This is a genomic window from Mycobacterium sp. MMS18-G62, assembly GCF_053877835.1.
The window spans coordinates 1,702,671-1,930,046 of the sequence record NZ_CM132662.1; the positions used below are offsets into that span (position 1 = coordinate 1,702,671).

222 protein-coding genes, 2 tRNA genes and 6 pseudogenes (2 of these 230 running past the window's edge) are annotated in these 227,376 nt (G+C 65.2%); 108 read left to right on the top strand and 122 right to left on the bottom strand.

The features are described from left to right. On the bottom strand, positions 1-396 hold the 5' portion of the coding sequence (locus ACWW36_RS08470) for a DUF881 domain-containing protein (RefSeq protein ID WP_456141111.1). Its footprint begins 354 nt before the window's first position; the window shows 396 of its 750 coding nt (coding positions 1-396); it begins with the start codon at positions 394-396; the stop codon falls past the left edge of the window. Between the two features lie 98 nt (positions 397-494). Here ACWW36_RS08470 and crgA point away from each other — a divergent pair, with 98 nt between their 5' ends. Then, positions 495-776, top strand: a complete 282-nt coding sequence (crgA, locus tag ACWW36_RS08475) for a cell division protein CrgA (RefSeq protein ID WP_456141112.1) — start codon at positions 495-497, stop codon at positions 774-776. A 155-nt stretch (positions 777-931) separates the two neighbouring features. After that, positions 932-1,357, top strand: coding sequence for a PH domain-containing protein (locus ACWW36_RS08480; RefSeq protein ID WP_456141113.1), 426 nt, complete (start codon positions 932-934; stop codon positions 1,355-1,357). 1 nt (position 1,358) lies between these two features. Here the strand turns inward: ACWW36_RS08480 and ACWW36_RS08485 are convergent, their stop codons facing one another. After that, complete coding sequence (locus ACWW36_RS08485; RefSeq protein ID WP_456141114.1) at positions 1,359-1,886, bottom strand: peptidylprolyl isomerase; 528 nt, start codon at positions 1,884-1,886, stop codon at positions 1,359-1,361. Positions 1,887-1,993: 107 nt separating this feature from the next. Here ACWW36_RS08485 and cwsA point away from each other — a divergent pair, with 107 nt between their 5' ends. The 3 genes from cwsA (at position 1,994) to ACWW36_RS08500 (ending at position 4,531) form a co-directional block, all read left to right on the top strand. After that, positions 1,994-2,440 carry a cell wall synthesis protein CwsA gene (cwsA, locus tag ACWW36_RS08490; protein WP_456141115.1) on the top strand — a complete coding sequence of 149 codons (447 nt, stop codon included), beginning with the start codon at positions 1,994-1,996 and terminating at the stop codon, positions 2,438-2,440. 20 nt (positions 2,441-2,460) lie between these two features. Then, positions 2,461-3,810, top strand: a complete 1,350-nt coding sequence (locus tag ACWW36_RS08495; RefSeq protein WP_456141116.1) for an L-serine ammonia-lyase — start codon at positions 2,461-2,463, stop codon at positions 3,808-3,810. A 79-nt stretch (positions 3,811-3,889) separates the two neighbouring features. Then, positions 3,890-4,531 carry a class I SAM-dependent methyltransferase gene (locus ACWW36_RS08500; RefSeq protein ID WP_456141117.1) on the top strand — a complete coding sequence of 214 codons (642 nt, stop codon included), beginning with the start codon at positions 3,890-3,892 and terminating at the stop codon, positions 4,529-4,531. A gap of 125 nt (positions 4,532-4,656) precedes the next feature. On the opposite strand, the gene ACWW36_RS08505 is transcribed toward ACWW36_RS08500, so the two are convergent. The 11 genes and pseudogenes from ACWW36_RS08505 to dnaA all read right to left on the bottom strand — a co-directional run bounded on the left by ACWW36_RS08505 (position 4,657) and on the right by dnaA (position 17,005). Beyond that, positions 4,657-5,013, bottom strand: coding sequence for a hypothetical protein (locus ACWW36_RS08505; protein ID WP_456141118.1), 357 nt, complete (start codon positions 5,011-5,013; stop codon positions 4,657-4,659). A 46-nt stretch (positions 5,014-5,059) separates the two neighbouring features. Then, positions 5,060-5,132 (bottom strand) — tRNA-Ala (locus ACWW36_RS08510). A gap of 128 nt (positions 5,133-5,260) precedes the next feature. Further along, a tRNA-Ile gene (locus tag ACWW36_RS08515) sits at positions 5,261-5,334 on the bottom strand. Positions 5,335-5,417: 83 nt separating this feature from the next. Further along, complete coding sequence (locus tag ACWW36_RS08520) at positions 5,418-6,308, bottom strand: DUF3566 domain-containing protein (RefSeq protein WP_456141119.1); 891 nt, start codon at positions 6,306-6,308, stop codon at positions 5,418-5,420. 19 nt (positions 6,309-6,327) lie between these two features. After that, the gene (gene gyrA, locus ACWW36_RS08525; RefSeq protein ID WP_456141120.1) at positions 6,328-8,826 is read right to left on the bottom strand and encodes a DNA gyrase subunit A; all 2,499 of its coding nucleotides are present in this window, start codon (positions 8,824-8,826) and stop codon (positions 6,328-6,330) included. 22 nt (positions 8,827-8,848) lie between these two features. Continuing rightward, positions 8,849-10,876 (bottom strand): DNA topoisomerase (ATP-hydrolyzing) subunit B, encoded by a 2,028-nt coding sequence (gyrB, locus tag ACWW36_RS08530; protein ID WP_456141121.1) that lies wholly within the window; start codon positions 10,874-10,876, stop codon positions 8,849-8,851. A gap of 225 nt (positions 10,877-11,101) precedes the next feature. Next, positions 11,102-11,671 (bottom strand): DUF721 family protein, encoded by a 570-nt coding sequence (locus ACWW36_RS08535; protein ID WP_456141122.1) that lies wholly within the window; start codon positions 11,669-11,671, stop codon positions 11,102-11,104. Beyond that, entirely contained in the window at positions 11,668-12,828 is a 1,161-nt protein-coding gene (gene recF, locus ACWW36_RS08540; RefSeq protein ID WP_456141123.1) for a DNA replication/repair protein RecF, read from the bottom strand. Before recF ends, ACWW36_RS08535 begins: the two co-directional genes overlap by 4 nt. Continuing rightward, positions 12,829-13,734, bottom strand: a pseudogene (gnd, locus tag ACWW36_RS08545) (phosphogluconate dehydrogenase (NAD(+)-dependent, decarboxylating)); the annotation flags it as partial. A gap of 19 nt (positions 13,735-13,753) precedes the next feature. Continuing rightward, on the bottom strand, positions 13,754-14,953 hold the full coding sequence (dnaN, locus tag ACWW36_RS08550; protein WP_456141124.1) for a DNA polymerase III subunit beta: 1,200 nt from the start codon (positions 14,951-14,953) through the stop codon (positions 13,754-13,756). 549 nt (positions 14,954-15,502) lie between these two features. Continuing rightward, positions 15,503-17,005, bottom strand: a complete 1,503-nt coding sequence (gene dnaA, locus ACWW36_RS08555; RefSeq protein ID WP_456141125.1) for a chromosomal replication initiator protein DnaA — start codon at positions 17,003-17,005, stop codon at positions 15,503-15,505. Between the two features lie 559 nt (positions 17,006-17,564). Here dnaA and rpmH point away from each other — a divergent pair. From rpmH to ACWW36_RS08600, 9 genes are all read left to right on the top strand, one after another. Next, a complete protein-coding gene (gene rpmH / locus ACWW36_RS08560; RefSeq protein ID WP_325336757.1) occupies positions 17,565-17,708 on the top strand; it encodes a 50S ribosomal protein L34 in 144 nt (47 codons plus the stop codon). Positions 17,709-17,729: 21 nt separating this feature from the next. Then, positions 17,730-18,089, top strand: coding sequence for a ribonuclease P protein component (gene rnpA, locus ACWW36_RS08565; RefSeq protein WP_456141126.1), 360 nt, complete (start codon positions 17,730-17,732; stop codon positions 18,087-18,089). Further along, a complete protein-coding gene (gene yidD / locus ACWW36_RS08570; protein WP_456141127.1) occupies positions 18,086-18,397 on the top strand; it encodes a membrane protein insertion efficiency factor YidD in 312 nt (103 codons plus the stop codon). Before rnpA ends, yidD begins: the two co-directional genes overlap by 4 nt. A 43-nt stretch (positions 18,398-18,440) precedes the next feature. Beyond that, positions 18,441-19,490, top strand: coding sequence for a membrane protein insertase YidC (gene yidC / locus ACWW36_RS08575; protein WP_456142412.1), 1,050 nt, complete (start codon positions 18,441-18,443; stop codon positions 19,488-19,490). Between the two features lie 37 nt (positions 19,491-19,527). Then, positions 19,528-20,082 (top strand): Jag family protein, encoded by a 555-nt coding sequence (locus ACWW36_RS08580; RefSeq protein WP_456141128.1) that lies wholly within the window; start codon positions 19,528-19,530, stop codon positions 20,080-20,082. A gap of 64 nt (positions 20,083-20,146) precedes the next feature. Next, the gene (gene rsmG, locus ACWW36_RS08585) at positions 20,147-20,848 is read left to right on the top strand and encodes a 16S rRNA (guanine(527)-N(7))-methyltransferase RsmG (protein ID WP_456141129.1); all 702 of its coding nucleotides are present in this window, start codon (positions 20,147-20,149) and stop codon (positions 20,846-20,848) included. Then, positions 20,845-21,888, top strand: coding sequence for a ParA family protein (locus ACWW36_RS08590; RefSeq protein WP_456141130.1), 1,044 nt, complete (start codon positions 20,845-20,847; stop codon positions 21,886-21,888). Before rsmG ends, ACWW36_RS08590 begins: the two co-directional genes overlap by 4 nt. A gap of 74 nt (positions 21,889-21,962) precedes the next feature. Further along, entirely contained in the window at positions 21,963-22,943 is a 981-nt protein-coding gene (locus ACWW36_RS08595) for a ParB/RepB/Spo0J family partition protein (RefSeq protein ID WP_456141131.1), read from the top strand. 217 nt (positions 22,944-23,160) lie between these two features. Then, entirely contained in the window at positions 23,161-23,919 is a 759-nt protein-coding gene (locus ACWW36_RS08600; RefSeq protein WP_456141132.1) for an acetyltransferase, read from the top strand. 4 nt (positions 23,920-23,923) lie between these two features. Here ACWW36_RS08600 and ACWW36_RS08605 read toward each other — a convergent pair whose 3' ends face one another. The 8 genes from ACWW36_RS08605 to ACWW36_RS08640 all read right to left on the bottom strand — a co-directional run bounded on the left by ACWW36_RS08605 (position 23,924) and on the right by ACWW36_RS08640 (position 34,968). Then, a complete protein-coding gene (locus tag ACWW36_RS08605; protein WP_456141133.1) occupies positions 23,924-25,117 on the bottom strand; it encodes an N-acetylmuramoyl-L-alanine amidase in 1,194 nt (397 codons plus the stop codon). Positions 25,118-25,262: 145 nt separating this feature from the next. Next, entirely contained in the window at positions 25,263-25,598 is a 336-nt protein-coding gene (trxA, locus tag ACWW36_RS08610) for a thioredoxin (protein WP_325339071.1), read from the bottom strand. Then, the gene (gene trxB, locus ACWW36_RS08615) at positions 25,595-26,575 is read right to left on the bottom strand and encodes a thioredoxin-disulfide reductase (RefSeq protein WP_456141134.1); all 981 of its coding nucleotides are present in this window, start codon (positions 26,573-26,575) and stop codon (positions 25,595-25,597) included. The genes trxA and trxB overlap by 4 nt, the downstream gene beginning before the upstream one ends. Before the next feature lie 82 nt (positions 26,576-26,657). Then, positions 26,658-27,353 (bottom strand): hypothetical protein, encoded by a 696-nt coding sequence (locus ACWW36_RS08620; RefSeq protein ID WP_456141135.1) that lies wholly within the window; start codon positions 27,351-27,353, stop codon positions 26,658-26,660. 57 nt (positions 27,354-27,410) lie between these two features. Next, positions 27,411-28,001 carry an RNA polymerase sigma factor SigM gene (sigM, locus tag ACWW36_RS08625; protein ID WP_456141136.1) on the bottom strand — a complete coding sequence of 197 codons (591 nt, stop codon included), beginning with the start codon at positions 27,999-28,001 and terminating at the stop codon, positions 27,411-27,413. Between the two features lie 64 nt (positions 28,002-28,065). Next, entirely contained in the window at positions 28,066-31,686 is a 3,621-nt protein-coding gene (gene murJ / locus ACWW36_RS08630; protein WP_456142413.1) for a murein biosynthesis integral membrane protein MurJ, read from the bottom strand. A 101-nt stretch (positions 31,687-31,787) separates the two neighbouring features. Further along, positions 31,788-34,178, bottom strand: coding sequence for a DUF6049 family protein (locus ACWW36_RS08635; protein WP_456142414.1), 2,391 nt, complete (start codon positions 34,176-34,178; stop codon positions 31,788-31,790). 7 nt (positions 34,179-34,185) lie between these two features. Then, on the bottom strand, positions 34,186-34,968 hold the full coding sequence (locus ACWW36_RS08640) for an NUDIX hydrolase (protein WP_456141137.1): 783 nt from the start codon (positions 34,966-34,968) through the stop codon (positions 34,186-34,188). Between the two features lie 85 nt (positions 34,969-35,053). Between ACWW36_RS08640 and ACWW36_RS08645 the strand changes: the two genes are divergently transcribed. Both ACWW36_RS08645 and ACWW36_RS08650 read left to right on the top strand, forming a co-directional pair. Further along, complete coding sequence (locus ACWW36_RS08645) at positions 35,054-36,490, top strand: CCA tRNA nucleotidyltransferase (protein WP_456141138.1); 1,437 nt, start codon at positions 35,054-35,056, stop codon at positions 36,488-36,490. Between the two features lie 18 nt (positions 36,491-36,508). Beyond that, a complete protein-coding gene (locus ACWW36_RS08650; RefSeq protein WP_456141139.1) occupies positions 36,509-36,997 on the top strand; it encodes a pullulanase in 489 nt (162 codons plus the stop codon). Position 36,998: 1 nt separating this feature from the next. On the opposite strand, the gene ACWW36_RS08655 is transcribed toward ACWW36_RS08650, so the two are convergent. Further along, positions 36,999-37,775: a TIGR03084 family metal-binding protein gene (locus ACWW36_RS08655; RefSeq protein ID WP_456141140.1), complete on the bottom strand. Its 777-nt coding sequence runs from the start codon at positions 37,773-37,775 to the stop codon at positions 36,999-37,001. Positions 37,776-37,784: 9 nt separating this feature from the next. Next, on the bottom strand, positions 37,785-39,068 hold the full coding sequence (locus tag ACWW36_RS08660; RefSeq protein ID WP_456142415.1) for an MFS transporter: 1,284 nt from the start codon (positions 39,066-39,068) through the stop codon (positions 37,785-37,787). A gap of 118 nt (positions 39,069-39,186) precedes the next feature. On the opposite strand from ACWW36_RS08660, the gene ACWW36_RS08665 reads away from it, so the two are divergent. Beyond that, positions 39,187-39,792: a YqgE/AlgH family protein gene (locus tag ACWW36_RS08665; RefSeq protein WP_456141141.1), complete on the top strand. Its 606-nt coding sequence runs from the start codon at positions 39,187-39,189 to the stop codon at positions 39,790-39,792. 18 nt (positions 39,793-39,810) lie between these two features. Here the strand turns inward: ACWW36_RS08665 and ACWW36_RS08670 are convergent, their stop codons facing one another. After that, positions 39,811-40,149: a hypothetical protein gene (locus ACWW36_RS08670; protein WP_456141142.1), complete on the bottom strand. Its 339-nt coding sequence runs from the start codon at positions 40,147-40,149 to the stop codon at positions 39,811-39,813. Between the two features lie 81 nt (positions 40,150-40,230). Continuing rightward, entirely contained in the window at positions 40,231-41,124 is an 894-nt protein-coding gene (locus ACWW36_RS08675) for an LpqN/LpqT family lipoprotein (protein WP_456141143.1), read from the bottom strand. Between the two features lie 209 nt (positions 41,125-41,333). On the opposite strand from ACWW36_RS08675, the gene leuS reads away from it, so the two are divergent. Both leuS and ACWW36_RS08685 read left to right on the top strand, forming a co-directional pair. Next, positions 41,334-44,183: a leucine--tRNA ligase gene (leuS, locus tag ACWW36_RS08680; RefSeq protein WP_456141144.1), complete on the top strand. Its 2,850-nt coding sequence runs from the start codon at positions 41,334-41,336 to the stop codon at positions 44,181-44,183. Then, positions 44,180-44,890, top strand: a complete 711-nt coding sequence (locus ACWW36_RS08685; protein WP_456142416.1) for a glycoside hydrolase — start codon at positions 44,180-44,182, stop codon at positions 44,888-44,890. The genes leuS and ACWW36_RS08685 overlap by 4 nt, the downstream gene beginning before the upstream one ends. A gap of 48 nt (positions 44,891-44,938) precedes the next feature. Here ACWW36_RS08685 and ACWW36_RS08690 read toward each other — a convergent pair whose 3' ends face one another. After that, positions 44,939-45,604 carry an SDR family oxidoreductase gene (locus tag ACWW36_RS08690; RefSeq protein ID WP_456141145.1) on the bottom strand — a complete coding sequence of 222 codons (666 nt, stop codon included), beginning with the start codon at positions 45,602-45,604 and terminating at the stop codon, positions 44,939-44,941. Positions 45,605-45,657: 53 nt separating this feature from the next. Between ACWW36_RS08690 and ggh the strand changes: the two genes are divergently transcribed. Beyond that, the gene (gene ggh / locus ACWW36_RS08695) at positions 45,658-46,995 is read left to right on the top strand and encodes a glucosylglycerate hydrolase (protein ID WP_456142417.1); all 1,338 of its coding nucleotides are present in this window, start codon (positions 45,658-45,660) and stop codon (positions 46,993-46,995) included. On the opposite strand, the gene ACWW36_RS08700 is transcribed toward ggh, so the two are convergent. From ACWW36_RS08700 to ACWW36_RS08745, 10 genes are all read right to left on the bottom strand, one after another. Next, positions 46,992-47,435 carry a MarR family winged helix-turn-helix transcriptional regulator gene (locus tag ACWW36_RS08700; RefSeq protein ID WP_456141146.1) on the bottom strand — a complete coding sequence of 148 codons (444 nt, stop codon included), beginning with the start codon at positions 47,433-47,435 and terminating at the stop codon, positions 46,992-46,994. The two genes, ggh and ACWW36_RS08700, sit on opposite strands and share 4 nt — an antisense overlap. A gap of 56 nt (positions 47,436-47,491) precedes the next feature. Continuing rightward, positions 47,492-48,223, bottom strand: coding sequence for an amino acid ABC transporter ATP-binding protein (locus ACWW36_RS08705; RefSeq protein ID WP_456141147.1), 732 nt, complete (start codon positions 48,221-48,223; stop codon positions 47,492-47,494). After that, on the bottom strand, positions 48,223-49,980 hold the full coding sequence (locus ACWW36_RS08710; protein WP_456141148.1) for an ABC transporter substrate-binding protein/permease: 1,758 nt from the start codon (positions 49,978-49,980) through the stop codon (positions 48,223-48,225). Before ACWW36_RS08710 ends, ACWW36_RS08705 begins: the two co-directional genes overlap by 1 nt. Positions 49,981-50,029: 49 nt before the next feature. Then, the gene (locus ACWW36_RS08715) at positions 50,030-50,734 is read right to left on the bottom strand and encodes a GntR family transcriptional regulator (protein WP_456141149.1); all 705 of its coding nucleotides are present in this window, start codon (positions 50,732-50,734) and stop codon (positions 50,030-50,032) included. Positions 50,735-50,776: 42 nt separating this feature from the next. Next, on the bottom strand, positions 50,777-51,565 hold the full coding sequence (locus ACWW36_RS08720; RefSeq protein WP_456141150.1) for an LLM class F420-dependent oxidoreductase: 789 nt from the start codon (positions 51,563-51,565) through the stop codon (positions 50,777-50,779). A gap of 10 nt (positions 51,566-51,575) precedes the next feature. Continuing rightward, on the bottom strand, positions 51,576-53,648 hold the full coding sequence (locus ACWW36_RS08725) for a PhoX family protein (protein WP_456141151.1): 2,073 nt from the start codon (positions 53,646-53,648) through the stop codon (positions 51,576-51,578). Between the two features lie 141 nt (positions 53,649-53,789). Then, on the bottom strand, positions 53,790-54,689 hold the full coding sequence (locus tag ACWW36_RS08730) for an alpha/beta fold hydrolase (protein WP_456141152.1): 900 nt from the start codon (positions 54,687-54,689) through the stop codon (positions 53,790-53,792). A gap of 84 nt (positions 54,690-54,773) precedes the next feature. Continuing rightward, on the bottom strand, positions 54,774-55,850 hold the full coding sequence (locus tag ACWW36_RS08735) for an inositol-3-phosphate synthase (protein ID WP_456141153.1): 1,077 nt from the start codon (positions 55,848-55,850) through the stop codon (positions 54,774-54,776). A gap of 35 nt (positions 55,851-55,885) precedes the next feature. Further along, positions 55,886-56,431, bottom strand: a complete 546-nt coding sequence (locus ACWW36_RS08740; protein WP_456141154.1) for a PadR family transcriptional regulator — start codon at positions 56,429-56,431, stop codon at positions 55,886-55,888. Between the two features lie 111 nt (positions 56,432-56,542). Continuing rightward, positions 56,543-57,406: a DUF1707 SHOCT-like domain-containing protein gene (locus tag ACWW36_RS08745; RefSeq protein WP_456141155.1), complete on the bottom strand. Its 864-nt coding sequence runs from the start codon at positions 57,404-57,406 to the stop codon at positions 56,543-56,545. Positions 57,407-57,518: 112 nt separating this feature from the next. Between ACWW36_RS08745 and ACWW36_RS08750 the strand changes: the two genes are divergently transcribed. From ACWW36_RS08750 to ACWW36_RS08790, 9 genes are all read left to right on the top strand, one after another. Further along, entirely contained in the window at positions 57,519-57,953 is a 435-nt protein-coding gene (locus ACWW36_RS08750) for a DUF5318 domain-containing protein (protein ID WP_456141156.1), read from the top strand. 145 nt (positions 57,954-58,098) lie between these two features. After that, a complete protein-coding gene (locus ACWW36_RS08755; protein WP_456141157.1) occupies positions 58,099-60,429 on the top strand; it encodes a transglycosylase domain-containing protein in 2,331 nt (776 codons plus the stop codon). Next, positions 60,426-62,108: a glycosyltransferase family 87 protein gene (locus tag ACWW36_RS08760; RefSeq protein WP_456141158.1), complete on the top strand. Its 1,683-nt coding sequence runs from the start codon at positions 60,426-60,428 to the stop codon at positions 62,106-62,108. Before ACWW36_RS08755 ends, ACWW36_RS08760 begins: the two co-directional genes overlap by 4 nt. Before the next feature lie 14 nt (positions 62,109-62,122). After that, complete coding sequence (locus ACWW36_RS08765; protein WP_456141159.1) at positions 62,123-62,761, top strand: DJ-1/PfpI family protein; 639 nt, start codon at positions 62,123-62,125, stop codon at positions 62,759-62,761. A 122-nt stretch (positions 62,762-62,883) separates the two neighbouring features. Further along, positions 62,884-63,174 (top strand): 30S ribosomal protein S6, encoded by a 291-nt coding sequence (rpsF, locus tag ACWW36_RS08770; RefSeq protein ID WP_325333651.1) that lies wholly within the window; start codon positions 62,884-62,886, stop codon positions 63,172-63,174. Between the two features lie 108 nt (positions 63,175-63,282). Further along, positions 63,283-63,801 (top strand): single-stranded DNA-binding protein, encoded by a 519-nt coding sequence (locus tag ACWW36_RS08775; RefSeq protein WP_456141160.1) that lies wholly within the window; start codon positions 63,283-63,285, stop codon positions 63,799-63,801. A 37-nt stretch (positions 63,802-63,838) separates the two neighbouring features. After that, positions 63,839-64,093, top strand: coding sequence for a 30S ribosomal protein S18 (gene rpsR, locus ACWW36_RS08780; RefSeq protein ID WP_456141161.1), 255 nt, complete (start codon positions 63,839-63,841; stop codon positions 64,091-64,093). Positions 64,094-64,108: 15 nt separating this feature from the next. Then, positions 64,109-64,564 (top strand): 50S ribosomal protein L9, encoded by a 456-nt coding sequence (rplI, locus tag ACWW36_RS08785; protein WP_456141162.1) that lies wholly within the window; start codon positions 64,109-64,111, stop codon positions 64,562-64,564. A gap of 483 nt (positions 64,565-65,047) precedes the next feature. Further along, on the top strand, positions 65,048-68,140 hold the full coding sequence (locus tag ACWW36_RS08790; protein WP_456141163.1) for a replicative DNA helicase: 3,093 nt from the start codon (positions 65,048-65,050) through the stop codon (positions 68,138-68,140). A 692-nt stretch (positions 68,141-68,832) separates the two neighbouring features. Here the strand turns inward: ACWW36_RS08790 and ACWW36_RS08795 are convergent. The 4 genes from ACWW36_RS08795 to ACWW36_RS08810 all read right to left on the bottom strand — a co-directional run bounded on the left by ACWW36_RS08795 (position 68,833) and on the right by ACWW36_RS08810 (position 71,835). Beyond that, positions 68,833-69,372 (bottom strand): LOG family protein, encoded by a 540-nt coding sequence (locus tag ACWW36_RS08795; protein ID WP_456141164.1) that lies wholly within the window; start codon positions 69,370-69,372, stop codon positions 68,833-68,835. Positions 69,373-69,386: 14 nt separating this feature from the next. Continuing rightward, positions 69,387-70,730 (bottom strand): MFS transporter, encoded by a 1,344-nt coding sequence (locus tag ACWW36_RS08800; RefSeq protein WP_456141165.1) that lies wholly within the window; start codon positions 70,728-70,730, stop codon positions 69,387-69,389. A gap of 94 nt (positions 70,731-70,824) precedes the next feature. Then, positions 70,825-71,454 carry an NAD-dependent epimerase/dehydratase family protein gene (locus ACWW36_RS08805; protein ID WP_456141166.1) on the bottom strand — a complete coding sequence of 210 codons (630 nt, stop codon included), beginning with the start codon at positions 71,452-71,454 and terminating at the stop codon, positions 70,825-70,827. A gap of 159 nt (positions 71,455-71,613) precedes the next feature. Next, a complete protein-coding gene (locus ACWW36_RS08810; RefSeq protein WP_456141167.1) occupies positions 71,614-71,835 on the bottom strand; it encodes a hypothetical protein in 222 nt (73 codons plus the stop codon). Positions 71,836-71,931: 96 nt separating this feature from the next. On the opposite strand from ACWW36_RS08810, the gene pdxR reads away from it, so the two are divergent. Then, the gene (pdxR, locus tag ACWW36_RS08815) at positions 71,932-73,368 is read left to right on the top strand and encodes a MocR-like pyridoxine biosynthesis transcription factor PdxR (RefSeq protein WP_456141168.1); all 1,437 of its coding nucleotides are present in this window, start codon (positions 71,932-71,934) and stop codon (positions 73,366-73,368) included. A 533-nt stretch (positions 73,369-73,901) separates the two neighbouring features. On the opposite strand, the gene ACWW36_RS08820 is transcribed toward pdxR, so the two are convergent. Then, positions 73,902-74,819: an alpha/beta hydrolase gene (locus ACWW36_RS08820; RefSeq protein WP_456141169.1), complete on the bottom strand. Its 918-nt coding sequence runs from the start codon at positions 74,817-74,819 to the stop codon at positions 73,902-73,904. Between the two features lie 254 nt (positions 74,820-75,073). Here ACWW36_RS08820 and ACWW36_RS08825 point away from each other — a divergent pair. Continuing rightward, positions 75,074-75,199: pseudogene (locus ACWW36_RS08825) on the top strand (response regulator transcription factor); the annotation flags it as partial. Positions 75,200-75,819: 620 nt separating this feature from the next. Here the strand turns inward: ACWW36_RS08825 and ACWW36_RS08830 are convergent. Continuing rightward, complete coding sequence (locus ACWW36_RS08830; RefSeq protein ID WP_456141170.1) at positions 75,820-76,455, bottom strand: CGNR zinc finger domain-containing protein; 636 nt, start codon at positions 76,453-76,455, stop codon at positions 75,820-75,822. Positions 76,456-76,640: 185 nt separating this feature from the next. Between ACWW36_RS08830 and ACWW36_RS08835 the strand changes: the two genes are divergently transcribed. From ACWW36_RS08835 to ACWW36_RS08845, 3 genes are all read left to right on the top strand, one after another. Next, positions 76,641-77,492, top strand: coding sequence for an alpha/beta fold hydrolase (locus ACWW36_RS08835; protein ID WP_456141171.1), 852 nt, complete (start codon positions 76,641-76,643; stop codon positions 77,490-77,492). 49 nt (positions 77,493-77,541) lie between these two features. Continuing rightward, a complete protein-coding gene (locus ACWW36_RS08840) occupies positions 77,542-78,537 on the top strand; it encodes a DUF4331 family protein (RefSeq protein ID WP_456141172.1) in 996 nt (331 codons plus the stop codon). Positions 78,538-78,659: 122 nt separating this feature from the next. After that, positions 78,660-80,114, top strand: a complete 1,455-nt coding sequence (locus tag ACWW36_RS08845) for a dihydrolipoyl dehydrogenase family protein (protein WP_456141173.1) — start codon at positions 78,660-78,662, stop codon at positions 80,112-80,114. Positions 80,115-80,542: 428 nt separating this feature from the next. Here the strand turns inward: ACWW36_RS08845 and ACWW36_RS08850 are convergent, their stop codons facing one another. Beyond that, positions 80,543-81,031, bottom strand: a complete 489-nt coding sequence (locus tag ACWW36_RS08850) for a MarR family winged helix-turn-helix transcriptional regulator (RefSeq protein ID WP_456141174.1) — start codon at positions 81,029-81,031, stop codon at positions 80,543-80,545. Between the two features lie 354 nt (positions 81,032-81,385). On the opposite strand from ACWW36_RS08850, the gene ACWW36_RS08855 reads away from it, so the two are divergent. The 3 genes and pseudogenes from ACWW36_RS08855 to ACWW36_RS08865 form a co-directional block, all read left to right on the top strand. Beyond that, positions 81,386-81,766: a DoxX family protein gene (locus tag ACWW36_RS08855; RefSeq protein WP_456141175.1), complete on the top strand. Its 381-nt coding sequence runs from the start codon at positions 81,386-81,388 to the stop codon at positions 81,764-81,766. Beyond that, positions 81,763-82,953, top strand: a complete 1,191-nt coding sequence (locus ACWW36_RS08860; protein WP_456141176.1) for a YceI family protein — start codon at positions 81,763-81,765, stop codon at positions 82,951-82,953. Before ACWW36_RS08855 ends, ACWW36_RS08860 begins: the two co-directional genes overlap by 4 nt. Before the next feature lie 69 nt (positions 82,954-83,022). After that, positions 83,023-83,200, top strand: a pseudogene (locus tag ACWW36_RS08865) (NAD(P)H-dependent oxidoreductase); the annotation flags it as partial. A 42-nt stretch (positions 83,201-83,242) separates the two neighbouring features. Here ACWW36_RS08865 and ACWW36_RS08870 read toward each other — a convergent pair. From ACWW36_RS08870 to ACWW36_RS08900, 7 genes and pseudogenes are all read right to left on the bottom strand, one after another. Next, positions 83,243-83,809 (bottom strand): annotated as a pseudogene (locus ACWW36_RS08870) (SDR family NAD(P)-dependent oxidoreductase); the annotation flags it as partial. Further along, the gene (locus ACWW36_RS08875; RefSeq protein WP_456141177.1) at positions 83,806-85,050 is read right to left on the bottom strand and encodes an NADH:flavin oxidoreductase/NADH oxidase family protein; all 1,245 of its coding nucleotides are present in this window, start codon (positions 85,048-85,050) and stop codon (positions 83,806-83,808) included. The gene ACWW36_RS08875 and the pseudogene ACWW36_RS08870, both read right to left, overlap by 4 nt. Then, positions 85,047-85,226: a hypothetical protein gene (locus tag ACWW36_RS08880; RefSeq protein ID WP_456141178.1), complete on the bottom strand. Its 180-nt coding sequence runs from the start codon at positions 85,224-85,226 to the stop codon at positions 85,047-85,049. The genes ACWW36_RS08875 and ACWW36_RS08880 overlap by 4 nt, the downstream gene beginning before the upstream one ends. Continuing rightward, on the bottom strand, positions 85,223-86,155 hold the full coding sequence (locus ACWW36_RS08885; protein ID WP_456141179.1) for an alpha/beta hydrolase: 933 nt from the start codon (positions 86,153-86,155) through the stop codon (positions 85,223-85,225). Before ACWW36_RS08885 ends, ACWW36_RS08880 begins: the two co-directional genes overlap by 4 nt. Further along, positions 86,152-87,132 carry an enoyl-CoA hydratase/isomerase family protein gene (locus ACWW36_RS08890; protein ID WP_456141180.1) on the bottom strand — a complete coding sequence of 327 codons (981 nt, stop codon included), beginning with the start codon at positions 87,130-87,132 and terminating at the stop codon, positions 86,152-86,154. Before ACWW36_RS08890 ends, ACWW36_RS08885 begins: the two co-directional genes overlap by 4 nt. A 17-nt stretch (positions 87,133-87,149) precedes the next feature. Further along, positions 87,150-88,067: an SDR family oxidoreductase gene (locus ACWW36_RS08895; protein WP_456141181.1), complete on the bottom strand. Its 918-nt coding sequence runs from the start codon at positions 88,065-88,067 to the stop codon at positions 87,150-87,152. Next, a complete protein-coding gene (locus ACWW36_RS08900) occupies positions 88,064-89,572 on the bottom strand; it encodes an amidase (RefSeq protein WP_456141182.1) in 1,509 nt (502 codons plus the stop codon). Before ACWW36_RS08900 ends, ACWW36_RS08895 begins: the two co-directional genes overlap by 4 nt. Positions 89,573-89,675: 103 nt before the next feature. On the opposite strand from ACWW36_RS08900, the gene ACWW36_RS08905 reads away from it, so the two are divergent. Next, complete coding sequence (locus ACWW36_RS08905; RefSeq protein ID WP_456141183.1) at positions 89,676-90,233, top strand: TetR/AcrR family transcriptional regulator; 558 nt, start codon at positions 89,676-89,678, stop codon at positions 90,231-90,233. On the opposite strand, the gene ACWW36_RS08910 is transcribed toward ACWW36_RS08905, so the two are convergent. Continuing rightward, entirely contained in the window at positions 90,230-90,787 is a 558-nt protein-coding gene (locus tag ACWW36_RS08910; RefSeq protein ID WP_456141184.1) for a TetR/AcrR family transcriptional regulator, read from the bottom strand. The genes ACWW36_RS08905 and ACWW36_RS08910 overlap by 4 nt on opposite strands. Positions 90,788-91,392: 605 nt before the next feature. Between ACWW36_RS08910 and ACWW36_RS08915 the strand changes: the two genes are divergently transcribed. From ACWW36_RS08915 to ACWW36_RS08925, 3 genes and pseudogenes are all read left to right on the top strand, one after another. After that, on the top strand, positions 91,393-92,304 hold the full coding sequence (locus ACWW36_RS08915; protein WP_456141185.1) for an alpha/beta fold hydrolase: 912 nt from the start codon (positions 91,393-91,395) through the stop codon (positions 92,302-92,304). Then, positions 92,301-92,993 carry an SDR family oxidoreductase gene (locus tag ACWW36_RS08920; protein WP_456141186.1) on the top strand — a complete coding sequence of 231 codons (693 nt, stop codon included), beginning with the start codon at positions 92,301-92,303 and terminating at the stop codon, positions 92,991-92,993. The genes ACWW36_RS08915 and ACWW36_RS08920 overlap by 4 nt, the downstream gene beginning before the upstream one ends. Then, a pseudogene (locus ACWW36_RS08925) lies at positions 92,990-93,990 on the top strand (NADP-dependent oxidoreductase). The gene ACWW36_RS08920 and the pseudogene ACWW36_RS08925 overlap by 4 nt, the downstream one beginning before the upstream one ends. A gap of 9 nt (positions 93,991-93,999) precedes the next feature. On the opposite strand, the pseudogene ligC reads toward ACWW36_RS08925, so the two are convergent. Then, positions 94,000-94,132, bottom strand: a pseudogene (gene ligC / locus ACWW36_RS08930) (ATP-dependent DNA ligase); the annotation flags it as partial. A gap of 104 nt (positions 94,133-94,236) precedes the next feature. Between ligC and ACWW36_RS08935 the strand changes: the two are divergent. Continuing rightward, positions 94,237-94,791, top strand: a complete 555-nt coding sequence (locus ACWW36_RS08935; RefSeq protein ID WP_456141187.1) for a pyridoxamine 5'-phosphate oxidase family protein — start codon at positions 94,237-94,239, stop codon at positions 94,789-94,791. A 47-nt stretch (positions 94,792-94,838) separates the two neighbouring features. Here ACWW36_RS08935 and ACWW36_RS08940 read toward each other — a convergent pair whose 3' ends face one another. The 4 genes from ACWW36_RS08940 to ACWW36_RS08955 form a co-directional block, all read right to left on the bottom strand. Beyond that, positions 94,839-95,483, bottom strand: coding sequence for a TetR/AcrR family transcriptional regulator (locus tag ACWW36_RS08940; RefSeq protein ID WP_456142418.1), 645 nt, complete (start codon positions 95,481-95,483; stop codon positions 94,839-94,841). A gap of 467 nt (positions 95,484-95,950) precedes the next feature. After that, on the bottom strand, positions 95,951-98,707 hold the full coding sequence (locus tag ACWW36_RS08945; RefSeq protein ID WP_456141188.1) for a helix-turn-helix transcriptional regulator: 2,757 nt from the start codon (positions 98,705-98,707) through the stop codon (positions 95,951-95,953). 193 nt (positions 98,708-98,900) lie between these two features. Next, positions 98,901-99,449, bottom strand: coding sequence for a dihydrofolate reductase family protein (locus tag ACWW36_RS08950; RefSeq protein ID WP_456141189.1), 549 nt, complete (start codon positions 99,447-99,449; stop codon positions 98,901-98,903). Between the two features lie 67 nt (positions 99,450-99,516). Continuing rightward, positions 99,517-100,095: a dihydrofolate reductase family protein gene (locus tag ACWW36_RS08955; protein WP_456141190.1), complete on the bottom strand. Its 579-nt coding sequence runs from the start codon at positions 100,093-100,095 to the stop codon at positions 99,517-99,519. 386 nt (positions 100,096-100,481) lie between these two features. Here ACWW36_RS08955 and ACWW36_RS08960 point away from each other — a divergent pair, with 386 nt between their 5' ends. After that, positions 100,482-100,928 (top strand): MmpS family transport accessory protein, encoded by a 447-nt coding sequence (locus ACWW36_RS08960; RefSeq protein WP_456141191.1) that lies wholly within the window; start codon positions 100,482-100,484, stop codon positions 100,926-100,928. Beyond that, positions 100,925-103,795 carry an MMPL/RND family transporter gene (locus ACWW36_RS08965; protein ID WP_456141192.1) on the top strand — a complete coding sequence of 957 codons (2,871 nt, stop codon included), beginning with the start codon at positions 100,925-100,927 and terminating at the stop codon, positions 103,793-103,795. Before ACWW36_RS08960 ends, ACWW36_RS08965 begins: the two co-directional genes overlap by 4 nt. Here ACWW36_RS08965 and ACWW36_RS08970 read toward each other — a convergent pair. The 6 genes from ACWW36_RS08970 to ACWW36_RS08995 all read right to left on the bottom strand — a co-directional run bounded on the left by ACWW36_RS08970 (position 103,741) and on the right by ACWW36_RS08995 (position 108,449). Beyond that, positions 103,741-104,238, bottom strand: a complete 498-nt coding sequence (locus ACWW36_RS08970; protein ID WP_456141193.1) for a hypothetical protein — start codon at positions 104,236-104,238, stop codon at positions 103,741-103,743. The genes ACWW36_RS08965 and ACWW36_RS08970 overlap by 55 nt on opposite strands. A gap of 112 nt (positions 104,239-104,350) precedes the next feature. Beyond that, positions 104,351-105,373: a fused (3R)-hydroxyacyl-ACP dehydratase subunits HadA/HadB gene (locus tag ACWW36_RS08975; RefSeq protein WP_456141194.1), complete on the bottom strand. Its 1,023-nt coding sequence runs from the start codon at positions 105,371-105,373 to the stop codon at positions 104,351-104,353. A gap of 193 nt (positions 105,374-105,566) precedes the next feature. After that, complete coding sequence (locus ACWW36_RS08980; RefSeq protein ID WP_456141195.1) at positions 105,567-105,914, bottom strand: hypothetical protein; 348 nt, start codon at positions 105,912-105,914, stop codon at positions 105,567-105,569. Between the two features lie 245 nt (positions 105,915-106,159). Beyond that, the gene (locus tag ACWW36_RS08985; protein ID WP_456141196.1) at positions 106,160-106,420 is read right to left on the bottom strand and encodes a hypothetical protein; all 261 of its coding nucleotides are present in this window, start codon (positions 106,418-106,420) and stop codon (positions 106,160-106,162) included. A 58-nt stretch (positions 106,421-106,478) separates the two neighbouring features. Beyond that, positions 106,479-107,924: a sigma-70 family RNA polymerase sigma factor gene (locus ACWW36_RS08990; RefSeq protein ID WP_456141197.1), complete on the bottom strand. Its 1,446-nt coding sequence runs from the start codon at positions 107,922-107,924 to the stop codon at positions 106,479-106,481. 246 nt (positions 107,925-108,170) lie between these two features. Beyond that, the gene (locus ACWW36_RS08995; RefSeq protein ID WP_456141198.1) at positions 108,171-108,449 is read right to left on the bottom strand and encodes a hypothetical protein; all 279 of its coding nucleotides are present in this window, start codon (positions 108,447-108,449) and stop codon (positions 108,171-108,173) included. A 298-nt stretch (positions 108,450-108,747) separates the two neighbouring features. On the opposite strand from ACWW36_RS08995, the gene ACWW36_RS09000 reads away from it, so the two are divergent. The 3 genes from ACWW36_RS09000 (at position 108,748) to ACWW36_RS09010 (ending at position 111,827) form a co-directional block, all read left to right on the top strand. Next, positions 108,748-109,275, top strand: a complete 528-nt coding sequence (locus ACWW36_RS09000; RefSeq protein WP_456141199.1) for a hypothetical protein — start codon at positions 108,748-108,750, stop codon at positions 109,273-109,275. Positions 109,276-109,402: 127 nt separating this feature from the next. After that, a complete protein-coding gene (locus tag ACWW36_RS09005; RefSeq protein WP_456141200.1) occupies positions 109,403-110,755 on the top strand; it encodes a S1C family serine protease in 1,353 nt (450 codons plus the stop codon). 64 nt (positions 110,756-110,819) lie between these two features. Beyond that, positions 110,820-111,827 carry a glycoside hydrolase family 6 protein gene (locus ACWW36_RS09010; protein ID WP_456141201.1) on the top strand — a complete coding sequence of 336 codons (1,008 nt, stop codon included), beginning with the start codon at positions 110,820-110,822 and terminating at the stop codon, positions 111,825-111,827. Positions 111,828-111,842: 15 nt separating this feature from the next. Here the strand turns inward: ACWW36_RS09010 and ACWW36_RS09015 are convergent, their stop codons facing one another. Continuing rightward, positions 111,843-112,196 carry a VOC family protein gene (locus ACWW36_RS09015; RefSeq protein ID WP_456141202.1) on the bottom strand — a complete coding sequence of 118 codons (354 nt, stop codon included), beginning with the start codon at positions 112,194-112,196 and terminating at the stop codon, positions 111,843-111,845. A gap of 28 nt (positions 112,197-112,224) precedes the next feature. Beyond that, the gene (locus tag ACWW36_RS09020; protein WP_456141203.1) at positions 112,225-113,211 is read right to left on the bottom strand and encodes an acyl-ACP desaturase; all 987 of its coding nucleotides are present in this window, start codon (positions 113,209-113,211) and stop codon (positions 112,225-112,227) included. 250 nt (positions 113,212-113,461) lie between these two features. Between ACWW36_RS09020 and hsaA the strand changes: the two genes are divergently transcribed. After that, positions 113,462-114,646, top strand: coding sequence for a 3-hydroxy-9,10-secoandrosta-1,3,5(10)-triene-9,17-dione monooxygenase oxygenase subunit (hsaA, locus tag ACWW36_RS09025; RefSeq protein ID WP_456141204.1), 1,185 nt, complete (start codon positions 113,462-113,464; stop codon positions 114,644-114,646). Between the two features lie 17 nt (positions 114,647-114,663). Next, the gene (locus ACWW36_RS09030) at positions 114,664-115,914 is read left to right on the top strand and encodes a cytochrome P450 (protein ID WP_456141205.1); all 1,251 of its coding nucleotides are present in this window, start codon (positions 114,664-114,666) and stop codon (positions 115,912-115,914) included. A gap of 6 nt (positions 115,915-115,920) precedes the next feature. Here the strand turns inward: ACWW36_RS09030 and ACWW36_RS09035 are convergent, their stop codons facing one another. Further along, positions 115,921-117,066: a Rieske 2Fe-2S domain-containing protein gene (locus ACWW36_RS09035; RefSeq protein WP_456141206.1), complete on the bottom strand. Its 1,146-nt coding sequence runs from the start codon at positions 117,064-117,066 to the stop codon at positions 115,921-115,923. 128 nt (positions 117,067-117,194) lie between these two features. Then, entirely contained in the window at positions 117,195-117,776 is a 582-nt protein-coding gene (locus tag ACWW36_RS09040) for a TetR/AcrR family transcriptional regulator (RefSeq protein ID WP_456141207.1), read from the bottom strand. Positions 117,777-117,826: 50 nt separating this feature from the next. Between ACWW36_RS09040 and ACWW36_RS09045 the strand changes: the two genes are divergently transcribed. Further along, a complete protein-coding gene (locus ACWW36_RS09045; RefSeq protein WP_456141208.1) occupies positions 117,827-118,726 on the top strand; it encodes an SDR family NAD(P)-dependent oxidoreductase in 900 nt (299 codons plus the stop codon). A 22-nt stretch (positions 118,727-118,748) separates the two neighbouring features. On the opposite strand, the gene ACWW36_RS09050 is transcribed toward ACWW36_RS09045, so the two are convergent. Further along, positions 118,749-119,189, bottom strand: a complete 441-nt coding sequence (locus ACWW36_RS09050) for a hypothetical protein (protein WP_456141209.1) — start codon at positions 119,187-119,189, stop codon at positions 118,749-118,751. 150 nt (positions 119,190-119,339) lie between these two features. Between ACWW36_RS09050 and ACWW36_RS09055 the strand changes: the two genes are divergently transcribed. After that, positions 119,340-119,972: a DUF3887 domain-containing protein gene (locus tag ACWW36_RS09055; protein ID WP_456141210.1), complete on the top strand. Its 633-nt coding sequence runs from the start codon at positions 119,340-119,342 to the stop codon at positions 119,970-119,972. Positions 119,973-119,994: 22 nt separating this feature from the next. On the opposite strand, the gene ACWW36_RS09060 is transcribed toward ACWW36_RS09055, so the two are convergent. Both ACWW36_RS09060 and ACWW36_RS09065 read right to left on the bottom strand, forming a co-directional pair. After that, positions 119,995-120,654, bottom strand: coding sequence for a class I SAM-dependent methyltransferase (locus ACWW36_RS09060; protein WP_456141211.1), 660 nt, complete (start codon positions 120,652-120,654; stop codon positions 119,995-119,997). Between the two features lie 81 nt (positions 120,655-120,735). Next, positions 120,736-121,779 carry an alpha/beta fold hydrolase gene (locus tag ACWW36_RS09065; RefSeq protein ID WP_456141212.1) on the bottom strand — a complete coding sequence of 348 codons (1,044 nt, stop codon included), beginning with the start codon at positions 121,777-121,779 and terminating at the stop codon, positions 120,736-120,738. A gap of 227 nt (positions 121,780-122,006) precedes the next feature. Here ACWW36_RS09065 and ACWW36_RS09070 point away from each other — a divergent pair, with 227 nt between their 5' ends. Beyond that, a complete protein-coding gene (locus ACWW36_RS09070) occupies positions 122,007-122,498 on the top strand; it encodes a hypothetical protein (protein WP_456141213.1) in 492 nt (163 codons plus the stop codon). A 6-nt stretch (positions 122,499-122,504) separates the two neighbouring features. On the opposite strand, the gene ACWW36_RS09075 is transcribed toward ACWW36_RS09070, so the two are convergent. Continuing rightward, positions 122,505-122,822, bottom strand: a complete 318-nt coding sequence (locus ACWW36_RS09075; protein ID WP_456141214.1) for a hypothetical protein — start codon at positions 122,820-122,822, stop codon at positions 122,505-122,507. A gap of 233 nt (positions 122,823-123,055) precedes the next feature. On the opposite strand from ACWW36_RS09075, the gene ACWW36_RS09080 reads away from it, so the two are divergent. Together ACWW36_RS09080 and ACWW36_RS09085 are read left to right on the top strand one after the other, a co-directional pair. Continuing rightward, positions 123,056-124,462, top strand: a complete 1,407-nt coding sequence (locus ACWW36_RS09080; RefSeq protein ID WP_456141215.1) for a S1C family serine protease — start codon at positions 123,056-123,058, stop codon at positions 124,460-124,462. 527 nt (positions 124,463-124,989) lie between these two features. Then, positions 124,990-125,283, top strand: coding sequence for a DUF732 domain-containing protein (locus ACWW36_RS09085; protein ID WP_456141216.1), 294 nt, complete (start codon positions 124,990-124,992; stop codon positions 125,281-125,283). Between the two features lie 68 nt (positions 125,284-125,351). Here ACWW36_RS09085 and ACWW36_RS09090 read toward each other — a convergent pair whose 3' ends face one another. Beyond that, on the bottom strand, positions 125,352-125,723 hold the full coding sequence (locus ACWW36_RS09090; RefSeq protein ID WP_456141217.1) for an SHOCT domain-containing protein: 372 nt from the start codon (positions 125,721-125,723) through the stop codon (positions 125,352-125,354). 417 nt (positions 125,724-126,140) lie between these two features. Here ACWW36_RS09090 and ACWW36_RS09095 point away from each other — a divergent pair, with 417 nt between their 5' ends. Continuing rightward, positions 126,141-127,205, top strand: a complete 1,065-nt coding sequence (locus ACWW36_RS09095) for a DUF3060 domain-containing protein (RefSeq protein ID WP_456141218.1) — start codon at positions 126,141-126,143, stop codon at positions 127,203-127,205. Positions 127,206-127,215: 10 nt separating this feature from the next. Here ACWW36_RS09095 and ACWW36_RS09100 read toward each other — a convergent pair whose 3' ends face one another. Together ACWW36_RS09100 and ACWW36_RS09105 are read right to left on the bottom strand one after the other, a co-directional pair. After that, positions 127,216-127,623, bottom strand: coding sequence for a hypothetical protein (locus ACWW36_RS09100; RefSeq protein ID WP_456141219.1), 408 nt, complete (start codon positions 127,621-127,623; stop codon positions 127,216-127,218). Positions 127,624-127,668: 45 nt separating this feature from the next. Further along, a complete protein-coding gene (locus ACWW36_RS09105; RefSeq protein WP_456141220.1) occupies positions 127,669-128,370 on the bottom strand; it encodes an LpqN/LpqT family lipoprotein in 702 nt (233 codons plus the stop codon). Positions 128,371-128,551: 181 nt separating this feature from the next. Between ACWW36_RS09105 and ACWW36_RS09110 the strand changes: the two genes are divergently transcribed. From ACWW36_RS09110 to ACWW36_RS09120, 3 genes are read left to right on the top strand one after another with little or no spacing between them, the layout of a single operon-like run. Further along, on the top strand, positions 128,552-131,740 hold the full coding sequence (locus ACWW36_RS09110) for a BTAD domain-containing putative transcriptional regulator (RefSeq protein ID WP_456141221.1): 3,189 nt from the start codon (positions 128,552-128,554) through the stop codon (positions 131,738-131,740). 2 nt (positions 131,741-131,742) lie between these two features. Then, positions 131,743-132,114, top strand: a complete 372-nt coding sequence (locus ACWW36_RS09115) for a hypothetical protein (RefSeq protein ID WP_456141222.1) — start codon at positions 131,743-131,745, stop codon at positions 132,112-132,114. Between the two features lie 8 nt (positions 132,115-132,122). Continuing rightward, on the top strand, positions 132,123-133,040 hold the full coding sequence (locus tag ACWW36_RS09120) for a hypothetical protein (RefSeq protein WP_456141223.1): 918 nt from the start codon (positions 132,123-132,125) through the stop codon (positions 133,038-133,040). Here ACWW36_RS09120 and ACWW36_RS09125 read toward each other — a convergent pair. Beyond that, on the bottom strand, positions 133,037-133,783 hold the full coding sequence (locus ACWW36_RS09125) for an SDR family oxidoreductase (RefSeq protein ID WP_456141224.1): 747 nt from the start codon (positions 133,781-133,783) through the stop codon (positions 133,037-133,039). The genes ACWW36_RS09120 and ACWW36_RS09125 overlap by 4 nt on opposite strands. Positions 133,784-133,903: 120 nt before the next feature. On the opposite strand from ACWW36_RS09125, the gene ACWW36_RS09130 reads away from it, so the two are divergent. After that, complete coding sequence (locus ACWW36_RS09130; protein WP_456141225.1) at positions 133,904-134,377, top strand: carboxymuconolactone decarboxylase family protein; 474 nt, start codon at positions 133,904-133,906, stop codon at positions 134,375-134,377. 27 nt (positions 134,378-134,404) lie between these two features. Here ACWW36_RS09130 and ACWW36_RS09135 read toward each other — a convergent pair whose 3' ends face one another. Continuing rightward, the gene (locus tag ACWW36_RS09135) at positions 134,405-137,086 is read right to left on the bottom strand and encodes a phosphorylase family protein (RefSeq protein ID WP_456141226.1); all 2,682 of its coding nucleotides are present in this window, start codon (positions 137,084-137,086) and stop codon (positions 134,405-134,407) included. Positions 137,087-137,192: 106 nt separating this feature from the next. Here ACWW36_RS09135 and ACWW36_RS09140 point away from each other — a divergent pair, with 106 nt between their 5' ends. Both ACWW36_RS09140 and ACWW36_RS09145 read left to right on the top strand, forming a co-directional pair. Further along, positions 137,193-137,345: a DUF7218 family protein gene (locus ACWW36_RS09140; protein WP_456141227.1), complete on the top strand. Its 153-nt coding sequence runs from the start codon at positions 137,193-137,195 to the stop codon at positions 137,343-137,345. Positions 137,346-137,436: 91 nt separating this feature from the next. Then, positions 137,437-138,354 (top strand): HpcH/HpaI aldolase/citrate lyase family protein, encoded by a 918-nt coding sequence (locus tag ACWW36_RS09145; protein WP_456141228.1) that lies wholly within the window; start codon positions 137,437-137,439, stop codon positions 138,352-138,354. 1 nt (position 138,355) lies between these two features. On the opposite strand, the gene ACWW36_RS09150 is transcribed toward ACWW36_RS09145, so the two are convergent. Next, a complete protein-coding gene (locus tag ACWW36_RS09150) occupies positions 138,356-139,816 on the bottom strand; it encodes a protein adenylyltransferase SelO (RefSeq protein ID WP_456141229.1) in 1,461 nt (486 codons plus the stop codon). Positions 139,817-139,850: 34 nt separating this feature from the next. On the opposite strand from ACWW36_RS09150, the gene ACWW36_RS09155 reads away from it, so the two are divergent. Then, positions 139,851-140,495 (top strand): hypothetical protein, encoded by a 645-nt coding sequence (locus ACWW36_RS09155; RefSeq protein ID WP_456141230.1) that lies wholly within the window; start codon positions 139,851-139,853, stop codon positions 140,493-140,495. Positions 140,496-140,498: 3 nt separating this feature from the next. Here the strand turns inward: ACWW36_RS09155 and ACWW36_RS09160 are convergent, their stop codons facing one another. Then, the gene (locus tag ACWW36_RS09160; RefSeq protein ID WP_456141231.1) at positions 140,499-140,717 is read right to left on the bottom strand and encodes a hypothetical protein; all 219 of its coding nucleotides are present in this window, start codon (positions 140,715-140,717) and stop codon (positions 140,499-140,501) included. A 296-nt stretch (positions 140,718-141,013) separates the two neighbouring features. On the opposite strand from ACWW36_RS09160, the gene ACWW36_RS09165 reads away from it, so the two are divergent. The 7 genes from ACWW36_RS09165 (at position 141,014) to ACWW36_RS09195 (ending at position 151,129) form a co-directional block, all read left to right on the top strand. Then, the gene (locus tag ACWW36_RS09165) at positions 141,014-141,907 is read left to right on the top strand and encodes a mycobacterial-type methylenetetrahydrofolate reductase (protein WP_456141232.1); all 894 of its coding nucleotides are present in this window, start codon (positions 141,014-141,016) and stop codon (positions 141,905-141,907) included. Further along, on the top strand, positions 141,907-145,800 hold the full coding sequence (gene hrpA / locus ACWW36_RS09170) for an ATP-dependent RNA helicase HrpA (RefSeq protein ID WP_456141233.1): 3,894 nt from the start codon (positions 141,907-141,909) through the stop codon (positions 145,798-145,800). Before ACWW36_RS09165 ends, hrpA begins: the two co-directional genes overlap by 1 nt. A 48-nt stretch (positions 145,801-145,848) precedes the next feature. Continuing rightward, positions 145,849-147,144, top strand: a complete 1,296-nt coding sequence (locus ACWW36_RS09175; RefSeq protein ID WP_456141234.1) for a wax ester/triacylglycerol synthase domain-containing protein — start codon at positions 145,849-145,851, stop codon at positions 147,142-147,144. 96 nt (positions 147,145-147,240) lie between these two features. Continuing rightward, a complete protein-coding gene (locus ACWW36_RS09180; RefSeq protein WP_456142698.1) occupies positions 147,241-147,492 on the top strand; it encodes a hypothetical protein in 252 nt (83 codons plus the stop codon). Between the two features lie 161 nt (positions 147,493-147,653). Continuing rightward, positions 147,654-149,489 carry a sulfatase-like hydrolase/transferase gene (locus ACWW36_RS09185; RefSeq protein WP_456141235.1) on the top strand — a complete coding sequence of 612 codons (1,836 nt, stop codon included), beginning with the start codon at positions 147,654-147,656 and terminating at the stop codon, positions 149,487-149,489. A 39-nt stretch (positions 149,490-149,528) separates the two neighbouring features. Beyond that, a complete protein-coding gene (locus tag ACWW36_RS09190) occupies positions 149,529-149,951 on the top strand; it encodes a PPOX class F420-dependent oxidoreductase (RefSeq protein WP_456141236.1) in 423 nt (140 codons plus the stop codon). Positions 149,952-149,983: 32 nt separating this feature from the next. Further along, a complete protein-coding gene (locus ACWW36_RS09195; RefSeq protein WP_456141237.1) occupies positions 149,984-151,129 on the top strand; it encodes an FAD-dependent oxidoreductase in 1,146 nt (381 codons plus the stop codon). Here the strand turns inward: ACWW36_RS09195 and ACWW36_RS09200 are convergent. From ACWW36_RS09200 to ACWW36_RS09230, 7 genes are all read right to left on the bottom strand, one after another. Further along, positions 151,113-151,388 carry a long chain fatty acid-CoA synthetase gene (locus ACWW36_RS09200; RefSeq protein WP_456141238.1) on the bottom strand — a complete coding sequence of 92 codons (276 nt, stop codon included), beginning with the start codon at positions 151,386-151,388 and terminating at the stop codon, positions 151,113-151,115. The two genes, ACWW36_RS09195 and ACWW36_RS09200, sit on opposite strands and share 17 nt — an antisense overlap. Positions 151,389-151,494: 106 nt before the next feature. After that, the gene (locus ACWW36_RS09205; protein WP_456141239.1) at positions 151,495-152,598 is read right to left on the bottom strand and encodes a ComEC/Rec2 family competence protein; all 1,104 of its coding nucleotides are present in this window, start codon (positions 152,596-152,598) and stop codon (positions 151,495-151,497) included. A 7-nt stretch (positions 152,599-152,605) separates the two neighbouring features. Then, on the bottom strand, positions 152,606-154,738 hold the full coding sequence (locus ACWW36_RS09210; protein WP_456141240.1) for a CHAT domain-containing protein: 2,133 nt from the start codon (positions 154,736-154,738) through the stop codon (positions 152,606-152,608). A gap of 182 nt (positions 154,739-154,920) precedes the next feature. Then, positions 154,921-156,159, bottom strand: coding sequence for a lipase LipE (gene lipE, locus ACWW36_RS09215; RefSeq protein ID WP_456141241.1), 1,239 nt, complete (start codon positions 156,157-156,159; stop codon positions 154,921-154,923). Continuing rightward, the gene (locus ACWW36_RS09220; protein WP_456141242.1) at positions 156,156-156,641 is read right to left on the bottom strand and encodes a peroxynitrite isomerase; all 486 of its coding nucleotides are present in this window, start codon (positions 156,639-156,641) and stop codon (positions 156,156-156,158) included. Before ACWW36_RS09220 ends, lipE begins: the two co-directional genes overlap by 4 nt. A gap of 9 nt (positions 156,642-156,650) precedes the next feature. Continuing rightward, the gene (locus ACWW36_RS09225; RefSeq protein ID WP_456141243.1) at positions 156,651-157,070 is read right to left on the bottom strand and encodes a hypothetical protein; all 420 of its coding nucleotides are present in this window, start codon (positions 157,068-157,070) and stop codon (positions 156,651-156,653) included. Between the two features lie 81 nt (positions 157,071-157,151). Then, positions 157,152-157,553: a heme-binding protein gene (locus ACWW36_RS09230; RefSeq protein WP_456141244.1), complete on the bottom strand. Its 402-nt coding sequence runs from the start codon at positions 157,551-157,553 to the stop codon at positions 157,152-157,154. Between the two features lie 342 nt (positions 157,554-157,895). Here ACWW36_RS09230 and ACWW36_RS09235 point away from each other — a divergent pair, with 342 nt between their 5' ends. From ACWW36_RS09235 to ACWW36_RS09245, 3 genes are read left to right on the top strand one after another with little or no spacing between them, the layout of a single operon-like run. Continuing rightward, positions 157,896-158,309, top strand: coding sequence for a VOC family protein (locus tag ACWW36_RS09235; protein ID WP_456141245.1), 414 nt, complete (start codon positions 157,896-157,898; stop codon positions 158,307-158,309). Further along, a complete protein-coding gene (locus ACWW36_RS09240) occupies positions 158,306-159,151 on the top strand; it encodes a rhomboid family intramembrane serine protease (RefSeq protein WP_456141246.1) in 846 nt (281 codons plus the stop codon). Before ACWW36_RS09235 ends, ACWW36_RS09240 begins: the two co-directional genes overlap by 4 nt. A 47-nt stretch (positions 159,152-159,198) precedes the next feature. Next, positions 159,199-159,678, top strand: coding sequence for a GtrA family protein (locus tag ACWW36_RS09245; protein WP_456141247.1), 480 nt, complete (start codon positions 159,199-159,201; stop codon positions 159,676-159,678). A gap of 68 nt (positions 159,679-159,746) precedes the next feature. On the opposite strand, the gene ACWW36_RS09250 is transcribed toward ACWW36_RS09245, so the two are convergent. Beyond that, positions 159,747-161,033 carry an HNH endonuclease signature motif containing protein gene (locus tag ACWW36_RS09250; RefSeq protein ID WP_456141248.1) on the bottom strand — a complete coding sequence of 429 codons (1,287 nt, stop codon included), beginning with the start codon at positions 161,031-161,033 and terminating at the stop codon, positions 159,747-159,749. A gap of 312 nt (positions 161,034-161,345) precedes the next feature. On the opposite strand from ACWW36_RS09250, the gene ACWW36_RS09255 reads away from it, so the two are divergent. After that, positions 161,346-161,639: a hypothetical protein gene (locus ACWW36_RS09255; protein ID WP_456141249.1), complete on the top strand. Its 294-nt coding sequence runs from the start codon at positions 161,346-161,348 to the stop codon at positions 161,637-161,639. Here the strand turns inward: ACWW36_RS09255 and ACWW36_RS09260 are convergent. Then, on the bottom strand, positions 161,636-162,964 hold the full coding sequence (locus ACWW36_RS09260) for an NAD(P)/FAD-dependent oxidoreductase (protein ID WP_456141250.1): 1,329 nt from the start codon (positions 162,962-162,964) through the stop codon (positions 161,636-161,638). The two genes, ACWW36_RS09255 and ACWW36_RS09260, sit on opposite strands and share 4 nt — an antisense overlap. Then, the gene (locus ACWW36_RS09265) at positions 162,964-164,862 is read right to left on the bottom strand and encodes a potassium transporter Kup (RefSeq protein WP_456141251.1); all 1,899 of its coding nucleotides are present in this window, start codon (positions 164,860-164,862) and stop codon (positions 162,964-162,966) included. The genes ACWW36_RS09260 and ACWW36_RS09265 overlap by 1 nt, the downstream gene beginning before the upstream one ends. 63 nt (positions 164,863-164,925) lie before the next feature. On the opposite strand from ACWW36_RS09265, the gene ACWW36_RS09270 reads away from it, so the two are divergent. Genes ACWW36_RS09270 through ACWW36_RS09280 form a run of 3 tightly spaced genes read left to right on the top strand, consistent with a single transcriptional unit; the run spans position 164,926 to position 167,641 of the window. Then, complete coding sequence (locus ACWW36_RS09270) at positions 164,926-166,080, top strand: alpha/beta hydrolase (RefSeq protein WP_456141252.1); 1,155 nt, start codon at positions 164,926-164,928, stop codon at positions 166,078-166,080. A 17-nt stretch (positions 166,081-166,097) separates the two neighbouring features. After that, positions 166,098-166,919, top strand: a complete 822-nt coding sequence (locus ACWW36_RS09275) for a hypothetical protein (protein WP_456141253.1) — start codon at positions 166,098-166,100, stop codon at positions 166,917-166,919. A gap of 2 nt (positions 166,920-166,921) precedes the next feature. Next, complete coding sequence (locus tag ACWW36_RS09280; RefSeq protein ID WP_456141254.1) at positions 166,922-167,641, top strand: enoyl-CoA hydratase/isomerase family protein; 720 nt, start codon at positions 166,922-166,924, stop codon at positions 167,639-167,641. Here the strand turns inward: ACWW36_RS09280 and ACWW36_RS09285 are convergent. Then, entirely contained in the window at positions 167,634-168,299 is a 666-nt protein-coding gene (locus ACWW36_RS09285) for an O-methyltransferase (RefSeq protein WP_456141255.1), read from the bottom strand. The genes ACWW36_RS09280 and ACWW36_RS09285 overlap by 8 nt on opposite strands. A 143-nt stretch (positions 168,300-168,442) precedes the next feature. Between ACWW36_RS09285 and ACWW36_RS09290 the strand changes: the two genes are divergently transcribed. The 7 genes from ACWW36_RS09290 (at position 168,443) to ACWW36_RS09320 (ending at position 174,624) form a co-directional block, all read left to right on the top strand. After that, entirely contained in the window at positions 168,443-169,393 is a 951-nt protein-coding gene (locus ACWW36_RS09290) for a DUF4129 domain-containing protein (RefSeq protein ID WP_456141256.1), read from the top strand. Beyond that, positions 169,390-169,875, top strand: a complete 486-nt coding sequence (locus ACWW36_RS09295; RefSeq protein ID WP_456141257.1) for a hypothetical protein — start codon at positions 169,390-169,392, stop codon at positions 169,873-169,875. The genes ACWW36_RS09290 and ACWW36_RS09295 overlap by 4 nt, the downstream gene beginning before the upstream one ends. A gap of 8 nt (positions 169,876-169,883) precedes the next feature. After that, a complete protein-coding gene (locus tag ACWW36_RS09300; RefSeq protein ID WP_456142419.1) occupies positions 169,884-170,843 on the top strand; it encodes an AAA family ATPase in 960 nt (319 codons plus the stop codon). Beyond that, positions 170,840-172,102, top strand: coding sequence for a DUF58 domain-containing protein (locus tag ACWW36_RS09305; protein ID WP_456141258.1), 1,263 nt, complete (start codon positions 170,840-170,842; stop codon positions 172,100-172,102). Before ACWW36_RS09300 ends, ACWW36_RS09305 begins: the two co-directional genes overlap by 4 nt. Then, complete coding sequence (locus ACWW36_RS09310) at positions 172,102-172,545, top strand: hypothetical protein (protein ID WP_456141259.1); 444 nt, start codon at positions 172,102-172,104, stop codon at positions 172,543-172,545. The genes ACWW36_RS09305 and ACWW36_RS09310 overlap by 1 nt, the downstream gene beginning before the upstream one ends. 85 nt (positions 172,546-172,630) lie before the next feature. Next, a complete protein-coding gene (locus ACWW36_RS09315) occupies positions 172,631-173,959 on the top strand; it encodes an MFS transporter (RefSeq protein WP_456141260.1) in 1,329 nt (442 codons plus the stop codon). A 20-nt stretch (positions 173,960-173,979) separates the two neighbouring features. Continuing rightward, positions 173,980-174,624, top strand: coding sequence for a TetR/AcrR family transcriptional regulator (locus ACWW36_RS09320; RefSeq protein WP_456141261.1), 645 nt, complete (start codon positions 173,980-173,982; stop codon positions 174,622-174,624). A gap of 51 nt (positions 174,625-174,675) precedes the next feature. On the opposite strand, the gene ACWW36_RS09325 is transcribed toward ACWW36_RS09320, so the two are convergent. Continuing rightward, positions 174,676-174,939, bottom strand: coding sequence for a hypothetical protein (locus ACWW36_RS09325; protein ID WP_456141262.1), 264 nt, complete (start codon positions 174,937-174,939; stop codon positions 174,676-174,678). Positions 174,940-175,157: 218 nt separating this feature from the next. Between ACWW36_RS09325 and ACWW36_RS09330 the strand changes: the two genes are divergently transcribed. Both ACWW36_RS09330 and ACWW36_RS09335 read left to right on the top strand, forming a co-directional pair. Next, positions 175,158-175,550: a hypothetical protein gene (locus tag ACWW36_RS09330; protein ID WP_456141263.1), complete on the top strand. Its 393-nt coding sequence runs from the start codon at positions 175,158-175,160 to the stop codon at positions 175,548-175,550. Between the two features lie 75 nt (positions 175,551-175,625). Then, the gene (locus ACWW36_RS09335; protein WP_456141264.1) at positions 175,626-175,904 is read left to right on the top strand and encodes a hypothetical protein; all 279 of its coding nucleotides are present in this window, start codon (positions 175,626-175,628) and stop codon (positions 175,902-175,904) included. Between the two features lie 3 nt (positions 175,905-175,907). On the opposite strand, the gene ACWW36_RS09340 is transcribed toward ACWW36_RS09335, so the two are convergent. Beyond that, on the bottom strand, positions 175,908-176,252 hold the full coding sequence (locus ACWW36_RS09340) for an aminopeptidase (protein ID WP_456141265.1): 345 nt from the start codon (positions 176,250-176,252) through the stop codon (positions 175,908-175,910). Positions 176,253-176,390: 138 nt separating this feature from the next. On the opposite strand from ACWW36_RS09340, the gene ACWW36_RS09345 reads away from it, so the two are divergent. Continuing rightward, positions 176,391-177,284: a DMT family transporter gene (locus ACWW36_RS09345; RefSeq protein WP_456142420.1), complete on the top strand. Its 894-nt coding sequence runs from the start codon at positions 176,391-176,393 to the stop codon at positions 177,282-177,284. An 11-nt stretch (positions 177,285-177,295) separates the two neighbouring features. Here the strand turns inward: ACWW36_RS09345 and ACWW36_RS09350 are convergent, their stop codons facing one another. Together ACWW36_RS09350 and ACWW36_RS09355 are read right to left on the bottom strand one after the other, a co-directional pair. Then, the gene (locus ACWW36_RS09350; RefSeq protein ID WP_456141266.1) at positions 177,296-177,571 is read right to left on the bottom strand and encodes a hypothetical protein; all 276 of its coding nucleotides are present in this window, start codon (positions 177,569-177,571) and stop codon (positions 177,296-177,298) included. A gap of 12 nt (positions 177,572-177,583) precedes the next feature. Beyond that, a complete protein-coding gene (locus tag ACWW36_RS09355) occupies positions 177,584-179,296 on the bottom strand; it encodes a sodium:solute symporter family protein (RefSeq protein ID WP_456141267.1) in 1,713 nt (570 codons plus the stop codon). Between the two features lie 121 nt (positions 179,297-179,417). Here ACWW36_RS09355 and ACWW36_RS09360 point away from each other — a divergent pair, with 121 nt between their 5' ends. From ACWW36_RS09360 to ACWW36_RS09370, 3 genes are read left to right on the top strand one after another with little or no spacing between them, the layout of a single operon-like run. Beyond that, positions 179,418-180,209, top strand: coding sequence for a DeoR/GlpR family DNA-binding transcription regulator (locus ACWW36_RS09360; RefSeq protein WP_456141268.1), 792 nt, complete (start codon positions 179,418-179,420; stop codon positions 180,207-180,209). Then, positions 180,206-181,291: a galactose-1-phosphate uridylyltransferase gene (galT, locus tag ACWW36_RS09365; RefSeq protein ID WP_456141269.1), complete on the top strand. Its 1,086-nt coding sequence runs from the start codon at positions 180,206-180,208 to the stop codon at positions 181,289-181,291. Before ACWW36_RS09360 ends, galT begins: the two co-directional genes overlap by 4 nt. Next, positions 181,292-182,383 (top strand): galactokinase, encoded by a 1,092-nt coding sequence (locus tag ACWW36_RS09370; RefSeq protein ID WP_456141270.1) that lies wholly within the window; start codon positions 181,292-181,294, stop codon positions 182,381-182,383. It begins immediately after the preceding gene. On the opposite strand, the gene ACWW36_RS09375 is transcribed toward ACWW36_RS09370, so the two are convergent. From ACWW36_RS09375 to ACWW36_RS09410, 8 genes are all read right to left on the bottom strand, one after another. Beyond that, positions 182,380-183,198 carry an ANTAR domain-containing protein gene (locus ACWW36_RS09375; RefSeq protein WP_456141271.1) on the bottom strand — a complete coding sequence of 273 codons (819 nt, stop codon included), beginning with the start codon at positions 183,196-183,198 and terminating at the stop codon, positions 182,380-182,382. The genes ACWW36_RS09370 and ACWW36_RS09375 overlap by 4 nt on opposite strands. 5 nt (positions 183,199-183,203) lie before the next feature. After that, positions 183,204-183,515 carry an STAS domain-containing protein gene (locus tag ACWW36_RS09380; RefSeq protein WP_456141272.1) on the bottom strand — a complete coding sequence of 104 codons (312 nt, stop codon included), beginning with the start codon at positions 183,513-183,515 and terminating at the stop codon, positions 183,204-183,206. Further along, the gene (locus ACWW36_RS09385; protein ID WP_456141273.1) at positions 183,512-183,931 is read right to left on the bottom strand and encodes an ATP-binding protein; all 420 of its coding nucleotides are present in this window, start codon (positions 183,929-183,931) and stop codon (positions 183,512-183,514) included. Before ACWW36_RS09385 ends, ACWW36_RS09380 begins: the two co-directional genes overlap by 4 nt. Before the next feature lie 153 nt (positions 183,932-184,084). Continuing rightward, the gene (locus tag ACWW36_RS09390) at positions 184,085-186,274 is read right to left on the bottom strand and encodes a SpoIIE family protein phosphatase (protein ID WP_456141274.1); all 2,190 of its coding nucleotides are present in this window, start codon (positions 186,272-186,274) and stop codon (positions 184,085-184,087) included. Beyond that, entirely contained in the window at positions 186,271-186,897 is a 627-nt protein-coding gene (locus tag ACWW36_RS09395; protein WP_456141275.1) for a SpoIIE family protein phosphatase, read from the bottom strand. The genes ACWW36_RS09390 and ACWW36_RS09395 overlap by 4 nt, the downstream gene beginning before the upstream one ends. Next, positions 186,890-187,300, bottom strand: a complete 411-nt coding sequence (locus tag ACWW36_RS09400; protein ID WP_456141276.1) for an anti-sigma regulatory factor — start codon at positions 187,298-187,300, stop codon at positions 186,890-186,892. Before ACWW36_RS09400 ends, ACWW36_RS09395 begins: the two co-directional genes overlap by 8 nt. Continuing rightward, the gene (locus tag ACWW36_RS09405; protein ID WP_456141277.1) at positions 187,290-187,679 is read right to left on the bottom strand and encodes an STAS domain-containing protein; all 390 of its coding nucleotides are present in this window, start codon (positions 187,677-187,679) and stop codon (positions 187,290-187,292) included. Before ACWW36_RS09405 ends, ACWW36_RS09400 begins: the two co-directional genes overlap by 11 nt. Before the next feature lie 22 nt (positions 187,680-187,701). Then, positions 187,702-188,604 (bottom strand): STAS domain-containing protein, encoded by a 903-nt coding sequence (locus tag ACWW36_RS09410; RefSeq protein ID WP_456141278.1) that lies wholly within the window; start codon positions 188,602-188,604, stop codon positions 187,702-187,704. Between the two features lie 171 nt (positions 188,605-188,775). On the opposite strand from ACWW36_RS09410, the gene ACWW36_RS09415 reads away from it, so the two are divergent. Then, positions 188,776-189,138: an STAS domain-containing protein gene (locus ACWW36_RS09415; RefSeq protein WP_456141279.1), complete on the top strand. Its 363-nt coding sequence runs from the start codon at positions 188,776-188,778 to the stop codon at positions 189,136-189,138. Between the two features lie 33 nt (positions 189,139-189,171). On the opposite strand, the gene ACWW36_RS09420 is transcribed toward ACWW36_RS09415, so the two are convergent. Beyond that, entirely contained in the window at positions 189,172-190,809 is a 1,638-nt protein-coding gene (locus ACWW36_RS09420; protein ID WP_456141280.1) for an L-lactate permease, read from the bottom strand. A gap of 190 nt (positions 190,810-190,999) precedes the next feature. On the opposite strand from ACWW36_RS09420, the gene ACWW36_RS09425 reads away from it, so the two are divergent. From ACWW36_RS09425 to ACWW36_RS09440, 4 genes are read left to right on the top strand one after another with little or no spacing between them, the layout of a single operon-like run. Beyond that, a complete protein-coding gene (locus ACWW36_RS09425) occupies positions 191,000-191,272 on the top strand; it encodes a hypothetical protein (RefSeq protein ID WP_456141281.1) in 273 nt (90 codons plus the stop codon). 37 nt (positions 191,273-191,309) lie between these two features. After that, entirely contained in the window at positions 191,310-192,899 is a 1,590-nt protein-coding gene (locus ACWW36_RS09430; RefSeq protein ID WP_456141282.1) for a S53 family peptidase, read from the top strand. Continuing rightward, positions 192,896-194,104, top strand: a complete 1,209-nt coding sequence (locus ACWW36_RS09435; protein WP_456141283.1) for a zinc ribbon domain-containing protein — start codon at positions 192,896-192,898, stop codon at positions 194,102-194,104. Before ACWW36_RS09430 ends, ACWW36_RS09435 begins: the two co-directional genes overlap by 4 nt. After that, positions 194,101-194,832: a hypothetical protein gene (locus ACWW36_RS09440; RefSeq protein WP_456141284.1), complete on the top strand. Its 732-nt coding sequence runs from the start codon at positions 194,101-194,103 to the stop codon at positions 194,830-194,832. Before ACWW36_RS09435 ends, ACWW36_RS09440 begins: the two co-directional genes overlap by 4 nt. Here the strand turns inward: ACWW36_RS09440 and ACWW36_RS09445 are convergent. Both ACWW36_RS09445 and ACWW36_RS09450 read right to left on the bottom strand, forming a co-directional pair. After that, the gene (locus ACWW36_RS09445) at positions 194,829-195,449 is read right to left on the bottom strand and encodes a sigma-70 family RNA polymerase sigma factor (RefSeq protein ID WP_456142421.1); all 621 of its coding nucleotides are present in this window, start codon (positions 195,447-195,449) and stop codon (positions 194,829-194,831) included. The genes ACWW36_RS09440 and ACWW36_RS09445 overlap by 4 nt on opposite strands. Before the next feature lie 69 nt (positions 195,450-195,518). Next, positions 195,519-197,669 carry an elongation factor G-like protein EF-G2 gene (locus ACWW36_RS09450; protein ID WP_456141285.1) on the bottom strand — a complete coding sequence of 717 codons (2,151 nt, stop codon included), beginning with the start codon at positions 197,667-197,669 and terminating at the stop codon, positions 195,519-195,521. A 179-nt stretch (positions 197,670-197,848) separates the two neighbouring features. Here ACWW36_RS09450 and ACWW36_RS09455 point away from each other — a divergent pair, with 179 nt between their 5' ends. Further along, positions 197,849-198,214, top strand: coding sequence for a nuclear transport factor 2 family protein (locus ACWW36_RS09455; RefSeq protein ID WP_456141286.1), 366 nt, complete (start codon positions 197,849-197,851; stop codon positions 198,212-198,214). 5 nt (positions 198,215-198,219) lie between these two features. Here the strand turns inward: ACWW36_RS09455 and ACWW36_RS09460 are convergent, their stop codons facing one another. Beyond that, the gene (locus ACWW36_RS09460; RefSeq protein ID WP_456141287.1) at positions 198,220-198,627 is read right to left on the bottom strand and encodes a TIGR03668 family PPOX class F420-dependent oxidoreductase; all 408 of its coding nucleotides are present in this window, start codon (positions 198,625-198,627) and stop codon (positions 198,220-198,222) included. Between the two features lie 37 nt (positions 198,628-198,664). Further along, a complete protein-coding gene (locus ACWW36_RS09465) occupies positions 198,665-199,279 on the bottom strand; it encodes a hypothetical protein (RefSeq protein ID WP_456141288.1) in 615 nt (204 codons plus the stop codon). Between the two features lie 184 nt (positions 199,280-199,463). On the opposite strand from ACWW36_RS09465, the gene ACWW36_RS09470 reads away from it, so the two are divergent. Genes ACWW36_RS09470 through ACWW36_RS09485 form a run of 4 tightly spaced genes read left to right on the top strand, consistent with a single transcriptional unit; the run spans position 199,464 to position 203,288 of the window. Continuing rightward, positions 199,464-200,603 (top strand): ABC transporter substrate-binding protein, encoded by a 1,140-nt coding sequence (locus ACWW36_RS09470; protein WP_456141289.1) that lies wholly within the window; start codon positions 199,464-199,466, stop codon positions 200,601-200,603. Continuing rightward, on the top strand, positions 200,600-201,451 hold the full coding sequence (locus ACWW36_RS09475) for an ABC transporter permease (protein ID WP_456142422.1): 852 nt from the start codon (positions 200,600-200,602) through the stop codon (positions 201,449-201,451). Before ACWW36_RS09470 ends, ACWW36_RS09475 begins: the two co-directional genes overlap by 4 nt. Continuing rightward, entirely contained in the window at positions 201,448-202,251 is an 804-nt protein-coding gene (locus ACWW36_RS09480) for an ABC transporter permease (protein ID WP_456141290.1), read from the top strand. The genes ACWW36_RS09475 and ACWW36_RS09480 overlap by 4 nt, the downstream gene beginning before the upstream one ends. Continuing rightward, entirely contained in the window at positions 202,248-203,288 is a 1,041-nt protein-coding gene (locus ACWW36_RS09485) for an ABC transporter ATP-binding protein (RefSeq protein ID WP_456141291.1), read from the top strand. Before ACWW36_RS09480 ends, ACWW36_RS09485 begins: the two co-directional genes overlap by 4 nt. 74 nt (positions 203,289-203,362) lie before the next feature. Here ACWW36_RS09485 and pyrE read toward each other — a convergent pair whose 3' ends face one another. Together pyrE and ACWW36_RS09495 are read right to left on the bottom strand one after the other, a co-directional pair. Next, positions 203,363-203,941: an orotate phosphoribosyltransferase gene (pyrE, locus tag ACWW36_RS09490; RefSeq protein ID WP_456141292.1), complete on the bottom strand. Its 579-nt coding sequence runs from the start codon at positions 203,939-203,941 to the stop codon at positions 203,363-203,365. A 15-nt stretch (positions 203,942-203,956) separates the two neighbouring features. Further along, complete coding sequence (locus ACWW36_RS09495) at positions 203,957-204,757, bottom strand: HugZ family pyridoxamine 5'-phosphate oxidase (protein ID WP_456141293.1); 801 nt, start codon at positions 204,755-204,757, stop codon at positions 203,957-203,959. Between the two features lie 151 nt (positions 204,758-204,908). Between ACWW36_RS09495 and ACWW36_RS09500 the strand changes: the two genes are divergently transcribed. Beyond that, positions 204,909-205,736 carry a hypothetical protein gene (locus tag ACWW36_RS09500; RefSeq protein WP_456141294.1) on the top strand — a complete coding sequence of 276 codons (828 nt, stop codon included), beginning with the start codon at positions 204,909-204,911 and terminating at the stop codon, positions 205,734-205,736. Positions 205,737-205,741: 5 nt separating this feature from the next. On the opposite strand, the gene ACWW36_RS09505 is transcribed toward ACWW36_RS09500, so the two are convergent. Beyond that, on the bottom strand, positions 205,742-206,131 hold the full coding sequence (locus ACWW36_RS09505; RefSeq protein WP_456142423.1) for a hypothetical protein: 390 nt from the start codon (positions 206,129-206,131) through the stop codon (positions 205,742-205,744). Positions 206,132-206,338: 207 nt separating this feature from the next. Here ACWW36_RS09505 and treS point away from each other — a divergent pair, with 207 nt between their 5' ends. Further along, complete coding sequence (gene treS, locus ACWW36_RS09510; protein ID WP_456141295.1) at positions 206,339-208,120, top strand: maltose alpha-D-glucosyltransferase; 1,782 nt, start codon at positions 206,339-206,341, stop codon at positions 208,118-208,120. After that, a complete protein-coding gene (locus ACWW36_RS09515) occupies positions 208,117-209,448 on the top strand; it encodes a maltokinase N-terminal cap-like domain-containing protein (protein ID WP_456141296.1) in 1,332 nt (443 codons plus the stop codon). Before treS ends, ACWW36_RS09515 begins: the two co-directional genes overlap by 4 nt. Positions 209,449-209,451: 3 nt before the next feature. Here the strand turns inward: ACWW36_RS09515 and ACWW36_RS09520 are convergent, their stop codons facing one another. Next, entirely contained in the window at positions 209,452-210,525 is a 1,074-nt protein-coding gene (locus ACWW36_RS09520) for a cellulase family glycosylhydrolase (RefSeq protein WP_456141297.1), read from the bottom strand. Between the two features lie 139 nt (positions 210,526-210,664). Here ACWW36_RS09520 and ACWW36_RS09525 point away from each other — a divergent pair, with 139 nt between their 5' ends. Both ACWW36_RS09525 and ACWW36_RS09530 read left to right on the top strand, forming a co-directional pair. After that, positions 210,665-211,159 (top strand): YkgB family protein, encoded by a 495-nt coding sequence (locus tag ACWW36_RS09525; RefSeq protein ID WP_456142424.1) that lies wholly within the window; start codon positions 210,665-210,667, stop codon positions 211,157-211,159. A gap of 19 nt (positions 211,160-211,178) precedes the next feature. Next, positions 211,179-213,086 carry an ArnT family glycosyltransferase gene (locus tag ACWW36_RS09530; protein ID WP_456141298.1) on the top strand — a complete coding sequence of 636 codons (1,908 nt, stop codon included), beginning with the start codon at positions 211,179-211,181 and terminating at the stop codon, positions 213,084-213,086. Here ACWW36_RS09530 and ACWW36_RS09535 read toward each other — a convergent pair. The 3 genes from ACWW36_RS09535 to ACWW36_RS09545 are packed head-to-tail and all read right to left on the bottom strand — an operon-like array spanning position 213,063 to position 215,132. Then, positions 213,063-213,815, bottom strand: a complete 753-nt coding sequence (locus ACWW36_RS09535) for an ABC transporter permease (protein WP_456142425.1) — start codon at positions 213,813-213,815, stop codon at positions 213,063-213,065. The genes ACWW36_RS09530 and ACWW36_RS09535 overlap by 24 nt on opposite strands. A gap of 58 nt (positions 213,816-213,873) precedes the next feature. Further along, positions 213,874-214,683 carry an ATP-binding cassette domain-containing protein gene (locus ACWW36_RS09540; RefSeq protein WP_456141299.1) on the bottom strand — a complete coding sequence of 270 codons (810 nt, stop codon included), beginning with the start codon at positions 214,681-214,683 and terminating at the stop codon, positions 213,874-213,876. Continuing rightward, positions 214,680-215,132 (bottom strand): MarR family winged helix-turn-helix transcriptional regulator, encoded by a 453-nt coding sequence (locus ACWW36_RS09545; RefSeq protein WP_456141300.1) that lies wholly within the window; start codon positions 215,130-215,132, stop codon positions 214,680-214,682. The genes ACWW36_RS09540 and ACWW36_RS09545 overlap by 4 nt, the downstream gene beginning before the upstream one ends. Before the next feature lie 129 nt (positions 215,133-215,261). Between ACWW36_RS09545 and ACWW36_RS09550 the strand changes: the two genes are divergently transcribed. After that, complete coding sequence (locus tag ACWW36_RS09550; RefSeq protein ID WP_456141301.1) at positions 215,262-215,894, top strand: PAS and ANTAR domain-containing protein; 633 nt, start codon at positions 215,262-215,264, stop codon at positions 215,892-215,894. Here ACWW36_RS09550 and fabG read toward each other — a convergent pair. Continuing rightward, on the bottom strand, positions 215,891-216,667 hold the full coding sequence (fabG, locus tag ACWW36_RS09555) for a 3-oxoacyl-ACP reductase FabG (protein ID WP_456141302.1): 777 nt from the start codon (positions 216,665-216,667) through the stop codon (positions 215,891-215,893). The two genes, ACWW36_RS09550 and fabG, sit on opposite strands and share 4 nt — an antisense overlap. Before the next feature lie 52 nt (positions 216,668-216,719). On the opposite strand from fabG, the gene ACWW36_RS09560 reads away from it, so the two are divergent. Next, the gene (locus tag ACWW36_RS09560) at positions 216,720-217,091 is read left to right on the top strand and encodes a hypothetical protein (RefSeq protein WP_456141303.1); all 372 of its coding nucleotides are present in this window, start codon (positions 216,720-216,722) and stop codon (positions 217,089-217,091) included. On the opposite strand, the gene ACWW36_RS09565 is transcribed toward ACWW36_RS09560, so the two are convergent. Further along, positions 217,075-217,635, bottom strand: coding sequence for a TetR/AcrR family transcriptional regulator (locus ACWW36_RS09565; RefSeq protein ID WP_456141304.1), 561 nt, complete (start codon positions 217,633-217,635; stop codon positions 217,075-217,077). The genes ACWW36_RS09560 and ACWW36_RS09565 overlap by 17 nt on opposite strands. Before the next feature lie 434 nt (positions 217,636-218,069). Between ACWW36_RS09565 and ACWW36_RS09570 the strand changes: the two genes are divergently transcribed. After that, entirely contained in the window at positions 218,070-218,345 is a 276-nt protein-coding gene (locus tag ACWW36_RS09570; RefSeq protein ID WP_456142426.1) for a hypothetical protein, read from the top strand. Between the two features lies 1 nt (position 218,346). On the opposite strand, the gene glgX is transcribed toward ACWW36_RS09570, so the two are convergent. Further along, positions 218,347-220,488: a glycogen debranching protein GlgX gene (glgX, locus tag ACWW36_RS09575; protein ID WP_456141305.1), complete on the bottom strand. Its 2,142-nt coding sequence runs from the start codon at positions 220,486-220,488 to the stop codon at positions 218,347-218,349. Positions 220,489-220,603: 115 nt separating this feature from the next. Between glgX and ACWW36_RS09580 the strand changes: the two genes are divergently transcribed. After that, positions 220,604-221,413 (top strand): enoyl-CoA hydratase/isomerase family protein, encoded by an 810-nt coding sequence (locus tag ACWW36_RS09580; protein ID WP_456141306.1) that lies wholly within the window; start codon positions 220,604-220,606, stop codon positions 221,411-221,413. Here the strand turns inward: ACWW36_RS09580 and ACWW36_RS09585 are convergent. The 7 genes from ACWW36_RS09585 to ACWW36_RS09615 form a co-directional block, all read right to left on the bottom strand. Next, a complete protein-coding gene (locus ACWW36_RS09585) occupies positions 221,410-221,961 on the bottom strand; it encodes an isochorismatase family protein (protein WP_456141307.1) in 552 nt (183 codons plus the stop codon). The genes ACWW36_RS09580 and ACWW36_RS09585 overlap by 4 nt on opposite strands. A gap of 20 nt (positions 221,962-221,981) precedes the next feature. Continuing rightward, positions 221,982-223,280: a hypothetical protein gene (locus ACWW36_RS09590; RefSeq protein WP_456141308.1), complete on the bottom strand. Its 1,299-nt coding sequence runs from the start codon at positions 223,278-223,280 to the stop codon at positions 221,982-221,984. After that, the gene (locus tag ACWW36_RS09595; protein WP_456141309.1) at positions 223,277-223,690 is read right to left on the bottom strand and encodes a hypothetical protein; all 414 of its coding nucleotides are present in this window, start codon (positions 223,688-223,690) and stop codon (positions 223,277-223,279) included. The genes ACWW36_RS09590 and ACWW36_RS09595 overlap by 4 nt, the downstream gene beginning before the upstream one ends. Then, positions 223,687-223,869 carry a hypothetical protein gene (locus ACWW36_RS09600; RefSeq protein ID WP_456141310.1) on the bottom strand — a complete coding sequence of 61 codons (183 nt, stop codon included), beginning with the start codon at positions 223,867-223,869 and terminating at the stop codon, positions 223,687-223,689. The genes ACWW36_RS09595 and ACWW36_RS09600 overlap by 4 nt, the downstream gene beginning before the upstream one ends. Next, a complete protein-coding gene (locus ACWW36_RS09605) occupies positions 223,866-225,710 on the bottom strand; it encodes a hypothetical protein (RefSeq protein ID WP_456141311.1) in 1,845 nt (614 codons plus the stop codon). The genes ACWW36_RS09600 and ACWW36_RS09605 overlap by 4 nt, the downstream gene beginning before the upstream one ends. 97 nt (positions 225,711-225,807) lie before the next feature. Further along, entirely contained in the window at positions 225,808-227,268 is a 1,461-nt protein-coding gene (locus tag ACWW36_RS09610) for an aminotransferase class I/II-fold pyridoxal phosphate-dependent enzyme (protein WP_456141312.1), read from the bottom strand. A gap of 38 nt (positions 227,269-227,306) precedes the next feature. Next, positions 227,307-227,376: the 3' portion of an alcohol dehydrogenase catalytic domain-containing protein gene (locus ACWW36_RS09615; RefSeq protein ID WP_456141313.1), read on the bottom strand. The gene runs 1,109 nt beyond the window's last position; the window shows 70 of its 1,179 coding nt (coding positions 1,110-1,179); the start codon falls outside the window, past its right edge; its stop codon occupies positions 227,307-227,309.

The window sequence follows — 227,376 nt, forward strand, 5'->3', positions numbered from 1 at the left end:
GACGAGGTCGTCGGGGGAGGCGTCGCGCGGGAAGCGGCCCTCGGCGTCGCGCTGCGCGTCGTTGAGCGTCACGACCAGACCGGGTCCTCGCATCGGATCCAGGCCGGCGTCTACCGCGAGACTGGCCGAACGCTTGGTAATCGCCGTCAGCGCCGCGTCAGCGCCCGGAGAGCCCCCGTGGTGGGTGTCGATCGTCGTCACCAACGAGTCGCGTTGAGCCGCGAGCCGGTCCACCGACAGCTGAGTCTCGCGGACCAGGTCGACCAACCGCGGCGCATCGCTGCGCCGGATCTCATCGCCGCCGGACACACCATGCGTCGCCGCAAGCAAGAGCCCCGCCAGCAGACACACGACGGGCACCCCGAAGCGCCAGATGGAAGGACGCGGCTGGTCCATCGGCGCCTCTTTCGGGAATTCGGGCTGGCAGCACGGCTACGTTAGGCTCGTACCTACATCGTCGCACCGTATGACCCCGACTGTCTTCGAAGGTAACCATGCCCAAGTCCAAAGTCCGTAAGAAGAACGACTTCACCATCAACCCGGTGAGCCGGACGCCGGTCAAGGTCAAGGCAGGGCCGTCGAGCGTGTGGTTCGTCGTCTTGTTCTGTGGTCTGATGCTGATCGGCTTGGCGTGGCTGATCGTGTTCCAGCTCGCGGGCAGCGGCGCCAGCGCTCCGTCTGCGCTTCGTTGGATGGCCGACCTCGCGCAGTGGAACTACGCCATCGCCTTTGCTTTCATGATCACCGGTTTGTTGCTCACGATGCGCTGGCGCTAGCCGTACCGACCATTGGTATGAATTTAACTTGGTCTCCGCGCGTTACCCGTTTAGCAACCCTGCGGTCACCAGATCACACTGATGTGATTCATCCCCATTGGGGATAGCACTTGTGGATAACCTCATTAGCAACGGTAAAAGGGTGTGAATACCCCATGCAGCAAACAGAGTGGAGCCCGTCGCCGTTTGGAATCGCAGCGTGCGCCATATCAGGACTTATCTTGGCTATCCTCGCTGTGACCGTGGTCACAGATGCGCCCGGGCGGATTCTGATCGGGATAGCCGCAGTGGGTTTGCTCGTGTTTGCAAGCCTCTCGTGGCGGGCACGCCCAAAACTGGCAATCACTGCCGACGGACTACTTACCCGTGGTTTGTGGCGAACAAACGTGTTCCAGCGCACAGATATCAAGCTCATCCGGATCACCGAATTCCGGCGAATCGCGCGCAAGGTCCGTCTGCTCGAGGTCGATACAGCCGACGATCAACTGCTGGTCTTCACCCGATGGGACTTGGGCACAGACCCTTTGAACGTGCTCGACGCACTCACTACGGCCGGCTACGCCGGCTCGAATCCTGCCTGAGTCACGAGACTGTGATCGACTCGATCACCACCGGATCGGTCGGCCGATCGCTGCGGTCGACGGCTGTGGTGGCGATCTCGTCGACGACCTTCTGCGACTCCGGATCGACGACCTCACCGAAGATCGTGTGGCGCCGGTTCAGGTGCGGCGTCTTGCCGACCGTGATGAAGAACTGTGAGCCGTTGGTGCCCGGGCCCGCGTTGGCCATCGCCAGCAGGTAGGGCTTGTCGAACTGCAACTCGGGATGGAACTCGTCGGCGAACTGGTACCCCGGGCCGCCGCGACCGGTGCCCGTCGGGTCGCCGCCCTGAATCATGAAGCCATCGATCACGCGGTGGAACACCGCGCCGTCGTAGAACGGTCCCGATGAGCCGCCCGATGCGTTCTCGGTGCTGTAGTCCTTGGTGCCCTGCGCCAGTCCGACGAAGTTGGCGACGGTCTTCGGGGCGTGGTTTCCGAACAGAGCGATCTTGATGTCGCCGCGGTTGGTGTGCAGTGTCGCGGTCGCGGTCTGAATGGGGCTCGTCACGGGATGCCAGTGTGCCACGCCCGCTTCGGCGACCAACCGGGCACCGCTTGCTTGCGGTTGATGGCAGGCTGGAGTCGATCCCACCCCGGCCGCGAAAGAGGTGCCCTATGAGCTCGAAGACGGATGACCGGTTGACGTCCGGCCAGCGGTTGACCCGCGGGCTGAAATATTCGACGGTCGGACCGGTCGACGTCACGCTTGGCACGCTGGGTCTCGGGCTGCACGGTGCTCAGTCGTCCGCGTCGTGGATAGGCAACCGGTATCGCAACGGCCGGCTGCGCAGCCAGCTTCGTGAAGACGTCGCGGCCGTACAGGAATCGCTCGCACAGGAATTGGCCGCTGCCCAAGAAGTGGTCGCAAGCCTCCCGGCGGCGCTGCAGGATGCTCGCAAGTCGCGGCGTCGTCGTCGGCCGCTCGTCCTGGTCGCACTCGGCGTCGTGACGCTGGCTGGGGGAGCGGTGGCGTTCTCGATCATCCGGCGGTCGTCGCAACCTGAGCCGTCCGCCGCGAGCCAGTCGCGCCCGCCCAGCGTCGACGTCGCACCCAAACCGTAGTTTGCTACGAGCAGAGTCTGATGGCCGTCTCTGTCTTCGATCTGTTCTCGATCGGCATCGGGCCGTCAAGCTCGCATACCGTCGGCCCGATGCGGGCTGCGCGTCGATTCGCAAGGCATCTCGCCGACGATGGTCTGCTGCCGCATGTGAGCCGCGTGCGGATCGAGCTTTACGGCTCGCTTGGCGCGACCGGTGCCGGCCACGGCACTCCGGGCGCGGTGATGCTCGGGCTGGAGGGTTACGAGCCCGAGACGGTAGATCCCGCCGCGGCGCGCACCCGTGTCGAAGCCATCCAGACTGACCGCAAACTGCTGCTGTGCGGTGTTCACACCGTCGACTTCAATCCGTCCGACGACATCGTTATGTCCTTGCAAGCCATGGAGTTTCACAGCAACGGCATGGTGTTCGTCGCATACGCCGACGGCCAGGTCTTGAGCCGACGCGTGTACTACTCGGTCGGTGGGGGGTTCGTCGTCGACGACGACGAAGCCCGCTCGGGTAAGCGCGACGAATTGGCCGTCCCGTATCCGTTCAGCACGGCAGCGGAGCTTGTCGCACTGGCGACGGAGCACGGATGCAGCATCGCCGAGCTGATGGCGCGCAATGAAGCCGCACTCGGTCGCGAGCCTGACCTTCGACGCGGATTACTGCGGATCTGGTCGGCGATGCGTGAATGCGTCGACGCCGGTCTGGCCGCGACGGGCACGCTGCCGGGAAAGCTCGGCGTCAAGCGGCGCGCGCGTTTGCTGGCCGAGGCGTTGGACTCTAACGATCCGTTGTATGCGATGGACTGGCTGACGGTCTACGCGCTGGCGGTCAACGAGGAGAACGCGGGCGGCGGCCGGGTCGTCACAGCGCCGACGAATGGGGCGGCGGGCGTAATTCCTGCGGTGCTGCACTACTACTGGCGGTTCGTGCCTGGCGCCAGCCACGACGGCATCGTCGAGTTCCTGCTGACGGCCGCGGCGATCGGGCAGCTGTTCAAGGCGAACGCGTCGATATCCGGTGCGGAGGTCGGCTGCCAGGGCGAGGTGGGCTCGGCATGTTCGATGGCCGCCGCCGGGCTCGCGGCCGTCATGGGCGGAACGCCGGCGCAGGTGGAGAACGCGGCCGAGATCGGCATCGAGCACAACCTCGGACTGACGTGTGACCCAGTGGGCGGGTTGGTGCAGATTCCGTGCATCGAACGCAACGCCGTCGCGTCGGTCAAGGCGATCACCGCCGCGCGAATGGCGTTGCACGGCGACGGAACTCACCATGTCAGCCTCGACACGGCGATCAAGACGATGCGCGACACCGGCGCCGACATGAAGGACAAATACAAGGAGACGTCGCTCGGCGGCCTAGCCCTCAACGTTGTGGAGTGTTGACCGTCATTGGCCATCAGCGGGCCGGAAAGTGTGCATTAGTTGTTGGAGGGCAGGAGGTTGTTGAGGGACCATGTCGCCCATGCCTGACACCTGGCTGTCCGATACCCGATCCTCCTACGACACCGACGCCTCCGGGTACGCCGAGAAGGTACACGGGCTGCTCGGCGAGAGGCCTTACCTACGCGGAAGCCTGGCGTTGTTCGCTGAGTTGGTGCGCGGTGCCGGAGGCGGACCAGTCGCCGATGTCGGCTGCGGGCCGGGGTACGTCACCCGCTACCTCCACGACGCCGGGGTGGACGCGTTCGGCATCGACCTTTCGCCCGAGATGATCGCGATCGCGCGGCGCAACTACCCCGACCTACGCTTCGAGGTCGGGACGATGACCGACCTCGACCTGGCGGACAACTCCGTTGCCGGCGTGCTCGCGTTCTGGTCTGTGATCCACGTGCCCGACCACGCCGTGCCCGGTGTGTTCGAACAGTTCCGCCGAGTGTTGCGTCCAGGGTGTCCGCTGCTGGTCGGGTTTCATGTCGGTGACGAAACACAACACACGTCAGAGGGCTACACGGGTCGCTCGATCAATGTTGACAGTTACCACCGGCCGCCGAGCAGGGTCGTGGGCTGGCTTCGTGATACGGGGTTCACGATCGAGGCCGAACTGGTTCTCAGGCCAGACGAGGAAGTCCCCGGAGCCGTCATCTTTGCGCGCAGCTCCACCTGATTGCGCGTTGATGTCACCGTCGACCACTACCGCCGGGCGGCGCGAATGGCGTTGCACGGGGACGGAACTCACCACGTCAGCCTCGACTCGGCGGCGTCGCCCTCCACGTGGTGGAGTGCTGACCGTCATTGGCCATAGGTGTACCGCAGATTCGCGTTGATGAGTTCGCCCACTCGTTTGCACATGTGCCGGGTGAGACGCTCATCGGGGACGGGCTCGTCGACGTAGAGCGTCCATCGCAGATCGGTGCCGCCACGCGCGGCCTCTAGGTCGAATTGCACGCGGGCGTCCGTGCGCTTCACCCACAGCGACGACCAGACCACACGATGTGGTTCATCGGATTCGATTACTGTCGGCGCGATTTCGTCGTCGAGAAGATCCAGCCACGGACGAATCGGCTGACGATGCGGATCGCACAGGTCATCGAAAACAGCCTTCGGCGGCGCGGGCTGGTTGCGCTGCCGAGAGCCGATTGCCTCCATGCGATGAACGTATCAACGACGTTTTCAACCGCACCATGAAATTTTGTGGAGCCTAGGGGATTCGAACCCCTGACTTCTGCCTTGCAAAGGCAGCGCTCTACCAACTGAGCTAAGGCCCCTGATCGGTCAGGTCGGTGCTTGGGCCGCTGTGTGCCACACCTCTGCGCCGTGCCGTGACCTCCACACGATCACCGCCACTACCGCTGCTGCGAACAGCAACACCAGCTTCATGGTGTGAACCTTTCCGTGGGGCTAGGAGGACTCGAACCTCCGACCTCTTCGTTATCAGCGAAGCGCTCTAACCGCCTGAGCTATAGCCCCGTAAAACCCGTATGGCCGAGCGACGAGATTACCGCAACGGCCTGCCTCGGCCCAAACCCGCGGACGCGAGGAGCAAGAGAACCTCAGTCGCGATCCGCCAGGGTGACTTCCACGCCGCCGACCAAGTCGGTGGTCAGGTTGTAGATGAACGCCCCACACGTGGCCATCGCGGTCAGCAGCACGATGTTCACCAGACCCACCAACGTGGCGCCACCGAAGATCGTTCCGCTGGATACCAGCTCGCCACCGCTGCCGCCCCCGCTGGTGAGCAGATCGCCGACGTTGCTGTTGAGCTTGCTCCACACGCCCATGCCGCCGAGCACCAGGTAGAGGAATGCGACGGCGATCATCCACACGAAAAACAGCGCGACCGACAACACGAGCGACACCTTCAGCGTGCTCCACGGATCGATCCGGCGGATCTGCATGCTGGCGCGCACCGGTCCCTTGTGCTGCCGGCCGCCGACCTGGATGCGGCTGGTCGCCGTCGTCCGGCTCACCGGTTCTTGCGAGGGCCGCTCGGGTGCGGGTTTGCGTGGCTGCGACGGGCGAGGCGTCGGCCCCGAGAGATCCGGGAGCTCGCTGGCGTACGCCTCTGGCCGCGCGGCTTCGGTCCGTTCGGCCCGCGGCGGGCCGTCCTGCTCGTGAGTTGACGACGCTGATGACGTCGACCCGCCGGAGATGAAGCGGTTCAGCCGGGCGTCCACGCCGGGGGAGTGCCCCGCTGCGCCGCGGGGTGCCTCGGTGTGCGCCGAGGATTCTTGGGGTGGACGATGCGTCTGCCGCGCGGCTCGAGCCGCGGGCCCGCGCTGCCAAGGAGGAGTGTCGCCCGCCTCCGAGACATGACCGGCCGGCAGTGGGCCGGTGCGCGACGCCGCGTTGCCGAGCGAACCACCTTCGTGAGCGGGGGAGCCGTTGCCGCTGCCGGGACCGTCGCCCGCCCGCGGGTATCCCGGCTCGTTCGGTGAACTCACCTACGGCTCCTTAACGTCGTTACGCCTCCGGCTCGGCGGCGTCTCCCTCGTTCTCCTCGGCGTTGCGCGCAACGGCAACCAGTGTGTCGCCCTCGCCCAGGTTCATCAACCGAACGCCCTTGGTCTGCCGCCCGGCCTTGCGGACCTGGCGAGCAGCGGTCCGGATGACGCCTCCACCCGAGGTGATGGCGTACAACTCAGTGTCATCATCGACGATCAACGCTCCAACCAGACTGCCACGCCGCTTGTCGTATTGGATCGTCAGCACCCCTTTGCCCCCGCGGCCCTGAACGGGGTACTCCTCGATCGCTGTGCGCTTGGAATACCCGCCGGACGTCGCGACCAGCAGATACGTGTCCGGGCGCACGACGTTCAGCGACAGTAGCCGGTCGTCGGCGTTGAACCGCATACCCTGCACACCCGAGGTCGCGCGGCCCATCGGCCGCAGCGCCTCGTCGGTTGCCGAGAACCGGATCGACTGGCCCTTGGCCGAGACCAGCAGCAGGTCCTCCTCTGCAGAGCAGAGCACCGCGCCGACGAGTTCGTCCCCGTCGCGCAGGTTGACCGCGACGATGCCGCCGGAGCGGTTGGAGTCGAAGTCGGTCAGCCTGGACTTCTTCACCAGACCATTGCGAGTGGCCAGCACCAGGTACGGCGCGTCCTCGTAGCTCTTGATCTGGATGACCTGGGCAATGCGTTCCTCAGGCTGGAAGGCCAGCAGGTTCGCGACGTGCTGACCACGCGCGGTCCGCGACGCCTCGGGCAGGTCGTACGCCTTGGCGCGGTACACGCGACCCTGTGTGGTGAAGAACAGGATCCAGTCGTGCGTCGAGCACACGAAGAAGTGGTTGACGATGTCGTCCTGTTTGAGGCCGGCGCCCTGCACGCCCTTACCGCCGCGCTTCTGGCTGCGGTACAGGTCGGACTTCGTCCGTTTGGCGTACCCGGTCTCGGTGATCGTGACGACGACCTCTTCGCGGGCGATCAGATCCTCGTCGGAGACTTCGCCGTCGGCAGGGACGATGCGTGTGCGGCGGTCGTCGCCGTACTTGTCGGCGATCTCCTTGAGCTCGTCGCGCACGATCGCGCGCTGCCGCTCGGGCTTGGCCAGGATGTCTTCGAGGTCGGCGATCTCTGCCTCGATCTTGGCGAGATCGTCGACGATCTTCTGACGTTCCAGTGCGGCCAGGCGGCGCAACTGCATGTCCAGGATGGCCTGGGACTGGATCTCGTCGATGTCGAGCAGCTCAATCAGGCCCTGCCGCGCAACGTCGACGGTTTCCGACGCCCGGATCAACGCGATCACCTCGTCGAGCGCGTCGAGCGCCTTGACCAGACCGCGCAGGATGTGGGCGCGTTCGTTGGCCTTGCGCAGCCGGTAGGTGGTGCGCCTGACGATGACGTCGAGCTGATGGTTGACGTAATGGCGGATCAGCTGGTCGAGCCGCAGCGTGCGGGGCACGCCGTCGACGATCGACAGCATGTTGGCGCCGAAGCTGGTCTGCAGCTGCGTGTGCTTGTAGAGGTTGTTCAGCACCACCTTGGCCACCGCGTCGCGCTTGAGCTCGACGACGATGCGCAGGCCGACGCGATCGCTGGACTGGTCTTCGATGTTGGCGATGCCGTTGAGCTTGCCGTCACGGACCTGCTCGGCGACCGACGTGATGAAGTTGTCGTGGTTGACCTGATACGGCAACTCGGTGATGACGATTCCGGTGCGCCCGCGTGAGTCTTCTTCGATTTCCACGACGCCGCGCATGCGGATGGAACCACGGCCGGTGGTGTACGTGTCGTGAATCCCTTGGGAGCCAACGATCAAGCCGTAGGTGGGGAAGTCCGGGCCCTTGACGCGTTCGGTTACCGCCTCAAGAGTTGCCTCCTCGTCGGCGTCATGGTTCTCCAGGCACCAGTACACCGCCTCCGCGAGTTCGCGCAGGTTGTGTGGAGGCATATTGGTGGCCATGCCGACGGCGATGCCGCCTGAACCGTTGGCGAGCAGATTCGGGAACCGGCTCGGTAGGACAGTCGGCTCCTGGACACGCCCGTCGTAGTTGGGGATGAAATCGACTGTCTCCTCATCGATTTCACGCAGCATCTCCATCGCCAACGGCGTAAGACGCGCCTCTGTGTACCTCATGGCGGCCGGAGGATCGTTGCCCGGCGAGCCGAAGTTGCCCTGGCCGTCGACCAGGGGATACCGCAGCGACCACGGCTGCGCCATGCGAACCAGGGTGTCGTAGATCGACGCGTCGCCGTGGGGGTGGTAGTTACCCATCGTTTCGGCAACGGAGCGTGCGGATTTCGCGTGGCTGCGGTCCGGCCGGAAGCCCGAGTCGTACATCGCGTAGAGCACACGGCGGTGCACCGGCTTGAGTCCGTCGCGGACTTCAGGCAGCGCGCGTCCGACGATCACGCTCATCGCATAGTCGATGTAGCTGCGCTGCATCTCCTGCTGGATGTCGACCGGCTCGATACGGTCTCCTGCTTCGTCGCCGGGCGGCAACGTGGTGTCAGTCATGTTGTTTGAGTCCTATTTCGTGTTAAACGTCAAGGAAGCGAACGTCTTTGGCATTGCGGGTGATGAAGCTGCGGCGAGCTTCGACATCCTCGCCCATCAGAATCGAGAACAGCTCATCGGCCGCGGCGGCGTCGTCCAAAGTGATTTGACGCAAGACTCGCACCGACGGATCCATCGTGGTCTCCCACAGTTCCTTCGCGTCCATCTCGCCGAGACCCTTGTACCGCTGGATGCCGTCCTCGGTGTTGATCTTCTTGCCCGCTGCTCGGCCCGTTTCGAGCAGACCGTCGCGCTCACGGTCGGAGTACGCGAACTCCGGTTCGCTGCGCTGCCACTTCAGCTTGTACAGCGGCGGCTGCGCGAGGAACACGTGGCCGTTTTCGATCAGCGGCTTCATGAAGCGGAACAACAGCGTCAACAGCAGTGTCGAGATGTGCTGGCCGTCGACGTCGGCGTCGGCCATCAGGACGATCTTGTGATAGCGCAGCTTGGCGAGGTCGAACTCGTCGTGAATGCCGGTACCCAGCGCGGTGATGATCGCCTGGACTTCGGTGTTCTTCAGCACGCGGTCGATGCGGGCCTTCTCGACGTTGATGATCTTGCCGCGCAGCGGCAGGATCGCCTGGAACATCGAGTCGCGCCCACTCTTGGCCGAGCCGCCGGCGGAATCACCCTCCACGACATACAGTTCGGACTTTCGCGGATCGGTGGAGCGGCAGTCAGCCAGCTTGCCGGGCAGCCCGCCGATGTCGGTAGCGCTCTTGCGGCGCACCAGCTCGCGCGCCTTGCGGGCCGCGATGCGCGCCTGCGCCGACGAGACCGCCTTATTCACAACGGTTTTCGCCTCGGCAGGGTTGGCCTCGAACCAATGGCTGAGCTGTTCGTTGCAGATCTTCTGCACGAACGACTTCACCTCGGTATTGCCCAGCTTGGTCTTGGTCTGCCCCTCGAACTGCGGCTCGGCGACCTTGACCGAGATCACCGCTGCCAAACCTTCGCGGATGTCGTCGCCGGTGAGGTTCGGATCCTTGTCCTTGAGGAGCTTCTTGTCCTTGGCGTACTTGTTGACCACCGTGGTCAACGCGGCGCGGAAGCCCTCTTCGTGGGTACCGCCCTCGTGGGTGTTGATGGTGTTGGCGAACGTGTGCACCGACTCGGAATAGCCGGCGTTCCACTGCATCGCGATCTCGACCTCGTGACCCTCACCCTTGCCGGAGAAGTCGACGATGCTCTGGTGGATCGGTGTCTTGGTCCGGTTGATGTGCTTGACGTAGTCGACCAGCCCGCCGGGGTAGTGGAAGGTGCGGTTCTTCGTCTTGTGCGGGGCCGTGGCCTCGGCGGCCTTTTCCTCCGCGGACTTCGGCGCCTCGGCAGTGTCGCTGACGACCTCGTCGACGACTTCCGCCTGGGTGACGCGCTCGTCGATCAGGGTGATGGTCAAGCCCTTGTTCAGGAACGCCATCTCCTGGAGCCTGCGCGCGACGGTTTCGAAGTCATATGTGGTGGTTTCGAAGATCGTCGGGTCGGCCCAGAAGCGGACCGTGGTGCCGGTCTTCTTGGTGGCCTCACCCTGTTTCAAGGTTCCGGGCACCGACCCGTCGTAGTACTGCGACCATTCGTGGCCGTCGGTCTTGATCTCGACCTCGAGCCGCTTGGAGAGTGCGTTGACCACCGATACGCCGACGCCGTGCAGTCCGCCGGACACCGCGTAGGCCTCGCCGTCGAACTTGCCGCCCGCATGGAGCTGCGTCATGACGACGTCGACGGTCGGGATGCCGGATGAGTGCATGGCGACGGGGATACCGCGGCCGTCGTCGGTTACCTCGACGCCGCCGTCCTCGAGCATGCGCACGTCAACGCGTGTGGCGTAGCCGGCCATCGCCTCGTCGACCGCGTTGTCGACCACCTCCCATACGAGGTGGTGCAGACCCCGCTCACCCGTCGACCCGATATACATGCCGGGGCGTTTGCGGACGGCCTCTAGTCCCTCGAGGATCTGGATGGATTCGGCGCCATACGCCGGCTTTGCAGTTTTCTTCGCAGCAGCCACGGGCGGAAGCTTCTCCTTGGGGGTCGCAGCGGCGGTAGTCGTTTACCGCCGGCAAGTCATGAGATCAGTCTACCGTCAGATGGCGACAGGACCGATTCTGCGGCGGCGTTTCTACCCATCTATCCGCGCCGTCTGTGGAATTTTTCGATCTGAGGTGCGTCAAGACGCTTGAGAGATAGAGTCACCGCCTTGTGGTGGCTCTCAGGCAACGGCAAATGTTGCCGTCTAGCCGTACGTGTCGCGGGGCCCACGGCCGGCGATGTGATAGCGGCCTTTGCGCCACGACGGCGCGACCGGCCCCACGATTTTCAGCGATGTGACGACGCCGTCCCCGACGGCCGCGGCGATCTTGGCCAGCAGTTGGGCCTGCACCATCCGCAGTTGCGTGGCCCATGCCGTGGACTCCGCCGAGACGGTCAACACGCCGTCGTTCAACGAGGTCGGCGTCGCATGTGCGGCGATCTGCTCCCCGACGACCGACTGCCATCGTCCGAAGACCGACCCTTCGGCAACCCGGCCGGACCAGCCGCGGTTACGGGCGAGGTCGCTCGTCGCCGACCCGAGCTGCTGTGGATCACGCGAGTCCGGGCCCGGACCGGACCAGCGGCGACGACTCGTGGTGCCCGCGACGCGGCGGCGGCCGGGTGAGCTGCGGCCGCGGCCGACATCCTTTCCTTGGATCCGGGCCGCGCCGCGCGCTTCTTCAAGCGTCCGTCGGACCAAGTCCATGCCTGCCAGTCCGCTCAGATGTGCCGGGGGCCCGACGTCTGTGTCGTCGTCGTCTTCTTGAGTCATGTCTGCACCATCGAAATTCGGCCGGTGTCGTCGTCGCGCATCGTGATCTCGATCCGACGCGCATCCCAGTCTGCCGGGATGTCGTCGTGCACGGCCGCGGTCACCAGCACCTGCTCGGCGGAGGCGGCGACGTTGGCCAGTGCCTGACGGCGGGCGCTGTCGAGTTCGGCGAACACATCGTCGAGCAACAGCACCGGATCGCCGCCTTCGGTGCGCAGCAGTTCATACGCGGCCAGCCGCAGCGCCAGGGCCATCGACCACGATTCACCATGGCTGGCAAAGCCTTTCGCGACTTGATCACCGAGCCGCAATTCAAGGTCGTCGCGGTGCGGCCCCACCAGACACACACCGCGTTCCAGTTCGGCGTCACGACGGCGTGCGAGCGCGTCGAGCAGGGCAGCCTCGAACAACTCCGCGCTGTGATTTCCCGCGGCCGCTTCATTCTCGACGACTTCGACGCTGCTGCGATACCTGATGGCTGCAGGCCGGGACGCAGGCGCCAGTAGCTGGTAGGCCTTCTCCACCTCTGGGGCCAGTTGATTCGTCAATTCCACACGCGCGGAGATCAATTGGGCGCCGTGCGCTGCGAGATGTCCGTCCCAGACGTCGAGCGTTTCCAGCATGCCTTGGTCGCCGCGGTGGCGTGCACCTGCTGCCGTCTTCAGTAACGCCGTGCGCTGGCGCAGCACCTTGTCGTAGTCGGCACGTACCCCCGCGATGCGCGGCCGGCGCGTCGACGCCAGTTCATCCAGGTACCGGCGGCGTTCGCTTGGATCGCCGCGGACCAGCGCCAAGTCCTCCGGCGCAAAAAGCACGGCCCGCAGCACACCCAGGATTTCGCGCGCGGCGCGGACGGGGGAGCGGTTCAGCCGCGCCTTGTTGGCCCGGCCCGCCGTGATTTCCAGGTCCACGGCCAGTTCGCGTCCTTCGTTCACCACGATGGTGGACACGACGGCCCGCTCCGCGCCTGCCCGGATCAGCGGCGCGTCGGTGGCTACCCGGTGAGAGCCGAGTGTGGACGAATACCACAGGGCTTCAACGAGATTGGTCTTGCCGAAGCCGTTCGGACCGACGAACACGGTCCGGCCGGGATCCAGATCCAGGTCGACCCGCGGCCAGGACCGGAAGTCGGTCAACCCAATGTGGCGGACGTACACCTATCCTGACTTACTGATCCTCTGGACCGCATGGCCGCCGAATTGGTTCCGCAGCGCCGACACCGCCTTCATCGCCGGGGAGTCGTCCTGGCGGGAGGCGAACCGCGCGAACAGAGACGCCGCGATCACCGGCATGGGCACACGGTGGCTGATGGCTTCTTCGACCGTCCACCGGCCTTCGCCGGAATCCTCGGTATACCCACTGATGTCGACGAATTTCGGGTCTTCTTTGAGTGCCTTTGCCAGCAGTTGCTGCAACCACGACCGCACCACCGTGCCGTTCGTCCACGCCTGGATCACGGCCTGCGTATCGGTGATGAGGTCCTCGGCCGCCAGCAGCTCATAGCCCTCGGCGTAGGCCATCATGAGGCCGTACTCGATGCCGTTGTGCACCATCTTGGCGTAATGCCCGGCGCCGATGGGGCCGGCGTGGACGAACCCGTCCTCCCGTGGACCCGGCGGGCGCAATGTGTCGAAGATCGGCATCGCTCGTTCGACGTCGGCATCGCTACCGCCGACCATCAAGCCATAGCCTTCCTTCAAACCCCAGACGCCGCCCGAGACACCTGCGTCAATGAACGCAATTCCCTTCTCGCCCAACAATTTCGCGTGCGGGCCGTCTTCGGTGTAGCGCGAGTTGCCGCCGTCGATCACCAGGTCCCCGGCCTCGAGTTCGTCGGCCAGCGCCGCGATCGTTTCGTGCGTCACGGGTCCCGACGGGACCATCACCCACACGACCCGTGGGGTGGTGAGCGTCTCCGCTAATCCGGCTAATGTCGGGACATCGGTGACCTCGGGTCGGGGGTCATACCCGATCACCTCGTGACCGCCTTCGCGCAGCCGTTCGCGCATGTTGAAACCCATTTTGCCAAGGCCGACAAGACCCAGTTGCATGTGCGCGCCTCTTTCGTGGCGGTAGGGCCGGTCAGCCCGGAAGCCGCACCGGCATCAACAGATAGACGTAGTCGGTTTGAGCCGCCGGGAACGGACCCGTCGAACCGACAGTCCCATCATCCTCACCTGCCGGGCGTAACACCGCGGGACGGCTAGGCGTGGTGAAACCAAATGTCACGCGGTCCGAATGCAGCGACCCCAGACCATCGGTGAGGTACGTCGGGTTGAACGCGATCGTCAACGGGTCGCCCGAGAAGGAGACGGGAAGATCCTCTTCGGCCCGGCCGACGTCATCGGCGCCTGCGGCCAGACGCAACACGTCGTCGGCGAACTCCATCCGCACCTGGGCGCCGCGATCGGCCACCAGTGCGACACGTTTGATCGCTTCGGTGAGCTCGGCCACGCCGATAGTCGCGATTGCGGTGTGCTCGGCCGGAAGCAGCTGACGAAACTTCGGGAATTCGGCGTCGAGCAGACGCGTGGTACTGCGCTTTCCCTGGCTGCGAATGCCGAGCAGGCCTTCCTTGCCGACGGCCGATCCTGCGCCAAGCGACAAGTGCACATCCGCGCCGTCGGCTCCGGCCTTGGCCGCTTCGGCCAGCGTCTTGGCCGGCACCAGCACCGCGGCCTCGATGTCAGCCGATTCCGTCGACCAGGTCAGTTCGCGAACCGCAAGACGGAACCGGTCGGTGGCCGCCAAAACCACCTTCTCGCCTGAAATTTCGACGCGGATACCGGTGAGCATGGGCAGCGTGTCGTCCCGGCCGGCGGCGACCGCCACCTGACCGATGGCCTCCGCGAAGAGCTCCGCGGAGATCACACCGGTGTCTTCGGGCAGCGCCGGGAGCGCAGGGTAATCCTCGACGGCCATGGTCGGCAGCGAGAAGCGGGCACTGCCGCAGGTCAATGACACCCGGGTGCCCTCGACGCTGACGTCGACCGGCTTGGCCGGCAGTGCCCGAGTGATGTCTGACAACAGCCGACCGGACACCAAAACGCTTCCGGGAGAAGCGATTTCAGCAGCGACTTGCACCTCGGCCGACACTTCGTAGTCGAATCCCGAGATGGTGAGCCCCTCGTCGGATCCGGTCAGCAGCACGCCGGCCAGCACCGGAACGGTCGGCCTGGTGGGCAGATTTCTGGCAACCCAGGCCACCGCGTCGGCGAAGTCCTCGCGCACCAGACGGAACTTCAAATCCGTGAGACCAACCGTTGTCGTCGCCACGTCCATAGCGTCCCTTCGAAATCACACCCCAGCAAGCTCTAACCAGCGGTTTCGCGGTGTCTCACCACACGTGTTCGTCACGTGTTGGGACGACCGTAACGGCTGTCGATGAACCACCGTAGAGCTTTCCGCTTCAACTTGAAAGCTAATCGATCAGCCCGACATCGAAGGTGGTTAACCGGTCGATCGCGGGTTTCCCCAGCCGCCTTCTTCTGAGGAGAAACTTTGGAGATATACAAGCAACAGTAATAGGGCGTGTGCACATTGGGGATCAACGACTGTCGGTGCAGCGTGTCATGTATCTGCGGCTGTGAGTCGATTGTGGATGGCGGTACGCAGGAGCGGTCGTCGTTGTGAACAGCAGGTGGTCTGTGCACGACGAGGAAAGTAGTTCGGCGGTTAACAGCAAGTTGTCCACACTCGTATACACAGCGGTTCGGTGTGACGACTGAGACAGCCGGTGCCAAAGTTTTTTGGAAAGTTTTCGCGCGCAGGGCTCATCGAGACACGATTGTGCGCCGGTGGTGTGTGCGGAGGGCAGTCAGCGAGTGAGAATCAGCGCTTGGAGCGCTGGCGGATCCGCGTGGTGAGTTCCTTGACGTGATCGAAGACCTCACGGCGTTCGGCCATTTCGCCTCGGATCTTCTTTTCGGCGTACATGACCGTGGTGTGATCGCGGGCGAATGCCTGGCCGATCTTGGGTAGTGACAGGTCGGTGAGTTCGCGGCACAGGTACATGGCGATCTGACGCGACTGGGCCAACGCGCGGGTCTTGCCAGGACCGCGGAGCTCTTCAACGGTGGTTTCGAAGTACTCGGCTGTGGCGGCGATGATCGCGGCAGTGCTGATCTGCATCGTGCTGGCATCCGAAATCAGGTCTCGCAGCACGATTTCGGCGAGTGACTTGTCGATAGGCGTCTTGTTCAGTGATGCGAAGGCGGTCACGCGGATCAGCGCGCCTTCGAGCTCACGGATATTGCGCTCGATGCTGCTCGCGATGAGTTCGAGGACGTCCCCCGGGACGTCGAGGCGGTCCATCTGCGCCTTCTTGCGCAGAATCGCGATGCGCGTCTCGAGCTCAGGAGGTTGAACGTCGGTGATCAGACCCCACTCGAACCTCGTGCGCAATCGGTCCTCGAGGGTGGCCAGCTGTTTGGGCGGCCGATCGGAGGAGATGACGATCTGCTTGTTGGAGTTATGCAGCGTGTTGAAGGTGTGGAAGAACTCCTCCTGGATACCTTCCTTGCCTTCGATGAACTGGATGTCGTCGACAAGCAGGACGTCGATGTCGCGGTAGCTGCGCTTGAAGGATGCTTTGCGGTCGTCGCGCAGGGAGTTGATGAAGTCGTTGGTGAACTCTTCGGTGGACACGTACTTGACGCGCATCCCGGGAAAGAGCCGTTGGGCGTAGTTGCCGGCGGCATGCAAAAGGTGTGTCTTGCCGAGGCCGGATTCGCCCCAGATGAACAGCGGGTTGTAGGCGCGGGCGGGAGCCTCAGCAATCGCGAGCGTCGCAGCGTGAGCGAACCGATTGGACGCGCCGATGACGAATGTGTCGAAGGTGTACCGGCGGTTCAGATTGACCGCGGTCGGTTCTCCGGCCGCCGCGTTCGAGGCCCGGCTGGAGAAGAAACTGGGCCAGGTCTCTTCGGCGCTGGCAAGTGCCTCGGAATCTTCGTCGACCTCGTCGGGCTCTGCGCTCAGGGCGGAAGTGGCAAAGCCGTTGGGACTCTCCTCGGAGTTGTCTGCGCTTGGTGCTGCGATGCGAACTCCGAGTTCGACGCGGTGCCCGAGATGTCGGCTCAGCGCGGTGATGATCGGTTCGCGGAGGTGACGCTCGATCTCGTTTTGCACGAAGGGCGTCGGCACGGACAGCAGAGCAAACCCTTCGGTAATCACGAGCGGTTTGACCAGCTTTAACCAGGCCCTTTGCTGAGGCGTGAGAATCGGGAATGAGGAATCGCCGTTGACCGTCCCGGTGGGCTCGATGTCACCATTGAGCTCGGCAACTACGTTGTTCCAGACGGCGACAAAGGGTGGATCGGGGTCAGCTGTCAATGACGAGAACCCCCTTGCGGCCGTTTTAGGGACGACCAAAGGAACGATGACGAACTGTCCACATAGTTATCCACAGGTTGTGGACACAGGACAGCCGCCGTCGCTCTGTTGTCTACCGGCGGGGACGCCTCGGGCCGGGGCTCGTCACAGGGGTGGTGCATTCTGTGGGCTCGCGACTGAGTGGGCATCCTCGCTTCGTTGTCTGTCGCCGTTTCGTTATCGAATCGGCATTGGCAGAAGCTAACAGTTTTCTCCGCGAGTGCCAACCGTTCTGCAACATTCTTCGCGGGTTCATTCGCGGCTCGCCGAAGGTCGTGACGGCAGTGACGGGTGTAAACCATCCGGCCGCCGCTGAACGAGGTTTGACCCAGCGAAATCTCGTCAGTACCCTCGAACAGTCGCCCGCACGTGGCGATACGGCTGCGACCCGGTGACCACTGGAGAACGCGCCGGTTAGCAAGCGAGACGGACGAGCTTACCAACGGCAACCGCGTCCCCACCTGCACGAGCATGCATCGGCGCGGGCTGCGGATGCCATACGCAACAAGGAGTGACAGCCGTGGCCAAGGGCAAGCGGACTTTTCAGCCGAACAACCGGCGCCGTGCGCGGGTGCATGGCTTCCGGCTGCGGATGCGGACCCGGGCCGGCCGGGCGATCGTGTCCAACCGGCGCGCCAAGGGGCGCCACAAGCTGACTGCGTGATTCGACGCAGGGTCTAGCGCGGTGCTTCCGGCGCGGTATCGGATGACGCGGTCGACGGAATTCGGTGCCACGGTCAGTCAAGGGGTGCGGGCGGTGCAGCCCGACCTTGTCGTGCACGCGATGCGTTCCGCCGACGGGACAGAGAGCGGGCCCAGGATCGGGCTCGTCGTCGCGAAGTCTGTTGGTAGCGCGGTGCAACGGCACAGAGTGGCGCGTCGACTGCGGCATGTAGCCCGCACCGTCATCGACGAACTCGACCCCGCCGACCGAGTGGTCATCAGGGCGTTGCCGAGTAGCCGCCACACCATCTCGGCGCGGCTCGAACAGGAACTGCGGACGGCGCTGCGCCGGACACGCCCGCGAAACGGCGCGCGGCGGTGAGCGCGTCAGTCGGTTCGACCGCCGCCCGCGGCGTGATCTTTCTGATCCAGCTGTACCGGCACACCGTTTCCCCGTTGCGCCTACCGACGTGTCGATTCAGCCCGACCTGCAGTCAGTACGCGGTGGACGCGTTGAGTGAATACGGCCTTGTCCGCGGTGGCTGGCTTGCGTTGGTACGCCTGGTGAAGTGTGGGCCGTGGCATCGCGGAGGATGGGACCCGATACCTGAGCGCCGCGACAACTGGCGCGACGGCGTGCGCGAGAACGCGCAAAGCGCCGACGATCTAGAGAGCGAGACGCGTGTTTAACTGGTTCAGCCTCGACATCATCTACTACCCGGTGTCGGCGATCATGTGGGTTTGGTACAAGGCGTTCGCCTTCCTGCTCGGCCCGTCGAACTTCTTCGCGTGGGCGCTGTCGGTGATGTTTCTCGTCTTCACCCTGCGCGCGATCCTGTACAAGCCGTTCGTCCGCCAGATCCGGACGACCCGGCAGATGCAGGAATTGCAGCCGCAGATCAAGGCGCTGCAGAAGAAGTACGGCAAGGATCGCCAGCGCATGGCGCTGGAGATGCAGAAGCTGCAGCGCGAGCACGGGTTCAACCCGATCCTCGGCTGCCTGCCGATGCTGGCTCAGATACCGGTGTTCCTCGGCCTGTATCACGTGCTGCGGTCGTTCAACAGGACGCAGGGCGGCTTCGGTCAGCCGCACCTGTCGCCCGAGCTGAACCGGTCGGTGGGCAACTACGTGTTCAGCCCGACCGACGTCGGGCACTTCCTGGACGCAAACCTGTTCGGAGCGCCGTTGGGCGCCACCATGATCCAGAAGTCGGGCCTGGACGCCTTCACCGAATTCAACCGGGCGTCGGTGGTCGCGGTCGGGGTTCCGCTGATGATCCTGGCCGGCATCGCCACGTACTTCAACAGCCGGGCGTCGGTGGCGCGGCAGAGCCCAGAGGCGGCCGCCAACCCTCAGACCGCGATGATGAACAAGCTGGCGCTCTACGTGTTCCCGCTTGGCGTGGTCGTGGGCGGGCCGTTCCTGCCGTTGGCGATCATCTTCTACTGGGTGTCGAACAACATCTGGACCTTCGGTCAGCAGCACTACGTGTTCGGCATGATCGCCAAGGAGGAAGAGGCCAAGAAGCTCGAGGCGCAGGAGCGGCGCGCGGCGAACGCGCCGCCACCGGGCGCCAAGCCGAACCGGCCGCGCAAGGCGCAGGCCGCCACGGACGGCGACTCGAGCGCGCAGACGGCGGACGCATCAGAGCCGACGACCGACGGGAAGGCGGGCGGGTCGAGCGCAAGCAAGCCCGATGCGGGCAGCGCGGACGGCAAGGGTGCGCCGCGCCCGGGGGCGACGCCACGGCCGGGCACACGGCCCAAGAAACGTAAACGTTGACCGGAACTAGTGCCGGGGGATGAGGGAGATACAGGACATGACGGACGCCGAAACGACCGAACGTAGCGAGGACTTGGCGGACGAGGAGAACGGCGCCGCGAACGCGGAGACGATCGCCGGGGAGGATCTCGAAGAGCGTCTTGTCGCCGAAGGCGAGATCGCCGGCGACTACCTCGAGGAGTTGTTGGATCTACTCGACTTCGACGGCGACATCGACCTCGACGTGGAGGGCGACCGCGCCGTCGTGAGCATCGACGGCGGCACCGATCTGAACAAGTTGGTCGGCCGCAAGGGCGAGGTGCTGGACGCGCTGCAGGAGCTGACGCGGTTGGCGGTCCACCAGAAGACTGGCGAGCGCAGCCGGCTGATGCTCGACATCGCGCGGTGGCGGCGGCGCCGTCGCGACGAGCTGGCGGCGCTTGGGGACAAGGTCGCACACCGGGTGCTCGAGACCGGAGAGCGTGAAGAGCTGTCGCCGATGACTCCGTTCGAGCGCAAGATCGTGCACGACGCCGTCGCAGCGGTCGATGGTGTGCACAGCGAGAGCGAGGGCGTGGAGCCCTCCCGCCGCGTCGTTGTCTTGCTCGACTGAACCCGAGTTACATCTATGTAGTTTGTGGGCGCTTGTCGGTTACCCGGCCCGCGAGATCCGGAGGATGTTTCACGTGAAACATGCGGAGGTGTCCCCGGCCCCGCGAGTCACCGATGCGCTCTTCGGCGAGTCGGCACCGCGGGCCCAGCGATACGCGGAAATCCTCGCCGGCGCCGGCGTGGAGCGCGGCCTGATTGGTCCTCGTGAAGTAGACCGTCTGTGGGACAGGCACGTATTAAATAGTGTCGCGGTGGCCGAACTCCTCGAGCCGAATGAACGCGTGGCGGACATCGGTAGTGGAGCGGGCCTGCCCGGGATACCGTTGGCACTGGCTCGGCCCGATCTCCGGCTGACGCTCATCGAACCACTATTACGGCGCAGCGAGTTCCTGCGCGAGGTGGCCGACGAGCTCGGCATCGATGTGACGATCGTGCGTGGCCGGGCCGAAGAATTATCCGTGCGCGAGACGGTGGGGGAGATGGACGCGGTTGTCTCAAGGGCGGTGGCGTCCTTGGACAAGCTCGCGAAGTGGAGCCTGCCGCTGTTGCGTCCCGACGGACGCATGTTGGCGATGAAGGGTGAGCGTGCCGAGGACGAGATCCGTGAGCACCGGCGTGTGATGGCGTCCCTCGGTGCGGTCGATGTAAGGGTGAAGAGATGTGGCGCGGACTACTTGGAACCACCCGCGACCGTGGTCGTCGCGCGGCGGGGAGCGGCGATTCCGGTAGGCAACCGGTCACGACGAACGGTCAGGAGAAGAGCATGAGTCCGGTATCCGAGGGTGGCGGTCCGGCACCAGTCGGTGGGGCGGACGCGGCGCCGCGCCCCGATGTTTCACGTGAAACATGGAACAACGGAGCGCCGCCGCAACAGAAACGGGCGACCGTCCCACCCCCGCCACCCCCAACCAAGGACTGGACCGACGACGCCGGGATCGACACCCCCATCGGCGCCGAAGCCGAGCGCGCCGTCCGGCTCCTGCATGCCGCGGCCAAGGGCGGCCTGCCGCGGCCGGCCCGCCAGCGCGTGTTCACCATCGCCAATCAAAAGGGCGGTGTCGGCAAGACCACGACCGCTGTCAACGTCGCGGCCGCGCTTGCGCTTCAGGGCTTGCGGACCTTGGTGATCGATCTCGATCCGCAGGGCAACGCGAGCACGGCCCTCGGCATCGAGCACCGCGAGGGCACGCCATCGTCCTACGAGGTGCTGATCGGCGAGATCCCGCTTCAGGCCGCGATTCAGCGCAGCCCCCACAGCGAGCGCCTGTTCTGTGTGCCCGCCACCATCGACCTGGCCGGCGCCGAGATCGAATTGGTCAGCATGGTCGCGCGCGAAGGGCGGTTGCGCACGGCGCTCGCCGAACTCAAGCACCACGACTTCGACTACGTCTTCATCGACTGCCCGCCGTCCCTCGGATTGCTCACGATCAACGCGCTCGTCGCCGCGCCCGAGGTCCTGATCCCGATCCAATGCGAGTACTACGCCCTTGAAGGTGTGGGGCAACTGCTGCGCAACATCGAGATGGTGAAGGCACACCTGAATCCTGAACTGAACGTCACGACCGTGATCCTGACGATGTACGACGGGCGGACACGGCTGGCGGATCAGGTCGCCGCGGATGTCCGGACCCACTTCGGTGACAAGGTGCTGCGGACGGTCATCCCGCGCAGCGTCAAGGTGTCCGAGGCGCCCGGCTACGGCATGACGATCCTCGACTACGACCCCGGATCGCGTGGGGCGATGAGCTACCTCGACGCCAGCCGGGAGTTGGCTGAACGAGGCACCCCCCAGGGACAGCAGCGATGAGCGCTTGCGCGAAGAGCAGACAGCAGCGATGAGCAGACAGCAGTGATGAGCAGTTGCGCGGACAGGAGACCTTCATGACCCAACCGGCACGTAAGCGAAGCGGCCTCGGCCGCGGCCTGGCGTCGCTCATCCCGACCGGACCCGCCGAGGGCGAACAGGTAGTGCCGGGACATCGAATGGGTGATGCTGCCGCCGACGTCGTTCTGGGTGGCGGGCCGATCCCAGAGGCCAACCCCGTCGGTGCGGTCTATCGCGAGATCGACCCCTCGAATATCGAGCCCAATCCGCGCCAGCCCCGCCAGGTCTTCGACGAGGAGGCGCTGGCCGAGCTGGTTCACTCCATCCGCGAGTTCGGCCTCATGCAGCCGATCGTCGTGCGGGCGATGCCGGTGACGGATGGCAGCCCTCGGTATCAGCTCGTCATGGGGGAGCGCCGCTGGCGGGCGGCGCAGCAGGCAGGGTTGGCCACCCTCCCGGCAATCGTCCGCGAGACCGCCGACGACAGCATGCTGCGCGACGCCCTGTTGGAGAACATCCACCGCGCCCAACTGAACCCGTTGGAAGAGGCGGCGGCATACCAGCAGCTGCTCGACGAGTTCGGGGTCACCCACGACGAACTTGCATCCCGCATCGGTCGGTCAAGACCGTTGATCACCAACATGATCCGGCTGTTGCGGTTGCCGATCGCGGTGCAGCGGCGGGTCGCTGCCGGCGTCCTGTCGGCCGGACATGCCCGCGCTCTGTTGGCTCTCGAGGGCACACCCGAGCAGCAGGAGGAACTGGCCGCACGCATCGTGGCCGAGGGCCTGTCGGTGCGCGCCACCGAGGAAGCGGTCACGCTGGCGAATCGTGAGGACGCCGCCGCGCCCACCGCACCGCGGCGTAAGCCGATTCATATGCCAGGGCTGCAAGACGTTGCTGAACGGCTCTCGACAGCCTTCGACACTCGGGTCACGGTCAGCCTTGGCAAACGCAAGGGCAAGATCGTCGTGGAGTTCGGGTCGGTCGAGGATCTGCAACGCATTGTCGACTTGATGAGCGCGTCGAAGTCGTGACCGACGACACGCGGTAATTACGTCACTGTGACACGCACCGGCTCCGCGGCCTGCTCCGGCGGCTTCCGAAAAGGAAAATCCATGTGTGCCAACATGTTTCACGTTGACCGCGATGAGGCGGCAATGAACATGGCGAAAACGGGCCTTTGATGGCGTGGCCTTCTATCCTGGAGTGGCAGCCGTGCACGTCAGCACTGTGTGAGACCCGGGGAGTTTAGTGGCAGCGCGAATCACGCCCCTGCGGCTCGAAGCGTTCGAGCAGCTGCCCAAGCACGCTCGCCGATGCGTGTACTGGGAGGTGGATCCGTCGACCCTGGGCACCGACGATCACCTGAGCGACCCCGAGTTCGAGAAGGAAGCCTGGCTTTCGATGGTCATGCTCGAGTGGGGATCGTGCGGGCAGGTCGCGGTGGAATGCCGCGACGCTACGCGCGGGGGCGGCGGCGAGGAGGACCCGATCCCGCAGGCGGATGAACCCTGCCTCGGCTACGCCTTCTATGCGCCCCCTGTTGCGGTCCCGCGCGCACGGCGGTTCCCGACCGGACCGGTGAGCGCCGACGCCGTCTTGCTCACGTCGCTGGGCGTCGAATCGGGACATGGTGCCGAGAGGCTGCCGCGCGACCTGATCGCGGCGGTGGTCGGTGATCTGGTCCGACGCGGAGCGCGTGCGCTGGAAGCGTTTGGGCACACGGCCGAGGTCGCCGAACTGCAGGACCCCCAGATGGTGCCTCCCGAGCTGCGACCGGTCGTCGAGGTCCTCGGCGACTGCTCGGTCGAGCAGTGCGTGCTGGACGCCGATCTCCTACAAGACGCCGGATTCGTCGTCGTCGCGCATCACCGGTACTTCCCACGCCTGCGCCTGGAACTCGAGCAGGGCTTGGGGTGGAAGGCCGACGTCGAGGCTGCGCTGGAGCGGCTCCTGGAGACGGCGCAGCTGCAACAGCCGGTCGGCGCCGGCGCGAACCCCTGCTCCTAAACGGCTACTGGACGGCCCGGCCGGCCTGCTCCACCGAAAGCTCGTGGGCGAGCAGCTCCGCGAATGTGAATGTGCCGGTGGGACGGTCGTTCTTGCCCAGCAGATACAGGCGCTTGACCGCCGCGAGGATGCCTTCAGCGATCGAGTCACGGGTCGAGGCGTCCACAAGCATGCCGCGGTCCCGTGAATTGGTGATGTAGCCGACATCGACCTGAACGGTCGGCATCCGGGTCAGCCGCAACAGGTCCCAGGTGCGGCCATGTGTGCGGCAATCGCGTAATCCGGTGCGCGCCACAACTTCTCGCTGAATGAAGTCGGAGAGCATGCGGCCGATGGTGGATACCGACCCGTGCGAGTTGCCGAAGTGAAACGATGCGACACCGTTGGCGGCCGGGCTGGCCTGAACGGCGCAGCGCAAGCTGATCATCAAGTCCGCGCCGACCGTGTTGGCCGTCGCAGCCCGCTCAGCGTCGGAGGGGGAGCGGTTCGCCGGCCGAGACAAGAACGTCTCCATGCCGATCGCCGTCATCCTGCCCTCGAGCCGACTCGCCAAGTCCCACAGGATGTCTGCCTCGCTGATGGGCCCGGCGGGGCCGGTCATGATCAGCCCGTGATCGCTACCGCCGCGGCCCGGGTCGATGATGATCCGTTTACCCGACAGCCGCGGGCCCGAGCGGCGAACCAGTTCCTCTTCGCGGATCGCGTGGGGCGAGCCGCCCGTGACCCGCGATCCGAGAAAATACAAGGAGCGCAACGTTTCTGGGCCACAGATCCCGTCGGGATACAGCCCGTACTCCCGTTGGTACGACATCAGCGCGTTGTGCGTCTGCAGCCCGAAGTGCCCGTCGACCAGTCCGGTGTAGAACCCGAGGTCCTGTAGCCGCGCCTGCAGGGTCGCGACGTCGTCGCCGTACATCGGCGCACCGAACTGATGGCTGAGGGTGCGCGCGCCGAGTCGATACGAAGCTTCTTTCAGCGCACGGTAAGTCGCTTCTCCGACGATGCCGTCGACAAGCAGCCCGCGGTGCTGCTGGAACGCCCGCACCGCATGGTCGAGCTCGGCGTCGAACACGTCGACGGCGACGTGCTTACCAGTGGTCAGGTCTTCGTCGGGGTTGTCGGTGAGTCCCAAGGCCGCCAGGGCCGCCCGGATCTCGGTGACCGCGCCCCCACGGTCACCGCGACGCAGACTCGACATACTCGACCCTTTCCGGCTGCCTTAGGCCACGGTGGTCAGCGGCCCCACGCGCTGACGAAGCAAAGACAGGCTAGGCAGCATTGTCGCAGACGGTTCGGCGATTCGGGAAAACCGCAGGCGAGTGTTCGACCCGCCGATTGCGGCGTTAGACCACGTCAGCGAGCTCGCGCAGCAGCGCGGCCTTGCCCTTTGCGCCGACGATGCGCTTCACCGGCGCGCCGTCTTTGAAGAGGATCAGCGTGGGGATCGACACCACCTGGAAGTCGCGCGCGGTGGCCGGGTTCGCGTCAACGTCGATCTTGGCGACGGTCAGCTGACCGGCCTTCTCGTTGGCGATCTCCTCGAGCACCGGCGCGACCATCTTGCATGGCCCGCACCAAGTGGCCCAGAAATCCACCAGCACCGGGGTGTTGCTCGAGAGCACATCGTCAGAAAACGAGTCGTCGGTCACGGCGACCGTCGCAGAAGTCTTCTCGGTCATAGTGGTGCTCCAATCAGGTCGGTGCTGTCATCGGTTGTGGCAGAAGCGTTTTCGGCCAGCCAGCGTTCGGCGTCGATCGAGGCGGCGCAGCCGCTGCCCGCTGCGGTGATCGCCTGGCGGTACGTGTGGTCGACAAGGTCGCCGGCGGCGAAAACACCGTCGATCGAGGTGCTCGTGGTGCGGTCCTTGACCAACACGTAGCCCGCGGGGTCGACGTCAACCTGGCCGCGCACCAAATCCGAGCGCGGGTCATGGCCGATCGCGACGAACACACCGGTGACGGCGAGCTCGGACTCTTCGCCGGTGACGGCGTTCCGCAACCGGATGCCCGTTACCTTCGGATCGCCCTCGATCGAGACCACCTGGGTGTTGGTCAGGAACTTGATCTTGTCGTTGGCGCGGGCGCGCTCCAGCATGATCTTGGAGGCGCGGAACTCGTCGCGGCGGTGGATCAGCGTGACGCTGCGCGCAAAGCGAGTCAGGAAGGTGGCTTCTTCCATGGCCGAATCGCCGCCACCGACGACCGCGATGTCCTGATCGCGGAAGAAAAACCCGTCGCAGGTAGCACACGTGCTCACGCCCATGCCGATCAACTGCTCTTCGCCGGGCACACCCAGGTGGCGCGCGGCGGCGCCCATCGCCAGGATCACCGCGCGGGCCTGATACGTGTCGTCACCGACCGTGACCGTCTTGACGGGGCCGTCCAGCGACACCGCGTCGACGTCCTCCATCCGCAGATCCGCGCCGAAGCGCAGCGCCTGCTCCCGCATTTCGTCCATCAATTCCGGACCGGTGATGCCGTCGCGGAAACCTGGATAGTTCTCCACCTCGGTGGTGGTCATCAGCGCGCCGCCGAACTGAACGCCCTCGAATACGAGCGGGTTCAGCTGGGCGCGGGCCGCATAGATGGCGGCCGTGTAGCCGGCCGGACCGGAGCCGATGACGATCACGTCATGAACGGTGGATGAGGAAGTCATACGAGCCTTTCTGCCGTATCACGTCGGCATGGGTACAAACACCAGCGTATGCCCCGGTGTTCCCCGCGGCTTGCAGGACAGATTACGGACGAGTGACCACGGTGTGGGCCAACAGGCCGGTGTGAGCTGGACTGCAATTGGCGTCGACGACAAGAGCCAGGACCGTCTTCGGCGTGTCTGCGGGCAGCAGGATCAGCACGCCGGCCTTGCCGCCGACGTCGACCGGCTGTGCGCCCAGCACCGTCGTATCGGCCGGATAGCCAAGGCTGGAAACGCAGGCGGCCCGCCGCTGCGGGTCCGCAAGGGAACCGTAGTCGGGGTTGCTCGACAGCAATTGGATGATCTGCGGGTCCGAGAGCGGCATAGGCGCCGGCGTGCGCGAAACCGTGATCTTCTCGGCCGTCGGGCCCGCCGACCGGGCGGGACCAGGACCGCGCGTCAACATCACGGCGCCGACCACGACAGCGAGCAGGACGGCGATTAGGCCGATGGCAAGGGCAAGGCGATGAAACTTCGGCGTCGGGCTCGCGGCATGCAGCGCGGTGCCGATCCTGGCGCTCACGGCGGCAGGCACGTCGGGGGCCGACGCCTCATCCGCGCCGAGATCGGCAAGGTCGCGCCTGACCTGGTCGAGCGCCGCCATCGTGTGCGCGGCCTGCGGTTCGGAGCGGATCCGCTGCCGAAGCCGCGCCGCGGCGGCATCGTCGAGCAGCCCTGCCTGCAGGTCGGCGAGCAGGTCGGGCGTGATGGGCCCGTCGTCGACCGCATCGCTGTCCATCGCCGCCCCCGCCGGTTGTCTTTCGACCTGACGGTGGCCAGTCTCCACCACGAACAGTTAGACGGTCGCGCCGCCGTCACGGTTCCCAGCGTCGGCGGCAGCCCCGGCGTCGAAGTACTCCAGCGCCTCGGCGAGTTTGGCGCGGGCGCGTGCGCAGCGGCTCTTCACCGTGCCCTCGGCGACGCCGAGCATGCGGGCGGTCTCTGCCACCGAATAGCCCTGCATGTCCACGGCGACCACGGCCGCGCGCTGTTCGACCGGCAGCCGCATCAGAGCGCGCTCCACGACGATCGCGGTGTCGACCCGTGGGGTCGGGTCGCTGACCGGGCAGACGTCGTCGGCAAGCTCGGTCGTCGGCCGTGACTTGTTGCGCCGCAATCGGTCCAGACACGCATTGACCACAATGCGGTAGAGCCAGCTGCTGACGGCGGAGTCGTGACGGAAGGCCGGTGCGCTGCGATGTGCCGACAACATGGCGTCCTGCAGGGCGTCGGCGGCGTCGTCGGGGTTTCGGCTGGTGATCTGGGCGAGCCGGTACAGCTGCCGGTGATGCCGGTAGAACAGCTCCTCGAACGCGTATCGGTCACCGGCGATATGCGCGGCCAGAAGCTCCGCGTCGCTTCGGTCCGGGCCGGAGAATGTGCCCACAAGCGAACACTAAGCGGATTCCCAGGTAGGTCTTGACACAAGTTTGCCGGGCTGGGGATGAGGGCTAGGACGCCGCCTTCAGGGTGATCTCGGCGATGTCGGAGCGGCTCTTGCCGTCGACTTGGCCCAGGGTGGACACCCAGACCAGCAGGTTGGATGTCGGCGCCGCGTTGTCCACCTTGATGGTGTTCGACCCGGGCTTGAGCGTCGTGGCCGGTGTCAGCACGGTGGTGTCGGACAACGACGATGGTGTCGGTGTCTGCGACGAACGGATTTCCACCGCAGTGCCGGTGCTGTTCAGGTTGATGGTGACCTCGCCGATCTTCGTCGGCTGGGGCAGCTGCAACATCAAGCCGACACCGTTCTTGAAATTCGGGAACGGCACCGGGTCGGTGTACGTGTCGATGGGCCACACCGTGGTGGGGTTGCCGTCGATCGCCAGCGGGGCCTGATCGGGTGCGTCAGCCTCACCTTCAGGTGAAAAGACCGTCACCCGAACGGGTTTGACGACGTTGCCGGTGGACCCGCCGCTGCTCTGAGCTGACGTACTCGGGGCGTTGAGGCCCAGCTGGTCACCGCCGAGCCCGCCGACATCGCCGAAGATCCGGCTGAGCACCGACGCCAGCACGATCAGCGCGACGACGATGACCGCGCCGCCGACGCCCAGTCCGATCATCAAACCTTTGCGGCGCCGCGCGGAGGCTTCGGGATCGTCGGATGGTGCGCCGCGGAAGCGGGCCGGCGGCCGGGACTCGGGCTCGTCGATCGGCGAGATGAGCTCGGTGCGGTCGGCCACCGCGGTGGCCTGCTGCAGCAGATTCAGCAGCGTGGGCGCGCTGCGGATGCCGCCGCCCTCCTGGACCGCACGGGCCGCGGCCGCCGAGATCTGGAACGGGATGTCACGGTCGACGGACCTCGGCTCGATCGGCTGGCCCGCCGCGTCGAGTTCGGCGCGGGCGAATCCGCTGCGCACGCCAGACTCCGGCAGCGGCCAGCGGTTGATCAAGAGGGCATACAGCGCCGCGCCGATTCCGCGGATGTCGTCTTCGGGTGTGGCATCGGGCATGGTTGCCGGGAAGGCCAGCGCCACGTCGCCTTCGATGCTCACCCGTACGCGGCTGGGGTGGTCGATCGACAGCGCCACCCCGGAGCGGTGCGCGGCCTCGGCGGCCGCGGCCAGCGATTGGATCGCGCGGGCCCCGCCGATCGGCGAGGGCGAGGTTTCGGCGACTTCCTGCAGGGATCCGCCGCGGATCCACTCCGACACGATCAGGCCGCCCGATCCGGTGTTGGCCACGTCGAGCACCCTGGCGACGCCGGGCATGTCGAGACGGCTGAGCTTGAGCGTGCGGGCAAGGATCTCCTGCACTTGGGCGTCGGGCAGCGTCGCCTCGGGGTCGACGAACGTCAACGCGACCTGCCGGTCCAGCGCGGTGTCCAGCGCCTGCCAGAACTGCAGGCTGGGCGGCCCGCCGTGGAACATCAGCAACCGGTAGCGGCCGCCGGCGATGGTGGCGCCGGGAATGAGGTGGACGTCCTCATCAGATGTGGCAGCCTCGATCGGCGGTTCTCGTGGCACGTCGAAGGGCAGCGATTCGCGGGTCGGGTCACCGCCGTAATCGGACGGGGGGCGCCCGGACACCGGCATCGGTGCGGTGCCGTTGGCGGGCTCGGGGAACGCGGCGGTTTCGTCCGGCTCGGGCACGTCGGGCTGGAAGTCGTCGGCGACGACGTCGGGCTGGAAGTCGTCGGCCGCCGGACGTGGAATCTTGGTGGTGGCGGTGCTGTCCGGGCCGGATGCGGCGCCGGCCGCTGGTTCGTCGGTCACCGCTGGTCCTTTCCCCCGACCGTCCCCGGCAACACCAGCCGGGGGCCCGCGCCGGGCCGCCGCAGGGAATTGACGGTGGCGTGACGCGAACGAATTCCTCTGATCAGGGTACGTGAGGGGGCCGCCCGGCCGTGGCCGGTCGGGCCGCGCAGGGGTGGTCGCGGCTACCGTCTTGCGTCCGCCGAGCCAGCGTCGGACGACGGCCAACGCGGCCTGTGCTTCGGGCACGCGGGCCGCCACCATGACACCACCGATGATCGGCACCATGATCAACCCGAGCACCAGCAGACGCAGCAGCGATCCGGCCCCGCCCCAGTTGCGGGTCAGCGACTCCAACCCGAGCAACTGGTCGACAACGTGGGCGATCAGCCCGGCGAGCAGTGAGGCGGAGATCGTCACGAGGATGGTCCGCACGACTGGCAGGCTGATCAATTGGCCGCCGGGCGGGTTGAGGCTGGCCCGCAGCAGGAAGTAGCCGACGGTGGCGCCGGCCAAGAAGCCAAGGCCGTTCGCGAGGCCGAGATAACCGGCGACCAGTTGGGGATCGTCAGTGAGGTACGGCGCCGTCAGCGACGCGGCGATCTTGACGGTCGTGATCACCACGATCAGCGCGATCGGGGTCCACGGTTGTTCCCTGGCGTAGAACACTCGAAGTTGAAGCAGCACAAGGGCATACGGGATCAACGTGAACGCCGACAGCGTGATGGCCATGCCGAGATAGCCGGCGTCGACCTCGCCGAAGTTGCCGTACGCGAACAGTGCGCTGCCGATCGCCGGGCCGCCGACCGTCATCATCGCGACGATCGGGATCAGTGTCACCATCGTCAGCCGGGTGGCCAGGGACAGGTCGCCGAGGACCGCGGGGATGTCGTCGGCGGCGGCGTTACGGCTCAGCCGCGGCATCACCACCGTCAGCACCGTGACGCCGATCATCCCGAACGGCAGCATCAACACCAGCCAGGTGTAGTTGTAAATAGCCGGGCCGGAAGCGGCTGCCCCACTGGCGATCTGGTTACCGACGATCAAGCCGATCTGGCTGATCAGCACGTAAAGGACCATCGCCGCGGCCATGGCACCGAACTTCTTGAGGCGATCGTCGATGCCCCACAGCGGCCGCAGGCTGATCCGTTCTTGCCGGATCGCCACCAGCAGCACCGCCGTCTGCGCGAAGACACCGAGCGTGGTGCCGATGCCGAGGACCAGTAGCTTGGCGTTGCCCATCTCGACGGGATCGATCGAAAGTTCGCCGGGCACAAGAAGATACAGGCCGAGGGTGGCGATCGCGACGATGTTGTTGACCACCGGAGCCCAGGCCGGGGGACCGAATACGTTGCGGGTGTTGAGGATCGCCATGAACACCGACGACAACCCGTAGAAAATGATCTGCGGCAGAAGCAAATAGGCAAACGCCGTGGTAAGCGCCCGGTTGACCTGAGGGTCGCTGCCCAGCATGAGGTCGACCAGCAGCGGGGCGGCGGCCACCGACAGCACCGTCACCACCACGAGCAGGGTGGTGGACAGGGTGATCAGCCGCCGCACGAATGCGGTGCCGCCGTCAGGGTCGTCGCGTTCCGCGCGGGCCAGCACCGGCACGAAGATCGCGGTGAACGTGGCCTCCAGAACGAGCGCTGCGATCAGGTTGGGCAGCTGGTTGGCGACGGAGAACGCGCTCGACAGCGCGGCACCCAGGATCGTGGCGAGCAGCACGATGCGGGTGAAGCCGGTGATCCGGCTGACCAGGGTCGCGAACGCCATGCCCCACGACCGCGACACCACCGCGGAGTCGGACAGTTCCGGGCGTCCGGCACGACGGCGCGGAGCAGGTCCGCGGGGGATACGGGGTGGTGGCGTCCGCATCCGGCGCGGCGGGGGATAGGAGGGTGGTGGCGGGTAGTGGCGCGGCGGGACCCGGCCCGGCGGCGTTCGTGACTCGGGCGGCCGAGGGCCGAGCGGCGTGCTCATTTGTCAGTGCCGGTTGAGCCGGCGGAGCGACTGACCGCAGGCGGCGATGGGGCGTCGGATCCCTCGTCATAGGCCATCGCGACGTCGATCGGATCCGGCCGGTCGAGGTCCGCAGGATCCGGCTGGCCGTGGAACCGGTGCCACAGTCGTCGGCCAACCAACAACGCCAGCACGACGCCGCCGGTCAGGGTGATGAAGAACAGCACCTTGCCGTATGCGTTGGAATGCACGGACAGCCGAACGGGCTCGCCCAGTTGAAGGCCGTCGGCGGTGCGCAGCGCGACGTCCACCGCGACGCGCTGGGTGAAATGCACCTCGATCGGCACCCGCAACGGCAGATAGCCAGGAGGCAGCTCGATCTCACCGGGGTCGGTTACCGACATGCCGGGTGGTGCATCGACTTGCAGCCGGACCCGGATGGGCACAGGAAGGTCGTTGCGCAGTGCCAGCGGCAGCGGGCTGTGTTCGGTCGCCAAGGTGTAGGAGCCGCCGGGGTTGACGATCGTCACTGCGCCGAACAGGTCGTCGACGGTGCGGCCGACGGTCGTCAACCGCTGCTGCGCCAAGCCGTTGCGAGCGTCGGGCGGAACCGACTGGCTCAGCGCGCGCAGCATGTCCTCGCGAAGCGGCGCCGTGTACTGGGCGCCGGTCAAGCCGGTGCGCGCATCGGTGGTCAGCGCCGCCGACAGCCCCCGAAGCCGATCGGTCACCGAGGCGATGCCGTCGACGACGCCGTCGTCGAACCGGCCGCGTGGGTTGCCCATCACATCCTCGGGCAGCGGCGCGACGTCCTGCGGCGGCACGGCGTTGCTTTCGGCGATGACCGCAGTGAGCGGCCGCGGAATGGCCAGCCCGGCGTGGATGGTGGTCGCGACCGCGGTGAGTATCGCCTGCGCGTCATCGGGTTTGAGGTTCCACGCCAGCGGCGGCATCAGCAGTTGTGTGCGCGGCTCGGTGTCGGGATGCAGCCCGCGCCACAACAGCGAGCCGAGCGCGTCTTGGCGACGCGCGGCCTCCGAGTCGTGTTTGACCGGGATGTCGAGCGACGGGTCGAGGTACGACGGGGACGCCGGCTCGGTGCCCGCGCCGGCGAGCGCGGCGCCGACGGTGGGGTCGAACGGGGCGGCGACGACCTGCGGGGTGTAGCGGACGGCGTTGACGTCGGCGGTGGCGGGCTCGCCGGTGGCGGAGTCTTGGGCGGTGAAGTGCGCTGCGCTGATCGCGACGGTGCCGCCCTGATCCGACAGCAGTTGGACCGCCGGACCCGTCAGCGGGCCGTCGCCCACGATGGTGACGCCGCGCACCGAGGCGACGCCCAGGATCTGGTCGACGATGTCACCTGTGGTCTTCGTGGCGATCCCACTGAGGTCTGCGTCGCCGACGCGGTGTAGCGCGTCGAGGTCGGCCTGCGCGTAGGTCGTCGGCGTGACACACATCCGTTGCGACAGCGCCTTGAGCCGGTTGAGCCAGGCCGTCGCGGCCTCCTGACCGGCGCCGGGATGCGTCGGCGTGGACGGGCCGGCGTCGGGCGCATCGTTGACGACGTAGCCGCCGGTCATCGCGTTGACAGTGACCAGCAGGTCGGGGTCGACGGCCAGGCACAACGCGTTGCGCACCTCCCCGCCAGGGTCGACTGGCGGGCTGGTCGCGAAGTCGACCGCCGACAGCAGGGTGTCGAGCCGTCCGCCGGGCCCGAGCGACACCGCGAGCTCGTCGTCGATCAGCCGCACCGGTGTGGTGCCGCCGGGTGCGCCGGCCGCGAGCCGAGGGCGATCCGCCAACGGCCACAGCATCGTCAGCCGCACCGGTTTGGAGGTGTCGGGCGGCACGACGGACGTCAACGCGTCGGCGGATTCCGCGGCCTGCTCTGGCGGCACGCCGATCACCGGCAGGAGGAAGCGGGCGTCGTCGAGGCGGGCAGGCGAACCGTAGTCGGGTGTGCCGTTGACGTTGACCATCATCGGGTACACGCCCGGCTGCTCGATGTGCAGCGAGGGCAGCTCGGCAGAGCGCAGGGGATAGGCGAGGGTGAACGGAACAGCTTGTCCGCGAAGCAATTCCGGCGCGAGGGTGATGAAGTCCGCGACGGGTTCGAACTGGTCGACGTTGCCGGTGAGATTGGTGCGAAGGCCTGCCGACGCGGTGACGGCGGAGGCGTGCTCGAAGCGAACCATCACGTCACGGACAGGGCGGTCGCCGACATTCACCACCGACCCGGTGACGGTGACGATGGGCTCGCTTGTGGTGGTGACGACTTCGGGAGTGACGCGGTCGATGCGCACCTGAAGGAAGGGGATCGCTCCTGGCTCGCCCGCGGCGGCGTTGGGCACGGCGGGCCAGGCGATCAGCGTCAGCAGCGCGAGCGCGGCCAGCAGACGCGGCAGCATCGCCACGTCACGGTCCTTGTCCGCAGCCGTTCGTGCGCCGACCGGGCTGCGGTTGGGCGGCTTCGTCGGTGCGACGGTTGCGGGTGTGCGAGTGCGTTTGGGCGCGCCGCCGCGGCGAGGAATGCGGAAGCGGCGGCAGGGCGGCGGGCCCGTCGTTGTGCAGCTTGTCGATCAGCTCACCGGCGACCTCGGCAAGCCGCCGTTCGTCGGCGTAGGCCAGCCGTGACGGCAACTCCTTGAGCGGCACCCAGGCCACCTCACTGACCTCGACGTCCTCGTCGGAGAGCTCGCCGCCGAGGAAACGCATCAAATAGTGGTGCACGGTCTTGTGCACGCGGCGGCCCTCGGTGACGAACCAGTAGTCGATGCTTCCCAGCGCTGCGAGCACGCTGCCCTGGATGCCGGTCTCCTCGGCGACTTCGCGGATCGCGGTCTGTTCAGCGGTTTCACCGAGTTCGATGTGGCCCTTCGGCAGTGACCACAGCATCCGGCCCCGACGGTCGATGCGGCCGATCAGCGCGGCGACCTGGCCGTCCTTCGGACCGTCGATGCCGTCGATGACCAATCCGCCGGCAGAGGTTTCATGCACCGTGCGAAGCCGGTCGGGCGGGCGCCGCGGGCGTGACTTCTGAGGCTTGTTCGGCCCGGCCGGCTGGTCCTTCTTGTCCTGCTTGGCGTGTACCGAGTTGTTGTTGCGGTGCTCGGCGGTGGCTTCCGGTGGGCCCGCCGCGCGTCGGCCGCGACGCCGCCCCCGGCGCCGTCGTGGTTTGGCCTGTTCGCCGTCCGACACCCAAGCGATAGTAGCTGCCACGAAGTTTGGCTCCCGCCGCACTCACCGGTCGTGACTCACCCGTTGCACATTAGGGTTATCGAACGTGCCCAATTCAGCTGCAGACGCCGAACTGCTTGCCGCCGCGCAAGTTGCGTTGAACCGCCACGGCGGCGTGCTGCGCGAGCTCGGCCGAGTATTCGCTGACGCGGGACACGATCTCTATTTGGTGGGCGGAAGTGTCCGCGACGCGGTGCTGGGCCGGCTGAGCAATGACTTGGATTTCACCACCGATGCCCGGCCCGAGCAGATGCAGGAATTTCTGCGTCCGTGGGCCGACGCCCTGTGGGACACCGGGATCGATTTCGGCACGATCGGCGTCGGCAAGGCGGGCGATCGCTTGGAGATCACCACGTTTCGCGCCGACACGTACGACCAGGTGTCGCGCAATCCGCAGGTGCGGTTCGGCGACCGTCTCGACGACGATCTGGCGCGAAGGGACTTCACCGTCAACGCGATGGCGGTGCGCATCACACCCGACGGGCCGGCCGAATTCCACGATCCCCTAGGCGGTTTGGCGGCGCTGCGCGCCAAGGTGCTGGATACGCCGTCGGCCCCGGAGGTGTCGTTCGGCGACGATCCGCTGCGGATGTTGCGTGCAGCGCGGTTCGTCTCGCAGCTCGGATTCACCGTCGCGCCGCGGGTGCTCAAGGCCCTGGTGGAGATGGCGCCGCAGCTGGGCCGCATCACCGTCGAACGAGTGGCGGCCGAGTTGGACAAGCTGGTCTTGGGTGCCGACCCGGTCGCGGGCATCGACCTGATGGTGCAGTCGGGATTGGGCGACGTGGTGCTGCCCGAGGTGGGCGCGATGCGGATGGCGATCGACGAACACCATCAGCACAAGGACGTCTATCAGCATTCGCTGACGGTGTTGCGGCAGGCCATCGATCTCGAAGACGACGGCCCGGATCTGGTGCTGCGGTGGGCGGCGCTGCTGCACGACATCGGCAAGCCCGCGACCCGCAAGCACGAATCCGACGGCGGGGTCAGCTTCCATCACCACGAGGTCGTCGGCGCCAAAATGGTCCGCAAGCGGATGCGGGCACTGCGCTACTCCAAGCAGATGATCGACGACGTATCTCAGCTCGTGTACCTGCATCTGCGGTTCCACGGTTACGGCGACGGCCAGTGGACGGACTCGGCGGTGCGCAGGTACGTGACCGACGCGGGTCCGCTGTTGGACAGGCTGCACAAGTTGGTACGCGCCGACTGCACCACTCGCAACAAGCGGCGTGCGGCGCGGTTGCAGGCCAACTACGACGACCTCGAACATCGGATCGAGGAGTTGGCGGCGAAGGAAGATCTGGCACGGGTGCGGCCGGACCTCGACGGCAACGAGATCATGCAGATCCTCGGAATCCCGGCGGGCCCGGAGGTCGGGCAGGCGTGGCGGCATCTCAAGGAGCTGCGGCTGGACCGCGGCCCGCTCAGCCACGACGAAGCCGTCGAGGAACTGCTGAAGTGGTGGAACTCACGGCAGTAGCCACGCGTCTGAACCTGCATGGACTACTGCCTCGGTGACGCCGACGGTTCGGCGACGATGTGGACAGCCGAACCGAACGTCGATGTGGACGGCGATGGCGTGCTCGATGCCGTCGGGCTGGATTTCGACGGCGATGGTCAGCTCGACGACGCGATGGCGGACTTCGACGGCGACGGGATGGCAGATCACCTGGTCAACGACTACGCCACCGATGCGGTCTCCTTCACCGACGACGGCACCGGAATGTGGGCGGTGAGCGTTGACCGCGCCGGGGGATTGCGATGGTTCGGACTGGATGGTGTGGAGCACACCGGCGGCCCGATTGTCGACGTCGACGCGGACGGACAGGCCGACGACCGATTGGTCGACGCCGATCGCGACGGGCTGGCCGACCGTGCGCTGTCGTCGGGTTTGGCCTTCGTCGACACCGACGGCGACGGGCACTGGGACGTCAAGCTCGCCGATACCGATGGCGACGGTAAGGCCGACGCTGCGTCGCAGGTGTAGCTCAGTCCCGACCGGCCCCTGGCGGCCCGGCGAAGGCCTGCGCAATGTCGAGCCACTTCTCGGCGTCGGCGCCAACGGCGTGAACATCCAGCGAGGCGCGGGGCCGCCGCTGCGTGACGAGCATGCAGAAGTCCTCGGCCGATCCGGTGACCCGCTGTGCGGCGTCGTCTGGGCCCCACGACCATGTCGAACCGTCCGGGGCGCGCAGCTCCACCCGGAACGGATCGGATGGGGCAGGCAGGCCATGTATCGCGAACGCGAAATCGCGCGTGCGCACGCCGATATGCGCAATGGAGCGCAGTCGCTGCGTCGCCGGCCGCTTCACCCCGAGCGCGTCGGCCACGTCGAGACCGTGCGCCCACGTTTCCATCAGCCGAGCCGTCGCCATCGACGCGGGGCTCATCGGCGGGCCGAACCATGGCAGTTTGCGTCCGTCGGGAACGGCCAGCAGCTCGTCGTGCAGGCGCCCCCTGGTCGTCCGCCAATCGGTCAGCAGCTGCTCGGGCGCAACAGCGGCGAGTTCCTCGGCGCCGGCGTCGACGAACCCGGTCGGGTCCTTCGCCGCCTCTTCCAGCATGGCCGCGAACCCCGCTTCATCGGTGACCGCGATCAGTGCGACGCGATCGGTCCACAGCAGATGTGCGATCTGATGGGCGATCGTCCAGCCCGGTGCTGGCGTCGCGTCGGACCAGCGCGCGGCGGGAAGGTCGGCGACCAGCGCGTCGAGGTCGTCGCTTTCGGCACGCAAATCGGCCACCATCGGGTCCGCTGTCGCCATGCCGGTACCTTAGCCGGGCTGCGTCGCGCGACGGCCGACGGCGGCGTGAACAGCCAGCCCGCCGAGATATACCGCTGTCCCGGCGATGACCAGCGCCGGTTGATGGCCGTCGGGCGGAATCACGGCCGCCGCCAACACCATTGCGAGGATGAACGACATCCAGAACAGCGCGTCCTGGACCGCGAACACGTGGCCACGCAGCGCGTCGTCGACGTCGATCTGCATCGCGGTATCCGCGCACAGCTTGACCACCTGCCCGGCCGCGCCGAGCAGAAAACCGCACAGCACCATCACAGGAAGTTGTAAGCCGGAGCCGCACAGCTGGACGGCTGCCGCGAAGGCAAGCGCGCCGTTGGGCGCGGCGTACCGGCCCCAGCGACGGACGATTGTCGGCGTCAGTGCGGTCGCGAGGAACGAGCCGAAACCCGTGGCGGCGAGGAACATCACCGACGTGCCGAGGCCCGCGACCTCCGTGGTGTCGGTGTGGCGCACCATCACCAGCACCAGCAGTGTGTTGATGCCTAGCACCATTCGATGGGCGGCCAGCCCCGACAACGTGGCCGCGACGGACGGCACGGCCAACACCGTGCGCGCGCCGTGCACCCACCCGGTGGCCACCGCGTAGGCGACCGACCCGTGGATCGCGCGCTTGCTTTCGTGGGGTCCGAGGACGTGGGGCGCGAAGCGCACCGAGAGCAGCAGCGCAATCAGCACCGGTACCGCGACGATGAAAATGATTGCGGCGGCACCGGTGTCGTTGGCGCCGAACAGCCAGCGCGGCACCAGCATGAAGAGCGCGCCGAGGAACGCCGCGGCGGCGCCGGTGGCGGTGGCCACCGAGTTCATCAAGACGACCTGTTCACGGGGCACCACGTCAGGCAGGGCCGCCGACAGACCCGACGAAACGAAGCGGGTGAAACCGTTGACGATCAACGCGCCGAACAAGATCGGAAGATCTCGCGTACCGGCGGCCAGCAGGGCGGCGACGCTCAGTACCAGCAGCAGCCTGCCGAGGTTGGCGCCGATGAGCACGAGTCGGCGGTCCCAGCGGTCAAGCAGCGCGCCCGCGAACGGGCCGAGCACCGAATACGGCAGGAACAGCGCGGCGAAAGAGCCTGCTACCGCCCACGGCTCGGCGGGCCGTTCAGGGTTGAACAGGATCGCGCCTGCGAGGCCCGCCTGGAACAGCCCGTCACCGAATTGGCTGACCGTTCGCAGTTCGAGCAGTCGCCAGAATTCGGGTAGTGCACGCACCGAACGCCAAAGGGCAATCGGTGCGCGGGTGTCGGCCAAGAAGATCACGTCCTGGTTGAGCAGTAGTGCAGATCGGCAACCCGCACCACAGTACAAATATCCCGGCGGGCCGCGCTTGTTCGCCACCGCGACTCGTCCCTGGTGCCATCATGGTGGGGTGGCGCAGTCAGAGGATCCGGAGGATTTCGTCGCCCCAACGGCGCACCGGGTACGCGCGGGAACGCTGCTGCTCGCCAACACAGATCTGCTGGAGCCGACGTTTCGGCGCAGCGTCATCTACGTGGTTGAGCACAACGACGGCGGCACCCTCGGCGTCGTGCTCAACAGGCCGAGCGAGACCGCGGTGTACAACGTGTTGCCGCAGTGGGCGAAGCTGGCGTCCAAGCCGAAGACGATGTTCATCGGCGGACCGGTGAAGCGCGACGCGGCCTTGTGCCTGGCGACGCTGCGCGTCGGCACCGATCCCAACGGCGTGCGGGGACTACGGCATGTTCAGGGCAGGATGGCGATGGTCGACCTCGACGCGGATCCCGACGCGATCGCGCCGATGGTGGAAGGCGTGCGCATCTTCGCCGGCTATTCAGGCTGGACGATCGGTCAACTGGAGGGCGAGATCGAACGCGACGACTGGATTGTGCTGTCCGCGTTGCCATCCGACGTTCTCGTCGAGCCGCGTGTCGACTTGTGGGCAAGGGTGCTGCGTCGCCAGCCGCTGCCGCTGTCGCTGATCGCGACTCATCCGATCGACATCAGCCGTAACTGAAAATCTGCGAGCCGCAACTTACTTGCACGACAAAGTGCACGTCGCGCAGGCGCCACCACAGGCACCGGCCGTCTCTTGGCGGGCGACGACCTTCGCGCTCTGCCAGCAGCCTGCCGCGACCGTGCCGATCGCGCCGACGACGCACACGATCACCACGAGCAATCCCGTTTCGGGCCGGGTGGATAACGCCACCGCACCGCCTGCGGCGAGCATCACCGCCGCAGCCAGCTGAGTGGGGGCCACCGCGCGCAGAACTTGCCGGACCGGATCGGTGGAGTTGGGGCGGCTCAGCAGCCACAGGCCCAGCGCTGCGGTCGCGATGGCGGCGCACAAGCAGAGCACCGCGGCGATCAGCATGCGCCACACAATACGAGCCCAACGCCGATCGTGTCGGGTTGGGCGTCCCCCGGGCGCCAGGCTTCGCCCGGGGGACGACGTCTACCCCGGTTGCCCTAGAAGCTGGGGCGTCCCCGGCACCTGCGGCGCGCCTGACGCAGGCGGGGGTGTGGGGGTTGCGGGCGCGGGGGCGCCGACCTTGAAGCCGTTGACGATCGCATCGGTGGCGTCGGCGGCGGCCACCACTTGGTCGACGCTGGTGGTCACCGACAATGTGACGAGGTACTTGTCAGGACCGGCGGTCACGATGACGTGGCGGCGCGACGTGTTCAGCGTCATCGCGTTGTCGCGGTAGGTGCCCTCGATGACCGACGACGGCATGCCGCCGAAGTCGGCCATGGATCCGTCGGTGGGCCGCCAGGCCGGCAGCTGCTGGCTTTCGACCCACCCGTGGCTGATGGCCTCCTTCGGGTCGAAGTCGCCGATCAGCTTGTACACGACCAGCTGCGCGTTCGACGAGTACAGCCCATTGCCGCCCACGCGGTCGGCGATCACGGCGAACGCGTCGGGGACGTTGGGATCGGGGACCTGGGCCCAGCCCTGCGGGATCGGCAGCACGATGGTCAGCGCCTTGAAGTCGCGGCTGTTCTGCGGCTCGAGCTTGACGCCCTTCGCTTTGAAGTAATCAGTCAGGGTGCCGGAGGTCGCCGGAGTGATGGTGGCCGGCGGCTGCGCGGGCACTGCCGGTGTCGAGATCCCCGCGGGCGGCGCGCCGGTGACCGGCATCACAGCCGGTTGACTTGCGGGCTGTTGAGCGGCCATCGCGGCGTTGGGAGCCACCGTCACGGTCTGCGTCACAGTCGCCGGCGCGGGCAGCGGCGGTTGCGGGAACACGGGCTCGGCCGACGCGGTGGTCCCCGCCAAACCGAGCACGCCGGCCGCCGCGGCGGCCGTACCTGCTGCCAAAACCCGCCAGCGGCGGGCGATCTCGGTCATCGACGTCGTCCTTCCGGTGTAGCGGGGCTCGTCATGCTCGGGTCAGGCGCTGACCGTATCCCGGGCGAAGTATTAGCCACCAGGGCCGGGACCGACCTGGAATCAACCCCTGACCCGTCCGCAACGGAACCGATACCAACCCGTGGCCGACGCAGGGGTATCGCCCGCTCGCGGGCGGGCGGCGATCGGCGTGCTTATACCCTGTTCACGTGACCGAGCCCGCCGCCACCGAGGCCGACACCCCGCAGCACCGCTACACCGCGGAGCTGGCGGGGCAGATCGAGCATGCCTGGCAGCAGAAGTGGGCCGAGGCGGGGACGTTCAACGTGCCCAACCCGGTGGGCTCCCTGGCGCCGACGGACGGGTCACCGGTGCCGGCGGACAAGATGTTCGTGCAGGACATGTTCCCGTATCCGTCGGGCGAGGGCCTGCACGTCGGCCATCCGCTCGGGTACATCGCCACCGACGTCTACGCGCGCTATTACCGGATGATCGGCCGCAATGTGTTGCACGCGTTGGGCTTCGACGCATTCGGGCTTCCCGCTGAGCAGTACGCGATCCAGACGGGCACGCATCCACGCATCCGCACCGAGGCCAACATCGTCAACTTCCGCCGGCAGCTGGGCCGGCTGGGATTCGGTCACGACGCGCGGCGCAGCTTTTCCACCACGGATGTCGACTACTACAAGTGGACCCAGTGGATCTTCCTGCAGATCTACAACGCGTGGTTCGATCCTGCCGCGAACAAGGCGAGGCCGATCACCGAGCTTGTCGCCGAATTCGAGTCCGGCACAAGAACTCTCGACAAGGGCCGGTCGTGGTCGGAATTGTCCCCCGATGAGCGCGCCGACGCGATCGACTCGTACCGTCTGGTGTATCGAGCCGACTCGATGGTCAACTGGTGCCCGGGCCTTGGCACCGTGTTGGCCAACGAAGAGGTCACCTCGGAAGGTCGCAGCGAGCGCGGTAACTTTCCGGTGTTCCGGAAACGCCTGCGGCAGTGGATGATGCGCATCACCGCCTACTCGGACCGGTTACTCGACGACCTGGAACTGCTTGATTGGCCGGAGAAGGTCAAGACCATGCAGCGCAATTGGATCGGCCGGTCCACGGGTGCCTCGGTGCTGTTTCGCACCGACGAAGGCGACATCGAGGTGTTCACCACACGACCGGACACGTTGTTCGGCGCGACCTACATGGTGCTGGCACCGGAGCATGACCTCGTGGACAAGTTGACGGCGGCGCAGTGGCCCGCCGGAGTCGACGCGCGGTGGACGTTCGATTCTGCAACCCCCGCAGAAGCGGTCGCCGCGTACCGCGCGACGATCGCCGCCAAGTCGGACCTGGAGCGCCAGGAGAACAAAGACAAGACCGGTGTCTTCCTCGGCAGCTACGCCACGAATCCGGTCAACGGTCAACAGATACCGATCTTCATCGCCGATTACGTGCTGCTCGGCTACGGGACCGGCGCGATCATGGCGGTGCCCGGCGGCGACCAGCGGGACTGGGACTTCGCCACCGAGTTCGGTCTGCCGATCGTGGAAACCGTTGCCGGCGGCGATATTTCGCAAGGTGCGTACAGCGGCGACGGTGAGGTGATCAACTCCGACTACCTCAACGGGTTGAGCGTCGCGTCGGCGAAAGAGGCCATCACTCGACGGCTGGAGGCCGACGGCCGCGGCCAGGCCCGCGTCGAATACAAATTGCGGGACTGGCTGTTCGCCCGGCAGCGGTACTGGGGTGAGCCGTTCCCGATCGTCTACGACGCCGACGAGCGCGCGCATCCACTGCCGGAATCGGCGTTGCCGGTCGAACTGCCCGACATTCCCGACTACGCCCCTGTGCAGATTGATCCCGAGGACGCCGACAGCGAGCCCTCCCCGCCGCTGGGCAAGGCGACCGAGTGGGTGCACGTCGAGCTCGACCTCGGCGACGGGCTGAAGCCTTACACGCGTGACACCAACGTGATGCCACAGTGGGCGGGCAGCTCGTGGTACGAGCTGCGCTACACCGACCCGCATAACTCAGAGGAGTTGTGCGCCAAGGAAAACGAGGCCTACTGGATGGGGCCGCGGCCCGAGATCCACGGGCCCGCCGACCCGGGCGGCGTCGACTTGTACGTCGGCGGCGTCGAGCATGCCGTGTTGCATCTGCTGTATGCGCGGTTCTGGCACAAGGTGCTCTACGACCTCGGCCACATCAGCTCCAAGGAGCCGTACCGCCGGCTGGTGAACCAGGGCTACATCCAGGCCTACGCCTACACCGATGCTCGCGGCGCCTATGTGCCCGCCGCCGAGGTCACCGAACGCGACGGCAAGTTCTACTGGCCCGGGCCCGACGGTGAAACAGAGGTCTTCCAGGAATTCGGCAAGATCGGCAAGAGCCTGAAGAACTCGGTGTCGCCCGACGAGATCTGCGACAACTACGGCGCCGACACGTTGCGTGTGTACGAGATGTCGATGGGGCCGTTGGAGGCGTCGCGGCCGTGGGCCACCAAGGACGTCGTCGGCGCGTACCGCTTTCTGCAGCGGGTGTGGCGGCTGGTGGTCGACGAACAGACCGGCGTCGAGCGCGCCACCGAACACGAGGCTCTGGACACCGAGACGCTGCGGCTACTGCACCGCACGGTCGCGGGCGTGTCGGAGGACTATGCCGCGCTGCGCAACAACACCGCGGCGGCCAAGCTCATCGAGTACACCAACCACCTGACCAAGCAAGGAATCACCGCACGCGCCGCGCTCGAGCCGCTGGTGCTGATGGTCGCGCCGCTGGCCCCGCACCTGGCCGAGGAGCTGTGGCGGCGGCTCGGCCATGACACGTCGTTGGCGCACGGCCCGTTCCCGGTGGCCGACCCGCAGTATCTTGTCGAGGACACCGTCGAATTTCCGGTACAGGTCAACGGCAAGGTTCGCGGCAAGATCACCGTGGCGGCCGACGCCGACGCCGACACACTCGAGGCGGCAGCGCTGGCCGACGAGAAGGTGCAGGCCTTCCTCGACGGCGCAACCCCCAGGAAGGTGATCGTCGTCCCCGGCCGGCTCGTAAACCTTGTCGTCTGAGATGGCGAAGATTGCTTCGCCGCGTGGGACACGACAGTAAGGTGCACTGCGTGGGCAAAGGCCTGTTAGCTAACGGGCGAGGCCGCTGGTTGGCACTTGCGGCCTCGGTCGCCTTGGCCGCCGCCATGCTTTACGCCCAAGGCACAGAGCGTCCGTGCTGTGCTGAAAAGCCCGCAGCAAGCCCGACAGCCGAGGCGTCCGTGCCTGCCGCCGCGCCGGACGTCCCCAGTCCGCCCGCGGCGGAATTGCTGGCCGCAAGCGCCCCGCTGGCTGCCCGCGACTTCCAGTTCGCATTGCCCGCCGGCCTCGCGCCGGAGCAGGGCTTGCAGATCCACACCATCTGGGTGGCCCGTGCGATCAGCGTGATGTTTCCCGAGATCCAGACCATCGGCGGGTACCGGCAGGATCCGTTGCCGTGGCATCCCAACGGGTTGGCGATCGACGTGATGATCCCGGACTACCACAGCCAGGAGGGGATTGACCTCGGCAACCAGATCGCCGGGTTGGCGCTGGCGAATGCGAAGCGGTGGGGTGTGATCCACGTGATCTGGAGGCAGGGCTTCTACCCGGGTATCGGCGCGCCGAGTTGGACGGCGAACTACGGCAACGAGACCGCCAACCACATGGACCACGTGCACATCGCGACCGACGGCGGCGGATACCCGACCGGCAAGGAAACGTACTACCTCGGCTCCATGGCGTCCTAGCGATTTGTGCACGGTTGGTCACGCTGAGCGCAACAAACCATGCACAAGTCACCGCCGGCGGACGATGACCTCGTGAATGTGCGCGTCGGCGGGCGCGTTCACCGCATCGGCGACCAACTGAGCGACGGTCTCCGGCTGCAGGAATCGTGACGGGTCGTAGTCCCCGCCCTCGTATGCGACCAGGCCTTCCTGCATTTCGGTGGCGATCCGGCCGGGATGGACCGACGTCACTCGCAGCGACCGTTCGTCGTTGCGCAGCGAATCGGCGAACCCTCGCAGTGCGAACTTGCTCGCCGAGTACGCCGCCAAACCTGGTGACGCGTTGATGCCCGACCCGGAGTTGATGAACACGACGTGGCCGCTGGCGGCGCGCAGCGCAGGCAGTAGTGCGAGCGTAAGTGCCACGGCCCCAACGACATTCACTTGCATGGTGGAGCGCCATTCATCGACGGTCGACTCGGCCACGCGGCCCGGGTAGGCCACCCCGGCGTTGTGGATCAGCACGTCGAGTTCGACGATCGGCTCGACGGCGGCCGGGATGGTGTCGACGTCGTCCAAATCCACCGGCCAGGTCGTCGCGCCGAACCGCGAGGCGACCTCGTCGAGCCGGGCCGACGGCCGGCCCGCCAAGAACAGCGTGTGGGTCGGTGCGAGCGCGGCGGCGACGGCCTCACCGAGGCCGCGGGATGCCCCTGTGATCATCGCGCTCGGCATGTCGCCACCCTACCGACCTGCGGGGAATGCCCACGCGTCGCATGATGGATGCGATGCCCGACCACAGCTTCGCTCCGACACAGCTCGCAGCCCGCGCCGCATACCTGCTGCGCGGCAATGACCTGGGCGTGATGACCACCGCGGCGCCGTTGCTGTATCCGCACATGTGGAGCTGGGACGCGGCGTTCGTGGCGATCGGTCTGGCCCCGCTGAGCGTCGAGCGGGCGGTCGTCGAGCTCGACACGCTGCTGAGCGCGCAGTGGACCAACGGGATGATCCCGCACATCGTCTTCGCCAACGGTGTCGACGGCTACTTCCCCGGGCCGGCGCGATGGGCAACGTCGGCGTTGGCTGCCAACGCGCCGCGCACTCGACACACGTCCGGAATCACGCAGCCGCCGGTGCACGCGATCGCGGTGCAGCGCATCCTCGACCAGGCGCGCACCCGCGGCCGGTCCACCCGCGCCGTCGCCGAGGCGTTCCTCGACCGCCGCTGGGCTGACCTCGTCCGCTGGCACCGCTGGCTCGCCGAAGGCCGTGACCAGAACGAGCACGGCCGCGTCACGCTGTATCACGGGTGGGAGTCCGGCATGGACAACTCGCCGCGATGGGATAGCTCCTATGCCAACGTGATTCCCGGCAATGTGCCGGAGTACCAACGGGAAGACAACACCATCGTCACCGACGCCACCCAGCGCCCAAGCGACATCGAGTACGACCGGTACCTGTGGCTCGTCGAGGAGATGAAGGCGGCCCGCTACGACGACGATCTGCTGCCGAAGGTGATGAGCTTCGCCGTCGAAGACGTGTTCGTCTCGGCGATCCTCTCGGTAGCCTGCGATGTGCTGGCCGAGATCGGCGAGGACTACAAACGCCCGCACGCCGATGTCAGAGATCTCTACGCGTGGGCCGAGCGCTTTCGTGCCGGCGTCGTCGAGACGACCGACGAACGCAGCGGCGCCGCAAGGGATTACGACGTGCGTGCGGAGCGGTGGGTGGCCACCGAGACGGTCGCGCAGTTCGCCCCGTTGCTGTGCGGCGGCTTGCCCCACGATCGTGAACGCGCGCTACTGCGTCTGCTCGAAGGTCCGCGGTTCTGCGGGCACCCCGACCTCAAGTACGCACTGATCCCGTCGACGTCACCGGTGTCGCGCGACTTCCGCGCGCGGGAATATTGGCGTGGACCGGTGTGGCCGGTGATGACGTGGCTGTTCTCGTGGTGCTTCGCGCGCCGCGGGTGGGCGGAGCGCGCACTGGTGCTCAAGCGAGAAGGCTTGCGGCAGGTCAGCGACGGCACTTTTGCGGAGTATTACGAGCCGTTCACCGGCGAACCGCTGGGCAGCATGCAGCAGTCGTGGACGGCAGCCGCCGTATTGGACTGGTTGGGCTAGTCGGCCAGACGCTCGAGCGGGACCAGCGCTTTGGTGAGGGTGTCGAGATCCTCGGGGCTGAGCTTGGCCAGCAGCCTGGCGAGGTGAGCTCGCCGGGCGGCCAGCGATTCGCGATGCTGCGCCAGGCCCTTCGGCGTGATGTCGACGAGCACGGCTCGCAGATCCGACGGATCACGCGAACGCTTGACCAAGCCGAGCTTCTCGAGCCGCCGGATCGCCACCGTAGTGGTGGGCGTGCGCACGCGTTCGTGCGCGGCGAGTTCGGTCATCCGGATCGGACCCTGGTCGAGCAGGGTCAGCAGAATCGACAGCTGGGCCAGCGTCAGATCGCCGGCTTCGTTGCGGTTCGTATCGCCCCGGCGGAGGACCGAAAAGACTTTGGAGAGTACGCGCTGCAGCTCGCCGGCGAGCTCGCCGACCTGCGATTCCGTCTCCACCATAATTCGCCAGTCTAACCTGTCGGGGGCTGCCACATGCGAATGCGCGTCAATTAATCTCAAAGAACCTGCGATAAGAATCGGCGCAGTCGATCGGTCTGCGCAGCGTCGAAAATTTGCTCTGGCGGACCCGATTCCACGACCTGGCCGTGGTCCATGAACACCACCGCATCGGACGTCGACCGGGCGAATCCCATCTCATGCGTGACGACGACCATCGTCATCCCGTCGGAGCCGAGATCGGCGATCAGCGACAGGATGCCTTTGACCAATTCCGGGTCGAGCGCCGACGTTGCTTCGTCGAAGAACATCACCTGGGGTGACATCGCCAGCGCCCGTGCGATCGCGACGCGCTGTTGCTGACCTCCCGACAACGTGCCCGGCCGAACGTGGGCCTTGTGCCGCAGCCCGACTCGATCCAACTGTGCGAGCCCGAGCTCCAGGGCTTCGCCCGCGTCGAGCTTCTTGAGCTTGCGAGGCGCGAGCGTCACGTTGTCGAGCACGCTGCGGTGTGGAAACAGGTTGAAATGCTGGAACACCATCCCGATGCGCTGCCGCAGCCGATCGGGATTGTCGGTGAGCACCGAGCGGCCGTCGAGCAGAATGTCGCCGCGCTCGGGCTCGTAGAGCCGGTTCAGCGTCCGCAGCAGCGTCGATTTGCCCGATCCCGACGGCCCGATCACCGCCGCGGTGGTGCCCGCGGGGACATCGATGTCCACTCCGCGCAGTACCGCGTTGGGCCCGAACGACAAGTGAATCTCCTTGCCCGCCAACGAGACTGGATCAGCCATCAGATCATCTCCTGCGATGTGGACAGCTCGAGCGGATCTTCCTCACCGGGCGGGCGGCCGCGCCGCAGCCGGGCGTCGATGAAGTTGACCAGATGTGTCAGCGGAACCGTCAACGCCAGATAGAACAGGCCCGCCGCGACCAACGGCGACAGGTTTCCGGTCTGCGCGTTGAGGTCTCGGCCCACCTGGAACAGCTCGCGCTGATCGGCCACCAGGCCGAGGAAGTACACCAGCGACGACGCCTTCAACAGCGAGATGAACTGGTTCATCAACGCCGGCAGGACTCGCCGCACACCTTGCGGCACCACCACCAGCTGCATCGACGACGCATAGCTGAACCCCAGCGCCCGCGAGGCTTCCAGCTGGCCGGGTTCGACGCTTTGAATGCCGGACCGGAAGATCTCCCCGACATACGCAGCAGCCATCAGGCCCAAAGCGGCGATGCCAAGCGGATACGGGTTGTTCCCGGTCAGTCCGCCGACCACCGGCCCGACGCCAAGCCCGATCAGCAGGATGATCACGACTTCGGGCAGCCCGCGGAAGATGTCTGTGTACACGCGGGCCGGCCATCGCAGCCACCGCGCCCGCGAGATACCGGCGACGGCCAGGGCCATCCCGAGCACCAGGCCGATGACAGAAGCGCTGACCGTCAGGATCAACGTGTTCGGCAGGCCGGTCGTGAACAGATCCGGAATGGCCTGCTTGTAGAGATTCCAGTCGAGGAACGAATCCTTCAGTTGCGACAACGTCGACTTCGGTGCGGCCGGCCCCGCTGCAGGCTGCTGCCGCGCCGCGATCGCGTTGAAGTCGGGTAGCTGCGGCAGCGGCGCCGCCTTGGAGCCGGGTTTCCAGCCGGGCGGCAACGCGCGCGGAACCCAATCGGAGTACAGCCGCGACCAGGTGCCGTCGGCGATCACCGCGTCCAGTCCCGCGTTGAGCGCGTCGATCAGCGGCCGGTTCTCCTTCGCGACGGCCCACGCGACGAAATTGTCCAAGCTGAAGGTGTTTTCGATGATCTGCGCCGGGTCGCCGGCCTGCACCGTGCCCGACGCCTGCTGCGACGGCGCTACCCACGCGTCGAGCTGGCGCGTCTTCAGGCTGGCGTAGACGGTGTTGTAGTCCGGGAACTTGACGGGCTGCAGGTGCAGCGTGTCGACGACGTATGCCTCCTGCACGGTGCCCTGCACGACGCCGATGCGTTGGCCCGCTGCCAGTTTGTCGAACCCGGTGATCGGCGAGCCGGTGGGCACCACGAGCGAGAAGTAGCCGAAGTCGTAGCCGTTGGTGAAGCCGACGGTCTTCCGGCGTGCGTCTGTCGTGGTGATCGACGACGAGCCGACGTCGAAGCGCCGCGAAGCCACTTGCGCCAGCAGTCCGGAGAACTCGGTGCCGACGAAGTTGATCTTCAGCCCGAGCTTGTCGGCGATGGCGCGCAGCAGCTCGTTGTCGAACCCGGTGAACTGGCCGGCCGAGTTGATGCAGATGCTCGGCGGGGCGTCCGAGAGCGTGCCGACGGTCAGCGTGCCCGGCACGCTCAACCCGAGCGCCTCGACGTTGACGGCGCTCAGCGGCTCGACGGTTGCGGTCGTGTACTTGTCATCACCGGGACCTGCGGCCTTGGCGAGATTGGTCGGCAGCGGGCTGGCGCTTTGGACTCCAGGTGGTGCGCACTGATCGGCGCCGGCCGGTGCCGCCAGGCCCATGCTGCACACCAGCAGAGCGGTCAGTGCCAGGACGAAAACCTTCACGAGCCGCATTCAAAGCAACGTAGTAGCAGTGACGATGAAGTCAGCGGCTTCAGCTCAATCAGAACGCAACCGGCGCTCCGGGGCTGGATGTCGCCGGCCATGCGGCGCCGGTAGGCCGGAACACGCCGCGGCGCACCAGCTCGGACTGCATGATGCGGGCCATCACCGCGGAGCGCTCCGTGCATGCGACGCGCGCCCCGTCGGGATCGTTGCGGTGGATCGCGTCGAGTTCGGCTTCGTAGAACGGCAGCATCTCGTCGTGGTTGTTCAGATAGGCCAGCCAGAAGCCGCGGGGGATGAACGTTTGCGATGCACGGATCGCCGCCTGCAACCGGGGGCCCGCGTATTCATCGTTGATGATTCGCCGAAACTGCCACGCCGTCTCCTGAAAGGCACGCGACTCTTTGCTGCCGCGCATGGTCATGATCAGCGCGTCGAGTTGGTCGGCGATCTGCCGGGACGCATCGACCGCCGCTCGGGCAGAGGCGATTCCGCTGAGCATGCCGTAGAGCTCGTGGTGCTCGCGCACCACAGACTCGTCGAATCGTTCGACGTACGCGCCGCGGTGATACCGCGTCGACAGGATGCCGTCATGCTCGAGCTGGACTACAGCCTCCTGAATGGGTACGCGACTGAGCCCGAGTTCCTGCGCGATCTCGTTGCGGTCCACCCGATCTCCCGAACGCAGTTTGCCGGTGAGCACCAGGTTGACGACATGCGAGACAACGAGGTCCTTTTCTTTGACCCCATACTTCTTGGGCATGGCGGCGACAGTCTCTCACGGCACGCCCCCGTTTTGGCGCGGTTACGACGATCGGCTGTCGCGCCAGCGGCACAACGCTTCGGCGGAGCTCAAGTCGTAATCGGGACCGGTGACGCCGACCGTAAACTGCGTCACGCCAAGCTCGAGCATGGCGTCGGCGTCGGCCAGCAGTGCGCCGCCCTTGCCCTGTAGGCCGGCCGACCGCTCGATCTCGGCGGGGTCGCGGCCAATCGCTTCACAGTGCTGCGCAAGGACCTGGGCTTTGTGTGCGTAACTCTCGCGGTCGACGAAGCCGTGCCACGTGCTGGCGTACTCGGCGACCATGCGAAGCGTCTTCTTCTCGCCGGTTCCGCCGATCAAGATCGGGATGTCGCGTGTGGGTGCAGGATTCAGCTTGGCGAAGCGGGATTTGATCCGCGGCAGTGCCTTGGCCAACTCGTTGAGCCGTCCACCCGCCGTGCCGAAGTCGTAGCCGTATTCGTCGTAGTCGCGCTGGAACCAGCCGGAGCCGATGCCGAGAATCAGCCGCCCACCGGAGATGTGGTCGGTGGTGCGTGCCATGTCGGCCAGCAGTTCGGGGTTGCGATACGAATTGCACGTCACCAGTGCGCCGAACTCGATGCGCGACGTCTGCTCGGCCCAGGCGCCGAGCATCGTCCAGCATTCGAAGTGGGGACCATCCGGTGCGCCGTAGAGCGGATAGAAGTGATCCCAGTTGTAGGCGACGTCGATGCCGATGTCTTCAGCGCGACGGACCGCGTCGCGGATGTTGTCGTAGGTCGGGGAGTGTTGCGGCTGCAATTGCACGCCGATGCGAATGGGATGAGGCACGAATTCCAACCTAGACGCCGATATGGCCGTCGGCCTTCCACACCGCGACGACCGAGGGCCGCGCAGGTGCGCCGCCACCGTCGGGCCAATGCGACAGCGGCTTGTCGATGCTGTAGTCGTCACCCTCGCCGGGATGCTGCACGCACACCGTGACGACGTCATCGGTCACCACCGGCCCGCACGTCTCCGCACCCTTGGGCACAGTCAGAAACTGTTTGGTCTCACCGCGGTTGGGGCCGTCGAGTGCGACGGCGAAAAGCCCGTCGTTGGACTTCAGCGCATTGCCGTCGGTGGCGATCCACAGGTTTCCGTGGCTGTCGAACGCGAGGTTGTCCGGGCACGAAATCGGGCTCACCTTGGTCTTGTCGAAGCCGGCGAAGTAGGTGTCGGCCGCGGCGGGGTCACCACAGACCAGAAGCAGATCCCAGGTGAAGTCCGTCCCGGCGTGGTTGTCGGTGATCTCGAGAATCTGCCCACTCTTGTTGTCGTTGCGCGGATTAGCCGCGTCCGGTCCGGCCTTCCCCTGCGCGCCACGCTTGTCGTTGTTGGTGAGAGCGACGTAGACCTTGCCGGTCTTCGGGTTGGCCTCGAAGTCTTCGGGGCGGTCCATCTTGGTGGCACCCGCCTTGTCGGCGGCGAAGCGGGTGAACACCGCGGCCTCCTGCGCGGTGACACCCGGCACCAAGGATTCGGCCTGGCCGTTGGGGCCCGACCGCAGCAGCGGAAGCCAGGTCCCGGTGCCGCTGAACGAGCCTGTCGACGGCAGTTTGCCGGAGCCGTCGATCTCGCCGGCCGGAATGTCGCTGGACAGCTTCGCGACGTACAGCGTGCCCTCGTCGAGGATGGTCATGTTGTGGGCCATGGCCGCGGGATCTGATCCGCCCGGCTGCACCTTCTTGGACGAGACGAACTTGTACATGTAGTCGAAGCGTTCGTCGTCGCCGCTGTAGGCGACCACGGTTCCGTCGCTCGTCACATAGATGTTGGCGGCTTCATGCCGGAATCGGCCCATCGCGGTGTGCTTGACCGGTGTCGAGTTGGGGTCCCACGGGTTGAGCTCGACGATGTAGCCGAACAGGTTGGGCTCATTGGGCGACTTGGTGAGGTCGAAGCGCGGATCGTACGTCTCCCACAGCAGTTCGGATGGCTTGAGCTCAATGCCGTAGCGGTCGAACCGGTCGGCGTCGACCGGGTTGGGTTTCGGTGCACCCTCGGCCGCGCCGAAGTAGCTCTGGAAGTTCTCCTCGCCGGACAGCACGGTGCCCCACGGGGTCACGCCGCCCGAGCAGTTCGCGATGGTGCCCGCCACGGTGCGGCCGGTCGGGTCGGCCTGCGTCTTGACGAAGTCGGTTCCCGCGGCGGGACCGGTCAACACGAACGGTGTATCGGCCGTGATTCGGCGGTTGTAGCGACCCATTACCGGCTTCAGCCCCTGCGGGGTGCGCTCGACCTCGACGACGCCCATACCCATTGCGGCGATCTCGATGTCGAACTGCTCACGGGTCGGCTTCTTGGCGTCGTAGTCGTGGAACATGAACTGCGGCGTGACGTATTCGAAGTTGGTCACCAGCAGGTAGTGATCTTTCACGCCGTCGATCGGCAGCAGCCCCGCGAAATCGTTGTTGAAGCCGAACTGGCCGCGCTGCGCGGCGCCGGTTTGCGCTTTCACGTCGAACGTCGGCGCATCGGGCAGAACGGGATCTCCCCAGCCGATCACCACCGCCTGCTGGTAGCCCTCGGGGATGACGACGGCGTCGTCGCGGTTGGGTACGACCGCGGTGAACTTCATGCCCGGAGGGGCTTCGGTGGGTGCCGCCGAAGAGGTGGGCGTCGCGGTCGGCTGCTCGCCTTGCCCGCATGCCGCCAGCGCCGAGCCGGCGCCGACCGCGAGCACCGCGATACCGCTGGCCTGCAACACCGACCGTCGCGACACGGCCTTGGCGATGTCGCCGAAGTATTCGTTTTCACTGGTGTTCGCGACGGGCTTGGAGCAGGCGTCTCCGCATTTGTAGCGGCACGTCACGTGCTGGCGCGAGGATCGACCGTCGTGGGTGACGAAGAGGTTCAGCGGTACGAGGGCCACGGCCGGAACCTACGGGAATCGGGCTAGCGGGCGGTGAACAGCAGGCGACTAGTCCGGGGACCCACTGTTCCCGCTGCCCGGCTAGCGGCGACATTGTCGCCATCGACGACTTTGTCGCTCATAGCCGGGCACACAGCGGTGCTAGCTACCCAACACCTCACGCAATATCTCGATCAGCACGAGTGGCTGATCGCTCTGCACCGAATGGCCCGAGTTTTCGACCATCCGCACCCCTTGGAAGCCGGGCGCAGTGCGGGCGAACTCAGCGGCGTCCTCATCGTTCACAAACGCTGAATTGGCGCCGCGCACCAACGTCGTCGGGACGGTCAGCCGAGGGACGTCGCCCCACAGATCGTCGAACCCCTCGCCTTTGCGGATCGTGTCGTAGCGCCACGTCCACGTGCCATCGTCGAGGCGTTTGGAGTTGTGAAAGACGCCGCGCCGCAACGACTCTCGATCACGATGCGGCGCCGCCGCAACGGTCAGGTCGAACATCGCCTGAAAGGTCGGGAACGTTCGGTCACCCTCGACCAGCGCGACGGTGCCCTTCTGTTCCTCGGTCATCTGCGTGTGCCGCTCCGGAGCCGACGGTGTCACGTCGACGAGAACCAGCTTGCGGACGAGGTCCGGCGCCGCGACCGCCAAGCGGATCGCGGTCAGCCCGCCCAGCGACATCCCGACGACGAGGTCGGCATCCGGAGCGAACTCGCGCACTACGGGCTCCACGGCAACGGCGTTGAGCTTCGGTCCGTAGTCGCCGTCGTCACGCCACGCCGACCGGCCGTGGCCGGGCAGGTCGATGGCCAGCGCCGGCTCACCGAGCCCGATGATGACCGTGTCCCAGGTGTGGGCGTTCTGCCCGCCGCCGTGCAGAAACACCACCCGAGGCGCGGCGTCGCCGAACTTGAGTGCGCTGATCGGACCGGAGTCGATCCGCTCTACCGGCGGCACGGTGTCGACGCGGGCCTGCCTGGCGTTCTCCTGCAAGAAGGTGAACTCACCCAGCGAGGCCAGTTCGTCGTCGGCGGAGATCTCAGTCACGAACTGACCTTACGATGCATTCACTCTGCGGCCAGGGCTTAAAACTACGAGTGATCCGAGCCCTGAGCGCAGAGTCAACGGCGACTAGCCCTCGATGAAGTCCTCGAGCTGCGCGCGGGCGATATCGTCGGGCAGCTGCTTGGGCGGGCTCTTCATCAGGTACGCCGACGCGGCGACCACCGGGCCGCCGATGCCGCGGTCCTTGGCGATCTTCGCGGCGCGCACCGCGTCGATGATGACGCCGGCCGAGTTCGGCGAGTCCCACACCTCGAGCTTGTACTCCAGGTTCAGCGGCACATCGCCGAACGCACGACCCTCGAGCCGCACGTAGGCCCACTTGCGATCGTCGAGCCAGCCGACGTGATCGGACGGGCCGATGTGCACGTCCTTGGTCTTGAACTCGCGCTGCAGGTTCGACGTCACGGCCTGGGTCTTGGAGATCTTCTTCGACTCCAGCCGCTCACGCTCGAGCATGTTGAGGAAGTCCATGTTGCCGCCGACGTTGAGCTGCATCGTGCGGTCGAGCTGCACGCCGCGGTCCTCGAACAGCTTGGCCATCACGCGGTGGGTGATGGTCGCGCCGACCTGGCTCTTGATGTCGTCGCCGACGATCGGCACGCCGGCGTCTTCGAACTTCTTGGCCCACACCGGGTCGCTCGCGATGAACACCGGCAGCGCGTTGACGAACGCCACGCCGGCGTCGATGCAGCACTGGGCGTAGAACTTGTCGGCCTCTTCGGAGCCCACCGGCAGGTAGGACACCAACACGTCGACCTCGTTGTCGCGCAGCACCTTGACGACGTCGACCGGATCGACGTCAGACACCTCGATGGTGTCGGCGTAGTACTTGCCGATGCCGTCGAGCGTCGGCCCGCGCTGCACCGTGACGTTGGTGGGCGGCACGTCGGCGATCTTGATGGTGTTGTTCTCCGACGCGAAGATCGCCTCCGACAGGTCGAAGCCGACCTTCTTGGCGTCGACGTCGAAGGCGGCCACGAACTTGACGTCGCGGACGTGGTACGGGCCTAGGCGCACGTGCATCAGACCGGGCACCGTGGCCGTCTCGTCAGCGTCCTGGTAATACTGCACGCCCTGGACCAGCGAGGACGCGCAGTTGCCCACGCCGACAATGGCGACCCGGATGTCGGTGTTCTCAGTCATGACGACGTTCTCCCTCTCACTTACTTCGGTCTTGATCACGGCTGCTCGGCGCGTCCCTGCGCCAGCCGTTCCGCGGCTATCAACTCGTTGAGCCACTTGACTTCGCGCTCGCTGGACTCCAACCCGAGCTGATGAAGCTGGCGGGTGTAGCGGTCAATTGAGCTGCTGGCCCGCGTCACTGCTTCACGCAGGCCTTCACGACGCTCCTCCACCTGACGGCGGCGCCCCTCGAGGATCCGCATCCTGGCCTCGGCCGGCGTGCGGTTGAAAAACGCGAGGTGAACGCCGAATCCGTCATCGGAAAAGTTCTGCGGGCCGGTATCGGCCACCAGTTCGGCGAAGCGCTGCTTACCGGCATCGGTGAGCTGGTAGACGCGCCGGGCGCGGCGCATCTTCGGGATTCCCTCGGGCGCGGCGTCCTCGACGATCAGGCCGTCGGCCTGCATGCGTCGCAACGCCGGGTAGAGCGAGCCGTAGGAGAACGCCCGGAAGGCGCCGAGCAAGCCAGTCAGCCGCTTGCGCAGCTCGTAGCCATGCATGGGCGATTCGAGGAGGAGCCCCAGGATGGCAAGTTCCAGCACCGAGACACCCCCTTTGCTCGTCCGCTACGACGCTTCGACACCTCGGGCCATAGTATCGCGCCGATATATTCGGCGCCAACAAAAGGTTGCGTACCGCTGACCAGCGACGAACTATTTGCAGCTGTCGCCGGGGTAGTTGATCTGCTTCTCGGTGCCGTCGCCGTACAGCTCGATATACCCGCTGCCGAAATCGCTCGACACGTAGACGTCGATGTCCAACGTGCCGGGTGGTGCGGTCTGGTCGCTGGTCGGCTCGAAGATCAGGTACGTGTTCTTCACGTCGGCCGGCTTCATGCAGAGAGTCTCCGGGGCGCCGCGCAGCACACCGACCACCTTCTTCGCGTCGAACTTGCTTAGGTCCACCACTTTGTCGTTCTCGCTCACGGTCGTGGTTGACGGATCACCCCAGCCGCCGCGATAGGTGTAGTCCAGCTTGCGGCGGTCATCTTTGGGGTCCGGCCGGTCCAGCGACCCGTAGTCCGGGTAAACCACCAACCGGTAGCCGTTGGTGTCGCCGAACTTCTGCTTCATCTGCTCGATCAGTCCGGTCAGTCCGCCCAGTGATTGCAGTTGATGCGGAGGGGTCAGCACGACCGGGGTGATGCCGTCGGGCTTGGCCCCCGGGTCGGACTGAAAGCTGAGCGGGGAGCTTGTGTTGCCGTACAGCCCCCAGCCGATCGCGATGCCCAGCAGTAACAGCACGGCGGATACCGCCAGGCCGAACTTCCAATTGCCGCCGCCGAGCCGCGACGGCTTCTTGAGATCCGGCAGCTGAACGGGGGCGTTCGAGTTCTGAAGATCGGAGACCAGATCCTGTAACTCACCGAGTGTGGTGGCGTTGGTCGCGGCCTTGACCCGGTCGCCGTGCTCGGTCATCGACAGCTGTCCCTCGCTCAACGCGCTGTCGAGGATCTGGCACGTGTCGTTGCGGTCGGAATCCTTCGCCCGCGTCCCTGCTGTCTGCCTCGTCGCCACGACGATGATCGTAAGAGTTCGGTTGCTATCGGCGCAGACCAGATGTCCATCACGCCGAGGCGGTGGTGGCGTCACGCCTCGGCGGTCGTGCGGCCGACGTACTCTGGTCTCCGTGCGACTGCAGCGACAGGTGGTGGACTATGCGCTTCGGCGCCGCTCGCTGCTCGCTGAGGTTTATTCGGGCCGCACCGGGGTTACTGAGGTCTGTGACGCCAACCCCTATCTGCTGCGGGCCGCGAAGTATCACGGCAAGCCGAGTTCGGTGACGTGCCCGATCTGCCGCAAGGAACAGCTCACGTTGGTGTCATGGGTTTTCGGAGATCACCTGGGCGCCGTATCTGGTTCGGCGCGCACCGCCGAGGAGTTGGTTCTGCTGGCAACGCGTTACGACGAGTTCTCGGTACACGTGGTGGAGGTATGCCGCACCTGCAGTTGGAATCACTTGGTGAAGTCGTATGTGCTCGGCGCGGTCCCACCGCCAAAGGGATCGCGCGGACCGAGACGTACCCAGACCGCGCGCGGCCGAGCGCGCACGGCCAGTGAATAGCGAAGGGCGCCACGACCGGTCAGCCAGCGATGTCCGCATGGGGCAGGGGGCTGACGGTGTCGGTGCGCGTCCGCAACCCCGACGCGACGGCGGTCGGCATCGGCCGCCAGGGTCCGACGCACCACGACGGCCAGGCGCTTCGGCGATGCCCCCCGACGATCGGCGTACCGCGATCCTGCCGCCCGTCCGCGATGCGCGACCGCCGCATCTGCGGGATCCGATCGACGTCGTCAAGGCGGCGCTCGACGGTGTACCGCCGCCAAAACAACCGCCGCCTGCTCCGCCCCGCCGCCCACCCGGTGGCGGCGGCCCGCCCGCCGGACCGCCGGGGCCGCGGCCGAGCTTCCGCGAGCAGATCAACTGGAAATGGGTACGCCGGGGCTTGTACGCGACGGTGGCGGTGCTCATCGTGCTGCCGTTGGTCACGTTCGGGATGGCCTACCTGATCGTCGACGTGCCCAACCCGGGTGACATCCGAACCAACCAGGTGTCCACGATCCTCGCCAGCGACGGCAGCGAGCTCGCGAAAATCGTTCCGCCCGAAGGCAATCGCGTCGACGTCAACATCGACCAGATCCCGGTGCATGTACGCAATGCGGTAATGGCCGCCGAGGACCGTGACTTCTACTCCAACCCCGGCTTCTCCTTCTCCGGCTTCGCCAGGGCGGTGAAGAACAACATCTTCGGCGGCGACTTGCAGGGCGGCTCCACGATCACCCAGCAGTACGTCAAGAACGCGCTCGTCGGTTCCGAACGCTCGGGCGTCGGTGGTCTGGTTCGCAAGGCCAAGGAACTGGTCATCTCGACGAAGATGTCCGGCGAATGGTCCAAAGACCAAGTCCTGCAGTCATATCTGAACATCATCTACTTCGGCCGCGGCTCGTACGGGATCGCTGCGGCGTCCAAGGCGTACTTCAACAAGCCGGTCGAGCAGCTGACCGTCGCGGACGGCGCGCTGCTGGCGGCGCTCATCCAGCGGCCGTCCGGTCTGGACCCCGCGGTCAACCCCGAAGGCGCGGCCGAACGCTGGAATTGGGTGCTCGACGGCATGGTCGACATCGGCGCATTGTCCCCGCAAGACCGTGCGGCCCAAGTGTTTCCGCCGACGGTGCCACCCGAGCAGGCGCGCTCGCAGGATCAGACCACCGGCCCGAACGGTTTGATCGAACGTCAGGTCACCAAAGAACTACTCGATCTGTTCAACATCGACGAGAAGACGCTGAACACCCAGGGCCTGCAGATCACCACCACGATCGATCCCAAGGCGCAAGCCGCCGCCGAGGACGCCGTGTCGAAATACATGGAGGGGCAGGATCCCGACATGCGCACGGCGGTGGTGTCCGTCGACCCGCACACCGGTGCTGTGAAGGCCTATTACGGCGGCTCGGACGCCAACGGGTTCGACTTCGCACAGGCCGGGTTGCCGACGGGCTCGTCGTTCAAGGTGTTCGCCTTGGTGGCGGCACTGCAGCAGGGTATGGGCCTGGGCTTTCAGGTCGACAGCTCGCCCGTAACGGTCAACGGAATCAAGATCACCAACGTCGAGGGCGAGGGCTGCGGCACCTGCACCATCGCCGAGGCGCTCAAGCGATCTCTGAACACCAGCTACTACCGGCTGATGCTCAAGCTCAAGAATGGCCCGCAAGACGTGGCCGACGCCGCACACAAGGCGGGCATCGCGGAAAGCTTCCCAGGCGTCGATCACACGCTGTCCGAGGACGGCAGGGGCGGACCGCCCAACAACGGAGTCGTGTTGGGCCAGTACCAAACTCGTGTACTGGACATGGCATCGGCGTACGCGACGCTGGCGGCATCAGGCGTTTATCACAAGCCGCATTTCGTGCAGAAGGTGGTCAACTCGCAGGGCGAGGTGCTCTTCGATGCGAGCGGGCAGGACAACTCGGGCGAGCAGCGCATCGACAAGGCAGTCGCCGACAACGTCACGTCCGCAATGCAGCCGATCGCCGGCTATTCCAGGGGGCATAACCTCGCCGGTGGACGGCTGTCGGCGGCCAAGACAGGCACCAATCAGCTCGGCGACACCGACGCGAACCGGGACGCGTGGATGGTCGGCTACACGCCGTCGCTATCGACGGCGGTGTGGGTCGGCACGACCGAAGGCACCAAGCCGCTGGAGAACAAGTCTGGCTCCCCGGTGTACGGGTCCGGCCTTCCGTCGGACATCTGGAAGGCGACGATGGACGGCGCGCTGAAGGGCACGGATAACGAGACGTTCCCGAAGCCAACCGAGATCGGTGGGTATGCGGGTGTGCCGCAGGCACCGCCGCCGCCGTCGACAACCGTGCCGCCGACGCCGTCGGAGACGGTCATCCAGCCGACTATTGAAGTGGCGCCGGGCATTACGATTCCGCTCGGGCCGCCGACCACCATGCCCCTCGCTCCGCCGACGCCGGTCGGACCCGCGCCGGGACCAGCCGAGGTTCCTGGGGCCCCGCCGCCACCTCCGCCCCCGTGACCGAGTCCGACGAGGCGACAGTATCGCCGGCCCGGCCGGCAGGTGTTGTCTCGCCGGCTCGGCTGGCGGAAGACCGGCGGAGCCTTGATGACCGCGACCTGCCCAGCCGCACCGACACGATTGGCGCGGCGCTTTCCGGTGTGATCGGCGGACCCGTTGGGCGGCATGCGCTTATCGGCCGCGCACGGTTCCTGACTCCGCTGCGCGTGATGCTGATGATCGCTTTGGTCCTTCTCGCGCTGGGGTATTCGACGAAAGCGGCATGTCTGCAGACCACCGGCCATGGCCCGGCCGATCAACGGGTCGGAAATTGGCAGAACCAACGCGCGTATTACGAGCTGTGTTACTCCGACACGGTGCCGTTGTACACCGCGGAGTTGTTGAACCTGGGGAAGTTTCCGTACAAGTCGAGCTGGGTGGAGACCGACAGTACCGGCAAGCCTCGCCTCCAGTACGACGGCAACACCGCCGTACGTTACATGGAGTATCCGGTGCTGACCGGGCTCTACCAGTACGTGTCCATGGCGCTGGCCAAGACGTATACGGCGCTGACGAAACTGGTTGCGATGCCGGTCATCGCCGAGGTGGTGATGTTCTTCAACATCTCCGCGTTCGGACTGGCGCTGGCGTGGCTGATCACCGTGTGGGCCACCGCGGGTCTGGCCGGTTCGCGCCGCATCTGGGATGCGGCGTTGGTGGCCGGCTCGCCGATTCTGATTTTTCAGATCTTCACGAATTTCGACGCACTGGCAACGGCTTTCGCGACGGGTGCGCTGTTGGCGTGGGCGCGGCGAAGACCAGGGCTCGCGGGCGTGTTGATCGGCCTTGGTGTCGCCGTCAAGCTCTATCCGCTGCTGCTGTTCGTACCGCTGGTGATCCTCGGTGTGCGGACCGGGCGACTGCGTGAGGTGGGCAGGGCGGCGATAGCCACGGTGGTGGCGTGGCTGCTGGTGAACTTGCCGGTGATGGCGTTGTTCCCTCGCGGATGGTCGGAGTTCTTCCGGCTCAACACCCGACGCGGTGACGACATGGACTCGATCTACAACGTCGTCAAGTCATTCACCGGGTGGGGCGGATTCGATCAGAACCTCGGGTTCTGGCAGCCGCCCACGGTGCTGAACCTCGTATCGGCCGCGTTGTTCGTATCGTGTTGCATCGCAATCACATACATCGTGCTGACGGCCAAACAGCGGCCGCGGCTGGCGCAGGTGGCGTTTCTCGTCGTCGCCCTGTTCCTGCTGACCAACAAGGTGTGGAGTCCGCAGTTCTCGCTGTGGCTGGTACCGCTGGCCGTGCTGGCGTTGCCGCATCGCCGGATTCTGTTGGCGTGGATGACAATCGACATGCTCGTGTGGGTTCCACGGATGCTGTTCTTGTACGGCGAGCAGAATCGCGGGCTGCCCGAACAATGGTTCACCGCCACAGTCCTGTTGCGGGATATCGCCGTGATCGGCCTGTGCGCATTGGTGATTCGCCAGATCTACCGTCCGGAGTTGGATCTGGTGCGGTGCCGAGGCCAAGTCGATGACCCGTCGGGCGGGGTGTTCGAGTGGGTGCCCGACGCGCCGCCGCGGTGGCTTCCTGACTGGCTGCGCCCGCAGGCCGGCCGAACGACGGTCACACCGGCAGCCGACCACGCCGAGCCGGAAGCTGAACCGGATCTGGCGCGAAGCACCTGACGGAGAGTCGACTGATGCTGGTAGCGATTCCACTGTTCGAGCGATTCACCGCACTCGACGCGATCGGCCCTTACGAAGTGCTGCAACGGGTTCCGTCGATCGACGTGGTGTTCCTAGGCCACCAGCGCGGAGAAGTCCGTAGCGACAACGACATGCTCGGCGTGATGGTCGACAAGTCGTTCGCCGAAATCACGCAGCCCGACGTGGTCGTCTTTCCCGGCGGCATCGGGACACGAGTGCTGATCAACGACGCCGAAGTGCTCGACTGGGTGCGGGAGGCGCACGATCATTCGGTCTTCACGACGTCGGTGTGCACGGGCGGGCTGGTGCTCGCGGCGGCTGGTCTGCTCAGGGGGTTGACAGCGACGACGCACTGGCGGGTGCAGGACCTGTTCATCTCGCTGGGTGCTCAGTACGTGCCACAGCGCGTCGTCGAGCATCTGCCGCAGCGGATCATCACCGCGGCCGGGGTGTCCAGTGGGATCGATATGGCGCTTCGGCTCGTCGAGCTCCTGGTCGGGCGCGAGGCGGCCGAGGCCAGCCAGCTGATGATCGAGTACGACCCCGAGCCGCCGTTCGACTCCGGCGACCTGGCCAAGGCATCGGACGCGACGAAGGATCTGGCCGAGGAGTTCTACCGTTTTCGGGCATAGGTGAGCGCGATTTCGCAGATCAACGCCTGTTCCTGTAGCCTGGGCCGGTTGCCGACGCAGGTAACCCTCCTGCCATGGATCGACCGTGGCCGAACAAGACCGTAGGAGGTGGTGTGGTTCTCATGCGTCCATACGAAATCATGGTCATTCTTGACCCCACTCTCGACGAGCGCACCGTTGCACCGTCGCTGGAGGCCTTCCTCAACGTTGTCCGCAAGGACGGCGGGACTGTCGACAAGGTCGACATCTGGGGTAAGCGCCGGCTGGCATACGAGATCGCCAAGCATGCCGAGGGCATCTATGCGGTGATCGACGTGAAGGCCAACTCGGCCACGGTGTCCGAGCTGGACCGTCAGCTGTCACTGAACGAGTCGGTGCTGCGCACCAAGGTGATGCGTACCGACAAGCACTAGGCCCGAACACGCGTCGGCTGTCGTGCGCGTTGCGTAGGCTCGCGCGCAACAACTCGCAGCGATGAGCGCTTGCGCGAAGAGCCGAACAATCTGCCCAGGAGGAAGCTCGTGGCTGGTGACACCACCATCACCGTCGTCGGAAACCTGACCGCCGACCCGGAACTGCGGTTCACCCCGTCCGGTGCGGCCGTGGCCAACTTCACGGTCGCGTCGACGCCGCGCATCTACGACCGCCAGAGCGGGGAATGGAAGGACGGCGAGGCGCTGTTTCTTCGATGCAACATCTGGCGTGAAGCCGCCGAGAACGTGGCTGAAAGCCTCACCCGGGGTTCGCGAGTCATCGTGCAGGGGCGGCTCAAGCAGCGCTCATTCGAGACCCGTGAGGGCGAGAAGCGCACCGTCTTCGAGGTCGAGGTCGACGAGATCGGACCTTCGCTGCGCTACGCGACCGCCAAGGTCAACAAGGCGAGCCGCAGCGGCGGCGGTGGCGGCGGATTCGGCGGCGGTGGCGGTGGCGGCGCTGGTGGCGGCGGCGGTTCCCGCGCTTCCGAGCCCAAGGATGACCCGTGGGGCAGCGCCCCGGCGTCGGGCTCATTCAGTGGCGGTGACGACGAACCGCCCTTCTGACAAAAACTGATAAGCAATACCAGAAAGAGATAGACACATGGCCAAGGCCACGAAGCGGCGCCCCGCGCCCGAGAAGCCGATCAAGACCCGCAAGTGCGTGTTCTGCTCCAAGAAGGGGCAGACCATCGACTACAAGGACACCGCGCTGCTGCGCACCTACATCAGCGAGCGCGGCAAGATTCGCGCCCGTCGCGTCACCGGTAACTGCGTGCAGCACCAGCGTGACATCGCGATCGCGGTCAAGAATGCCCGCGAGGTCGCGCTGCTGCCGTTCAGCTCGTCGACGCGTTAAGAAGGACCTGAAGAGATGAAACTGATTCTTACTGCTGAGGTCGAGCATCTGGGTTCGGCCGGTGACACGGTCGAGGTCAAGGACGGCTACGGACGCAACTTCCTGCTGCCCCGTGGGCTGGCGATCGTCGCGACGCGTGGCGCCGAACGGCAGGCCGAGGACATCCGTCGCGCCCAGGAGATCAAGAGCGTCAAGGGACTTGAGCACGCCAACGAGCTGAAGGCGGCTATCGAGGGTCTCGGCGCCGTGGAGCTGTCGGTCAAGGCAGCGGCGGACACCGGAAAGCTGTTCGGCTCGGTGACACCGGCGGCCGTCGTTGCGGCAATCAAGAAGGCCGGCGGACCGAATCTGGACAAGCGGACCGTGCAGCTGCCAAAGGCGCACATCAAGTCGGTGGGCAACCACCCGATCGCGGTGCGGTTGCACCCCGAGGTGGATGCCGCGGTGTCGCTGAACGTCGTCGCCGGGTAGTAACGCGAGCGTCAATTTGACCGGGTGGGGATGGTGATCCGTCTCCGCCCGGTTGTTGCTGCATGCCCTGGCGAACTTTGCGCCACGTTTGGGGGGCAGCGAAGCTAACTTGCTGTTAACCTGCCTGCCCCTCGGGCGAAATACAACACGCCCGAGATAGCAACCAGGCCCGACACGCCGAGTGAATTGTCATCCACAAGAGCCCACGCCCTTTATCGTGCGACTATCTGCGCGGATACTCGAAAACTGCCGATTCATGCACAAGTTCTCCCCAACGACTCAACATGGGTGGCCGGAGGTATCCACACCCCATCCACAGGTCTACTAACAACACCCACTTGCGTGGTTCTCAGCAACGTCTAGCGTTGGCCGTCGCGGGCAGATTGCGGTGGTTGCGGTACGCCTTGTCGGTGGCGAGATTTACAGTCACGGTGTCAGACTGTCGAATGTACGTTCGAATTCGGGGAGGAGGCGGGCCGCGCCATGGCTGTCGTAGATGACCTCGGGCATTCGGGCATGGACGTCCCACCCCCCAGCGAGGACTTCGGCCGGCAGCCGCCACAGGACAACGCCGCGGAGATGTCGGTATTGGGCGGCATGCTGCTGAGCAAGGACGCGATCGCCGATGTGCTCGAGCGGCTCCGCCCCGGCGACTTCTATCGGCCCGCGCATCAGAACGTCTACGACGCGATCCTGGATCTGTACGGCCGCGGTGAGCCGGCCGACGCGGTGACGGTCGCCGCCGAGCTGGACCGCCGCGGACTGTTGCGGCGGATCGGCGGGGCGCCGTATCTACACACGTTGATCTCGACGGTGCCGACGGCGGCCAACGCCGGCTACTACGCGGGCATCGTCGCGGAGAAGGCGCTGTTGAGGCGGCTCGTCGAGGCCGGTACCCGCGTCGTTCAGTACGGGTACGCCGGGGCGGATGGCGCCGATGTCAACGACGTCGTCGACCGGGCACAGTCGGAGATTTATGACGTCACCGAGCGTCGGACGTCGGAAGACTTTGTGCCGCTTGAGGATCTGCTGCAGCCGACGATGGACGAGATCGATGCGATCGCGTCGCAGGGCGGCCTGGCGCGCGGTGTTCCGACGGGGTTCGTCGAACTCGACGAGGTGACCAACGGTCTGCATCCGGGCCAGATGATCATCATCGCGGCGCGACCGGGTGTCGGCAAGGCGTTGGCGCTCGATACGCCGCTACCGACGCCGACGGGCTGGACCACGATGGGCGACGTCGCGGTAGGGGATCGGCTGCTCGGCGCGGACGGTGAGCCGACGTGCGTGGTCGCGGCAACGGAGATCCTGCTCGGCCGGCCGTGCTACGAGGTGGAGTTCTCCGACGGGACGGTGATTGTCGCCGACGCCGCCCATCAATGGCCGACGGGCTATGGCATCCGCACTACGGCTGAATTGCGCACGGGCATAGACAGCATCGCTGCAGCCGGTTCGATGGCGCGCTACTCCGCTCGCCGGGGCGCACCGACGCTGATGGCGCCGGTGTTGCAGATCGATGCGGTGCGCCGGGTTAACAGTGTCGCGGTGCGCTGCGTGCAGGTGGACAACGGTTCGCACCTGTACCTGGCCGGCCGGGGCATGGTGCCGACGCACAACTCGACGCTGGGACTGGACTTCATGCGGTCCTGCTCGATCAAGCACCGGATGGCGAGCGTCATCTTCAGCCTCGAGATGAGCAAGTCCGAGATCGTGATGCGGCTGTTGTCGGCCGAGGCGAAGATCAAGCTGGCCGATATGCGGTCGGGCCGGATGAGCGACGACGACTGGACGCGTCTGGCCAGGCGGATGAGCGAGATCAGCGAGGCACCGTTGTACATCGACGACTCGCCGAACCTGACGATGATGGAGATCCGCGCGAAGGCGCGACGCCTGTCACAGAAGGCGGGCCTGAAGCTGATCGTCGTCGACTACATGCAGCTGATGACGTCGGGCAAGAAGTACGAGTCGCGCCAGCAGGAAGTGTCGGACTTCTCGCGCAGCCTGAAACTCATGGCCAAGGAACTCGATGTGCCGGTGGTCGCGATCAGCCAGCTGAACCGCGGTCCGGAGCAGCGCACCGACAAGAAGCCGATGATCTCGGACCTTCGCGAGTCGGGCTGTCTGACGGCGAACACACGAATTCTGCGCGCGGACACGGGCGCGGAAGTGACGTTCGGTGAGCTGATGCGGACGGGCGAGCGGCCCTTGGTGTGGTCGTTGGACGAACGTAAGCGGATGGTCGCGCGCCCGATGACGAACGTGTTCTACAGCGGGCACAAGGAAGTCTTCAAGATGCGGCTGGCCTCGGGTCGTGAGATCGAGGCGACAGCCAACCATCCGTTCATGACATTCGCCGGGTGGACGCCGTTGGGCGAGTTGAAGGTCGGCGATCGCCTTGCGGTGCCGCGTCGGGTGCCCGAGCCGGTCCAGACGGAACGTATGGACGACTCTGAGGTCATTCTGCTTGCGCACATGATCGGCGATGATTCGTGCGTGAAGCGGCAGCCGATTCGCTATGCGAGCATCGATGAGCAGAACCTGGTAGCGGTGACGAAGGCGGCAGAGCACTTCGGCGTGACGGCTATTCGCGACGAGTACGCCGCAGCGCGTGTCACGACTCTGAGGTTGCCCGCGCCGTACCGACTGACGCATGGCAAGCGCAATCCAATTGCGGCGTGGCTCGACGGGCTGGGTCTCTTTGGAAAGAGAAGCTACGAAAAGTTCGTACCCCAAGAAGTTTTCGCGTTGCCGAACGACCAAATCGCATTGTTCCTACACCATCTGTGGGCAACTGATGGCTCCGTGTCGTGGGATGCCAACCAGGGCCAAGCCCGCATCTACTACGCGTCGACGAGCCGGCAATTAGTTGACGATGTGGCAATGCTGTTGCTCCGGCTTGGGGTATTCGGGCGAGTCAAGCGAGTGAAAAAGGCTGGTTACCGCGACGCGTGGCATCTGTACATCTATGGCGCCGGCAACCAGACGCGGTTCTTGCGTTATGCGGGTGTCAACGGTGAAAAGTGGTTTGCGGCACGTGAAGTACTTGCCAAGTTGGAAGGCATTGCCCGCAACACGAACTTGGACACGGTTCCGAAGGAAGTATGGGGACAGGTCCGTAAGTTGTTGGCGGATAAGCAAATGACACATCGCCAGTTCGCTGCGGCGATGGGTACGAAGTTCTGCGGTTCAACAATGTGGAAACATGCGCCGAGCAGGTCGCGATTGCATCGCGCCGCCGCGCTGCTCGACGACTCTGAGATCCATCACCTGACCGCTAACGACGTGTTCTGGGACGAGATCGTCGAAATCACGAGCATTGGCGAACATGATGTTTACGACGGAACCGTAAGCGGCACGCACAATTTCGTCGCGAATGGGCTGTCGGCACATAACTCGCTCGAGCAAGATGCAGATATGGTCATCCTCTTGCACCGGCCGGATGCGTTCGAGCGCGACGATCCACGCGGTGGCGAAGCCGACCTGATCCTCGGCAAGCACCGCAACGGCCCGACGAAGACCATCACCGTCGCGCATCAGCTCCACCTGTCGCGCTTCACCAACATGGCTAAGGCGTAGCCGCCTGTTGTAGGTTCTCAAATTCGATGTCACATTCTCAGCCGAGATGACATATCGATGTCATATACGACACGAAGCTGAGAAATCGTCAGACTTTATTGCCGCGCAGGCGCTACCGCAAGTCCACTGGCCGTCCAGAACGCATTGAAGAGTTCGATGCACACGACCGTTATGTTCGCGGTGCGGACGCGACAGCCGGTAACGATAGCGTTCGGGATTCGTTGGCGCAGACGTCCCGGGATTTTTCACACCGCTGCACATGTTTGAAGCGCCTGGCGCTTTCGTTTGGGTGCTTATGTTCTGCGAACGATTGTGCATGCCTGCTTGTTTCGCTATAGCCACGATCGTGTTAAGCGGCTTGTTCACCGGTTGTGGTCGGCTGCCATCATTCGATCAGAATCAGCTTCTGACGAACTGCAAGCACACGGTGATGGCCAAGCGAACCCGCGCTGCTATCGACGCACCCAAGCTCATTACAAGTGGGCCGACGGCACCACTGCTGACGTTCTCTTGGCCGACGCGGATCCATTGGCAATAGTCGATGGGCCGCCCTGGCGCACATTCCCTTGGTACCTCGGCCAGCGCAACTACGCCGGAACCTATTGGTGCGCAACAGAATGCAGCCACGTGAACTACGAGTCGCGGCTAGAGCTGTCGAGATTACGAGAGTCACGACTGCCGTCATCGTCCCATCACCGTAATCCGACGGACTCCGTTACGTGGGCGAGTGCGCTGGCACCCTCGTCGGCGACGAAGACCAGCTCGGCCAGGGGCACTGGCAGGAACCCGTCCTCCTCCATCCGCCGGAGTTGGAGTGCCAACCCGTCGTAGAAGCCCGCCGTGTTCAGCAGCACCACCGGCTTGTCGTGCAATCCGTGCTTCCTGAGCTCCAGGATCTCGGTCGCCTCGTCCAGCGTGCCCAGGCCGCCGGGCATCACCACGACCGCGTCGGATCGGGCGAGCATCAGCGCCTTCCGTTGGGCGAGATCCTTGGCGATCACCATCTCATCGGCGTCCTTCCTGGCCCACGCCTGGAGAAGGACGACCGAGATCCCGACGAGCCGCCCTCCAGTCCGCCGTACTCCATCGGCGACGACCTTCATCAGCCCGGTATCGGATCCGCCCCACACCAGGGTGTGGCCGCCAGTGCCGATGAGCTCGGCGAACTCGCGGGCCGGCCGGGTATATCGCTCGTCCAGGTCGGCAGCGGAGAGGAAGACGCAAATGTTCATACGATCGGTCGCTTTCAGCGGGGGATCGGGGCGAGCGGGTCAGTCATCGTCGATCCGCCAGAATGGCAGGCACCCGCAGCGTCGGTTTCAACCGGCGCGGTCATGGTCGACCATCGGGAGGGGGACGCAGAAGACATTTGACGACCCAGATTCAGCTGCGCTCGGAGGCTGACGAGCGCCAAGAGCACGGTCACCGTGCTGTACCAGAGGACCGTCGGCACCAAGCCGACGGGGCTGGCGAGTTGGCCGGCGATGATGACGGGCACTCCGAACGCGAGGTAGGAGACGAGGTAGATGCTGGCGACGACACCCGCCCGCTGATGTGCCGCTGCGAGCGGGAAGATGAGTCGAAGGGATGCGGTGAAGGACGCACCGAAGCCGACACCGGCGACACCCTGCCCGATGATCATGGTTGCGAGGCTTCCGGCGTAAACGCCACCGATGATGCCGATGGCCCCGACGATGGACGCGTAGATCCCGATGGTCATCGAGCGCCGTGGGTCGAGTCGGGCGAACATTACTCCGATCACAGCCGATGTTGCCGGCGCGATGAACCCGGACAATCCGTTGAGCAGGCCGCTGTTCAGTAGGAAGACGCTGCGAACCAAGCCCGGGGCGATCCCGCCCGACAGGCCTGAGAGCATCCAGACTGCGGCGATCACGGGCACCGCTGCGGTGAATTCCCTACGCGTAGCGGGCGGGATGGCGACGCGCGGGACCAGCGAGTGGAGCGCACCGGGCACGCGGGTCACGCTCTCAGGAGACAGGGCCATGACCACGATTCCGAGGATCGTGATGATCGTGAGGACGATGAAGATGATGGCATTCGCCGTAGCCGTGAGCTGAATCGCGAGGCCAGCCAGCAAGGATCCGACACCGAGCCCGCCGGTCAGGCCGACGCTGCCGAGGATCGTGCCCAGTTTTTTTCGGTTCGGCGGGGCGAGTTCAACGAGCGCGGCGGTGAAAGCAGTCGTTGCTGCGCCGGTGGCGAAGCCTTGCACGATGCGGCCGGCGATCACCCAGCCGATATCGGGGGCGACCAGGAACATGATGTTCGATGCGAGCTGAACGAATAGTGCTCCCAACAGAACTGGGCGCCGGCCGACATGATCGGACAGCGACCCCAGGGTGAGGACGGCGGCGAGGAATCCGATCGCGAAGACAGCGAACGCCAGCGTGAGAAGCGCTGCGGGCAACCCCCACTGCTCTTTGTAGACCACCAGCAGCGGCATCAGCGCGCCTGCCGCGAGATACAGGCTCGTGAACGTGATCGCTGCACCCGTTAAAGCCAGTCCGGCGGGCAGGGTGGGGCGGCGCCCGGTAGCGGACGTCTCAGTGGGGACCGGAGATGATGACACGAAGGCTCCTTCAATCGGAGATGCGCGGACCGTTCGGCCGGTGTGCTAGGCGCACAACGCGCACCCCGATCGTCGATTGGCTTGAGAGGGTTGGTTATTCGACGACTGTCAGGATGCCCGGAGGGGCGTCGAGAGCTTCGAGGGTTCGAGCGGCGGCAGTGTCGATGTGCACGCGTGGGGATGGGGGGAGTTCCCTCTCGAAGTAGGTGCCGGGCCCGTAAAACATGCCGTAGCGAAGGACGACGCCGTTCGCGGTGAGCACGGCTTCCTCGAGTGAGGCGACCGCGTCGGCTTCAGCGCCGGGGCGCATCGTCCACGCGACGCTTTGGGCCACGATCTTCGTCTGGTCCAAGCCGTCCATCGCGTCGATGAGATTTCGGGTGCCCTCGACCCGTATGCGGGCGTTGAGCAGCGATACCTCCGGCAGGTTTTCCAGATCGTCGGGAAGGTCTGTGAGCTCATGCAGAACCAAGTCGGGCGAAAACGAATGGACCGCGCTCGTGAGAGCCGAGCGGTCGAAGACGTCGCAGACGATCGGTTGCGTGCCCATGGCAGCCAGCCGGCCGGCCTTCTTGGCCGATCTCGTCATAGCGCCAACGGTGTGACCGGCGTCAACGAGCAGTGGCACGAGGCGACTGCCGATGGCACCGGACGCACCTGCGAAAAAGATTCGCATGGTTGTGGTCTCGATCGCCGGTGTCATCCGGCGGCGTGAAGTGGTCATTACTTTGCCCTTCTTCGGGTCGTCGTGCCGGTCGCTGATGCGTTGTTGCACGACGTTTCTTGATCTTGGGTCTGCCGATATTCAGGCCGGACCGGCGAGTTGATGGGGTACCACCAGCTCGCCGGCGGACGGTTATGGACGCCGGACCTTGTACCGGTGTCAGTGGCCGCCGAGCAGCCAGGGCATGGACCCGTAGGGATAAAAACTGACGGCGGGAGGGGAGTTGTTGATCTCAACATTCCCGGGCGACTGGCACGTAGTTCCCGCACCGTTCGCGGCGCAGATCCTTGGGAGGGCCGCGGCCGTCGGTGCAGCGACGATCGCTACCGCGGCGGCCGCCGCCGCCAGAAGGGGTGTGACGTAGGTCAGTGTGATTCTCATGGTGGTACTCCTTCGCTAGATAGTCCTGATCTGGACTGATTCGAATTGCAACCCTGACGCTACCTAGCAAGTGGCCTAGGTGTATGGTCCAGTCCTATGGCAGATGACTGGGCCACTTTGTCGGGGGCCCCGCCGTCCATGGCGGGTACCGACCTGCATCTGGACCTCAGCGGAACCGGGCTGCGAGCTGGGCTCATGGATGCCTTGCGCGAGGCCGTGCGCACGGGGCGCTTGGTGCCCGGCACCCGGCTGCCGTCGACCCGTTCGCTCGCCGCCGACCTCGGCGTCGCCCGAAACACCGTGGCCGACGCCTACGCCGAACTGATCGCCGAGGGTTGGCTGATCGCCCAGCAGGGCTCCGGGACCCGGGTGGCCAGGCGGGCCGAGCCGCGCCAGGCCGGGCCCGCCGCTGCCCGAACGAGGCCGAACCCGCGTCGTCCGACATACGGCCTGTTGCCGGGTTCGCCGAACCTCGCGGAGTTTCCCCGTACGCAGTGGCTCACCGCGGCCCGCCGCGCCCTGACCGCGGCGCCGCACGACGCCTTCGGCTACGGAGACGCCCTCGGCCGGCTCGAGTTGCGCACCGTCCTCGCGGACTATCTGGCGCGGGCCCGCGGGGTGTACGCCGAGCCGGCGCGGATCGTCATCAGCTCCGGTTTCCACCACGGTCTGATGCTGACGGCGCAGGCACTACGGGCGCGGCGGGTACGGGCAGTAGCCGTCGAGTCCTACGGTTTCGACGTCTATCGCGACCTGCTGACCAGCGCCGGCCTGCGCACCCCACCCCTCTACGTCGACGAAAGTGGCGCGCGCACTGACGATTTGGCGCGATTGAACGGAGTTGGCGCGGTGCTGCTGACCCCGGCGCATCAGTACCCGACGGGGGTCGAGCTGCGCCCGGACCGGCGCGCGACGGCTGTCGACTGGGCACGTGCCACCGGCGGGCTGATCTTGGAGGACGACTACGACGGGGAGTTCAGGTACGACCGTTCGGCGGTGGGCGCTCTGCAGGGCCTGGACCCGGAGCGGGTGGTGTACTTCGGCTCGGCGAGCAAGTCGCTGGCGCCGGGGCTGCGGCTCGCCTGGATGGTGCTGCCCGAGGAACTGGTGCCGGAGATCGTGGCGGCCAAGGGGTACGTCGAATGGTCAAGCACGCTGGACCAGGTGACACTCGCGGAGTTCATCGCGTCGGGCGCTTACGACCGTCATGTGCGTTCGATGCGGCTGCGCTACCGGCGCCGCCGCGACCAGCTGGTGGCGGCCCTCGCGCAAAGGGCCCCCGGCATCTGTGTGACCGGCATGGCCGCCGGGCTGCAAGCGGTCCTCGAACTCCCGCGCGGGACCGAGCGCTCGGTCGTGCAGGCCGCGGCCCGCCAGGGCCTGGCGGTCAGCGGGATGGCGGAGTTCCGCTACGAAGTGGCTGACTCAGGGTGGCGGTTGCCCGAGCAGGACGCACTGGTCGTCGGCTACGCCGCTCCCTCGGACAGCGCATGGGCGGGCGCGCTGGACGCACTGTGCAGCGTGATGCCGTAGACGGGGCGCTGCCGTAGGCCCGGAGACTGCCTCTCAGGATCGGCCCTGCACCCGAAGGGCAGTCGCTCGCTTCCGTGTCAATGGTTCACGTTCGCGTTCACACGCACGCCTGGGTGCCGGCGGGTGGTCACACTGGCGGCTCATCGCCCCTCGACCGTGTGCCTTCACTCGGCACATGATGCAGCTCAGAAAATTCTGGGTTTCAGCTGGGATCACGGACAGAGTGGCCTGCAACGTCTTTCGGCCAGACCTCCAGTCCCAGGCGTGAGGAACTCTTCGGGTGTGCGGCGGCTATTCACCGACTGCCTCCCTGATCGCCGGATATTAGCCAAGGACGAACTCCGTCAGGTCCCGGTCAGGATTAACCAAGACGGAATGGGTGGATTCAACCTGACTGATTTGCTTGTCGACGGCGACCGCCTTCCCGGCGATGGTCGAGGCGGAATTGGCCTGCTGGCCAAAGCAATTCCACGACGCGATCGGCAGGCGCTGCCATCGTGGCACGCAGCGTGGATCATGACTTAGGTTTGCCATCAGGACCGCTCAGGCGTGGTCGCGTGGTAGACGTGATCGGCGATGAAGGCATACATTCCCCGGGTGACGTCGGTCGCGTCGCTCATGATGTTGTAGCCGTGGTCGACGCCAGCCACTTCGTGGAACCCGGCCAGCGAACCGGCTGCATTGAGGCTGCGGGCGTAGGCGGCGCCTTCATCGCGCAGACGGTCGAACTCGGCCGTAACGACGAGGGCCGGGGCGATGCCGACGAGGTCGTCGCCGTTCGATCCCCACGCCGGTGAGGCCAGCCGGTCGCGTCGCTGCGCGGAATCGGGAATGTAGGCGGTGTCGAAGACCTCTCCCATCCACGGCCGCAGTACAGCCGCAGCGCCCAGTGGCGTGTGCTTGTCCTTGGTCTGGGTAACCAGATCTAGCGGGGCATAATGCAGCACTTGAAGTTTGATCCGTGGGCCGCCGTTCTCGAGCGCGAGTCTGGCCGCGGCCGCGGCGAGATTTCCGCCGGCGCTCTGCCCGCCCACACACAACTCGGTGCCCTCCCAATCGCGCTCGGATGACGACGCCCACTGCAGTACGTCGTAGATCTGCTCGACCGGCGCTGGGAATCGTCGGTGTGGCGCGAGCACGTAATCCGTGTTGACTACTACAACGTCGGCGCGCGCGGCCAGATAACGGCACCAGGGGTCGTCCTGTTCGCGGTGGCCAACCACGAATCCGCCGCCGTGGATGTTGACGTACACCGCTGGTCTGGGACTGTCGCGAGCGGCCGGGTGATACACGGTCGCGGTCGTGTCGCCGTGCCGGGTGGGAATCGACGCCGTCGTTGTGCGACCGGCGATCTCGGGGAACCTGACCGCGGGTTTGGGTGCGGGATTGACGGTCGCGGCGAACAGACGCGCCACCGGGTCGGCCACCAACCGCGTGGACAGGATTGACACGGCTTTTTCCTTCGCGGTCGTCGGAACTGTACTCGATCGACGCACGGCGCGTCGGAACGATTCGCACGCTCCGCACACGACTAATGGTATCTCTGAAATCAATGACAGCATCAACGGCAATCGTTGAGCACGATCGCCGGGTATCTGATGTCATGGATTGGTCAATTCCAACGGACCGAAGAAGCACACCATGACTATCTCGCGCATACATCAATTCGACTCTTAGGCAACAGCTTCACAACCACAGTATTCGTCGAGACATTGCCGAACGCCTATTCGTATCGCCGCGCACTGTGCAAGCGCACCTGAGTCACGTGTACTCGAAGCTGGGACTCACCTCAAGAGTGCAGCTCGCGCAAGAAGCAACACGCCACGGCTGACGATGCAGCCGAATGGGATCGTCTTGCAGTCCCCAGTCCGAGGATATGTAGCACTTGATGAGCCCGAGTGTGAGCGCCATATGAATAGGCGCCGCGCCGAGCTCTCTCACCGAACATCCGACCCGCGCAGTGCAGATGCTCCGTTGGTGGCTTCATTGCGTGGAATCCGTCCGGCACGCGGGTGGGTAGGTGGATTCGAGCGATGGTGTCCAGGCCGGCAGCGCCGGACTAATACCTGGCGTGCACCCAGGTCTCATCGCTGACGGCAAAAATGACACGAATATGAGACAGAAGCCAGATGACATCAGGTGAGACAACTTGCATCACTGCTGGTGAGGGCTCCGTCAGGTGACACTCAATTTGAGAAGCTACACCTGTCGAGATGCAATGAAGATTGACAAGGGCGCACCGCTTGTTTAACAGGGCCGTTAGTTCGGCTTACCATTTCGCGGAAATCCACGTCGCACCGAGATGATGAACTGTGTGCTGCGACTTCGACGGCTGGCGGCGATCACCGCCGTTAGTCACTCAGAGGAGCGGCGGTAGGGCTCCGGTAGTCCCATCACAGCAGCTATGCATGCCCGGATTGCTTGTTGCACAAGGCGTATCGTTCAATGGTGTCATGGGCAGCTGTTGGGGCCGTGGCCGGTCTTTTTGGGGACTGACGCCCGGTAGCGGCGCACCTTTTCTCGGTTGCCGCATATCGCCATTGAGCACCAGCGGCGGCGGTGCGCTTTGGTGCGGTCGTAGAAGATGATCGTGCATCCCTCGCATTGGCGAACTAGTCGGCGGTCGCCGCGGGCGAATAGCCGAGCACACGCTTCAGCTGGCGGAACCAGGAGCTGTGCGGGTGCCGTCCATTGGCGTTGGTCACGCAGCGCGACACCCTGATCGTCGGCGTAGAGCCGGAACCGGCGATCGTCGGCTGCCAGCAGGGTATTCAGTTCGTCGATCCACTCTTTCGGGATCGCTGACGAGGTTCTTGTCATCCAAGCCTCAACAATCGGCCGCAACCGGTCGCGAACATCCCGGGCCGTAGCGGCGACGTCGTCGAGTTCTGCAGAGGTGAACAAATCACGGATCGTCGCCCAAGCCTGATCGTCGATCATCCCGGATCGGTTCAACCAGTCGAGATATGCCCGACCGTCGCCGATTAGTTCGATGACGGCAGCTCCCGGCGCAGGGATGGCGGTGGTGTTGAGAAACTCCAGGGCTGGGTCGTCGGCGAGGCCGACGATGATCTCGAGGGGTTCCACCGCGCCACTCCGTCCGTGACAGCCGGATCCATAACCGGTGAACGCAATGTAATCAGGTTACCAAAGGTCGGCCAACCGTTCGCGCAGCAGGCGGTGATGACTTGACAGCACGGCCGCCTGACTGATTCGATATCCGTAACTGTTAAATATCCTGTTTACAGGTTACGTAGGATTGGACCCGCATTATGCCCGCAATCCGGCACCGCGCCGTCGACATCGATGACGTGCACGTCTTCGTCCGCGAAGCCGGCGACCCCGCCCGGCCGACGTTGGTGTTGTTGCCCGGATATCCCTCAAGCACGCGCGCTTTCGTTCGGCTGATCGATCGCCTCGCCCCGCGCTGGCACGTCGTCGCCATCGACTACCCGGGCTTCGGGCTTTCGGATCCACTGCCGGGCGTGCCCACTTTCGATCGACTAGCGGCCGTCACCGCCGCCACCATCGATGCTCTCGGCATCGACGATTACGCCCTGTACATGTTCGACTTCGGCGCCCCCGTGGGGTTCCGCATAGCACTCGATCACGATCAGCGAGTCCGCGCCATCGTCACCCAAAACGCCAACGTCTACATCGAGGGCCTCGGTCCCGGCGTTGCCGCACTGGGTGATTGGTGGAAAGACCGGGACGCCGGCCAGGCCGCTGTCGATGAGTTCGTCAGCCTGTCCGGGACCCAGATGCAATGGCAAGCCGGTGCCCGCGTCCCCGAGCACATCGACCCCGGGCACGCGCACGCCGACCAGCTAGTCCTGGACCTGCCCGGGCGTACCGACTACATGAAGGCGCTGCTCTGGGATTACCAGACCAACCCGCCCCGCTACCCCGACTGGCAGGCCTGGCTACGGCGACGTCAACCCAAACTGCTTGCCGCCTGGGGCCGAAACGATCCCTTCTTCATCCCCGCGGGCGCCGAGGCCTACCAGAACGACGTACCCGATGCCGGGGTGCTCCTGCTCGACACCGGCCACTTCGCCCTCGAAGAAGAAGCCGACGCCATCGCCGACCATATCGACACATTGATGGCACGAACCTTCGACTAGCGCCGTCGCTGCACCAGCCGCACAACGATCAACGAGGAGTACACACCACATGTCGCATCACTACTCTGGGCCACAGCTCGGATTCCCCAACGGCAACGCCCAATTGGACTTCTGCGACCTCTACGCATTCCCCAAACCTGGCGATGAGGGCAAGTCGATCCTCATCATGAACGTGCATCCCTCGTCGAGCCTGATGCCGTCCGAGGAGGCAACGACATCGATTCCCTTCGCCGCCGACGCGCTCTACGAGATCAAGATCGACACCAACGGGGACAACGTCGCCGACCTGACATACCAGGTTGCTTTCTCACCATTCACCGCACATGGACAGACTGCGACCCTGCGATTGATCACAAGTCAGATAGGCGAGGGCGCTGAGGGTAACGCGGAAGTCCTTATCGAAAGCGCCGCCGTCTCCTTGGATGCGACGGCGACGGTCACCGAAGGAGGCGACCACCTGTTCTTCGCCGGATGGCGCAGCGATCCCTTTTTCTTCGATCCCCCGGGTGCCTTCAATGAATTCCAATTCACCACCGACTGGTTCGCCGACAAAGACGTGTGCAGCATCGCTGTGGAGATCCCCAACTCTGCGTTCGGGAAGCGACGGGTCGGCCTGTGGGCTCGGACGTTGACCGGTGTGAATGATCGCCGGGTTCAGGTGGATCGAGGGGCATTGGCCGCTCAATCCGTTTTCCTGACCGGTGACGACAGGGAGGCATACGTTGCAGCGGATCCCGTCGACGACGCCAACTTCGTTGCTGTCTTTGGTCATTCGTTGGAACACACCGGGGGATATAGCCGCGAGGACGCTCAGCGAGTGGCCCGAACCCTTCTGCCGGACATCCTTCCCTTCGATCCGACTCAATCGGCGGCCTACCCGCACAATGGTCGAACGCTTATCGACGACGCTATGGGTGTCTTCCTGCCGATCCTTACCAACAACAAGGTGACTTCACACGGTTTGAGCCCGCACCACGATCTGCTGACGGAGTTCCCGTACGTCGGACCGCCGCACATCGCCTTCGCAGACCGTCCAACACCGTAGACCGACAAGAGCGCAGCTCGCTGCGCGGCGAAACGGTTCACGCTGGGCGACGCATCCCGCCACACATCGCCCAACAGAACCTCTCTATCACCCACACGCGCGTCGTGCACTTTCGTTGCGGTGTGCGCAGCGCGTTTCGAAGACAGCAGGGAATCATGTCTGACACAGCAGAATTCGATGTCGCCGTCATTGGAGGCGGCCCTGGCGGCACCGCCGCCGCACGTTACCTTGCGGCCGAAGGGCTCAAGGTTGTCTTGGTCGAGGAGCGGCTCATCGGCGGCGAATGCCACTACTGGGCCTGCAATCCGACGAAGACGCTGCTAAGGCCGATTGAGGTAGCCGCTTTGGCGAGGGCCGTTCCCGGCGTGCCTGAGACATTCGACCGCGAACAGCTGGATATCGCCGCCCTGCTGGCCAAGCGAGACGCCATCATCGACCACCTCAGCGATGACGCGGTGGTGTCGAAGTTGACGCAGGCCGGCGTCGAGGTAATCCACGCACACGCACGGCTGTCAGGGCCGCGCAAGGTGGCATTGGTTCACTCCGACGGCCGACAGGAGTCGCTCAGAGTGAACCACGCGGTCGTGCTAGCGACCGGCACCCGTCCCGCCATTCCGGACATCCCGGGACTGGTCGATGTGCAGCCGTGGACCAATCGTGACCTGTCGGTCATGACGCACGTACCGCCCCGCACGATGGTGCTTGGCGGGGGCGTCGTCGCCGCAGAATCCGCGACCATCCTGGCCGGCCTGGGTTCCGACGTAACAGTTTTGGTGCGCGGAACTACCCTGTTGCGCAACTCTGAAGCCGTCGCCGCCGACATGGTCACCGAATCACTGCGCGAAATGGGCGTGAAAATCCATTTCGGGACTGCATTGTCGGCGGCAGCACGCCCCGTCGCGGGAGAAGGTGTCACGGCCACCTTCGGCGAGCAAAACATCGAAGTCGACGAAATCGTCGTTGCCACTGGACGAATAGTGAACACCGACGACCTTGGCTTGGAGACCGTGGGGCTACGGAGTGGTGAATTCGTTGCGGTCGACGACCACCTGCAAGCGATCGGCGTCGACGGTTCCTGGTTGTACGCAATGGGGGATACCACCGGGCGTGCACTGCTGTCCCATATCTCGCAATACCACGCCATGATCGTTGCCAACGTCATCGTCGCCCGCTCCCACGGTCGTCAGCTTGGCAACGAAGAACTCATCGCCCGCGACATAGGCAACCTTGCGCAAGTGATCTTCACCGACCCTCAGGTTGTCGAAGTGGGCCGCACCGAAAGACAGGCTCGCGCCGACGGGTTCGCAGTCACTACGCGCACCGCAGCGTTCCCCGAGGCGATGCCGCTGCTCGCCATAGCGCGGGATGGCTTCAATGCCTGGGCGAAACTAGTTATCGACGCAGAAACGGACACCTTACTGGGCGCCACCTTTGTGGGACCACAGTTCGCCGAGCTGGTCCAGGCCGCTACTCTCGCCGTCGTCGCCAAGGTGCCGCTTGACGTACTTCGCCACGTCGTGGCGCCACATCCTTCGGTCAATCAGATCTGGAACCCGTTACTCGCGCAGAACAGATGATCAGCCACCGGCTGGCGCGTCAACCAGCGTGAAGCCACGGCGAAGAATCTCGGGAACTCTCACAGCTTTTGGCGTGGCGCCTGGAGTAGTCACAACAGTCCGACTAACCGTAGACAGGTGATGTACACGATCATGATCTCCTATGCAACAGCGGAACATCCTCGTCGGCAACGATTTTCGGGTCGAGACCTCGCTTGCGACGAGCTGGTTGGCGCTTTCACGGCGTATTGATCATCGCGCTGTGCCGACTTGAAGCACCTCGGCAAACCACAAGGCAGGAGACCAAATCCGGGGACGTCGACTCGGTTGGCGGACATCATCGGTGTGTTGGCACTCCGGTCGCGACCTGTCTCGGTGAGTTGATTGGTGGCGGCACCACGGCAGTCTGACCACGCACGCACCATGCACAGACGATGAGGCTGATGCAATCAACCAGACTCCGCGATCCGGTCAGTGATGGCTTCGGCCGCTTTGCCGAGCTTGATCAGGTCCGCCTTCGTCAACGGTTCCACCACCAGTTCGCGCACCTTCGCGACGTGCAACGGGGCCGCGGCGGCGACCCGCCTCATTCCCGCCTTCGTGAGCTCGACCACGCTCACCCTGCCGTCATCGGCGCAGACACGCTTGATCACAAACCCGTCTTCTTCGAGGCGCCTGACCACGTGCGATAACCGCGACAACGAGGAGTTGGCACGGGCGGCGAGCTCCGACATCCGCAGCATCCTGTCGTCGGCTTCCGACAGATTCGCCAACACCAGGTACTCGAACGTCGTCAGTCCGGTGGTGCGCTGCAGATCGCTTTCCAGGGCCGCCGGAAGCTCCATGATCATCGACAGGAGTTGACGCCATGCACGCTGCTGATCGTCGTCGAGCCAGACCGTTTCGTGTCGACGACTATCACGCTTAGGTCGCGTCATGACGACGACCCGATGGTGTCCCATCGCACAGCTGTCATCCGGACCTCCTCCTCCGTCTGAAGGATAGTTCCACCATCAACCGTTGAACGTGAGCCGCCGACCGGCGACGGCTCCGTCGTGGAAACCCTCGGCACCGGTGATTTCGCGGGAACAACCTTCAACCCTGTGGCGCCGGTGACGGCTTCTGGTCATCATCGAGACGTCGCCCCATTCGTTGACGCGTCACGTAACTAAGGTCTAAGTTTATTGAAGCATCAACTGATGCTCCCCGCCCTGCCCGCGGGAATGCGAGATTCGCAGGTGCAACCGCTCGGGCCAACCCTGTTCGCACGCATACGTCTTCGAGGAGCCCTCGTGAACATCGCGGTATGGATCGCGTCCGGATTACTCGCCGCCGCATATCTCTTTGTCGGCGGCACGAAACTGCTGACGTCCAAGGAGCGCCTAGCGGAGAACCCCTCCACGGCTGGCGCCGCCGAGGCGTTGTCTGCGACGTCGATCAAACTCATCGGCGGCGTCGAGGTGGCCGGCGCTCTCGGTCTGATCCTGCCGTGGCTCACCGGCATCGCGCCTATCCTGACACCTGCCGCTGCCGTTGGGCTCGCGCTGCTGCAGGTGGGCGCGGCGGTGTTTCACGGTCGACGAGCGGAGTACAAACAGTGGCCCGTGAACGCCGTGTTCCTGGCGCTGGCGGTCTTTATCGCGGCCGCTCGGACCGCGGAGGTCATGCGATGAGCAGCGCTCTGCAGTACGCCGTCGTGGGCACCGGCAGCGTTGGCGCGGTTCTGGCGCAACGGTTCTCCGACCACCACGTCCCAGCACTCTGGGCCAACACGCGAGGTCCGGAGACGATCGACGTCACCGAACTGTCTGCCTCGATCACACCGGTCACCCTCGACACGGCCCTGGATGCGGACGTCATCATCTTGGCCATTCCCTTTTTGCAGGTCCGTGAGCTGGGTGGGCGCCGCGCAGACTGGTCGGGCAAGATCGTCGTCGACGCGACGAACGCTTTCTTGGTCCCCAACTCCGAGCAAATCCTCGGCGGCCGCCTCTCGACCGAGTTCAACGCCGAGGCCTTCCCGGGTGCCGCGGTGGTCAAGTCGTTCAACCAAACTGCCGCCACGCAGCTCGCCGAGAAGCGCCCACCCGAATTCGGGAAACGCGTGGTCTTCGTGTCCAGCAACGACTCCGCGGCAAGCGCGGTGGTAGCCGGGCTGTGCACCGAGCTCGGCTTCGCCCCAATCGAACTCGGACGTCTCGACGAGGGTGGCGTGCTCATCCAAGCCCGCAACGCCCTAGTCTTACGTGAACTCTACGAGCTGCCGTCCGAACTCGAGAAGAACACTCAGGTGACGTCGGCGGTTGAGCGGGATCTGACCCCCGGCACGTGGACGATCGACCCCGTCCACTCTTCCATCACGTTCTCCGTTCGCCACCTGATGGTCGGCAAGGTACGTGGGCGATTCGGCGACTTCTCCGGGGCGATCGCGGTGCCCGAGAACGGAACTCCGAGCATTACGGCCACCATCGCGGTCGGGTCGGTTGACACCGGCAACCCAACCCGCGACGAGCACCTGCGGGCACCCGACGTCTTCGACGCCGACGAGTTCCCCACCGCGACCCTCGTCTCGGTCGACATGCACGGCACCGGGCAGAACGACTGGGTGGTCATAATCGACTTCACCTTGCGCGGAATCACCAAACGCCTACCACTGGCGTTCTCATTTCTCGGGGTGAGCCCCGGCATGGGTCACGGTGAAGTGGCCGGGTTCGAAGGCGGGATCAAACTGAAGCGTAGCGACTTCGGCGTCCTGACCGACACTCCCGTGTTAGCCGGGGGCGGCCCGATGCTCGGAGACACCGTCGACGTGACCGTGTGTCTAGAGGTGGTCAAGGCACCCGCCGCGCCGACCGGATGAGAGGGCGACGCCGCACCTGCGTAGGGCCGCAGATCGTTCTGACAAATCAGAACTGAAGGGAAGACCACCATGACTGACATCAATGTGTTGGCGTTGGTGGGGAGCCTGCGCGCCGCTTCGGTAAACCGGCAGATCGCCCAAGTGACCTCGGAGAACGGGCCGGACGGGATTTCCGTCGCGGTCTATGACGGTCTCGGGCGACATCCCGTTCTATAACGAGGACATCGACGGTGCCGACGTCGAGCCGTAATCGATTGCCGCACAGCGTATTCAGATGGATCATGTCGGTCTCGATGAGTGAGAAATACGCCGTCATGGCAGATGCTCCGTGACGTGTCAGTTCGACGCCAAGGCCACGACCTAGTTGCTCGACGGCTGCCTTGCTCATCGCATACGGGATGGCGCCCGCCCCGTTGATGTAGGCGAACACTGAACTGACCAGAACGATCTGGCCGCGGCTGCTAATCACCGATTCGATCGTGGCTGCCACCGTGTTGACCACTCCATCCACGTTGACCGACATGACACCACTCACTTGGTCGCGCGTGAGTGTGCGGAATGTCCCGTTTCGACCAAGAATTCCGGCGTTGGCGATTGCGACGTCGATGCGCCCGAATTCTTCATGAGTTCGCCGCACGGCTTCCTGAACGGAATCGATACGGGTGACATCACATTCAAGCGCCAGGCGTTGGACCTTGGGTAACGTCGCCGCAACCCGACGCGCCGCAGTCAGATCAACGTCGGCGAGCACGACGCGCGCCCCGCGGTGCGTCAGAGCGGTCGCGGTGGCGGCGCCCAGCCCGCCACCGGCCCCGGTGATCAAGACGATCTTGCCGGACAGCGGATAGCGCGTCATAGCCCGCGCTTGCGCCCGAACGACGTGGTGCCGTTGCGGCGGAGCATCGCGACCGTGGTGGCGATGCGTCCGCGATTGAGGTCGGGTTTGAGGCCGGCGCCCACCCGGTGCAATTGATCTGTATGCCAGGAGAGTTCGAGTATTCCGTCGAGCGATTTGAGGTCGACCAATTTACCCAGAATGCCGCGCATTCCGGCGCGCAGTTGGTGTGAGGGGAGGGTCTCGGCGTGCCCGGCCAAGACCACATCAGCGGCGTCTGTCGTTGTCGCGGTGGGCCTGCCAAGACCGACGACGTCGCATTCACCGGCGTTCACCGCTTCTTGCATCGCGGCGCGTGAACGGAAGCCGCCTGTGACCGCGAGCGGGATGTCGCCGGCAAGGTCGCGGACCGTGCGAGCGTACTCCAAGAAGTAGGCCTCGCGGGCTCGGGTGCTGTCGGCGGCCTTGCCCATCATGGCAGGCTGCTCGTAGCTGCCGCCGCTGACCTCAATCAGATCGATGCCTTCACGCGCCAATACCGCGACTACGTCGCGGGATTCATCTTCGGTGAACCCGCCGCGTTGGAAGTCGGCCGAGTTGAGCTTGATGCCGACGGCAAAACCCGGCGACACACGCGCGCGGATCCGGCGGACGACCTCGAGAACGAAGCGCATCCGACGCTCCGGGTCACCGCCCCAGTCGTCGTCGCGCTGGTTCGACAACGGCGAAAGGAACTGCGCGACCAGGTATCCGTGCGCACCGTGTATCTGCACACCGTCAAACCCCGCGGTCTCGCATACCACCGCCGCGTTCGCGAACCGTTCGATGATGTCGTCGATCTCATCCGGTGCCAACTCACGAGGCGTGGCTGCACCGGGGAAATTGATGGGCACCGGGCTGGGGGCCACGGGTGTGTGACCGAGCGCGAGCGGGTTGGACTGGCGCCCAGGATGATTGAGTTGCACCCAGATCGGAACGCCGGCGTCCTTGGTGGTCTTGGCCCACCGTGTCAGAGCGTCCAGGTTGCGCTCGTCCTCGATCACGACGTTGCCCGGCTCGCCGAGCTGCCTGCGATCGACCATCACATTGCCTGTGACGATCAGGCCGTAACCGCCTCGACTCCAGCTCGTGTAGAGCCGCTCGAGTCGCTCGTCCGGGGCGTTCTGCTTGTCACCGAGCGCTTCACTCAACGCTGCCTTCATGATCCGATTGGGCAGCACTTGGCCGCACGGCAACGTCAGCGGGTCGTGCAGTGAAGTCATCCGTATGTTCCTTTCACGTGGGCGGCCCGTAGTGGGGCCTTGTCGGTTTTGCCAACGGTGTTCTCGGGGATGGCGTCCATGGCCACGATCGTGGTGAGCGTCCGAGTCCCGTCCGACACTGCAGGACCGTTGGGGTCGAGATCCGCCAGCCGGTCGGGTAATGATGCAAGGGTCATGGTGTGCCTATGGGGGAACTGATCGCTGTCGGCTGCAGGTGGCGGGTGAGAAACTCGACCTGGTCGCGCACCAGTGCCTCGAATGGCTCTCCGAGGTAGAAGTCGAAATGGCCGGCGTCGTAGCGCTTTATCTCACCCCTCGGAGCCGTGCGCGCATACCGCAGGGTTTGCGCCGGTGGTGTCACGCTGTCAGTGTTGCTGATACAGAACAGGATTGGGAGCTTGATCTTCTTCACCACGCGCCCGGGCCGGTAGGTCATGATCGTCGGTACTACCCGCGCCGCTACCTCGATACGGAAGGTCGTGTCGGGAGGGAGCAGCGCCTCGTAGCCGGGTAGGGCGTCGGGGGCATTCATCAGGGCCACCGAGCCCGGAGGGCCGGCGAGGGGGATCATCGCGGGCGCCCTGCCGACGGCCATCGAAGCGAGATCCTTTGCCACTGTGGGGAGCACCTTGAGGGATTCCGTCGGGCCAAGCGCCAGCGCCGAGGCCAGACCGTCGGTGAATGGGCATTGCGACACGGCGGCTTTCAGCTCAGGATGACGCGAGGCAACCGTGATGGCGTGCCCACCGCCAAAGGAGCTGCCCCAGACGGCGATTCGGCTGCCGTCGACATCACGGCGCTTCTTCGCCCACGCGATCGCGGCATCCCAGTCGGCGAGCTGCCGCTTGATCGACAGCAGCTGACGGGGCTGGCCGGTGCTGTCGCCGAAGTGGCGATAGGTAAAGGCCAAGGCGGCGATGCCGGCTTGCGCGAACCGCTCCGCGAAGGCATCCAAGCGCATCTCTCGTGTCGCACCGAGGCCGTGTCCGAGAATGACCACTGGTGCTGAGGCGACGCCGGTAGGCAGGTAAAGCCAAGCGGCACAGGTGTCTTTGCCGGAGGCGAACGAGACGTCGTAGCGGGCGTACGACTGCGCAGTGCTCATTGCTGGCTCACTGCCCCGTTCGTCGCTCCGACCGCGGGCACCCGTCCGGATTCGAGCGCTTGCGCGTAGGTGTCCGGCCGGTAGAGGGGGAGCTCGCCCGACGACGCGGTATCCGAAAGGTATTGGAGCATCAGTTCCTGACCGGTCGCGGACTGATCGGTCTGGAGAAACTCGGTGCGCTCGACATGCAGACCCTCCGGCAGAGACATCGAGCCGCCGAAGTACACCGACCTCTTGATCGCCTCGACTGAGCCTTTCGTCCTCTTGCCGAAGTACTCCGCGAGTTCAGCGGCCCGCGTGACGACCTCTTCGACTGCCACGACCTCGTCAACTGCGCCATTGGCCAGCGCCTGCGCCGGCGTGAACGGCTTGCCTTCGAGGATCGCGACCAGTGACTTATGGGTGCCGATCAGCCGAGTCAGTCGCTGGCTGCCGCCACCGCCCGGCATGATCCCGAGCAGGACTTCCGGCTGACCGATGAAGAACTCGCCGTCGGCCATCACGCGCAGATCACACGCCCATGCGAATTCCGCGCCAAGACCCAGAGCCGAACCGTTAAGGGCGGCGACGAAGATGACCCCGCTGGCGTTCATGCGCAAGAACGTCGCGTGGAGGCGGTCGAGCTGTGCGGCTCCCCGAAGCGGAGTCTTGTTCAGAACCGGCTCCGGGACGCGGGCGCGGTCCGCGCCCCGGGCCAGCCGCAGAACCGCGGAGGCGCCGCGCCGGTTCAAGTCCGGCACGGCAGCGCCTTCTGCCTGAAGCCACCGCACGTCGGCGTGGCTGACAAAGCGACCGGGGCGCGCCCCCGTGAACACGACGGCATGCACGCTTGGGTCACGGTCGACGCGGTCCACGAACTCGTCGAGCTCGTTGGCGATATCGACGCCGAACAAGCTGTGAGGACCGCCGTCGATCCGGACGATCAAGACCGCTCCGCGGTCCTCGATCTCAAGTTGGCTGGTGCTTAGCGTTGTCATGGCATCTGCCTTCGTTGTCACTTCGTCCCAGCGGCCTTGGCCGGAGACATTGGGGTGAAACCGTTTTCGGAAATCGGGACGAGTTGGTCATGTCTGCCCAACGCCGCGACCTCGCGTTCGAGCGTCGGCGTGACGTGGGCCGCGAAGCGCCTCATCCAGGGCCAGGCGGCCGGCGAGTTCAGCGCCGCCTTCGCCCAGTTCGCGACCGCGACCGCGCGCGGGACGTACACGCGGCTGCGCCGGCGCACGAGCCCACCGACGATCGCGGCGGCGGCCCGGTCGACGCTCGTGGTGACATTGCCCGGATAGGGCAGCCGGCCGCGCAATTCCTTGAATGAGGGGAGGTCGGACTCGGCGCCACGGACAAGATCAGTGTCGATCCACGACGGGTGGACGAGCCCGACGGTGATGCCGAGGTGCGCCACTTCCTGGCGGTAGGCCAGGGCGAGCATTTCGACTCCTGCTTTGCTTGCGGCGTAGGAGGCCAGCCCGGCAATCGGCGTGAAGGATATCGCTGAGGCCACCACCATCGCGTGGCCCCGACTGCGCTCGAGATGCGGCGTCGCGTACTTGAGCGTGCGGAACACGCCGTTGAGGTTGATGTCCAGGACTCGCTCAAACGACGCTTCGTCGGCCTGGCGCACTGTTCCGTAGGCGGCGATCCCGGCATTGGCGACGATGATGTCGATGCCGCCCATCGTCATTGCGCAGTCATCGATCGCTGAACGCAATGCGGCGCCGTCGCGCACATCGGCGTCCCACCAGGATGCGCCTGGGCCGAGATCGGCGGCGAGGGCACGCAACCGATCGGGCTCGAGTCCGATCAAGGCCACGCGCGCCCCTCGGGCGGCGGCGAGACGTGCGACCTTCTCCCCGATTCCCCGTGCGGCTCCGGTAATTACCAACTTTCGGCCCGAAAGGTTGCGGCGCATCATGCGATGCTCGCCACACTTGACCGGTACACCGACGGGACGCGGTAGCCGCCCAGGATCTCGGTGAGCAGTGCTGCGAATTCCACGGTCGTGCGGTCTCCGCCGGGCGGCCCCATCGCTTGAACGCCGATAGGTAGGCCCGCCGCGTTGGTGGTGATCGGCATCGTCGTGGCCGGCGCTCCGGCGATGTTGGCCAGCGCGCTCCATTTCATTTGGTCCCAGTAGGAGCGTGCGACGCCGTCGACGTCGATGGTGCGGCCGAAGCGGTCATGGTCCTTGTTGTGGTGGCCCGGCGCAGCGGTCGGCGTGACCGGCAGCAGCAACACGTCGAATTCCTTGAAGAACCCAACCCAGCGGTGCGCGATCTCGCGGCGAGCTGCGTCGCGGAACAACCACGCGCGGTGGCTTTGGACCGTCCCGCGCAATGCAGCGGCCGCGTCCCCGCGCGGACTTGCAAGAGACCGCAGGGCAAGTGCGGCACCGGAGCGCGGGCTGATTGTGGAACGGTCGACCGAGAAGGCGGCCATCACGAGGCTCAGGAAGAGTTCGTGTGAGGTCGCCAAGTCCAGCGGGATGCTGGCGGGGCGCTCAACGACCTGTGCGCCGGCGTCGCGCAGCGCAATGACGGCGTCGTCGATTGCCCGACTCACGTCGCTATCGACGGGGCAGTCCGGATCGTCGGCCCACACCGCGACCCGGAAGTCCTTGAGCGCTGTCGCGCGCGGCGGGGCGAGGGTGTACGAGAACCCACCGTCGGGGTTCAGCGGGCCGACAGTCGCTGCCAGTGCGGGGATGATGTCGCGGGCTCCACGGACCTGCACTCCGGCGCAGGCCATATCGGCTTCTCCCCACCGTCCGGGGTCGCCCGGCCCGCCGGGGATGTGGCCGACCAGTGGGACGGACTGCCATGTCGACTTGTGGCCATAGAGGCCACAGAAGTGGGCCGGAATCCTTGTGGAGCCACCGATTTCCGATCCGAAGTCGAAGCTCGTCAACCCAGCTGCCGTAGCGGCGGCACCGCCGCCCGCCGATCCGCCGGAGGTGCGCGAGCGATCCCACGGGTTGTTCGTCCGGCCGAAGACCGGGTTGCTGGCCTGCACGTCCGCATTGCCGGTCGGCATGTTCGTCTTGCCGATGATGATGGCGCCGGCTTGGCGCAAGCGGGCGACGGCCTCAGCGTCCTGCGTCGGCACATGATCGGCCAGGTCCGGTCGACCACAGACCGTGCGCATACCGGCCGTTTCGTAGCTGTCCTTCACGGTGATGGGCAGGCCGTGCAGCGGGCCGAAGTCATCTCCGCGCGAGCGTGCGGCATCAGCCTCTATCGCGGCACGGCGTGCAGCGTCCGCGGCGACGGTCACGATCGCATTGAGCGAGGGGTTGTGCGTACTGATGCGCGAGAGGTACAGCTCGACCAGTTCGGCGCTGGACACCTGCCCGGTGTCTAGTGCCGCAAGCTGTTCGGTCGCCGATAGCCAAGCGAAATCGTCTGCTGCCAAGGAGGACACGTCATCTCTTTTCTTCGGGAAAATGGCCAGCGACCCACTGGGTATACCGATCAGTCTACTGACTAGACGGCACGGTAGTACACCGAATGGTATAGTGCAAGTCATGCGAGTACGTGAGCGGCTGACGTCAGCCACGGCCACACTGATGCAAAGACAGGGCGTGGCCGGCACTGGTATTGCCGAGATCCTGTCCACCAGCGGCGTGACGCGACGATCGATCTATCTGAACTTTCCCGGCGGCAAGGCCGAACTGGTCGCCGCGGCGACACGTGCCGCGGGAGACGAGCTGTCAGCGCTGTTGCGAGACTGCATCCGGCAACGCGACCCCATCGGGGCGTTTACTCGCGTGTGGAGCGAAATCCTGATCAGCACGGACTTCGAAGGTGGCTGCCCCATTGTGGCTGCCGCGTTCAGTCGCGCCGAGGCCCCAGAGGCCGCCAGCACCGCCGCCGAGGTATTCGACGAATGGGCTCAGCTGCTAGCGGACAGGCTTCGTCAAGACGGCATCAATCGCGCTGCAGCCCAATCGTTGTCGACGACAGTCGTTGCCGCGCTCGAAGGGGCGGTGATACTCTCTCGCGCCGCGCAGTCGACCAAGCCGCTGGAGCAGGCCGCCCGTCATCTCAAAGAACTGATCGCCCAGCACCGCCCCACTGACTAAGCCACCGCCTGGTCGAGGAGCGTCGCCGCCGCCTTACGCGCATGCGTCCAGCAGGAGGGGTCGTCGAGGGAGGTCGACAGAGCGGCCGCACCTTCGTACAGAAGCGCGAGTTGGTTGCCCAGCAGGGTGGGGTTGGCGGCACCGGCTTGGCGAGCCAGCTTGGTCAGCCCCTTGATGTAGTTGCGCTTGTGTTCATGGACGATGTCCTGAATCTCCGGCATCGCCTCGGCGGCCTCGACGGCGGCATTGTGGAAGGGGCAGCCGCGCATCGGCCCATCTGGTGACGGGGTCTCGAACAGTGCGAGGATGCGCTCGCGCGGTGTGCGCGTTGCGGCTTCTGGCCCGGGGCGGATGGGGTCATCGACACCTTGCTGGATATATCGCAGATACTCCTCTACGACAGCGGCTTTGCTCGGAAAGTGTTGGTAGAGAGTTCGTTTGGACACCGACGCTTCATTGGCGAGCCGCTCGACACCGGTTGCGTTGATGCCCTCGCGGTAGAACAGGTCGATGGCGGTGTTGAGGATGCGCTGTCGGGCGCCGCGGCCAGTCATGACAAAAGGATACCGATAGGTTTACATCGCTTGCAAAGGCGTGTAGCATCGGCGATCAGCAAGTACACCGATCGGTATATTAGGGTGAGGCGTGACGCGTCAAAGTGGCAGCCGGCGAAGATTGCAGTGGACGTTCGGGGTGCTCGCCGCGATACCTGTGGCGAGACGACTACGACCATATGACCAAACAACTCAGTGACGAGCATCGTCGACTGTACGCCTCACACCTCGCTGGGAGCCGGAAGTTGTTGGGACGTATGCAAAAGCTTGCTGACGATCCCAAGAGGGTCACGAAGGCTGTCGATCATGTCCTGACATCGAGGCGTCCGAAGCGTCGCTACTTGTTGGATATCGTCAGTCGCGCACAGAAAGCCGTCGTCGCAATCGCGCCGACCGCGGTCAACGACGCGGTTCTGGCAGCGGCCACCACATCGAAATGAGGGCATCCACCGCCGCTCGAGCACGCGCCCAGGGCGCCATGGGGCGGCTCCGTGGATCGGTGAGCGAGGTCAAATGTTGAAGTATACCGATTGGTGTACAAGTCCGCGGGCGCCTGCTACTGTCAGATCCGGAAGTACACCAATCGGTATACCACGGGAGAAATCATGGCAAGCAAGAAATCCACCCGGCACGATGCGGCAAGTCATCTGCTGGCAGCAAATGCACGTTGGGGTGGTACTTCGTACAAGAATGCGCCGACGAAATCGGTCTCCGTGGGCGGGACTCGGTTCGTCTACCGGGAGCTGGGCATCGATAGCGGCGTACCAGTGATCTTCCTCAATCACCTTGCCGCCAACCTCGACAACTGGGACCCGAGGGTCGTGGACGGCATCGCGGCCAAGCACCGCGTCATCACCTTCGACAATCGCGGCGTGGGCGGTTCTGAAGGCAAGACACCGGACACCATCGAGGCAATGGCACAAGACGCTGTCGCGTTCATCCGGGCACTGGGTTTCGACCGGGTTGATCTGCTCGGCTTCTCGATGGGCGGAATGATCTCGCAAGTGATCGCCCAGCAGGAGCCGGCGCTGGTGCGCAAGGTCATCCTCGCCGGAACCGGCCCGGCCGGAGGCGAAGGCATCGTCAACGTGACGAAACTGAGCTACCTCGACACACTGCATGCCTATGTCACTTTCAAGGATCCCAAGGAACTGCTGTTCTTCACCCGCACCGAGCACGGCAAGTCGGAGGCTAAAGCGTTCATCAAGCGGTTGAAGGAACGCACCAACGATCGGGACAAGGCCATAGCGATCGGAGCTTTCCGCACGCAGCTCAAGGCAATTCACGCCTGGGGCCTGCAGAAGCCGGCCGACCTGTCAACCATCGGACACCCCGTCCTGGTGGCAAACGGTGACGACGACCGCATGGTGCCGACCAGTAACTCCTATGACCTGGCTTCACGCCTGCCAAATGCCACGCTGCGGATCTATCCCGACGCCGGACACGGCGGCATCTTCCAGGCCCACGAGCGATTCGTCCCCGAAGCACTCGAATTCCTCGGATCGACGACTTCATGACTTCGCTGGTCGATCAGACAGTGCTCGTCACCGGAGCCAACCGTGGCATGGGCCGCGAGTACGTCGTGCAGCTTCTCGATCGTGGAGTGGCGAAAGTCTATGCGGCTGCCCGCGATTCGCGGGCAATAGACGTCGTCGATGCGCGTGTCGTTCCGCTTCAGCTCGATGTCACCGACGCGGCATCCGTCGCCGAAGCGGCCAGGGCCGCATCCGACGTGAGCCTGCTGATTAACAACGCCGGGATTCTCCGTGCAGCGTCGGTGCTCGACCCGGACACCTCCAGCCTGCGCGAACAAATGGAAGCCAACCTATTCGGTCCGCTGGCGATGGCATCGGCGTTCGCCGATCGGATCGCGCAGAGGCGGGGTGCGATCGTCAACGTGGCGTCGGTGCTCGCGTGGCTGCCCGTTGGCGCCAGCTACGGGGTGACGAAGGCGGCGTTGTGGAGCGCCACAGACTCGATGCGGCTTGAGCTCGCCCCGCGTGGCGTGCAGGTGGTGGGCGTCTACGTCGGGCTCGTCGACACCGACATGGCTTCGTTCGCGGATAGCCCCAAGTCCGGCCCCGTCGAGGTGATTCGTCAGGTCCTTGACGGAATCGAGTCCGGGGCCGACGAGGTCCTGGCCGACGAGATGACCCGCGAGGTTCGTGCGCACCTGAACAAGCCGATTCAGGAGCGCCTGCGATGAAGGCCTTCGTGATCGACCGCTACAAGAGCAAGGACGGCGGTCGGATCGTCGACGCGCCGCAGCCGCCGGTCGGAGACCACGACGTACTCGTTGAGGTGCATGCGGCCGGGTTGAATCTCCTCGACGCCAAGATCGCGAACGGAGAGTTCAAACTTCTTCTGCCGTATCGATTTCCGCTCACGCTCGGCAACGACGTGGCTGGCGTGGTGGTCGAGGTGGGAGCTCGGGTGCGGCGCTTTAAGCCTGGCGACGAGGTCTACGCACGACCGGACAAGGACCGAATCGGCACTTTCGCGGAGTTCATTGCCATGAACGAAGCCGACGTTGCAGTCAAGCCTGCCGCGTTCAGCATGGAGGAGGCAGCGTCCATACCGCTGGTCGGCCTGACCGCTTGGCAGGCGCTCGTCGAAAAGGCTGACCTGAAGCCCGGACAGAAGGTTTTCATCCAGGCGGGCACCGGCGGCGTCGGGACGTTCGCGATTCAACTGGCGAAACATCTGGGCGCGACGGTGGCGACCACTGCAAGCGCCGCCAATTTCGAGCTTGTGAAGGCGCTTGGCGCGGATGTCTTGATTGACTACAAGACCGAGGACTTCGAGACCAAGCTGCATGGGTACGACGTTGTCTGCACAGCCAAGACTCGAAAACCCTCGACAAGTCCCTTCGGGTGCTGAAGCCCGGCGGGATGCTCATCTCCATATCCGGACCACCCGATCCGGCCTTCGCGGACGAAATCGGTGTGCCGTGGTACGTGAAGTCGATCATCCGTGTATTGAGCTCTAATGCGCGGCGAAAGGCCAAGCGACTCAACGTGAAGTTCTCATTCTTGTTCATGAGGGCCAACGGCGATCAGTTGAGCGAGATCACCACCCTCATCGATCAAGGCATCATCCGTCCCGTCGTGGAGAGGGTGTTCCCGTTCGAATCCACCCAGAAGGCTCTGGCTTTCGTCGAGAAGGGGCATGCCAAGGGCAAAGTCGTCGTCAAGGTGAGGTAGGAGAGGGCCAAGGCCCGGCACGATGTCGCCAAGGCTGAAGGTGACCGGCTGCTCCAGTTGTTCGTAGGTACAGGAACGTGGGTCGCGGTCGGGCCGCCAGCGATTGAACTGCGCTGTGCCGAAACCTTTCGCCTATCCATCGATACCCCTGCGCCGCAACGCTGGTAACTTTGACACGCATAAGCATATCGGTAACACTGTATCCGTTATCTGTTTTGCAGACCCGTACGGACAAGGACAACCGTTATGCTGCTTCCGCTCGCATCGGAACCATTCACAGTTCCGACTGATCGCGACCTGCTTCCGTCGGAGCGGCGGGAATTCGTACGCACCCACCGCACTTGCATTTTCGGCCATCGCCGCCGACACGATGGGCCCGCGATGTCAGTCGTGTACTACGTACCGACAGACGAAGATGACCTGCTCGTCTCGACTATGGCAGGGCGCGGCAAGGCGCGCGTGGTGGCCAACGATGGGAAGGTCAGCCTCTGCGTGCTCGACGAGCGTTGGCCCTTCGCCTATCTGCAGGTGTATGCCGACGCAACGATCGAGCGCGACCGCAATCTGATCGTCGATGTGATGATGGCTGTCGCCGGGCGCATGTCGGGCCAGCCACTGGGCGAAGAAGCCCGCCCGACGGTCGAGGCCATGGCAATCGAGGAGGACCGGGTAGTCATCCGCTGCCGCCCCTACGAAACATTCGCGCAGCCACCGCGACACCTTCATCGCAACGACCAGGACGAGAAGATCACTCACTGGCAGTCGGCCACCGTGCCGTGGTCCGCAGCCGACCCGCAGTGATCAGACGTCCTAGCGGTAGCGATCGCGCTGGTCGATTCCTCGCCAGCCTAACCGCGCCTACGTCGCCGTATCGGCGCGCGTGCTTCGCCGTGGTGTGCGAGCTGGCTCAAGCCGTTGATGATGAGTTCCAGGCCGAAGGCGAACTCTTGGTCCAGCGCTACGGGTAGATGACCGGCCACGCGGGCGGTGGCAGGAAATGTCTGCGGGTCGAGGGTTCGCCACGCTTCGTCCTCTTCTGCTGTGCCGGCGCTCGACGCGACGAGCTGCGTCGCGAACCCCAAGACGTAGCGCGCCAGGGTGGCGCAGGCCTGCGCGGCCAGTGGCGGCGCGAATCCGGACTCGAGCAGCAGCGCGATCATCTGTTCGCGCTGGGCCATCGCGTTAGGTCCTGTCGGAATCCGTTCGACCAACAGCGGCGCGACGTGTGGATGACGTCGGAAGACATCAAAGAGGCTGTGTGCCAACGTTTCACAGGCTTGTTGCCATGGCATACCGTGTAGCGCGTCATCGTCTACATGTGCTTCGGCCAGCACGCCGTCGACCACCTGGGCGACTAGGTGGGCCCGTCCGGTGAAGTGCCGGTACAACGTCGCGGTACCCGAGTCCAGGCGCTGAGCCAAGTTGCGCATGGACAGGGCGTCGGCGCCTTCCTCGTCCAGGATCCGAGTGGCGGTTGCGATGATTCGGTCCAGCGGCAGCGGTGGGCGGCCCCGGGATCGCCGCGGGCCCTGCTCCACAACCTCAGTGCCCGAAGGCGACGTACTCACGCGGCCCAGTATGACTATTCCAACCACGGTGCACAATAACGGCAACGTCGTAACCATTACGAATGTCTTGCGTATCGATGGTTGCCCCGACCCCCGTCCGCCGCCTGGCCGCCATGGGAGCTCACGCCAGCCGACCGGCGGGCCGAAGTCAGCCCTTCGGTTGTTGCGGTGGCCTACATCGCCCGCTTCCAGGGCACACCTGAATCGAGACAGCGGCGAGCGCGTTCTTCGGCGAAACAGAGTAGGCGACTCGAATATGACCCTGCGATTATGCAACGAAGACTGACCGGCTCCGACGACACGCCGAAGTCTTGTCAAAGTAGGCAGGCGAGTTCTGTCGATCTTGGCTGCACCTCGACAGTAGTAGTGCGCAGCCGCAGCGACCGCTGCTGTCAGCCGAAGTTCTCTGATATCCAGCGGGCCAATTCTGCCCGTGAGTGGATACCCAGCTTGCGATAGATCCGAGACAGGTTGGTATCAACGGTCTTCGGGCTGATGAACATCTCCGCGGCAATTGCGCGGTTCGTCATGCCCGATGCCGCGAGTTCTGCCACCCGTCGCTCCGAGGGCGTCAGTACCGCGGCGCCCGCGTTGACCGTCACCCGCTCGAGGTCGGCCCGGGCACGGGCGGCCCACAGAGGAGTGTTCATGCGCTCGAACGCGTCGAGAGCTTCGCGCAGAGTGGCCGATGCGGTCTGTTTCTTGCGCTGCCTGCGCTGTAATTGTCCTAGCAGCAATTGAGTTCGTGCTCTCTCGAAGGGCATTGGCAGGCGGCCGTGCTGCTCCATGGCTTGCTCGGCAGCGCGTACTGCAGCTGCGACGTCACCACCCGCGGCGTCCACCATCGCCCGGCCCCTCAATGCAACGGCGAGCATCCAGGCCCTGTCTAGCCGCTTGCCGTTGCGTTCCATCAACGCGATCAGTTGAGCCGCCTCATCCGTTCGGTGCAGCTGGATCATCGCCTCAACGGCGTCGGAAACACCTGACGCAACGATGATCTCGGTGTAATCGGGGTCAGCGAGAATGCTGTCCACAACTGGCTGCAAAACCGCCAGTGCGGCCACGTAGTTGCCCAGTGTGACTTCAAGGAATCCGAGGCTGGCGGTCATCCAACCGGCCAACTCGCGTCCCTCACTTCGAGTGGATGCTTCCAGCGCCACCCGCGCGTCCCTTCGCGCTTCTTCGATCTTCCCGGCGTAGGCCGCAAGTGAAGATCGAATCGCGACAGCCGAAAACAGCGCCACATCGCCTTCCAGGTGAGCGGCGCGGTCCATCATCTTGTCGGCGATGTCGTTGGCAGCCGGGAAGTCACCCCGCCAGATTTCCACCATCGCCCGGTGATAGGAGATGAACACCGACTCGTTTTCTTCGCCGTTGTCGATGCGTCGACGCTCGATAGACCGGAGCTCGTCGCGGGCGTCGTCGAGCTCACCCGTCCACGCCCTCAACACCGCTCGCTGCAGCCTCGGTTGGAATGCCACCGGCACCGGCAGCCTGCCGTCATCCAGGCTCAGAGCGCGTTGCAGGTTGTCTTCGTCAACTCCCCTGCCGCACATGAATTGAAGCACTACCCGCATACCCAGCGTGCTACTCAGCAGGGACGCGTCACCCAGCCGCTCCGCCTGTTCGACGGCCTCGTTGACGCGTTGGATCGAATCGTCCTTGCGCCCCGTGTTCATCAGCATGTACGCGAGCCCGGTCAACATCTGTATCAGCAATGCGTCGTCGCCGAGCGCGTCGGGCAGCGATCGCTCGAGTAGACCGGCTGCGGCCCCGAAGCCCTCGCCGTACATCAGGATGCTGGCCAGCATGCTTGCGGCCCTAGCGCGAAGTGGCCCTGGGTTCAGGCGAAGGAACGTCGCCTCCAATAACGACTGCGCGCGTACCGAATCCCCGCTCTCGAAGTGATGGGCAGCCGATCGAATGACCCGCTCAGGCTCGTCGCCGCCGAGGTCGATAGCCAGATCCAGCAGCTCGGCGGCGGCAGCGGGCGCACCTCGACTTCGCGCCAACTGCGCCGCTTCGTCTAGAGCGGACAGTGTGGCTTCGTCGGCAGTCGTCACGCCGTGAGCGAGGTGGCGGGCGCGCAACTCGGGTTGGTCGACGGCGTCCGCCAGCCGACGATGCATCGCGCGCCGCGGCCCGCCCACAACGCTTTCGTACATGCCCCAGGCCAGCAACGGGTGGGAGAATCGCACTCTGTTGCCGTCGACGCGGATGATCTCCTCGGCCTCTGCCGGCTCGAGCAATTGCAGAACGCCGTCCATCGACACGTCTATGGCGCGGGCGATCACGTCCAATCTCGGTGTGGCCAGGCATGCGGTTGCGAACAGCGCAGTCTGCGTCGAATCCGGCAGGCCGCCTATCCGCGCCTGGACCAGCTCCGAGAGCGTATCCGGCAACGCGAGCTCGCGGTCCGAAGCGCCGGCAGCCGCGGCGCGACCCAATTCGATTGCGTAGAAAGGATTTCCACCCGACAGGTCGTGAATCCGGACAAGCGTCGGCCGTGAGATCTTCGTTCCCAAGCGCTCGTTCAGCAGTTCGGACAGTTTACCGATCGTGAAGGGTGGCAAGGTGATTCGCCTTAACGCTCGCGGATCGTGGACGTGTAGCCAGGATGCTGTGTTACCGCTGTTCGATCCGGTGCGTACGGTTGCCAGCACGCCGATCCGGCCGGAGAAGCGTCGCGCCGCGTAGTCCAAAGCGAATACCGACGAGGGGTCGAGCCACTGGGCGTCGTCAACGACGATGAGCACCGGAGTCTGGTTGGCGAGCGTTTCGATCGCCGAGAGAAACGCCGCAGCGACCGCCCGCGGTTCGGTCGCTGGATCCGTCTCATCGGCGCGCAGCAGCACCTGGTCAACCGCGCGAAGTTGTGGTTCGGGAAGACTCTCCAGCACCCCGACCGCCAAGCCGCCAAGCAGGTCGGCGAGCGCACTGTAGGCAGCAACGGATTCGGCCTGTGCCGGCCGGGTGGTCAACGTGCGGAATCCAAGCTGCCGAGCCCGGTCGATGGCGCCCACGCATAGCGTCGTCTTCCCTATCCCGGGCGCGCCCTCCACGAGCAAGGCTGACGGCTCTCTAGCCGCGGAACGCAGGAAATCGACAACCGCCTGCTCTTTGTCAGGTCGGCTAACAATCCCCGACACATACTGCAGAATCTCAGGTTTTGCTGTGTTTGTCAGCGCATCGGAGTCGTTCAGCCAATCGTGTCGAGGCTCGATTGGCCGCCGGTCCACGGAATGTCCGCCCCGGCACACATTTCGCGACCGACCTCGCCACCGGTGATGGCGGTGACGGCGGCCACGGCTCGCCCGGCGGTGTGGACGGCTCGTCCGACGGCTACCTTCTTGGTACGTACTGCAAAGCCACCGCGCCCGACTCGAACTCCAGCCGGTTGATGAGCTTTAAGTCGACGTATTTCGATAACCCCGCGAAAAGCGTAGGACCATGGCCGGCCAGCCTCGGGTGCACGACGAACTCGTACTCGTCGATCAATCCCCACTCCGCTAACGCCTGCGGAAGTTTCACCCCTCCTACGAACAGCCCCTTGCCGGACTCCCGCTTGAGCTGCTCAACGGCCTTTCGCAAGTCGCCGCGTACCACTTCGGCGTTCCAATCGACCCGATCCAGGGTGCCCGACACCACGTACTTCTTTGCCGCATCGATCGTCCGGGCGAAGGGTTCCATCCACTCGGGCCTCGTTCCCGTCGGCGCCGGCGAACGCCACGCGGCTTCCATCATTTCGTAAGTCACCCGGCCAAAGAGCAGGGCATCGGCTCGCTCGAGATTCTCGACCGCGTGACGATGCAACTCTTCGTCCGGCACCCCTGCACGATGATCACAGCACCCGTCCAATGTGACGTTGATGGAATACCGAAGGGGCCGCATTAGGCGTCTCCTGAAGTTGTCGACAGTGGCCACATTGGAGTGATCTGCGGAGGGTGCATGCACAGACTCAGACATGCAGGGTGGGCCGGTAGATGAGCTCTTGGATGTTGCCGTCGAGCGTCCGGGTCTCGATCAGCTCTAGGTCGAAGTCGGCCGCACCCTCGAAAATCGGGTCATCACCAGTCTGACCGGTTATGACAGGGAAGAGCGTCACCTGGACGTGGTCGACCAGGCCGGCGGCCATCAGCGCCCGGTTCATCGACAGGCTGCCGTGCGAACGCAACGGCACCTCGGACTCTGCCTTGAGTCGAGCGATTACGTCGACGGCGTCACCGCTCACGACGGTCGCGTCCGGCCAGTCGAGCGGTCCATCCAGAGTGCTCGACACCACCGTCGCCGGCAGGCTTCTCATCCGCGTGACCCATGGGTCACGCACCGACTCCTCGGTGCCCGAGGCCAGCATCTGCGCGAACAGCCGATAGGTGTTGGCCCCGAGAACCATCCGTTGCTCCGCCTCGTACAAGGCGAGACGGTGGTCGAGCAGTTCGGGGCCCTGCTTGCCCCAGTAACCGCCCCAGTCGCCACCGCTGACGCTGCCGTAGCCGTCCAGGCTGGAAAAGACGTCGAAGGTGTATGTGGCGGTCATCAAGCTCTCCTCGCGGACGGTTGATTGTGTGTGGATACAGACGGGAAACCGCAGCGAAACTCATCGCCATTCGACTCATGGATGCATCCGGTTGGCGCCTTCCTGGATGTCGATCGTTGGCTGCGTGCGCAACTACTTTTCCACGCTTGCTGGGCTGCAATCCGAAGTTGTTGTGGCTGAGTGGCATTCGACAGTGTTGAAAGCACGAACGCGACGACTATCGCGCGGCACGACTGAGCCTAGCGACGACAATGCAACCGCAGACTCGCCCAGTGTTGTGGAGTCCGGTCCCGTGTCGTACCGTCAACCTAGTTGATTAGCCACCCTAGAGGAAACGCCAAAATCCCTACCGTCCGCGCCTGTCGCCGCTCATGAAAGGGTCACGGATGCAGCGGGTTTCGATCAGTCGCCGACTCAGCCGACGCTGGATGCTGCTGGTTGCGGTGGCTGTGGTCGCGCTGGCGGGATTCGCTGTGTATCGGCTGCATGGCATCTTCGCCTCCCATGACGTCACGTCCACACCCAGCGGCTCCGAGAACGACATCGTCCCGTTCAACCCCAAACACGTGGTGATGGAGGTTTTCGGCCCGCCGGGCACTGTGGCGACCATTACCTACCTGGACGTCAACGCCCAACCGCAACGCGTCGACGCTGTCACGTTGCCCTGGGCCTACGACACGACCACCACTCAGCCTGCGGTCTTCGTCAATGTCTCCGCCCAGGGCAACAGCGACTCGATCGGCTGCCGGATAAAGATCGACGACGCGGTCAAGGACGAGAGATCGGTCAACACCTTGAACGCCTATACCTACTGTCTGGATAAATCCGGATGAGCACCCAACGGGTTCCGGACTTCATCCGGCGCTACTCGGTGCTCATCGCGCTGTTCTGGCTGGGCCTGGCGGTGGTGACGAACGTCTTCGTGCCACAGCTGGAGACCGTCGCCGAATCGCACAACGTCTCGCTGAGCCCCCAGGATTCGCCGTCCCTGCAGGCCGCCAAACGTATCGGCAAGGTGTTCGGCGAGTTCGATTCCGACAGTTCGGCGATGATCGTCCTGGAGGGTGATCAGCCGCTCGGCGCCGACGCCCATCGCTACTACGACGGATTGATTAAGAAGCTCGAACAGGACACCAAGCACGTCGAGCACATTCAGAATTTCTGGGGGGATCCGCTGACGGCGGCCGGCTCGCAGAGCTCCGACGGCAAGGCGGCATTGGTGCAGCTGTACCTCGCCGGCAACCAGGGCGAGTCGCTAGCCAACGAGTCGGTCGATTCGGTGCGTGACATCGTCAACGACACGCCGCCACCGCCGGGCATCAAGGCGTATGTCACCGGCGCCGCGCCGCTGGTCACCGATCAGTTCGAGGTAGGCCGGCACGGCACCCTGAAAACCACCCTGATCACCATCGGGGTGATCGCAGTGATGCTGTTTACGCTCTACCGTCGTCTGACCACTGTGTTTCTCGTGCTTTTCACGGTGATGATCGAGTTGACCGCGTCCCGCGGCGTCGTCGCCGTGCTCGCGAACGCCGGCATCATCAAGCTGTCGACGTATTCGACCAATCTGCTGACGCTGCTGGTCATCGCCGCCGGGACGGACTATGCGATCTTCATCCTCGGCCGTTTTCACGAAGCGCGTTACGCAGGGCAAGATCGGGTCTCGGCGTTCAACACGATGTACCACGGGACCGCGCACATCATTTTGGGTTCGGGGCTGACGATCGCGGGCGCGGTGCTCTGTCTGACGTTTACCCGGCTGCCGTATTTCAACAGTTTGGGCGTCCCCGCCGGCATCGGTGTGCTTGTCGCAGTCGTGGCGGCGTTGACCCTGGCGCCGGCACTGCTGATGATCGGTCGCCATTTCGGGCTGTTCGAACCCAGCCGTCCGATGCGCACCCGCGGCTGGCGGCGGATCGGCACGGCCATCGTCCGCTGGCCCGGGCCCATCCTGATCGCGTCCGTCGCCATCGCCTTGATCGGCCTTCTCGCACTGCCGAACTACACGACGAGCTACGACGCCCGGCCCTACATGCCCGCCAGCGCACCGGCCAACGTCGGTTACACGGCCGCCGAGCGTCACTTCTCGCAAGCGCGGCTGAACCCCGAACTGTTGATGATCGAGACCGACCATGATCTCCGCAATTCCACCGACATGATCCTGCTGGAGCGCGTCGCGAAGGCTGTTTTCCACACCGACGGCATCGCGCAGGTGCAATCGATCACCCGACCCCTGGGCACGCCCCTGGATCACACGTCGATACCGTTCCAGATCAGCGCGGGCAGCGCGTCTCAGATCAACAACTTGCCCTTTCAGCAGGCCCGCGGTGCCGACCTCCTCAAACAGGTTGACGTGATCAACAACTCGATCGACATTCTGCGGCAGCAGTTTGCGCTGCAACAGCAGTCCAGCGCCGCCACCGACGAGCAGACCAAGGCATTCCAGCAGACGGTCGCCACCGCCCAGGATCTACGCGACAAAATCGCCAACTTCGACGACTTCTTCCGGCCGCTACGCAACTACTTCTATTGGGAGCCACACTGTTTCGACATCCCGATCTGCTGGGCGCTGCGATCACTCTTCGACGCGCTCGACGGGATCGACGCGCTGACCGATCAGTTGGCCAACGTCTCGGGCAGCATCGCCAAACTCGATGAGCTGCAGCCCAAACTGCTCGCACTGATTCCGCCGCAGATCGCGAGTCAGCAGACCAACCGCGATCTGACGCTGACCAATTACGCCACCACCTCAGGTATCGACGACCAGACTGCGGCGGCACTGCAGAACTCGACCGCCCTGGGGCAGGCCTACGACGCGTCGAAAACCGATGACTCCTTCTATCTACCGCCGGAGGCGTTCACCAATCCGGAATTCCAGCGCGGGCTCAAGCTGTTCCTGTCGCCGGACGGCAAGGCCGCCCGCATGATCATCACCCACGACGGGGATCCGGCTACGCCTGAAGGCATTTCGCACATCGATGCCATCAGGCATGCCGCGCAGGAAGCGGTCAAGGGTACGCCCCTTGGGGGTTCCAAGATCTATATCGCCGGCACTGCGGCGACGTATAAGGACATCCAGGATGGTGCCAAATACGACCTCATGATCGCCGGGATCGCGGCGCTGAGCCTGATTCTGCTCGTCATGATGTTCATTACCCGAAGCATCGTCGCCGCGTTCGTCATCGTGGGTACCGTGGCGCTGTCGTTGGGTGCCTCGTTCGGGCTCTCCGTACTGATTTGGCAGGACATCTTTGGTGTAGAGCTGTTTTGGATTGTGCTGGCACTGGCCGTCATCCTGCTGTTGGCGGTGGGCTCGGACTACAACCTGCTGCTGATCTCCCGATTCAAGGAGGAGATCGGCGCCGGCTTGAATACCGGCATCATCCGGGCAATGGCCGGTTCCGGCGCGGTGGTGACGGCGGCCGGTTTGGTGTTCGCAGCGACGATGGCCTCCTTCGTGTTCGCCGACTTGCGGATCCTCGGTCAGATCGGCACCACGATCGCCCTCGGGCTGCTTTTCGACACGCTGATCGTGCGTTCATTCGTGACCCCGGCCGTCGCAGCGCTGATCGGCCGATGGTTCTGGTGGCCGCTGAAGGTGCGTACCCGCCCGGCCAGGGACTACGGATCACGCCAATCGGTACGTCAACTACCGCTGTGGGAGGACAACAACCCCGCCCCGCGACGCTCTGAATCGTGATCGGGCGCTGTCACCGAAACGCCTTGCAGGTTCCCCTTCAACCGCGCGACCCTGCGTAGCTGAGCGGCCATGTTCATGGAGGTCAACATCGGGATGCCTCCGATGAACGTTCTGAAGGAGGGATGGCCGCCGTCGATATGGAGGACGAAGAGACAGCCGACCACGTAAAAGAGCCCCATGGTGAACAGGGCAGCGGGTATCGAGTACGCGAGTGGTGAGCGAGCGTCAGCGATCAGTTCGGTCGCGTAGTCGACCTCTTCTTGCGACATCGATTCGCGCTTGCGGAGTTTCGCCAATACCGCCTTGTGGGCGCCCACTTTTTCACCCAGCGGATGGGATGTCCGATTCTCCAGCCTGCCGATGTAGGCGAATACGCCAGCGGCGAACACTATTTCCATCACGCCGGCGAGGATCGTGAGATCACCCCACGGACCGAGATTCACGCCGCCGCTCCTCACGTCGTCAGTGTGCGCGTAACACTGAAAACGCTACCTGATCTAAGTAAATCTGTCGGGTCTCACAGGAAGGACCCAACCTCAGACGTCGCCGCCAGAATCAGCGGAAGCGGACGTCCAACGTCGCGAGGCCAAAGATCTTCCGACCACCGGACTTCGCGGCGACAATGACGACACCGGTGCGGGTCGCCGGGTCCAACGACTTGATGCGGCCGCTGAACTCGATGTCAGCGCCCTCGGTGGCAGACACGATCGCAGGCGCAGACAGCCGCACCGCATAACGGGTAACCGCACCGGGGTCGCCCGACCACGCGGAGGCGAATCCCGCACCCAAACCCATGGTGAGCATTCCGTGCGCGATCACATCGGGCAGCCCGGCGAGCTTGGCGATGTCCTCGTCCCAGTGAATCGGGTTGGCGTCGCCGGCCACGCCGGCGTAGTTCACCAGGTCGCCGCGCGACAGGCGCGTGTGGTGCGCCGGTAGCTCATCGCCAACCTTCACGTCATCAAAGGACGGCGACCCCGGCGTGCGGGAGGTGTCCTCGGCGATCCGCACCTCGCCCTCGGGGCGCACCGTCTTGATGTACTCGGATTCGCCGACTTCGAAGATGTTGACGTCGTGCATCATGGCGTTGTGTACGGCGGTCTTGATCTCCGGATTGAGATCCTCGGCGGTGACGCCGACGACGGTGGTGTGCAGGGTGTGCACCCGCTCGCCGGCGGCGTCGGTGAAGGTGTTGGTCACGGTGATCAGGTCGCGGCCGGCGATCCTGCGCACCGACGTCAGCTCGACGTCGACGTGCAGTTCGTCGCCGGCGACGATCGGGCGGTGCTGCTCGAAGACCTCTTCGGTCTGCATGTAGGTGTCGTAACCGACGACGACCTGTTCGAACATGTGGCGATTGCAGGTCATGCCCGGGGTCGACGTGAACGTCAGCGGTGCCACCACGTCCGAATAGCCCAGGTCCGCGGCGGCGGCGACATCCCAGTGCGCGGGGTGATAGTCCTGCACTGCACGGGCGTACTCGCGTACCTTTTCCCGGCCGACCAGGTAGGTGGTGTCCATCTGGTAGTAGTGGCCGACCCGTGATTCGAGCGCCGACGTTTCTGCTGCTGCGGTCATGAATTTGCTCAACTCTTCTATCGGCTTGTTCGCCGAAGCCGACCAAAGCACACTAACGCGCGGGCACCGCGGCACTACACGCCGATACGACGACGACCGTTCACCAGCGGTCGGCCCGCCCCCAAAGCAGGGCGACGGGCCGACCGTAGGTATTGCGCACTGATTAGACACCGCCGACGGCGGCCCTGGCCTGTCACCAGCCGCGCTCGATCCCAAGGCCGTCGAAAATGGCCGTGATCGGGTTCGACTGAGGCAGGTTGTTCCACGCGGACGCACCCGGAACGGGTTGCGGTTGTGGCCAAAGCGGTGTCTCGGCCTGCGGGGTGTAGCCCCCCATGGAACCTGGGGCTGCCGTCACCCCACCCAGTTGTTCGTCCGAAATCGTCGGGAAGGGCGAGCAGGAGGCGTCGAAGGACGAGCAGGTGTCAGCGTGCGCGGTTGCAGCACCGGCAAGCATCAGGGCCGGTGCCACCGCAGCGGCTGCCGCCACTCCAAACGCTGCGATGAGCCCCTTTGTCTTGATGTTGTGGATGGTGTTCATGACTGTGTTCCTTTTGTCGTGCGCCGGCCCGGACGGCCGCGCTGTATGTATGGGCAGCGACCCCGGGCACGAGGGACATGTTTTGTGAAATTTGTGTGCCGCAGTTCTGGAACGGATCACGACAGCACGCGGATCCGTGAATACCGCAGTACACGAGTTGGCGACGTGCGCACGGATCATCAAGGGGCGGTGTGCAAATCGTCTCGCCGCGGCTTCGTTCCGCTGGGGCTGGGCGGTAAGCGCTGTCAGGAACTCTCAGCGGTAGTTCGCCGGCCCCATTTGTCCATCTCGCACTGGCAGTTAGGACAGGTATGGCCGCCCCACATCGCCTGCTTACCCGAGTTCGGTATCCGCACTCGCCCGATCTCCGTTCCGCAGTCCGGGCATGCGACACGGCGGAGATTGATGCCCCACTTGTTCTTGGCGATTGTCCCGTAGACGATCAGGGCCAAGCCCACGCCGAACACCGCGAGAAAAGCAATGTTTGCGAAATCTTCAAAGTCCATGGTGTTCCTTGCTTTTGGGGTCTGGATCGGATGCGAAAGCGGCCTGTGCACAGGCGGTTCAGTTGCCCTCGGTTGTCCGCCCGCAGATCGGGGCGCCCGGCACGGCGATGTGTGGACAATTCGTTCTGGGGGGCGCTTGCGGGGTTGGGCAGGACTGGCCGCTGTCAACGGCGCTCCCGTCTGAGCAGTGTTTGGCCGGAGCTTGTTGCGGTGGGCTTTGGTGCGTGGCGGCTGGCGGGTTCGGTGCCGCCGACCTTGGTGCGGCGTGACTGGTTCGCGTCACGGTCGGCGCACTCGAGGGCACCGAAGCGGTGGTTTCATGCGTTGGAGGTGCCTGCTCGATGGACGGGTTTCCCGGATTCTCGGGATTCGGGAGGTCTGTATTCACCGGACCTGAAGGGTGTTGGACCGATGTATTCGGTTCAGTCGCAGGGACATTGGGTTCCGGCGTTGGGGTATTGCTGGACGGCTGCGACGGAATGGTCGTCGGCGCGACAGGCTTGACCTCAACGGAAGTGACCGGCGTGACTTGCGTATCGAGTGGCGTAGGTGCCTCGGTCGTGACGGCCCATATCACCGCCGGGACGGCGACGACCGCTACGGCCACCAACGTGAAGCGGCCGGTCAACGCGAAGAGACGGGCCGGGACGTGCGTTGCCGCGTGACCGGGCGCTGCGGCGGCAGCGGTAGTGCCGCTGGGAGGATGCGGCGCTTTACTCAGCGTCTCTTCGCGCAACCATTCGGGCGCGGGCATGAGCACAGGCGCGGCGCCCAGGAGAGCAGTTGGGTTGACCAACCTGCCCCGATCCTCGTCGCAGTTCGGGCACGACGCGATGTGACGCGAGATGCGCTTGCGCACCAGGATGGTGAATTGCCCGTCCCAGCCCGCGATGACTGTTGAAAGGTCCTGGCAGCGGTTTTGGCCGGCAGTGGCTTGGCGCGCTACCAGCAGCGCACCCAACGACTGTTCGATGGTGTCGCGCAGCCGTTGCACGATCTTTTTGGCAGAGGAGTTGCTGACACCGAGCGCCTCCGCGATTTCCATATTGGACAGGCCGTGCCGATACGCCAGATCCAGAACCTCGCGGTCGCGCTGCGATAGCCCACCCTCGGCTTGGTTGACCAATGTCGCCAGTTCATTGCGCGCGGCCTGGGTGTCGGGGCCTACGTCGGCGGCCGGCCCGTCGGGCAACTCGTCCGATGCTGTCTCGCGCCGGCGAGCGCGCAACGTTCGCAACGCCTGGTGTCGGGCGATCGCGTAGAGCCACGGCCGCAGCTTGTCGGGATCACGCAGTTTGGGAAGGTCGACTGCGGCGTTGTAGAACGCTTCTTGGACGCAATCGGCCGCGTCGCGGTCACCCACGATGCCGATGCAGAAGTCGTAGAGCCGACTGGCGTATCGGTCATAGATTTCGGCGAACGCAGCCCTATCGCCCGCGGCGGCAGCACCGACCAACTCGGCGTCACCCACAACGTTCCAGTCGAACTCAGCCGTCACAGACATGGGTCTCCAAACTGGGAGTCGATCTCCCTAACCTGGCCTCACGCGGAAGCCCTGGCCGACCGAGGTCGTCCCGGGCTCCAGTACGTATACGCAGCTGACGCCCGATTGGTTCGCTCGTGTTTTTCGGGTGATGAATATGGTTGGCCGAGCGCAGTGTCCAGCAAAGCCACGGCAATTCGTGCTTGTTGCCGCGTGCTCTGTAATGACCGCGGTGGCCACAAGTCGGGCAATGCCGAGGTAGTCGCGTCACCAGTCGTAGCCACCATGACCTCTGTGCCAGCCGCCTCGGTGGTAGTCGCGGCCGTGCCAGCCTCCGTCGCTATCTCGGTGCCAGTCGTCGTGGCACAGCAGCCACTCCCAGTTGAAGCCCCAGCCGGGATTCCAGAAGTCGCCGGGGCACCAGTGGTATGTCGCCGGCCGGTACGGTTCGGCTTGGGCCGTACCGCTGGCTAGGCCTAGGCCGGTGATACCGATGCCGCTGGAAACCAGCACCGCCGTCATTGCGCGTAAAACTCTTGTCCTCATTGCTCTTTCCTTCCGTTGTGATCCGGGTGCAAACCGAGTCAGATAGCCAGATCCCGGAATAGACTGCGCCCCAGGACAATTAGCCGTCCGACGGATTTCTCGCCTCGTGTCGTTTCTGGTGCGCGAGCCTTGATGTCGCGCTGAAGGTATGGACCGCGACCGAGAACAAACGGGACATTTTTTCCGAGATCGGTATCGCAGATTCGGCTGGCCGAAAAAGTGTCCCCCACAGCCGGGCTCAGAACCCATACGTGAAGGGCCGAAGCTCGGCCACGCGAACGACTTTGAGGAGACCCCCATGCAAACCTGGTTTTATCGGCTGCCTGCGACAGCTCGCGCACTCATCACCGGTGTGCTGTCGGCCGCTGCGATCTTCGGAGTTATGTCGCTCTATGCCGTTTCCGCCCCTTGGGGCGACACCAGCGACTCGATCATCGCCAGGGCCGTGGTGTCGACGATCGCCGGCATGATCACGGGCGTCGTCGGTGTCGTGTTGGGTGATCAACGCATGCACCGCGTCTACGGTTCGACGGACGACGCCCTCAGGTACAAGCGCGCACTGCGGACCGGCGAACTGCCGGCGGAGATCGAGCCCGCTGCATGGCACGGCTGGCTGGGCGTCAGCAGTCAGTCGAACAGATGGGCGCCGGCAGCCGTTGGCGTGTTTGCGGTACTTGCAGTACTGCAGGGCCTGAACCACCAGTGGATCCTGGCTGCGCTTTTCGCCCTGTTGGCTATATGGCAATCGGTAGTCGCGCTTGTGCTGCGTCACCGAATTTCGCGGTTGACGGCGGCAGTCGGCCAGCGCTCCGCGGCGGGAGGCTAATGTTCGGCCGCTAGGAGCAAAGTCTCGGGTTTCCCTGAGGAGACTCTCAGTTCCGTCTCAGTCATCGTAGGCACATTTGTGCTGAAGCCACTGGGCTGATTCACGATTGACGAACGAACGGAAGACGATGACGAACCCTCCGCAGTATCCCACGGATCTGCCCGGCCACCGACCAGATCCGAGTCAGCCTGCGGGACAGGCGAACCCCGGTGCCCACGCCTATATACCCTCCCATTTGCGCTACGACTATCGCTACACTCAGCAGTCGACTGCATCACCGTACGACTCGTATCACGCTGCGCACCAGCCGATTACGGCGCCGATTCCGAAGGTTCGGCAGAAAGGTTCTCGTCGCGGCGCCATCGTCGCCGGCGCTGCCGTCGCCGCAGTCGTCGGTGGTGGACTCGGTGCGGCCACGATGGGGGCTGTAACGCTGGCCCACGACACGACCGCAGCGAAGCCGCCGATCGCCCGGACGCCTGCGACTCCCCAGGTCACGGCCAAGGCGCCCGCAGGCTCCGTCGAACAGGTCGCGGCCAAAGTGATGCCCAGTGTCGTCAAGCTGCAGATCGACATGGGCGGCCAAGGCGATACCGGCTCCGGCGTGGTGTTGAGTGCCGACGGCCTCATCCTGACCAACAACCACGTCGTGGCCCCCGCAGTCGGTGATCAAGGAGCCGAGCCCGCCTCCTCCGACTCCACCGACGGCGGCGGGATCACCAAGACCGTGACCTTCTCCAATGGCCAGACAGCGCCGTTCACCGTCGTGGGCACCGACCCGGCTGGGGATCTCGCCGTTGTGCGCGCTCAAGGAGTGTCGGGATTGACGCCAATCGCCATCGGATCGTCCAAAGACGTGAAGGTTGGCGAGCAAGTGGTGGCGATCGGCTCACCGCTGGGTCTGCAGGGAACCGTGACCGACGGCATCGTCAGTGCGCTGAATCGGCCGGTCGCCGCTGGCGATGGCGGCGGCGGCGACGTCACCGTCCTCGACGCCATCCAGACCGACGCAGCGATCAATCCGGGTAATTCCGGTGGCGCACTTGTGAACATGAACGGAGAACTGATCGGGGTGAACTCCGCGATCGCGAGCATGGGCGGAGACGGTGGATCTGGCGGCGGTCAGAGCGGCTCGATCGGCCTGGGCTTTGCGATTCCGGCCGATCAGGCCAAACGCATCGCCGATGAGCTCGTTTCCACCGGCACCGCCAGCCACGGTTCCCTGGGCGTGCAGCTCAGCAGCGACGCGACAAGAGGTGGCGGGGCGGCAATCGGTGAGGTCGTCGACGGCGGTCCCGCGGCAGCCGCGGGCTTGCCGAGTGGTGCGGTGGTCACCAAGGTCGACGATCAGGTGATCGACGGTCCGGAAGCTCTCGTGGCGGCGGTTCGGTCGAAAGCGCCCGGAGACACGGTTTCCTTGAGTTACGTCGACGAATCCGGGGCAGCGCAGACGACGCAGGTGACGCTCGGCAAGGCGTAACCGGTGCCAGCACTGCTCCGAGGGCGATTGGCGCTGGGTGCTTCCAGGCACTAGCTTTCCCGGGGTGATGTCCTCAGCTGCGAGCGCAGTCGCGCGGTGGATCGCTTACTTCCTCACTGTTGCGGCCGTTGCCTGCATGGGCCTTGTCGCCGACCCGGTGCACACCGGTCCCGGCCCGGCGGTACGGCTGGCCGCCGATGAGGGAAACCCGCTGGCCGGAGCAGCGTTCTACGTCAATCCCACGTCGTCGGCCATGCGCGCCGCGCAGAAGGCCGATCCGCCGAGTCCCGAGTTGACCGCCATCGCCAACACGCCGCAGGCGTACTGGCTCGTCCCGGGCTCTTCTGCGGCCACGGTCGCGAAGTACGTCGGTGACGCGCAGGCCGCTGGCGCGATGCCGGTGCTGGCGCTCTACGGAATCCCGCACCGCGACTGCGGCAACTTCGCTGCGGGAGGGTTCGCGACGGGCGCCGACTACAAAGGCTGGATCGACGGCATCGCTGCCGACCTCGGCTCGTCGCCGGCGGCGATCGTCGTCGAACCCGATGCACTCGCCATGGCCGACTGCCTGTCGGGTGACCAGCGCCAGGAGCGGTTCGACTTGATTCGCTACGCCGTCGACACGCTGACCCGCAACCCGGCCGCGGCCGTGTACATCGACGCCGGCCACTTGCGCTGGCACAGCGCCGACGATATGGCCGCCAGGCTCAACCAGGCGGGTATAGAGCACGCGCGAGGTTTCAGCCTCAACACCGCGAACTTCTTTACCACCGATGACGAAATTGGTTACGGCGAGGCGATTTCGGGCCTCACGAACGGTTCGCACTATGTGATCGACACGTCGCGCAACGGCGCCGGGCCGGCGCCCGACTCCCCGCTCGACTGGTGCAACCCCAGTGGCCGAGCACTGGGCACTCCGCCCACCACGGCTACCGCGGGTGCACACGCCGACGCCTACCTGTGGATCAAACGCCCCGGCGAATCCGACGGATCATGCAACCGCGGTGATCCCCCGGCGGGCAACTTCGTGAATCAATTCGCCATCGAACTGGCCCGCAACGCGGGCCACTAGTACCCGCAGCGTCCTTTACCGGGCCAGCGGTTTGTAGAAGACCATGCCGTTGCCTTTGTTGTCGTAGACCACGGCCCGGCGTTCGTGCGCGTCGTCGTACGGGCCTTTCACGATGCCGCCACCGCTGGCTTCGATGGCCTTGGCCGCGGCGTCGACATCGGCGGTCTTGATGCCGACGACGACCTGACCGGGGATGGGATGGTCCACCGCGGTCGCCAGCGCGAGGGTGATCGGTCCACCATCGAGGGCCGCGAAGTGGGCTCCGTCGCGGAACTTCAGCGGCATTCCCAGGGTCTCGCTGTAGAACCGGATCGACTCATCCAGATCGTCGGTCGACAAGATGATCATCTTTACTTCGTGCTCGCTCAACGGTGCCTCCTGTGTCAGCCGTGATGGGTCAGGCGAGTAGCTTTGCGGGGCTCCGCTTTTCAGCCTTCCGTGCCTCGCGCTCGAGCCGCTTCTGCTTGGCCGCCTCGAACTTCTCGCACGTCTCTTCAAGCTCCTCCACCAGCACCGCTAGATCGTCGCGCATGCGCGCGGCCTCACCGGTGAAGTCCTCGCGCTCGAAAATCCGCCACTTCCTCAGCACCGGCATCACGACCTCATCGAGGTGGATGCGCGGGTCGTAGACGCCCCCGACGGCGATGATCACGGCCTTGCGCCGGAACTCCGGAACGGTGTATCCCGGCATCTTGAAGTTGCGCAGCACGCGGTGCACCGACTTCATCGCCTGGTTCGGGGCGATCTCCAGACCGGCCGCGGTTACATCGCGATAGAAGATCATGTGCAGGTTCTCATCGGCCGAAACCCGTTGCAGCAGTTGGTCCGCGATCGTTTCCTGGCACGCCGTACCCGTGTTGCGGTGCGACACCCGGGTGGCCAGTTCCTGGAATGAGACATAGGCAACGGAGTCGAACAGGCTCGAGGCGAACAAACTGCCCTGCTGGTTCTGGCCAGGGCTGAACCCCCGGGTTATCTGCTCGAGGCGAAGCTGTTCCAGCTGCACCGGGTCCACGGCGCGCGTGACGACCAAGTAGTCGCGCAGGGCCGTGCTGTGGCGGTTCTCTTCGGCAGTCCAGCGGTTCACCCACTGACCCCAGGCGCCGTCCATCCCCATGTTCATCGCGATCTCGCGGTGGTACGACGGCAGGTTGTCCTCGGTCAACAGGTTCTGCACCATCGCCACCTGCGCTACCTCCGACAGCTGCGACTGCCCAGGCTCCCAGTCCTGGCCGCCGAGCGCGTAGTAGTTCTTGCCGTCCGACCACGGGATGTAGTCGTGCGGGTTCCAGTCCTTGAAGAGCGATAGGTGACGGTTGAGGAGCTTCTCTACCACGGGCTCGAGCTCATCTAGCAGCTGCCGGTCCGTCAGTTCTTTCGTCATCACCACTCCCGGTTACCTGTACCTATCGGTTGCACTTAGATGTAAGTGTAAACGCCGGTAACACTCAAGCGACACGGCGTTTGTCACGAGACGTAGGGACCTTTTGCCCTAGTGTCGCGTGAACGATTCAAAATAGAACAAGTTCTATGCGTATATTTCACCAACTTCACCTGCAGTAAAGACAACATTCGCGACCAATTGGACAACGCCTCCTAGTCTGCGACTAGCGCGCGCGTTTGGAGGGAATGCCGTGACTTCGACTGATCAGCTCGACGCCCATTCTGTTCTCGCCGACATCGATGAGCTCTTGCCCAAGCTGCGCCAGCGGGCACCGGAGACGGAGGATTTGCGGCGCCTGCCGGATGCCACCGTCAGCGAGCTCCAGGAAATCGGCTTCTTCCGTCTGCTGCAGCCCGAACAGTGGGGTGGCCTGCAGTGCGAGCCGACGGTGTTCTTCGATGCCGTCCGGCGCCTGGCGAGTGCATGCGGTTCCACGGGCTGGGTGGCGTCGATCATCGGCGTGCACAACTGGCACATGGCGCAGTTCGATCAGCACGCCCAGCAAGACGTCTGGGGCGAGGACACCAACGTGCGGATCTCCTCGTCATACGCCCCGATGGGCGCTGGCCACGTGGTCGACGGAGGTTACCTCGTCAACGGGACTTGGCAGTGGTCGTCCGGATGTGACCACGCGACGTGGACCTTCGTCGGCGGCCCGGTGATCAAGGACGGCAAGCCGGTCGACTTCGGCAGCTTCTTGATACCGATCAGCGACTACCGCATCGACGATGTGTGGCATGTCGTCGGTCTCAAGGGCACCGGCAGCAACAACTTGGTGGTCAAGGACGTGTTCGTGCCCTCGCACCGGTTCCTGTCGTACAAGGCGATGAACGACCACACCGCTGGCGGGTTGTCGACCAACACCGACCCGGTCTACAAGATGCCTTGGGGCACTATGCATCCCACGACGATCACCACCCCCATCGTCGGCATGGCCTATGGCGCCTACGACGCGCATGTCGAGCATCAAGGCAACCGAGTCCGGGCGGCTTTCGCCGGCGAGAAGGCCAAGGACGATCCGTTCGCCAAGGTGCGCATCGCCGAGGCCGCCAGCGATATTGACGCCGCGTGGCGCCAGCTGATCGGCAATGTCGGCGACGAGTACGCACTTCTGAAGGCGGGCAGGGAGATTCCGTTCGATCTGCGTGCCCGGGCCCGCCGCGATCAGGTGCGCGCAACCGGGCGCGCGATCGCCTCGATAGACCGATTGTTCGAGGCCTCGGGTGCCACCGCGCTCGCCAATAGCGCTCCGATTCAACGGTTCTGGCGCGATGCGCACGCCGGCCGCGTGCATGCCGCCAACGATCCCGAACGGGCCTACCTGATCTTCGGCAACAACGAGTTCGGGCTGCCGCCCGGCGACACGATGGTTTGATTGTGGAGGAGTGACCGATGACCTGCCCGCATCTTCCCCCCGGCTTCGACCCGACCGACCCCGACATCTACGCGGAGCGCATACCCGTCGAGGAACTTGCGGAGTTGCGCCACAACGCGCCCATCTGGTGGTGTGACCAACCCATTGGCAAGGGCGGCTTCAACGACGGCGGCTTCTGGGTGGTGACCAAGCACAAGGACGTCAAGGAGGTGTCGCTGCGCAACGACGTGTTCTCCAGTTGGCGCAACGGTGCCATCCCGCGCTTCGCCGACGACATGAAGCGTGAAGACATCGATCTGCAGCGCTTCGTTCTGCTGAACATGGATCCGCCGCAGCACACCCGGCTGCGCAGGATCATCTCCCGCGGCTTCACGCCGCGCGCGATCGGCCGCCTGCGTGACGAGCTCAACGAACGTGCGCAGGCCATCGCAAAGGCCGCCGCCGCCGAGGGTTCTGGCGATTTCGTCGAGCAGGTCGCCTGCGAACTGCCGCTGCAGGCGATCGCGGAGTTGCTTGGCGTGCCGCAGGAGGACCGGGGGAAGTTGTTCCGCTGGTCGAATGAGATGACCGGTGCCGAGGATCCGGAGTACGCCGATGTCGACCCCAAGGTGTCGTCGATGGAGGTGCTGGCCTACGCGATGAAGATGGCCGAGATCAAGGCGCGCAATCCCGGCGACGACATCGTGACCACGCTGATCGAGGCGGACATCGACGGCGAAAAGCTCTCCGACGACGAGTTCGGGTTCTTCGTGATGATGCTGGCCGTGGCGGGTAACGAGACCACCCGCAACTCGATCACACAAGGCATGATGGCGTTCGCCGACTTCCCCGACCAGTGGGAGTTGTACAAGAAGGAGCGCCCCGAGACCGCGGCGGACGAGATCGTCCGGTGGGCTACCCCGGTGACCACCTTCCAGCGCACCGCCAAAGAGGACACCGAGCTGTCCGGCGTACAGATCAAGAAGGGCCAGCGGGTGCTGATGTTCTACCGCTCGGCCAACTTCGACGAAGACGTCTTCATCGATCCGTTCAAGTTCGACATCATGCGTAATCCGAACCCGCACGTAGGATTTGGAGGCACCGGTGAGCACTACTGCATCGGCGCCAACCTCGCCAAGTTGACAATCAACCTGATGTTCAACGCGATCGCCGACCACTTGCCCGACCTCACGCCGATCTCAAAACCAGAGCGGATCCGGTCGGGCTGGCTCAACGGCATCAAGCACTGGGAAGTCGACTACAGCGGCAAATGCCCTGTCGTGCAATAAAGTTGGCTACTGGGGCTGCGCGACCATGCGTCGCAGGTTCTCTTCCACCTCGGCACGCCAGTGCTTGTTGGCGGCGCTGGTGTCGACCTCGAATTCGAAGCGGTCCGTCATCTCCGGTGTGACGTCGGCGGCGTCCACGTAGAACTGTTGATACCAGCGGCGCAACTGGTAGACGGGGCCGTCCTCTTCCACTAGGAGCGGGTTTTCGATGGGCGCCTTGTGCTTCCAGATTTCGACGTCCTGTAAGAAGCCCATGCTCACGCCGTCGGTGAACGCCTTCGACAGCTTCTCAGTCGCCGCCTCGTCCATGCCCTCGGGTTTCTGCACGATGACGCCCCACTGCAGCATGAAGGAGTCTTGCGTGACGGGGTAGTGGCAGTTGATGAGGATCGACTCCACTTTGTAGCCGCCGTAGTTGTTGTGCAGCCGGTTGATCATGAACGACGGGCCGAAGTAGGACGCCTCGGAGTCCAGGATCTGTTCACCGGTGTAGTGCGAGCCGCCGAGCTGCACGTCGGGCCTTCCGACTGTGCGCAGGTATTGCGACGCGATGTGCCCCTCGAAGACGTTCTTGAAATACGTCGGGAACCCGTAGTGGATATAGAAGAAGTGGGCCATATCGACGATGTTGTCGATGATCTCGCGGCAGTTCGAGCCCTCGATCAGCTCGCTGCGCCAACGCCACTGGGTCCATGTATCGCTAGAGGCCTCGGGAATCTCGGGGATCTGCAATTGCGGTGGCGGCGGGTTGCCCTCCGGGTCGTGCCAGATGAACAACAGTCCGCTACGCACCTCGGTAGTCCAAGATCGGGTGCGTGCCAGTCGTGGTGTGCGCTTGGCGTACGGCACGCTTTTGCATTTGCCGTCGCCGGCCCACCGCCAGTCGTGAAACGGGCACGCGACGGTATCGCCCTCGATCGTGCCTTGCGATAGGTCTCCGCCCATGTGCCGGCAGTACGCATCGAGCACTCGCAGATTGCGCCCGGAATCGGCGAAGACGACCAGCTTGGTGCCGAAGATGTTGATCGGGTGCGGCTTGCCGTCGAGGAAGTTCGCGGCCACGCCCAGGCAATGCCAGCCACGGGCGAATCGCGTCGGCAACGTCCCAACGTCGATTTCTCGGATGCCGATGCCAGCGGTATCGATACTCACTGCGCGCCTCCGCTCGGTAATTTCTCGCAACTAGAACGCGTTATAGTTTCGTCGTATCTGTCCGCTATAGCTGCAGGCCAAAGCCATCAAATATGGGACTTATGACCCTAGATCGATGCGGGCGACGGTCAGTCTGGGCGACTCGCCACTACGACCGTGGCGAGGAGGGTGTCGAGGAGTTCCTCGGCGGTCGTGTGCCATTTGTCGGTGCGCAGCAGGCCACTCGTTTCCAGGCCGGCGGCACCGTGCGCGCCAGTCAGGAGTATTGCCGCGTAGCGCTGGGCGTTCTCTTCGCCGACGACTGCGGCGACGATGGCGAGAAACTCGTCACACATGCGTTGCGCCGCCCGGACCACCGCGGCCGGGTCCCCTGTCGGTGTGCTGAACATGAGTTGGTACAGGTACGGCTGCTCGCTGCTGACGGTGATGACGACGCGGAGCGCCGCGCGCAGCCTGTCGGCGGGTGAAAGTCGCGAGTCTTCCCGCAGCGCGTTCATTTGATCACCGATGCGCTCCCAGCCCTCGGCGGCGACTGCGGTCAGCAGGCTCTCCTTATCGGCGAAGTGCCGGTAGGGCGCACCGCGGCTCACGCCCGCACGCGCGCCCACCTCGCGCAGCGTCACGGCGGCAGGGCCTCCGCTGTCGAGCAGCTTGGCGGCGTCGTCGAGCAGTGCGCGGCGCGTGGCGGCGGCTGACTCGATGCGACTCATCACCGACATCCTATGTTGACATTGTCATCTGAGCTGTTAGGTTAATTGAGATGACAGCGTCATCTGAAACTCAAGAGCTGGCCGTGATCACCGGTGCCTCCACCGGCATCGGCGCGGCCACGGCACGCGAGTTGGCGCGTCGGGGGTTCCACGTCCTCGCCGGTGTCCGCCGAGACCGGGATGCCGACGCAATCCGGGGGCCCGGTATAGAGCCACTGATCATCGACATCACCCACCCGGGCCACATTCAGGCGCTAGTTGCTCGGGTGCAGGCGGACCCGCAGGGCCGCGCAGTGCGGGCGCTGGTGAACAACGCCGCCATCCAGGCCAACGTGCCGGTCGAGGCCTTCGCGATCGATGAGTGGCGACACATGTTCGAGGTCAACCTCTTTGGCCATATCGCCGTCACACAGGCGCTCCTGCCGGCCCTGATCCGCGGCAAGGGTCGCGTGGTCAACATCAGCTCCGTGGGCGGCAAGGTCGCCATGGCCACCTACGGCCCATACGCCGCCACGAAATTCGCGCTCGAAGCGGTCAGTGACTCCTTGCGACGCGAACTCGCGCCGACGGGCGTCCAGGTGGTCGTGGTCGAACCAGGCGCCGTGCGAACCGAAATGCTCGACCGGGCGATCGCCACCGCCAGCGATCTGGTGACGGCCATGACGCCCGAGCAAAGCCAGCGCTACGGCGAAATGGTGCAAGCCGTCAACACGCAGGCTGCGTCATCCACCAAGTCGGGCGTACCCGCTGACGCCGCGGCCAAGGTGATCGCCAAGGCAATCACGGGTCGAAAGCCGCGCACCCGCTACACCGTCGGCCGCGAGGCCGCAATGATCCGCCTGGTGCGCTTCCTGCCCGACCGGACACTGGACCGCATCCTCAGCGCCGCGCTGCGTCCTCACTATCCCAAGGGCAGCAGGCACCAAGACGTGGCCACTGCGCGGCGGTAAGTCTGTGTTCATCACCGGCCCGCTAACGGTCCGAAATCACCTGTCGCGCATCGCCGTTCACGATAGCCTCCAGCCCCAAACGTGTCGCACACCAGTAGTTCGGAGCGCTCCACGGGTTGTCTAGCCGAATCAGTTCGGCATGCTCTAGCACCTGCAGGGCTTCCAGTACTGGCACCCGCACGGCGGCGGCGTACACCGACGCCCGGCGGTAACTGCGAAACAGCCAATCCGCTATGTGGGCCTCTGTGACGTTACCTCCGCGTTTTGGTCCATCCGGGCCGAACGCCGACATGATTTCGCCGGCCAGATCCGCCGGCGACAAGGCATTCAATCGCGCCAATTCGACTTGCGCAGGATCACTATCCAGCACGTGGCCGTGGCTTTTTCGAACGTGACACGCGGCTACCCTCCTCTGAGACACCCGGGGGCCCAACACATTACCGCCGCCGTCAACGACCGTCACCGCCAGCGATCCTAGCCGCCCGTTCAGCTCGTCGACGCGTGGCTGTCGGAGTCGGATCTGACGATCGCGGTCCAGGCGGCGGGGTGCCGACAACATGGATCCGTCAACTGGTGCTTGACGGATCGCCATATGTAAATCCATCATTGACGTATGTCCGGTTCGTTCACGGCGACTGGTCAGCAGCTTCACCGCCAGCTTGGCCAGATTCTCGCTGCCCCGGTTCTACGTGACGAGAACGATGCGCTCGAGTTGGTGCGTGCAGCGCACGAGGTCCAGGACCGGGCTGAGGCGTTGATGGCCGCGGCTGTGCAGCAGGCGCGAAAGACGGGCCGAACGTGGCAGGAGATCGGCGAGGTGCTCGGTGTCTCGCGTCAGGCCGCTTTCCAGCGATACGGCAAGCCGATTGATCCGCGAACGGGAGAAGTCATGAATACCAGTGCACTTCCTGAGGCTGACGAGCTGGCCAGGACGGTCATCGGCGATCTTGCTCATGCCCGGTGGGCTGATGTCAGCGCTCGCTTCGATGCCACGATGCGCGACCGGCTCACCGAGGAAGGGCTTGCCGAGGCGTGGGCTCACATTGCGGGGTTGGCTGGTGCCTACGAGGGCCACGGAAACACTGACGTCGTGCGCGCCGGCGACTTCACCATCACCAACACGCCATTGACCTTCGAGGCCGGTGATTTCGTCGCTCGCATCACCTTCCGTGACGATCGAACGATTGCCGGGCTGTACATCCTTAATCCCGACGCGGCCGGCGCTGGTGGATCGGCCGCCATGTGAATCAGTAAGCCGCCCAAGCGAATCACATAGACGCGCGGCCCGCCACAAGCGGATGAACGATCGCGGGCATGCCGCGCCACACAAATTCCTCGGCTGAGATGTCAAATCCGCAGGCGCGCATCAGCTCAACGGTCGGGCGGTTGCAGCAGCAGCCTCCTGCGAAGCGGCGCCACGGTCCAAACATGTAGTCCTGGCACGCCGCGAGGAATCGCGAGGCCGCGCGCACGTGCTCGACGAACAGCAACTGTCCGCCGGGGCGCAGCACGCGCGCGATCTCGCTCAGAGTCTGCTCGGGGTCGGTGACGGTGCAAAGTACAAGCGTCGAGACGACGGTGTCCACCGACGCATCCGCGAACGGAAGTCGCTCCGCCGGCGCGTCGACAATCCGCGCGACACGCCCCAGCCGATGCAGGCGATGCGCGAGTCGACGGCGCATCGCCGCATCCGGTTCGGTGAGCACAAGCTCTGCGATCCCATCGGGGTAATGCGCAACGTTCAGCCCGGTCCCAGCGCCGATCTCGACAACCCGCCCGCGGGCGTTGCTCACAAGATCCCTTCGCCTTCTGCGCATGCCTGCACGCTCGCCGAGCCAGACAAACGGGTCGTACACCAACGCCATAATCCTCAGCCAGGTTCTTGACTGAGGGCTCGCGTCATGTTCGGTGCTGGCAACGTCTGTCATGCGGAAAAATGTAGAAGCCGCCGCACCGTGCGCGCATCGCTCGATCCGGCCATCTCTTGCCGATGGCCCGTACCGGCTACCTCAGAGGAGTCCGAGCCGTGCGGCCTCTGCGACGGCTGCCGTCCGCGATGTGCGGCCCAGCTTGCGGCGAATGTTGGCGACGTGGCGATGAACTGTATGCGAGCTGAGCACCAGCTGCTCTGCGATCTCGCGATCGCTCAAACCCCTTGCGACGCAGGCAATGATCTCCCGTTCACGACTGGATAGCAGGACGTGATCCGGTTCCGCTGCATCGCGCGGCGCTGCCGGTTTGGGTGCCAGCGATTGTTGGCACGCACTGACGACGGAGTCGACGTCACCGTGCCAGGGGAAGTGTGCGCTGCCCCGCAGCGGGATGAACGTCGCGCCGGGGATCGCGGCCGCGACCTCCCGCCCTAGCCGGTAGGGCACGGCGCGGTCGTCTCGTCGATGTATGACCAGCGCCGGAACACGAACAAGGGGAAGGTGTGCCCGTACGTCAAGTCGATAGACGAGTTCCAACAATGCGGCAGCGGTCTCGGCGTTCGTCGCCTCCCGCTGGAACCGTGCGAAGTGTTCTTGCTCAGAAGAATCAGCACCGCCGAGGAAGATATCGCTGAGCAGACGCGAGCCGAGCCCCCAATGCGCGCGCACCGCAGCGAGAATGGCATTCGTCACGCCCGGCGCGGCAATCGCCGCGCCATTGGGATACGACCCGTACAGCACCAGTCGCTCTACGCGCTCCGGAAATGCTGCAGCGAACGCGACCGCCGTGCAGCTCCCGCATGAGCCTCCGAGGAGCGACACACGCTCAAGCCCGAGCTCGTCGAGCAGGGCACGCAGCGTCGCGACTTCTTCATCGATGGTCAGATCCGACCCGCGCATCGTGCGATCCGACATGCCTACACCGAGGCGGTCGTAGCGGATTACCGAGTATCCGTCCCCGACGCCTTCCCAGAACCGCCGAAAGCCGGCGCTCTGCCAGTCAAGTTCGAGGTGGCTCACCCACCACGCCGGGGCGACCAGCGGCGGACCGTCCCCACGTATCTCGTATGCCACGCGACGGCCGCCATGAGGAAGGAACCGGATCTCAGACTTCCCCAGCATCGGGAGAGCTTACGCCGCGCCCCTGACCAGTGAATAGAGCCTAATCGGGGCTATGGATGGAGCCGCCCAGAGTGGGCCGAGGGCAGAGGGCCGGTTCGCCTGCGTGCCATGGACGGCAAGAACAGGTAATTGACTACTCACGACCAGGCATCTGCACGGTGACACGCTGACGGCATCTGACCGTACTAGTGGATGGAGTATCTGAAATGTGGCTAGGTGCAATCAGAATGGTCGTCGAAACGAAGGACTCGTTGGACGCTGGGACCGACAGCCTCGTCCAAGCCACCGTCGTGAGAGATGGCGCCGACCTGCGCGTGCTGAACTTGGATTATCCGACGGAGGATGATCTCGAGCGTGGGGCGATCCGAAACTATGACTACATAGGCCCCACGCGGCTGCCGCGGCGAAACGACAAGACACCCGAACTCCCGCCCGGCGTCGGCCAGAATCCGATGCCCTATCCGGGGTATGGATTCGAATTCTCCAACGGAATGAACGGCCACCTCGTTCTCCGGTTGACGATTCGCGGCGACGACATGTGGATCAAGGACAACGTCGACTTGTACGCCAGATTCATTCGCGAAAAAGCCACCAGCTTCGACACTCTCGCGTGGGTGGAGGACTCCGACTGGACTTACATTGCCAGCTGGAGCCGCGACGTGCCCATGAGCACCGACTCAGATGAAGGCTCTACCACCTGGAATCTGCGGCTCACCTAGAAAGAATCACGCCGGAAGTGAGTCGATCGAGCGTTCGTCTGCTTCGGCTGCGTTGAGACGCCGCCAGAAATCGGTCAGATCGACATCGTTTGCCTGCCGCGGTCGGCGGCGGTGGAACCGGCCGTCGTCGTAGCTCTGGGGACAGCGGAACTTGTGCAGCGAGAGGCATCGAGTGGGCCAGCGTGATTCACTGACGCTGTCGAGGTCGACGACGGCTCGGGTGCGACGGTCGATGGCAAACCGGTTGCCCTGAAACGTGGATTCCGTCAACTGTTCTGATGCGTCAAACAGCAGCCAGCCACCGTAGACGGTGCGCAACCACACCGTGTCCACCTCGCAGTAGCGACACGGTGCAATGACGGACGGCCCGTTGCTGTTGCCCACTGTGTGGTCACGGTAGGAGGGACCCCTGACAAGTCGCGTCCTACACGCCGAACCACAACCCTGGAGGCAACCGGTTCGTGGCTGCGCTCACCGTGCCGCCGGTACGGTTGATATCCAGTGCAGCTGTGATGTGCGTCCGGCCTGGTCGGACGCCAGGAAAGAGTGATACACGCGTGACCAATCAGGACCAGCCCAGCGGCGGGAACCCGCGTCCGCCGGTCGACCCGTCGACTCATCGCGCATTCGGCCGGCCCGACGGCGTCGACGGATCATTCTCTGGTCCCGACGAACGGCGCGACCAGGGCGAATACACGCCGACAAACCAGGCGCCGGAGCCGGTTCTCGCCGAAGCCTTCGGCCCGGCGCTGGACGTGGACTCTCAAGCCGACGCTGAGCAGCCCGATGCTGCGTTGCCTGGTCCCGAGCCCGCCGGGACCCCTATCCCATACGCCCCGGCGCCGCCGCCGGTCGTGACGAAGAAGCTCGGCGTGCGGGACGTCCTGTTCGGTGGCAGGGTCTCCCGGCCCGCGCTGATCATCCTGGCGGTCATCGCGCTGATGATCGGCCTCGTAGGCGCCTGGGTGGGCCGCAAGACCGCCGAGGTCATCGAGGCGTTCACCATTCCCAAGATCACGCTGAACACCACCAACACCGATCACCTGCCTGACGGCCGGATGGCGAAAGTGGCTGCGGCGATAGCTGATTCGGTAGTGACGGTGCAAGCGCTCAGCGATTCTGAAGGTGCACAGGGCTCAGGCGTGGTCGTCGACGGCCGTGGGTACGTCGTCACCAACAACCACGTGATCTCCGAGGCCGCAACAAGTCCCGACAAGTTCAAGCTGACCGTGATCTTCAACGACGGCAAGGAGGCGAAGGCCAACCTCGTCGGGCGTGATCCGGAGACCGACCTAGCGGTGCTCAAGGTCGACAACGTCGACAATCTGACGGTCGCGCGACTCGGCGACTCCGACAAGGTTCATGTCGGTGACGAGGTGATGGCGGCCGGTGCCCCGCTGGGCCTGCGCAGTACAGACACCCAGGGCATCGTCAGCGCGCTGCACCGCGCAGTGCCGCTGTCAAGCGACGAGTCCGACACCAAGACGATCATCGACGCGGTGCAGACCGACGCGTCTATCAACCACGGCAACTCGGGCGGCCCGCTGGTCAGCATGAGCGCCGAGGTGATCGGCATCAACACCGCGAGCAAGTCGCTGTCGGACAGCGCCAGCGGCCTCGGCTTCGCGATCCCGGTGAACGAGATGAAAACCGTCGTCGAGACGTTGATCCGCGACGGCGAGATCGCACACGCCACGCTGGGTCTGACCGCAGAGCCGGTGAATGACAGCGGATCGGGCGGGGCAGTGGTGAAGAAGGTGAACCCCGGCGGTCCCGCCGATCGGGCAGGGATCAAGGAGAACGACGTCGTGGTCAAGCTCGGCGACCGCACGGTCAACAGCCTCGACGAACTCACCGTCGCGGTGCGTCAGCTCAAGATAGGTCAGGACGCGCCGATCGATGTGCTCCGCGACGGCAAGCGCATCACGCTGACCGTCAAGCCCGATGCTCGCAAGTCAAAGTGACCGTCGTGATGCCCGCAGGTTCGATGCCGCAACGCTGAGAACTCGCGCGGCGTAATGGTCGACGCCGCCGCGAATTTGAGCTCTACGTCGGCGCACGGCGGCCCGCCGGATGACAGGGACGAGCCCGTAAAAGGTATGACGATGTCGCTTCAGCATTACGCCCGCTGCGACGCCACAAACGAAGCCAAGGGCAAAGATGCCGCGCGTGCGTCGCTTGTTTCGCCGCGCCACAGTCGATCTCCGGAATAGGCCCACCGCGACGATCACCGCGACCCCGACGAGCAGCCAGACAAGGTATGCCGGTCCGGCCGCCTGCATGTCGCACCCTTCCGCGGTGGTTTGCGTAGAACCCGCTCGGCCGATCCAATCACCGCGTTCGCCCAGCTCGCAGAGCTGCGGCCACTTCGTGACCCAATAGACGATGAAGCGTTAGCGGGCAGGTATGCGACGCATCGGCTTTACTTAGAACGACTAGTAAAGTAAGTGCTCGAGAATGCAATCGCCCCCACAGGAGGATCGACCTCGTTATGCCGCAACTGTTGCTCTACGGGCCGTGGGCCATGGTCACCGGCCTCACCGCGCTCCTCGCGTTGGCACCGCCCGCGGCAGCGGATCAAGACGCCTATCTGCAGACGCTTCGTGGTAAGTGGCCGTCCCTGAGCGAACAACAATTGCTCGCCGAAGGCAGAAAGGTCTGCAACGCCACCCACAGCGGAATGACCTCAGCGGACGCGACGATCATGGTGCAAAAGGATCTGCAGATGGGCGTGCCCGAAGCATTGGACGTTGTCAGTGCTGCCGTGGTCCACCTCGGCTGTTAATGCGCGTCGGTACGCTAATCGCTTGACCCGCAACGATTTTCGGCTTGACCACTCGTCGTCGTCGAAGGTCACACCCCGGAGATGATCTGCTGCCGGGTTGTCATGTATTCCGCTTCAGAGATCGCGCCGTTGGCGCGCAGGGCATCCAGCTGCTGCAGGCGGTGCGAAGCCGACGCTGCGGGCTGACCCGACGGAATCGATGACACGTGCACACCGCCGTTGTGCTGCCATGGCGCATTCGTGCCGGCCGACTTTTCGCCGAAATTCAGCAGCCCGAGCCGCAGAAGAAGCAGCAGCACGCCGATCCCTCCGAACGGCAACCCGAAGTACATCCAGCTGCCGGGTACGCCGTACTGGCTCAGCACGACAAAGCGCATGAGTATCGACAAACCGAACACGGCGACTATCGCTCCGATCGCGATCGCGACTTTGTTGTTCATTTCGTATTCCTTCGTTCGAGTCCGCCGCCGGCGGCAGCGGTGTTCTGCAAGCGAAACCGGCTTGCGGCGCTACCGATCACAAGATCGGCGCACGCTCGTCCAACCTCTCCCAGGCATTCCACAGCCGTCGTCCAGGTGGCGGGTGACTTGGTGTTTTGTGGGCGTACACGGGAGTAGACGCACTAAGCTTTTGATCGCATCCTGACCCGATGACGGTTTGCTGATGCCCGAGGCATACCGCCCGTGCACGCACACTTGGATCTGAGCACGGCCGATCTGCCTGAATGTCGGCCCGATACCCCTGGCCGAGGTAGTGACCTGAGGCGGGAGGACAGTGCGGTGTCACGGTCGAGCAGCCGGTCTCTCGGGGCCACGACCGTTGGGATGCTGACCGAACCGAAAACATAAGGGACACCGATGGATTACGACGACCCCGATGAACGCGTCGCTGAACTGGAACGTCAGCTGCGTGAGGCGAGGGCGAAAGCCGGCGATGAGCACGCGCGCCGACTCGCCCAAGCGTTGCAGGACGGTTTGCGAACCGGTGTTCCTGCAGGACCCGATGGACCGTCGGGGTCCGAGGCGTCGCAGATTCGAGAGGCGCTCTTGCGCGCGGCGGCCGAGGCAGGTATGTCGCAAACGCAACTCGACGACGCTCTGCGGCATGCAAATGTGACGTTCAAGACGGGGCATTCGGTCGTCTCTTACACGCCGGCCGCTTCGGTCGACCGAACCGTGTTCGGGCTCCGACGCAGGAACGGCAAGTTCGTCAAGGCAGATCTCTTCGGTGCGATCGCCGGGGTGATCGGCGTCGTTGCCGGCGGCGGGTCGGCACTGACGGCAATGTTGCCGTCCACCGCGTTGTGGACCAGCGCACTCGTCTGCGGCGGACCGAACCAACTGATCGTCAACACGTCTCATTACAGCTACGCACCGGGCCAGTCCGGGTCAAGCGTCAACTTCCAGTGCCTCAGCGGCAACGGCGCACATGATGCCAGTTGGCTCGCGATCAGTGCGTGGCAGAGCTTGGCGATTGCGCTGGTGCTGGCCGGCGTGGTGGCCGTCGGTCTGCTGATACGCCGCCGCTCGCGCAATGAGGCGGTGACAAAGTCGAATGCCGTCATTGCCGGATCACTTGGTGCTTTGGCGCTCACGATTGTGGTGGCAATTTCGTGGCTTGCGTTCATGGGATTGTCTAGGCCAACCCAGATGCCTTACGGCGGCAACCTCACCATCAAAGGCAACGGCGAAACGAAAGCGGTTGCATGCAATGACGGAAACTTGACGGTCGACGGACGCGAGATGACGGTGACGGTCAGCGGCCACTGCAAACGCATCTCGGTTGACGGTGTGATACATCACGTCACAGTCGATTCTGCTGACGCAATCGACGTCGACGGCGTCCACAACACGGTCATCTACCACTCCGGTTCGCCACAAATCACGAACGACGGCGGCCAAAACACCGTGCAGCAAGGCTGAGCGCGCACCTTTACCCGCCGGCGGCGGTCACCACTGTGATCGGGCACCGCACCCGTTCGGCGTTAACGCTTGACGAGCCGCGGTAGTTCAGCCTGGCGACGACGAACCAAGCCGGCAACGAGTCCATGCCAGAGCCGCTGGCAGGTGCGTCCATCGGCAGCGGCAATTCGAACGGCACCGCAACCGGGACACCGATCCGAAGTCGAATGCGCTTGGCCAGCTGGATGATTGGTCCGTCGATCCGAACGGTCAGCTCTTCACGTTCCCAGTGCACGATGAGGTCGGCATAGGCTCGGGGGTACACCGGTGTCAGGTTGACGTGTCCGCGGATCACCTCGCCAAGCCGAAATACCGCCCACGGCATGGCGATATCGACCACGGTCTTGCCCGAAGGCGCGGCATTGCAGTGCGACCTCACCAAGGAGCCCGGACCTACGGCGTCACCGTGACCGTCACCGGCTCGTCACGGAGTAATGGTGGTCTGGTCGTCGATGACGTTGGCGGCGGCCATGGTTTGATCCAGTTCGGCCGCGGGCGCATCCGCGTTCAACTGAAGCACGAACAATCCGGTCTGCGCGGGGATCACCACAGTCTTCTGTGCGATCACGCGCTTCTGGCCCGCTTTGGTGTAGTTGCCGCCAAGTTGATAGGCCTGGAAGCCGCCGAGGGTGCCCGCCGTCCCCCCATTACCGAGCGGTTGGTAACCGGGCAGATTCTTGAGCTCGCCAGGGGCGTATTCCAAGACCTTGGCCGGATCCACGTTGCCGCTGAGCTTTGACACGAGCGCGACAATGGTCGGCGGATCCTGCGGGTCGGTGGCCTGGTGGTAGACAATCCCGCCGTACGGTGCGTTGTCGCTTTCTGGAACCTGTGTCCAGCCATCGGGAATCGGTAGGTCAATCGTCGGCGCGCCGGCGTCGCCGTGGTGGATCGCCGTTTCTTGGATCTGGTTGTCCTTGATGTAGTCGGCGATTGTGTAGTTGGCGCCGGAAGCCGGCGCAGTCGAGGTGGTCGGCTTCGACGATGTCGCTGTACTCGTGGTCGTTTTCGTCGCGCTTGACGACGACGACGTCGTGGTCTTTCCATCGGAACCGCAACCAACGACCCCCAAGCTCATCGCCATCACTGCCATTGCGGCGCCAGCGACCGTTGTCAGCCTTCTCATCCCGTGTTCTCCTTCGCTGAGGCTTCTTCCGTCGAAGCCCGCTGGTCGAGGAGCCTATGGTCGCCAATTGGAATCCGATTGGAGGCGAAGGAGGTTTGCGAACCGGCAGCGCGGTTCACAGGTCTTTTCCAGGGTTCCGCCACGCGAATGAGTTGTGCAGCGCGTTTGCTGGCTACCAGGTATGGTCTGCCGAGCAGTCGATGTCTCCTGGTCAGGTGTGATGGTCGCGTACTTCCTATCCGGTGCGGTCGAAGCCCGCATCGATGGTGCAATTGCACCGCTCGGGGGGCCGAAGCAGCGATGCGTGCTGGCCGTACTGCTTGCCAATCCCGGCACAGTCGTCAGTGTTGACCGGCTTATCGACGCGGTGTGGGAAGACGAGGCACCGGCGAAAGCCTTGACCTCAGTTCGTGCTTACGTCGCAAACCTGCGCAAGAGCCTGAGTTTCGGTGCGGAGGCGACCGCTGCGGGGCCATCGCGGCTGGAATCCCGGCAGTCCGGCTATCGACTGAATCTTGTCGACGACGATTCCGTCGATCTGCATGAGTTCGAGACGTTAGTCAAGGGCGGCTACGGCGCGTTGGGCAAAGGTGAGGCGGCCGAGGCATTCGACGTACTGACGGGCGCCTTGGCTCTTTGGCGGGGTGACCCATTCGGCGAATTCACGTACCGCGACTTCGCGCATAGTGACACCCTGCGATACGTCGAGCTGCGCAAAACCGCAGTCGAGACACGGTTCGACGCCGCGCTCCGGATCGGCGACGGCCGGGAACTCATTCCGGAGATCGAAGCCGCCATCGCACAAGACCCGCTTCAGGAGCGGCTGTGGGCGCATCTGATGCTGGCGTTGTACCGAACCGGTCGACCGGCCGAAGCGGTCCGCGCGTACGACCGCGCCTGTGCGGTCCTGGACCGTGAGATCGGCACGCAACCCGGAGAACGTCTGAAAATCCTCTACCAAAAGGTCAGCGACGGCTCCGCGGAACTTCTGCTCGACGCACGAGCCCCGCAGCGGATCGACCTTCGAGGCGGCGGGACGTCAGGGCGAATCCCGTTCGTCGGCCGTAGCGCGGAACGGGATGTGATTGTTGAATCGATTGCGCAATCGAGAGCTGGATGCGGTGGCCTGACACTGGTCACCGGGGACAGCGGCATCGGTAAATCATCACTCGCACAAGCCGTTTGCGACGACGCGATCTCAGCGGGCATGACTGTCGCATGGGCCACGCATCCCACGGACATCCAGCTACCGCTGATGTGGACGTGGATCCAGGTCCTGCGGCAGCTTGGCGGCGACCTCGGCGAGCCGCTACGCGACACGCTACGCCGGACGAGCCCAGGCGTCATCGATGCTTTGGTACCGGAGTGGGACGACCGCCGCGACCCGACGTCGATGCGTGCTCCCGCAACCGGTTTCGATTTGATCGAAGGCGTCGTCACGTCGGTGCGGACGGTGGCCTCCCTGCAACCGATACTGCTTATCCTCGACGACTTGCAGGTCGCCGATTCCGAATCACGTGACGTACTCGCTCTTCTCACCGATCACCTTCCCCGCCTTCCCGTTCAGGTGATCGGCAACTGGACATTCCTTGGCCGAGACCGACCGGTGAATCGCGGCTCCTTTGAGCGGCTGATGAGGTCGAATGGGGTCACCACAGTGCATTTGAGTGGCCTCGAGCATGACGCCGCAGACGATCTGGTCGAGTCGCTCGGCATCTCCGCCCCTTCGCCGGTCCTGGACTATGTGTGGACCCGCGCCGCCGGTAATCCGTTCTACATCAAAGAACTCGTCCGCATGCTCGCCACCGCGAAGGGGCTTGAGCGCGTGCCGGAATCAGGCGAGGACAACGTATCCGAGGCTGTTACCGGAATAGTAGGTCGACGGCTGGGGGCGCTTGACCGCCAGTGCCGGCGTACCTTGGAAGCGGCCGCGGTGGTCGGGCCCCAATTCGATGTCATGGCCCTGGCGGACATCGTCCATCTGTCTACCGTGACGGTGCACAGCCGGCTACAGCCGGCCTACGAGGCGGGACTGATTGACGAGAGTCCCCGCACGCCAGGACGATACGGATTCAGCCACGGCCTTCTCCGGGATGCTGTCCTGGCTCAGGTGCCGCCCACCGACCGCGCGCGCATCCACGCCTCCATAGCGACGAGCCAGGCTGCTGCACTTGACACCGCTGCTTACGAGGATGTCATCGCGGCTGCCGATCATGCCTGGCGCGCAGGCACGGAACTCGACGCAGACCTGGGCCTCGACATCCACGACGCGGTTATTCGACGAGCTCTCATTCGAGCCGCCTACAACGACGTCGCGGTGCTCGCCACCCATGCACTGGACATCTGCCGCCGCATGCCGCCGAAGCCCGAATCACTTGAACGCCAAGCCACATTGTGGCTGCACCTGGCATCGATGAGATCGATTCTCGACGGCCAAAGCAGCACTAGCGTCGGCGATGCAATACGACGGGCGTTCGAGATCGGCGAACGAGCCAAGGGCCGGAACTTCTACGGCACCGTCGCATTGCAGTGCATGTTGCTCTGCGGGCAAGGCAGAATCGACGAGGCGCAGGCGCTGGCAAGCGGGCTCGGCGACCAATACGCCAAGAGTCACGATTCCGACATCGGAGTGGCAAGCCATTTCGTCGAAGTCATGATCCACGGCCTGCGCGGAAACCTCGACGCGCAAGATGCCACCGCCCGCAAGATGCTTGCCTTGTTCCCGCCGCCGGATGATGTGGTCGACCCGCTCCAATTCTTCCACCCTCGGGTCTACTGCTGGCTGGGCTTGGGCCAGGCCATCCGCGGCAACGCGGACGCGGCCCACGACTACTGCCGAACCGGTCTCGAGTTGGCCCAAGCTCGCCACGATCTTTTCAATGTGCTCGCCGCGAAGCTCACACGGGTCGAGGTCGATGCGGTCCTTGGCGTTCTCGACGGCACCGCAGCCGCCGCCGATCGTGTGTACGAAGAAATGAATGCGGCCGGCGCCCACCAGTGGGCAGCGTGCGCCGCCATGGTGTCCGTTTGGGCAAGAACGCTCACCAACGAAAAGGCCGATGCGGACAACGCATTTGAGGCGTTCGACCTTTACACCAGCGATGGCAGTACCGTCATGACGCCCTTCTTCCTCGCCCTCCTCGCCGACATCGAGCAGCATCACGGCCGCGGCGGCCGCGCACGCGACCTCCTTGTCCGCGCACAAGCCGTCGCCCGCGCCACCGGCGAACACGTGTGGGACGAGCGGCTCGCGCGCCGCATCGCAGACCTCTCCGAGGCTGAACAGTGGCGTGGAATCCAATCGGATTCCAATGCCGAATCGCTACCTTGGCCCGCGGTTGAAGCGTCCGACCATTCGATAGGAAGCTGACGATGACTGCTGCAACGACACCCGAACCCAACGAACCGCCGCCACCCCAACGCGGGCTCACTCGCGAGGAACGGGGTCGAGATGTGAGTGCTGCCCAAGCCGAAGCCGAGGCCGAAACCTCGATGGGCAGACAAATTTTGAAGACCATGAGCTTGCGGTTCGTGCTGTCGCAGGCCGACGGCTATCCGGTGGGCATCAAGCAGTTTCTGCAGTTCTGCCTGATCCTGATCTACCCCGCGTGGCTATTCGCGGTGCTCGCCGGCGCGGCGGCATTCTGGGTCCTGTGGGTGTTGTTCTGGCCGGTGCGGGTGTGGTTCAAAAAGACCAATCCCGAAGAATATGAAGCCAATAAGCAGAAGTACGCGGGGAAGTAGGCAGACCCGTGCGTCTGTTCGGTCACTCCGGCGGTGTGCGTGTTGAGGTAAGTCCTGCCGTGGTGTCGCCGAGACAGCCGGTGCAAGCCGCATTCACCGTCGAAAAACCGGTCACCAAGGTGTCCGGTGCAGTCGCCGAGTGGGGATACACGAACTTCTATCGTTACCGCTGGGCCGGACGAGCCGACGCCGCCGCGGCAGTCGGGAACGACTCGTTGTTGACGCTTGACCAAGTGGGCACCGACTACGGCAGCGAGCGTGACACCGACGATTGGGTCGCAGTCACAAGGATTGAGTTATCGACTGCCGGTGACGAATTCGCGGGCGGGGCCGCCACCTTCACCGTCCCGTCCTGGGCCGCGGCATCCTCGCCGTTGACCGCTCAATGGTCGTGCCGGTTGATGATCCAGCGCAGCGGACGGGACATCGACGCGCGGGGCGACTTCACAGTGTGGGTCGGCCCGCATGACGTCGAAGTCGACGAGGCGCCCATGGAGCGAACGGCGGGAACGGGTGAGACCGACATCGACATCGCCATACCGACGCCGCTGTGTTGCGCCGGCCAGACCGTCAACGGCCATATCACGCTGACTCCGCGCTCGGACCTTCCCGACGGTGACGTGGCGGTCTACTGGCAGCGTCAGCGCGACTCACATCCGCTGACCCGTTCGCCGGCCGCCCCCGCCGTGCTTGACGGACGCCCCGTGCACCTGGCGAAGGGAATCGCACTTCGTGCGGGGTCGCCTGTGGTGCTGCCTTTCGCGCTGGAGTTGCCCGCTGATGCCGCACCGACCGCCTCCATGGTGCATTCCTCGTTGTCGTGGTTCATCGGGGCTCGCATGTTCTACAAAGGTTTCAGCAGCCATCTACCCGAACGCGTACGGCGCCCGATCGTTGTGGTGAACGCGTTGACGCGCCAGGGCTAACTGGCCCCGGCTGCCAGCCAGTCGTCGAACGTTGTCGGGGCGATGCGGGCGTTTTCGCCGGGCAATAAGACATTCCCGGCCATCGTCTCGTCGAACATGCCGGACCACGTCGGCACAAGCTTGACGGTGTGGCCGCGAACGTCGTTGGTGCGCCGTGCCATATCGACGAGGTCTTGCGTCTCCGGACCGGCGACGTCGACGTAGCGGCCCTGCGGCTCGCCGGTCGCGATCTCAGCCAAGACATCGGCGATGTCGTCGGGCGCGATGGGCTGAACAAGTAGCGGAGCGATGGTCGCGACGCCGTCCTGCTCCGTCCAGCTGGCGACCATCGCGGCGAAGTCGTGAAACTGCGTGGCCGGGACAATCGTCCACGGCACGCTGCCCTGCTCGATCAGGCGCTCCTGTTCACGCTTACCGGCGTAGTGCGGATTGCCTTCTATTCCATGGATCCCGACGATCGACAACAGGACGTGGTGGCGCACGCCGGCGCGTTCCTCGGCAGCGAGAAGATTGCGTGTGGTGGTGCCGAAGTAAGCCTGCGTCTCATCCCGACTGATCGGCGGCGCGCTGATCGCATCCACCACCGCGTCAACGCCGTCGAGCGCCGAGTCCAGGCCGTCACCCGTGGTCAGGTCCACGCCCAGCGACCGGCTGATGCGGACGACCTCGTGCCCGTCTCGTTCAAGGGCCGAGACCGTGCGTGCCCCGATGTTGCCAGTCGCGCCGGCTACTGCGATCCGCATATCGCGAATCTATGACATCGCGGTGGCTGGGGGAGATGCAGCTCACATCCAGGACTGTCACATCTTGCCGGACCGCGGTGTCTACGAGGTGTAACACCAACAACCTGACAGGAGTTCACCATGGATGCTCGTTTGAACATGTTCGACAGTCCGGTCGGGACCAAGTTCTGGAAGTACATCGTCTCGGCGGGCAAGGTGATTTCGGATTCAACGCTTACTGCGGCGACGCAGGAGCTGGTGAAGATCCGCGCTAGCCAGATCAATGGCTGCGCCGGGTGTCTCGACATGCACACCAAAGAGGCCGCGCTCGCCGGCGAGACGTCGACGCGCCTCAACCTCGTCGCGGCCTGGCGGGAGGCGAAGGTGTTCACCGAGGCCGAGCGCGCCGCCCTGGAGTTGGCCGAACAAGGCACCCGCATCGCCGACGCTGCAGGCGGTGTCCCCGACGACGTCTGGGCCAACGCCGCCAAGCACTATGACGACGATCAGCTCGCCGCGTTGGTCTGCCTCATCGCATTGATCAACACCTTCAACCGCGGGAACGTGATCCTGCAGCAGCCCGCCGGCGACTACGAGCCTGGCCAGTTCGGGTAGCGGCGAGACAATGCTCGCGCGACCTGATCAGGCGTCGGTCCAGCTCTGCAGGAAGGCTTCGGTGACGATCGCCGCGTTGTCCGCTGCAAGCTGCTTGTAGACGAGGAATGTGAATGGGTAGCCGGGCAGGTGAAGCGGGTCACCGGGGCCGTCGGACATGCCGCGAATGCCAAGGAACGGGATGCCGTGCGCCTCGGCGACCTGCTGCGCCGCCGCGGTCTCCTGGTCGACGGCATCCACGGCCAGAGGCGCGTTCGTCAGGAATCCCGTCAAGTTGCTGAGCAGTCCGAACGCGAGGAACGGTCCGACAGCCTGAAAGAAGTTGCCCGTAAACAAGATTGAGTAGTCAGGCGCGGCGCAGGGCTGGGGGCCGAAGATATCTCCGCCGAGGGGGATGGCGGGGAAAGCGGTGCCGTTGTTGTTGTCGTCGCTGGAGCCGTCGCCGCCGACGAACAGTTGCGGCACGCGCATGAGGTCGACCTGCGGGCCGGCCAGCAGGCCGCAATAGCAGGTCGGATCTCCGATGGAGTCGGTACTCAACAGGTCCACGCGCAGGGCACTGGCGGCCGCGAGCATGCCGGGATCGACCGCGTGCCAGGTTGCGCCGTCGTCGGACGTCCATCGTGCCGGAACGGCCACAGAACCGATCTCGGTGCGTCCGGACCCGCCTGCGACACCGGAGAAAACCACTGCGCCGATGGAGATTCCGGATTCGGACGTGAAATGGTCGAGCGCTACTTCGGTGGTTTCGGTGGCGTTGACCATGCCGATGCCCGTCATCGCGACGATGACCTTCTTGCCGCCGAGTGTGCCGAGGTAGAAGTGATGGCCGTCGACGACTACGGAGGAGTTCGGGTCGAGCGTCGTGCGGGCCAGAACGGCGTCGGCTTCGGCCGGGAACGCGGACAGGATCAGCGTTCGCTCTTCGGTTTCCACGCTGTCTCCGTCCACAGAAGAGAACAGGCCGAGCTCGCGGTAGATGTCGGGGCGCACCACCGGTGCTACGGAGTTGATCGACAGGCCCGAGACGGCCCAATCGTGGAATTGCCCTTGCCCCACCACCATCGAGATCGGTGCACCGACGTCCACCGCGCGCTGATGTAGCAGCAGATTGTCGGGCAGCAGCATCTCCTCCGATCCGATGTAGATCGTGGTCGGCGGCAGTGCCTGTAGCACATCGGTTTCCATGTACAACGGGCTCACCCGGGGATCCTTCAGATCAGTGATGCCGTCGTTCGTGTGACTGTTTGCGGTCCAGAAGCCGAGGTTGTCCGGATCGAAGAACGGGTCGTCGATGGTTTGGATATCGGGATTCGTCAGCGACATGTCCGCTGCACCCGAGAGCAGGACCATGCTCGCCGGAACGGCGTCACCGCGCAGGATCAGCTCTCGTACGGCCCCGAAGGCGTACGTGTAGCCCGCCGAGTCCGCGTAGACGCTGACATTAGCCGCGCCGTGCTGGTCGATCTGCTGCGAGATGAAGTCCGCCATCGCCGGATTGACGTTGAGCGCAGATCCGTCTGCGGTGGTCGCCAGCGGATACAGCGGCACGACAACGGTCGCACCGGTCTCGCGTGCCATCTGCGTGTAGTCAACCCAATTCAACAAGTTCGGCTGGAGGATGAAGCCTCCGCCGTGTATCGCGACCACGGTCTTGCCGGTCGGATCCTGTGGGGCGAATTCCCATACCTTCCAGACGTTCCCTGGCGAAACCTCGAATTCTGTCTGACGTGTGTTCAATCCGAACGTCACAAAGAATGGAGGGGTATCACTGGACATCAAGGTTCCGAGAATGCCGGTGAAATCCACGCCGATGGCGGCGGAAATATCGCGGACGACACGTAGGCCGAACAAGGTCAGCTGGTCGATCAACGTCGGCGGCGCGGTGTACGTAAGCGTGTTCTGCGTGGCGGCGGCGACCAGCGGCGCGCTCGACGTCTGAGCCTCGACCGGCGCGTCGGTCAGAGAAGGCGATCGCACGTCGGGGTCGAACTCGCGACGAGCCGACGCCAGCAGTGCCCATGCCGCCGGTCCTTCGGTGGGTGATCCGGGCGCATCGGTTGCGCCGAATGGGCTGAAGATCGCTGTGGCAATCCCCGACACAAGATCGGTCACCGCACTGACCGGACTCGGTTCGGGCGATGTCGACGGCAGGGCCACCTGCGTGCTCGCCGCGGTGGGCGACTGAGACGGTGTCGTGGCGATCGCCACGGGTGCGGTGACGGCGTCGGTTGGATCGGCCGCTGGGCTGGATGCCTGGTGTTCTGCCTCCGCGCTCACCTTCGGTTCAGGGAGCGTGGCCGCCGGCGGTTTCGTCTTCGAGGGCTCCGCCGCCGTGTGGTCCGACCCCTTGGGCTTGACGTTCGGCGACGCCGGCGGCTCCTCCGCATCGAGGCCACCCGTACCCAGCACGACGCCCGCAGGTGCGGCGCGCACCTCGCCTTGCTGCTGGCCGGAGCCATCGGTCGTCGCGCCGGAGGCCGACGTCGTCGTGGCGTTGTCGCCCGGCTTCTCGGTACCAGAGGGGTCGGTCTCGACGCCTGCTGTCGCCGTGTCGGCACTAGAACTCGTGGAGGTCGTTGACGCCGTGGCGCCTCCAGATTCGTCGGCCCATGCGACGCCGTGGCCCCAACCGGCAACGACGGCAGCGCCGACGCCCAGCGCGACGGCCAAGCCGCCGACCCGACCCACATACGGCATGCACCGCATTCGCTAGGTATATCGCCCCTGGTGGATCGACATGCCGGGAATGTACGAACCGGTGTCACCGCAATTCAAACCGGGTATTCCGAGCAAAACGATTGGAGGTGGCAAAGTGGCCAAGGATCACGGTCCAAGCGTCAAGAACGACAAGCAATACGAGGGCCTGCGCAAGAAAGGCATGAGCAAGGCTCGGGCCGCGAAGATCGCCAACACGCCGGGCGCATCCAAAAAGGGCGGCAAGAAGGGCGGCAAGAAGTCCAGCTAGCGCGGCGCGTACCACCCGCTGTGCTCCGTCGTCACCGCCTGAGCGACCATAAGGTCGACATCAACGAAAACGGCGAACGGCAGACCGCGCGATGGACGAACAAGTCAATAGCAACGCAACCGGATCGGCGGACATCGGCTCGCGAATCGACCCGGTGCTCGCCAGGAGCTGGTTGTTGGCCAGCGGCGCGCATGCCGATCGCTTCGAGGCCGCCACGCGGTCGCGTGCCGATGTCGTTGTCCTCGACATTGAAGATGCGGTCGCCCCCAAGGACAAGCCTGACGCGCGCGACAACGTCGTGCGCTGGCTGGACGCCGGACACACCGACTGGGTCCGCGTCAACGGCTTCGGCACCCCGTGGTGGGCCGACGACCTGAAGATGCTCGCAGGTACCTCCGTGGGTGGCGTGATGCTGGCGATGGTCGAATCGGTGGACCATGTCACCGAGACCGCCAAACGATTGCCGAACGTGCCGATCGTCGCCCTGGTCGAAACGGCGAGAGGCCTAGAACGCATCACCGAAATCGCCGCCGCCAAAGGAACATTCCGTCTCGCCTTCGGCATCGGCGACTTCCGCCGTGATACGGGATTCGGGGAAGACCCGGCGACCTTGGCCTATGCGCGGTCCCGCTTCACCATCGCCGCCAAGGCGGCCCACCTGCCGAGCGCCATCGACGGGCCCACCATCGGCTCCAACGCACTCAAGCTCATCGAGGCCACCGCCGTGTCCGCTGAATTCGGCATGACCGGCAAGATCTGTCTCAACCCGGAACAGTGCTCCATCATCAACGAGGGACTCTCCCCGTCGCAAGACGAAATCGCTTGGGCCAAAGAGTTTTTCGCTGAATTCGAACGCGACGGCGGCGAGGTGCGTAACGGGTCCGACCTGCCGCGTATCGCGCGCGCCAACAAGATCCTCGAACTGGCGCGCGCCTACGGCATCAAGGTTTCCGAATTCGACGACGAGCCCGTTCACATGCCCGCCCCATCGGACACCTATCACTACTGACTCAGGTTCCGCAGAACGTTCGGTAGTCGCCGAAATCGTCGGGGGCCGGTTCGGCATAGCGTTCTAGGCCAGGCCGCTCCGCGTACGGCGAAGTCACCGCAGCCAGCACTCGCTCGAGCGGACCGAGCTCGCCTTCCGTCGCCGCGGCGAGAGCCTCTTCCACGAGATGGTTTCGCGGTATGTACACCGGATTGACCCTGTCCATCGCCTCGGCATCGGGACCCAACGCTCGCCACCGCGACAACCATGTGTCGAATGCCGCGAGGTCGATGAACTGGCCGCGGACCGGTTCGGTGTCCCCGCGAGCCGCCCGGCCTAGCAACCGGTAGAACGACGTATGGTCGACTCGGCTCTGCTGAAGCCGCTCGAGAAGCTCAGATATCAACGGCGCCAACGCATCCGGCTCGGTGTCAGCCAGGCCGAGCTTGGCTCGCATACCGGCAGACCACGCGTCGCCGTAGTGGTGGCTGAAGCGGTCGAGTGACTCCTGTGCCAGCGCGAGCGCCTGGTCGGCGTCCTCGGAGAACAACGGAAGCAACGTCTCGGCGAAGCGCGCGAGGTTCCACGCCGCGACCGTCGGCTGGTTGCCGTACGCGTAGCGACCCCACGAGTCGATCGAGCTGAACACCGTCGCGGGATCGTAGGCCTCCATGAATGCGCATGGTCCGTAGTCGATCGTCTCGCCGGAGATCGTCATGTTGTCGGTATTCATCACCCCGTGCACGAAACCGACGAGCATCCATCGCGCCACCAGCGAGGCCTGGGCGGCGAGCACCGCCTCGAACAACGCGCGGTAAGGGTTTTCGGCGGCAGCGGCGTCCGGGTGGTGTCGCGTGATCGCATGGTCGGCGAGGCGCCGCAACAAGTCGACGTCACCCGTGATCGCGGCGTACTGGAAGCTGCCCACCCGCAGATGGCTGCTCGCGACGCGCGCCAGCACTGCCCCCGGCAGCACCGTCTCCCGTTGCACGGGACGGCCCGTGGCAACCACTGCAAGCGACCGCGTCGTCGGGACGCCGAGCGCGTGCATCGCCTCGCTGACGATGTACTCCCGCAGCATCGGACCGACCGCTGCCAGGCCGTCGCCGCCGCGCGCGAACGGCGTCGCTCCGGAGCCCTTGAGGTGGATGTCCCGCAGATGTCCGGCGGCGTCGACGACTTCGCCCAGCAGAAGTGCGCGTCCGTCGCCCAGCCGCGGCACGAGCCCGCCGAATTGGTGCCCGGCGTATGCCTGCGCGACGGGGTTGGCTTCGCCGGGCACCTGGGTGCCCGTCAGCAGCTGCACCCCGTCGGACGTCCGCAGCCACGCCGCGTCGAGCCCGAGCTCAGCGGAAAGCTGTTCGTTGAGGACGAGTAGTCGCGGGTCGGGCGCAGGCTCGGCACGCCAGCGCACGGCCATCTCCGGCAACTCACGGGAGAAGCGGTCGCCGAGCACGATCGTCGTATCGGGTGCAACGCTCACTTCACCCAGCGTACGGCGGTGGCATCCTGGCTGAATGGGGCTGCTCATCCGCCTGATCGAGCTGCTTGTCGTCATCGGGCCGCTGATAGGGGTGTTCATCGCCGGCATGAGGGCGCTGCGTCGTCGCCAAGAAGTCGCGCAGCCCGAAGCCTCCATGCCGGGCGAACGCGTGAGCAACCGCGCTGCCCAGTGGCGGGTGATCGCGCGAACGGTGAAAGAGCACGATCGCACCGACACCCGCTGGTTGGACTACGAACTCGACATCGCCAAACTTCTCGACTATCCGTTGATGACCGATATGCGAAACCCGCTGACGGAGCGGTTCCATCGCGCCAAGCTGCGGGCCGACTTGCTGCGGCCCGCGAAGGCGGAAGATCTTCTGGACGACGGCGACGCCGCGAACCGGTATCTGGACGCGGTGGAGAGCTACGTGACCGCATTCGATACGGCCGAATCCGAGGCGATTCGCAGGCGGCGCAAGGACTTCTCGCACGACGAACAGCAACGTCTGACCCGTGCGCAGAGCGCGCTACGCGTCGCCGTGGACAGCGCCGCTACCCAGCAGGAACGCGAGCGCGCCTACAGTCTTGCGCGTCGAGAACTCGACGGGCTGGTCGTCCTGCCGGAGCGATCGCGCACGGCAATAGAGCGTGGGATAGCAGGGGAGCTCGACAAATAACCGTCAGTGCTGCGCCCACACCCCGTAGGGAACGTACGGGTTGACGCCGAACGGTATGTACGGGTTCGTGCCGCCGCCACCCTGCGGGTAGACGGCCACCGGCCCACCCGGTGGCAGCGGGACCGAGCTGTTGCCGGCGTCGGCAAGTGCCGGTCCGGCCAGCCCGATGGCAAGGGCGGCTAGGCCGCTCGAGGCGAGCGTGGCAAACGTGATCTTCTTCATGTGGATGCCTCTGGTGCTTCCTGTTGGCGGGCGGCTCGGGGACCGACGTCCACGGGTGTGGCTCTCTGATCTGCAGAACCGGCAGGCCGCGCGGTTTGTTTCCGGTTGGCAGCATGTTGACCAGGCTTGGCAGAATCACAGTCGGCAGGTGATCGAGCACGGCGCACCAGCAACACGCCCGGCCGAATGGCGTTCAGGTCTGGTCGGTATCGTGGGGCTCCCGGCGAAGTGCGATTCGTGGCTACGGTCAACCTGACGCGCCCGGGAAGCCCAGTCGTCCAATGAGGAGTAGCCGGTTGACTCTCAACACCGTCGCGTTCGAGCTCGTGCCCCCGAACGCGGAACTCGGTCGGGAGCAGGCGCTGGAAGACGCGCGCAAGCTGAGGCGGTTCTCCGTCGACGCCGGCCTCGACAGCCGGATCAGGCACGTGATGATCCCCGGCATGATCGAGGAGGACGACGATCGTCCTGTCGAGATGAAGCCGAAGATGGACGTCCTGGACTTCTGGACGGTCATCAAACCGGAATTGCCGACGGTGAAGGGGCTGTGCACCCAGGTCACCGCATTCATGGACGAGTCGTCGCTGCGCGGCAGGCTGACCGATCTGCGCAACGCGGGCTTCGACGGCATTGCCTTCGTGGGCGTGCCACGCACCATGAACGATGGGGAAGGCTCCGGCGTCGCGCCGACCGATGCGCTGTCGATCTATGACCAGCTGGTGCCCAACCGCGGCGCCATCCTGATTCCCACGCGCGACGGCGAGCACGGCCGATTCAACTTCAAGTGCGATCAGGGCGCCACCTACGGCATGACGCAGCTGTTGTACTCCGATGCGATCGTGGGCTTCCTGACTGAGTTCGCGAAGACCACCGACCATCGGCCGGAAATCCTGCTGTCATTTGGCTTCGTCCCGAAGGTCGAGACCAGGGTGGGTCTGATCGAGTGGCTCATTCAGGACCCCGGCAACGCCGCCGTGGCAGACGAGCAGGCATTCGTCAGACGGCTTGCCGAAACCGAGCCCTCCCAGAAGCGCAAACTGATGATCGACTTGTACAAGCGCGTCATCGACGGCGTCGCCGAGCTCGGTTTTCCGTTGAGCATCCACTTGGAAGCCGCGTATGGAGTTTCGGCGCCGGCCTTCGAGACGTTCGCGGAGATGCTCGACTACTGGTCGCCGCCAAGCGCCTAGTGTCCGGATCGTCCGGCGCCGAACTGCGCGCCCGCCTCGACGGCCTGACGATCCGCGACGCGGCCCGGCTTGGCCGTCGGCTCAAGAACCTGCGCGGCAACGCCACGCCCGAGAAGCTTCAGCAGCTGGCAGCGCAGGTGGCCGCCGCCGAGGCACTGATCGCCACTCGTGTAGCCGCAGTCCCGACCATCACCTATCCCGACCTTCCCGTCAGCGACCGGCGCGAGGAGATCGCCAAGGCGATCAGAGACCACCAGGTGGTCGTGGTGGCCGGCGAGACCGGCTCCGGCAAGACAACTCAGCTGCCCAAGATCTGCCTCGAACTCGGCCGCGGCATCCGCGGCACCATCGGCCACACCCAGCCGCGTCGTCTTGCGGCCCGCACGGTCGCCCAGCGCATCGCCGACGAGTTGGGTACGCCGCTCGGCGATGCAGTCGGCTACACCGTCCGCTTCACCGACCAGGCCAGCGACCGCACGCTCGTGAAGCTGATGACCGACGGCATCCTGCTCGCCGAGATCCAGCGTGACCGCCGCCTGCTGCGCTACGACACCCTGATTCTCGACGAAGCCCACGAACGCAGCCTCAACGTCGACTTCCTGCTCGGCTACCTGCGCGAACTGCTGCCTCGCAGGCCCGATCTGAAAGTCATCGTCACCTCGGCCACCATCGAGCCCGAGCGTTTCGCCGCGCACTTCAGCGGAGCACCCATCGTCGAGGTATCCGGTCGGACCTATCCGGTCGAGATCCGTTATCGCCCACTGGAAGTCGTGGTGCCATCGGACAACCGCAACGACGACCCTGATGATCCCGACCACGAGATCGTGCACACCGAGATGCGTGACCAGACCGAGGCGATCGTCGACGCGATCCACGAACTGGAGCACGAACCGCCGGGCGACGTCCTGGTCTTCCTGTCTGGTGAGCGTGAAATTCGCGACACCGCAGAGTCTTTGCGCGATCTGAAGCACACAGAGGTGCTGCCGCTCTACGCGCGACTGCCGACGGCTGAGCAACAACGGGTCTTTCAGCCGCACACCGGCCGTCGCGTCGTGCTCGCCACCAACGTCGCCGAGACGTCGCTGACCGTGCCGGGCATCCGCTACGTCGTCGATCCCGGCACCGCACGCATTTCGCGGTACAGCCGCCGAACGAAGGTGCAACGCCTGCCGATCGAACCGATTTCGCAGGCGTCCGCCGCACAACGCGCGGGCCGCTCTGGGCGCGTGGCACCTGGCGTATGCATCCGGCTGTATTCGGAAGACGACTTCTCGTCGCGCCCGCGCTACACCGACCCCGAGATCCTTCGGACCAATCTCGCAGCGGTGATCCTGCAGATGGCTGCTTTGGGGCTCGGCGACATCGAAGACTTTCCGTTTCTCGACCCGCCCGACAAACGCAGCATCCGTGACGGCGTGCTGCTGCTGCAGGAGCTTGGGGCGTTCGATCAGCAAGGCGCCATTACGGATATAGGCCGGCGCCTGGCGCAGCTGCCCGTCGATCCGCGCCTGGGCCGGATGATCCTTGCCGCCGACGTCGAAGGCTGTGTCCGTGAGGTGCTCGTGCTTGCCGCGGCGCTGTCGATCCCCGACCCGCGCGAGCGCCCGACCGACAAGGAAGACGCCGCCCGGCAAAAGCACGCCCGGTTCGCCGACGAACACTCCGACTTCGTCTCGTATCTGAACCTCTGGCGGTACCTCGGTGAGCAGCGGAAAGCACGCTCGGGCAACGCGTTCCGCCGAATGTGCCGCGAGGAATTCCTGCACTACCTGCGCATCCGCGAATGGCAGGACCTGGTCGGGCAGCTACGCAGCATCGCGCGCGACCTCGGCATCCGCGAGTCGGACGAGCCCGCCGACCCAGCAAGCGTGCACGGCGCGCTTCTTGCCGGTCTGCTGTCGCATATCGGTGTGCGCGAAGGGGATTCGCGCGAATACTCCGGCGCGCGCAATGCGAAGTTCGTCCTCGCTCCGGGTTCGGTGCTCACCAGGCGGCCGCCGCGCTGGGTCGTCGCCGCGGACCTGGTCGAAACCACTCGGCTCTACGGGCGGATGGCGGCACGCATCCAACCCGAAGCCGTCGAACGCGTTGCCGGACATCTCGTGCAACGCGCCTACAGCGAGCCGCACTGGGACGCGCAACGCGGCACCACCATGGCCTTCGAACGGGTGACCCTGTACGGCCTTCCACTGGTCCCGCGGCGCCGGGTCAACTACGCGCAGATCGAACCCGACCTCGCTCGCGAACTGTTCATCCGCCACGCGCTCGTCGACGGCGACTGGCAGACGCGCCACCACTTCTTCCGCGACAACGCCCGGCTGCGTGAGGAATTGGCGGAGATCGAGGAGCGCGCCCGCCGCCGCGATCTGCTCGTCGGCGACGACGAGATCTATGCGTTCTACGACGCCCGCATCCCAGCCGAGGCCATTTCCGCGCGTCACTTCGACGCGTGGTGGAAAAAGCAGCGGCATCACACGCCCGACCTGCTCACCCTCACCCGCGATGACCTGCTCCGGACCGAGGCGGACGCCGACCAACCCGACACCTGGCAGGCGGGTGACCTGTCGCTGCCGCTGAGCTACCGCTTCGAGCCTGGCGCCATCGACGACGGTGTCACCGTCCACGTGCCGGTCGAGGTACTGACACGCCTTGGCGGCGACGAGTTCGCCTGGCAAGTCCCTGCACTGCGCGAGGAGCTGATCACTGCTCTCATCCGTTCGCTGCCAAAAGACCTGCGCCGCAACTTCGTTCCCGCACCGGATACCGCTAGAGCCGTTCTTGCCCAGCTGCACCCTGAGCAGGAGCCGCTATTGGAGTCCCTGCGGCGTGCCCTTCAGCGGCGGACTGGCGTGCTGGTCCCCATCGACGCCTTCGACCTCGACAAGCTTCCGGCGCATTTGCGCGTGACGTTCGCGGTCGAATCCGCCGACGGCGCCGAAGTGGCGCGCGGCAAGAACCTCGAGGCATTGCAGGAGAAGCTCGCCGGTTCGGTGCAACGGGCGGTCGCCGAGGCGGTCGCCGGTGATCTGGAGCGAACCGGACTTCGGGATTGGCCGGACGACCTCGAAGTTCTGCCGCGCACTGTCGAACGCAGCAGCGGCGGGCATACCGTGCGCGGTTTCCCGGCCCTGACCGATGCAGGGGCGGCGGTCGACGTTCGCGTGTACGCAACGGAAGCAGAGCAGAACGCCGCGATGGGTCAAGGCACTCGCCGATTGCTACGGCTGGCCGTTCCGTCGCCCCTGAAAGCCGTTGAGCGGCAGCTCAACCCGCGGACCCGGCTGGTGCTCGGCACCAATCCTGACGGTTCGCTGGGCGCACTGCTCGACGATTGCGCCGACGCCGCCGTCGACACGTTGGTGCGGACGCCGGTGTGGACTCGCGCCGACTTCGTGGTGCTGCGCGACAACGTCGCCAAAGCTATTGCGCCGACGACGATGGACATCGTCGGCCGTGTCGAGAAGGTGTTGGGCGCCGCGCACGACGTCGAAATCGCGATGCCCGCGACGCCACCGGCCACCCAGGCCGACGCGATCGCCGACATCCGCGGACAGCTGGCCAGGCTGTTGCCGGAAGGCTTTGTGACGGTGACCGGGGCTGCTCGGCTGGCCGACCTGACCCGCTATCTGAGGGCTATCGCGCGGCGGCTCGATCGCCTACCTCATGGCATCGCGGCCGACCGCGAGCGGATGCTGCGGGTGCACGCGGTGCAAGATGCCTACGACGACTTGGTGGGCGCCCTCTCGCCGGCCCGCGCGCACGCCGACGATGTCCGCGACATCGGCCGCCAGATCGAGGAGCTGCGTGTCAGCCTGTGGGCGCAACAGCTCGGCACTCCTAGGCCCGTCAGCGAGCAGCGCATCTATCGGGCTATCGACGCCGTCCGCGTCTAAGCCGTTCTTCTCGCCGCCGAACGTGAGGTGACGACCTATCGTCGAAGCGTGGCTCAGGAGGATGCCGACCGGCTCGCTGAAGACGACGCCCGCATCCTGCGCGTCGAATCGGATGTCATCACCGGTCACACGCTCAAGCTCGTCATCCTGGAACCCGGCGCGACGCTCGATGTCGACGCGCTGAAAAGCGCAGTGGCGAAGCGGCTTGCGACTCAGCCCCGGGCAACCCAGCGAGTCGATACGTCGGGGCCGGAACCGCGTTGGGTCGAGGCGTCCGATTTCGACATCGACCACCACATACGGCGACGCACAGCGCCGGAATGCGTATCGCAGGAAGACTTGTGGCGCACGGTCAGCGGCCTGATGTCCGAACACCTCGACCGTGCGCGGCCGCTATGGACGTTCGACGTCATCGGACCGCTTGGCGACGGCCGGGAAGCCATCGCGGCTCGCATCCACCACGCGATGGCCGACGGCATCGCAGCCGTCCGTTTCCTGCACGCCGTGCTGTGGGACCCACACCCCGAGCCTCCGGCGCATCCGCAACCCGGACTTCGATCCGCGTCGCCGGAACATGCCCGGCTCGCCGAGGCTTTGCGGTTGCCTGGCGCGGTCGTGCGTGAACTCGGCCACCCCGGTTCCCGCTCGCCGTTCGACCTCCCGATAACCGGAGCGCGGGAGCTCGCTTTCACGGTGGCTCCGCTAGCTGAGTTGAAGGCGATCGGCGCTTCACGGCCGGCCCACGCGACAGTCAACGACGTGCTCCTCGCGACGATCGCCGGCGGCTTGCGCGATTGGCTCGGTGTCGGCGCCGCGACCGCGCCGCACTTGCATGCTCAAGTGCCGGTCAGCCTGCACCACCGCGACGAGGCGGCCAGCGATCTGGGCAACCGCGATTCGTTCATCAACGTGGATCTGCCTCTGGCCGAGGCCGATCCGCTCGCGCGACTCGACCGCATCAGTGCCGAGACCAGTCAGCGCAAGCACCTCGGAGACGCCGAGGAGCTGTACGACCTGTTTCACGCCCTCGGGCGGCTCAAGCACATCGGCACCGCCGTGCGGCGCCTTGCAGGCAGCGCACGCGAGTTCAGCGTCTCCATATCGAACGTCCCGGGTCCCGCAGTTCCGGTCGGCATTGCAGGGCGCAGGGTGCAGCACCTGTTCTCGTCCTCGGAGCCGGCCGTCCACCATGCGTTGCGTATCTCAGCGATCTCGTGCGCAGGCAACCTCGGAATCGGGTTGTGCACCGATCCTCAGGCCCTTCCAGACGTTGCCCGGCTTGCCGAAGCGATCACGAACGCCTACGACGAACTGCGCAGTGCGGCACTGCGTCCGTTTGCCTGAGTGTGGCCCCACCCACACCGCGGAAGACCGCCCGGGTGGGCGATTCCTGCCAATCGGCGATCAATTACTGCCATCGGAATTAATACCCTGACCTCTGTGTTTGAGCAATCAGACCGGTTCGAAAAGCACCACTCCGGCCGACAGAGCATCCGAAGTACGGAGAAAGAAGAAGGCATCGAAATGAAGAAGTTCGGATTTGCCACCATCGCCGCCAGCGGCCTGGCCGCCGCAGTTCTCGGCTTTGCAGGCCCCGCGCAGGCGGGCATCGATCACCACGACTGGCTGCACGACATCCAGCCTCAGGTGACCGTGCCTCAGGTCGACAACAGCGTCCATCAGAGCCGCTGACACGACGGCATGACAAGAGGGGCACCCACGACGGGTGCCCCTCTTCTCGTGCGAGACGGCTCGAATCGCATTGGGCGACCGCCTCATAGACCTACGATTAGGCCTCAACGATCGGGGTGCCGGGCCGAGAGGATCGTCATGATGAGCTTGACGATTATCGCGTGACCGAACAATCCGAGGGCCCGCCGTCACCGCAGACTCCTGCCGAGCCGCCGGGCGGGGTGAGTCGGCGGCACCTGCTCGGCGGCGCGGGACTACTCGGTATCGGTGCCGCCGCGGGCGCTTTGGCCGCCACCGCGGTCCATGGCAGCGGCTCTAGCGACGAGCAGCAACCCGCCACCGAGAGCCACCCCGGCGCCGGTCGGGGCACCCCGCCGCAGCGTCCGCCAAACAGCGGCCCGCTGAACGTGATTCTGATAATCCGCGATCAAACCCGGTTCGACCTTCCGGTCGCGGCGGGCTACACCACTCCCGCGCTGGATCGATTGGCGCAACAAGGGATCACCTTTCGCAACCACTACGTCGCCTCAGCGATGTGTACGCCGTCGCGGGCGGCGTTCTTCAGTGGCCATCCGCCGCAGGTCAACGGCGTGTTTGATCAGATGGAGACCGGCTGGGTACCGAACCTGCGAAAAGACGAGCCCAACATGGGTTCGATGATGAAGAAGCTCGGTTACCAGACCGCATTTTTCGGGAAATGGGAAATGGAGCTCGACCTCATCCCGCCGAAGCCGACGGTCAACTACAGCGAAGCGTTGAAGCCGTACGGATTCGACACCTACCAGCCGGACGGCGACAAAACCGGCCTTCCCAACCAGGGCTACGACACCGACGTATACACCGGAAGCGAAAGCGTGCGCTGGCTGCGGGCCAACGTGCCGAAGCTGCGCGAATCCGGGCAGCCATTCTTCATGGTCGTGAGTTTCCTGAATCCCCACGACATCATGTATGCCGACGCCAACGTGCCGGGAACTCCCCAAGCGCAGAAGGCTGTCTCGAACGATGCAATCGTGACGCCCCCGAACAATTCGTTGTACAGCACGCGCTGGAACACCGATCCGTCACCGACGATCCACGAATCGCTGTCGGCGCCAGGGATGCCGCCGGCGCTGGCGGAATACCACATCGGTTGGGAGCGGACTCTGGGCACCATTCCCACCGATCGTCCCGACATGTGGCGGTCGTTCAACGACTACTACCTGAACATGATCCGGGACACCGATCTCAGCCTGCAGCAACTTGAAGATGGGCTCGACGAGTTGGGACTCTGGCAGGACACGGTCGTCCTCTTCACCGCAGACCACGGCGAGATGGCCGGCGATCACGGCGGCATCCGCGGCAAGGGGCCGATGGCATACGAGGGCAACGCCCACGTGCCGTTGATGGTTGTTCACCCCAACTACCCCGGTGGCCAATCCTCAGATGTTGTCACCAGCCACCTGGATCTGATGCCGTCGCTGCCCGGGCTGGCCGGCGTGCCCGAGGAGAAGCGGCGCGAGGCCGTTCAAGGCTTGCCAGGCAACGACATTGCGAGCGTGCTCGCAACCGCCGCGACCGCCGATGTGCATGCCGTGCGGCCGGGGGCCCTGTTCAACTACGTCGGCCCGTTGACCATCGATTCGGACTACTGCGTGGCCGGGATGACACAACTACTGAAGGGAGATCCAGCGCCACCGTTGACCGACCTTCAATCAAAGCTCCACAAACGCGGATTCATGAGTTTTGTCTTCGACGGCCGATACAAGTTTGTGCGCTATTACGCGCCGGCGAACTTCAATACGCCTGTTTCGCTCGAGCAGATCGTGCACGACAACGACGTCCAGCTCTTCGACCTGAAGAACGACCCGCTCGAGACACACAATCTGGCGGTCGATCCGGATAAGAACAAGGACCTGATACTCCGCATGAACGCGTTGCTCAACGACCTCATCGCCAAGGAGGTAGGCAAGAACGACGGCGCCTTCTTACCAGACGCGATTCGGCCCGAGATCCGGTGAGGCGGAATAGCCGCCACGCGTTGCCGGGTTGCCCACTGCATGACCTTCGACCCGCACACATTGCTCGCCGAGAGCCGGCTTGGTGTCCTCGCCACGATCAAGAAGAACGGTCTGCCGCAGCTGTCGCCCGTCACGCCGTACTTCGACCGGAACACCGGCATCATCTACGTCTCGATGACAGAAGGCCGGGCCAAGACTGCGAATCTGCGCCGCGATCCGCGTGCCGCCCTGGAAGTCACCAGTTCCGACGGCTGGGCATGGGCCACGGCCGAGGGCAGCGTCACGCTGACCGGGCCCGGTACCGATCCGCACGGCCCCGAAGTCGAAGCGCTCGTGGAGTACTACCGCAGTGCGGCAGGCGAGCACCCGGATTGGGACGAATACCGCACGGTGATGGTGTCGGACCGTAGGGTGCTGATGGCGCTGACGATCGATCGCGTATACGGCGAAAAGATCCGCTGAGTCGGCGCCGAAGCGCATCCAGGAGGTCGGTGGTGAATCGAAAGCGCGTCGTCATCGCCGGGCTCGGCGACAGTGGACTGCTCACCGCGATCCGGCTCGCCCGTCACTTCGACGTCGTCGGAATCTCGGTGAAGCCGGCCCTGGTGAGCGGCCAGGAACTGGGACTGCGAATCTCGCGCCCTAACGACTGGGCCCGCGACAACTGGATCTCGTTCGACAGGTTCCGTGCCCTTGATCGGGTCCGCACCGTGCACGGCACGCTGACGGGGCTCGAGCTCTCAGCACGCGAGGTATTCGTGGAGCAAGCGGACGGCGTGACGCGGACCGAGCCCTATGACGCCCTGATCATTTCGACCGGGGTGACGAACGGGTTCTGGCGACGACCGACCCTGCAATCGGCGGCAGAAATCGGTGCCGACCTCGCGCGCGCGCACGACCGCTTGTCGTCCGCCGAATCGGTGATCGTCGTCGGTGGCGGCGCCGCGGCGGTCAGCAGTGCGGCGAACATCGCGATCACCTGGCCCGCCAAGCGCGTCGACTTGTACTTCCCCGGCGACCGCGCGATGGCCCAACACCACCCGCGGATCTGGGCAACGATCCGAAAGCGACTGACCGATGTCGGCGTGGTTTTACACCCCGGCCACCGCGCGTCTCTGCCCGACGGTTTCACCGCCGACGAGATCACCGGCGAGCCGGTCGAATGGACCACCGGACAGCCACCATCATCCGCCGATGCCGTGCTCTGGGCGATCGGCCGGGTGCAACCGAACACCGCGTGGTTACCGCCGGAGCTCCTCGACGAGGACGGATTCGTCTGCGTAACACAGGAATTGCGGGTACCAGGCCATCCTGGCGTCTACGCGATCGGTGATGTGGCGGCAACGGATCCACTTCGCAGCTCGGCCCGCAACCGAGCCGATGCCGTCGTTGCACACAACGTGCGTGCCGAGTTCGAAGGCGGGTCGCTGCGGAGCTTCCGCGCGCCGATGCGGCGCTGGGGGTCGGTCATCGGCATTCAGTCAGACGGACTTGAGGTATTCGCGCCCAACGGCAGGCCGTTCCGATTCCCGGCATGGTCGATCGACCGGGTGCTCATGCCGTGGGTTGTCAGATGGGGAATCTACCGCGGGGTGCGGGAGAACCGCCCGACGGTCGAGCGAGTCAGTCGCGAACGTTGACGGTGATGTAGCCGATCGGAATGCCGGTCCGCGCGGCGATGTATTTGCGCGCTACGACCTCGACGGCTACTCGGCGGCTCGCATGCGTCACACCACCGATTTCGGGAATCTCGATCACCCATCCGCTCACTTCGGGGCTGATCTCGATGTCGAAGCACTGACCGGCAGTCAGACCGGGCACACGGCGTAAGGAGCGCGCTGTGCGACCGCCATGAAATGACTGCGTGGAGAACGTCCTGGAAACGGACTGCGTGGGCATTGATCTCTCCTCGGCGCGACGAAACCGCGGGCAAGCGTACTGCTCACACGGCGCCAACACCTAATCCGGACGGCAGACCCTCGAATCTCGGCGTAGGGCCGCCTGGTCATGCCGTCGCCGACACCCGCAGGCCTGCGCGGCCATCACGGGGCAGCACGAACGTCGCGCCCACGGATGGCCCGCGCTCCTCCCACGGCTCGGTGAGGTCGTTGCGGTAATTGCAGTAAAAGGTCGGCGGTTGCGCCGATCCAAGGATCGTGCGGGCGATAGCGGCGTGATCCGGATGGCCGAAATTGTCGCCGTTCGTCGAAATGAGATACCGCTTGGCGTCGATGAGTTCGATCAGCGCCGCGGTCACATTCGCCCGGCTGCCGTGATGCGGCAGCTTCACGAGGTCAAGTCGAACTCTCTGCTCCCCAGTTGATTGCCCGAATCTCTGGAGGGATCCTGCGAGCGCATCCGAATGGGCATCGGCGCCGAGCAACGCGCGACGGCCCTCGAATTCGAAGATGAACGCGATGCTCGAGCCGTTGGCCTCCGACCCGTCGGTGGTAGAGGGTGCGCTAAGTGTCTTCAGCGCATCGACCGTGAGGACGTCTGGTAGAGGTGCGACCTTCTTGCGGCGCGGCGGCGGCGTGCGAGCTTCCAAGGGCGTCCCTTCGCCCGGCACCAACCCCGCAGCCTTCACCACCTTCGTCCACTCCTTGGCCATCTTCTTGAGTTTCGGCGGCGTGGGCGAAAGAAGGTGTACTAGCGCACCGCCGGGCAACTCTATCGCGGGTAGTTCACCCTGTGACGACACCACAACCGGACCTCCGACGGCACTGGAGATCCGGTTGGTGAAGGGGTCGTTCCACTTGAACGGGCCGTCGTTGATCCGAAGCGTCAACCGCTCCCCGTCAACAGGGCCCAGCACGCTGCCGCCGCGTTCGCAGTGGACGAATCCGTTGAACCAGATGTTGCGTACGCGGCTACGTAGATCGGGGTCATTCAGTATCTGCAGACTCCCGCCGATGTGGTCCTCGTCGACATGCGTGACGACCATCGCTTCGAATACCTGCTCTGGCAACGCTTTTAGCCGTTTGCGTACACCCTGCCAGGAGTTTGCGGTGCCGCCGTCGATCAGGACACGATGGGTATCCGTGCGGGTGCCGTACTCGATAACGAGGGCGTCTCCGTGCCCTCCTGGCAGCATCTCGATTGCAAACATTGCGCTCCTAGGGCGTTAGATTGACGTCGATTTCACCGTGGGCTACGAGAAGTAATCCGACGAGCAGGCCCCGGCTCACCAGGTCGCGGCGGGCTTGCGTCAGCGCCGTTCCCAGTGTGAGACCGTGCAGCGGCGTTCCCGAATGCATCGCGGCAACCACGGCGGCGGCCGCGTCGGCGGCGTGCTGACCCTTGAATTTCGTCAGGGTTGCGACAACAGCCGCGGCCCCCTTGTCGATGAAGGTTCCGGGAAGCGCGCCGAAGGCGTCGCCGATCACCGCCGAGTCGCATGCGAACAGAAGGACAACGGGCGCAGGCATTTTCGCTGTGCCAAGCTCACGAGCGGAGATCGCGGGTTGAGCGAGTAGGGATTTCCTGCCTATCTCGATCGTCACCTCGGCCTGAGCTTTGTCGGTATGCCCCAGCACCACCAACAACTGTGGGCTGCGGTCCCTGACTGCCACACGCCAGTCACGCCAATTCTTCACTCGCTTGTAGTGATCGATTCCGGCGCGCTGAACAAGGGTTTCTTCCAACTGATCTGAAGGCAGCTCATCGGGTGGACTGCCTCTGTCCGCGCGATTGGCCGCCGCATAGAGCACGGGTCGCAAGGACAAGGTGCCCGGCTGCGGGCGAGGTTCGAGATTCTCCGCCTCTCGGCTCTTCACCGTTCGGGCGATCACCCGGTTCATCCCCCAGAACGCGGACGGGCACACGCGTTTCCGCGATGACTTGGGGCATCGTTCGCCTGGCTGTGGTGGCGGATTCGCCCCGCAGTCGCACACTTTGGCATCCAGATCCGGTGCCGGTCCGTCGTATGCCAATTCGAACGGGAGTACCGGCGCGTTGAACCGGACCAGTACCGAGATGGTGCGAGCCTTACGCAAACCGAGATCGGCCAGGGTGTCTGCGAACCGGGTCCCTCTGCGCGCAAGCCGGACGAGCAGCTCGACAGCGACGGGGTCGTCGATGGCGCCGGGCGCGAAGTCGTTGCCGAGCACCTGCGAGGCTTCCTGCTCGAACGCTTCTGCCCAGTCGTCGGCTCCTGTCAGAGGTATCGTGTCGCGGTCCTCGGTTCCGAGTTTGGCTAGCGTCACGCCGTTGTCTACAAGGGACACATCGGCTTCGGTGATCGGTGACGGCTCGGGTGCGGCGCTGAGCGGCACGGCAAGAAGCTGTATGCGCTCACCGGGCAGAGGCGTCGCGCGAACGGTTGCGAGCAATAGTGCAGCCTGGATAGGCCGGCGGCGGTAAAGGACAGTGATATTGAGCTTGAGCACCGATCCTTCTTCACCGGTGACCAGGGTGAATGCCGCTACGGTGCTTGGTGATTTCCGATCCGTGGGCAGGACCAGCGGCGCGGTGTCGTGAAACGAGTCGTCGTCGCTGGACACGTCGACGATCAGGTCGGCGATGCCGCGGGCATCGTCCTCGATCTCGTGTTCTGGAAATTTGACCCCTTGCTCACCAGGGCTCGGGATTGCTATTCGCACTGCGAGCGTGTGCTTGGCTTTCGGCTCCAGTGTCGACTCGAGAACCTTGCCGTCACGGAGCATCTGAGCGAGGAGCTGCCGTGGGGTTTCGACTTCGGGCTGCGGTGGGGGCTCGGCCTCTGCGCGGGGCGCCCTATCGGGCCGCGGAATGTCGTCAGCGCCAAGGTCGTCCAACTGGATGTCAACGGCATCGTGGAGTATTCGCGGCCCGTCCAAGCGAAGTTCGCGAGCTTCTTTGAAGCCGTCGACTTGGAAGTTTCGGTCAATGAAGATCCGTGGCCGCACGATCGACACGACGATACGGATCTTGCCCAGTCTGCCCCACCGCTTGATCTGGGCCGCGTCTTCATCGCGGGAGACTCGTATCTCCAACACGGTGTGATTCCGGAAGAACGGCGTATCGATGATCTGATGCCAGGTCGTCTCCAACTGTGGAGCAGCCTCTGCGACGGAGGACGGATCGGGAGCTACCCACATTGGTGGCGTCATCGCTGATCTCGTGCCCGCGAGCGCACATCTCTCGAGAAGCTTCTGCACCGCCTTGGACAGTTTCGCGGGCTTGTCCGTCGCGTAGTGGATAGAACCGTCGGCGGTCATCAAACCGGCCACGAACATCGCTTCGGCGGGGATTTCTCGGCGTGGAGGCATCGGGTGCAGCCTGCTGCTCAGTCAGGGCACCCGTAGGACTTGATTAGGACTGCTCGGTTAACGTCCACAGTGGTGCCGCCTCGCCTAGTTCCGTTGGGCCCCTTTAATTGAAGCAACCCGGCGTCGCCGCTGCAGCTAATTGAACAGACAAAATCAGCGAAGGAACGACCGTTGTCATCCGCTCATACGACGCGCGGAATCTCGGCGGCTATCCGGTCCAGTAATGCGGGGTACCGGTTGGCCTCGCGATGCCTACCGGGTTTGCCGCTGCTGATCACTCCCGCCGCCAGCTGGCGTTCCGGATCCGCCCACACGGCGATGTCGACCAAGCCGGTGTGGCCGAATGCCGCCGCTGCATCACGTCCGAAGGGCCCGAACCGCTTCGATCCGAGCATGTATCCGGTGCCCCAGCGCAGCGGTGCCAGACCCGTCGCAAGATCTGGCCGCAGGCGCCGGCATTCCCTGGTCGCGGCACGCAGCGTCTGCGGCTGCATCACCCGAACGCCGTCGAGTTCGCCTCCGCGGCGAAGGATCTCGGCGAAGCGCGACAATTCGTCGGCGGTCGACACCGTGTTGGACGACGGCACCACACCGGTGAGGAATCGGGCGGTGTTCGTGAACGGGATGATCTGGTGCGTCGTGCCACCGATGGCGGTACGGAAAGCCGCCGCGATCGGCGGCGGCAGCCGCTTACCCGTCGCGTGACTCGGCGCCACGAGGGGCACGTCTTCCTCGGCGACGCCGTAGTTGGTCCATCGGAAGCCGAGCGGGTCGAGAATTTCGGTGGCGAGGACGTCGCGGATGTTCTTTCCCGTTGCGGCCGAGACGATTTCGCGGACCAGCGGTCCCCATGTCAGCGCATGGTAGATGTGCACAAGCCCGGGACGGTAGATCGGCTTGAGCGCGCCGAGCATCTCGCGCGCGTACTCGCTGTCGTCCATCCGCTTCATATCCGGGCGCGGGCCGGTTGCGAACGGGACGCCCGCACTGTGTGTCATCACATGCCGGATCGTGGTGCGGTCCTTGCCGTGACTGGTGTAGCTGGGCAGGTAGTCGCACACGCGATCGTCGAGCGAGAAGTAGCCGCGTTCGACGAGCATGTGCACGACCGTCGTCGTGATCGCCTTGGCTGCGGAATACACACAAAAGGGCGTTTCGGTTGTGACAGGGACCTTTTCCGCGTCGGGCGGGTCGGCTGGCCCGTTGCCCCAGCCATGTCCGATCGCGCGGTTCAATACGACCTTGCCGTTGTGCCGCAGGCACAGCTGGATCGCCGGATGCATGCCCGCCCGATACCAATAACGCGTGGCCTGCCAGATGCGCTCGATCGCGGCCGGGTCGACGTCGGAATGGTCTTCTTGGCCCACCGCCGTCACGGCATCGAGGTCGGCAGGGACGCGGATGCGGCCGTCCTCGGTCATGCCGGTTTCCTGTGCAAGGTCGCGGTGAGGTGGTGTTGCAGCGGCCGGCCCACCGCGGCCATCCTCAGCGTGTAGGTCAGTTCGTCGCCGACGATGCGAATCGCACGGCACATGGCCGAAATGTGTTTGGCGGAATCAGACATTCCGATCGCCGATGCCATCAAATCCATCTCGATCGTCGTCTCGTCGACCGAGAATGTGCCTTCTTCGATTTCGGTGACCCCGGTCGGGTGAGCCAGAATCCATTCGACGCGGCCCGGCGACGGCACCCGAACGTATCCCGTCTCCCCATGCAGAGGCCGGCCGTCGTCCGTGGATTTCGTCCTTTGGATGTAGGTCAGAAACGGCTTGCCGATATGACCGAAGGTGATCTCCTCCAGATAGTGGAAGGGTTCGATGGTCGGATACTCGCCAGCGCCTTGACCCGCCCAGCTGCCAAGCAGAGGACCAAGGAGAGCAACATCGGGATGAAGGCCGGCCACGCCCTCAGATTACGGAGTGCTCGGTGGTGCCGGGGGCGGCCGGAGGATCAGCTGCCCGAGTTGTCCGAGGATGTTCTGCGGAGCCGGCTCGGCGGGCACCGGGGCATCGGTCTTCTGCCACGCCTGGCACTCGTTGGTCGTGAACGACGTGTCGGTGGCCTCGATCTCCACCACCTGTGGTTTCTTGGTCAATGCGTTGTCGACGATGTTGCTGCCGTTGACGCGCTTCCAATAGCACGCGCCGTCCCCGACAGGACCCGCCGAACTGTAGACACCGGGCTCGATGTCCTTGCCGACGGCGTATGTTCCGTCCGCGTCGATGGTGGTCTTCGGCCCGGGTGGTGGCGGTGGATCCGCGTGGGCGATGCCGGTAGACGCGACGCAGCCGGCGAAAACCATCGCCGCAGCGGCCAGTCGCGTCGCTCTCATAGACACAGGGTAGACGCTAAGGCTGGCTAACGAAAAGCCCGCCGCCACAGCACGGCTGCGGCGGCGGGCGATCGTGGCGAATCAGCCGGCCATGAACTCGTTGTAGGCCGACTGAAGGTCGCCGGGAAGCACCGCGACGTTGCATTGGCGCTGCACGTCACCGATCGGCGCCAAGATGCCGCGCAGGTCGTAGTACTCCTGCGGGTTGGCGGTGAAGTAGCCGCGCAGGGTGGCGGCCGCCTGCGGACGCGGCTGGGCGAACGCGGTCGTCACGGCCTGGTTGGCACCGGGATGGCCGTCCAGATAGGCGCGCGCCGAGCCGGTCGTCGAGCTGACGGTGTCGGCCACTGCGCTGGCCGTGCACTGGTCGGGTGCCGCCGACGCCGTCGGAGCGGCGATGGTTGCTGCGGCGAATCCCCCGAGCAGTCCGCTGGCACACACGCCGACGACTGCCCGGCGCGCAGTGATACTGCTGAATTTCATGATCATTTTTCCTTCGAATCGCGAATTGGTCGCTCTTTTCCCCGTCCCGAAATCCAAAGTAGCTGAAGATAAAAGAGTGTCGATCGCCGTGGAGCTGCGCCGAAAGCAGAGGCAGCAGCGTTACAGCCCGGCGTCGTGATTTAAACCTCAATTACGCCGAATTCCGCTAAGCGGTCGGGCAGATCGTCGCCGAGATCTTGAAAACTCTCAGAATTCGCTGCGCCGCCTTAATTGATCGTGATGTCGATAGTGATCGAATTGTTACGGATGCCGACCGCCGGCCGTAGTGCCTCGCCGCGGTCCAGTGATACTCATAGCCAGACACCGTCAACACGAGAAGAGGTGCCCGTGCGGCTGGACCTGCTCACCCCTGGCGTCGAGGTCGGGTTGGTGACGACGAACCTCGATGCGATGGTCGCCTTTTACGAGGGCTTCCTGGAACTCGAGTGCCAGGGCGAAGTGGACTTCCCCGGCGGATCGCAGCGGCGGTACACGCTTGGCGGCGGCGTGCTCAAGCTCGTCACCTACGACCCGCCCCCATCCGAGCCCGTGGCCCCCGGCGGCGGCAGGGCTCAAGCGGGCATTCGGTACTTCACCATCGGGGTGAAGAACCTGCGCGACGTGGCAGCCGCCGTTGACACCGCCGGTTACGAGGTCGTCGAGCCGGTGACCGAGTTCGAACCGGTGCCCGGCATGGGCTGGATGTTCATCGCCGACCCGGACGGCAACTGGATCGAACTTTTCGGAACGCTGTGACGACCCCGACGACACCGGCCTGCTATCGGCACCCGGACCGGGCGACATATGTGCGGTGCACGCGTTGCAACCGCTACATCTGCCCGGAGTGCATGCGCGACGCGGCCGTCGGCCACCAATGTGCGGAATGCGTCAACGAGGGCGCCAAGACGGTTCGGCAACCGAGCGCAGCGTTCGGCGGGCAGCAGAGATCGGTTCCGCTCGTCACTTATGCGCTGATCGCCATCAGCGTGGCGATGTTCGTGCTGCAGACGGCGTCGACGGATATCCAGGGCGAGCTGGTTCTGTGGTCGCCCGGCGTCGCCCAGGGTGATCTGTACCGACTGCTGTCGTCGGCGTTCCTGCACTACGGCATAACGCATCTGCTGTTCAACATGTGGGCGTTGTATGTGGTCGGTCCGCCGCTCGAGATGTGGCTGGGCAGACTGCGGTTCACTGCGCTGTACGTGCTGAGCGCATTAGGCGGCTCGGTGCTGGTGTACCTGCTGTCGTCGCTGACGGCGTCGACGGCGGGCGCCTCGGGCGCGGTGTTCGGCCTTTTCGGTGCGTCCTTCGTGGTGGGCAAGCGACTGAACCTCGACGTCCGCTGGGTCGTCGGGCTCATCGCGATCAACTTGGCCTTTACGTTCGTGATCCCGTTGATCAGCTCACAGAACATCAGCTGGCAAGGCCATATCGGTGGGCTGGTCACCGGCGCGGTGGTGGCCGCGGCATACGCCTACGCGCCGCGGAAACGCCGCAACCTGATCCAGGCGGCAGTGACGGTGGCAATCCTGATTCTGTTCGCGCTGCTGATCTGGTGGCGGACAAATCAACTGCTCGCCTTGTTCGGTCTGGGCTGAATCCGCGCCGGACGTTTGCCCTGTGCTCACGGACCGGAAACCTGTCCGTGTCAGCGTGGATTGTGCGCGTCGACGCCCCGCGACGCTCGGTCGAGCGGTTCCATGAGCTCTGTGTCCTGGCGGTGGCTAGGCTGCCGTTCGGGCTGAATTCCCTTGTCGCGCCGACCTTCTTGGGCTTCGCATTGCTTAACGGCGCCACGTTCGCTTTCGATCTACTCCTGCTGACCGGTCTGCACGGCGGGCTGGGGGTGCCACTGCCCGCCGCTGTGACAGCGGCCTACGCGTGCGCGTTCACGCTGAGCTACTTCCTCAACCGGACGCTCAACTTCCGCTCACACGCCGCTGTCGGACCGCAGTTCACCGTCTACGTCGTGGTTGTCGTCGTCAACTACCTGGCGTTCATCCTGGGTGTCTCCAGCGCGCTGTCTGCCGTCGGCCTCGAATATCACCTCGCACGTATCGTGGCCGGAGGCTGTGAGGCCGTGTACATGTACAGCGCGATGCGGTGGGTGGTCTTCCGGCGTTGACGCGACATGCGAGCGGCGGCGCGCACGAATGTCTTGATGTTTCAACCTGTTACGGTGCGATGGGTTAGCTAGTTGGTGGGTGGTGGTTGGGGTTGGAAGGGTTGGTACCACCACCAGTCGGCGCGTTCGCCGGTTGGCCCGGGGCACGGTGGGACCGCGGGCGGGGGTGTGGTCGGTGGGCGCGCGAGCGATCCTGGGTTCAGTTGTCGGCCGGAGCTGTCAGTGACGGTCAGCTGGTGTGCGGGTCCGGTGATGGTGATCACGCCGCGGTGGTGCAACCGGTGGTGATACGGGCATAGCAGCACCAGGTTGTCCAGCTCGGTGACACCGCCGTCTTCCCAGTGCCGGATGTGGTGGGCGTGCAGCCCGCGGGTCGCACCACAACCGGGGACCGCACATGTGGGGTGGCGGTGCTCAAGCGCGCGGCGCAGCCGCCGGCTGATCAACCGGGTCGTCCGCCCGGCGCCGATGGGCTGCCCGTCGCGTTCGAACCAGACCTCGCCGGTGGCATCACAGGTCAAGTATTGGCGCTCAGCGTCGGACAGCAGCGGGCCCAGATGCAGCGCGGCGATGCGCTGTTCCACATCGACGTGGGCCACCACCGTGGTGTGCTGCCCATGCGGGCGCCGCGCCACCTCGGCGTCCCAGCTGGCCTCCACCAGCCGCATAAACGCCTCACCGGTGCCCGGAAACGGCGGCGACTGATCAGATGCGCCCTTGTCGTGGTCGCGTTTGTACTCGGTGATCAGCGCATCACGATGCGACGCCAACGCCGCATCAAACTTCGCGGACTCCAGGTGCGGCAGGGTGATCCGCCAATAGGTGAACCGTTCATCGGAGGTTTTGGTGATCGAGATCTGCGGTTCAGACCCACACTCCGGCTCGGCTTCGACTTCGGGTTCGGGTTCGGGTTCGGGGTCGGGGTCGCGGTCGGGTCGCGGTTCCAGCTTGATCGCGGCGCGCAACTGATTGACCGTGGCCACCGCAGCCAACTGGGCGTAATGCTCATCAGAACCATCGGCGGCGTGCGCGGCGATCACCCCGACCTGATCCAGCGACAACCGACCCTCGCGCATGCCCGCCGCGCAGCGGGGAAACTCCTCGATACGGTGCGCCACCGTGGCGATCGTGGCTGCACTGGCCGATGACAAGCCGAGTTTCCAGGCCACCAACGCGGCCACCGACCGCGCCCCCGTCATCCCGCACAGCTCGTCGCGATCGATCTCGGCGACGATCTCCACAATGCGCCCATCAATCGCATTGCGCTGACCGGTCAGCTCCGCCAACTCGTCAAACAGCCCTTCAAGACGCTCAGCAGGACTCACCCCCACAGCAGCCGAAGCGATCAAGGACATAACGACATCCTCACAGCCGGCTACGACTAATCTCGGCCACCCCAACTGCCAACCGACAATCTGTGGAGGAAGACCCAACTGGGGATAACCCACAGAAATTGTCAGTGGCCCATGCTAAACAGCTAGGCCGAGACAGGCTCCGCGGCACGGTGTTTGGTGAAGGCCAGCGCTTCGTCGTCAACCTTGCCGTGCCGGATGAGGCGCACGTCGAGCAGGTAATTCTGCTTGTACCAACTGGGGATAAACCAGACTAGATGCCGATGCCTTTTGCTATGCCGCCTTAGCAAGGGCAAATGTGGGTAACCAGCAAGCATGGCATTCAAACTCACTTACACCGACGGACAAGAATCCGACTACGACGACGACACGAAGTGGGAGGTCGACGACGGCGTCCTGAAGATGGGCCGTGAGCACGGGAAGTGGACCGTCTTCGTGTCTCCGAGTCACTGGGCGACGATCGAAGTGGCTCAGCGAAAGGCGCGCGACGGCGACGAAGACGGCGACAAAGAAGACGACAAAGACGACGAAAAGGACGAGAAAGACAAGGACGAAAACAAGGAAGACAAAGACAAAGACAAGAACGAAGACAAGGACAAAGACGACTAGCCGACTTGCCACGCCGCGTGCATCATGCCCGGCGGATGCGCTCGTGCTTGCCGGGCTTGGCGGATGGTTTGGGCTCCCGCGGTGACGAATTCACCAAGGATCGAAGCGATCTGACGGGGTTGGTCGCGCACTGCGCGGGCGGTGGCACGCAGCGCGCGCGATGGCGTCATCAGCTGCGACGGGCGGATGTCGTGGTTGAGCACCCTGAGCATCATCAATGTCGCGTCGGCGTTGGCGGCGATGTCTCTGAGGATGCCCCTAACGAACGGCGACGCTGGGCCCGGGGCGCCCATAGTTGTTGCAAACCAGTACATTTCGTAAGCATCATGGTCGCGCCATCGCCACCACCGCTGCATGGCCGCGTCAAGGTTCGACTGGCCGAACCCTTCTTCGATGGCCGCGGCCAGCCGCTCGGCTTGCCGTAGTGCATCCGCGATTCCCTGACCGGGCGAGAAGTCCTTGAAGTGACCGGCGTCGCCGACGAGCACCCAGCCGGGTCCTGCGGCCTGCCGGAAGTACCCATGCCACCTGGTCAGCACCCTGATTGGGCCGACGCGGCGCGCACCTGCAACCACGTCGGCGAGTTCAGGCCACATGCGGATGCCGGCGTCGAAGTTGGCGTCGCGGTCGGCATGGAACGCGGCCTGCTTCGAGAAGTTCAAAGTGACAGCCGCCATGTAGAGATCACCATCGGTCGGGCTGGCGAGGTATGCCAGCTCACCGACGCGGCCGAGCAATGCGCGTCCGTTCCGGGCCGAGACTCCTTCGTAGTAAGCCCACGCCGGCATCCGGCCGGGCGGCGTGACGTGATATTCGGCGGCACCGACCGACGACGCGACCGTCGAATGGCGGCCATCAGCCCCGACGACCAACTGCGCGACGATCGGACCCGTATCCGTCTGAACCCCGGTCACGCGCCCGTCGTCGGTGATCAGACCTGTGACACGCGTGCCCGTCCGGACCGCCACCCCGGCGTCCGAGGCGGCCTCGACCAGCAGCGCGTCCAGCGTCACCCGCCGAATGCAGATGCCCGGCAGCGCACTGACTGTTTCGTCTCTGACTGTCTCGATGCGGACGTCGTCGGTGACGAGGACGATCTCATCGAGCTCGGCCGCCCCCGCCGCCAGGATTGCGTCAAGAGCGCCAAGCCGGCCCAACACGTCCACGCCGCACGGCTGGATGAGGTGCGTCGACGGCGTGTCGGACGGAAACCGCGCGCGGTCGAGCACACAGACGCGTAGACCTTGCCGCGCGAGCATTATCGCCAGCGGAGATCCCGCGCACCGAGCACCGACGATCACGACGTCGAATCGCTCCACGGTCATTAGATCTCGATCCGCGAGCCGATCATGACGGTGCGGTCCAGCGGCAGGCCGAAATAGCCGGCGGCATCCGCGGTGATGTGGGAGGTCGCGATGAACAGCCGCTTGCGCCAGGGAGCCATTGTCGGCTTGTCGCCTGCGCACAGTTCGAGCTGGGACAGGAAGTAGGACGCTTTGTCGACCGAGATCTGCCCCTCGGTCTGAGCGGGGTCCAGAAGCTCAAGTGTGTGTGAGATATTCGGCCGTTCCATGTAACCGAATCGGGCGATGACGTGGACGATCCCGTCCCTGGCGTAGCCGAGATCGTCGGTGGTGATTCGTTCGGAGTCCGGTACCCGCGGCACAGGCTCGGTCACGATCCACATGATCACGACGTGCTTGGCAAGCGCATGGTTGTGTTCGACGTTGGCGCGCATGGCCAATGGTGTAGTCCGCTTCCCGCGATTGAGGAATATCGCGGTGCCGGGTGTGCGCACCAGCGGAGGTTTTCGATCGCGCAGGCTATCGATGAACGCGCGCAGTGGACCCTCGGCTTTCTCCCTTGCCTCCGTGACGATTTCGCGACCACGCTGCCACGTCGTCATGACGATGTACGCAGCGATCGCGATCAGCAGCGGCAGCCACGCACCGTGCCTCAGCTTGGTCAGATTGGCCGCCAAGAACATCAAGTCGACGACCAATAGCAGCCCGCCGCCGCCGATCACCAGCCATAGTGGCCATGCCCATCGGGTGCGGGCGTAATAGAAGAACAGCGTTGTGGTGATGGTGATCGTGCCGGTGACCGCCATGCCATATGCGTACGCCAGCGCGGCCGAACTGCGGAACGCGAAGACCAGGATCAACACCGCCACCATCAGAAAGCCGTTGATCCACGGCACATAGATCTGGCCGATCGTCGCGGCCGACGTGTGTTGGATCCGCAACCGCGGTAGGTAGCCCAGCCCGGCCGCCTGCGACGCCACCGAGAACGCACCGGTGATCACCGCCTGCGACGCGATCACCGTGGCCATGGTCGCCAGCAGCACGATGGGTATCCGCGCCCACGGCGGAGCGAGCAGGAAGAAGGGCGCGCCCAGCGCCGACTCGTCGCGCAGCACCAGCGCGCCCTGCCCGAAGTAGCTCAGCGTCAGGGCAGGCAGCACGACACCCAGCCAGCCCAAAGTGATTGCGCGGCGGCCGAAATGGCCCATATCGGCATACAGTGCTTCCGCGCCCGTGACGGCAAGCACGACCGCGGCAAGGGCGAAGAACGCGAAATGAAAATGCTCGACGACGAAACTCAGTGCATACGTCGGGGAGAGCGCCTTGAGTATCTCGGGGTTGTCGACGATGCCGTTCACGCCGCAGGCCCCGATGGTGACAAACCAGGCGATCATCACCGGGCCGAAGAATCTCCCGACGGTCGCGGTGCCGTGCCGCTGGACGGAGAACAGTGCCACGATGATCACCACTGTTATCGGCACGACGAAATCGGTGAAGTCCGAGTTGACGACCTTGAGGCCTTCGACCGCGGACAGTACGGAGATCGCAGGGGTGATCATGCTGTCACCGAAGAACAGCGACGCGCCGAACAACCCGAGCGCCGCCAAAACCGTTGCGGTGCGGCGTCCCCGCTGACCGGTCCACCGACGTAGCAGCGCGATCAGCGCCATGATGCCGCCCTCGCCGTTGTTGTCGGCGCGCATCACCAGCGTGACGTAGGTCAGCGTGACGATGGTCATCACCGACCAGAAGATCAATGAGACAACGCCGTACACGTTGGTCGAGGAGACCGGCACGGGGTGCGGGTCCTGCGGATTGAAGACCGTCGCAAGCGTGTAGATCGGGCTTGTCCCAATGTCCCCGAAGACCACCCCCAGCGCACCGACCACGATGGCCACGCGCAGGGGAGGCGGTTGCATTCACTGATCATCGCCGAGTGCACGCTTGTCCGCGGGTTGTCTCGGCGTTTACGTTCAACAACCGTGCATTGGCGGGTCGTACTGGCGACGCTACTGATCGTGCCGCCTGCGCTTGGCGTTCTCGGCACCTTCCTCTACGACGTGCCCTACGTCGGCCTGGCGACCGCCTATGTCCCGTGGTATTGGCCGTGGCTGATCGTCGTCACCGTCGCCGGCGCAGGCATCGCCATCTACGGCTGGTTCCGGCGTCGAAGCCGATTCTCGGCAGCACTCGTCGTCCTGGCCGCAGTGACGCTGGTCGGCGCGTCGGTGATCGTTGCGCGCATGACGGCCTCGGTCGAACAGGCTGGCGCGGACATCGATCTCCTCGACACATTCGGCATCGGAGAGACGAAATGGGCGTCACCCGATGCCGAGGTGATGTACACAACGTTCGATGGAGAACCCTTGGGGCTCAACATCTATCGGCCAAACACGCCATCCCGCGCCCCTGTGCTGGTGTATATCCACGGCGGCGGGTGGATCGGGGGCGATCGAAGCGCCCACGGTGCCGATCTACGGTGGTTCGCCGATCAGGGGTGGCTGACGATCGGCGTCGACTACGCGCTGTCGTCAAACGAGCGCCATCTGTGGGACGTCACCCAAGACCAGATCGGCTGTGCGCTGGCGTGGATCGCCGACAACGCGGGGACGTATGGCGGCGACCCGTCGCGACTGTCGGTGTCCGGTGATTCCGCGGGCGGAAACCTCGCCATCAACACCGCGTACATGGCCGCCAACGGCACCTTGAAGTCGTCGTGCGGCGGGCGTCTTCCCCCCGTCAGAGCGGTGTCGGCGTTGTATCCGGTGGTGGACCCCGCCGGCTTCTTCAGCAACGATGCACCCACGCTCGCCGGGACGTCGCGCGGCATGGCGGACGCTTACACCGGCGGTTCGCCGCAGCAGTTCCCCGATCGATATGCCGCCATCTCCTCCGAGACCCACATCAGCGCAGCCGCGCCACCCACTCTGATCATCGTCGGTGAGGCAGACCATCTCGTGCCGGTCGAGGGCACCTACCGCTTCAGCGAGCGAGCGCGACGCGCCGGCGTCGACGTCGAACTCGTCGCGGTGCCGTACGCCGATCACGTCTTCGACGCTCGGCGGGGGAGCATCGGCCAACAGGCCTACCGGCAGTTGACGGCGCGGTGGCTGCGCGCGCACGGCCAGGCGCCCTAACCGTGGATGATGGCGGCATGGCCGACGAACTCGGCGACCTCTACGAGGCCAAGCCGGAGGAGTTCACCGCGCTGCGCACCAAGCTCGCCGCGGCCGCAAAGCAGCGCGGCGACTCCGACGCGGCAAAGCGGATCTCCGCAGCCCGAAAGCCGACGACGGCCGCGTGGGTCGTCAACCGGCTTGTGCTCCGCAGCGACGACGTCAGGCAGCGGCTCGCCGACCTCGGTCAGCGGCTGCGCGACGCCCACGCCGCGATGGACGGTGAACGCATCCGCGAGCTGTCCGCCGAACAACGCAGGCTCGTCGACGACCTGGCCAGGGACGCCTTCGAAGAGGCCGAATTGAACGCGCCGCCCGCCGGCCTGCGCGACGACATCACAGGAACACTGCAGGCCGCGATCGCCGACCCCGACGTCACCAAGCGGCTCGGTCAGTTGACCAAGGCGGAGAAGTGGTCGGGCTTCGGCGAATTCGGCGACACCGCAATCGTTTTCACGCCCACCCGCCGGGAAAAGCCGGAGCCCGAGGCGAAGAAGGAGCCCGCCAAGGACGAGCCACGCAAGGACCGCAAGGACAAGGGTGAAGCGGAGCAACGCCGGCGATCCGAGGCGCGCGCGGCGTTGGCCGCCGCCGAGCACGCCAAGGCCGAGGCCGACGACGCACTCGCCGAGTTGCAATCCGACCTCGCGACGGCGCGGCTGCGTCATCAGGACGCCCGCAGGCGACTGCAGGACGCCGAACGCGCGTTGACCGCGGCCGAAGACGCTTACGAAAAGGCCAAGCAGGCGAGCCGCGACGCTGCGGCCGTCGTCAAGGAAGCCAAGAAGCAACTGAGGTAGCGATGGACGTAGCAGTGGCCGACGGGGTGACGATCGTTCGAATCGACGATCCACCCGTCAACGCCTTCGATCTCGAACTCGTCGAAGACGCCGTCGACACCTTTCGCAGCGTCGCTGGGCCGGTCGTCGTCACCGGCGCGGGCAAATGCTTCTCGGCGGGCGTCGATTTGCGCGCATTCCTCGACGGGGGTGACGCCTACGCCGACCGCTTCCTCGCCGCTGTCTCCGCCGCATTTCTTGCCGTCTTCGATCACCCCGCGCCGGTGGTCGCCGCGGTCAACGGGCACGCGATCGCCGGCGGCTGCGTGTTGGCGATGTGCGCCGACGTGCGGCTGATGTCGCGCGGCAAGATCGGCCTCAGCGAGGTGGCGGTCGGTGTGCCGTTTCCCGTCGCGGCGATCGAGATATGCAGACATGCGATGGGCCCGTCGGCGACCATCGCAGCGCTGCAAGCCGACAACATCGACGCCGAGTCCGCGTTGGCCCGTGGATGGATCGACGAACTCGTCACCCCGGACGAGCTGTTGCCTCGCGCCATCGCGGTTGCCAGCGCACTCGGCCAGTACTCGCCTGCCGCGTATGCGATGACGAAACAGCAGCTGCACCGGCCTGCGCGTGACGCGATCGATTCGGGCACGCAGATTGATGCGCGTGTGGTTGCCGGCTGGAAGTCAGAGGAGGCCCGCGCCCGCATCGGGGCGTTCCTCGATGCGCTTACGTGACTGCGCGGCAGGTGATCTCCATGCTGTCGCTTTCGCGGGCCGCGAAGTTGACGCTGACATAGCCGTTGCCCGGGTCGCGCACGTAGTCCAGGTACGGCTTGGTGTCGTCCATCGAGGTGTTGTCCGCGATGATCAGCGCACCTGGCGTCAAATGCGGTTCGAGCAGCTTGATCACCGGGAGGTAAAGCTCCTTCCAGCCGTCGAGGAGAACTACCTCGACCGGACCATCGAGGTCCGCCAACGTCTTGAGCGCATCGCCTTCGAGAACAATGATGAGGTCGTCCAGCCCGGTCTCGACGAACGTCTTCGTTGCCGCGGCGACCTTCGCGGCGCTCAGCTCGGTGGTGACGACCCGGCCAATGCCGTTGTCGCGCACCGCCGCAGCGAGGTGGATCGCGGAAATGCCCAGCGACATGCCGAATTCGACGACCGTGTTCGGCTGCGTCGCCCGCACCAGCGAGTACAACAGCCGGCCTGCCTCCGGCGTGACGGGAAGGTAGAACTCGCTGAGGGCGTCCGCCCTTTCCTGCGCATCCGCGTTGGCGAGGCGGTCGAACATGTCGCGGTTCTCGCGGAGCCGGGAAAACTGCTCGGCGGATTCGGCGTACATCCGATCGAGGGCGGTGGCGACTTTGGAATCATGAAGCGTGCTGGTCACTTGGATAAATCCTCACTTTGAACGATAGATTGACGATATATCGCTATCTATCGCGATGCAACGGCTTCCTATTCCCACGCTGTGCCAGGATGGGGTAAGCCCGTCGCCAGGGCGACGGGAACTGCCAGCCCGATGGTGTGCCGATGGCCGGTGTCGACAGATCGACGCAGCGCGTGATCGCGGTGATTGTGCTGTTGATTATCACCGCAACGGCCTTGCGCGGGTACCTGCCCGGCGTGGACCGCGCCGCAGCACACGAGCGGCCGCAGAGCAGCCCGCTTGCACTGTTCGTCGACATCGCCCTGCTGACTGTGGCGGTCGGGATCATCGCGTTCGCGATCATCGCGAGGCTGCGGGACCGAACCCCACGCCGCGCCGGCATGGGACAGCTGCCTCGCGGGCCGGGTGCGATGGGTCGGCCGACTTGGCGGTTCTCGCTCATTGCCCTTGGCCTGATCGTCGGTTGGCTGCTGATCGTGCTGACACTGATGCAACTGGGCCGACCCAATCCTGTCGACCAGCCGCCGGCCCCACCCGAGACGACGTCCCAAACCGCCGCTCCACCAACTCCCGATGTGAACCGGCCGCAGCCCGACTCGCCGCCCGAGTCGGAGTCGAACGTCGTCGATTACCTCGTCGGGCCGATGCTTGTCTTGATGGTTGTGGTTGTCGCGGGCACGGCCATCGCCGCGCGCCGGCAGCGGGCGACGGCTCTGGCGTCGACGCCCGGTGACGGGATCGAACCAGAGGTTTCGGCGGCCGCGGCGGACTCGCTTGCCCGCGCTGCAGAGCACGGCCTGGCCGAGATCGAGGACCTCAGCCGTGAACCGCGGGAGGCGATCATCGCCTGTTACGTGGCGATGGAACGCGAGCTCACCAACGTGCCCGGTGCCGCTCCCCAGGATTTCGACACGCCGACCGAGGTGCTGGCCCGTGCCGTACATCTTCACGCGTTGCGCGCCGACAGCGCGACCCAGCTCGTCGACTTGTTCGAGGAAGCCCGGTTCAGCCCGCATGTGATGAATGAGGGGCATCGCGACATCGCTGTGCGGGTGCTTCGGCTCGTGCTGACCGAACTGAGGAGCGTGGCATGAAAAAGCTTGTTGCCGCGGGCATTTTCGTGGTCGCTCTTGTCGAACTGGTTGCGATCGCCGTCCTGGACCGGGAGCTCGTCGTGGCGGCGACCGGCGTGATGGTCGCCCTGGTGCTCCTGAGCTTGCGGTGGTACTGGGTCAGGGAGGCCGAACTCGAGGCGGTCGGGCCGCCGTCCAACGATGCGGCAGAATCCTTGCGCCGCTGGATGTCTCGGACAGAGACGTTGATAAGTCGTGCCGAAGCTGGGCGACGTGAGTGGGATCGTCATCTGCGTCCGATGCTGGCGCGGCAGTTCGAAATGGCGACGGGTCAACGCCAGGCGAAGGACCGAGCCGCCTTTGAAGCCACCGGACAGATGCTGTTCGGCTCGGAACTGTGGGTCTGGGTGGACCCGCAGAACGTGTCGCGGTCGCCGGGCGGCCAGGCCGGTCCCGGCCGTGAGGTGCTCGACGAAATTCTTCGGAGGCTGGAGCAGGTATGACGGCGAACATGGGGCTGCCCGCCGCGACGACCACCGCGCATTGCGAGGCGGTGCTCGACGAGATAGGCCGAGTCGTCGTCGGCAAGCGCGAGGCGCTCACCCTCATCCTGACCACCGTGCTCGCGGGCGGACACATCCTCATCGAGGATCTGCCCGGCCTTGGAAAGACCTTGATCGCCCGCTCGTTCGCCGCAGCGCTGGGTCTCGACTTCAAGCGGGTTCAGTTCACGCCGGATCTGCTGCCCGCAGACCTGCTCGGCTCCACCGTCTACGACATGCAGTCGGGCCGCTTCGAATTCCGGCCAGGGCCCATCTTCACGAACCTGCTGCTTGCCGACGAGATCAACCGCACCCCACCGAAGACCCAGGCGGCGCTGCTGGAGGCGATGGCCGAGGGCCAGGTCAGCGTCGACGGCGTGACCCACAAGCTGCCCGCCCCGTTCATCGTGCTCGCGACCGACAACCCGATCGAATACGAGGGCACCTACCCGCTGCCCGAGGCCCAATTGGACCGGTTCTCGATCCGGCTCGAACTGCGCTACCTCGCCGAGCACGAGGAGGTCTCGATGCTGCGCCGCCGCCTCGATCGCGGCTCTGCGGAACCCACAGTGCACCAGGTGGTGGACGCACACGAACTCATCGCGATGCGTGAATCGGTGGAGCAGGTGACCGTCCACGACGACGTGCTGAGCTACGTGGTGTCGCTGGCGACCGCGAGCCGCCAACATCCTCAGGTCGCGGTGGGCGCCAGCCCGCGCGCAGAACTCGACCTGGTGCAGCTCGCTCGGGCGCGGGCGCTGCTGCTCGGCAGGGACTACGTGGTGCCCGAAGACGTCAAATCGCTTGCGGTACCCACGATGGCGCACCGGATCAGCTTGCGGCCGGAGATGTGGGTGCGGCGGGTACACGGCTCCGATGTGGTCTCCGAACTGCTGCGGCGCTTGCCAGTGCCGCGGGCGAAAGCATGATCGACGAACGCCGCACCGAAGCCGAGGTGCGTTGGCGCCCATCGGGTTTGACGCGCGCAGCCGTCACGTGCGCCACGGTCGCGCTCGTTGTTGGGGTCGTCGGGTCGTATTGGCAACTGATCGCGTTCGCGGCTCCGCTGGTCGGCGTGCTGCTGTCGATCGGCTGGCAGCGGCCCGCTCAGAGGGTCGAGGTACACGCGCAGCCGGCGTCACAGCGGTGCTTTGAATCCGAGCAGACCCGGGTGACAGTTACGGCGCGAACCGAATCCGGCGACGGCACAGTGAATCTCGCGGTCACGGTGGTCGAGGGAATGCAGCTCGACGTCGTCGACGCATCGCCGCACAGCCAGACCGTCGCGGTGATGGCCGATCGGTGGGGGAGGTATCCGATCCGGGCGCACGTCAACGTCATCGCCCGCGGCGGACTGCTGGAGGGGGTGGGTGTCGTCGACGCCGCCGACGTCTACGTGTTTCCGACGGCGCCGCCGCAGTCGACAGCGGTTCCGCGCACCGAGCTCCTCGACCGCCTCGGCACCCATCTGACCCGCCACATCGGGCCGGGCGTCGAATACGCCGATGTTCGGCGCTATATCCCCGGCGACCAGCTGCGCACCGTCAACTGGCCGGTCAGCGCGCGGCGCGGCAGCCTGCATGTGACCGAGCGATTGACCGACCGCGCGGCCGATGTCGTGGTACTCATCGACGGCTACCCGCAGCCGCCGGGCCCGGCGACCGAAGCGACAGACCGCACCGTGCGCGGAGCGGTCCAGGTCGTGCAGAGCGCCCTGCGCGGCGGTGATCGGGCAGGCATCGTCGCGCTTGGTGACCGTCAGCCGCGGTGGCTCGGTGCCGATATCGGCCGTCGCCAGTTCTACCGGATTCTCGATGCCGTGCTCGCTGCCGGCGACAGCTTCGAGCACACGCCGGGAACGTTGGCGCCGCGCGCGGCGATCCCGCCCGGTGCGATCGCGGTCGCGTTCTCCACAATGCTCGACACCGAATTCGCGCTGGCGCTGATCGATCTGCGCAAGCGCGGCCACACCGTCGTCGCCGTCGATGTGCTGGAAGGTGCCCCGTTCGACGACGAGCGCGACCGGCTGATCACCAGGATGTGGGCGCTGCAACGCTCATTCATGTACCGGGACATGGGCACGATCGGTGTCGACGTGGTGCCCTGGCGCGGTGAGGCCACGCTCGACCAGGCGATGCAGCTGATACCCGATCGCCGCCGTCGGGTGCGCAGAACGGCGATGACGTGATGACCACCCAGCTCGCCGTGTCTCGCGCGATTTCGACCTCGTTCGGGTTGGTGATGGTGGCGGCAGCCGCCATCGGCGCCGACGGCCCCGCGCTCGTTGCCGCGGCCATCGCGGCCGTTGCGGTGTTGACAGGCAATGTGTTTCGCCCCGCGGCGACGCTGGCCGTGCTGGTCGACGTGGCCGTGATCGTGCTGTCCGACGCGCCGCCGATGCTGACGGCGCTGTCCGGCCTGTGCGCAACCGCGTACCTGGTCTTGCGGCACACCGCTGCCGCGACGGCGCCGACGGTGCTAGGTGCGGTGGGGTTCGCGATCGCCGGTCTGGCCGCAGTGTCGATTCCGGTGCAGCTGCCGTGGGTGCCATTGCTGGCGCCGGTCGCGGTGCTCGCCGTCTACGTGATGGTCACCCGACCGTATTGGGCGGATCGGGCGACGCGCCGATAGCCGTCGCCGCTATCTTCAAGAACACGGCACCGACGTCCGCGTAAGCGAAATGCTCAGCGGCACGCTTAATTTCGGGAGATTCGCGATGGGTTCCGATGTGCGAAAGGCAGTGACCGGCGCATCGATCGGCAATGCTGTGGAATGGTTCGACTTCGCCATCTACGGATTCCTGGCGACGTTCATCGCGGCCAACTTCTTTCCGTCCGGGAACGAGACCGCGGCGCTTCTGAATACCTTCGCGATCTTCGCGGCCGCGTTCTTCATGAGACCGCTGGGCGGCTTCGTCTTCGGGCCGCTCGGTGACAGGATCGGCCGCCAGCGGGTGCTCGCGCTGGTGATCCTGCTCATGGCCGGCTCGACCGTCGCGATCGGTCTGCTGCCGACCTTTGCGGCGATCGGCGTGGCTGCTCCGCTGCTCCTGCTCTTCCTGCGATGCCTGCAGGGTTTTTCCGCCGGCGGCGAATACGGCGGAGGCGCGGTCTATCTGGCCGAGTACGCCTCGGATCGGCGGCGCGGACTCACGGTCACGTTCATGGTGTGGTCCGGAGTCCTCGGATTCCTGGTCGGCTCCGTCACGGTGACACTGCTGCAGGCGCTGCTGCCCGCCGAGGCGATGGACAGCTACGGCTGGCGCATCCCGTTTCTTCTGGCCGGACCGCTCGGCATCGTCGGCCTCTACATCCGCCTCCGGCTGGACGACACCCCGCAATTCACCGCGCTCAGCGAGAGCCAGCGGGTGGCCAAGTCGCCGCTACGGGAAGCCGTCGGGACGGCGTGGCGCTCGATCCTGCAGGTGATCGGCATCATGGTCATCTTCAACGTCGGCTACTACGTCGTGTTCACCTACCTGCCGACGTACTTCATCAAGACGCTGCACTTCACCAAGACAGACGCGTTCATCTCGGTCACGGTCGCCAGCCTGCTCGCTCTCGTGTTGATCCTGCCGCTGGCGGCGCTGTCCGACCGGATCGGCCGGCGACCGATGCTCATCGCGGGCGCACTCGCATTCGCGGTGCTCGGCTACCCACTGTTCTTGTTGCTGAACTCGGGCTCGCTGGCCGCGGCGATCGCGGCGCACTGCGCGCTGGCAGGGATCGAGGCGGTCTACGTGTCGGCCGCGGTGGCCGCGGGCGTCGAATTGTTCTCGACCCGCGTGCGCTACAGCGGCTTTTCCATCGGCTACAACATCTGCGTCGCCGCGTTCGGCGGCACGACCCCGTATGTCGTGAGCTGGTTGACGGCCCAGACAGGCAAGCACGCGGCACCGGCCTACTACATCGTCGCCGCCGCAGTCGTGTCGCTACTGACGCTGCTGACCCTCGGGGAGACGGCACGGCGTGCACTCCCCGCCGGCGGATCGGACGAAGAGTTCCAATCCGGGCCCGATGTTCGCGGCGCTGCCGCCGCACATTAGCGGCGCGTTACAGTTGATCCGTGTCGTCGCAATCCCACCAAGCGACGCGGCCGAAACTGACATCACGAGGAGTAGCGACCCGCAACCGGATCGTCCTGGCGGCCGCCGAGCTCATGCATGTGCAGGGGGTTGCGGCGACGACCATCGACGACGTGCTGGCCGCCAGCGCTACGAGCAAATCTCAGTTCTACCAACACTTTGACGACAAATCGGAGTTGGTGTACGAGGTCATCACCATGCGCGCCGACGAGATCTTGTCGTGGCAGCGGCTACGCCTGGAGAAGGTGGACTCGTTTCGCGGGCTCTACCAATGGCGCGACGCGATGGTGCAGCGATGCGCACTGCGGCGCGGCCTGTGGGGATGCGAACTCGGTTCTCTGGCCGCCGAATTGTCCGACACCGACGACAAGGCGCGCGCCTCGCTGTCCGAACACTTCACGCAGTGGCGGGAACTGCTGGCCGCGGCGCTGGAGCGGATGCGTGAAGCCAGCGTGCTTCGCGCCGAAGCAGACGTGAAAACCCTTGCGACAGGGCTGCTTGCGGCGGTCGAAGGTGGTTACTTACTGTCGCAGACCGGTCGCGATCCGCGACTGATGCAGGCAGCGCTCAACATGGCGATCGGCCGTATCGCGTCGTTTGCAGCCGAGGAGGTTGCGCTGCAGTGATGGCGGCGGCCTTCTGGACTTGATCGACCAGTTAGCCGCCGCCTCAGACTGCTAGTTGTCGCCGGGAATGGCGGTGGGCGCCGGCGGCGCCTTCACCGGGGGCGTGAACAGATTGCCGCCGGTCGGATTGATCGACTTCTCCGTCGGCGCTGCCGGGGGAGCAGTGAGCGACGTCGTCGTGGTGGTGGTCGTTGTCGTGGTGCTCGGTGCGGGTGCCTTCTCGCCTTGGCCGCAGGCGGTCAACACACCCATGGAGATGATCGCGAGACCGCCCGCGGTCGCGGCGATCCGCCGAGCCAATCGGCCTGAGCTCATGATGCGTCCTATCTGTATGAAGAACTGAACTATATCGTCCAAAAAACGCCGTAGTCAATGTGAAATGCGTGGTAGTGGCGTACAAGGCAGGTCCGGACGAGACGGGCGAGTCCAACATCGGGTCGAACGCGAGCGGATTCGCAGGAAGCGCCCGACTTCTTCCCAGCATCCTTTCAGCTGACCGGCCTAACGTCCTGTCCTCAAAGAAGGAGGTCGCCGTGAGGAAGTTGGGCGTTTACGCCGCCACCGTGATGGGTGCGACGGCTGTGTCGATGGCGTTTCTGGGGACGGGTATTGCCGCGGCGGACAGCTACGCCGGCCAGACCTACGGCGATGCCTCAAAGGCGATCAGCGACGCGAAACAGAAGATAGTCGTCGCGAGCCGGACCGGGGACACGCTGCCCCAGGATCAGTGCATAGTGACTTCCTCGGAGACGGCCCCGTGGATCAAGGGCGACCATTTCGCGACTGTCAGCGACACGGTGCTGGTCCACCTGAATTGCAACGCCACGGTCGCGACGGCGAAGGATCCGGGTAATTCCGCCGCCAGTCCTGAAGGCAGGGCCGCGATTGCGTCGGCCCAACAGAACCAGTCCGGCTCCGGCGGCTGAGTTCCCCGCCACCTGCCGATCGGTCGCAGCCCCCGCTAGGGTGAGCACAAGCATCCACAAGGGGAGGCGGGGAGCATGAAACTGCGGGTGTTGCCCTACGTCACCGTCGAGGTCGACGACCGTCTGCGCCGCCGAGTCCGCCGAGCCGGTGAGCGGCTGCGCGTCAACGTCAGGGCCTATCTGATGAGCGCGGTCGACGAAGTCGACGTGGCAAGTGACAGGGTCCGTGGTCTGTGCGACCGGGCCGTGAATCGAGTCGACTCCGTCGTCGCGACGGTCAACGACAAGATCGACCCGGTCACCAGCGAATCCGGCCCCCGGCTTCGTCTGGTCGGCGGGCGCGAAGCGAGTTAACCGCTACGGCGCGCGGACGCTGCCGGTCCTGCCGCCGACGAAGAAGCTCCCGGCAAGAACCACCAGCCCGATGATCGCGACCGGAATCGCCCACGCGCGACGCCCGGACACCGCGGAGTGACACTGCGCTACGTACTCGGTGTGCGGAACGACCTGGTTGATGATTGGCAGATTCGCGGGATTGTTGTTGTCCACCTCGCGGGCGGCCGAATCGTTCGCGGCGATACCGTTGCCGCATCCGATGCTGCCGTTGTCCGGCCCCGGCACAGACACCGGAACAAGCAGCGCGATGACACCCGCGATCAACGCGACCGCACCTACCAGCAAAACCAACCGACGCAAATTCATGGCGACATAATGCCCCGGTTGCCCAGGTTCGAAACCAAATCGACCCAGCCTTGAGACCGGGCCTGGCTGGGCGTCGCGTGGGTATGTGTGCTGTCCTTGTTCGGTGTATTGGCCGTGGCCCGAAAGGAGCTGGACGCTTTGGTAGGCCATGGTCTGGTGGTGCTGCTCGCCGTGTTCGCCGCCGTGTTCCTCGCGATCGGCATCGTGGTGCGCCAACGAGCCACCATGGATGTCCCGCAAGAGCACGGGGTCAGCTCCGTGATGTTCTTGACGTTGCTTCGCCGGCCCCTGTGGTGGGGCGGTACCGCGGCGGCCATCGCCGGCTACGTCTTTCAGGCGCTGGCCTTGGCCAACGGCTCACTGCTGTTGGTGCAGCCCATCCTGGTGTCCGCCCTGCTGTTCGCCTTGCCGCTGAGCGCCCGGCTCGCGCACCGGCGCGTCACCCGCGCCGAATGGGCATGGGCGGTGCTGCTGACGGTTTCCCTGGCGGTGTTCGTGGTCTTGGCGCAGACCCGGCCCGGCGACTACGAGGCATCGGTTGCGCTGTCTGCGACGGTTGCGGTCATCTGCACGGCGGCGGTGATGGCGTGCGTGATCGTCGCCATCCGGACCATGGGGTGGCGCCGCGCCGTGCTGCTGGCCGTTGCGGTGGGCGTCTTGTTCGGCGTCGTCGCCGTGCTCACCAAGCTGGTCATGCATCTGCTCACTCACGACGGTCTGGCCAAGGTCCTGTCCACGCCCGTGCTGTATCTGCTTGCCCTGCTGGGCGTGATCGCGGTTTTCCTGCAGCAGTCCGCATTTCATGCCGGATCACTGCAGACCTCGGTGCCGACGATGCTGGTGCTCGAACCCGTCATCGCCGTGGTACTCGGCGCGGTTGTCCTCGGCGAGCACCTCGACGTCAGCCGTATCGACGCAGTGCTGCTCACGGTCAGCACCGTCGCGATGGCGGCGGCCACCATCGCGCTAGGCCGTGACGAGGGCGCATACGAGGAGCAGCTCGAGGCCGAGATGGCCCGCCGCTCGTCGTAGCTTACGCGGGGCTATCCGTCGGTGGAATCCGTTGTGGCGGGCGGCGTTTCGGGGATCTTCACCGGCCGCAACAACGCCCACCCGATGAACACGATCGACACGCCGATCAGCGCCAGACCCACCCACCAGTTGGCGTCGGTGCCGACGTACAGATCGACAGGGTTGTCGGTGGCCGCACTGCGGTGGTCGCCAAGCAGTCCGGGGACGAAGCCGGCGATGGTCAGCACGACACCGTAGATGCCCAGCAACGAGCCGATGATGTTGCGAATGTCAAACAAATGCCGCATCACAGTTCCTTATCAGTGGAAAACAATGTTGAGGACGATGACCATGGCGAGCGAAACCGCGGCGAGCGGGACGGGCCGCAGATACCAAGCCTTTCCGGCGCTTTCGGGGTCGGAGAAGACTTCCTTCGGTGTCTCGGAGTACACCAGACCCACCAATTCGTTCGCCGGCTTGGGCGTGGTCACCATGGTGACGGCCACGCTGACGATGATGTCGACGACAAACGCCACCGAGGCGGCGACGAAAGGCACGCCCTGCCCGGGAAGGCTGAACACTCCGACCTTGGACAAGATGAAAATGAAGATGGCAGAAAGGGTTCCGGACACGAGGCCGGCCCAGCCCGCGGTCGAGGTCATCCGCTTCCAGAACATGCCGAGGATGAACGTGGCGAACAACGGCGCGTTGAAGAAGCCGAACAGCGTCTGCAGGTAGTCCATCAGGTTGGAGAAACCGGCCGCGATCAACGCGGTGAAAATGGCCAGGATCGTCGCCCCGATCGTGGCGATCCGACCTACCAGGATGTAGTAGTTGTCGGGCCGGTCCTTGATCACATAGTCCTGCCAGATGTCGTAGCTGAACACGGTATTGAACGCCGAGATGTTGGCCGCCATGCCCGCCATGAACGAGGCCAGCAGACCCGCGACAGCGACACCCAGCAAGCCATTCGGCAGGATGTCGCGGATCATCAGCAGCATCGCATCGTTGTAGGTGATGTCGCCTTCGCCAGTCGTTTTCAGCCGGATCATGTCGCCGATCGCGGCCGCCGCGATCATGCCGGGCACGATGATCACGAACGGAACGAACATCTTCGGGAACGAACCGATGATCGGGGAGCGACGCGCCGCGGAGATCGAACTCGAGGCCATCGCGCGCTGCACCTCGACGAAGTTGGTGGTCCAGTATCCGAAGGACAGCACGAACCCGAGCCCGAAGACAATGCCGATCACCGACCATACCGGGCTCTCGAAACCGGACAACGCCTGACCGGGCCATGTCGTGACCTGCTCGTGCACCGAGGCAGTCACCTTGCCATCGGTCACGGTGTCAATGACCTTGTCCTTCAGGCCATTCCAGCCGCCGATCCTGATCAGCCCGAAAACCGTGAGCGGAACCAGCGCCGCCAGGATCACGAAGAACTGCAGCACCTCGTTGTAGATCGCGGCCGACAGTCCGCCGAGCGTGATGTAGCTGAGAACCACCAGGGCCGCGACAATCAGCGAGAGCCAACGCGGCCAGCCGAGCAGCGCATTGATCACCGTCGCCAGCAGGAACAGGTTGACACCGGCGATGAGCACCTGGGCTGTGGCGAAGCTGATCGCGTTCACCAGGTGGGCGCCGGGCCCGAAGCGTCGCCGCATGAACTCGGGAACGCTGCGCACCTTCGAGCCGTAGTAGAACGGCATCATCACCACGCCGAGGAACAGCATGGCCGGGATGGCGCCGATCCAGTAGTAGTGCATGGTCGACAGGCCGACCTGTGCGCCGTTGGCCGACATTCCCATGATCTCGACGGCGCCGAGGTTCGCCGATATGAACGCCAGGCCGGTCACCCAGGCGGGTAGCCGGCGGCCGGACAGGAAGAAGTCAAGGCTCGTGGAGATCTGACTTCGGGCGATGAAACCGATCCCGAGGACGAAGACGAAGTAGATCGCGACAAGTACGTAGTCGAGCCAGCCGAGGTTGAGTCGCAGTACGTTTTCTGCGGCCAGTGTGGTGGTCTCACTCATTCTGAGTCATCAACTCCTTCATCGGAGCAGCACAAGTTCGGTCAGAAGCAAGCAGAAACTAACAGCTTTCGATGTCTATTCGGTACAGAATCAAAGATCTTGTTTGATAATGTGCGGTTTCATGCTCGCCGCCGAACGTCGCCATGCGATCTTGCGGGCATTGAATGCCGGCGGTGCGGTCCGCGTCGCCGACCTGGCTGCCGAGCTCGACGTGTCGGAGATGACCGTCCGCCGCGACCTCGATGTGCTCGACGCGCAGAACCTGTTGCGGAAGGTGCACGGCGGCGCGGTCATGCGGCACAACCGTGGAGAAGAACCGTGGTCGTCGGAAAAAGCCGGCCAGCAGCGCGCTGAGAAGGCAGCGATCGCGGCGCTCGCGGCGGACACCGTCGACGACGGCATGACCATCGCGATCAGCGCGGGCACCACCACCACCGAGTTCGCCCGCCGACTGCGGCATCGGTCATCGATCACGGTGGTGACGAACTCCATCAGCGTCTTCGAGGTGCTGACCGATCCGGGATCCGACGCCGCCGACACACCGCAGGTGTACCTGTCCGGTGGTGTCCGAACACCTTCCGATGCCCTTGTCGGGCCGATCGCCGACGCCGCGATCGCGTCGTTCCGCGTCGACGCCACCTATCTCGGTGTCCACGGCTATGACCCCGACGCCGGGCTGACCACCCCCAATATCGCTGAGGCGCAGACCAATCGGACATTGATCGACATTGGCGCGCAACTCGTGGTGCTTGCCGACCACACCAAGTACTGCGAAGTCGGCACCAACGTCTTCGCCCGACTGTCCCAGGTGGACACCCTGATCGTCGACGACGGGCTGCCGGCTGAGGGCCGCGCGGTGGTCGGCGCTCAAGTGGGCAGTCTGGAGGTCGCGCACGTGACGGGGCGACCATGACGCCGATGCGGTGGCCACTGGCGGACGGCCGCGATCTGTTCTTCTTCTCGCTTCCCGGGCACACCCCGGCGCCGGTGCCCGATAGACGCCCGCTGCCGGAGCGCGGAGATCAGCAGTCCCAGTTGCGATTCGACCGGCAGACCGGGCAATGGGTGGTCATCGCGGCGCTGCGCCAGGACCGCACCTATAAACCGCCGCCCGACCAATGCCCGCTGTGCCCGGGCCCAACCGGAGAGACAAGCGAGATACCCGCCGCCGACTACGACGTCGTCGTATTCGAGAACCGCTTCCCCAGCTTGTCCGGTGCGGGCGGCACACCGTTCGACCTGCCCAGCACCGCCGGCGACGGCTTCCTGTCGGCACCGGGCCACGGGCGATGTGAGGTCATCTGTTTCTCCAGCGACCACACCGGCTCGTTCGCCCAACTCGAGCTGCCCCACGCCCGCCTGGTCGTCGACGCATGGCGGGACCGCACCGCGGACATGATGAGCAGGCCGGGCATCGCCCAGGTGTTCTGCTTCGAAAACCGCGGTGAAGAGATCGGCGTGACGCTGACCCATCCGCACGGCCAGATCTACGGGTATCCGTATCTGGCGCCACGCACGGCCGAGATGCTCCGCGAAGCGCGTGCATACCGAAAGCGCAACGACAGCAACCTTTTCGCCGACATCCTCGCCAACGAGATCACCGACGGCGGCCGCGTCATCGCGCGAACCGAGCTGTTCACCGCATTCGTACCGTTCGCCGCACGCTGGCCGGTCGAGGTGCACATCTATCCGAATCGGTTCGTACACAACCTGATTGACCTGACAGACGCCGAACTCACCGGGTTCGCCCAGATCTACCTCGACGTGCTGGGCCGGTTCGACCGCATGTATCCGACGCCGCTGCCCTATATCTCGGCACTACACCAGTACGCCGACACCGAGGAGCAGGCTGAGGGGCACTTCCACGTCGAGCTCATGTCGGTGCGCCGCAGCGCCACCAAGCTCAAGTTCCTGGCCGGTTCGGAGTCGGCGATGGACGCGTTCATCAGCGATGTGACACCCGAAAGCGTCGCACAGCGGCTGCGGGAGCTGTAGGTGAGCATCCGATACGCGGCACCGGGCCGGATCAACCTGATCGGCGAACACACCGACTACAACCTCGGTTTCGCGCTACCGATCGCATTGCCCGAGCGCACGGTGGTGACCTATCTACCGGATGATGGCACAGAAATCGCGGTGCGCAGTGACCGGGAGGAGGGCGACGTCCGGATCCCGCTCGACACGGCCCCCGGCGACGTAACCGGCTGGGCCGCATACGTCGCGGGCGTGATGTGGGCGCTGCGTGCCGCGGGCTACCGCATCCGTGGCGGATCGATGTCGATCACGAGCGACGTCGAGATGGGTTCGGGCGTATCGTCTTCGGCCGCACTGGAGTGCGCGGTCATCGGCGCGCTCACGACCGCGACAGGTCTTCACGTCGATCGGATAGAGCTGGCGCGCATCGCGCAGCGCGCCGAGAACGACTACGTCGGCGCGCCCACCGGGATGATGGACCAATTGGCTGCGCTGTGCGGCGAGCCGCGCAAGGCGTTGATGATCGACTTTCGCGAGCCGACCGTGCAACCGGTGGTGTTCGACCCGGATGCCTCGAATGTCGCCTTGCTGCTGATCAATTCGCGCGCCCCACACCAACACGCGGGCGGTGAGTACGCGGCGCGACGGACATCCTGCGAACGGGCGGCGGCCGACCTGGGGGTGGCGTCACTTCGAGAGGTACAGGACCGCGGGGTAGCGGTGCTCGCCGGCGTGACCGATCCGGTCGACGCCCGTCGCGCCAGGCACATCCTGACCGATAACCAGCGTGTGCTCGATGTGGTTGCGGCGCTGCGTGATTCCGACTTCTTCGCGATCGGTGAGATGCTGACGGCTTCCCAGGAGTCGATGCGCGACGACTTCGAGATCACCACGGCCCATATCGATCTGATCGCCGACACCGCGGTGCGGTCGGGCGCGCTCGGCGCGCGGATGACGGGCGGCGGGTTCGGTGGGTGTGTGATCGCACTGGTGCCCGACGAGAGAGTCGGCGAAGTCGCCGATGCGGTGCGGCGCGCGGTCGCCGATGCCGGTTACAACCAGCCCACCATCGCGCGCACGCAGGCAGGCCAGGGAGCCGAGCAGCTGCGTTAGCGGCGCGAGGCGGTGCCCTCGGGCGCCGGGGCTTCGGATAGTGCCGCCCACATCAGGCGGGCCGCCTCGCGGGTCCGATCGTCGGGCGTTATCGGTGCTCCCGTGTCGGGCTGCTCGGCGGGAGCGCCGCTGATGTGCTCGACCAGCGCCACCGACAGTTCGCGCAGTTTGACGTTGAACTCCTGGCTGGCCCGGCGCAGCATTCTCCACGCGTACGCGGCGTCGCAGCGGACCAGACCCATCAGCGCACCCTTCGCCTGCTCGATGGCACCACGAGACTGCAGCACCGTGATGATGTCCTCGATCGCGGTGGCGTTTTCGGCCGCGGTGGTGATCAATGCGGCGGAAACCAGCTGTTCATAGGTGATCAGACTGGCGACGGTCGCCGCGCTCGCGGGCTGACTCAGCGTGCACGAGACCGCCACGGCCGCGTCGTCTGCCCACACACCGGGCACGACGGCCTCGCCGTGCACCCGCTCCAGATCATCCATGAGATGCGGCGCATGCTCGCTAACCGCATCGAGAGTCAACTGCGGCCAGCGGTCGTCGGTCCACAAATCGAGACTTAGCACCGGCACCTGGTATGCGAGCGCGTCGACGACGGGACCGCCGAGGCCCGACAGCTGCGCACCGACGAGTTCAGAGCCCACGCCCAGCGCGGCGATGACCGATGGGTGTTCTTCGCGGCGCCTGTCGTGAATCGTGACGGCAAGGCCGACAGCGTCGTAGTGATCGGACTGGATGCGCTCGAGGATGCGTTGTAGCAGCGCCAGCAGCTGTGGATGCTGGCTGGGCTGAAAGTGCAACGGCGACATGGCAATCAGTTGCGGGTGGCTACCGTCGCGACCCGGTCGAGGCCGGAAATGCCGAGCAGGGTGGTGATCGGTCCATCGGCGGGAACGATCAAGGCGAGTTTGGTTGTCGCTGCGACCGCGAACAACGCACGAACGGCAGCGCTGTCGCAATAGGACACCTCTGACAGATCTACGGTGATGGAATCGCTGTCCGCGGCGGCCTTGGTCAGCGTGTCCTGGAACTGACCGACATTGGCCAGGTCGATGTCACCGGTCGCGGTGACCACCGGCGACTGCTCGGCCATCGCAGCAGTCAATCGGAACTGGCTGTTGGTCATGGATGCAACTCCTTGTGCATTTCCACCGTCGTTCCGTCAGGGGTTGGCGTGATCGTGACCGTGTCCACGAGCGCGGTCATCAACTTACTGCCGTGCCCGCGTATGCCTGGCCGGTTCGGCGGCGGATGCCAGCGGCCGTTGTCCTTGATCGTCAGCGCGAGGCCGGTTGCCGTGGCCCGCGCGCTCACCTCGACCTCGACCGCGTGCCGGACATTGCGAGTGGCGTGCTCTACAGCATTCGATGCGGCCTCTCCCACCGCGAGCAACAGTTCGGCGGCCGTTGCTGGATTCACCGCGGCAGTCGGCAGCCACCGGCGCAGATGCCCCCGGATGACGGCCAGGCTGGCGGGTATGGCCGGTACCCGGATCTGCAGCGGATCGGGACCGCACTGGTCCGCATCGGCGGCACTTGTCACCAGCACCTCCGATTGTCTGGCGGCAGCGCCGCCTGAACGTATGCGAAATCCCCCGCATCGCGTGCCTCTGCTCGACAGTCGCAAATTGCCGATTGATGTCTTATCACGTCAACAGCCGCAGCGCGCAATACCTGGGCGAACACCTCGGCACCCTTACCGATCCAGCCGGAAGCTCATGTCGATCGTGGTGCCCGCAGGGGTGCCATCCACGTCGACCCGCTCGCTCAACGCCCGGATCAGCGGCAGCCCGCGGCCCCGCGTGAGGGGGTCGCCTGCCGGTGTCTTCCACGAACCCGTATCAGCGACTTGCACCTCGATGCGACCTTCGTCGGCTCTGGCCTCGACCCGCATCTTCCTGGGGCTGTCTCCCCGATAGGCGTGCTCGGCACTGTTGCTGCACGCTTCGTTGACGGCCAGCACGATGTCGGCGGCCAGCGGCTCGGGCGTGTTCGCTGCGTGCAGCCATTCCGCGAGTCGATGGCGGACCTCGCTCAATTGATCTGCGGTGGCGTCGATTTCGATCACCATCGTCGCGCGTGGTCGGTGGTAAAGCACGATCGCCACGTCGTCTTCATAACCGTCGTCGGGCGCCATCTTGTCGAGGACGATCTCGGCCACGTCGTCGACCGGTAGATCGAGCGTGTCGACGACGGCCTTCGCCACGCGGCCGATCTGCTCGTCGATGGGTTGGTCGCGCCGTTCGACGAGCCCGTCGGTATACGCCAGCAGGGTGGCGCCGGGCACCAACTCCTGGACCGCCTGCGGTCGCGGTTCGGTCCTGTGTACGCCCAGCGGCACGGACCGGGCATCGGTCAACATGACCGGGTCCGACGACGGAGCGACCACCACGGCCGGCACGTGGCCGGCGCTGCTGTACACCAAGCTGCCGGATTCGGTGTCGAGGATCGCAGCGAAAACGGTGGTGCAGAACGCATCTGGAATGTATGCCGCGACGGAGTCGAGTTGCTCGAGCAACCGGCCCGGCGATGCGCCGGTGAGCAGTAGCGCGCGTGCTGAGCTGCGCAGCTGACCCATCACCGCAGCAGCCGACAGCCCGCGGCCGACGCAATCGCCGACGATCACGCCGATCTTGTGCTCACCGACGGGCACGGCGTCATACCAATCACCGCCGATTTCCAGCGGCGGCACCGCAGGTTCGTAACGTACGGCGAAACCGGGGGGCAGCTCTATCGGTCCCAACATGGAGCGCTGCAGTGTCAGGGAGGTATCGCGAGCGATCTCGAACTGGCGCACGTGCTGCATAGCCAGGCTCAGATGACCGGCAAGGGCCGCGACGAGTTGTTTGTCCTCGGCGGTGACCCGACGGGGATCGCCGAATTCCAGCCACACCGCCACGTCCCGCGACAGCACGGCCACCATGCCGTTCGACGCTTCCGTGAAGGCCGTCCTGCCAACCGGTTCGACGGTCAATGGCAGCCAGTCGCGGGCGTTCTCGAGCGTGCCGCGCACGACCGGGTCGAGATCACGCCACGCCGATGGGATCGAGTCGCCCGCCAAGTGCACGGCCGGCTCGTGGTCACCGGCCGGCCACATGACGGCCAGCACCTGCCGCACGCCCAGCCTGGTGCGGCACTCCTCGAGAGTGGTGGACAACACCTCTCGCACACTCCGTGCGACGGTCACCGCGGTCGCGAGGTTGGCCACCGCGCGTTCTCGCTCGGCGGTCGCGCGCGCGGCGGTGACGTCGCGGATAGTGCCGACGTAAGCGTCCTCGTCGCCGGGGGACTCGACGGCGTTGACGCTCATCGCCACCCATACGGTGTGCCCGTCTCGGTGTCTGATCGGCGCCTCCGCGCCGAGGTTTCCCTCGGCCAGCAGGCGGGACAGCCGCTCGTTCGCCTCGTTGTCACCACTCATCCACGGGTGAGGCCACGCATAGGGCAAGCCTTCGGGGCCGTAGCCGGTGATGTCGGTGAACGCGTCGTTGACCTCGATCACCGCTCCGGCGCCGTCGGCGACGAAGAAGCCTTCCTGTAGAGAATTGACAAGGGCGGTGCGGAACTCGTTGCGGTTCGCCAGCACATCGGCGCGGGCCCGCTGCTGTTCGTATCGCCTTGTGCCGTCGAGGAATCCACGCGTCGCGACGTCGAGTGCCGCGAGTGCTTGCAGCAGAAACTGAAGGGCGGCAGAGGAATCGAGTGGACAGTTCGGGTCCTCGACCAGCCGGGAGTGGTTCTCGATGATCTCGAGCATGCTGATTTGTTCTTGCAATGCCCGCCGGCCGAGCTCATGGCCGACAGCCAGCGTCCCTTCGCCCTGTGCGGACACATAGGCCCGCAACGCGGCCGCATACTGGGCGTGAAAGTCAGCAGTGCCCGTCATGACGAGCTTCCCCGGTGACGCGCAGCCAGCACGAGCGCGTCGTCGGACTCTCGGCCGAAAGCGTCGAGGATGTGTTCGGCAATCGCCATCGCGGGCGCCGCGAAGTCGATACCCGAAACGTGGTCTTCTCCGATGCCGTCGGTCGCGATGACCAGGAGGTCGCCCGGGCCGATCGACACCTGATGGGTGGCAAGCGCATGCGGTATGCGGTAGCCCACGATGCCGCCGGCCAGAAGGGCTGAGGCCCGGATGTGGATGCCGCCCGCGTCCTTGGCGACGAGGTCGGCTGTCACGTTGCCGATTCCGATCCAGCTCAGGGTGTCGGTCTCGAAGTCGATGCGAGCCAACGTGATTGCGGCACCCCTCGTGTCCGCCAGCCCGCGATGGCACAGCTGCAACAGCACGTCGAGAGGTTCGGCGCGGGACCGCTTGACCACCTCCTCCGCGCGCAGCGCAGCGGTTTCGGCCGCGGTGCCGTGCCCCAGTCCGTCGGCCACACCGAAAAGCGCAGCGGTGCCGCTCACGTCGACCGCGATCGGAAAGTCGCCGCAGACTTCCTCACCGGGCACGGGGCGTCGCGCCGTCGCCCACTCGATCGGTCCGATTCGTCCCTTCCTACGCATCGAGCGGGATCCATTTCCACATCTCCACCACTGTGCCCTTGCCCGGTGACGACTCGACGATCAGCCGGTCCATCAGCCGTCGCGCGCCAGGTAGGCCAAGGCCCAGACCCCGTCCGGTGGAGTAGCCGTCTTCGAGGGCGCGTTCGATGTCGGCGATTCCCGGGCCGTCGTCTTCCGCGCGGACGACGAGGGCCTGCCGGCCCTCGCGGTATTGGACGCCGACCCGAACCTCGCCGCGACCCGCGTAACTGGTGATATTGCGGGCGATTTCGGAGATCGCCGTGGCGATCATCGTGACGTCGGTCAGCGAGAAGCCGAGATGACGGGCTAGTTCGTGCCCGGCCTGTCGGGCGGTGACGATGTCGTCGGAGTTGTTGACGTCGACCACGAAATCAGTCGCCACCGTCGCGCCCGTTCGGGGTCTTCTTCGAATCCAGCTGCCGATTCAGCAGCGCAAGGCCCTCTTCCAGATCCAGTGCCGTGTGCATGTCGTCGAACATCAGCCCGAGCTGGACCATCGCGAAGGCCACCTCCGGCTGCAAGCCCACGATGACGGTGTCCGCCCCGCGCAGCCGGGTCATGTGTGCGATCGTGCGGATCGAGCGCGCGGCAAAGGAGTCCATCACGTCGATCGCGGTGACGTCGACGATGATCCCGTGTGCGCGGTAGCGGCTGACGCGCTCCATCAGATCGTGGCGCAGCCGTTCGGCGTCGGAATCGGTGAGGGCGGCCTGCACCGAGGCGATGAGGATCGTGCCCTGTTTGAGAATGGGTACTGGCATGTGAGGGCCGCGTTAGCGGTGGTCAGCCGTTCAGATCGCCGGTGCGGGTCACTTCGTAACCCAGCAGACGTTCGGCCTCTTCAATACCGCCCTGCAGGTCGCCGACGGCGTTCATCTTCGACAGATCCAGGCCGATGGTCACCAGGGTGAGTGCGATGTCCGACGACAGGCCGGTGATGATGACGCTCGCACCCATCAGGCCCGACGCGTCGACCGTCTGCACGAGGTGGTTGGCCACGGTGGAGTCGATGGTCGGCACACCCGTGATGTCGATAACCACCACCTTCGCGCGATTCGCGCGAATGGCGCGCAGCAGCTGTTCGGTCACCTGACGCGCTCGCTGACTGTCCAGCACACCGATGATCGGCAGAATCAGCAGCTGTTCGCGCACCTGAAGCACCGGCGTCGACAGCTCGCGGATGGCTTCCTGCTGCTGGCGGATGACGCGCTCGCGTTCTTGCACGAAGGACACGGCCACGGTGTTCGCGATGCGGTTGGCCGCGGGCTCGTAAGCGTCGAGCACCCGGTTCAGCAGACCGAACTCGGATTGGTACTTCTCGAACAAGGATCGCGCCAGCACGTCGCGCAGAAGCAGCACGATCCCGATGACCTCGTCGGTCTCAACGCCTCGCGGGATGATGCGTTCGGACAGGTCGCGGGCGTAGGCCTGCAGCGCCTCGACGCTACCGGTCTCGAGCACCTCGACGTAGTTGTCGTAGACGGCGGTCGCTTCGGAGAACAGCTCCTGCGGAGACATGGCCGTCAGCAGTTCGGCCTCGTTGATGCGGCGGGCCCACTCCTCACGCAGGACGGTGCGGTTTTGCCGCAGGTGCTGGACGAGCTGCGGCAGCAGCCCCTCGCCGGTGAGTTCGGGTGTCTGTGTGGCTGTGCTGGAACTTCCGAAATCCGTCGACGACTCGGACACTTGACCTCCCGATTCCACTCGCGCGCAATGGCAGCGCACACATTCCGTGCAGACATTAGCCCGAGCGTCGGGCGGCAACCGGCGAAGTTATCAATCTGCACCCGTATTTGAAGGTTAGGCTCAACGCAGGTCCACAGTGAACGGGCGGGACAACGGATATAAGGATGGCGGTTGTCGGATAAGGATGCGATCGCCACGGCGGTCGACTACGAGGACGGGGTCGCCGTGCTGACCGTCGGTGGCGAGGTCGATCTGGCCACGGTTCCAGCGCTCGAAGCGGCCATCGACGAAGCGCTCGCTGCGCAGCCGACGGCGCTGGTGGTCGATCTGTCCGACGTCGAGTTTCTGGCCTCCGCCGGCCTCCAGACGCTGGTCACCACGCAAGAAAAGCTCGGCACATCAACTCAGTTTGCGGTGGTCGCGGAGGGCGCGGCGACGAGCCGGCCGATTCAACTGACCGGTCTGGACGAGATCTTCGAGCTGTACCCGACGCGGGCCGAAGCGTTGAGCGCCGTCAAGGCCACCCGCGCATAGCCCAATCGTGTTGGCCGCCACCAGGTTAGGTGGTCAGGGCACCATCCACGAGAGCACGTCTGATGACTGCAGGGCGGACAGCACGCACAGCAGCGCCAGGAACACCACGCTCCAGATCACCACCCGGCGGAAGATGTCGCCTTCCTTGCCGTTCATTCCCACCGCCGCGGCGGCGATCGCCAGGTTCTGCGGCGAGATCATCTTGCCCAGTACGCCGCCCGAGCTGTTCGACGCCGCCATCAGCACGTCGGACAACCCCGCCTGGTTGGCGGCCGTCACCTGAAGGGCACCGAAGAGCGAATTCGATGACGTGTCAGAGCCGGTGACCGCCACGCCCAGCCAGCCGAGCACCGGAGACAGCAGGGCGAAGGCGCCACCGGCGGCGGCCATCCACGTGCCGAGCGTGATCGTCTGACCCGAAAGGTTCATCACGAACGCGAGCGCGAGCACCACCATCACGGTGACGATGGCAAAGCGCAGCTGATGCAGCGTGGTCCCGTACGCCTTGACCGCGCGGGGCACCGACAACTTCAGCACGATCATCGTCAGCAGGCCGGCCACGAGCATCTGGGTTCCCGGCGTGGTGAGCAGGTTCAGCGTGAACTCGGTGAGCGACACCGGCTTTCCTTTAGGGCTCAGGATGTGCAGCCCCGGCCAGTGAAACTTGACGGTCGCCTTGTCGAGCAGGTTCTTGACCGCGGTGATCTGACAGATCACGAACACGGCGATGATGATCGCGTAAGGCGCGTAGGCACGGGTGATTTCGGCTCGGCTGTCGGGATGGGCCACCCGCTCGGCGAATTCGGGTGTCGGCTCGTCCGCGGCGCCACCGGCGACCACGGCTGGTGCCTGCTCGCGACGTGGATGCCAGATGCGCACCAGCCCAACAACGGCGGCGGCCGACAGCAGTGAGGCCACCACGTCGGCCAGTGGCACCGAGATGAAGTTCGACGTCGCGTATTGCCCCAGAGCGAAAACCAGGCCGCAGACCACCGCCACCGGCCAGGTCTCCCGCACGCCCCGCCATCCGTCGACGATCCCGACCAGCACCAGCGGCACGAACAACGCCAGGATGGGTGTCTGCCGCCCCACCATCGCGCCGAGCGTGTCGCTCGACAGTCCTGTCACCTTGCCGAGGGTGAGGATCGGGGTCGCCATCGCTCCGAACGCGACGGGCGCGGTATTGGCGGTCAGCGCGAGCGCGGCGGCCTTGAGCGGTTTGAAGCCCAGGGCCATCAGCATCACCGATGTCACCGCGACCGGGGTGCCGAACCCGGCCAGTGCTTCGATCAGCGCGCCGAACGAGAACGCGATGATGATCGCCTGCACCCGCTGGTCGTCGCTGACGCGCGCAAAGGAGCGCCGCAGCACATCGAAATGCCCTGTCTCGACGGTCATTTGGTACACCCAGATCGCGTTGATGACGATCCACAGGATCGGGAAGAATCCGAACGCCGCTCCTTCCGTGCCGGCCAGCAGTGCCTGGCCGACCGGCATTCCGTACACCAGAATCGCGAGCACGATCGCCAGCACCAGGGACACCACCGACGCGATCCAAGCGGTTACCCGCAGCGCGCCGAGCATCACGAAAAGCAATAGCAACGGCAATGCCGCGACTAATGAACTCCACGCCAGAGAATGCGCAACCGGATCAAGAATCTGCTGATACACAGCGACCACCTCGCGGGCACGGCGATAGGACGAATATGACCGGTGTTGCCCGAGAAGACGCAGTTCAACCCTGGCAATTTCGCCCCTGGGGGAACGCTGTGCGCTGGTTAGTACATTCGATTACAGTTCCGTTAGCCAGACTTGTCTTCGAATGCAGCTGGCATTGGTTTCCGATTGTAAGGACTGCATCATGAAGTCAGGTCTGATGGCTCGTCGCGCCGCCGCGGTAATCGGTGGCGGCGCCGTCGTGGCGATGATCGGTTTCACCGCGTCATGCGCGAAGGAAGAGAAGAAAGCTCCCGAGACAACGACGACGACAACAACGACCACGACGACGACCGGCGCGCCCTCGTCGCCGACCGTTGCGCCTACGGAGAAGTCGATCAACCCCACAGGCGGCAATCTGTTCACGCCTCCGGTGAAGGCGCCGCCGGCGCCGACCGCCACCCCTGGCGATCACTAGAGCCGCGTCTCGCCTGCTTGGACGTACCCTGGCGGATGTGACGGCCCGGCATTTCAGCGTGCTCGCGCTGGTCGGGGCTGCGGTGTTGGTGCTCGTCTCAGACCTTCACCCGTCCGGCCCGGACAGCGCTGGCACCATCGCGGGCCCGTATGCCTACTTGCTGGCGAGTTCGACCGATCTGGGACCGTCGCATAGCAACAACGCCCAGGTGACGGCCGCGCTGCGCGAGGCTGCCCACCCCGCGGCGCTGATGGGTTGGGCCGACGGCCATGGCCTGTCGGTGCGGTGGCAACCCGGGCGTGACTGGGCCGTCATCGAAGGCTCCGCCGACAAGGTGGCGGACGCGTTCAACGTTCAGGTTCACGACTACCGGGGTCAGCGTGGGCAGGTGTTCTACGCCTCACCGCAGCAGCCGTCGATCCCCGAGCCCCTCGTCGGTGAGATCGCCGAGCTGGGCCGAATCCTTGGCTACACCCCGCATCACATGTCGCGGCCGTCGTTCCCGCCTCTGGACGTTCCGGATCAGGGGCTGACGCCCAGCGCGTTGCTCAATACCTACAACGCCAATCGGTTGGCCGCCGACGGCTACACCGGCAAGGGCATGACGATCGTGTTCTTCGCCTTCGACGGGTTCGACCAGAGTGACCTCGACACCTTCTCCGCCACATACCGTTTGCCGAAGTTCACCCCCACCGTGGTGGGCGGACAACCGAGCGAGCCGCGCGGTGAGACGACGATGGATCTCGAGGTCGCTCACGCGATTGCGCCCGATGCACAGAAGGTCGTTGTCAACGCCCGTCCGACCGTGGAAGGCGGCGGCGGCGCCTACGTGAAGATCGGCCAGATGCTCGAGGACGCGGATCGCCAGTTTCCCGGTGCGGTGTGGAGCTTTTCGATCGGATGGGGATGCGACAAGCTGATCACCGCGGCCGATCTGGCGCCGGTGCGATCGGCACTGTCGACCGCCCATTCGCATGGCACCACCGCGTTCAACGCCAGCGGCGACCTTGCCGGCTTGGAGTGCAAGGGCGGCGACGACTGGTCGTCCCCGCCGGGCGCATCCGATGTCGGCCTGGATTCGGTGGCGTCGCTGCCTGAGATGGTCGATGTCGGCGGCACCACGCTGTCCACCGACGCGAACGGCGCATGGCTGGCCGAGCAGGCGTGGTTCGACGTGCCACTGTCGCAAGGCACCGGCGGCGGGGTGTCGGCGTTGTTCGACCGTCCGGACTGGCAGCGCGGCGTCGGCTCCGGCCAGGACACCACCCGCAGGCTGACTCCGGACGTCGCGGCGGTAGCCGATCCGTTCACCGGCGTTCGGATCGTGCTCAGCGGTCAACAAGTGGTCGGGGGCGGCACGTCCCAGTCGGCGCCGTTGTGGGCAGGCCTTGCCGCGGTGATGAATCAGTACCTGCTTGCCAACGGCGGGCAGAGACTGGGCGATTTCAATCCGCTGCTGTATCGCATCGCCGCCGGGGCGCCGCTGCCTGGGTTCCGCGACGTGGTTCTGGGCGGCAACGCGGTCAACACCGCGGGGCCGGGATACGACTTGGTCACCGGGCTCGGCACACCTGATATCGACAACCTGGTACGCAACGCGCTCGTCGTGCAGAAGGCGGCCCGATGACCGTAGGACCGAACGAAGAGCAGGTACCCACCACGGTGTGCCGGATATGTCAGACCGACGTGCCCGACGGGGAGTACTGCGGGCTATGCGGTTGTCATCTGACGCCGCGCCGCGGGGAGGGCCCGGACTGGCTGCGCATCCGCGACTACGGGGCCGCGCATGGCGAGCATCTTCTGCAGCCGTCGCTGGCCAGTTCACTGTTTCCGCATCTGCCGCAGCGGTCACGGGGCGCGTTCCGGATCGGGCTGGCCGTGGTCCTGGTGGCGCTGGTTGCGTTCGCGCTACTGCGTCTGCCTGCGGCATTGGTATCCGTTGCCGCACTGGGTTTCCCGCTGTTGTTCCTGCTGTACCTTCGCGAATCCGACGCGTTCAGTGACCTTCCCGTCAGAACGTTGGTGATCACCGCCGTGCTCGGCATCGGTCTCGGTGTGGGTTGGGTGTTGTTGACGGGCGCGGCGGTGGCGAAGTCCTACGGGATCGCGCTTGGCGCGGGCATCGTCGGGAGCCGCATGTTGCGTGACGGTATCGGCATCCCCCTGGGTGGCGTGATTCTGATGCTGATGCCGGCCGTCGTGGTGCGGCTGTTGCGGCCGCCCACGCGGGAAGCGTTGGACGGCTTCATGGTTGGCGCGCTTGGTGCGCTCACCTTCACCGCGGCTGCGACGCTCGCCCGGCTCGCCCCACAGTTCGGCTCCGGTCTGGTGAGCAAGCGGCCGATGGCCAGCCTCATCGCCGAGGCCGGCATCCGCGGCGTCGCGGTGCCGTTGACGGCGGCCGCAGCGGGCGGATTGATCGGTGCCGCACTGTGGTTCACGCGTCCGCCGAGCAAGGAGCATCAGCGTCCGGGTCTGGTGCGTTTCGCGCTCGTCGGATTCGCGGTGGCGGTATTGGCGGTGTACCTCGCCCTCGGCCTGATCGACGTATCCCATTTTCCGCAGATGCTGATGTTGGGGCTGTACCTGGCCGTCGCGGCTGTGGCATTGCTTCTGCTGCGCGTCGGTCTTCACCTGGCGCTGCTGCACGAAGCGCATGACGAGATACAGGCCGACGAGCCGCTGCTGTGTCCGCACTGCGGACATGTCGTTCCGGACATGGCGTTCTGTCCCGCGTGCGGGGTCGCGACGCGCGCGTCGTCACGCTCGTCGCGCACCGTCAGACGGGAGATGCGCCCGGTGCGAGGCGGCCCGGAGACCGGCCCTACATGACCACGTCGACACCCACCTACTTTCCCGGCTATGCGGTCCCCGGGGGGACGTATGCCGCTCCGCCGCTGCGGCGTACCTCACGCACCCGCTTGGTGGTGACCTGGATCAGCGCCATTGCAGTGGTGGCCGTTGCGCTGGTCGGCGTGACGATGCTGGTGCACAAGCCGCCGATTCGCTATGCGTGCCCGCCGGATTGCGGACGGCCCCCCACGGGAACACCCGTCTCGATCAATCCGCGGTTCACCGCGCCGGACGGCACATTCTCGGTGTCCTATCCCGCTACAGGGTCGGCCTACAAGATCACGACCAAGCCCAATGGGGTGACGGCGGACCTGCAGGCCGGTGACGGCGGCACGCTGCAGTTGTTCAGCGAGCAGGCGGCCAACCGGTCACCGGAGGATATCGCCAAAAGCCTTGTCCGCAAGACGTTTCCAGATGCCCGCACCGCCTACAAGATCCCCAACACGATGGTCGGCTATCAGCCAGGGTATGGCGAGGCGGCCGACTGCTGGCCGCAAGGCGCGAACAGCAGCTATATGCGGATGCGTGTGATCATCATGGTGGCCGTCAAGAACGGTTTGGCGCTGGTCGCCGCTGCCGTCGGCCCCTACCGACCGTTCGGCCCGGATTTCGGCAGCGGTAAACCGTCAGGCGCCAACCTCCAAATCGCTTTGGACATGGGCAAATACGTCAACAGTTTCAGCTGGCGGGGAGACCCGCCGCGCTAGGCCACGTCGGCCAACCGGTAGCCGCGTTCGTCGGCGACATCGGCGAGCAGTTGACGGAGCCGACGTCGTCCGCGGTGCAGGCGTGACATCACCGTGCCAATGGGGACGTCGGTGAGTTCGGCGATCTCCCGGAAGCGACGGCCTTCCACGTCGGCGAGATAGACGGTGGTGCGCATCTTGTCGGGCAGCGCGAGCATCGCCGCCTTGATGTCGTTGTCTTCCAAGTGATCCAGCGCAAGGTCTTCGGCGGAGCGTAAACCGCCTGAAGAGTGAAGCGCCTCCGACACCATCTGCCCTTCGCTGATAGTGTCGGTCAGCCGCTGCGCCGGGCGCCGCTGCTGTTTGCGGTACTCGCTGATGTGGCTGTTGAGCATGATGCGATACAGCCAGCCGCCGAGATTGGTGCCATCGCGGAAGCTGTCGAAACCGGCGAACGCCTTGGCCGCCGTCTCCTGCAGCAGATCCTCGGCGTCGGCGTGGTCGCGGGTCAATTTCATTGCATGCCGGTAGAACCCGTCAAGCATCGGGATCGCCTCGCGTTCGAACCTGGCCGCCAGCTCGGTGTCGGTGCTCGTCACATCGACGACTTTTCCGCCCCGGCGGCGCGATGTCTGCAGGGCTGGCCCCCAACACGGGTCCCTGGAAACCCGACCCGGCGATTACCGGTTAACCCCCACAAGCGGAAGTCAGGCGGAAGCCTTGACCTTCGCGGCCGCCGATTCCGGCATTGGTTCATACCGTGCGAACGAGCGGGTGAAGGAGCCTGCGCCGTGCGACAGTGAACGCAAATCGATTGCGTAGCGGGTCAGCTCGACTTGGGGGATCTCGGCCTTGACCATCGAGCGGTCCTCGCCCACCTTGTCCGTGCCGAGTACGCGGCCGCGGCGCCCGGCGAGGTCGCTCATCACCGCGCCGACGAGGTCGTCGGGCACCACCACCGTGACTTCGTCGATCGGCTCCAGCAGGTTGATGCGGGTGGCCACCGCCGCTTCCCGCAGCGCCAATCCACCGGCCATCTGGAACGCGAAGTCCGACGAGTCGACGCTATGGGCCTTGCCGTCGAACAGCGTGACCCGGATGTCGACCACCGGATAGCCGGCGCCGACACCCTTCTCCATCTGCGCCTTGACGCCCTTCTCGACGCTCGGGATGAACTGCCGCGGCACCGCACCGCCGACCACCTTGTCGACGAACTCGAAACCGGAACCCTCTGGCAGCGGCTCGACTTCGATGTCGCACACCGCGTACTGGCCGTGGCCGCCGGACTGCTTGACGTGACGGCCGTGCCCTTTGGCGTTGCCGCCGAACGTTTCTCGCAGCGGTACCCGAAGCTCGATGGTGTCCACCGCGACGCCGTAGCGGCGCGACAGGGCGTCGAGGACCACGTGTGAATGGGCCTCGCCCATGCACCACAACACGATCTGATGCGTTTCGGGGTTCTGCTCGATGCGCAGCGTCGGATCCTCGGCGGCGATCCGCTGCAGGCCGACCGAGAGTTTGTCCTCGTCGGTCTTGGCGCGGGGCTGCACCGCGATGGGAAGCAGCGGCTCGGGCATCGTCCAGGGCCGCAGCACCAGCGGCTCGGACTTGTCCGACAGCGTGTCACCGGTTTCGGCCTTGGACAGCCGCCCGATGGCGCAGATATCGCCGGCCACGACCGACGGCGCGGGACGTTGCTGCTTGCCGAGTGGGAACGACAATGTGCCGATGCGTTCGTCCTCGTCGTGGTCGGCGTGGCTGGTCGATCCGTTGGAGCCGAAGAACGAACTGAAATGGCCCGACACGTGCACGGTCGCGTCGGGCGTGATGGTGCCGGAGAACACCCGAACCAGGCTGACCCTGCCGACGTAGGGATCCGACGTCGTCTTGACCACCTCGGCAAGAAGTGGCCCCTTCGGGTCACATGTCAGGCCGTCGCGGCCCTTGCCCTGCGGCGTGAAGACTTCCGGCAGTGTGTGTTCCGGCGGTGACGGAAATCCGCTCGTGATGATCTCCAGCAGTTCCAACGTGCCGACGCCGGTCGTGCTGCACACCGGAATCACCGGGAAGAACGACGCCCGGGCAACGGCCTTCTCGAGATCGTCGATCAGCACCGACTGGTCGATCTCCTCGCCGCCGAGGTAACGCTCCATCAGCGTCTCGTCCTCGGACTCTTCGATGATTCCTTCGATCAAGGTGCCGCGGTGGTTGTCGATCGCGTCGGAGTACGACGCGTCCGGCGCGTGGGTGGTGCGCTTGCCGTCGGAATATTCGTAATGCGTTTGCGACAGCAGCCCGATCAGGCCGCTGCATGGCGTGTCGGCGGGCAGATACAGCGGCAGCACCTTGTCGCCGAAGGCCTGCTGCGCGGCGGCGAGCGCGCTTTCGTAGTTCGCGCGCGCGTGGTCGAGCTTCGTGATCACCACCGCGCGCGGCATGCCGACCTGACTGCACTCCATCCACAGCGACTTGGTCGGGTCGTCGACGCCTTCATTGGCCGCAATGACGAACAGCGCGCAGTCCGCGGCTCGCAGCCCCGCCCGCAGCTCTCCGACGAAGTCGGCGTAGCCAGGCGTGTCGATCAGGTTGACCTTGATCGCGTCGTGCTGCAGGGAGGCCAGCGCGAGGCCGACCGAGCGCTGCTGCGCGATCTCCGCTTCGTCGCAGTCGCAGACCGTGGTGCCGTCGGCCACGGAGCCGGGTCTGGTGAGTACACCGGAGGCGACCAGCAGGGCCTCGACGAGTGTGGTCTTGCCGCCACCCGATGGGCCCACCAGCACCACGTTGCGGATGGCGGCCGGACTGTCCGCGGTGGGGGCGGCTCCGGCGCCTTGGGAAGTTGTCGTCTTGTCAGCCATGACGTTCCCTCTCCCGTCGGCTGTGCCGACAATGAGACCCAGCAGCCACTCTGCTGCTGTTAATCCACAATTCCCCGAACCGTCACGGAGCACAAGGCATTCGATGAGTTTGGCCCCGACGGCATCCACCTACCCGGCAGGTAATCGACAGACTGCCGCGCCGACGAGAAGCTGGGCGCATGAATGCATATGACGACTTGGCACAGCGGTACATCGACGCATGGAACGAGACCGACGCCGACGCGCGACGCGTCGCCGTGGACAAGCTCTACACCGACGACGCGCGCTACATCGACCCTTTGGCGGTCGCTGAGGGCCGCGAGGCGATCGTCTCGATGATCGGCGCGGTGCAGGAGCAGTTCCCCGGCTTCAGTTTCCGGTTGGCCGGGCCGGTCGACGGGCACCACAACCAGGCCCGCTTCGGCTGGGAGCTCGGACCGGCGGGCGGGGAGGCGCCGATCGTCGGGTTCGACGTGGCGGTGATCGACGACGGCCGGATCAGCACCGTGCTGGGTTTTCTGGACAAGGTGCCGAGCGCCGGCTGAGGCGGTTACGCCTGCCAGTACGACCACTTCTTGACGTCGACGGTGACGACGGGGCCGTCGAGTGCAATCCGTTGGTACTGAAGGTATTTGCGGCGAAGGAGACCGTAGCCGGTGGCCATCTCGTCGCCGCTGTAGTGGATCGCTGCTTCACCGTCGGCGCGCACCCACCACAGCCGGCTCCAGTCGTCCTCGTAGTGATCGACGAGCAGGCTCACCTGTGGGTTGGCCTCGATGTTGACCAGCCGCCGCAGTCGCCGGGTGGACTTACGTTTGGCGTCAACGGCGGTGTAGACCATGTCGTGGTGAACCGCGAACACGACGGGAACCACGTGCGGGACGTTGTCGGACCCCACTGTGGCCAGCATCGCCACCGGCGATTCCGCGAACATGGCCGCGGCATCGAATTCGGCCATGAATCCAGACTATTCCCGCCGCACAAGCCGGCCCGGGTCAGTGCCGCTGACCCGGGGGAGTGCGGGTCTGGGGCGCGACGCTCATCGGCGCCCTGGTCACGTTGATCTCCGGTGCCTTGGTCGGCCGCTGTTCGACGCGCGGGCTGTTGTAGACGGGCGCGGGGTTCTCCGGCGAGGCAGCCGTCTCAGACGGCGGTGGTGGTGGAAGCGGTGGCGGCTCCGGCGCGCTGGTCGCCAACTGCGTAGGCGCCGCGCTCGTCGGCGCCGTCGGCGTGACCGACGTCGTCTCGTCGACGGCGTTGCTGGGTCCCCGGAACAAGAGCAGCACACCCGATATCACGATCGCGGCCGTGGCGGCTGTCGCGGCGATGATCACCGTGACGGCCTGCTTGGTCCGATACCAGGGGGTAGGCGCCGGCTGGAAGCTCCAGGTGCCTTCGTTGAACGCGTCGAAGTAGCCGGCACCATCCGGGTCCTCGGTGTCCTCCCCGAGCGGGTCCTCCCACGGTTCGTCGTCGGCATCGCGGAACAGATAGTCGAAGTTCCCCGATTCCTCCCCCTCGGGCGGAGCATCGAGGCTGGTCAACCCGTCGGCTTCCCCGGGATCGTCGAGTTGGTAGTCGAAGTCCCCCGAGGCTTCGCGTTCAGCCACATAGAGATGCTATCGCCCGTACCAGGGCAAACGCGCGGCCAATGGCAGTCTTCGAGGATCTCGCACCGACATCAGCGCCGCCACGATAGGGTTCGGTCGCCCCGCTGGATCCATTCACCGCGGCGACGCGGCGCCGCTACCGCTGCGCCACTGCGCCGCCTCCTGCCCATCGGAAGGTTCGGCAATGAGCGCAACGAAAATGTCTCGGATCCCTTCAGTGTTTGCCGCGGCCACCTTGGTACTCGCCGGCCTAGTGGCGTGTGCCCCGCCGCAGAAGGACAACACCGGCGGCGACACGAAGTCCGGCGTCAAGGTCAGCGAAGCGACGTCGGCCGCAGACTTCGGCGGCATGGACGGCCTCGTCGACGCGGCCAAGAAGGAGGGCGAGCTCAATGTGATTGCGCTGCCGCCTGATTGGGCCAACTACGGCGCCATCATCAAGGCGTTCTCCGACAAGTACGGCATCAAGGTCAACTCGGCGCAGCCCGACGCCGCCAGCCAAGACGAGATCAACGCCGCCAACCAGCAGAAGGGCAAGAGCAGTGCGCCCGACGTCTTCGACCTCGGGCAGTCCGTGGCGTTGGCCAACACGTCGACGTTCGCGCCGTACAAGGTGGCGACATGGGATGACATCCCGGTGGCGTACAAAGACGCCGACGGCAAGTGGGTCAACGACTACGGCGGCTACATGTCGATCGGGTTCGACTCGTCAAAGGTGCCCCCGGTGACGAACGTCAACGACCTACTCAAGCCCGAATACAAGGGGAAGGTCGCGCTGAACGGCGATCCGACCCAGGCAGGCGCCGCATTCTCCGGGGTGTTGATGGTGGCGCTGTCGCAGGGCGGATCGGCCGACGACATCGCGCCGGGGGTGGACTTCTTCCGCAAGCTCAACCAGCAGGGGAATTTCCTGCCGGTCGATCCGACGCCGGCGACCATCGAATCCGGTCAGACGCCGGTGGTGATCGACTGGAACTACCTCAACGCGGCAGAGACCAAGAAGCTGCCGAGTTGGCAGGTGGTGGTCCCACCGGGGTCTGCCGTCGCCGGCTACTACTACCAGGCGATCAACAAGGACGCCCCGCATCCCGCGGCCGCGCGGCTGTGGCAGGAGCTCCTCTACAGCGACGCAGGCCAGAACCTGTTCGCCGCGGGCGGTGTCCGGCCGGTACGGGCCGACAACATGATGGCCGCAGGCACTCTCGACAAGACGGTCGCGGCTCAGTTGCCGATCATCGATGGTCCGGTCACCGTCCCGTCGCCGGACCAGACCGAGAAGGCCACCAAGTATCTGTCGGACAACTGGGCCAAGGCGATCGGCTGACGTTGGTTCGACGCCTACGCGACGGATTGCCGCTGCTGCCGTTCCTAGCGATCGTGGTGATCTTCTTGATCATCCCGACGGTGACCGTGATCGTCAGCTCGGTCTTCGCCGACGGTGTGTTCTCGCTGGCCAGAATTCAGGCGCTGTTCACCGGCACCGCGCTGACGGCGTTGGCCAAGAGCGTGCTGCTGTCGGGCAGCACGGCGCTCATCGGCGCGGTGCTCGGCGCGGTGCTGGCTTGGCTGATCGTCAGCAGCCCGCCCACCTCGATGGTGCGCCGCACCGTCATCTCGCTGTGCAGCGTGCTGGCCCAATTCGGCGGTGTGGCACTGGCATTCGCATTCCTGGCCACGGTCGGTCTCAACGGCGTGTTGACGCTGTGGGTGCAGCAGGCGTTCGGATGGAACCTCGCAGGGTCCGGCTGGCTGTACAGCCTGACCGGGCTGATCCTGGTCTACACGTATTTCCAGATCCCGTTGATGGTGATCGTGTTCGTGCCGGCGCTGGAAGGGCTGCGCGACCAGTGGCGGGAGGCTGCGGTCAGCCTCGGCGCGTCGACATGGCAGTACTGGCGGGAGGTAGCCGTCCCGCTGCTGACGCCGGCCTTTCTGGGTTCGGCACTGCTGTTGTTCGCGAACGCATTTGCGGCTTATGCGACCGCGGCTGCACTCGTCAGCCAGGGCAGCCCGATCGTTCCACTGCTGATCCGCTCGGCGTTGACCAGTGAGGTGGTGCTCGGCCAGTCCGGCTTTGCCTACGCGCTGGCGCTGGAGATGATCGTCGTCGTCGCAATAGTGATGTTGGCCTATAACCTGCTGGTGCGCCGCACTGCGAGGTGGTTGCAATGAGATTGGGCACCAAGGTCTTTCGTGGCGCGCTGTGGGTGCTGTTCGGACTGTTCTTCCTTTTCCCGCTCTATGCGATGGCCGACTTCTCCACCCGTAACCTGATCGCGGGCGGGCGAACGTTGCGCGCGTGGCAGAACCTCGTCGTCGACGATGCGTTGTATCAGGCGATCGTGATCTCGTTGCTGCTGGCGGTTTTCACCGTCGTTGCGATGCTGGTGATCCTGGTGCCGACGATGATCTGGGTTCGGCTGCGCACGCCCTGGGCCAAGGGAGTGGTCGAGTTCCTGTGCCTGCTTCCGCTGACCATTCCGGCGTTGGTGATCGTCGTCGGGCTGCGCAACGTATACCTGTGGGTGACGTACTTTCTCGGCGAGTCCGCGTTGACGCTGACATTCGTCTACGTCGTGCTGGTGCTCCCCTTCGCGTACCGGGCTCTCGACGCAGCGCTGTCGTCGATCGATTTGCAGACGCTGGCCGAGGCCGCCCGCTCACTGGGCGCAGGCTGGACGACGACCATCCTTCGTGTGGTGGTGCCCAACATCTGGTCGGGCATCCTCTCGGCGGCGTTCATCTCGATCGCGGTGGTGCTCGGCGAGTACACCATCGCGTCACTGAGCGGCTACCAGACGCTTCAGGTCCAGATCGTCGCGATCGGCAAGAGCGACGGGCCGACGTCGGTGGCCGCATCGCTCGCCGTCTTGTTGTTCGGTTTCGTTCTGCTGCTTGCGCTTTCGATCGTGACCCGCGGGCGTCGCCGCGCATCGGTCGAGGCCACCGTCCAACCCGGAGTTGCTGCATGACATCAGGAGTCGCCGTCGAGCTCAACGACCTCACCAGGGTCTATGGCCCCGTGAAGGCGCTCGACGGGTTCACCCTGCACATCGAGCCCGGCGAGCTCGTCGCCCTGCTCGGCCCGTCCGGATGCGGCAAGACCACCGCGCTGCGCATCCTCGCGGGTCTCGACGAAGCCACGTCCGGCACGGTGTCGGTCGGCGGTCGGGACGTCAGCAGGGTGCCCGCCAACAAGCGCGACATGGGCATGGTGTTTCAGGCCTACAGCCTGTTTCCACATCTGACCGTGCTCGACAACGTCGCGTTCGGGCTCAAGATGCGCGGAAAGTCCAAGGGCGAGCGCACTTCTCGAGCCGCCGACATGCTGGACTTGGTGGGGCTGTCGGCGCACAAACACAAGTACGCCAGCGAGCTGTCCGGCGGTCAGCAGCAGCGGGTAGCACTTGCGCGGGCACTGGCCATCCAGCCGCGGGTGCTGCTGCTCGACGAACCGTTGTCGGCGCTGGACGCCAAGGTGCGCGCGCAGCTGCGTGACGAGATCCGCCGCGTGCAGCTCGACGTCGGCACGACGACCCTGTTCGTCACCCACGACCAAGAGGAGGCGCTGGCCGTCGCCGACCGCGTCGGCGTGATGAGCCAGGGCAAGCTCGAGCAACTCGCCGCTCCTGCCGACCTGTACGCCAACCCCGCCACTCCGTTCGTCGCGGAGTTCGTCGGGCTGAATAACAAAGTGCCAGCCCAGGTTTCGAGCGACAAGGCGCAGCTGCTCGGCACGTCGGTGCCGACGCTGCATGGCTCGATCACGTCGGGCTCGGGCCTGGCGATGGTGCGGCCGGAGTCCGTCACTGTCACTTCCGACCCGTCCGGCACGTCGACCGTCAGCTCGGTCGCCTTCCTGGGACCGGTATCGCGCGTCTATTGCGCGCTGCAGGACGGCTCGGTTGTCAACGCGCAGATGGCCAGTTCGGCGGCGCGTGTCTTTTCGCCTGGCGACTCGGTGAGCGTGGGCGTCGAACCCGGCGCCGTACTCGTGGTCCCTGACTAACGGCCGAACGTGGGTTACCCGCACGCTTGAGCGCCAATGAACGTGCGGGTAACCCACGTTCGTCAAGCGGGCGGCTAGACGTCCTTGACCGGTTCGATGCCCAGGTCGCGATAGGTAACCAGCGCGACGAACGGCACGTTGCGCGCGGCGAAGCGCTTGGTCGCGACGTCTCCCCGGTCCACCATCGGGATCACACCCGTCACGACCGCACCCACCGCGGTCACCCGCTCCAACGCCTTCTCGGTGGAACCGCCGGTGCTGATCACGTCGTCTACCAACAACACTCGTGTGCCGGGCGCTAGCCGGGTGCCTTCGATCCACTGTTCGCGGCCGCGCTGCTTCTGCTCCTTGCGCACCGAGAACCACGCCTTACCGGTGACCATCGCGACGCCATGCGCCAGCGGGTCCGCGCCCATCGTCAGGCCGCCGACCGCGTCGAACTCGATTCCGTTCATCGTCGCGAGCTCTGCTACCGCGCGGCTGACGATCGCCAGCCGCTCCCCGGTGTCGATCGCGTACTTGCCGTCGATGTAGTCGTGGCTCAGCTGGCCGCTGGCCAACCTGAACGGTTCTTCGCGATGCTCGTAGCCGCGGGTGCGGATGAGGTCGAAGGCAGCTTGCCAGGTGGCCGGTCGTTCGGGAGCAGCAGACATAACGGCGATCGTATTTCAGGCTTGCCGCGCCAGGCGGGTCAGCTGCACGGTGGCCGAACGCAATTCGTCGATCGAGTCGATGGGCGAGGCGTACCCGATGCGCGGATAAGCCACACCACGTTTGGTGACGATGCGCAGGTCCAGGCCGTAGCGATCCGCTCCGGTACACGTTGCCGCCGTGGTGTCGGGATAGCCGCCGAGCGTCTTGGCCATCGCCGCCAGCGCCTCGGCGTGATCGGCGTTGAGATGCGCAATGGCCCCAGCCGCGTGTGGTGCGACCGGATCAGGCTCGGCCGCCGCGTAGTCCTCGCCGCTCGCCGAATCCATCCGGCCGTACCCGCCGACCCATCGCACCCGCTGCACGCGCAGCACCCACACCGTGAAGTCGCTGTAGTCGATGTAGTACTTCGCGGCGGCGACGGCGGACAGATGAGCCTCGCGGGCGGCCGCCAACTCGTCGCCGGCCGGACGCTCGACCGCCCCCGCCAGGGTGACCCGGCCGCTCGCGAGCGGATCGGGATCATTCGTGGGCGCGACGATGGCGATGCTTGCCCGCGGATCGCCCGCGAGATTGCGGCCATGCTCGGCAAGGTTCGACACGCACAGCACCGGTGCGCCGCCGAGCAGACCATAGGTGACAAACGACGCCCACGGGTCGCCGTCGCCGGTCAGGGTCGCCAGTGTGCCGATGTTGGTCGACGCCGCGATCGTGCGTGCTTCCTCCGCGGCCGACGGGCGAACCGCATTTGCGACAACTGACAGCGGGGCAGGGACCGACGGGGCATCGCCCGGGTCACCGTGATCACGGGACGCCACCTCCGCACGATACCCACTCACCGCAGGTTGTCGGCGGCCGCACTATTGAATGCCAGCAACCAATTTGCGAAACTCGACGGAGCTAATCCGCGCCAATCGCTCGTACACACATCTGGCGACGAGCACTGGTCTTCGGGGGAATGGAGACACCGTGGCGGCTAAGGCAATGCGTTGCATCGCATGTGCCGGAATGCTGGCCGCGGGTCTACTGATGGGCGGCGGGATCGCGATCGCCGACCCCACCGATTCGACCAGCAGCGGGCCCGAGGGAACGTCGGCGTCCAGTGACGTCGACGACCATTCAGGAGCCGCGGGCGGCGAAACGAAGGCGCCCGCTCCCGCCAAGAAGGTCAACTCGTCGCTGTCGATCCCAGTGCTGCGCTGGCCCAAACCGGAGGAAGTGCACGAGACGGGCTTAACGGCCTTTGTCGCCACCGTCGACATTCCGGTGCCGGTGGTCGACGCGTTCGACGCTCTTCGGCAGCCCGATCCGGAGCCGACTCCGTCCTTCAGGACCCAGGAAGAGGCGCCGGTCGTCGACGCCGGTGGCGGTGGCAGTGACATGTCGTCAGCGGCGACTACGGGCGAGCCGCCGGTCTTGAAGGCGCCGATCGTCGTCGCGCAGCTGCCCGTCGTCCCGCCGGCGATGCCCGTGGCCGCGCCTGTGGTCGTGTCGGGTCCGAGGCCAGTCGCCGCCGAGGCTGCGGGAGCCAACACTCCACTGACCCGCGGCACGTCGCAACAGACAGCCGAGCCGGCGAGTTCGAATCCGTCCTTCACGCCGCTGACCGGACAGGCGACGCGGGTGGGCTATCCGCGGGACTTCCGTAACCCGACGCTTCGGGATCTGGCCGCGGTTGCATTCCCGGGCCTCGGCGGGTTGCTCTTCCTGACTTTCGGTGGCAGCTTCCTCGGCTACCGTCAGGCCAACAGCCTGCGGTTCATCCGCACGCAGGGCGCCGCGCGCTTCCTGCGGTAGCGGACTCAGCCGCCGAGCGCGGCGATGAGGTCCTTGATCCTGGACGTCTCGTCCTCGGTCGCCGGCTCCTCCGCCTCGACCGCTTCGATCAGGTCCTGGCGCAGACCGACGCCGTTCGCCGCTTCCTTGGCGGATAGCTTGGCGCGTTGACGGGCGACGTAGAGCCGTTGGCCAAGCGTTGCCCCCGGCCCGTTGGAGGCGGTCTCCATCAGCTCGTCGTAGCGACGCCGCACGCCGGACAGCGCGACGATCACCGAGGGTGTGACCCGACTGCGGCCCGCCGCGTCGGACAGCGAGCCCAAAAGTTTGCGCATACCCGCGAGGATGACTCCGACGCGGTGCGGATATTCGTGGTCGCCCGGGTCTGGCAGCGCGTCGATGGCGGCCGCGTACATGTGCATTGCCGCATCGGACAGACCAACGATTACTGGAGCTTCACCATCATTCGGCGCGGAATCAGCCACGGCCACTCGATTCTTGTTCGTATCGGCGTCTCTACGACGCGCAAACGGTAACCCGTAGCGACTGCGGATTCAACCGCTAGTTTGCGCGCGAATTGCCGCGATTCAATTCTGGACATCATGGGTAGGTTTGAAGTCTGTATGGACGTAATCAGCGGTGCCTCCAACTCTCCAGAGCACGATCCAGCAGAGGGCAGCCACGTCGAGGACGGCGTGGTCGAACATCCCAACGCTGATGACTTCGGACACGCACGTCTGATTCCGGAGGACCGCACGTGGTTCAAGCGTGCGGTGTTCTACGAAGTACTGGTGCGTGCCTTCTTCGACTCGAACTCCGACGGTTCTGGCGATCTGCGCGGCCTGACCGAACAGCTCGATTACCTGAAGTGGCTTGGCGTTGACTGTCTTTGGCTGCCGCCGTTCTATGATTCGCCGTTGCGTGACGGCGGCTACGACATCCGCGACTTCTACAAGGTGTTGCCGGAATTCGGCACCGTCGACGATTTCGTCGCCTTGTTGGATGCCGCGCACCGTCGCGGCATCCGCGTCATCACCGACCTCGTCATGAACCACACGTCGGACTCGCATGCGTGGTTCCAGGAATCGCGCCGCGATCCCGACGGGCCCTACGGCGACTTCTACGTGTGGAGTGACACCAGCGACAAATACGCCGACGCGCGAATCATCTTCGTCGACACCGAAGAATCCAACTGGACATTCGATCCGGTGCGGCGGCAGTTCTACTGGCACCGCTTCTTTTCCCACCAACCAGACCTCAACTACGACAACCCCGCCGTGCAGGAAGCGATGCTCGACGTCCTTCGCTTCTGGCTCGACATCGGCATTGACGGTTTCCGGCTGGACGCCGTGCCGTATCTGTTCGAACGCGAAGGCACCAACTGCGAGAACCTCCCCGAGACGCACGCGTTCCTCAAGCACTGCCGCAAGGTGATTGACGACGAGTACCCCGGACGCGTTCTACTGGCCGAGGCCAATCAATGGCCGGCCGACGTCGTCGAGTACTTCGGTGACGCGAAGACCGGCGGCGACGAATGCCACATGGCATTCCATTTCCCTTTGATGCCACGCATTTTCATGGCGGTGCGCCGCGAATCGCGGTTCCCGATCAGCGAGATTCTCACGCAGACGCCGGAGATCCCGGAGATGGCGCAGTGGGGCATCTTCCTGCGCAACCACGACGAGCTGACGCTGGAGATGGTCACCGACGAAGAACGCGACTACATGTACGCCGAATACGCCAAGGACCCGCGGATGAAGGCCAACGTCGGTATCCGCAGACGGTTGGCGCCCCTGCTCGAAAACGACCGCAACCAGATCGAGTTGTTCACCGCGCTGCTTCTGTCGCTGCCGGGATCGCCGGTGCTGTACTACGGCGACGAGATCGGCATGGGCGACATCATCTGGCTCGGTGACCGCGACGGCGTGCGCACGCCGATGCAGTGGACACCCGACCGCAACGCCGGCTTCTCGACGGCCACACCGGGACGGCTGTATCTGCCGCCCAACCAGGACGCGATCTACGGCTATCAAGCCGTCAACGTCGAGGCGCAGCGCGATATCTCCAACTCGCTGCTGAACTGGACGCGCACCATGCTCGCGGTGCGGCGACGCCACGACGCGTTCGCGATCGGGAGTTTCCACGAGTTGGGCGGCTCGAACCCGTCGGTGCTGACCTACGTCCGCGAATCCGACGGCGACATCGTGTTGTGCGTCAACAACCTGTCGCGATTCCCGCAGCCCATCGAGATGAACCTGCAGCACTACAACGGGTACACCCCAATCGAGATGACCGGGTACGTTGAATTTCCACATATCGGCCAGTTGCCCTATCTGCTGACCCTGCCCGGTCATGGCTTCTACTGGTTCCAGCTGCGGGCTCCAGAGCCGGGAGAGCAGTCATGAATCTGCCGTTCGACGAGTGGCTACCGCAGCAACGCTGGTATGCGGGCCGAACCCGCGAGCTGTCCTCCGCCAAACCGGCGATGGTGGTCCCATTGCGGGACGACCTCGAGCTGGTGGTCCTCGACGTGTCCTACACCGACGGCTCCTCCGAGCGTTATCAGGTGATCGTGCGTTGGGATTCGGGCCCGATCGACGAATACAGCACCGTCGCGACGATCGGCACGGACGACGACCGCACCGCGTACGACGCGCTCTACGACCCGGTCGCCGCGCACTATCTGCTGACGCTGATCGACTCGTCGGCGACCGTGGGCGACGTCCGCTTCAGCAAGGAACCCGACGTCGCGCTGCCACTCGACGCAGCGCCGAGGGTCTCTGGCGCTGAGCAGAGCAACACCAGCGTGGTGTTCGAAGAAGAAGCCATCTTCAAGGTGTTTCGCCGCATCACGCCCGGGACCAACCCCGACATCGAACTCAACCGCGTGCTGGCCCGCGCCGGCAACCCGCACGTGGCGAGGCTGCTCGGCTCCTTCGAGACGACGCTTGGTGGCGAGCCGTACGCACTGGGCATGGTCGCCGAATTCGCCGCCAACTCCGCCGAGGGCTGGGACATGGCCACGGCGAGCACCCGCGACCTTTTCGCGGAGGGCGACCTGTACGCCGACGAGGTCGGCGGCGACTTCGCCGGGGAGTCGTACCGACTCGGCGAGGCGGTCGCATCGGTGCACGCGACGCTGGCCGAACACCTCGGCACCTCGACCGTGCCCTTCCTGGCCGAGACAATGCTGGAGCGGCTGTGGTCCGCTGCGGGTTCGGTCGCAGACTTGGAGCCCTATCTTCCGCAGATCGAGGAGAGCTACCGCAAGCTCACCGAGGAGACCATCACGGTTCAGCGGATACACGGAGACCTTCACCTCGGTCAGGTGTTGCGCACACCGGAAACCTGGCTGGTGATCGACTTCGAAGGGGAACCGGGCCAGCCTCTCGACGAACGAAGGCGGCCGGACTCGCCGTTGCGCGACGTTGCCGGCGTGCTGCGGTCATTCGAATACGCCGCCTATCAACGAATGATGGACCAGTCCCGGGACTTCGGAGCCGAGGACCGGGACCGTCAAATCGCTGCGCGCGCCCGCGAGTGGGTGGACCGCAACGCCGCCTCCTTCTGCGACGGCTACGCAGCGGTGTCGGGTGCGGATCCCCGCGAATCCGGGCATCTGCTCGCCGCCTACGAGCTCGACAAGGCGGTGTACGAAGCCGCCTACGAGGCGCGGCACCGGCCGAGCTGGCTGCCGATCCCGCTCAAGTCGATCGCGCGGATCGTCGGCTGAGGCTTACGCCAGCGACCGGATGACATCCACCGCCGGCTTCGGGGTCCAGTCCGTCCGGTAGACACCGAGGGTGTCCTGGTCACTGCCACTGCCCGTATTGCGGTCGCGCAGCGTGTAGATGAACGCGGGCCCGGTGTAGGGCAGCGACCGCCAGGTGGTCAGGAAGTCGCGGATGTAGTCGGCCTGAGTCGCCTCGTCGACCGACGACGTGGGTTCGCCGTACTCGGTGGCCCAGATCTTCTTGCCGCCGTCACCGTGGGCCACCATCAGTCCGCGCATCGCCTCCAGCTGGGTCATCGGCGAGTCGGCGACGCCGCGGCCCGCGGAGAACTTGATGCCGTAGTGGTACGGGTGAAACGACAACGCGTCCATGCTGCCTGCGGCTCCGGCGTCGTACATCCGCTGCAGGAACACCACCGGGTCCACGGTCAGCGAACCGAACGAAACCACCCAGCCCAACACCCCGCCGATGACGGTGGCGCCCGGATCGGCGGCCTTGATCCGCGGATACGCCGTCTTGAGCATCTGCGTATAGAGGGCGGCGTCGGGGCCCTGCGCGCCCGTGGCCCAGAACATCACCGAGTTGGGCTCGTTCCACACCTCGTAGCCGGCCACCCGGCCACGGAAGTGGCCGGCGACCGCGGCGGCGAAGTCGCCGTAGGTGGCCATGTCCGCGGGCGGCCCCGCAAGAGCCAGCGTGCCCGGCACGGCCGCCCAGCCCGGCGAGGAGTTGAGGATTCCGATGACGCTCATGCCCCTGGCGTTGGCGGCGCCGACCATCAGATCGACCTGGCCCCAGTCCCACGTGTTCGGATCGGGCTGGATCCCCGCCCACGGCATCAGGACGCGCACGCTGTGCACTCCGGCGGCGAGCATCAAGTCCATCGCATGGTTGACGTCGTCGGGCCCGTAGCCCCACATGTCCGAGTCGGCAAAGCCGATCGATCCGACCGCGGCCGACTCGACGACGGGGTAGCTCCCCGCCTTCGGTGATGGGGATGTCAACACGTTGACCGCGGTTGCCGACAGCACGGCCACCGCCACCAGCGCGACGACGGACTTCACAAGAGTGCGCATGCATTCCCCCATTTCTCGGGCGATCCGAACAAGAGGTGTATCGGATTTGCCTAGTTGAAAGTAACAAAACCCAGACCAGCGCACTGCGGTGTAACGGTGACTGCCGTACGCGGCACCACACGGCATGACCACACAACAGATGCAATCCGTCAAGCAAAACACCATCGACACGGTCGGCGGCCTGTTCGCGCGCTACGGCCTGGTCATCGTCATCGCCTGGTTCGGCGGCCTCAAATTCACCGATTACGAGGCGAAGGGCATTGCGCCGCTGGTGTCCGAAAGCCCATTCATGAGCTGGCTGTACGACATCTTCTCGGTGTACACGTTCTCGGCTCTGCTCGGGGTGTTCGAAGTCGCCGCGGCGGTGTTGATCGCCGTGAAGCCATGGTGGCCGAGGGCGTCCGTATACGGCAGCGCGCTGGCCATCCTGTTGTTCGCCGCGACGATCAGCTTTCTGTTCACCACGCCGGGCGTATTCGAGGCGTCCGCGGGAGGGTTCCCGCTCCTGTCGCTGAGCGGCGGGTTCCTGTTCAAGGACGTCGCGCTGATCGGAGTCTCGGTGTGGACCCTGACCGACGCGCTGCGGGCGACGCGCAGCACTCTCGCCGGTTCCTCACAGGTTCACGCAGGGTAGCGATGAGTCACTGGCATATGTGACGACAACGACGTTAGACGCGCCGACATCCGCCATCGACGGCGACGAGCCCACCCAGACGCCCACGAATACGTGGGATCGGGTGGGCTTCGTTGCGCTGTTGGTAGCGACGGCGGTGATGTACCTGTGGAACATCACAGTCAACGGTATGGGCAATCAGTTCTATGCCGCTGCGGCACAAGCGGGTTCGACGAATTGGGAAGCTCTGCTGTTCGGGTCGCTGGACCCGCACAACTTCATCACCGTCGACAAGCCTCCGGTCTCGCAATGGGTGATGGGGCTGTCCGGGCAGATATTCGGGTTCAGCAGCGCCGCCATGCTGATCCCGCAGGCCTTGATGGCGGTGGCCGCGGTGGCGCTGATCTATGGCGCAGTGACACGGATCAGCGGTCCGCGCGCTGGGCTGCTCGCCGGGGCGGTGCTGGCGCTGACACCGGTGGCCGCGTTGATGTTTCGGTTCAACAATCCCGACGCGGTCATGGTGTTGCTGATGACGGCGGCGGCGTATTGCACCGTGCGGGCACTGGGCGCAGCCAGTGCGAAATGGCTGGCGTGGGCCGGTGTCGCGCTCGGATTCGCGTTTCTGGCGAAGATGCTGGAGGGGTTGATGGTGGCGCCCGCACTGGCGGCCGCCTACCTCCTCGCGGCCCCCGCGCCGTGGCGCACCCGGCTACGCCACGTGTTGGTCGCCGCGGTCGCATTCATGGTGTCGGCAGGCTGGTTCGTGGTGCTGACCCTGCTGTGGTCGGCGTCGTCACGCCCATACATCGCCGGCTCGACCGACAACAACTTCATGAATTTGGTGCTGGGCTACAACGGTTTTGCGCGCATCCTCGGCCGCGATCACACCGGGTTCGAACCGCCGCAGGAAGTGGTCGGCACGGCCGCCGGCGCGCAGCTGAACACCGGGACACACGGCGGCTTCGCAGGGTTCGGCGCCCAGACACAAGGGTGGACCCGCTTGTTCTCCGGTGAGTTCGGCTTCGAAATCGGCTGGCTGGTGCCCGCGTCGCTGCTCGCCACGGTATTGGTCATCGTGTCCCGCCGCGGCACCCCGCGGACGGATCTGGTGCGGGCCGCAGCGATTCTGTTCGGCGGCTGGCTGCTCATCGACGGGCTGGTGCTGAGCTACATGCACGGCATGATCCATCCCTACTACTGCCTGTCCATCGCGCCTGCCGTCGCGGCGATGTTCGCCATCGGTGTTGTGCAGATGTGGCGGCGACACGAAAAGTGGTGGTGCCGAGGAGGTCTCGCCGCATTGGCGCTCGCAAGCGGAGCGTGGAGCTGGTGGACCCTTGGCAGAAACGGTGACTGGTTGCCCGCGCTGCGCTGGGCCGTTCTTGTCATCACCGTGGTGGCGGCCGCGGCGCTGGTGAGCCGATTCAAGACGGGGGCGCTGATCGCGGGTCTCGTCGCGGCACTTGCAGGACCTGCCGCCTACACGATCGCGACCATCGGTCAGCCGCATCAGGGTGGTGGACCGACCGTCGGACCCGCCGACGCGTCGCGGCACAGCGCCATGCGAAGGTTCGACCAGGGCGTGAACAACCCTGATCTCGACGCGATGCTCAAGGCGACGAATACCGAGTGGTCGGCAGCGATCAACCGATCCTCGAGCGCGGCCAGCCTCGAATTGTCAACGGACACAGCGGTGATGGCGATCGGTGGCTTCTCCGGTAGCGACCCGGTGCCAACACTGAGCGAGTTTGCAGACGATGTGGCGCAACACAAGGTGGCCTACTACATCACGGTCAACAACCGTGGCCGCGGCCCGGGCTGGGGCAATCGCGGCCACACCGACATCGCGAACTGGGTGGCTGCCACCTTCCCGTCAAGAACGGTCGGTGACGCGACTGTCTACGACCTGTCGGCGCCGAAATCAGCGGACAAGGCGCCGCAGTAACGCCGATGCCGCGGCGATGCCGGCCACCGCGGCGACCACCAGCACGGTGATGTCGAGGACCGGATTCGTCGGTGTACCGATCAACAACCCGCGCAGCGCATTGACCTCATAGCTGAGCGGGTTGACCGTCGACAGCCACCGCAGCCACTGCGGCATCACGTCGACCGGATACAACGCATTGGACGCGAAGAACAACGGCATGGTGATGGCCTGGCCGATGCCCATCAACCGGTCGCGATTGCGGACAAGGCCGGCCAGCGACATCGACAGGCAGGCGAAGAACGCCGAGCCCAATGCCACAACACCCATTGCCGCAATGATTTTCAAGGGGTTGACGGTCATGTGGACGCCAAGGAGGTACGCCAACGCGACAACACCGATCACCTGCACCACGGACCGCACGCCGGCGGCGAACGCCTTGCCGGTCACCAATGCCGACGCCGGTGCCGGCGTCACCATCAACTTGGCGAGGATGCCCGCGTCGCGGTCCCAGATGATCTGGATGCCGTAGAAGATCGAGATGAACAACGCCGACTGCGCGATGATGCCCGGCGCGAGGAACGCCAGATACGGAACATCGCCGGTATCGATGACCCGCAGACGTGAAAACGTCTGCCCGAAGATCAGCAGCCACAGCGCAGGCTGCACCATGCGAGTGAACAGCTCGGTGCGGTCGTGCCGGAGCTTCTGCAGCTCGACCAATGCGAAAGCGCCGACCATCAACACCATCCCGCGGACGCGGCGCCATCCATGGGGCGCGCGAACCAGCTCGACGTCGGCTTTCGGTTCAACTGACACGACGCGCCGTCCTTCTGGTGGAGCGGACCGCCCGGAAGGCGTCTTGCGTGGTGTCCTCGACGAGATCGGATCCCGCATAGTGACGGAAGACGTCCTCGAGCGTGGCCCCTTCAGACACCGTCTTTTTCAGCTCGGCAGGCGAGCCGACCGCCTGCAGGCGGCCGTGATGCATCAGCGCCACCCGGTCACACAGCGCGTCGGCCTCCTCCATGTAGTGCGTGGTGAGCAGCACGGTCATCCCGAACTCCTCCTGCATCCGCCGAACCTGAGCCCAGACACCGTCTCGTGCAATCGGATCCAGGCCAACCGTCGGTTCGTCGAGGATCAGCAGCGACGGTCGGTTCACCAGCGCCTGCGCCAACTCCAGGCGCCGGACCATGCCACCGGAATATGTACTGGCCAACCCGTCGGCCACCTCGCGCAAGTGCATCGCGGCCAGCGCTTCGTCTACTCGCTTCGCCCGTTCGGCGCGAGGCACGTCGTAAAGCCGGGCGAACAGCTCCACGTTCTGCCTGCCGGTCAGCGCCGATTCGATCGAAAGCTGTTGCGGCACATAGCCGATGTTGTGGCGGATGTCCATGGTGTGGCGCCGTGAATCCAGCCCGAAGATGTGCACCTCACCGCGTTTCACGGGCATCAACGTGGTCAGCACCTTGACCACGGTCGTCTTTCCGGCGCCGTTGGGCCCCAGCAGGCCGACCGTTTCGCCCTGGCTGACCTGCAGGCTGAAGTCGTCGACCGCGGTGAACTCGCCGTAGCGGTGGGTGAGATGCCTGCAGTCGATCGCCGGAGTGTTCATGGTTGTCTTTCATGCAGCATGCGGGTCATTTCGGCCAGCACCTCCAATCCGTTCGCCAGCCGCTCGAGCTGACCGGCGTCGAGCTCATCGAGCACCGCCGACAGCGCTGCCCGACGCGCGGCCCGTGACTCGTCGGCGATGAGCTGCGCAGGCTCGGTCAGCCTCAACCGGCCGACCCTGCGGTCCTGGGCGTCGACCGTCCGGATCAGCAGACCATCGGTCGCCAGCTTGGACACCAACGTGGACGCGGTGTTGGGGACCAGCGCCAGCTCGGCGGCCGCCTCCCGAACCGAGATACCCGGTTGACGGCCGACCAAGCGCAGCATTTCGGCTTGTGACTGGGTCATGCCGATCGCATCGAATCCCCGTCCCGCCGAGCGGCGCAGCTGGCGCCGGAACCTCCCGACCACGTTGAACAGTTCAGCGGTCAGGTCGGGGCGGGTGTCCACGGGGTAATATTACCTCTGTTACAGAGCTAATTTCCCGGGACGCTTGGACCGCAGATTTCACCTTCGCGACAGGACACGGAACGACATACTCCACGGTGGGGGCGGGGAGTAAGGGAGGGGACGTACGACGTGAAGCGACCGGCATCGGGCTGGCCGCTGGCGGGCAGCTTCAAGTACCGAGTCAACGAGGATCGCTGGGAATGGTCCGACGAGGTGGCTGCCATGCACGGCTACGAGCCCGGCACTGTCACGCCGACCACCGAACTTGTGCTTTCCCACAAGCACCCCGATGACAAGCCGACGGTTGCCGAGCTGATCGACCAAGTACGGCGCAACGGGGTGCCATTCTCGAGCCGGCACCGCATCATCGACACCGCGGGCAATGTGCGCGTGGTGGTCGTGGTCGGGGATCGCTGGTACGACAACGGCGAGTTCCTCGGCACTGCAGGGTTCTACATCGACGTCACCGACGAGTTCGACGCCGACGTCCGGCGCTCGCTCGACGAGGTCGTCGGAACCATCGCCCGGCGCAGGGCAGCCATCAATCAGGCCATGGGAATGCTCATGCTGACGTTCGGCGTGTCGCAGGACGACGCGTTCGCCATGTTGGCCCGGCGCTCGCAGGAAACCAACGTCAAACTCCGTGAGATTGCGGCAGCGTTCGTCGAGCTCGCCGGTCGGGAGTCAGCGCTGAAATCGGAAGACAGGGACCGAATCGCCGACATCCTGTCGACCGCCCACGAGCACGCCAAACCCGATTAACCGGCCAGCGCGTCCGGGGACTCCGGCAGCACCTGACCGCCGTCGACGGCGATGGCCTGACCGGTGATGTAGCTTGCCTCGTCGCTGGCGAGGAACGCCGCGAGATATCCGATGTCTTCGGGCGTGCCAAGCGCGCCAGCGGGTATCGCCCGCGCCATCCCGGCCAGATAGTCCTCCCCGAGGTCCGCCAGTCCCTCGGTCAGGATGTTGCCCGGTAGTACCGCGTTGACCGTGATCCGGTGCGGCGCGAGTTCGATCGCCGCTGTGCGCATGAAGCCCAGCTGGGCGGCCTTGGACGCGCCGTAGTGCGACCACCCGGGAAATCCAGTGATCGGACCCGTGATCGACGACGTCAGAATTACCCGGCCGCGACCCGACGCGATGAGCGCATCGAGGCAGGCCTGCACGCTGTAGATGTTCCCCTTGACGTTGACGTCCAGCACCTCGTTGAGTTGCTCTGGCGTCATCGTCTGCAGCGGCGCGTCGGGGAAGATGCCGGCATTGGCGCACAACACGTCGAGGCCGCCGAACGCGTCGACGACGGCGTCGGCCATCGTCGTGCAGGACTCGCGGTCAGAGACGTCGGCGGCGACGCCGATCACCTTGCCCGTACCCAACCGGTCGAGGGCGGCGACCGCGGCGTCGATATCGGCGCTCGACCGGGCGGCGACCGCCACGTGCGCACCCGCCGTCGCGAACACCGAGGCGATACCCCGGCCGATTCCCTTGGTGCCGCCGGTGACCAGCACAGACTTGGCTGCCAGTGAGAACATGCGCATCAGTGTCGGGCATGGAAGCTGCGCCCGCAGGGCGGACAATGGGGTGATGGCCAAGTACCTGCTCAACGACGCCGCGGTGGCCAAGGCACGGCAGCTCATCGACGCGCGCCAGTACGTCCTCGACAGCGACTGGGGAGAGGCGCAACCCCGCGCCGACGACCAGAACTCCTATCTCGATGCGCACTCGTTCGACGAGTACGCCGAATGGCACCTGGGGCTGACCGACGGCGCCAAAGACGGCACCAAGGCCAGGTACGCATTCGTGTACGGGGACTTTCGCCGTCTTCACCGCACCGGTTTGATCGCCTGCGTCTACCGCGCGTCGGAGTGGCGGCACAAGGACATCGAGCTGGCCGCCCACGACCTGCTGCAGTACCTCGACCGCAAGACCGGGTTGGAACCTACGGGCGGAGCATGAAGTCGAGGAAACGCTCCCGCATTTCCTCCAACGCATAGCCGACCGACGTCGAGCCCTGCAGGAACCCGATTCCCGTCGCGACCAACACCGTCGCCCGCAACGCGGCATCCTCCGGCAGGAATCCGACGTCGGCAAAGGCTTGCGTGATCGCGCGCAGGATTCTCCGATCGCTTCGCTGAACACTCGCCAGCACCGTTTCGTCGGTCAGCGCCCACGCCCGCATCGCGCGTTCGAGGTCCCACTGCTGCGGCGTGACCCAGGTGCGCAACATCAGCGCCAGGCGTTCGCGAGGTTCGACGTCGCGCATGTCCTCGAACGGTCGGCGGTGCTCGTCGTTGAGGTTGGCCCATGCGTCGATCAGGGCAGTGCGGTAGGTCTGCATGTCGGCGAAATGCCAGTAAAAACTGCCCTTCGTCACGTTCAGCCGCTTGCATAGCGCGTCGACGCGCAACGCGTTCGGGCCGGTCTCGGCGAGGATCACGAATCCGGTCTGGATCCAGTCCTCATCCGTCAGCCGGCGGCCGGGGTCGCGCCGGGGCGCCATGCCGCGAGCATACGGCGATCTCGTCCGGGGCAGTAACTAACCCTCACGGAAATAAATTTCTGGCAAACATCGGCAAGATTGCCTAGCGTGGTCGATGAGCTGGCAACCGTGGCCGCCAAGGTAGGGCGCCGCCGCTCTTCGGCTCCTACTTCCGGCCCGCCCGGCCGGCGGCACTCGCGAGAAAAACTCGGTGCCTGCACGGCGGCCACGGTTGCTGCAGCAGCTAACGGTACCATACGGCCAGGTACGGAAAGTCCAACTCGGCCAGCAAGCACGCTGGCGCACAACACATCTCCCGTTCAGCACGGGCCGCCCGCCGTCGAGCGCGTTTAGTAACCCCACGAGTGGGCAATCGATCAGACGTGGACAGCGTCAACCCTGAATTCGCCGACTCCCCGAACGACGAGGGTGGTGTGGACGACACCCTGCGCCCGATGGAGGCCCTCGATTCGGACGACGTCCGAAACGACGACGGCGACGAGGTGGTCGATCCGCCGGAGCGCTGGGCAGCGGCCGACCACATCGCCGAGGAGCCCGAGGGTGAGTCGCTTGACGAGAGGCTGGCCGCCGAGGAGCCCGAACCGTCGATCGTGCCGACCGACGAGGGCGTCGCGATGGACGAGATCGACCCGGAAAGCCATGGCGCCGAGCGCGGACAGGTCAGCGGCACACCTGAGGACGGCGACTCGATCTTCCCGGTCGTCGAGTGACCTAACTCGCCGCCTCTAGCACCAGCACCGCCCGCGCATCGACCGTCACCGTCGCGCCTGCCTCGACCGGTCCTTCGGCTCCATCCGAACCGGTGTAGATCACGCGGTTCCACGATTCGCCGAATTCCTTTGGCGGCAGCGTGAATTGGATCGGTTCGTAGTGGGCATTGAAGAACAGTACGAACGAGTCGTCGGTGACGCGTTGCCCGCGCTCGTCCAGATAGGGAATGCCCTGGCCGTTGAGGTACACCCCGACCGACTTGGCGAACGCCGTCTCCCAGTCTTCGTCGCTCATCTCCGAACCGTCGGGCGCGAACCACGCGATGTCGGGTAGTCCGTCGCCGCCGCGCTGACGCACTGGGCGGCCGGAGAAGAACCGGCGCCTGCGAAACACCGGGTGAGCCGCACGCAGCGCGGACACCTCGCGGGTGAACTCCATCAGCTCAGTGTCGGCCTGTTCCCAGTTCACCCATGAGATGTCGTTGTCCTGGCAGTACACGTTGTTGTTACCGCGCTGTGTGCGGCCGAGCTCGTCGCCGTGTGAGATCATCGGCACACCCTGCGAAAGCAGCAGTGTGGCAAGGAAATTGCGTTGCTGCCGGGAACGCAGCGCGTTGATGGTCGGATCTTCGGTAGGACCTTCGGCGCCACAGTTCCACGACTTGTTGTTGCTTTCCCCGTCGCGGTTGCCCTCGTCATTGGCTTCGTTGTGTTTCTCGTTGTACGACACCAGGTCTCGTAACGTGAACCCGTCGTGGGCGGTCACGAAGTTGATCGAGGCCACCGGGCGCCGGCCCGTGTGCTCGTAGAGATCCGCCGAACCGGTCAGGCGGGACGCGAACTCGTCGAGGGTGGCGGGCTCCCCGCGCCAGTAGTCGCGGACGGTGTCGCGGTACTTGCCGTTCCACTCGGTCCACTGCGGCGGGAAGTTGCCGACCTGGTAGCCGCCAGGCCCGACATCCCACGGTTCGGCGATCAGCTTGACCTGGCTGACCGTCGGATCCTGTTGCACGAGTTCGAAAAACGCGGCCAGCCGGTCGACGTCGTAGAATTCGCGGGCCAGCGTTGCGGCCAGGTCGAAGCGGAAGCCGTCGACGTGCATCTCGGTCACCCAGTACCGCAACGAGTCCATGATCAACTGCAAAGAGTGCGGGTGACCGACGTTGAGGCTGTTGCCGGTGCCGGTGTAGTCCATGTAGTAGCGCTTGTCGTCGTCGACGAGCCGGTAGTAGGCGGCGTTGTCGATGCCGCGCATGGACAGCGTCGGCCCGAGGTGATTGCCCTCTGCGGTGTGGTTGTAGACCACGTCGAGGATCACCTCGATACCCGCCTCGTGCAGAGCGCGGACCATGGCCTTGAATTCCTGGACCTGGCCGCCTGGGGTCGGACTGAAGCTGTACTTCGAGTCCGGCGCGAGGAACCCAATCGTGTTGTAGCCCCAGTAGTTCGACAGCCCCTTGTCGATCAGCGTCGAGTCGTTGGCGAAGTGGTGCACCGGCATCAGCTCGATGGCGTTGACACCCAACGACTGCAGGTGCTCGATGATCACCGGATGCGCGACGGCCACATAGGTGCCCCGGATCTGTTCGGGGATGTCGGGATGCGTCTGCGTAAGACCCTTGACGTGCGCTTCGTAGATGACCGTGTCGGCGTATTCGTGGCCGGGCGGGCGGTCGACTCCCCAGTCGAAGAACGGGTTGATCACCACCGACTTCGGCATGCTCGCAGCCGAGTCGTCGTCGTTGCGGCTGTCGGGGTCTCCGAAGTTGTAGCCGAACAGTGACTGGTTCCAGTCGAACGTGCCGTCGATGGCCTTCGCGTAGGGATCCAGGAGCAGTTTGTTCGGGTTGCAGCGTTGTCCTGCCGGCGGATCGTAAGGGCCGTACACGCGGTAGCCGTAGCGTTGGCCCGGCTCGATGGTCGGAAGGAATCCGTGCCAGACGAAACCGTCCACTTCCGGCAGCGCCACCCTGGTTTCGGTGCCGTTGTTGAACAGGCACACCTCGACCCGCTCAGCGGCCTCACTGAAGACCGCGAAGTTCGTGCCCGACCCGTCGTAGGTGGCTCCCAGCGGATAGGCCTTGCCGGGCCACACCTCCGGTAGCTCGGGCGGTGGCTGCTGCCGCGCGGCGGCTTGGGTCAACGTGCACACTCCTTGCGAAAAACCAGAGAACCAGACGAACCCAGACAGACTGGGTGCTGACCAAGGCGACAATACGGGGCGGCGGCCGCCCCTTCCTCACCACCGGAGGTACCCAATGTCCAGCCGTGCCAACCTGCCCGAATACCGGACGTTGCTGGTTACGGCGGACCGCGGCGTGGCCATGATCACACTCAATCGGCCCGCCCGGCGCAACGCGGTCGGCGACGGCATGCGCGAGGAATTAGCCGACGCCTACCGGTCCCTCGACCGCGACGACTCGGTGCGCGTGATCGTGCTGACAGGCGCCCCGCCCGCGTTCTGCGCTGGGGCCGACCTGGTCGCCGGCGAGGACACGTTCGCCGAGCCCGGGCCGGGCTTTTCGGCCGCCGGCGTCGACGTGCCCGCGTGGACGCTGTCCAAGCCGGTGATCGCGGCGGTCAACGGTCACGCGCTCGGTTTGGGACTGACGCTGGCGCTGCAGTGCGACATCCGGTTCTTTGCCGCCGACGCGAAGTACGGTGTCGTTCAGGTCAGGCGCGGCGTCGTCGGGGACGCCTACTCCCACTGGGTGCTGCCGCGCATGGTCGGCATTGCCAACGCGGCCGAAATCCTGTTGACCGGAGCCACTTTCGACGGGCATCGGGCAGTGCAGCTGGGACTGGGCAGCCGGGTCTTCGACGCGGACGAGGTTCTGCCTGCGGCCCTCGAGCTAGCCCACGACATCGCCGAGAACACCGCACCCATGTCGGTGGCGGCGAGTAAGCGGTTGTTGTGGGATTCGTTCGACCTGGATCGTGAGGCCGTCGGCGTCCGTGAAACCGACATCCATTTGCGACTGATGGCTCACGACGACGCCAAGGAGGGTGTGCGCGCATTCCTTGCGGGCCGGGCGCCGCAGTGGACCGGCACCCCGTCGTCCGACTAGGCGACCTCGACGCCGACGGCCCGCATGTCTTCGAGCGCCTTGGCGCTCGACTCGGGTGCGACGCCGGCGGTCAGCCCCAGCAGCACACGCGTCTTGAACCCGGCCGCGGCGGCATCGAGGGCCGTAGCGCGCACGCAGTAGTCGGTGGCGATCCCGACGACGTCGACTTCGTCGACGCCCCGTTGGCGCAACCAGTCCACCAGCGTCGTGCCCGAATCATCGGTGCCCTCGAACCCGCTGTACGCGGCAGAATGCTGACCCTTCTTGAACACAGCTTCGACCACGCCCGGGTCGAAGTCCGGGTGGAAGTCCGCACCGGGTGTGCCCGCAACGCAGTGCCGCGGCCACGACACCGTGTAGTCGGGGTTGTCGGAGAAGTGCTCGCCGGGATCGATGTGGAAATCCTTGGTGGCCACGACGTGGGCGTAGCCGTGATCACCGGCGAGGAGGTCCGAGATGCCGCGCGCCACCGCGGAGCCGCCCTTCACCTCCAGCGAACCGCCCTCGCAGAAGTCGTTCTGAACGTCGTCGATGATGAGCGCCCGCATGCCTCCACGTTAGGAGCCGCCTAGCCGCCGAACAACAGATAGAGCCCGGTGAATGTGTAGCCGACCATCACCAGCATCATCGCCAGCTGTCCCGTGAGCTGGTGTCCGGCAGGCAACAACCGCAGCGCCCGGTCGTGCGCGGCGACGACGCCGGCGATATGACCGGCCACCACACAACTCACCTTCACGGTGGCCAGCACCGACGGATGCTGCGACAGTACGTAACTCACTTGCGCGTCGTGCAGGCCGAACAACAGGATGATCGTCTGCTGGCCGCGTTCGACGAGATACGTCAGGTAGTGGGCGAACACATAACCGATCACGATCGGGATCAGGGAGTGGGCCATCAGTCCGGGCAGCTCGCGCCGCCGTTGCCGATCGACGCCGCCAGTGGCGCGGGCCGCCAGCCAGAACGTGCCAGCCACCATCGCGGCGAACACCAGCAACCCGGCAGTGCGCAGCAACGTCGCCGTCAGGGGTGACGCCGTGTGGTCGTCGACGAAGTTGCGCCAGCCCGGAGTGGCCGAAAAGCTGTCGAACGCAGTCGATCCCAGCAACACCGCGAGCACGGCGAGCGTGCCGTGCCGCACCGGCAGCGACGGCAGGTGGTCGAACGGATTGCCGATCACGATTCGACTCACATTGTTTCGCCGAAAGGGCGATAGCCGCGACGCCACGACGCTGTACACCTCGAACGGATCGGCGCGGGCACACCACCGTTCACCGCACCACAGCGATCCGGCCAAGGTCACCGCGAGGTAGACCAGCAACCAAACCTTAATAGCGGCAAGCGATCCCGGATCCGGACTGGCCAACTCCAGCCACACGAACGCAAACAAGCCGCCCACTGCCGGCCAGTTGCCCCACGCTTCGGGGTATTCGCGACGCAAGGACGGCTTGCCCAGCAATCGATGTACCGTGCGGACCGGCGAGACGACCCGCCACACCGGCCCGACCGCCAGCGACACGGCCACCAACCCGACCCACATCAACACGTAGAAGACGCCGGGCAGTGGATTGTCGGCGTCCTGCGGACCGGCCGCTGCGGCGATCGCCACCCATGCCGCGAACAGCAACGCCGTCAGCGCCACCACCCAGCGCGTCGCCTGCGCGTCGACCACGGCCGTGACCCAGCGCGGCAGCGCATGGCCCGGCTTGTCCGGATCGAACCGTGGCTTTCGCCAGGCGAGGGCGACGACGGCGAAGGTGAACGTCAACGCCCACGCGGCCCCGATGAGCGCGTATGCCAACGGAATCGGCAGATCGGTCGACCCGCCGAGGCCATGGGCCAATACGGCGACGGACCGATCGGGATTCACTGCACAGCGATGGTGGCGACGGTCTTGTTCAGTTGGTGAAGCTCGACGTCGACCTTTCCGGGCACGTCGACGGTGAACTGGAACGACTGCATCGGCTTGGCCTCGATCTTGAACGTGTGCTCGGGGTTGGAGTGCACATGCAACTCGTCGGCGACGTCGCTGTTGACCCGGATGACGATCTGCTCCTTGACCGTGGCCTGCAGTTGCGCGTTGGTCGGCGTCACCTGGCCGCCCTTGATGTTGACGTCGATGACCAGCCGGCTCGGTGGCGCTTGGTTGTTGGACATATCCGACGGGCTGACCGTCGACGGCGCTGTGCTGGAGCCACTTTCACTGTGGTTGGATCCGCCGCATGCAGCCGTGAGCGTCGCGGCCGCCGCCAGAATCGCGAAGGTTCTAGTTTTCGTCACGGTGAACCATCTTGGCCCGCCGCGTCTGAATTCTCACTGTGAGGCGGATCCTGTGACCGTCGGTCACGCACCGCGATGTAGACCACCACGGCCGCTACTGCGATCGCCGGTGCGAATGCAGGTATCGCAAGGAGCAGGCCGTGGTGGGCCAGGAACTCGACGTGCGGTTGACCTGTCACGCCTGCGCCGTCGGCTGGAGTTCGGCCTCGGTGCCCGAGGTCTCGCTGCGGTTGATCCGCCCGGCGCCCCAACTGAGGACGCCGATGAGGACCAGCGTGCAGAACAAGACAATCAGGCAGCCGATGGTCCAGAGCACGACCGGGGTGTCGGGGCTGCGCTCCCGCTGCAGGATGGTGATCTCGGCGACGAACGGCCGCGTCATCGACGCCTGCGCAGGAACCTCCGGTGCGCCGATGCCCGGATCGGCGGCGAGATAAATAGGCACCGCGGTCAACGTCATTCCGTCGTGCAACCGCAGCAGTGTCTTCCACGTGCCCCACGCCGGGACGGGTTCGGTGGTGCGGTAGTGACCGGGACCCAGCTTCACGAGATTCTCGACGACCTGGCCCCGCTGATTCTGCAGATGGCCCTGCCAGGCCAGGATCGATACCCAGTTGGGGTCGGCGCTGACGAAGTCCGGCGGGTTGATCCGGACATCGGCGTTCACCATCCGCTGGCCTTGGCCGGCAGGCGCCTCGCTGAGCGTGACGGTGGCGGTGACGTTCTGCGGCACGTTGTAGCGCAGCCCGTTGGCCGTGGCGCCGGCGATCGCGAGGACCGCGAGCACCACGAGGCCGACGCTGATCGCACGCGACGGCAGTCGCTGCGACGTGAGGACCATGCCGAACAGGGCGCCGCAGGCGCCGGTGAGAACGGCGACAGGGACGGCCATCGCCAGCGCGACGGGCCAGATACTGGTCGGCCACGGATAGTGGTAGACCGCGCCGATCCACAGCGATTCCAGCCACAGTCCGGCGGTCGAGACTCCGAGGCCGCAAACGGCGCCGAAGACGACCGGACGTTTCAGCAGCGGGGTGAGCCCGATGAGCTCGACGACGATGGCCGGTCCGAGATAGAGCGCAAACCAGTTGATCGGTGCGCCGAGGATCGGGCCGACCACCAGCGCCACGCCGCCTCGCAGCGCGATCGCCAGCACGGCGGCGATGAGCGCGGCGCCCCGGCCCAGCATGACGCGGGCCGCGACAAGACCGAAGGCCGCCGCCGCGGCAATCAGCATCGGCTGGAACACCTGGCGGAATTGCGGTACGCCGAAATCGAATTCGATCTGGTACACCGACAGGCCGACGAGGATGCCGGCGAAGCCCAGGTACTGGATGAACTTGACGAAGACACCGCCGGTCGGGGCGTCATCGCCCATCGCTTTCAGTCCCTCGTGGTTGAGCATGAGCGCGGACAACGTGGAGAATCCCGCGCCGCCGATCATCATCAGGTGCGTCGGGCCCCACAGTGTGACGTCCTGGCCGAAGATCCGGTGCCAGATGTCGTCGAGCGGAAAGCCGAGGAGCGCATAGAGGCCGCAACCCGCCATCAAGACGCCGCCAACGGGTGCGTACCAATTGCGGGTGATCCGCACAGCCGACTGACCCGGCTTGTCGTAGGGCAGCACACACGCAAGACAGCCGGCGACGAACAGCAGGAAAAGGCCGAACAGGATGAAGTAGTGCGCGGGGTTGGCCAGCGGCCCGGGGTCGCGGCCCTTGCCGATGTGCAGGCTGACGTCCCAGATGAACCCGAACAACGCGCAGATCAGCGTGGTGATGAACAGCGCCATCGGCAAGGCCACCCACGCCGGCCGCTTGAACTTGCGAGCCGCCCATTCGGCAAGGTTGTTCAGCCAGGTGATGCGGCGCATTCGGTGCAGGTAACCGATCCACAGCAGACCTGCCGCGACGACCGCTGCCGCTACCGACATGCCGATCACCTGGTCTAATGCCGCGCCACCTCCCTCACCGCCTTGGGCAAGCACGGAAATAGCTTCTGACCTGTGTGAAAACCCCATTGTGATCCCACCCGTTTAGTGTTCGTGTACCGAACTGACTCATGAGTAATGTTGCCAGAATCGCCCCACCTGAAACCAGGGGTACCGGGTATCGCCGTCAGGTGGCGACGACTTTGAACGTGTCAAGCGAGGTATCGGCTGCGTCCGGCACGTTCATGCCGGCGTCGAGGCCCGAGCGCAGGTAGTCGATGACCGCGTCATTGAGCCGCTCGCCGGGAACCACAGCCGGTATACCGGGCGGATACGGCGTGATCTGCTCTGCGGAGATCCGTCCGCTCGCCTTCTCCGCCGGAACGGCCTCGACAGGTCCGAAGAACGCCTGGCGCGGCAGTTGGACACTTTCCAGTTGAATCTCCGACGGCGACGGCAGCCGGATCTGCGGTGGCGAGTCGAAGTCGTTGGCCGCCTTGCGCCATGCCCACAGCGCGTCGAGCAAACGCTCGCCAGTGGCCTTGTCGTCGGCGAACGACATCGTGGCCAGCAGGCGGCGATGGTCGCTCATGCCGAGATCGACCTGCTTGTGCTCGCGCAGCCAGTCGGCGGCCTGGTAGCCCGACGTCCCGGTGGCGGAAAGGTCCATCAGGATCTGCAACCGGTCCAGGTCGTGACAGGCTTCGACGCCGAGCAGTTCGTCGTCGAGCACCTCGACATCGGGGATCAGCTCGATATCGTTGCGAAGTCCGCGCACCAATTCCAGTGCGTTGCCGAGCAATTCGCGACCGTGTTCGACCATCTGCCGGCGCCACCCGTCGAGCGCCGCATACACCATGACGTTCGGACTGGTGGTCATCAGCAGATCCGCACATGCCGAAAGCCGGTCCCGGTCCACCAGATCGCCCTGCACGTGGAAGACCGAGCCTTGTTCGAATCCGGCGCCCATCTTGTGCACGCTGACCACACAGACGTCGGCGCCTGCATCCATCGCCCAGGTCGGAAGGTCTTCGTGGAACGGCAGGTGTGCACCCCAGGCCTCGTCAACGATCAGTGGCTTGCCTCGGTCGTGGCAGACCTTGGCGATGCCCTCGAGATCCGTACACGTGCCATACGGACTCGGGCTCACCACCAACGCGCCCGCCGCATCGGGGGAGCGTTCCCATGCGTCGGCGTAATCCTGTGGCGACGGCGGATGCGAGAAATGCCGTTCGGCGTCCCAGCGCGGAGTGATCCACCGTGCCTGAACGCCGGAGAAGATCAGCCCGGCCACCACGGATTTGTGGCTGTCGCGGGGGACCAACAGGCTGCCGTCCCCGCCCGCGACCGCCATCATGGCCGCCTTGACCGACAGCGAACTCCCGCACGTCGAGAAGAACGCCATTTCTGCGCCGACGGCTTCGGCCATCAAGTCTTCGGCGTGCTTGAGGTACTTGTTGCTGGTGCGGCGATCGTCCAGCCCGCCGCTGGCCAGGAGGTCGTCTTGGAAGGGCTCGTGACCGAGCACGGCGAGAACCCTGTCGTCGGTGCCGCGACCCTGTCGATGTCCTGGCGGCGTGTAGCCGTACCGGTTGCGTTTTCGGTAGTCCACCAGCGCGTCGAGGAGCGGCGCTTCGGATTGATCCATGACTGATCGAGTACCCGCGCGTGCGGTGCTCAATCGCGTCAGGGCTTGAGCACCACCTTGACCATGCCGTCTTGCTTCTTCTGGAATGTCTCGTAGGCATCGGGTGCC

Excerpts from the sequence above, each read along its gene's own strand:
- ACWW36_RS08710 (WP_456141148.1), bottom strand. The coding sequence starts at position 49,980 with ATGCGGCTCGTGAAGGTTTTCGTCCTGGCACTGACCGCTCTGCTGGTG.
- ACWW36_RS09560 (WP_456141303.1), top strand. The coding sequence starts at position 216,720 with ATGGCCAAGTACCTGCTCAACGACGCCGCGGTGGCCAAGGCACGGCAG.
- ACWW36_RS09565 (WP_456141304.1), bottom strand. The coding sequence starts at position 217,635 with ATGGCGCCCCGGCGCGACCCCGGCCGCCGGCTGACGGATGAGGACTGG.
- ACWW36_RS09300 (WP_456142419.1), top strand. The coding sequence starts at position 169,884 with ATGGGGCTGCCCGCCGCGACGACCACCGCGCATTGCGAGGCGGTGCTC.
- murJ (WP_456142413.1), bottom strand. The coding sequence starts at position 31,686 with ATGCGGACGCCACCACCCCGTATCCCCCGCGGACCTGCTCCGCGCCGT.
- ACWW36_RS09485 (WP_456141291.1), top strand. The coding sequence starts at position 202,248 with ATGACATCAGGAGTCGCCGTCGAGCTCAACGACCTCACCAGGGTCTAT.
- dnaN (WP_456141124.1), bottom strand. The coding sequence starts at position 14,953 with ATGGACGTGGCGACGACAACGGTTGGTCTCACGGATTTGAAGTTCCGT.
- ACWW36_RS09115 (WP_456141222.1), top strand. The coding sequence starts at position 131,743 with ATGACTGCTGCAACGACACCCGAACCCAACGAACCGCCGCCACCCCAA.
- ACWW36_RS08765 (WP_456141159.1), top strand. The coding sequence starts at position 62,123 with ATGCTGGTAGCGATTCCACTGTTCGAGCGATTCACCGCACTCGACGCG.
- ACWW36_RS09315 (WP_456141260.1), top strand. The coding sequence starts at position 172,631 with ATGGGTTCCGATGTGCGAAAGGCAGTGACCGGCGCATCGATCGGCAAT.
- ACWW36_RS09200 (WP_456141238.1), bottom strand. The coding sequence starts at position 151,388 with ATGCCCACGCAGTCCGTTTCCAGGACGTTCTCCACGCAGTCATTTCAT.
- ACWW36_RS09000 (WP_456141199.1), top strand. The coding sequence starts at position 108,748 with ATGCAAACCTGGTTTTATCGGCTGCCTGCGACAGCTCGCGCACTCATC.
- ACWW36_RS08650 (WP_456141139.1), top strand. The coding sequence starts at position 36,509 with ATGGACTACTGCCTCGGTGACGCCGACGGTTCGGCGACGATGTGGACA.
- ACWW36_RS09335 (WP_456141264.1), top strand. The coding sequence starts at position 175,626 with ATGAAACTGCGGGTGTTGCCCTACGTCACCGTCGAGGTCGACGACCGT.
- ACWW36_RS09390 (WP_456141274.1), bottom strand. The coding sequence starts at position 186,274 with ATGACGGGCACTGCTGACTTTCACGCCCAGTATGCGGCCGCGTTGCGG.
- ACWW36_RS09280 (WP_456141254.1), top strand. The coding sequence starts at position 166,922 with ATGGACGTAGCAGTGGCCGACGGGGTGACGATCGTTCGAATCGACGAT.
- ACWW36_RS09205 (WP_456141239.1), bottom strand. The coding sequence starts at position 152,598 with ATGTTTGCAATCGAGATGCTGCCAGGAGGGCACGGAGACGCCCTCGTT.
- ACWW36_RS08810 (WP_456141167.1), bottom strand. The coding sequence starts at position 71,835 with ATGAGAATCACACTGACCTACGTCACACCCCTTCTGGCGGCGGCGGCC.
- ACWW36_RS08850 (WP_456141174.1), bottom strand. The coding sequence starts at position 81,031 with ATGACGCGACCTAAGCGTGATAGTCGTCGACACGAAACGGTCTGGCTC.
- pyrE (WP_456141292.1), bottom strand. The coding sequence starts at position 203,941 with ATGTCTGCTGCTCCCGAACGACCGGCCACCTGGCAAGCTGCCTTCGAC.
- ACWW36_RS09110 (WP_456141221.1), top strand. The coding sequence starts at position 128,552 with ATGGTCTGCCGAGCAGTCGATGTCTCCTGGTCAGGTGTGATGGTCGCG.
- ACWW36_RS09045 (WP_456141208.1), top strand. The coding sequence starts at position 117,827 with ATGACAGCGTCATCTGAAACTCAAGAGCTGGCCGTGATCACCGGTGCC.
- ACWW36_RS08975 (WP_456141194.1), bottom strand. The coding sequence starts at position 105,373 with ATGACCGCAGCAGCAGAAACGTCGGCGCTCGAATCACGGGTCGGCCAC.
- ACWW36_RS08995 (WP_456141198.1), bottom strand. The coding sequence starts at position 108,449 with ATGAGGACAAGAGTTTTACGCGCAATGACGGCGGTGCTGGTTTCCAGC.
- pdxR (WP_456141168.1), top strand. The coding sequence starts at position 71,932 with ATGGCAGATGACTGGGCCACTTTGTCGGGGGCCCCGCCGTCCATGGCG.
- ACWW36_RS09535 (WP_456142425.1), bottom strand. The coding sequence starts at position 213,815 with ATGGTGTTGATGGTCGGCGCTTTCGCATTGGTCGAGCTGCAGAAGCTC.
- ACWW36_RS08790 (WP_456141163.1), top strand. The coding sequence starts at position 65,048 with ATGGCTGTCGTAGATGACCTCGGGCATTCGGGCATGGACGTCCCACCC.
- ACWW36_RS09605 (WP_456141311.1), bottom strand. The coding sequence starts at position 225,710 with ATGGGGTTTTCACACAGGTCAGAAGCTATTTCCGTGCTTGCCCAAGGC.
- gyrA (WP_456141120.1), bottom strand. The coding sequence starts at position 8,826 with ATGACTGACACCACGTTGCCGCCCGGCGACGAAGCAGGAGACCGTATC.
- ACWW36_RS09325 (WP_456141262.1), bottom strand. The coding sequence starts at position 174,939 with ATGAGCTCAGGCCGATTGGCTCGGCGGATCGCCGCGACCGCGGGCGGT.
- ACWW36_RS09190 (WP_456141236.1), top strand. The coding sequence starts at position 149,529 with ATGACCTTCGACCCGCACACATTGCTCGCCGAGAGCCGGCTTGGTGTC.
- ACWW36_RS09275 (WP_456141253.1), top strand. The coding sequence starts at position 166,098 with ATGGCCGACGAACTCGGCGACCTCTACGAGGCCAAGCCGGAGGAGTTC.
- ACWW36_RS08505 (WP_456141118.1), bottom strand. The coding sequence starts at position 5,013 with ATGGAGGCAATCGGCTCTCGGCAGCGCAACCAGCCCGCGCCGCCGAAG.
- ACWW36_RS08985 (WP_456141196.1), bottom strand. The coding sequence starts at position 106,420 with ATGGACTTTGAAGATTTCGCAAACATTGCTTTTCTCGCGGTGTTCGGC.
- ACWW36_RS08955 (WP_456141190.1), bottom strand. The coding sequence starts at position 100,095 with ATGACCGCCACATACACCTTCGACGTCTTTTCCAGCCTGGACGGCTAC.
- ACWW36_RS08755 (WP_456141157.1), top strand. The coding sequence starts at position 58,099 with ATGCCCCCCGACGATCGGCGTACCGCGATCCTGCCGCCCGTCCGCGAT.
- ACWW36_RS09395 (WP_456141275.1), bottom strand. The coding sequence starts at position 186,897 with ATGCGTAGGAAGGGACGAATCGGACCGATCGAGTGGGCGACGGCGCGA.
- ACWW36_RS09505 (WP_456142423.1), bottom strand. The coding sequence starts at position 206,131 with ATGTACGCGGCCGCCATCGACGCGCTGCCAGACCCGGGCGACCACGAA.
- ACWW36_RS09260 (WP_456141250.1), bottom strand. The coding sequence starts at position 162,964 with ATGACCGTGGAGCGATTCGACGTCGTGATCGTCGGTGCTCGGTGCGCG.
- ACWW36_RS09375 (WP_456141271.1), bottom strand. The coding sequence starts at position 183,198 with ATGTCGCCGTTGCACTTTCAGCCCAGCCAGCATCCACAGCTGCTGGCG.
- rpsR (WP_456141161.1), top strand. The coding sequence starts at position 63,839 with ATGGCCAAGGCCACGAAGCGGCGCCCCGCGCCCGAGAAGCCGATCAAG.
- ACWW36_RS08495 (WP_456141116.1), top strand. The coding sequence starts at position 2,461 with ATGGCCGTCTCTGTCTTCGATCTGTTCTCGATCGGCATCGGGCCGTCA.
- ACWW36_RS08580 (WP_456141128.1), top strand. The coding sequence starts at position 19,528 with ATGACGGACGCCGAAACGACCGAACGTAGCGAGGACTTGGCGGACGAG.
- ACWW36_RS09225 (WP_456141243.1), bottom strand. The coding sequence starts at position 157,070 with ATGAGAGCGACGCGACTGGCCGCTGCGGCGATGGTTTTCGCCGGCTGC.
- rpsF (WP_325333651.1), top strand. The coding sequence starts at position 62,884 with ATGCGTCCATACGAAATCATGGTCATTCTTGACCCCACTCTCGACGAG.
- ACWW36_RS09425 (WP_456141281.1), top strand. The coding sequence starts at position 191,000 with ATGAAGTCAGGTCTGATGGCTCGTCGCGCCGCCGCGGTAATCGGTGGC.
- ACWW36_RS09230 (WP_456141244.1), bottom strand. The coding sequence starts at position 157,553 with ATGAAATTCAGCAGTATCACTGCGCGCCGGGCAGTCGTCGGCGTGTGT.
- ACWW36_RS09585 (WP_456141307.1), bottom strand. The coding sequence starts at position 221,961 with ATGCGGGCGCTCATCATCGACGACGTTCAGAACGACTTCTGCGAGGGC.
- ACWW36_RS08500 (WP_456141117.1), top strand. The coding sequence starts at position 3,890 with ATGCCTGACACCTGGCTGTCCGATACCCGATCCTCCTACGACACCGAC.
- ACWW36_RS09070 (WP_456141213.1), top strand. The coding sequence starts at position 122,007 with ATGGTCGTCGAAACGAAGGACTCGTTGGACGCTGGGACCGACAGCCTC.
- ACWW36_RS08935 (WP_456141187.1), top strand. The coding sequence starts at position 94,237 with ATGCTGCTTCCGCTCGCATCGGAACCATTCACAGTTCCGACTGATCGC.
- ACWW36_RS09065 (WP_456141212.1), bottom strand. The coding sequence starts at position 121,779 with ATGCTGGGGAAGTCTGAGATCCGGTTCCTTCCTCATGGCGGCCGTCGC.
- ACWW36_RS08605 (WP_456141133.1), bottom strand. The coding sequence starts at position 25,117 with ATGTCGAGTCTGCGTCGCGGTGACCGTGGGGGCGCGGTCACCGAGATC.
- ACWW36_RS09540 (WP_456141299.1), bottom strand. The coding sequence starts at position 214,683 with ATGAACACTCCGGCGATCGACTGCAGGCATCTCACCCACCGCTACGGC.
- ACWW36_RS08690 (WP_456141145.1), bottom strand. The coding sequence starts at position 45,604 with ATGCCGAGCGCGATGATCACAGGGGCATCCCGCGGCCTCGGTGAGGCC.
- rplI (WP_456141162.1), top strand. The coding sequence starts at position 64,109 with ATGAAACTGATTCTTACTGCTGAGGTCGAGCATCTGGGTTCGGCCGGT.
- trxA (WP_325339071.1), bottom strand. The coding sequence starts at position 25,598 with ATGACCGAGAAGACTTCTGCGACGGTCGCCGTGACCGACGACTCGTTT.
- ACWW36_RS08705 (WP_456141147.1), bottom strand. The coding sequence starts at position 48,223 with ATGGCTGATCCAGTCTCGTTGGCGGGCAAGGAGATTCACTTGTCGTTC.
- ACWW36_RS09405 (WP_456141277.1), bottom strand. The coding sequence starts at position 187,679 with ATGCCAGTACCCATTCTCAAACAGGGCACGATCCTCATCGCCTCGGTG.
- ACWW36_RS09085 (WP_456141216.1), top strand. The coding sequence starts at position 124,990 with ATGCCGCAACTGTTGCTCTACGGGCCGTGGGCCATGGTCACCGGCCTC.
- ACWW36_RS09480 (WP_456141290.1), top strand. The coding sequence starts at position 201,448 with ATGAGATTGGGCACCAAGGTCTTTCGTGGCGCGCTGTGGGTGCTGTTC.
- ACWW36_RS09090 (WP_456141217.1), bottom strand. The coding sequence starts at position 125,723 with ATGAACAACAAAGTCGCGATCGCGATCGGAGCGATAGTCGCCGTGTTC.
- crgA (WP_456141112.1), top strand. The coding sequence starts at position 495 with ATGCCCAAGTCCAAAGTCCGTAAGAAGAACGACTTCACCATCAACCCG.
- ACWW36_RS08835 (WP_456141171.1), top strand. The coding sequence starts at position 76,641 with ATGCCCGCAATCCGGCACCGCGCCGTCGACATCGATGACGTGCACGTC.
- ACWW36_RS09435 (WP_456141283.1), top strand. The coding sequence starts at position 192,896 with ATGACCGTAGGACCGAACGAAGAGCAGGTACCCACCACGGTGTGCCGG.
- ACWW36_RS08795 (WP_456141164.1), bottom strand. The coding sequence starts at position 69,372 with ATGAACATTTGCGTCTTCCTCTCCGCTGCCGACCTGGACGAGCGATAT.
- ACWW36_RS08735 (WP_456141153.1), bottom strand. The coding sequence starts at position 55,850 with ATGACTGAGAACACCGACATCCGGGTCGCCATTGTCGGCGTGGGCAAC.
- ACWW36_RS09470 (WP_456141289.1), top strand. The coding sequence starts at position 199,464 with ATGAGCGCAACGAAAATGTCTCGGATCCCTTCAGTGTTTGCCGCGGCC.
- ACWW36_RS08715 (WP_456141149.1), bottom strand. The coding sequence starts at position 50,734 with ATGCCCAAGAAGTATGGGGTCAAAGAAAAGGACCTCGTTGTCTCGCAT.
- ACWW36_RS08635 (WP_456142414.1), bottom strand. The coding sequence starts at position 34,178 with ATGCTGCCGCGTCTGCTGGCCGCGCTCGCGCTGCTGACGCTGATCGCC.
- ACWW36_RS09310 (WP_456141259.1), top strand. The coding sequence starts at position 172,102 with ATGACCACCCAGCTCGCCGTGTCTCGCGCGATTTCGACCTCGTTCGGG.
- ACWW36_RS08990 (WP_456141197.1), bottom strand. The coding sequence starts at position 107,924 with ATGTCTGTGACGGCTGAGTTCGACTGGAACGTTGTGGGTGACGCCGAG.
- ACWW36_RS08910 (WP_456141184.1), bottom strand. The coding sequence starts at position 90,787 with ATGACTGGCCGCGGCGCCCGACAGCGCATCCTCAACACCGCCATCGAC.
- ACWW36_RS09255 (WP_456141249.1), top strand. The coding sequence starts at position 161,346 with ATGGCATTCAAACTCACTTACACCGACGGACAAGAATCCGACTACGAC.
- ACWW36_RS09130 (WP_456141225.1), top strand. The coding sequence starts at position 133,904 with ATGGATGCTCGTTTGAACATGTTCGACAGTCCGGTCGGGACCAAGTTC.
- ACWW36_RS09380 (WP_456141272.1), bottom strand. The coding sequence starts at position 183,515 with ATGACCAACAGCCAGTTCCGATTGACTGCTGCGATGGCCGAGCAGTCG.
- ACWW36_RS09040 (WP_456141207.1), bottom strand. The coding sequence starts at position 117,776 with ATGAGTCGCATCGAGTCAGCCGCCGCCACGCGCCGCGCACTGCTCGAC.
- ACWW36_RS09290 (WP_456141256.1), top strand. The coding sequence starts at position 168,443 with ATGGCCGGTGTCGACAGATCGACGCAGCGCGTGATCGCGGTGATTGTG.
- ACWW36_RS08875 (WP_456141177.1), bottom strand. The coding sequence starts at position 85,050 with ATGACTTCACTGCACGACCCGCTGACGTTGCCGTGCGGCCAAGTGCTG.
- ACWW36_RS08895 (WP_456141181.1), bottom strand. The coding sequence starts at position 88,067 with ATGATGCGCCGCAACCTTTCGGGCCGAAAGTTGGTAATTACCGGAGCC.
- ACWW36_RS09305 (WP_456141258.1), top strand. The coding sequence starts at position 170,840 with ATGATCGACGAACGCCGCACCGAAGCCGAGGTGCGTTGGCGCCCATCG.
- ACWW36_RS09450 (WP_456141285.1), bottom strand. The coding sequence starts at position 197,669 with ATGGCTGACAAGACGACAACTTCCCAAGGCGCCGGAGCCGCCCCCACC.
- ACWW36_RS08805 (WP_456141166.1), bottom strand. The coding sequence starts at position 71,454 with ATGACCACTTCACGCCGCCGGATGACACCGGCGATCGAGACCACAACC.
- ACWW36_RS09145 (WP_456141228.1), top strand. The coding sequence starts at position 137,437 with ATGGACGAACAAGTCAATAGCAACGCAACCGGATCGGCGGACATCGGC.
- ACWW36_RS09055 (WP_456141210.1), top strand. The coding sequence starts at position 119,340 with ATGTCCGGTTCGTTCACGGCGACTGGTCAGCAGCTTCACCGCCAGCTT.
- galT (WP_456141269.1), top strand. The coding sequence starts at position 180,206 with ATGACGCCGATGCGGTGGCCACTGGCGGACGGCCGCGATCTGTTCTTC.
- ACWW36_RS09460 (WP_456141287.1), bottom strand. The coding sequence starts at position 198,627 with ATGGCCGAATTCGATGCCGCGGCCATGTTCGCGGAATCGCCGGTGGCG.
- ACWW36_RS09210 (WP_456141240.1), bottom strand. The coding sequence starts at position 154,738 with ATGCCTCCACGCCGAGAAATCCCCGCCGAAGCGATGTTCGTGGCCGGT.
- ACWW36_RS09360 (WP_456141268.1), top strand. The coding sequence starts at position 179,418 with ATGCTCGCCGCCGAACGTCGCCATGCGATCTTGCGGGCATTGAATGCC.
- ACWW36_RS09455 (WP_456141286.1), top strand. The coding sequence starts at position 197,849 with ATGAATGCATATGACGACTTGGCACAGCGGTACATCGACGCATGGAAC.
- ACWW36_RS08920 (WP_456141186.1), top strand. The coding sequence starts at position 92,301 with ATGACTTCGCTGGTCGATCAGACAGTGCTCGTCACCGGAGCCAACCGT.
- cwsA (WP_456141115.1), top strand. The coding sequence starts at position 1,994 with ATGAGCTCGAAGACGGATGACCGGTTGACGTCCGGCCAGCGGTTGACC.
- ACWW36_RS09610 (WP_456141312.1), bottom strand. The coding sequence starts at position 227,268 with ATGGATCAATCCGAAGCGCCGCTCCTCGACGCGCTGGTGGACTACCGA.
- ACWW36_RS08670 (WP_456141142.1), bottom strand. The coding sequence starts at position 40,149 with ATGCTGATCGCCGCGGTGCTCTGCTTGTGCGCCGCCATCGCGACCGCA.
- ACWW36_RS09250 (WP_456141248.1), bottom strand. The coding sequence starts at position 161,033 with ATGTCCTTGATCGCTTCGGCTGCTGTGGGGGTGAGTCCTGCTGAGCGT.
- ACWW36_RS09515 (WP_456141296.1), top strand. The coding sequence starts at position 208,117 with ATGAATCTGCCGTTCGACGAGTGGCTACCGCAGCAACGCTGGTATGCG.
- ACWW36_RS09020 (WP_456141203.1), bottom strand. The coding sequence starts at position 113,211 with ATGACGAAAGAACTGACGGACCGGCAGCTGCTAGATGAGCTCGAGCCC.
- ACWW36_RS09135 (WP_456141226.1), bottom strand. The coding sequence starts at position 137,086 with ATGCGGTGCATGCCGTATGTGGGTCGGGTCGGCGGCTTGGCCGTCGCG.
- ACWW36_RS08535 (WP_456141122.1), bottom strand. The coding sequence starts at position 11,671 with ATGACTCAAGAAGACGACGACGACACAGACGTCGGGCCCCCGGCACAT.
- ACWW36_RS09520 (WP_456141297.1), bottom strand. The coding sequence starts at position 210,525 with ATGCGCACTCTTGTGAAGTCCGTCGTCGCGCTGGTGGCGGTGGCCGTG.
- ACWW36_RS08885 (WP_456141179.1), bottom strand. The coding sequence starts at position 86,155 with ATGAGCACTGCGCAGTCGTACGCCCGCTACGACGTCTCGTTCGCCTCC.
- ACWW36_RS08480 (WP_456141113.1), top strand. The coding sequence starts at position 932 with ATGCAGCAAACAGAGTGGAGCCCGTCGCCGTTTGGAATCGCAGCGTGC.
- ACWW36_RS09105 (WP_456141220.1), bottom strand. The coding sequence starts at position 128,370 with ATGAGAAGGCTGACAACGGTCGCTGGCGCCGCAATGGCAGTGATGGCG.
- ACWW36_RS09160 (WP_456141231.1), bottom strand. The coding sequence starts at position 140,717 with ATGAAGAAGATCACGTTTGCCACGCTCGCCTCGAGCGGCCTAGCCGCC.
- yidC (WP_456142412.1), top strand. The coding sequence starts at position 18,441 with ATGTGGGTTTGGTACAAGGCGTTCGCCTTCCTGCTCGGCCCGTCGAAC.
- rsmG (WP_456141129.1), top strand. The coding sequence starts at position 20,147 with ATGTTTCACGTGAAACATGCGGAGGTGTCCCCGGCCCCGCGAGTCACC.
- fabG (WP_456141302.1), bottom strand. The coding sequence starts at position 216,667 with ATGTTCTCACTGGCAGCCAAGTCTGTGCTGGTCACCGGCGGCACCAAG.
- treS (WP_456141295.1), top strand. The coding sequence starts at position 206,339 with ATGGACGTAATCAGCGGTGCCTCCAACTCTCCAGAGCACGATCCAGCA.
- ACWW36_RS09295 (WP_456141257.1), top strand. The coding sequence starts at position 169,390 with ATGAAAAAGCTTGTTGCCGCGGGCATTTTCGTGGTCGCTCTTGTCGAA.
- ggh (WP_456142417.1), top strand. The coding sequence starts at position 45,658 with ATGCCCGACCACAGCTTCGCTCCGACACAGCTCGCAGCCCGCGCCGCA.
- ACWW36_RS08890 (WP_456141180.1), bottom strand. The coding sequence starts at position 87,132 with ATGACAACGCTAAGCACCAGCCAACTTGAGATCGAGGACCGCGGAGCG.
- ACWW36_RS09340 (WP_456141265.1), bottom strand. The coding sequence starts at position 176,252 with ATGAATTTGCGTCGGTTGGTTTTGCTGGTAGGTGCGGTCGCGTTGATC.
- ACWW36_RS09580 (WP_456141306.1), top strand. The coding sequence starts at position 220,604 with ATGTCCAGCCGTGCCAACCTGCCCGAATACCGGACGTTGCTGGTTACG.
- ACWW36_RS08840 (WP_456141172.1), top strand. The coding sequence starts at position 77,542 with ATGTCGCATCACTACTCTGGGCCACAGCTCGGATTCCCCAACGGCAAC.
- ACWW36_RS09350 (WP_456141266.1), bottom strand. The coding sequence starts at position 177,571 with ATGCGGCATTTGTTTGACATTCGCAACATCATCGGCTCGTTGCTGGGC.
- ACWW36_RS09060 (WP_456141211.1), bottom strand. The coding sequence starts at position 120,654 with ATGACAGACGTTGCCAGCACCGAACATGACGCGAGCCCTCAGTCAAGA.
- ACWW36_RS08915 (WP_456141185.1), top strand. The coding sequence starts at position 91,393 with ATGGCAAGCAAGAAATCCACCCGGCACGATGCGGCAAGTCATCTGCTG.
- ACWW36_RS09125 (WP_456141224.1), bottom strand. The coding sequence starts at position 133,783 with ATGCGGATCGCAGTAGCCGGCGCGACTGGCAACATCGGGGCACGCACG.
- ACWW36_RS08655 (WP_456141140.1), bottom strand. The coding sequence starts at position 37,775 with ATGGCGACAGCGGACCCGATGGTGGCCGATTTGCGTGCCGAAAGCGAC.
- ACWW36_RS08960 (WP_456141191.1), top strand. The coding sequence starts at position 100,482 with ATGCAGCGGGTTTCGATCAGTCGCCGACTCAGCCGACGCTGGATGCTG.
- ACWW36_RS08860 (WP_456141176.1), top strand. The coding sequence starts at position 81,763 with ATGAGCAGCGCTCTGCAGTACGCCGTCGTGGGCACCGGCAGCGTTGGC.
- ACWW36_RS08880 (WP_456141178.1), bottom strand. The coding sequence starts at position 85,226 with ATGACCCTTGCATCATTACCCGACCGGCTGGCGGATCTCGACCCCAAC.
- ACWW36_RS08590 (WP_456141130.1), top strand. The coding sequence starts at position 20,845 with ATGAGTCCGGTATCCGAGGGTGGCGGTCCGGCACCAGTCGGTGGGGCG.
- ACWW36_RS08595 (WP_456141131.1), top strand. The coding sequence starts at position 21,963 with ATGACCCAACCGGCACGTAAGCGAAGCGGCCTCGGCCGCGGCCTGGCG.
- ACWW36_RS09095 (WP_456141218.1), top strand. The coding sequence starts at position 126,141 with ATGGATTACGACGACCCCGATGAACGCGTCGCTGAACTGGAACGTCAG.
- ACWW36_RS08905 (WP_456141183.1), top strand. The coding sequence starts at position 89,676 with ATGCGAGTACGTGAGCGGCTGACGTCAGCCACGGCCACACTGATGCAA.
- ACWW36_RS09570 (WP_456142426.1), top strand. The coding sequence starts at position 218,070 with ATGGAGGCCCTCGATTCGGACGACGTCCGAAACGACGACGGCGACGAG.
- ACWW36_RS09525 (WP_456142424.1), top strand. The coding sequence starts at position 210,665 with ATGCAATCCGTCAAGCAAAACACCATCGACACGGTCGGCGGCCTGTTC.
- ACWW36_RS09440 (WP_456141284.1), top strand. The coding sequence starts at position 194,101 with ATGACCACGTCGACACCCACCTACTTTCCCGGCTATGCGGTCCCCGGG.
- ACWW36_RS08950 (WP_456141189.1), bottom strand. The coding sequence starts at position 99,449 with ATGCGGCCCCTTCGGTATTCCATCAACGTCACATTGGACGGGTGCTGT.
- ACWW36_RS09265 (WP_456141251.1), bottom strand. The coding sequence starts at position 164,862 with ATGCAACCGCCTCCCCTGCGCGTGGCCATCGTGGTCGGTGCGCTGGGG.
- ACWW36_RS08980 (WP_456141195.1), bottom strand. The coding sequence starts at position 105,914 with ATGAACACCATCCACAACATCAAGACAAAGGGGCTCATCGCAGCGTTT.
- lipE (WP_456141241.1), bottom strand. The coding sequence starts at position 156,159 with ATGACCGAGGACGGCCGCATCCGCGTCCCTGCCGACCTCGATGCCGTG.
- ACWW36_RS08965 (WP_456141192.1), top strand. The coding sequence starts at position 100,925 with ATGAGCACCCAACGGGTTCCGGACTTCATCCGGCGCTACTCGGTGCTC.
- ACWW36_RS08700 (WP_456141146.1), bottom strand. The coding sequence starts at position 47,435 with ATGGTGGAGACGGAATCGCAGGTCGGCGAGCTCGCCGGCGAGCTGCAG.
- trxB (WP_456141134.1), bottom strand. The coding sequence starts at position 26,575 with ATGACTTCCTCATCCACCGTTCATGACGTGATCGTCATCGGCTCCGGT.
- ACWW36_RS09155 (WP_456141230.1), top strand. The coding sequence starts at position 139,851 with ATGGGGCTGCTCATCCGCCTGATCGAGCTGCTTGTCGTCATCGGGCCG.
- ACWW36_RS09355 (WP_456141267.1), bottom strand. The coding sequence starts at position 179,296 with ATGAGTGAGACCACCACACTGGCCGCAGAAAACGTACTGCGACTCAAC.
- ACWW36_RS09005 (WP_456141200.1), top strand. The coding sequence starts at position 109,403 with ATGACGAACCCTCCGCAGTATCCCACGGATCTGCCCGGCCACCGACCA.
- ACWW36_RS08620 (WP_456141135.1), bottom strand. The coding sequence starts at position 27,353 with ATGGACAGCGATGCGGTCGACGACGGGCCCATCACGCCCGACCTGCTC.
- ACWW36_RS08675 (WP_456141143.1), bottom strand. The coding sequence starts at position 41,124 with ATGACCGAGATCGCCCGCCGCTGGCGGGTTTTGGCAGCAGGTACGGCC.
- ACWW36_RS09030 (WP_456141205.1), top strand. The coding sequence starts at position 114,664 with ATGACCTGCCCGCATCTTCCCCCCGGCTTCGACCCGACCGACCCCGAC.